Raw genomic sequence first — 227838 nt, forward strand, 5'->3', positions numbered from 1 at the left:
CGAATCGCTGATTGCCCATCCGGGCATCAGACGCGTGAACTTCACCGGATCCACGCCGGTGGGACGGATCATCGCCCAAACCTGCGCGAAATATCTGAAACCGGTGGTGCTGGAGTTAGGCGGTAAAGCGCCCTTGCTGGTGCTGGACGATGCCGATATTACCCAGGCCGCCGCGGGCGCGACTTTCGGCGCGTTTGCTAACGCCGGGCAAATATGCATGTCCACCGAACGTATTATCGTTGAGGAGCGGATTGCCGAAGCGTTTATCGCCGCACTGGTGAAGCGTGTTAACGCGCTACCGGACGGGCTGTTAGGTTCAGTGGTCGAGATGAAAACCGTTGAGCGCTGCAATGCATTGATTGAAGATGCGTTGGCCAAAGGCGCGACGCTGCTGACCGGCGGCAAGGCCCACTCTACGCAGATGTCGGCAACGCTGCTCGATGGCGTAACGCCTGCGATGCGTATCTGGCACGAAGAGTCATTTGGCCCGGTGAAAGCGGTGATCCGCGCCCGTGACGAGCAGGAGGCGGTGCGCATCGCCAATGACAGTGCCTACGGTCTGTCGTCGGCGGTGTACAGCCGCGATACCGCCCGCGCGTGGAACGTGGCGCAAAATCTGCAAACCGGGATCTGCCACATCAATGGCCCCACGGTGCACGACGAGGCGCAAATGCCCTTCGGCGGCACCAAAGACTCCGGGTATGGGCGCTTTGGCGGTCGTGCGGGAATTCATGAATTTACCGAGCTACGCTGGGTAACGATGCAGACGCAGCCGAGAACGCTGCCGTTTTAAGCCGTCCTGCCAGGAATCAGGCCGGATAAAGCGTTAACGCTGTATCCGGCTCTCTTTACACTGCTACGGGTTTTCATTTTTCCCAGCGCGTGTTCCACTCCCAAAGACGGTTCGTGTTCACATCGTTCAACTGACGTGAAGGCTCCGCGTTCCCCTTAAACGGCCTGGCGGTAGTCGCCGCCGCGCCCCAGGGCGACAGGCTGTCATAGCCGCTATCAATCGTGCTGTTCACAATCAACACCTGCCCATTCGCGGTCTTGCCCGGCAAATAACCTGTTTTCCCTGCCCCCTGATCCCATGCGCGGCCCAGCTTGGCTTTAAAGGTGCCTTTGTAGCCATCATCCGTCGTGAAACGGCTGTTTTTGACCAGGAAACCGTAAGGATTGTCGGGGAGCGTATTCGGTGCCAGCACATAGGCTTCCGGCGATTGGCGGCTTGAGACGGTATGGAAATGCACGCCGTCAAACACCACGTTGGCGCGACCGAATACATAGTCAACGTCACCTTCAATGTAGCTATCCTGCACGTAAACCCGATTAATGCGATCGGTCAGCGCATCATTGCGCCGATTGCTGACGTTGAGATAGAGCGTATCCTGGCGCCCGAGCAGGCGAACGTTTTGCAGTTGAATGCGGTCGCCATCGGTTCGCAGAGCGACGCCCTGGTGGGTGCCGCCGTCAACCGTGTCGAGCAGGCTGTTGGCAATGGTTAAATTGACCAGTTGGAGATCGTGACTTTGCGACCAGAATACCGCGGCGCAATTGGTGCCGATCACGGCCGTAGTTTTCCCCGCACACAGCGCATACTGGTAATACGCCGGCGAGGTCGGCGGATAGTGGTCGGCGTCGACGGTCTGACGATATTTCGCCGGGCTGAACTGCGAGTCCAGCGCCAGTTCAATACGTACATCCTCAGGCCCTTTTCCCGTACCAAAAAGGGTAATCGGCGGCGCATCATCGGGGATATACACCGTGCCGCTGTAAACGCCAGGTTCAAGACGAATGTAGAGACGTTCATTGCCCTTATGATGAGCCAGAGCGGCATCCACCGCCTGCTGGACGCGGGTGTAAGGCGCGCCTTCTGGCGCGACGCGCCATGGTGTCTCAATGTGCGTCAGGGTAATTTCCGACGGCTGCCACGGCCCCTGTGGTTGGCTGAACAGGCCACCCTGTGCGAAGTAGTTTTCGGTGGTATACGGTGCGGCTTCCTGCGCCGTCAGCAGCGGTCTTGTCGCCGTTCCTGTTGACGAAGGCGCGGCGCAGCCCTGTAGCACCAATGGCATACAGAGCAGCGTCGACATGCCCAGATAAGGTATTTTTGACATCGGTTCTCCATTAACAACGTTAAATAGAAACTGAGAACCGATAATAATGGAACGTTATTTTATTTTAACCCTGCACGATCACGCTTTACGACATCAGGAAAGCCAGATCAGCAGGCCATATAGCGCCAGCATGCACACTATCGTTAACCGGACAACCCGGCACTCAACGGGCGATTTATCGTTCATCGGCTTTACAGACGGAACGTCCCCTCAATCATCAGTTTCGCTTGCCCGTACAGCGAAACACGACCATCAGCGCCCAACACACAGCGCAGCGTGCCTTTACGCGCGCCGCCCTGCTGCGCATGAAGGGTATTTTTACCGCAGCGTTTAGCCCAGAACGGCGCCAGCCAGGTATGTGCCGAACCGGTCACCGGATCTTCATTCACCCCGACCTGCGGGCCAAACCAGCGTGACACGAAATCAAACTCCGCATCATCTGGCGCCGTGACGATCACCCCGCGGGTGTTAAACGCCGACAGCAGGTTGAAATCGGGCGATAGCCCCTCAACGATCGCTTTATCATTCACCAGCACCACAATGTCATCTGATTGCCAGAATCCTTCTACGCCATGGGTAATGCCCAGCGCGGCCAGCAGCCCCTGTGGTTCGTCAATCGGCTGGAGCGCTTTCGTCGGAAAATCCATGCACAACTCATCGCCCTGCCGCGTGACGGTCAGCAAGCCGCTACGGGTAGTGAAACGCAGCGTCTCTTGCGGATAGTTGAGTACGTTGAACAGTACCCATGACGCAGCGAGCGTGGCATGGCCGCAGAGATCCACTTCGACCGCTGGCGTAAACCAGCGCAGATGAAAACCCTCATCAAGCGGCACAAAAAAGGCGGTTTCGGACAGGTTATTTTCGGCGGCAATCGCTTGTAATACGCTGTCTTCTGGCCATTCCGTCAGCGGCATCACCGCCGCCGGGTTACCGCCAAATGGCTTAGCGGTAAAAGCATCAACCTGATAAAACGCAAGCGTAGCCGGGAGATTATTGTTCATTGAGTTTATCCAGGTAGTTGTAGATTGTGTAACGCGTCACACCGAGCGCTCTGGCGACTTCAATGACGCTGCCCTTAATTTTGAAAATGCCCATCGAATGCAGTTCGCTGACCACCCGCAGGCGAAACGCTTTTGGATTTTCCTCTGGGGCGGCCTGGAAACGAGCCAGAACCTCCGCCAGAGATTGCGCGGGTAACGAGGTGGCAGGATTTTCCGCGGGTTGTGCTGCCGACATACCGGAAACCAGATAATCCAGTTCGCGACGAAAACGCATCACCGGCTCCATGTCGACGTTGACGCAAAACGCCGCCACCGCCTTTCCGTTGGCATCGTAGTACAGCGTCGACGCGCTGCTTAACGGTTTACCGCCGCGCGCGTACGAGGTGTAACCGCTGAACAGCCGCGTTGAGGATGGCGGCTGCGTCTCGTCGATAAGCCCCAGAAAACCATCATCTTCTTCTGGCCCGCTAAGCAGTCCATCGCCTACCTGCCGCCCGCTGACGTGACCGTTAACAATACCGACTACCGAGGATTGCGGCTGAGTTAAATCGTGCAGCACCACTTCGGTATTTGCCGGTAATGTCGCTTTCAACGCCGCCAGCGAGGCGCTCAAGGTGGCGATGAGGGTATCCCGTTCCGCGCTCATGGCAGCACCGCCTGAAATTCGATTTCCACGTCGAGATCGAATGCCAGTCGGCTGGTGGTGACGCTTCGGCTGGGGAAACCCTCGGGGAACCATGGACGCCAGGCCTGATTGAACTCCGCGAAGTGCGCCATATCGCTTAACCAAACCTGCGCGCGCACCACATCGCGCAATTGCGCGTCACCGCGCGCCAGCGTCTCGCTGACCGAATGCATAATCCGATTAACCTGCTCGGTAATGGTACCGTACAGCGGCTGTCCGTCCGGACTCATTGAGACCTGGCCAGAAAGAAAGAGAAACCCGTTCGCCGCAACGGCGTCGGAAAAAGGAAAAGGTTTACTCGTGGGATAACGGACAAGTGCCATCGTCAACTCCTGCGGTTAAGGAGCCATAACGATAGCACTGCCCTTTTACACATTCAACAAAATTATAAATTTCAACAAGTGTTGATGTTTATTGCGACTGTACCGCATCCATTTCATCAAAGACCTGCTGTGCCAGATGCATCGTGGCATTTGCCGCCGGCAGACCGCAATACAGCGCCGAATGCATGATCAGCTCTTTCAGCTCATCGCGGGTTACGCCGTTGTTGAAGGCCGCGCGCAGATGCATTTTCAGTTCGGCTTCGCGATTGAGCGCAATCAGCATGGCGATGGTGATCATACTGCGGGTGTGGTGGTCCAGACCCGGACGGGTCCAGGTTTCCCCCCAGGCGTAGCGCGTGATGAAATCCTGAAACTCTTCGTTCAGCGGCGTTAATTTTTGCAGCGTCCGGTCAACGTGGGCATCCCCCAGCACCTTACGGCGCACCGCCATCCCCTGCTGATAACGTTGATTATCTTCCATCATTCCTCCGTAAAAATGCGATCAACGCGGCGGTAAACTCTTCGCTGGCTTCGACGTTCGACAAATGCGATGCCGCCAAATCTACCTGGAAAGAACCGTCAATTTGTTGATGTAAATAATCGGCATCGGCTACGGTGGTTACCGGGTCGAACTCACCGGCAATAATCAGCATCGGCACAGTGATAGCCGCGACTTCGCCTCGTAAATCAGCCGCCGCCAGCGCTTCACAGCATTCCGCGTAACCTTCCGCCTCGGAGGTGGCGAGCTGGTGACAAAGCTGTTCAACCACCGCCGGTTGATGTTGACGGAAATGCGGTGTAAACCAACGATCCGCCGACCCTGCCGCCACCACACCCATACCTTCAGTACGCACAGTGCGCGCCCGCGACAGCCAGTTGGCCTGCTCGCCAATCTTCGCCGCCGTATTCGCCACCGCAACGGCAGTAAAGCGTTCCGGCGCGAAACGAGCCAGCCAGAGGCCGGTCAGGCCGCCCATTGAAATGCCGCAGAAAAAGGCCTGTGGGATATTCAGGTGATCGAGTAGCGTAATGACGTCTTCACCCAATTGTGACAACGTCACCTTTCCGCGTTTTTGCGTTTGTCCATGACCGTGCGTATCGTAGCGCAACACGCGAAAATGCTCGGTCAATGCGGGCATCTGCGCATCCCACATAGCGTGAGTTGTACCCAGCGAGTTAGAGAGCACCAACACCGGTGCCGTTTCTGGTCCTTCAAGGCGATAATGGATGTTCATTTCCCTGCTCCTGATAGCGCGCCACAACCTGGCGCACAAAGTGGTCGGTACTGCCGAGTGCGGTCGCTGGGTCCAGCAGTTGCGAGAGTTGCGCTGAAGAAAGATGCTGGCTGACCAGCGGATCGTTCTCCAGCAGTGGTTGTAACGGGCAATCCAGCGCTATCGCCCGATGACAGATTTTTTCTACCTGATGATGAGCGTCGGCTTTGCCAATAAAGGCCGCCAGCGCCTGAGTAACGGATTCGGCCATAATCAGACCGTGGGTGATATCCAGATCGGCGCGCATCTTGACCGCATTAACCTGCATACCGCGCAGCAGATATTCACTGTTTTCCAGTACGCCGCCAGTCAACATCACTAACTCTGGCAATGTTTCCCACTCGGCCTGCCAGCCGCCCAGCGCACGCTCATGCTGTTGAATTTGTGCGCCGTACAGCGTCGCCATCAACCCGGGTATACGCTGTACGGCGGCAAGAATCGCCGCGCAGCTTACCGGATTGCGCTTATGCGGCATCGCAGACGACCCGCCACGACCTTCGGCAATCGGTTCGCTTACTTCGGCGACTTCGGTTTGCATCAACAACGAAAAATCATTGGCAAATTTACCCAACGTGCCGCTAAGCCCCGCAAACCAACTCGCCACTTCAACAATACGATCGCGCTGGCTGTGCCAGGGGGTATCGGGCAGCGAAAGGTTGAGCGTGACGGCCAGCCGCTCCGCGACCTCTGGCCCTTTGTCTTTCAGCGAGGCCAGCGTCCCCGCCGCGCCGCCAAACTGTAGAGTCAGTACGCGCGGGCGCAGTTCATCCAGCCGCAATTGCCAGCGCAGCAGCGCGTCAAGCGTACCGGCCAGTTTCAGACCAAAGGTGATAGGGAGCGCGTGCTGCATCCAGGTGCGGCCCGGCATCAGCGTGTGTTGATGGCGGGTAATTTGTTCAGCCAGCACTTGCGTAAGGCGGCGAAGACGGACTTGTATCTCATCGAGCGCCTTGCGCAGCTGTAAAATCAGCCCGGTATCAATGGCGTCCTGGCTGGTTGCTCCCCAGTGAACGTAGCGCGCGGCTTCGGGATCGTGCGCTTTCACGCGCTGCGTCAGTTGCTTAACCAGCGGTATCGCCAGATTGCCGGCGTTGGCCGCCGCGCTCGCCAGTGTGGGTAAATCCAGCGACTGCGCCTGACAGGCTGCAGCGATCGGCGCAACCGCAGCGTCGGGAATCACCTGACACTGCGCCTGTGCGTTCGCGAGCGCCGCCTCAAAATCCAGCATCCCCTGCACCGTTTGCTCGGCGCTGAAAAATTCCGTCAGCGCCTGGGTACGCAATAGCGGGGTCAACAAACTCATTCCAGCTCCTTATACGCGTTCAATAATCAGCGCGATCCCCTGGCCGACGCCGATACACATCGTGCATAGCGCATACCGCCCGCCGGTACGACGCAGCTGGTAGGCCGCGGTCATCGCCAGCCGTCCACCGGAAGCGCCCAGCGGATGCCCCAGCGCAATCGCCCCGCCGTTCGGGTTCACGTGCGCGGCATCATCCGGCAGACCTAAATCGCGCAGCACGGCCAGCGCCTGGGCGGCGAAAGCTTCATTCAACTCGATTACGTCCATCTGCGCCAGCGTCAGACCCGTTTGAGCCAGGACTTTCCGTACCGCCGGCGCTGGCCCGAATCCCATAATACGCGGCGCAACACCGGCAGTTGCCACCCCGACGACGCGAGCCAGCGGCTGTAAATCATTCTGCGCCATCGCCTGCTCGCTGGCTAACAGCAGCGCACAGGCGCCATCGTTTACCCCGGACGCGTTACCCGCGGTGACGGTCGCATCGGGGCGCACCACGCCTTTCAGCTTCGCCAGCGCCTCAAGCGAGGTGCTGCGCGGATGTTCATCCTGGGCAAAACACAGCGGTTCGCCTTTGCGCTGCGGGATCCACACCGGGATCAGCTCGTCATTAAACACGCCATTGGCCTGCGCCTGTGCGGTACGCTGCTGGCTACGTAGCGCGAAAGCATCCTGGTCGGCACGAGAAATGGTAAAATCGGTCGCCACGTTTTCTGCCGTCTCCGGCATCGAATCCACGCCGTACAGCGCTTTCATTTGCGCGTTGATAAACCGCCAACCGATGGTGGTATCTTCCATCTTCATGGCGCGGCTGAACGCGCTTTCCGCTTTACCCATCACGAACGGCGCGCGCGACATGCTCTCTACGCCCCCCGCAATCATCAACTGGGTTTCACCGCTTTTAATCGCCCGCGCCGCCACGCCAATGGCGTCCAGGCTGGAGCCGCAAAGACGGTTGATGGTGCTGCCCGGTACTGTTTCCGGCAGCCCAGCCAACAGCAGCGCCATACGCGCGACGTTACGGTTATCTTCCCCAGCCTGATTCGCGCAGCCATAAATCACATCGTCAATACGCGCCGGGTCAAGCCCGCGATGACGCTCCAGCAACGCTTTCAGCGGCAGAGCGGCCAAATCGTCGGCGCGTACGCCAGCCAGAGTACCACCAAAACGACCAAACGGTGTGCGTACCGCGTCGCAGATAAATGCTTGATTCATCATCATTCCTTAGGCGCTTTCCGCGACCGCGTCGTAAATCAGGGTAACAGGGGTAATACGCTGTAATTCATCGAAAGAGATACCGTTGAAGATTTCCCGCACCACCGGGCCATTGGGGGTGATATCAATGACGGCGAGATCGGTATAAATGCGGCTGACGCAACCGACGCCGGTCAGCGGATAGGTGCAGTGTTCCACTAACTTACATTCACCGTCACGGGTCAGGTGGTCCATCATCACAAACACCTGACGTGCGCCAACGGCCAGATCCATCGCCCCGCCAACGGCAGGAATCGCGTCCGGCGCGCCGGTGCTCCAGTTGGCGAGATCGCCGCCGGCAGAAACCTGGTAGGCTCCCAGCACGCAAATATCCAGATGGCCGCCGCGCATCATGGCAAAGGAGTCGCCATGGTGGAAATAACAGCCGCCCTGCAGCAGAGTCACGTACTCTTTGCCGGCGTTAATCAGTTCGGGATCTTCTTCACCGGGCGCCGGTTTTGGCCCCATGCCCAGCAGGCCGTTTTCGCTGTGTAAAAAGACTTCTTTATCAGACGGCAGATAGTTGGCAATGCGGGTCGGCAGGCCAATGCCCAGGTTCACGTAGGCGCCTTCCGGAATGTCCTGCGCCACGCGTTTTGCCATATCGTCACGAGAGATTTTTTGCATTGTCGGCTCCTTAAGCTCGCTGCGCCTGAGCGGTGAAAGATTCCTGCGCGAACACGCGTTGCACAAAAATGCCCGGCGTGACGACGTTTTCCGGGTCGAGATCGCCCAGCGCCACCATGCTGGTGACTTCCACAATGGTGGTTTTCGCCGCCGTGGCCATAATAGGCCCAAAGTTACGTGCCGCTTTGCGATAAACCAGGTTGCCCCAACGGTCAGCCTGGTGAGCTTTAATCAGCGCAAAGTCGGCGCTAATCGGGTACTCCAGCACATAGTGGCGGCCATCGATTTCACGGGTTTCTTTGCCTTCCGCTAACGGCGTGCCGTAGCCCGTCGGGGTGAAAATAGCGCCAAGGCCTGCGCCAGCGGCCTGAATGCGGGCGGCCAGGTTCCCTTGCGGAACCAGTTCCAGCTCCACTTTGCCGCGGCGATACAGGTCGTCGAAAATCTGTGAGTCGACCTGGCGTGGGAATGAGCAGATCATTTTACGTACCCGCCCGGCCTTCAACAGCGCCGCGAGGCCGATTTCACCGTTTCCGGCGTTGTTATTGATAATGGTCAGGTCGCGTGCGCCCTGTTCAATCAACGCATCGATCAGCAGCGTTGGCTGCCCGGCCGGCCCAAAGCCGCCGATCATAATGGTCGCCCCATCGTGAATACCCGCGACGGCATCCGCCAGCGTCGGCACACTTTTATCAATCATCAGGTTGCTCCTCGTTGTGCGGTTATCGCACTAATATTCGTTGTTCGCACAAAATGTGACCCGCTTAACGATGCCGGTCAAGGGCGATAATCGAAATATGGTGCGATAATCGAACATCGTGTATGTTTAGGCTGAGAATGTGATCGGCGGCATAATCGGAGAGAAAAATGGAGAAGCATCCAGACGATATTTTGACGGGCGATAGCGACCCGTTTAAAGGTGACCCTAACTTTATGGCCTCGCTGGCGCGTGGGCTGGAGGTGATTCAGGCCTTCACTCCGCAGCGGCGGCTGCTGTCGATTTCGCAAATCAGCCAGAAGACGGGGATCCCCCGCGCGGCCGTCCGTCGCTGCCTGTATACCCTGGGTAAATTGGGGTTTGTCTACGCCGAGGATGGCAAAAATTTTCAACTGCGCCCGCGCATTTTATCGCTGGGGCACGCATGGCTGGCCTCTACGCCTCTGGCACGTTCCGCGCAGCCGGTGCTGAAACATTTAAGCGATATGCTTAATGAGTCCTGCTCAATCGCCACCCTCGACGGCGACGATATTCTCTACATCGCCCGAGCGTCCAGCTCGCGCATTATGACCATAGACCTGGATATCGGCAGTCGTTTGCCGGCGTGGTCAACCTCAATGGGGCGCGTGCTGTTGAGCTACCAGCCAGAAGAAAAACTCAACGATATGTTGGCCCGCATCACCATGATCCGCTATACCCCGCAGACCATTTCGTCTGTCAGTAAGCTGCGCAGCGAGCTGAAGGCGGTGCGTCAACAGGGGTATGCGTTAAACGATCAGGAGCTGGAGATGGGGCTGCGTTCACTTGCGGTGCCGCTGTTTAACTCGCAGGGACAGGTGGAGGCGGCGCTGAACGTCGGCGTCCATGCCGGACAGGTATCCGCGGCTGAATTGCTGGATCGCGTGTTGCCCGAACTGCAAAAAGCCGCATCAGAGTTGACGCTTTTGCTGCGTTAGCGGCTACGTTTAGCGTGGCGCTCCCAGTTTTCCTGTTTCGCCGCCGCCGATTTACGCAGCGCCACATAACATGCGCCGCTACCGCCATGATGCGGTAGCGCGCTACAAAAAGCCTGAACGTCGTCGAATTCAGTTAACCAGCGAGCAAGATAGCTGCGAATAATGTTTGCGTGCGAGCCCTCTTCCTTACCTTTACCGTGAATAATCAGGATATTGCGTAAATTGTCTTGTTCAGCCTGTAGGAGAAAGGCAAACAGGCTCTGACGGCACTGTTCAACGGTCTGCTTACGTAAATCCAGGCTGGCCTGCTGGCTGTATTTGCCCTGCCGCAGTTTATCCAGAACGCCTGTCTGTAGCCCTTCTCGCTTAAACTCCAGCGGGGTGGCGAGCGGGACAATGTCGAGAAAACCGGTGGTGAGAAAATTATCGAGCTGCAGTGTATCCACCTGCTGGCGAGTTCGGGCGTTGCGCACTGGCTGCCAATGAACGTCGCTGTGGCGCTTCAGCGGCTGGACATCCTCCATGGCGTCAAGAAACAGCGATTTGTCGTCAAGATTCATGAGAATTCCCCCCTTATTACCACAGGCGGATACTATAGCCGCGCGGCCTTGCAGGCTCAATGCTTTTCCCTTTGCGTCAAAATGATTGGCATGCAAAATATACAGCACGATAATTAATTTTCTTCACTTATGATTTAACTAAAACTTAAATGATATAAATCATTAATTAATTATCTATCCCTATTCAGAATACGTGAAATAAATCACCAAGAATTATCTGGAAAATAAGCGCAGACCCGTTATAAATAGTATTACCCGCTGTGCGGAGCAAAATGTGGGAATCGGTACGGATACACCTGTGTGGTTGCTGCGGGGTCTGGCGATGTCGACAGACCCCGATTTTTATTACGAGTCATTCACCTTAACTTTCATTGAGTTATATTCAATTAGATCGCTTTCCCCCAGCGTTTATCGGGTTATATTTTAACCAACTCTTCATCCAGGTATTATTATTCGATATAACTGCGCTTTTTGTTGATGATAAATAAGCCATATCCTTTGTGATGTTATACATCTGAGGTATAGAGCCAGCGGCCATTCACATGCTATGGTGTCAAGCAGGAATAATTTGCGTAAACATATCATATATAGAGAGTGCGCATGCTGACGTTGCTTGAAGATAAAATTGCCACACCGCTCGGGCCGCTGTGGATTCTGTGTGATGAGAACTTTCATTTGCGCGCCGTGGAATGGGAAGAACACAGCGACCGTATGGTGCAACTGCTGGATATTCACTACCGAACTGAAGGCTATACCCGCGTCACATCACGCAACCCCGGCGGGCTGAGTCAGCAGTTGGCGAACTATTTTGATGGCGACCTGGCGGTGATCGAATCCCTGCCTACCGCCACTGCCGGAACCCCCTTTCAGCGCGAAGTCTGGCAAACCCTGCGCACCATCCCCTGTGGTCAGGTGATGCACTACGGGCAGCTAGCCGAACAGCTTGGCCGTCCGGGAGCCGCTCGCGCCGTAGGCGCCGCCAATGGATCTAACCCGGTGAGTATCGTCGTGCCCTGCCATCGGGTGATCGGACGCAACGGCACCATGACCGGTTATGCTGGCGGCGTACAGCGTAAAGAGTGGCTTCTGCGACACGAAGGCTATCTGCTGCTTTGATTTTCTGTGCCCTTTATGAGCTTAACAGGCGCTTTAGCGATAAATGCGCCTGAAAATTTATATTCTATATCAATGAGATATATCTCATTCCCTGCTATCCCATTTTAATCTTGGGTGAATACGCGCGCCGAGACTTACCTGCTCACCAAAAAGATGTTAAAATTGACCAATATCAATTACGGCTTGAGCAAACCTATGATCCCGGAAAAGAGAATTATACGACGCATTCAGTCTGGCGGTTGCGCGATCCATTGCCAGGATTGCAGCATCAGCCAGCTTTGCATCCCGTTCACTCTTAATGAGCATGAGCTTGATCAGCTGGATAATATTATCGAGCGCAAAAAGCCTATTCAGAAAGGGCAAACGTTATTCAAAGCCGGAGATGAACTGAAGTCTCTGTATGCCATCCGTTCCGGTACCATCAAGAGCTACACCATTACCGAGCAAGGCGATGAGCAGATCACCGGTTTCCATCTGGCAGGCGATTTAGTTGGCTTCGACGCCATCGGCACCGGCCATCACCCGAGCTTTGCTCAGGCGCTGGAAACTTCCATGGTGTGCGAAATCCCGTTTGAGACCCTTGATGACCTCTCAGGCAAAATGCCGAACCTGCGTCAGCAGATGATGCGTCTGATGAGCGGAGAGATCAAAGGCGATCAGGACATGATCCTGCTGCTGTCGAAGAAAAACGCGGAAGAGCGCCTGGCGGCCTTTATCTATAACCTGTCGCGTCGTTTCGCTCAGCGTGGTTTCTCGCCGCGTGAATTCCGTCTCACCATGACCCGTGGCGATATCGGTAACTACCTGGGTCTGACGGTAGAAACCATCAGCCGACTGCTGGGTCGTTTCCAGAAAAGCGGCATGCTGGCGGTGAAAGGTAAATACATCACCATTGAAAACAGCGATGCGCTGGCTATTCTCGCGGGTCATACTCGTAACGTCGCCTGACCGCTGTTTCATGACACCAATAAAAAACCCCGGCAAGCCGGGGTTTTTTATTGTCTGCTTCAGCTCTCTAATCAAATACGCCGTTAATCACCGACGTGACAATCGCCGTACTTAAAGCAATGAGTACCAGGTTATCGCCAATCACCTGCCATTCATAACCGGGGTAATAAGGAAGCTGATTGAGCATTGATCCCGGAACCGCTTTTTTCGCAATACCCGGTGGCAGCGGTTTACCTCGCGCCAAATTTTTAGCAATGCCCGGTGGCAAAGATTTGTAGCCAGTCAGGCCATAGTTAACCGCGAGCTGCCTGGCCGTTGCGTAGCTGATATCGCGGTCAACATGGTCGGGTTTGCCGTAATTCTTACGCGATGTCGATCCGTGGTCCTTGTCCTGGCCTTTACTCCACTGCTGGCTATTCCCTTTATCGCTTTTACTATTACCGTGGCTACTGTTGCCGTGGTTGCTATTGCCGTTACCGTTGCCATGCCCGTTGCCGGGGTCGGCCAACACTGGCGCTGCGCAGAGCGACAACGCAACGACGGCCGCGACCGTCTTTAAGAGTGAGGAACGCTGGGTCATCGTCATTTCCTTGTGTGCGGGGTATCTGAGAGAAATCTATATCATTCTGTGAAAAAAAACCTACGCATTAAATCTGAATTTATCGAACTTCTCCGATGCCCACGACAAGGCTAATTTATCCTGTTTATTGATCTTGCGAAGGTTCCCCCCTGTTTCAATCCCACTATATGAGTTATCTTTTACTTACAAACTGTGGTTACAGCTGTAAGGAGACCCTGTATGGCCAGATATCAAAATATGCTCGTGGCGATCGATCCGAACCAGGACGACCAGCCTGCGCTACGACGCGCTGTGTATCTTCATCAACGGATTGGCGGCCGCATTAAAGCCTTTTTGCCGATCTATGACTTTTCCTATGAAATGACCACCCTTTTGTCTCCTGATGAGCGCACCGCAATGCGCCAGGGCGTGATTAGCCAGCGAACCGCATGGATCCGCGAGCAGGCGAAATACTACCTGGAAGCCGGCGTTCCGCTGGAGATCAAAGTGGTGTGGCATAATCGCCCGTTCGAAGCCATCATCCAGGAAGTTGTCAGCGGCGGCCACGATTTGCTGCTGAAAATGGCCCACCAGCACGACAAGCTGGAGTCGGTGATCTTCACCCCAACCGACTGGCACCTGTTACGTAAATGCCCATGCCCGGTATGGATGGTGAAAGATCAGCCGTGGCCTGAAGGCGGTAAAGCACTCGTCGCCGTCAACCTTGCCAGCGAAGAAGCGTACCATAATGCGTTGAACGAGAAGCTGGTCAAAGAGACCCTTGAGCTGGCCGAACAGGTCAACCATACCGAAGTACACCTGGTCGGCGCTTTCCCGGTCACGCCGATCAATATCGCCATTGAATTGCCTGATTTCGACCCCAGCGTTTACAACGATGCGATCCGCGGCCAGCACCTGCTGGCGATGAAATCGTTGCGCCAGAAATTTGGTATTGATGAGAAGTTTACTCACGTCGAGAAAGGGTTGCCTGAAGAGGTCATTCCGGATCTTGCCGCGCATCTTGACGCCGGCATCGTGGTACTGGGCACTATCGGACGAACCGGTATTTCGGCGGCCTTCCTCGGCAACACTGCCGAACAGGTTATTGACCACCTGCGCTGCGACCTGCTCGCGATCAAACCCAATGACTATCAGACCCCCGTCGAGATGGACGACGAAGAAGACGATTAAGTGGTGTGATGTGACGAAAAAACCGGTCAATTCAAATGGCCGGTTTTTTTTGTCTTGCGATTAGCTTCCCGGCATCATCATGCGCTGCCAGGCTAGCGGGATGCTATCAATGGAGCCCTAGTCGCCAGGCAAAGTCGATCTCTTCTTTCAGTTCAATGGCAGAAAGCGCCATCAGGTCAGCAAATTCCAGCTCAAGTTGCTTAACGCGTTTCAGGTACTGTGCAGGGGTTAAAGGTGTGGTTTCGCGACGAAGATATTCGATGGCCAATTGTGCAGGCGTTAACAAGGTATCCATAAGTTCCTCTGTTGGTTTGAACGACATAGAACATTATAACACCTTTCACTGCGCACTTTTTGACCAAAAACAATCATAAATCAAATATAAGGCCGCCATTCCTCAGGAGAATGGCGGCCTTCATTTTATACGCGGTAATTACAGCGCTTTCAGAATGGCATCCACGCTAGCTTTCGCATCGCCGAACAGCATCTGAGTATTTTCTTTAAAGAACAGCGGGTTCTGTACCCCAGCGTAACCGGTATTCATGGAACGCTTGAAGACAATAACATTCTGCGCCTTCCACACTTCCAGAACCGGCATGCCGGCAATCGGGCTTTTCGGATCGTCCTGCGCGGCCGGGTTAACGGTATCGTTCGCGCCGATGACCAGTACGGTATCGGTGTCAGCAAAGTCATCGTTGATTTCGTCCATCTCCAGCACGATGTCGTAAGGCACCTTCGCTTCCGCCAGCAGCACGTTCATGTGGCCCGGCAGACGCCCGGCAACCGGGTGGATACCAAAGCGCACTTTGATACCGCGCGCGCGCAGTTTTTCGGTGATTTCCGCTACCGGATACTGTGCCTGCGCCACCGCCATGCCATACCCCGGGGTGATGATTACCGAGTGGGAGTTTTTCAGCATTTCAGCGGTTTCTTCGGCGTTAATTTCGCGATGCTCGCCCACTTCTTCATCACTACCGGTAGAGGAACCGTCGGTACCAAAACCACCCGCAATAACGCTGAAGAACGAACGGTTCATCGCCTTACACATGATGTAAGACAGGATGGCACCGGAAGAACCCACCAGCGCACCGGTGACGATCAGCAGGTCGTTGCTGAGCATAAAGCCCGCCGCCGCTGCCGCCCAACCGGAGTAGGAGTTCAGCATGGAGACCACCACCGGCATGTCTGCCCCACCGATAGATGCCACCAGGTGCCAACCGAAAGCCAGCGCGATAATGGTCATCACCAGCAGGCACAGCACCTGAGTGCCCACGCTGTCGGTGCGCACGAAAGCCACCATCAGCAGGAAGGAAACCACCAGCGCCGCCAGGTTCAGCTTGTGACGATTTGGCAGCATCAGCGGCTTCGAAGACATCTTGCCGCACAGCTTGCCGAACGCCACGATAGAACCGGTAAAGGTGACCGCACCGATAAAGATACCGAGGAACACTTCTGTCAGGTGAATATTGACCAGAATCTGCTCCATACCGGTTTCATGCTGCAGGTAGCTGTTGAAGCCCACCAGCACCGCGGCCAGACCGACAAAGCTGTGCAGCACCGCGACCAGCTCCGGCATTTCGGTCATTTCCACTTTCTTCGCCAGGCGAATACCGATCGCGCCGCCGATAATCATCGCCAGCAGGATCCACGCCACATTGCTGGTATCCGGCCCGAAGATGGTTGCGATCAGGGCAATCGCCATACCGGCGATGCCGTAGTAGTTGCCCTGCTGCGAGGTTTCGTGTTTGGAAAGCCCGGCGAGACTGAAAATAAACAGGATTGCGGCAACAATGTATGCAGCTGTAACTAATCCTCCAGACATTTGTTACCCCTTATCCTTTGCGGAACATTTTCAGCATGCGCTGAGTGACGGTGAAACCACCAAAAATATTAATGCTGGCGATCAATACCGCGATAAAACTCAGGAAGCTTACCCAGCCACCATGGCCAATCTGCAGGAGCGCGCCAACCACGATAATGCCTGAGATAGCATTCGTGACCGACATCAACGGCGTGTGCAATGCATGCGACACGTTCCACACCACGTAATAACCCACTACGCAGGAGAGCGCGAACACGGTGAAGTGACCGAGGAACTCTTTCGGTGCGACGCTCGCCAGCCAGCCAAACAGAATGATGGCCAGCGCGATCAGCGCATATTTACGCCACGGTGACGCCGGTTTCTCCGGTTCTTTTGGCGCTGGCGCGGCTTTCTGCACGGCCTGCGGCTGTGCCGAAACCTGAATCGGCGGTGCCGGCCAGGTGACTTCGCCTTCGCGGATGACGGTCACGCCGCGCACCACGACGTCATCAAAATCGATGGTGATGTTGCCGTCTTTCTCTTTGCACAGCAGCTTCAGCAGGTTCACCAGGTTGGTGCCATACAGCTGAGATGACTGCGTCGGCAGGCGTCCGGCCAGATCGGTATAGCCGATCACCTTCACGCCGTTTGCCGTGACGAAAATTTCATTTGGCACGGTGTATTCGCAGTTACCGCCGTTTTGCGCGGCCAGGTCGACGATGACGCTCCCCGGCGTCATGGAATCCACCATTTCGCGGGTAATCAGCTTCGGCGCCGGTTTGCCCGGAATCAACGCGGTGGTAACGATGATGTCGACCTCTTTTGCCTGCGCGGCGAAGAGGGCCATTTCAGCGGCAATAAACGCCTCAGACATCACTTTGGCATAACCGTCTCCGCTGCCGGCTTCTTCTTTGAAGTCCAGCTCGAGGAATTCGGCGCCCATGCTCTGCACCTGCTCTTTCACTTCCGGGCGGGTGTCGAACGCACGCACAATCGCGCCAAGGCTGTTCGCCGCGCCGATAGCGGCAAGACCCGCTACGCCCGCGCCAATCACCATCACTTTCGCCGGTGGAACTTTCCCCGCCGCGGTGATTTGGCCGGTAAAGAAACGACCGAACTCGTGAGCCGCTTCAACGATAGCGCGATAACCCGCAATGTTCGCCATCGAACTTAACGCATCCAGCGATTGGGCACGGGAAATACGCGGCACGGAGTCCATCGCCATGACGTTAATATTCCGCTCAGCCAATTTTGCCATCAGCTCAGCATTTTGTGCCGGCCAGATAAAGCTAATCAGCGTCGTACCCGGGTTCAGCAGCGCAATTTCTTCATCCAGCGGCGCGTTAACCTTGAGGATAACGTCGGATTGCCAGATATCATCGCCTGATACAATCTCTGCACCAGCCTGCACAAATGCTTCGTCATCAAAACTGGCTAGTTTTCCTGCACCACTTTCAATGGCCACGCTAAAACCGAGCTTCAGCAGCTGCTCAACCGTTTTCGGCGTTGCTGCGACTCGCGTTTCCTGGGCCCACCTTTCTTTTGGTACACCAATACGCATAACTATTCCCTTATATCGGTTCTTATTTAATGGTTTGCCGTTTTGTCAGTTTGTTGCGGGTAACCCGTAAGTGACCTAACAGGCGAACAACCTGAATAAATAAAACAGTAACAAACTGTCTATAACCTACTGAAAATACCGATTGTGATCTAGCGCCGAAAAACACTATTTTTGCATTAAATGCCAAATAAGGAGTTCCAGCCGCTACAAACAGCGATATTTGCCCCGATTTGAGTAGCGAGCCCCATAATTCGCTTCTTCTCCGTGGGAAAACATGATTTTTCGCGGGCAAGACGGCGCGGTTAACATTCCATTAACTTAAAAAAGTCATATGGTTGACCGCTTTTTCCGGTCAAGCGCCCGTTTTTTCAACATATCAGGAAAAGTTATCCAAAACCGTCACCGGGTTCGCATCTGAAGTTAAAAATGACGCAGACAGTAGCGTCATTTCAATGCCATAATCAGACGTTTTCCCGTTAACAACATGACCCGAATTTGGTTTGCGCAAGGCGAAGGATTATTTTTATGAAGCTTAAGAACACCCTCCTCGTGTCCGCCATGCTGTCTGCCGCGGCAATGTCCGCTCATGCAGCCACCGAGCTGACCCCGGAGCAAGCGTCCGCACTGAAGCCCTATGACCGCGTGGTGATCACCGGTCGCTATACCGCCATTGGCGATGCAGTCAACGCCATGTCCCGCAAAGCGGACAAAGAAGGCGCAGCCTCTTTCTATGTTGTCGATACCTCTGATTACGGCAACAGCGGCAACTGGCGCGTCACGGCAGATCTCTATAAAGAAGACGCGCCGAAAGCCGACGCTCCGAAAAATCGCATCATCAATGGCGTGATGGAACTGCCGAAAGACCAGGCCGTTGCGCTGGTGCCTTACGACACCGTCACCGTTCAGGGCTTCTACCGCAGCCAGCCGGAAGTGAACGATGCTATTACCAAGGCCGCCAAAGCCAAAGGCGCCGCCTCCTTCTTTATCGTCCGTCAGGTTGATGCGAACGACGGCGGTAACCAGCGTATTACCGCCTACATCTATAAAGCCGATGCGGAAAAACGCGTATTGCAGAGCCCGGATGCCATTCCGGCAGATTCTGACGCCGGGCGTAAACTGCTGGCGGAAGGCGGCGAAGCAGCGAAACAGGTTGAGATCCCGGGCGTAGCGACAACCGCCGCCGTCGGTGCGGGCACCGGCGTAGGCCGTTTCTTCGAAACACAGACCACCAAGGGTGGGCGTTACAGTGTCACGCTACCTGACGGTACGAAAGTCGAAGAACTGAACAAAGTCACTGCTGCACAGATGATTCCGTTCGACAGCATCAAGTTCACCGGTAACTACGGCAACATGACCGAAGTGTCTTATCAGGTGGCAAAACGCGCCGCTAAGAAAGGCGCTAAGTATTATCACATTACCCGTGAATGGCAGGAGCGCGGCGGCAACGTCACCATCAGCGCCGACCTGTACAAGTAAGCAACAGCAAAAGGCGGCGTAAGCCGCCTTTTTTATTCATTTCTTTTTATACATTGTTGCATGTATGCATCGCTCTCCGTAAAATCGCCGCCTCAGCGCAATCCTCCATGTTTATGCGATTTCGCCAAATAAATATTCTTGTTCTTCGCCTTCCACGACAGGATTCTCATGGAAAAGAAATTAGGGCTTAGCGCCCTGACGGCTCTGGTTCTGAGCTCAATGCTCGGTGCGGGCGTATTCAGCCTGCCGCAAAACATGGCCGAGGTCGCCAGCCCCGCCGCACTGCTGATTGGCTGGGCTATCACCGGCGTGGGCATTCTGTTCCTTGCCATCGCCATGCTGGTACTGACCCGCATCCGTCCGGATCTTGACGGCGGTATCTTTACCTACGCGCGCGAAGGTTTCGGGGAGCTGATTGGCTTTTGTTCCGCATGGGGCTACTGGCTGTGTGCGGTGATTGCTAACGTCTCCTATCTGGTGATTGTTTTCTCTGCCCTGAGTTTCTTTACCGATACGCCTGAACTACGCCTGTTTGGCGACGGTAATACCTGGCAATCCATTGTCGGAGCTTCAGTGCTGCTCTGGGTGGTTCATTTTCTGGTTCTGCGCGGCGTACAAACGGCTGCCAGCATCAACCTGGCCGCGACGCTGGCCAAGCTGGTACCGCTGGGGTTGTTTATCGTGCTGGCGGCGATCGCTTTTAACAGCGAGACCTTTACTCTGGATTTCCACGGTATCGACCTTGGCGTGCCGGTGTGGGAACAGGTGAAAAACACTATGCTGATAACGCTTTGGGTGTTTATTGGCGTGGAAGGCGCGGTGGTGGTGTCGGCGCGCGCCCGCAATAAAAAAGATGTTGGCCGCGCGACGCTGCTTGCCGTGATTTCCGCACTGGGGGTTTATCTGCTGGTCACGCTGCTGTCAATGGGGGTGGTTGCCCGTCCTGAACTGGCAGAGATGCGCAATCCATCAATGGCGGGCCTGATGGTGCGTATGATGGGCTCCTGGGGTGAAATTGTGATTGCCGCCGGGCTGATTGTCTCCGTTTGCGGGGCCTACCTGAGCTGGACAATTATGGCAGCGGAAGTGCCGCTGCTGGCTGCCACGCATAAAGCATTCCCGCGAATCTTCGCCCGACAGAACGCGAATAACGCCCCTGCCGCCTCGCTGTGGCTCACCAACCTGAGCGTACAGGCAAGCCTGGTGCTAATCTGGCTGACCGGTTCTGACTACAACACGCTGCTGACTATCGCTTCCGAGATGATCCTCGTGCCTTACTTCCTGGTCGGCGCGTTTTTACTCAAGGTAGCGCGTCGTCCGCTGCATAAAGTGATTGGTGTCGGTGCCTGCATTTATGGCTTATGGTTATTATATGCGTCCGGCCCGATGCACCTGCTGCTATCGGTCGTACTCTATGCGCCGGGCCTGTTAGTCTTTATCTATGCGCGCCGCACGCATGAAGATAATATCCTGCTCAAGCGTCGCGAATTAGCCTTAATTGGCCTACTTCTGGTTGCCGCTGTGCCGGCAACGTGGATGTTAATGGGGTAACGCGGTCACCCCATCGCAGAATACATATGGAGATAACGATGGGACACATGCTATCACGCCCCGTACTGATAACCGGTGGAGGCCGCCGTATCGGCCTCGCCCTTGCCCACCATTTTCTCACCCAACAGCAGCCGGTTATCCTCAGCTATCGTACGCACTATCCGGCCATTGATGTGATGCGGCGAGCGGGCGCTGTCTGTATTCAGGCAGATTTCGCCCACGATGAGGGAATTAATGCCTTTGCCGAGGCGGTGAAATCACACTGTACCAGCCTGCGCGCCATCATCCATAACGCCAGCGGCTGGCAGGCGGAAAGCCCATCCACGCCGCTCAGTCAGGTGCTCAACGCCATGCTGCAAATTCACGTGCATGCGCCCTACCTGCTCAACCATGCTCTTGAAGGCCTGCTGCGCGGACACGGCCACGCTGCCAGCGACATTATTCATTTCACGGACTATGTGGTGGAACGCGGCAGCGACAAGCATATCGCCTACGCCGCCAGCAAGGCCGCGCTAGACAACATGACTCGCTCGTTTGCCCGCAAGCTGGCACCCGAGGTGAAGGTTAACGCGATCGCCCCGGCGCTGGTGCTGTTTAACGAGGATGATGACGCCGAATATCGGCAAAAAGCGCTGAATAAATCGCTGATGAAAATCGCCGGCGGCGAGAAAGAGATAATCGACCTGGTCGATTATCTGCTCGGCAGCAGCTATGTCACGGGCCGCTCTTTCGCCGTCGATGGCGGGCGGCCTCTGGTCTAACGCTTAGTGAAAACGGCCCCACAGGAAAATTAATAGCCAGGCGCTAACGCCCCAACAGGCCACGGCGCCGGCTAACGCCAGCGGCAGGCGCATCATGCCGGTGAAATACCACAGCGACAACAGATAGAGAAAATAGGGAATAATCGACCACATTCCAAAAACGATGGTCGCCCGCAGAGCTTCGGTTCCCCGCTCGCTGGCAACGATATAGTGCGCAATCAGCGCAAAGGTGGGAAAAAGCGGAATCAGCCCAGCAATGGCGTAGTTTTTCGTTTTTGCCAGAATGCCAATCAACACCACAACCAGCGCGCCAAGCAGCGCCTTAATTAACAACCCCATCTTATTATTCACCAATAAACAACATGTTGCTCCAGCATAGCGGAAGCGGTTGTCTTTATGAATGAAAATTCAGAAGCGTGCTCGCAATTAAAGAGGATGGACAAAGCGCATTGGGCAAAAGATTGTAGAATTCGCGGCAAGCCGGACTTTCCGGTGAGGCGCAGTGTTGCGGGGGCTTGATCCCCGGCGGCGTTGTTGCTGGATAAAAGAAAACCCCCGCACATTGTTCGGCGTTAACCGGGCAACATAAGGGGGCGATTCTTGAAACCCAACAGTTCAAGGATAGCCGCGAACCGTTGCCATTGCAACAGAAGGCGGCTATATGACGCTGATGCAGTTTGCCGTTATTTTCTGGCACGATCTTGCCGCTCCCGTCATCGCTGGCGTATTGGTCAGCCTGATAGTGAGTCACTGGCGTAGTCGGAAATAATCGCGAGATGGGCGTCATTTCCGCCGCAGTGGCGGCATGCGCCCGAACGAGGCCGCAGGGGGAATCCCTGCGGCCTTTTTTGTGGCGGCAAAGCTGCGCGCGGTGTATCGTAGCCGTTTTGTCAGCCAGTGCGTAGAGTCATGAATAAGATCGTTTATGTTGAGGATGATCCGGATGTAGGGGCGCTGATCGCCGCCTATCTGGGCAAGCATGATATGGATGTAGTGGTCGAGCCGCGGGGCGATAATGCCGAAGCGACGATTGCCCGTGAAAATCCGGATCTGGTGCTGCTGGACATCATGTTACCGGGTAAAGATGGCATGACGCTTTGCCGCGATCTGCGCGGTCAATGGGCGGGCCCTATCGTACTGCTCACTTCTCTGGATAGCGACATGAATCATATTCTGTCACTGGAAATGGGCGCGAACGACTATATTCTCAAAACGACCCCGCCCGCCGTGCTGCTGGCGCGCCTGCGTCTTCACCTACGACAAAATCCGGGTAACGGGAGTCAAACGGTCGCCGCGCAACCTGCCTTGACGCCGCACAAAACCATTCGCTTCGGTACGCTGGTCATCGACCCGGTGAACCGTCAGGTCCTGCTGAGCGGTGAAAGCATCGCCCTTTCCACCGCCGATTTCGATTTGCTGTGGGAGCTCGCGACTCATGCGGGGCAAATCATGGACCGCGACGCACTGCTGAAAAATCTGCGCGGCGTCAGCTACGACGGGATGGATCGCAGCGTGGACGTGGCGATTTCCCGGCTACGCAAGAAACTACAGGACAGCGCGACCGAGCCATATCGCATTAAGACCGTGCGCAATAAAGGCTATCTGTTCGCGCCGCATGCCTGGGAGTAGTCAACAGGATTTTATGCTACCTGTAAAACTATAACCCTCGAGGACGCGCTCACCACCACCATCAAAAACAGCGCATACATGCTGCCATGTGACGTTTTTTCCGCCCAATGGCAGCATTATCTATATTTAATGGTTGTTCAGCTGAAGTTCAGCCGTATTTAGCCCGCTGGCAAAGCCGTTTTCCAGCAACGCTATCGTCACGCGATAGACCTCTTCTGCGCTAATTTCCGCACTCTCGAGCGGGAAGCTCAGCACCGCATCGCGAATCACCGTCATGGAAAGCCCAAGGTCTGCTCCCATGCGCACGGTAGAGTTAACGCAGTAACCCGCCACTGCGCCAATCACCGCAACATCGCTAATCTGCGCGCGCTGTAACCAGCCATGAAGATCGGTAGAACTGAACGCCGATGAGGTTGTTTTTATAAAGACAGGCTCGCCCGCGTGTTCTTCAAACCCAATAACGGGCTGGAAATGGGCGCTATCGCGTTGCAGAGGCGAACCTGGCTCGAGGGTTTCATGGCGAACATGCAGGACCGGTTTTCCCGCTGCCCGAAATGCCGCAATCGTCGCGCGCATATTGTCGATACTGCTGGCGGGAAAATAGGCCATCCCTCCCGCAATGCGATCGGGAACAAAACCTTGCATATCGATAATCAGTAAAGCCTGCATAGCAACCTCATTCATACCTGTCGGAAAGAAACAAATTACGCCAGGCAACAGTTAAGGACAACCTGCTGATTTTAAGGTTGCCAGGGCCTTCTTACCAACAGCATGCTCGTCCTGGCGCAGAAACACTTTACCTGTCAGATAAGTCGTTGCCTGTCCGCCGATAAAGACGCGATCGCCCTCAAGTCGACAGCGTAGCTCTCCACCTCTCTCTCCCCCCTGATAGGCCAGCATCGGTGTCTTTTGCAGTTTATCAGCCCAATATGGAATCAGCATGCTATGTGCAGAACCGGTCACCGGATCTTCCGGTACCGCGTCACCCGGGCAAAAAACGCGGCTGACAAAGTCATATTGCTTATCACCAGGCGCCGTGACGCAAATCATTTTGCCCAGCGGGATCATGGCCTGAATATCCGGTTGTAAAGCCGCAACCTGCTCTTGATTCTCTAACACGACCAGATAATCGCGCGCGACACGCACTTCTCTGTATGTCCTGATGCCCAAAGCATCCAACAGTAAAGGAGGCGGAGTTATCGGCTCTGCGTGCCATGCTGGTAAATCAAGCGTCAGCCATTCGCCGCTACGCGTCACCGTCAGCGGACCGACAAAACGGGTTTCTAAATGGATAGATGAGCCAGTGTAATCCAGATGTTCGAAGATGACGTGCGCCGCCGCGAGGGTTGCATGTCCGCACAAGTTGATTTCCCCGAGAGAGGTAAACCAGCGCAGTTCAAAGCCCTTCTCACTAACGACGAAGAATGCGGTTTCCGACTGATTATGCTGCTTCGCCATTTTCAACAGCGTCTCGTCGGGCAGCCATTCCATCAGGGGACATACTGCGGCAGCATTGCCGGAAAAAGTGGTGCGGCTGAACGCATCAACCATATAGAAATCAATTTGTTGCATAATAGAAACCTGTCATCGTTCTCGTAGCAACAAACACTGTACCATATCGCGACCGCGACAGACTTTTTCACGCATTATTCATGCTGCGGACCGTTTTTGATTTCCCCATCGATATAAGGCTGAGGTTGACGGAAGAGATATCCCTGGGCGAAATCGCAGCCCAACGCTTTAAGATTTTCCAGTTGTTCGCGGGTTTCAACCCCTTCAGCAACAACCTTCATACTGAGGGATTTTGCCATTCCCGTAATAAGCTTAATGATATTAAGGGCGTCTTCCTGTACTGATATTGAATGCACAAAAGATTTGTCGATTTTGATTTTATCGAAAGCAATGCGACTCAGACGCGAAAGTGAAGAATATCCCGTGCCAAAATCATCAATTGATATTTTCACCCCCAGAGCTCTGAGCCTGTTAAGGGTATTCATCGGCGCATGACTCTCGGAAAAGAGAGAGGATTCCGTTACTTCCAGTTCAAGACGGTCGGCCGGAAGCCCCGTTTCTTTCAGAATCGACAGGACGATGCCGGCGAAAGCTTTGCTATTTAGCTGAACAGGAGAAACATTCACTGAAATTTTCACCGGCACCACCCAGGATGCCGCTTCCCGGCATGCCATCTCAAGCACTGATTTTCCCATTTCGTTAATCATGCCGGTTTTTTCTGCCACAGGAATAAAGCTATCTGGCGACATGAGTCCCTTCAAAGGGTGGATCCACCGAATAAGCGCTTCATAGCTGTATATTTCGCTGGTAAACGAATCGACAATAGGCTGATAGTAAACAACGAATTCGTTATTCGCTAACCCCAATGCCATATCATGCTCGAGGGTTCTGCTTTCCTGAAGCTTGTCTAACATCCACTGCCGGAAAACTTTTATCTTACTCGAACCTTCATTTTTAGCTTCATAAAGGGCGAGGTCGGCATATTTATAGAGATAGTCAGAGCGGTGTTCAGTATCTGAGATAGCTATACCGACACAGGTGGTTATATTGATTATCGCATTATAGATGGTATAAGGCTGGTTAATCGCAGCGCATATTTTCTGTGCCTGGGAAACCGCTGTCATCTCCGTCAGTCCACTCGCGAGCAAGGCAAATTCATCGCCGCCTAAGCGATAAAAGGTGTCTGAAGCAAAGTTCATTGAGACCAGGCGCTGGGAGATCTGTTGTAATAATATATCACCAACATCGTGTCCGTAGGTATCATTTACCTCTTTAAATCGGTCCAAATCAAACAGCATCACTGTCACAGAATCATCATTTTTTTCTGCCTGAGCAATGGTGTTATTTAATTTTTCCCAGAAGAAATGCCGGTTGTTCATCCCAGTCAGAGAATCATGGTAGGCGTCATACTCCAGTTTTACATTCTGAACTTGCAGTTTCTCTTTTGATTTTTGCAATTCGTCGGCAAGATTTTTCACCTGAAGGTGTGCCTTGAGGATATTCCTGTTCTGATAAAATATGAGAATCCCGAGGATCGCACTGACTATTATCAGCAGCACAGACGTTGCTGAATAAATAAAGTAAAGCGTTCTGATATTAAGGTTGGCGCTATTAATCGAGTTGACATCCTTGTCTAATGCACCGGATGAAAGACGGCCAAGGGGGGTATCCAACGTATGCATGACTTTCAGATATTTTTGTAGCTCCGGGCGACTCATGCTCTCAAGATGCGCATCCAGATAATCCAGTGTTTCTTCAAGCTTTATCGCCAGATCATGGTGCGCTTTGTTGTTGTTGATATAATGGCCTAAATCACCTTCTTTGACTAAATCACTCTGGCTGAGCATGATGTCGAGGCGCAGACGCACGTCATCAAGCGTCATCGCATCATCAATAGTGTAAAGACCGAGCCACGATTCAAAGCGATAATATTCTGATACCATCTGGGCGGCAGACCATGAATCGGTGTATTGCGTGAGTTTTTGTAGCTCTTGCTGTCTTTCATGGACAAGAAAAGAGATATATCCAGTAGATACAAAAAGGAAAAATATAATGCCAGCCAGTATTCTGTTCATGATGTTCCGCTGAACCCCTACTCTATATCCATTCTACTGACTTGCCACGCTGATCTTGAATAATAGACCTGGTTATTCAGTTCAGGGATGCTGTCATAAGGATACACCACGAATAGCGGGCCTTTATCACGGATGGGCATGTATTCTCCGTTGATTTTTAAGGCAAGGATAACATTGTATTTTTTGAAGTCACTGAGCGGAATGATGGTGGTGTAGTCATTGAGCGCTGTAACTTTAACGACCGATCCTTTCGCCCCGACATAATCCATAAGTTTCTGCAGCGGAATACCCGTAAAAGTGGTGCGGCCATTATACCAGGGAGAGGTAGTCTGGAAACTGACCACCCCCAGCTTTTCAAGACTGGCGATATCCAGAACGGCTTTCCCATCCCGGTTTGTATTTTCGATATGACCGGACAGGGTTAAAATGACTTTACCGGTAGGTTTGGCAAGATCGCCCGCCCAGATCGATGTGGAGACCATAAAGCTCAACAGCATGACAATTAAGCGCATTCTAACCTCGACTATTGACCAGATGTAAAAGAATTATAATTTAGTCATCATGTTATTAATATATGCTACCCAGCCATTATGGATTCAATTAATTGATTTATTTTTTATAATATAAAAATCAATAAGTTAGATTTATTTATTTTATTATTGTTGATTAAAAAAAGACCTCCGCGATATTTGTTGTACACTTAATAGTTTGGGTTAGCACAAAAAATAAACCATTTTTTCGCCCTGAAATAAACACACAAATACAATGGGTTATTTGAACAGGTATGAAGTATCATTTGTTCTGTTGGGTGACATTGACCTGCTCCCCGTTGATTAATACACCGAGATGTTAGTAATGTCTTCATAAGCCACATGAGGACATCCTCATGAAGAAGCGTTTTTCCGACGAACAGATCATCAGTATCCTCCACGAAGCCGAAGCCGGGGTTTCTGCCCGTGAGCTCTGCCGTAAGCACGCCATCTCCGACGCAACCTTTACACCTGGCGCAAGAAGTATGGCGGTATGGAGGAGCCCGAGGTCAAGCGCCTGAAGTCGCTTGAGGAAGAGAACGCCAGACTCAAGAAACTGCTTGCCGAAGCCATGCTTGATAAGGTGACACTTCAGGTTGCCCTGGGGCGAAAGTACTGACGACAGGCCACAAGCGGGAAGCCGTTAAGTTTATGTGTGATGCGATCGGTCTGTCGCAACGTCGTGCCTGCAGGCTTACAGGTTTGTACCTGTCGACCTACCGCTATGAGGCTCAGCGTCCAGCGGCTGATGTGCACTTATCAGGGCGCATCACTGATCTGGCACTGGAGCGCAGGCGTTTTGGCTACCGCCGCATCTGGCAGTTACCGCGCCGTGAAGGCCTTCATGTTAATCACAAGCGCGTGTATCGCCTTTATCATCTCAGCGGGCTGGGGGTAAAACGCAGACGACGTGGTAAAGGGCTGGCAACAGAACGTCTGCCGTTGCTCCGCCCGGCGGCCCCAAACCTGATCTGGTTGATGGATTTTGTCATGGACGCGCTCGCCACCGGTCGCAGGATCAAGTGCCTGACCTGTGTGGACGACTTCACGAAGGAGTGTCTGACAATTACCATCGCATTCGGGATTTCAGGCGTTCAGGTCACGCGTATTCTGGACAGCATTGCACTGTTTCGAGGCTATCCGGCGACGATAAGAACTGACCAGGGGCCGGAGCTCACCTGCCGCGCACTGGATCAATGGGCCTTTGAGCATGGTGTTGAGTTACGCTTAATCCAGCCGGGTAAGCCAACACAGAACGGATTTATTGAGAGCTTTAACGGACGATTTCGCGATGAATGTCTGAATGAGCACTGGTTCAGCAATATCGATCACGCCAGGAAAATCATTAATGACTGGCGGCAGGATTATAACGAGTGTCGTCCACATTCAGCACTGAATTATCAGACGCCATCAGAGTTTGCAGCACGGTGGCGGAATGGGAAATGTGAAGGTAAACAAACCGACATTACTAACTGATGGTTGTATCTAATACTGGGGGCAGGTCACCCAATTGCTGACAGCATCAAAATTGCAAAATAATGCCTTTGTATGTTTTCAATTAATCACCTGTGTTTTCAAATAACTAACTGTCACTGGCTCCAGATACGGATTCACCTGGCGGTTCTGAGTGAACAGACCGTTACCCCGCTTCTTTTGCACAGGGTTATCACTCGACTTATCGTAGTCAGCGCACGTGCAGCTCGGCGATTCACTCCCATCGTTACATTGCTCATAACCATCACTTCCGCATGCCGCCACACCGCCATGATGTGAGCAGCAACCGCTGCGAGCAAATGCCGAAGTCGAAAGCAGACACATCACCGAAATCAATAATACTTTCTTAATCATACTCACCATGCATCAAATTGATTTAAAGAGGTTTTAATTCTTACCTGGTTTGTATGATGGATATTTGATCTGTATTAGATGCACATCAAAAAGCCGTATTTTTATCCAACTAACGTCAGTTAGACAGCAATAGCTGTACGAATTTTGATGACCATAAGGTGAGCAATTTGATACATGCCCTTCTACCACTCTTACCTTGACAAAAGGATCGAATCCCGGTGGTGTTCCACCGGGATTCGTCGGCTTAATGTGCAAGTAAGGGGATCACGGCCTTCCCACGTTAACGGAGAAACCGCGCCGGATTACGAAATGCGGTTAACTTATTCTTCTGAGTTTTGTTGTAAATCTGTATCGAAATAATAATTGCGAAATGATGCCCTAACCGCGTTTTCATCTATTTCTAGTATATTCGCGAGAAGTGTATAATTCGGTTCTGGTGAGCGCACCAATGATTGTTCAATTAATGGATTATTCCCATTATAATTTACAATCGTGCTTAAATGCTTAACTCTATCGACATTCAGTGATTTTTTTATTGATGTCGATATGTTTTTTAAGAAAGAATCAAATTCAATGATCAATGCATCCACCATACTTACTAGAACCTCAGTATCATTGACATGTGTCTTTAATTTTTGATAGCCATCCGCACCTAATTCTTCTAGACCAAAAGATGTTACCCCAATAGGGATATGCTTAAACAGTTCTTCCCTGCTTTTATTTCTAGCATTTATTCGCTCGACAGCATACAGATAATTACCTAACATTGCACTTATTCTTGGAATGTTGTTCCACGTTGAATTATAAGAATCTCCTGGGCGCAAATTGTTGCCCTCAGCTAAAAAAACAAGCTCTTCAACACCATTTAACTCTGGTAAATAAACCTCTATTTTCCCTATTGTAATAGCCCTTTGGATTGGTTCATCTGTTAATCTCCCTTGGTAAATATTCTTAACAACCATCAGAGACTGAAATGCACTTTCAGCTTTTATTATGAATTTATTGGCGTTATTAATCTTCGCAGCATCTGACTTTACAGACTCTTGTTTGTTAAAATTAATTGTAGCAAGAACAAAGCCAGCCAAGGTACTTATTATGGCAGGAAGAAGTGGATAGATGTAACATTTTAAAAATGAATCCGTATGATTCAAACCATTAATAGCATCAATCAATGCCTTTGTGTCTGGAGACATAGTCCCTCCTTATTAAAAGCAGAGCTTATATCACGGTGAGATTCTATTTTTTTGTGTCATTGAGGCATGTACATCCAATTCTGATAAACCAGGGGGGGGGGTTGTTGCGGATGTGCATGCCTGAATTTCACGAGGTTAGCAAAATGATCGTGTATATCGCGGGGCCGATGACCAATCTCCCCGAATTCAACCGCCCGGCATTTTTTTGCCGCGGCTGCCCGGCTTCGTGGTGCCGGTAAAATTCCCCTCAACCCCGCTGTTCTTCCTGATGGCCTGTCTCAGGCCAACTACATGGCGATCTGCATACCGATGCTTCAGTGCGCTGAAGCTATCTACCTGATTGATGGCTGGGAAAGCAGCGCAGGCGCTGTTGCGGAATATCACCTGGCTTACAAGCTGGGCCTCAAAGTACTGACGCCGCAAAGCGTCTCAACTCACTGTAAAGAGGTTAGCAAATAATGCATACGCCAAACGGGACAGTTACAAGTGGTATTGCAGCATGCGTAAACGGCATGGTAGTGAAAGATGAAGTTCGTCCAACTCAGGCCGCGTTAGACGCGGTATGGGATCGTATGGGGGAATTGACCGTGACTATCATCACCTGAGTAATCGCCTGGAGTCTGCAATCAGTCCGGCCCCTGTGGGTGGTAATTGCGGTACCGATGCGGAGACCCCAATCGTCTCACCACTGACTGTGAATATTCAACGCATCGGTTATGCCGTTGCAAATGCAGAAGCTCGTCTCGCCGCATTGATTAATCGCCTGGACCTGTAATTCAGGCCTGCTATTCACAAGCCCTACGTCAAAAGCACTGGGCTTTTTTTATGGAGTTTTTATGTGGGGATTAGTTGTTGCGTGCCTGGCGAGCCAGCCATGTACCGATGAAGTGATTAACACCTATCCGACCGAAATAGCGTGTGAAGTTGATAAGCCTCTTTATGAGGGACGTAACCCTGAATGTCTGGAGATAGCGGGTTTTATCCGCAAAGGTGAGTACAACGATATCCCAGATCCAGAATGAGAAAAGCCCCGGCGACCAAACCGGGGCTATCCCAACCAGCAGCGACCAAACCGCTGGTTACACGAGATACCAGACAAGGTTAGCAATTTGAATGGTATTGCCCCTAACGGAGAGTAAGGAGCAGGAGAAATATACATGAAAAAGAACGTAGTAACAAAGTCTATGGCGGTTCGTAATGTTCGTCCGGCGGCAGTAGCAGTTGATCCCTTCCGGCCACGGCCCCCTTGCCAGGCCCGCTTTAATTCGGCGCCAGCATTCGCCTCTATGCCTCCATCCAGCCAGTTGCGCTACCCGGTACTGTTCGCGGTAGTACTTTGTTTCCTTGCGCTGGGTTTCCTCAACTTTGCCATGATGGCGTAGGTATTAATGAAACAGCATCTACAACCCGTCCACATCATGCTGGACAACGAAACCCTGTCCACGCACCCGAACGCGCATATCGTTCAAACCGGTCTGGTCCACTTCTGCCCTGAAACCTTCGAAGTGCTGGGTAGAAAAGTGATCAGCATGGACGCGAAATCCCAGCCAGGCGCGCACATCGATGTTGGCACCGTCTATTTCTGGTTTAAGCAGCTCTGGGAGACACAGCAGGCGGTATTCATTCAGGATGAAGAGCTGACAGTACCGATTCAGCGTGGTTGCGCTGATCTGTACCGCTTCATCATCGATTCCTGCCGCCGGGTATGGCAGGAGGACGATACTCCGACCGTTAACGACCTGCATCACTCTGTGAACATCTGGGCCAAACCAGCCTATTTTGATATTCCTCAGTGGGAAAACGCCTTCAGGCATGCCGGGATCCGGCTCCCATGGCACTACCGAAAGGTTAACTGCGTTCAGTCTCACATCAATCGAGCGGCGGCAAAAGGCTTCCAGCTTAAATCAGTCCCTCTGTTGCCTGGCGTCCACCAGCCACTGAACGACTGCTATCACCAGATCAGCATTCTGAAAGCAATCACGGAGTTCGAGCGCACCTGATGCCACTTGTAACCATCCCCGGCCAGGCGATGGTTAACTTCATTACCGACCACGCCATTCAGCGCTATACAGAGCGACGGCAGTTGCCGCCCTACTTCATTATCGACGATCTCAAGTATGCGCGCCCCCTGACCAAGGGCCGTATGCGAAAACTGAATGTTCGACGATACCGCGGGAACAGGTTCCTGCGCACCAACGACGGCTTTCTGTTCGTTATTGAACAAAACAAAGTCATTACCTGTTATTACGAGAATACAAAGGTTAGCACCTATGCATACGGATTTACTTGTCAAACAACGGGTCCAGACCGGGCTCCGACTGGCCGAACAGGCCGCCGAAATGGAACGAGGCGGATACTTCTCCACGGCATCGATGCTATGGAGTAATTCCGCTAATTTCCCCTGCAAACCATTGAATCGCGAATGGCGCCTGAATCGCGCTCATTCCTGCTCTTCTCTTTCCGATTTACGTCCAGAATCCGAGGTGGCTGAGTGACTGACAGCATTGAAACAAACGTTGGTACCGTCCTCGGTAATTCTCTACGTCCGGTTCGTTCTCAGCTTGAACTGGCGCTGAGCCATACGACCGGCACTGCCCGATCTTCTGTTGAGAGCGCGCTGGGACTGACAGACCAGACTGAAATGCTGGTTATCGAGCAGTACAACCGAGAAATTGACGATTTCAACAGTCTGATCGACCACGCGCAAAAAGTTGAAGACCGCTGCTTAGCTCAGGGTATTGAGATCAGCAGCATGAAAGAAAAGATTTCTGAACTGGAGCTTGCCGCCGCTGAAGCCCGTGAAGCAGAAGAGACGGCGAAGGCCTTTGTCACCGTTCTCCAGGGCGATAAGCGCACCCTGAAGACCGAAAATGATCGTCTGCTGTCGATGAACCCGGAGCGTCAGAAGTCGCAGATAGTCAGCCTGAAACAGACTATTTCCGATAAAACTACCCTTCTTGAACAGCAAAAGCAGGAGTTGCGGAGGATTCGCGGCGAGCAGGCGAAAACGAAGACTAACCTCGCGGTCGCTATCCAACAGAACGCAGAACTTAGCCTTGAAAATGAAGATCTGCGAGCCAGGTTGCAACGCATCGACGGCGATGTTGAGCCTACCTGGTACCCTGCCGAGGATAATAGCGGCCTGCAATTCTACTTCTATACGTTCGGCTGGCGGTTAACGCTCGGTTCCACTGACCGTGACCTGCAGATCGATTTGCTACAGGACATCGACTGGCACATCGAGATCCGCACTAATTCAGGCATCTCCGTTCTCGTATCCGTCACGCAGTGGTGCCGAGCGCGCTATCCAATCCTTGAGCAGTTTAAAAATGCCTGGCCATCAGCACTAGGCAAGGCACTTCACGCTCGCATCGCGGAACTGCTTCAGGACTCGCATCCGCATCTTGTGGAGCGTGCCGAATGGGCGATGGCCACGCAGCTCAGTAGCCTGCCATTGCAGGATAAGTGGCTCGACCTGCTTAACGCATCCGGCATCTACAGCCTATGGACAGTCGTTAGTCACACCCCGGAAGAACTTTCTAACCTGGTGAAAGGTTTCGGTATAGCCACCGCCCGACAGGTTCATGCAGCATGCATGAATAGCGTCAAAGACTGGCAGGCCGAGAACTGGCCTAAAACCAACGCAGCCTAAGGAATAACAATGTTTTCCAATAAAACCAATGAAGAACTGATCGCCCTGGCGACAAAAATGGCAGGCTACAGCGACGCTGGCGCCGTGCTGAAAGAGATGGTGAAGCGCTGCCAGGCTCAGCATGAATTGTCAGAGCAGCAGCATGAGCAATCCCTCACCCTCGCAGCCGAATCCGAGTTAATTCGCCAGTACGCGCATAAACAGGCTGAGGCGGTAGAGGAAGTCCTTAAACTACTATCGGATAGCACCGAGCCAGTATCTCCGGTGGTGCTGGCAGCCAGTGCCGAAAAGCTGGTGCCTACGCTGACGCTCGATAATGTTGTTAATCAAATCAGCGCCGTCACGCTGGTGGACTTGCGTTCAGCAATTGATGAAATGCTCGCAGCAACCCCACGCATAAGCACCATTTCCGAGATGGACAAGATGGCATTCACACATTGCGTGAACAGCGTGATAGCCCGTTCAATAGCCGAACTGCTTTATCTGCCGATCGGACCGGTTGAAGTGGAACGTGGTGATGATGGCTACTGGACTCACCCGGCAGCGGCGCTGCAACCTGACTGGGATGAAGGCACCAGCTCAGCGGAAATGCAGGACTGGTACCTTGCGCAGGGACTCGAAGTCAAAACGGTTAATCTTGAGGATCAGGATTACGATTTGCAGGAGCGTATTCTTGAGGAAGCCGGCGAGCTTCGCGAATGGGATCCACTCCCGCCAGATGGCGATGGCTGGTTCCTGTTCTGCATCTTCGACACTGAAAGCGGCGCCCACGCCGAGTTCGCCCGCCGACTACCAGTCTGATGAAAGAGGAAAGCGGCCGCGCCGCTGTATGGGATCACGCAGCTGAAACTGGCATGCAGGATCCCATCCGGCAGATAGCGGCTGTTTTCCCCATCGATGACATTTCTATTTACTCCCCCGGAAAGTTGACCTGGTTGCGCGACCGACCACGCAAATACCACCGTATCCGCCCCTTTGAATCGGACATTTACGTTGACCCAGCGAACGGGGAACTACTCAGGAAAGATTGAAAATGGCCTGTAACTGCTTTACCACCCTTGGTGATTAGGTGAAAGACGCCCTGACAAAACAGCACACCTCCATTATCGGTGAAATCGATGAATCCGGATTCGACAACCAGGTGTTTGTCCTCGCCAACGGAGACTTTGCACCAGTCCAGTTGAATTATAAGTTCCGTTTTTTCCCTCTCCGTAAGAATGGCCAGCTGTCGAGCAAGCGCACTATCGCCGACACCAGCGTACGCATGAATTACTGCCCGCTCTGCGGCACGAAGTTTGAAGGCGAGACCACCATCAGTAACTAAATCAGAGGCGCGGTGACGCGCCTTATCCACGAGATACCACGACCAAAGGTTAATCATGAGCAAATACCGCAAAGGCGCTTTATATCTGCGCCATATGAAGCCAACCGACAAATCAAACGACTTCCGAACCTCGATGCGCATGGCGCTATTTAGCGATAAATCAGCGTGGAAACGCCCGGAAGAGATCAAGCCAGTAGTCCTTTTACGGCATGGTACCAATCGCGTTATGAATGTTTTTATGAACATGGATGACGCTCTCAGTTGCTTGTTCAGCTTTGGGATACCGAAACGCCCCCGAAATTCCCGCTTCAACGCCAAGCGCGGCTTACGGTTTACAAAAGGCGACCTGCGCAAAGCATTCCGCAAGTGGTCCTTTAAGCACATCCCGGAGTGTGCGGTATGAGTAAATCTGATGTATCCACCCGCTTTCTGCTTGATACCGCCGAGCATCGACTGAAAATTATCCGCGAGGAAGGTGTTTATCGGCATCTTCGCATGCAGGAGCCCGGCACCAGTTGCTATTACTACGATATTATCACCTGGCCTGGCTATCTGACCGTTAGCGGCGATATGGGCACCTGGACGTTCAGTCGCACATACGACATGTTCAAATTCTTCGGGGGCTGGGATGGTGAGATCAATACCGGTTATTGGGCCGAAAAGCTGGAAGCTGGTGCTGGTCGTCGTGCGTACGATTTGCTGGCGCAGGACTACGACCACGCCGCATTTTGCACGAGCATGAAAGAATGGCTGAGTGACTACCTCATTGACGACGACGAAGAAGAAGAGCCGGACGTTGACTGGGACGACGAAAGCTACGAACCGGACAGCGACAAAGCCCGGATCCGTGAAACGGTCCGCGACCTGTGTCGGGAGGACTTCGGCAATGACCAAGTAGCATACAACGCTGTTAATGAGGCTGATTGGCCTGAATGCGTTGATGTATGGGGGTTGTGCACCGACATTACCTATAAAACCTACACCACCCATTTCCGCTGGATTTTGTTCGCCATCACCTGGGCTATCAGCAAATACCACAATTCGAAGATTGTCGACAAGGCGATGGACACCTTCCTTGCCGTAAGGGGTTCACTATGAAAGAGCGCCCGATACTCTTTAAAGGTGGCCTAGTTCGCGCCATTCTCGACGGCCGGAAAACGCAGACCCGGCGAATCATCAAGCCGCAACCTGTAATGTACGAGCCCGGTCAAAGCATCCATTTTTCAGACATGATCAACGATGCTCTTCGTTGCCCTCTCGGCCAGCCCGGCGACCGCATCTGGGTGCGGGAAACCTGGCAGGCAATCCATGAGGAGCTTAACGACGATGGGTATGTCGACGAAACGACATACGCCCCGTCAATTCCGAAAGAAGAAGACAACTACTGGCATCCCGTTTTCGCAGCTGATAACTGGTGTGAAGACATAAACCAGCGTGGTTTTCCGTGGCGCCCGGCGATCCACATGCCCCGCTGGGCCAGCCGTATTCTGCTGGAAATTACCGAGGTGCGAGTGGAGCACCTGCAAAGTATCAGCGATCGCGACGTCCTGCGGGAGGGGCTTTGCCAGCTACCGGCCTCCGGGCGTTATTGCCTGCAACCCGGCGCGCAGTATTTCGGTATGGCGAGCCACAGCGCACAAGAGGCTTATTCGTGGTTGTGGAGTTCCATCTACGGCGAAGCGTCCTGGAAGGCTAATCCATGGGTGTGGGTTATCGAGTTCAAGCGGATTGAGGACGACGCAAAATGAGCAATCTGATATTCCTTAAATGCGTCAAAGACACCGAAGGCTACTGGTCTGAGGGGGCAACATATCCAGCCAGCGTCGTTGCCGGCGGCTTTGTTCAGGTTGGTGATAACGAGTGACGCGCACTACAGCCGCTAACGGCTTTGCCGGTTCGGTACAACGTACTGAATGCCTGTGGCTAAATGAAGTTGCACAAGGAGCGCAAACAGAATGAAAACTATCAAAGCCGCCGAGCCTGTGGAATATCAAAGTAAATGGCTTTGAGATGGTCTTTGGCGTAGTTGCGTTCTTCGCCCTGTATCATTGTTTGCAGACGCTTAGTTCTATGGGCCCATCCCTTAAATTAAAAAATAATCACTAACTTTTAAGTAATTCATACCGCCTACCTTAACTAGGTAAACGGTATGAGCTTATTACTTCAATTACAGTTTCACAAAGCCAACTAGCTACAACTTTTGACACTCAACACCTTAATTTGATATGTTCCAAAACCTTTATTTAATGGAACAGTCTGCCTACTTGACTGATTTGGTTGTAGTGTAAGATTTCCTGCGAAGTTTAAAGCACTCCCATCAAGAAATGTATTTACAGTGCCAACAGCGCACTCACCACAATTATTAGTAACCGTAACACTCATTTCGCTTGGCGTATTCACCTGATCACTAATAGCCATGCAAGAGGCGGGAAGATCTTTCGCCATTGCATTAGATACACCAATCGTTAACAGCACTATTATAACAATAAATCTATCCATATAGCCCTCCGTATCAGTATGCGCTTTAATAATATTAGACATAATAATTTCGTCTAACGTTTAAGATTGTTTTATATTTTCAATTATTTCATTGGGTTAAGACAACGGCCAAAGTTACATAATGAAAACATTCCAAAAAAACACATATAACTCCATGTCTTGAGCTTCAAAAGCCATAAAATATTTATTGTCTACGTGATGATAAGCAACCTATTTAGTAACGCTTAAAGTAGTAATCATTTATCGCATGACGAAGGATAGCCCCAGTCATTTTTTATTGGAGAAATCGTAGTGGACGAAAGCATAGATAACATCGTGCCGCTGGTGCAGCCCCGGCGCGACGAAGAGAACTCGCTGAACATCGTTGTTACCGACCGTAAAGAATATGCTCAAAAATGCTGCAAGCATGGAGCCGTAATTGTCGAAGAGGCCGAGCGAGTTCTGCGTTGCACCCAGTGCGGGATTGTTCTGGACCCTTTCGAGCATATTCTGTCCGTCGCATATGCAGGTGAATCGATCATAACCGAGATAACCAAACTTCATAAGCGACGGGATGAACTCCGCGAGGCGGTTGCCAACCTTGAACGCGAGGAAAAGAACGCCAAAGCCCGATTGCGATCAGCGCGAACCTCTATCCTTTTCGCCGAAAATGACCTGAAAAACGTGGAGCAAGGCCTCCCTCAATAAACTGCCCTCTAGCCTTTGCCTGCATAGGCGTAGCATTCGCGATTGCCAAGGCGCGAACCAATATTAACCCTACCACCAACTGTCCCGCCCTACCGCCACCAGCCTGAATAAACTCCGCCGGAGAAGACCATATCCGGCGGGCTGGGCTTTTGCGCGCGCAGGCGGGCAAAACACGAGATACAGACCATGCCTAATATCGTCTTCGACAGAGAATGGGTAGTTGAAGCCGGACTTCGAGAAAAAACCGGGCTTACTGAACGCCAGATCACCAGCTATCGTCAGGTTCACTGGGCTGAAGGGTTCCATTTTAAGCGAATTCCTCAGTCTGCAATTCTGGCGCCAGGCTGCAAATCTGAGCACGGTACTCTTTGGTACAACTACCCGCGGATAAACCAATTTGTCGCGGAGGCGTGATGCCTGCTTTACCTACAGGAGTAGAACTCCACCGCCAGAACATCCGGATCTGGTTTCTCTATCAAGGGAAACGCTGCCGTGAAGTTCTACAAGGTTGGAGTGCTACCCCCTCGAACCTGAAAAAAGCAGGTAATCTGCGCGCCCGTATAGTTAGCGACATCCAATTGGGTAATTTCGATTATCTGGCCTACTTTCCTGAATCCAAAACAGCCAAATCGTTTCAAACAACGAAGAGCGTTTTAACGTTTGGCGAACTCGCCAAACTCTGGTTTGAAGGCCATAAGATCACACTTTCTCCCAATGCCGTTCGCAGTTATGGGATTTCCATCCGGACGCTGGAGATCCTAATTGGTGCATCCACCCTTCTTAGCGATATAAACAACAACGATATACTTGTCTGGCGAAAGGAACTGCTCTGCGGTGAGACACATTACCAGCCCAGCCGTCGTAGCAACAAACAAGGCCGTGCCGTCAGGACTGTCGAATATTACCTGGCAATTCTTCGGCAGATCCTTGAGTTTGGATATCTGAATAAATACATCACTCACCGACCATTTGACGGTATTAAGCGGCTGCATCGCAATCGTGTGAAGCCGGATCCATTCTTGCAAAGTGAATACCAAATTTTTCGAGAGACGGCACCGGTAAAGCAAAAAAACATGTGGCAGGTCGCGTTTTATACCGGCGTTCGCCCGGGCGAATTATGCGGCCTTGCCTGGGAGGATGTTGATCTGGAGAAAGGTGAAATACACATCCACCGAAATTTGACTCAACAAGGCATATTCGGCCCACCCAAAACCCGCGCAGGTGAAAGGATGATTAAGCTACTTACGCCAGCCCTGGAAGCACTAAAAGCACAGCATGCTTTAACCGGCCACTTCCCCAAAGTCCCGGTCGAGATAAGCCAGCGCGAGTTTGGCAAATCTGAGATCCACCAACTGCATTTCGTTTTCATGCCGAGGAAGGCTAAAGGAGAGCAAGCGAGTCGAGTCACTACTCAGTCAATTCAATCAGCTCGCTGTGGAACACAACTATACGTCTTTCAGGTGTTCGCCGGCGCCGTCCGTACCAGACGCGTCATACCTACGCCTGCTGGATGCTTTCTGCCGGGGCAAACCCGGCGTTTATTGCCAATCAGATGGGTCACGAGAATGCAGAAATGGTTTATACGGTGTACTCTGCCTGGATAAACGCGCTCGACGGTGATCAGATAGCTTTCCTGAACCAGCGCATCGGCGGATACAGCAGTGTCCCCCAGGTGCCCCCGGAGGTTGACGCGCTATAGCTAACACATTGAACGTTCGGTGGTTTTAAATGAAAAAGCTGTTTGTGCAGTTCTATCTGCTGCTGTTTGTCTGCTTTCTGGTCATGACCATGCTGGTCGGGCTGGTCTATAAATTTACCGCCGAACGCGCGGGTCGTCAGTCGCTTGATGACCTGATGAAGAGCTCACTCTATTTAATGCGTAGCGAGCTGCGCGAAATTCCCCCGCGTAACTGGAGCAAAACCCTCAACGAGCTGGATCTGAACCTGTCGTTCGATCTACGTATTGAACCGCTGAGCAAATTCCAGCTGGGTGAAAACGCCATGCAGCACCTGCGTGCAGGCGATATCGTGGCGCTGGACGATGAATACACCTTTATTCAGCGCATTCCGCGCAGCCACTACGTGCTGGCCGTCGGTCCCATCCCCTATCTCTATTTTATGCACGAGATGCGCCTGCTCGATATTGCGCTAATGGCGTTTATCGCTATTTCACTGGCCTTCCCGGTGTTTATCTGGATGCGTCCGCACTGGCAGGACATGCTGCGCCTGGAAAATGCCGCCCAACGCTTTGGTGACGGACATCTGGGAGAGCGTATTCACTTTGACAGCCTGTCGAGCTTTGAGCGTTTAGGCGTCGCCTTTAACCAGATGGCCGACAACATCAACGCGCTGATCGCCAGCAAAAAACAGCTCATCGACGGTATTGCCCACGAGTTGCGCACGCCGCTGGTGCGCTTACGTTATCGGCTGGAAATGAGTGAGAATCTCACTGAAGCCGAATCACAGGCGCTTAATCGGGACATTGGCCAGCTCGAAGCCCTGATTGAGGAACTGCTCACCTATGCCCGTCTCGATCGCCCGCAAACCGAACTGTCGCTCACCACGCCCGACCTCCCTGGCTGGATTGCCGCACACGTTGAAGACGTACAGGCGGTAAACCCGCAGCGCGAAATCACGCTGAATCAGCTGACGCAAGGCGACTACGGCGCACTCGATATGCGCCTGATGGAACGCGTGCTCGATAACCTGATTAATAACGCCATGCGCTACAGCCAGGCGAAAATTCAGATAAGCCTCACGCTCAACGGCAGCATGGCCTGCCTGCAGGTGGACGATGATGGCCCCGGCATTGCCGCTGAAGAACGCGAACGCGTCTTCGAGCCCTTTGTGCGCCTCGATCCCAGCCGCGATCGCGCCACCGGCGGTTGTGGCTTGGGTCTGGCGATTGTTCACTCCATCGCCACTGCGATGGGCGGCCACGCGAGCTGCGATAGCAGTCCGCTTGGCGGTGCGCGCTTCAGCTTACAGTGGCCGATTTACTACCACATCTCCCTGCCCGCGGCTAGCTGACCGCGGTTTGCACGGTGCCGCATCCTGGCTTATAGTGACTATACATTTAGTATGTTGTAACTAATTAATCAGGACAACTACCGTGACCCGCTACGATCTCGTTGAACGACTCACCGATACTTTTCGCCAGCTTGAGCGCAACCTTGCCGAACTGCGTAACGAACTGTCGGCATGCCGTCTGCTGACAGCGCGCATTTTTGTGCTGCCTGAGGTCCGTAAAGAGTCTGAACACGCGCCGCTCTCGCAGATTCAGGTACAACAGCATCTGGGGCAGACAGCGTTTGCCATGGCGCTCCAGCATTTTAGCCATCTGTTTATCCAGCAGCAGTCAGAAAACCGCAGCAGTAAAGCGGCAGTGCGCCTGCCGGGCGCCATCTGCCTGCAGGCCAGCAGCGAGCAACACGAGGCGATAAGCGCCCGAGTGCAACAGATTAACGGCCTGAAGGCTGAACTGGAAAAAATCATCACCGTTGATTCCGGCCTACCGCCCGTGTCGCGCTTCGAATGGGTGCATCGCTACATCCCCGGGCTGATTACGCTCAATGCCTACCGCTCGCTTGCGCTGCTCTCCGACCCGAGCACGATTCGTTTTGGCTGGGCGAATAAACATATCATCAAAAATCTGACGCGCGATGAAGTGCTGGCGCAACTGGAGAAAAGCCTGAAGTCACCGCGAGCCGTCTCGCCGTGGACCCGCGAGCAGTGGCAAGCGCGTCTGGAACGTGAGTATCAGGACATTGCCGCCCTGCCGCAGAAAGCCAGGCTGAAGATTAAGCGTCCAGTGAAGGTACAGCCGATTGCCCGCGTATGGTACGCGGGCGAACAAAAGCAAGTGCAGTACGCCTGTCCCAGCCCACTGATTGCGGTGATTTCCGGTCGCAATGGCGTCAGCGTACCTGACCTGGGCGAGCTGTTAAACTATGACGCCGATAACGTACAGTATCGCCACAAACCCGAGGCGCAGCCGCTACGGCTGATAATTCCCCGACTCCACCTCTGGCTGGCGACCGATTAAACCTTATCCGTCAGACTGCCGACCATATCCTGCGGACGTACCCAACGATCGAACTCTTCGGCGCTGAGATACCCTAACGCCAGCGCCGCATTCTTCAACGTCAGCCCCTCTTTATGCGCTTTTTTAGCAATTTCAGCCGCCTTATCGTAACCAATATGCGTGTTAAGTGCCGTCACCAGCATCAGCGATTCGTTAAGCAACTGATCGATGCGTTCGCGGTTAGGTTCAATGCCCACGGCGCAGTGCTCGTTAAAGCTTTCCATGCCATCCGCCAGCAAACGTACCGACTGCAGGAAATTATGAATAATCATCGGTCGATAAACGTTCAGTTCAAAGTTACCCGAGGCTCCTCCCATGTTGACCGCCACATCATTGCCCATCACCTGGCAACAAAGCATGGTCATCGCTTCACACTGAGTCGGATTCACTTTACCCGGCATAATGGATGACCCCGGCTCGTTTTCCGGTATCGACAGTTCACCGATACCGCAGCGAGGGCCGGAAGCCAACCAGCGTACGTCGTTGGCGATTTTCATCAGCGAGGCTGCCAGCCCTTTTAACGCGCCGTGCGCATGCACCAGCGCATCGCAGGTGGCCAACGCTTCAAACTTGTTTGGCGCGGTGACGAACGGTTGATGCGTCAATGCAGCAAGCTCCTGCGCCACCCGTACCGCGTACTCTGGATGCGTATTCAACCCGGTCCCCACCGCCGTGCCGCCCAGCGCCAGCTCGCTCAAATGTGGCAGACTCTGTTCCAGGTGGCGACGGTTATGCTCCAGCATCGCGACCCAACCGGAGAACTCCTGGCCCAAAGTGAGCGGCGTAGCATCCTGCAGATGGGTACGGCCAATTTTAACGATATCGCGAAAACGCTCGGATTTCTCACGCAGCGTTTCCTGTAACACAGCCAGCTGCGGCAGCAGATGTTCGCGTAACGCAATCACCGCCGCCACGTGCATCGCCGTGGGGAACACATCATTAGAACTTTGGCTTTTGTTCACATCGTCATTCGGGTGCACTAATCGCGACATGCCACGCTCGCCGCCCAGCAGCTCGCTCGCACGGTTTGCCAGCACTTCATTCATGTTCATGTTGCTCTGCGTGCCCGAACCGGTCTGCCAGATAGCCAGCGGAAACTCATCCGGATGCTGGTTGTTCAACACCTCATCCGCTGCCGCAATGATAGCGCCGGCTTTGTCGGCCTTCAGCAGACCTAAATCCTGGTTCACCTTAGCCGCCGCGCGCTTGGTCAGCGCCAGGGCGTAAATCAACGAAACCGGCATCTTCTCGGTGGAGATACGAAAATGCTCAAGGGATCGCTGGGTTTGCGCGCCCCACAGTTTGTCGGCGGGAACCTCAATCGGCCCCATAGAATCGCTTTCGCGGCGTGACGTTGTCATTACTTTCTCCTTGAATTCAAAGTGATTGTGAACTGACATTGCTCAAGCAGGCTAAGATGATTATGGTACAAACAGAAACCGCCCCGAAGGGCGGTTAAAAGATTACTTCACGCAGCGGGCGCACTGTGACGCCTGAATCTGTTGGAAGAAGTCGTTGCCTTTATCGTCCACGAGGATAAACGCCGGGAAGTCTTCCACTTCGATTTTCCAGATCGCTTCCATCCCCAGTTCAGGATACTCCACGCACTCCAGACTCTTGATGCTGCTTTGCGCCAGCACCGCCGCCGGGCCGCCAATGCTGCCCAGATAGAAACCGCCATGCTTATGACAGGCGTCGGTTACCTGCTGGCTACGGTTACCTTTTGCCAGCATGATCATGCTGCCGCCTTCAGACTGCAGTTGGTCAACATAGGAGTCCATACGCCCTGCCGTGGTCGGGCCGAGAGAGCCAGAAGCGTAGCCTTCCGGCGTCTTTGCCGGGCCCGCGTAGTAGATCGGGTGATCTTTAATGTACTGCGGCAGACCTTCGCCTTTGTCCATACGCTCTTTCAGCTTGGCGTGCGCAATATCGCGCCCCACGATAATCGTGCCGCTGAGCGACAGACGCGTCGAGACCGGATACTGAGAAAGCTGCTTCAGGATCTCCTTCATCGGACGGTTGAGATCTACCTTCACCGCTTCGCCTTCACCGGCTTTACGCAGCGATTCCGGAATATACTTGCCTGGGTTGTTCTCCAGTTTTTCAATCCAGATACCGTGGCGGTTAATTTTGGCTTTGATATTACGGTCAGCCGAGCAGGAGACGCCCATCCCTACCGGACAAGAAGCGCCATGACGCGGCAGACGGATCACGCGAACGTCATGGGCGAAGTATTTTCCGCCGAACTGTGCGCCGAGGCCCAGATTCTGCGCTTCTTCCAGCAACTCTTTTTCGAGCTGCACATCGCGAAACGCCTGACCGTGCTCGTTACCTTCGGTCGGCAGGCCGTCATAGTATTTGGTCGAGGCCAGCTTGACGGTTTTCAGCGTCGCTTCAGCCGACGTACCGCCGATGACAAAGGCAATGTGGTACGGCGGGCAGGCCGCGGTGCCGAGGGTGCGCATCTTCTCAACCAGATAGCTTTTCAGCTTCGCCGGGGTGATCAGCGCTTTGGTTTCCTGATAAAGATAGGTTTTGTTCGCCGAGCCGCCGCCTTTGGCGATGCACAGGAATTTATATTCATCGCCATCCACGCTGTAGAGATCGATCTGCGCCGGCAGGTTGGTGCCGGTGTTGACCTCTTTGTACATATCCAGCGGCGCGTTCTGCGAGTAGCGCAGGTTGTCTTCGATAAAGGTATCGTAAACCCCGCGCGCCAGCGCCGCCTCATCACCGCCACCGGTCCACACGCGCTGCCCCTTTTTACCCATAATGATCGCGGTGCCGGTATCCTGACAGGTTGGCAGAATGCCTTTGGCCGCGATATCGGAGTTACGCAGGAACTGCAGCGCCACGTACTTGTCGTTTTCGCTGGCTTCCGGGTCGTTCAGGATATCGGCCACCTGCTGCTGGTGCGCGGGACGGAGCATGAAGGAGGCGTCATGGAAGGCGTGTTTGGCGAGAAGCGTCAGCGCTTGCGGGGCAACTTTGAGGACTTCCTGCCCTTCAAATTCTGCGACGGAAACGTAGTCGTTACTCAACAGATAATATTCGGTCTCGTCCTTTTTTAACGGAAAAGGATCCTGATAATAAAAAGGTTTATTCGACATTGTGCTCTCACTTACAGCTTTGATGATGTGGTGAAGGGCAGTCTTTCCATTTGCCCAGGTTAAAAGCGAGTTACCCTATCGTACACAATTTTTTAACAAAAACTGAGACTAGTACGACTTTTTATTTCTTGAGGATACGAGAGCGCATTTTTTTGCTTTAATACGTCGCAAAGAATCCACATTAAAACAGGGCTTGATAATGCAAAAACTCATCAACTCAGTGCAAAACTATGCCTGGGGCAGCAAAACTGCGTTAACGGAACTCTACGGAATGGCCAATCCTGACGATCTGCCGATGGCGGAACTGTGGATGGGCGCGCATCCCAAGAGCAGCTCAAAGATAACGGATAACGAAGGAACCGTACACTCGCTGCGTGATGTCATTGATGCCGACAAAACCGCGCTACTGGGCGACAAAGTCGCCGCCCGTTTTGGCGAGCTTCCTTACCTGTTTAAAGTGCTGTGCGCCGCACAGCCGCTCTCCATTCAGGTGCATCCGAGCAAAATGGCCGCCGAAGTGGGTTTTGCCAAAGAAAACGCCGCCGGTATCCCGCTGGATGCCGCCGAGCGTAACTACAAAGATCCCAATCACAAGCCGGAGCTGGTTTTTGCCCTGACGCCGTTCCTGGCGATGAACGCATTCCGCGAATTTGCTGACATCGCCGCCCTGCTTACGCCGGTGGCTGAAGCCAACCCGATTATCGGCCAGTTTATCGCCGAACCAACCAGTGAGCGCCTCAGCGCCCTCTTCGCCGGCCTGCTAAATATGCAGGGAGAAGAAAAAGCCCACGCCCTGCGCGTGCTGCGTACCGCGCTGGAAACGCAACAGGGCGACGCCTGGGACGCCATCCGCCTGATTGCCGAGTTCTACCCGGACGATAGCGGCCTCTTCTCCCCGCTGCTGCTGAACATCGTTAAACTGAACCCAGGTGATGCGATGTTCCTGTTTGCCGAAACGCCGCACGCCTACCTGCGTGGCACCGGCCTTGAGGTAATGGCCAACTCCGACAACGTGCTGCGCGCCGGCCTGACGCCGAAGTACATTGATATTCCGGAGCTGGTCGCCAACGTCAAATTCACCGCCAAACCGGCGAACGAACTGCTCACCCAACCGACTCAGCACGGCGCCGAGCTGGATTTCCCGATTCCGGTCGATGATTTCGCATTCTCCCTGCACGATTTGTCCGCAGAGCAAGCCAGCCTCGCTCAGGACGGCGCGGCGATTGTCTTCTGCGTGGAAGGTGAGTCGGTACTCAGTAAAAACGGTCAGCGTCTGGTGCTGAAACCGGGTGAATCCGCCTTTGTCGCAGCCAATGAGTCACCCGTACAGGTGAGCGGCAGCGGTCGTTTAGCGCGTGTATATAATAAGTTAAAGTAAATACTGAAGTTTGCGGACAGGCTTGCTACTCTTTGGCATAGCCTTATGACTTAACCAGGCGGCCTTCCCGCCTGGTTTCATTTTTATGGACAAATACGATGAAAAAAACGCGGGTTGCTGCAGGTGTCATTATCGCTTTAGGGGTTATCTGGACGGCGGGCTCCTGGTACACGGGTAAACAGCTTGAATCACGTATCGCCGAAATGGTCGCGCAGGCGAACGCTCAGCTGAAGCTGACCGCGCCGGAAGCGGGACTGGAGCTGAGCTATCAGGATTACCAGCGCGGCGTGTTCAGCAGTCAGTTGAAAATGGTCGTCAAACCGCAGGCTGGCGCTAAAGACTCATGGCTGAAGCCGGGTCAGAGCGTGCTGCTGGACGAAAACGTCAGCCATGGTCCCTTCCCGCTGGCTTCGCTGAAATCCTTCAACCTGGTGCCTGCCATGGCCTCAGTCAACACGGTGCTGGTTAATAACGACGTCACCAAGCCGCTGTTTGATATCGCCAAAGGGCAATCGCCGTTTGATATCAACACCCGCATCAGCTACAACGGCGATACCGCATCCGCAATCTCACTCAAACCGCTGGATTACGAAAAAGAGACCGACAAGGTGACCTTTAGCGGCGGTGAATTCACGCTTTCCGCCGACAACCAGGGCAGCCTGGTGTCATTGACCGGCGAAGCCAAAAGCGGCCAGGTGAACGCGGTTAACGAATACGGTCAGAAAGTGCAGTTCACTTTCAACAACCTGAAAACTGACGGCTCCAGCAAACTGACCACCTTTGATGAGCGCATCGGCGACCAGACGCTGAGCGTTGAGCGCCTGGCGATTGGTGTGGAAGGAAAAGATCTGGCCGAGCTGAACGATATGCGTATCGCCGGCAAATCTGAGCTGACCGCCGATGGCAAAAAGATCAACAGCCAACTGGACTACTCGCTCAACAGCCTGAAGCTGCAAAATAAAGATTTCGGCAGCGGACAGCTGACGCTGAAAGTTGACGGTATCGACGGCGTAGCAATGCATCAGTTCAGCCAGCAGTACCAGGCGCAGACTCAGGCGCTGATGGCGCAGCCGGATCTGGCGCAAAACCCGGAGCTGTATCAGCAGAAAGCGGTCGACGCGCTATTCAGCTCGCTGCCGATTTTGCTGAAAGGCGACCCAGTTGTGACACTGTCACCGCTTAGCTGGAAAAATGCCAAAGGCGAAAGTTCGCTGAACCTGTCACTGGCGCTGAAAGACCCGTCTCAGGCCACCGGTGAAGCACAGACGCTGGCACAGCAGCTCGATCGTGGCGTGAAATCGCTGGATGCCAAACTCAACATCCCTACCGGGATGGCCACCGAACTGATGACCCAGGTTGCACAGCTGGAAGGCTATCAGCAGGATGAAGCGGCGAAGCTTGCCAAACAGCAGGTACAGGGGCTGGCGGCAATGGGCCAGATGTTCCGCCTGACCACCACGCAGGATGACGCTATCACCAGCAGCCTGCAGTACGCCGATGGTCAGGTGACGCTGAACGGGCAGAAAATGCCGCTGGATGATTTTGTCGGTATGTTTGGTATTCCGACGCTGGCTGACCCGGAAGAACCGGCCGCCGCACCCGCGCCGTAACCGTCTCCCCACCATGAACGAAAGCCCCTCAATGAGGGGCTTTTTATTATTTTCGCGCCACCAGCCGCGGCGGCATAATCAGATTTCTCGCCGCCCCCTGGCCGGTATCAATACGTTGTAAAATCCGCTCGGCCACGCTGTGGCCCATTTCCCGGGCGGGCGTCGTCACCCAGGTCAAGGGGACGTCATCCAGCGCCGCCTCCGGCACGTCGGCAAACGCCGCCAGCGCCACACGCTGTTCAAAGTAGCTCTCGACGCTGTCTTCGCCACTTTGTTTACCTGCTCGCATCAGACCGAACCACGCGCCCATGGCGATCACGCTGTTGTAGCAAAGCACTGCCGAGATGGTCGGATTATGGCGAAGTAGCGCGGTTATCGCTTCCGCCGCCTGTTTCTGGCTGGACTCGCACTCAAGCACCCACTCGCTATGAAACGGCAGACCGTACTTGATAAGCGTGGCACAGTAGCCGCCTACTCGTTCCGCTCGTGTGAGCGACGAACTTTGCCCGCCAAGCCAGGCAATACGTTGATGACCGCGACGAATCAGATGTTCGGTCACCAACTGTGCGGCCTGCATATTGTCCGGACGAATAATATCAACCTCGTCGAGGTAGCTCGCGCGCGAGGCAAATACCAGCGGTGTGGCGGTTTCTGCCGCTTTGGCCCGTAGCTCTGAAGCTTGATCCACCGACCCGGCGATCACCACGCCGTCAACGCCCTGCGAAACCAGGGTTTCAAAGCGTTGCAGCATCTGCTCCCCACGTTTGCCACCCTGGGTTAAAAAAACCATTTTGCCCTGTGACTCAAGCGCAGCAGTCATCCCCGCCGTCAGTTCTGCGTAAAAAGGCGATGACAGGTCGCCAACAATCAGGCCAATCACTCCCGTCTGGCCGCCGCGTAGCGAGACCGCCTGGCGATTACGCACAAACCCTAGTTGATCAATGGCCTGATAAACCCGCTCGCCGGTTGCCGACGAGATTCGCCCCTTGCCGCTCAGGACCAGCGAAACGGTACTGACAGAAACCCCTGCCGCCAGCGCAACATCGTTAATGGTGACTTTCTTTGCAATCGCCATAGCTCCTGCGCGACTCCTTCTGCTTAAGCGATAAAACGTTTTATCAATGTATGTACTTTATAAACTGTATTATCACTTGCTTTTGTGATTTGTTTCTCACTAAAAAATGATAAAACGTTTTATCTTCCTTTCCCGTTACTCAAAAGAAACCCTTTTTCAGGATAAGGAGTCGCTTCATGACGGCGAAAACCGCACCAAAAGTCACCCTCTGGGAGTTCTTCCAGCAGCTTGGCAAAACCTTTATGCTGCCGGTCGCGCTGCTCTCCTTCTGTGGGATTATGCTCGGCATCGGCAGTTCGTTAAGCAGTCATGACGTGACGACGCTGCTGCCCTGGCTCGATACGCCGTTCCTGCAAGCGGTCTTTATCTGGATGAGCAAAGTTGGCTCGTTCGCCTTTAGCTTCCTGCCGGTGATGTTCTGTATTGCCATCCCGCTGGGTCTGGCGCGCGACAACAAAGGCGTTGCCGCCTTCGCCGGTTTTGTTGGCTACGCGGTCATGAACCTCGCCGTTAACTTCTGGCTGACGGCAAAAGGCATTCTGCCCACCACCGATGCGGCGATCCTGAAAGCCAATAACATTCAGAATATTATCGGTATTCAGTCCATCGACACCGGGATCCTTGGCGCGGTCATCTGCGGGATTATCGTGTGGATGCTGCATGAACGCTTCCACACTATCCGCCTGCCGGACGCGCTGGCCTTCTTCGGCGGCACCCGCTTCGTGCCGATTATCACCACCATCGTGCTCGGTCTGGTTGGTCTGGTGATCCCGCTGGTATGGCCAATTTTCGCTATGGGCATCAACGCGCTGGGCCACGTAATCAACAGCGCCGGTGACTTCGGCCCGATGATTTTCGGTACCGGCGAACGTCTGCTGCTGCCGTTTGGCCTGCATCATATTCTGGTCGCGTTGATTCGCTTTACTGAAGCAGGCGGTACCATGGACGTCTGCGGCCACGACGTCAGCGGCGCGCTGACTATTTTCCAGGCGCAGCTGAGCTGCCCGACAACTCACGGCTTCTCAGAAAGCGCCACCCGCTTCTTATCGCAGGGTAAAATGCCGGCCTTCCTCGGCGGCCTGCCGGGCGCTGCGCTGGCGATGTACCACTGCGCGCGTCCGGAAAATCGTCATAAAATTAAGGGCCTGCTGATTTCCGGCGTGATTGCCTGCGTGGTTGGCGGCACCACCGAGCCACTCGAATTCCTGTTCTTGTTCGTGGCGCCGGTGCTGTATGTGATTCATGCGCTGCTGACCGGTCTGGGCTTCACCATGATGGCGATTCTGGGCGTAACCATCGGCAACACTGACGGCAATATCATCGACTTCGTGGTGTTCGGCATCCTGCACGGTCTGTCCACCAAGTGGTATCTGGTGCCGGTGGTGGCCGCGGTCTGGTTCGCCGTGTACTACGCGATTTTCCGCTTCGCTATCGTGCGCTTCAATATCAAAACCCCGGGCCGCGACATCGATACCGCACCAGCTGCTGAGCACACCACCAGCGGTGCAACCGGTAAATCGGGCTACAACGTCCCGGCTATCCTGGCGGCGCTGGGCGGTGCGGAGAACATCGTGTCCCTCGACAACTGCATCACCCGCCTGCGTCTGTCGGTAAGCGATATGGATAAAGTGGATGTCGATACACTGAAGGCTAACCGCGCCATTGGCGTCGTCAAACTCAACCAGCATAACCTCCAGGTCGTTATTGGGCCGCAGGTACAGTCGGTTAAGGATGAAATGTCGGTATTGATGAATACCGTACAGGCTTAAACCCCTTTGCCCCCGTTCATAACGGGGGCAAAATATCTCACCTCTTTTCTTCGTTAGGATCCTCACATGTTTGATTTCTCGACGGTGATTGACCGGCATGGTACCTGGTGTACGCAGTGGGATTATGTGGCCGACCGTTTTGGCGACGCCGATCTGCTGCCCTTTACCATTTCGGATATGGATTTTGCCACCGCGCCCTGTATCCTCGATGCCCTGAGCGCACGTTTATCCCACGGTGTATTTGGCTACAGCCGCTGGAAAAATGACGCCTTCCTGCCCGCCATTGCCCACTGGTACGCTCATCGTTTTCACAGCGCCATCAACACGGATAGCATCGTCTACGGGCCCTCTGTTATCTATATGGTGGCCGAGATGATCCGCCAGTGGTCAGCTCCCGGTGACGGTATCGTGGTGCATACGCCTGCCTATGACGCTTTCTTTAAGACCATCGAGGGCAACCAGCGTCAGGTGGTCGGCGTCGCGCTGGAGCAGCGTGAGGGTGAATGGTTCTGTGATATGGCGAAGCTGGAGGCTGCGCTGGCTCAGCCGCATAACCGCGTGTTACTGCTGTGCAGCCCACAAAATCCGACCGGCAAAGTCTGGACGCGCAAAGAGCTGCAAACGATGGCCGCGCTTTGCGCAAAACATAACGTGCGGGTGATCAGCGATGAAATCCATATGGACATGACCTGGAACGGTCATCAGCACATTCCGTGGTGTGATGTGGCGCAAGGGCCGTGGGCGCTGTTCACATCGGGCTCGAAAAGCTTCAATATCCCGGCCTTTACCGGCGCATACGGGCTGATTGACGACGAAAGCACTCGCAATGATTACCTCAACGCTCTGAAAAGTCGCGATGGCCTCTCCTCGCCGTCTGTACCGGCGCTGGTCGCCCATATTGCCGCCTATCAGCAGGGTGAGCCGTGGCTGGACGCGCTACGCGACTATCTGCAGGAAAATATGCGTTACATTCAGCAGACGCTGAACGCCGCCTTCCCTGAGCTACAATGGCGCATGCCGCAAGCCACCTATCTGGCGTGGATTGACCTACGTCCGCTACACATCGACGACCGTCAGCTCCAGGAAGTCCTCATCAAACAGCAAAAAGTGGCGATCATGCCCGGCTACACCTATGGCGAGGAAGGCAACGGCTTTATCCGCCTGAATGCAGGCTGCCCGCGCGTGAAACTCGAGCAAGGCGTTGAACGTCTGATTGCCGCCATTCATACCCTGCGTTAATCCTTATTGCGCAACGTCGCCCGGCGTTGCGCAGCGTTAATGCATGAGATCTCAGTTGTTAATATCAGATCTTGTTATTCACATCGCTTAGACATAGCACGATTACTCAATCCCAGAAAATTCTTAGTCACTATTCTCCGCCCCCCGTAGTTTCAATTAAGAAATATTAATTAGTTTTTTTAGAGAGCCTTAAAGTGATTAACCGTCAAGCCACTGCATTAACGTTGACTGCGATTAGCATTTTATTTTCATCTGCGGCATTCGCAGATACCACGGAAACGGCAACCGCCGATATGCATGTCTCCCTTACCGTCGAAAAATCCTGCCAGATTAGCGTAGGTGATATGGATTTTGGTTCGCACCCCAGTGATACAGGGCAATTAACGGTGACAAGTCAGGCCAGCGTGACCTGTACCAATGGCACGGAATATCAGCTCAGCAGCGCCAGCGACCATACCTACGAGATGGCAAACGACAATGGCGATACCGTGGCCTACACCATCTACGGGGATACTTCCGGTAGCGATCTATCCAAAACACCTGTCGATAATATTGGCACCGGTTCCATTCAGACGATCCCTATTTATGGTCGCGTCACCGCCGATGCCCTGGCTCAGGCGCCTGCAGGCAACTATTCCGACACCGTCACATTGACTGTCGCTTACTAACCACAACCGAAGGGGAAGCCTGTGAAGCGTTTACTCTCTGGCGCGGCGATCGTTGCATCCTGCGCGCTGTTTACCTTGCCTTCAGCGGCGGCCACCCTTCAGGTTTATCCGGTCAACATCGGCTTTTGCGCGGGTGAAACCGCGCAGGCCGTTTACGTTAAGAACACCGGTAGCGCGGCAATTGGCGCGCAGATCCGCGCCTACGCCTGGCATCAGCAAAATAATAAAGAAGTCCTTAGCGACACCGGGGATCTGCTGGTGAGCCCGCCAATGACCAATATCCCTGCGGGCCGCCAGCAGTTGATTCGCGTCATTCTTCCCGCCCCGCTCAGCGGCAGTGACGAACGCGCCTACCGACTGGTGGTCGACGAACTTCCTGGCGCCAACAATATGGCCCCCAAGGATGGCGTGCGCTTTTTACTGCGCTACTCCATCCCGGTATTCGTCAACTGCAAACCACAGCCACCCAACCCGCAGGACCTCGAATTTACCCTCGACCGTTCGACCCGCCCGGTCATGCTCAAGGTGCGTAATAACGGCTCGCAGCACAGTAAACTCGGCAATATTACCCTGCTCACAGGCGGCCGCAGCCAGGTGATGAGTCAAGGGTTATTGGGGTATGTATTGCCCCACAGTGAAAAGGAATGGCCTTTACCTGACGGAATCAGCAGTGCGTCATCCCTGTCACTTAATTTGAACGATAATGAGCAAAAACAGACCTTCTCGCTTACGCCTTAAAACCCTTCCACTGTGGTTTATGGTCTGTTTTTACGCCCACGCCGCCGACAAGGAAACGCTCTACCTGACCGCGTTTGTTAACGGGCAAGCCATCAAAGGTTTTGTAAAGGCCAGATATATTGATAATAAGCTGTTTATTGCCGCCAGTGACGCCCGTAAGTTAGACATCAAAACCGCGTCGCTTCCAGAACAGAAAGGCTACGTCGATTTCAGTTCGCAGGACGGGCTGAACGTTACGTTCGATAATCTGAGCCAAAGCGTCAATATCGCCGCCAGCCAAAACTGGCTTGGTCGTGATAGCCTGCTGACTAACCACAACGGTTCGCATCTGCTGCACGCCGCCCAATTGTCGCCGGAAGTGCGCGGTCTGGCGCTGAACTACAACGTGTTCACCAGTCATGAGAACGGCGAGCAGGATGCTTCGCTGTTCAGCGAGTTTCGCACCTTGGCCTTGGCCCCGGGTTCTTCTCGACGTCAATGAACACCCAGGCTTCCTCAGCCAGCGAGAGCACCAACAGCGGCACCCAACGGTTGATGAGCAGCTGGAATTACCAGAACGTCGACAAATTGTTTTCCATGACGCTCGGCGACAGCTTTACCTCAACTCAAAGCTGGACCCATAGCGTGCGCTTCGGCGGGATTAGCCTGGCCCACAACTACGCCACGCAGCCTAACTTCAGCACCTCATCGCAGGACATTCTGACCGATAGCGTTACCCTGCCATCGACCGTCGATCTGTACGTTCGCGGCATCAAAACCGCCTCGCAAAAGGTAGAACCCGGCCAGTTCACCCTCAATACCGCCCCCATTTTTACCGGCGATGAAGGGGCGCAAGTGGTGATTACCGATATCAATGGCCAGCAGAGAGTCGTCAATCTCGACCTGTATGGCGCGACGCAGTTGCTGTCAGCCGGCCTGACGACCTGGGGCGTCAGCGCGGGATGGGTCAGAAAAGATTATACGGAGCGTTCCTTCAGTTACGACAACCAGTTAGTCGGAGTCGGCGACTGGCGCTATGGCTTGAGTAACAGGGCGACGCTGGAAGCTCACGCGGAACAGAGCGCAGCGTTACACAACCAGGGACTCGGCTGGGATTACCTGTTGGCCCCCAGGCTGGGAGTAATTCACGCGAATGTGGCAAGCGGTCATTATCATCACGACGGTGGGCGTCAGTGGGGCGCGGGCTGGCAGTGGAACAACCGCCGGTTCAATCTGTCGCTCGACCATTCGCAGGCCGATAGCGGCTTTCGCGATATTTCATCTCTCGCAGATAACAGCCTTACCACCCGTGAAGATTCCGCGTTTGCCAGTGTCACCTTCGAGGCAATCGGTACCTTCGGTATGAGCTGGGTACAGCAAAATTACTGCGATTCCTCAGCGCAGTATCTTGGCTTATCGTGGTCGAAAAGCCTCACCCATCAGATCAGCCTCTCCTCCAGCATCACCGAAGAAGTGGGCGACGAGCATAATACCACGGTCTATCTGAATTTCAGTATGGCGCTCAATCAGCGTAAAGATTATCTTTCACTGCAGAACAGCCACGATAACGATGGAAATGCCCTTCAAGCCAGTCTTTCACGTTCGCTGGATTCGAACCAACCGGGTTGGGGCTGGAACCTGTCGGCGCAAAACGGTAAAAACAGTGATGTACATACCAGCCTGCAACGGCGTACTCGCTGGAGTGACATCGCGCTGGGTATGAATCGACAAACCCACGATAACGCGCTTTATGGGTCTCTCTCCGGCGCGTTAGGCCTGTTTTCCGGTAATTTCTACGCCACCCGCGTTCTGGGTAGCGCATTTGCCATCGTCAACACGGCAAGCGTCCCCCACGTCCCGGTGTATCTTGAACATCGCCCGGTGGGTCAGACGGATAAAAACGGCAAGCTGTTCCTGAATAATCTCAATCCCTATCAGGAAAATCGAATTGATATCGATGCACTGGGTCTGGAGGAAGATTATCGCGCGCCCTACACCGAAGAAGTGGTGATCCCACAAACCGGCCGCGGCGCCCTTGCGCGGTTCAGCATCTATAAAACGCAGGCAGTCCTGCTGACGGTGACCTTGCCCGATGGAAAAAACGTGCCGTTTTCTGCCCAGGTTAACGTCGCCGATAGTCACGGCCAGAAGCCCGCGCGCGGAACCCAACAGACGATCGCCGGTTACGACGGCAAAATCTATCTTGAAGATCCTCCGGCAGGCGGCAGACTGAAGGTGCAATGGGCATCCTCTTCCTGCAGCGTGACGCTGCCGCAAAAATTCCGTCCAACTCGCTCACTGGAGACGCTCAACGCACGATGTCTATAAATCGCCTTCTCGGGCTAACCGCCCTATTATTCACGTTGATGTTAACCTTAAGCCCTGGCGCGAGGGCGGCAAACTGCTGGAACGGCAGCCCGGCGGGGTTAAGTTTTGGCACCGTCACGCCCGGACAGAGTAGCGCCACCAGCACGAAGCTCCCTTTTACCTGCAATAACTATGACGGCCACACTGAGTTTGTCCGCGCCTGCCTGAAGCTGATGGCCAACGACCCAATTCCGATGAGCCAGAATGAGCCGTCAACCACACCGCTCTATTTCTCGCTGTATTCGATTTATGATCTCCATCATCCGCTCAGCCAGAACAGTGACGTCTACGCCCAGATTGACCTTGAGCTGGCCTCGGGGCAAGCCAACGTCGAGCACGACATCCCGTTGATTGGCAAAATCAACGCCGGGCAAAACAACGTCAGCGCGGGGAATTATTATGATTACGCCACTAGCGTGCAGATAAGCTATGCCTCGGCGTCATCTATGCAGTCTCTCCCTTCATGCAGCGGGCTCTCCGGCACCACCGTGACCGATCAAATCAGCGCTACCGCCACGGTCAAAAACGGTTGCGAGATACTGAACGTTGATGATATGGACTTCGGCAATAAAAGTCCGGTTCAGGGCAACCAGCTTCAGGCGGATGCGACGGCCAGCATAGCTATCCAGTGCCCTACCGGCACTAGCTATGCGGTGAGCATCGGCGAGGGTTTACACCCGGACGGCAGCCAGCGTCAGCTCTGCAATAACGGAGAATGCCTCCGCTACGATCTTTACCAGGACGCCGCCCATACCACGACCTGGACACCAGGCCGCCCGCAAAAGCAGTTCGCCAGCGACGGGCAGGCGCAGCAGATGGTGGTTTATGGCGAAGTACCTGCGCAGCAATGGCCCTCGGCGGGGGTTTATACCGACACGGTGGTGGTGACATTGAGTTACTAAACCGGTGATATCGCCGCTGACGCGCGGCGAAAAGTCTGCTTTCTCCATCCCATTTTCCGCGTAATATGGAGCTCGCTCCTCATCGAGAAAACGCCGGCCCATGAACTATTCGCCAACGCTGCAGACCTTAATTCTGAATGACGCCTTGAGAATGGAGGCGCTACTCGCCCTTCGTCATCTTCATCTCCCCGACGGCTGGATTGGGGCCGGATTTGTGCGCGACGCCGTTTGGGCATATCGGCATAAACATCTACGGTCTCCTGTGCCTGCGGACGTGGATGTGGTCTGGTTCGATGATAAGCAACTCTCTGAAGGGCAGGATCGCGCGCTTGAGACGGCCCTGAAGCGGCTTAACCCCGCCTTTAACTGGTCGGTAAAAAACCAGGCGCGAATGCACCGGCGCAACGGCGACGCCCCCTACCGCTCAACGGAGGATGCGCTACGTTTCTGGCCCGAGACTGCGACCGCGGTAGCCGTAAGGCTAAGGGATGACTATCGTCTGGAGACGATAGCGCCCTATGGGCTCGAGGACCTGTTTGAACTGCGGCTACGACCAACGCCGCGCTTTGAACATGAAAAACAGGCAATATTCTGGCAGCGAGTTGCGAAGAAGCGGTGGCTGACAAGGTATCCTTTGTTACGGATTATTGAGGAGCCACCTCGCCATCAAACAAAATGAAACCCGCACAGAGCGGGTTTACATAATAATTACTCATCCCGACCGATAAACAGATTATCGCGATGCCAGGCGAGATAAGGAATGTTCTCTGCTTTGGGCTGAATACCCATCGTATCATCACATCCTAATACAATGCGGGCCGTTTCCGGTAAGCGCGGAGAGATTAATATGCCTCCATCATCCTTGAATGAAATCAGGCCTTTATCAAATAAGATGTCCAGATTAGGGACAAGAAGCAGGCCATTATACACATCCAACCGTTCCTCATTGGAGGACACGGACCAAGGTTTAATATGAGAGGCGCGCAATGCGGGAATATAGTCACAGCCCGATACACTGCATCCTTGCCATAAGTTAATTAGCCCCGTGCGAAAATCGCCCTGACCGACTCTTGCCAGAACAACCTGCTCGCGCTCTGTCTCCCCCAGTTCCCCGGCGGTCTGCACGTCATGCATAGCCATCTCTTCCAGCAGCGTGTTTAAATCAGCAAAGTCAGGCGACAACCAGTATTTTCTCTCAACACCAAACGTCCCCTTGTTCGATGGCGCAATACCATTTGCAACGCAGAACTGGCGGTAATATTTGTCCAGCAGCGCGTTAGGCGTTGGATTCTGACCAAGTATGGCGTTGATGGCCTTGTTAGTTACCCGACCATCACGCGTCGCATTCTCTTTATGGCTGACAAGCGTATTGCCGACATAGCCAATAAAGCGTGACGGTGCAAAAGCCACCCCTTTTGCTGAGCGGTACAACATAAAACAAGTTCCGCGTTGAATCAGCAGCCGGTACTCTTCTAACTTCGCGCCGGTGGATACACGCCCCCGTTCAAGCTCGGCAATGTTTAATTTAATTTGTTCAATACCGTGCACCAGCTGCATATTCTTTCGTTGCTCCATTAAGATAATAAAAACCATACAGCGATTAATATCGACTAACTTGCAGATATTCTTAAATTAAAATGGAAGAAAGAGCGTCGAATCATCGCGCTGTTGACGCGTAGTTAAGACTGTTGCTTTGGTGATGTGCTGTGATACGGCTCGGATAACGCCCAGCGCGAAGCAAAATGCGCCTGATACCGCTGCACTATCTTTGGCGCATTTTTGATGATCAGGACATTCTCACTGTTATCAACTTCCGCAGACCGGGCATAATTAAAAGACCCGGTTTCCAGCGTCGTGCCATCAATAATCATCAGCTTGTCGTGCTGAATATGATAATGACCGTCGACGCGAAGCGCGATTCCATGGTTAACCACATCGCGCATGGCGGCTTGCGAAACTCGTCCCGAATTACGGCGTCGATCGACCACTATTTCGACCTTTACGCCTCTGTGCTGCGCAGCATCCAGCGCTGCCACAATGTCCTTAGCCTGGAAGGCGTAGGCCATCATCTTAATGGAGATATGCGCATCGGTGATGGCCTTGATGACCAGCTTACGCGCGCCGCCCTCCGGCGAAAAACCCGCTTCAATGGAAGGCGCGGCATGCGCAGAACTCAGCATCACGAGGAATAAAAGAGCCCGTTTTTTTATCATCAGAGAAGCAGCCTATTGTCGCCATATCACGCTAAACGGCGTGAATTTGAATATCATATTCCCGGAAAGCGTCGGCATATCGTTTACTCACGCTCTCCTCAACCACCAGAATATCAATCTGATGGCTTTCTGCGACAATATAGCGCGCGACGGCGGGAATTTTGTTGGACGTTAAACCCACGATAATCTCGCTGCACTGCGCGATAACCGCTTTTTTAAATTCACAATCAGCATAGTCAAAGCCGGTCAGGCCCGACTCTGGCGCCATGGCACAGCCGCCGATAAAGCCCTGATCGAAAAGAATACCCTTCAGTTGCGCCAGTGCCGGGGCGCCTACACAGCCACCGGACGTGCGCTGCACGCCACCGCCCAGCATAATCACTTCACACAGCGGCTTTTTAAGCAGCGCGGTGGCGATTTCCGGCGAGTTGGTGACGACCGTCAGCGCGACGGTTGACGGCAGCGCTTCAGCCATCGCCAGATTGGTTGTCCCGGAATCAATAAAGACGCAGCCGTTAGGTTTGACGAGTTGTGCACATTTCTGCGCGATTATGCTTTTTGCGTCCGTTTCCTTCGTTTTTCGCTCGACGAAATGCCCCGCATCAGGCAACGTCGCGACAGCGCCGCCATAAACCTTTTTACAGACACCCTCTTTGCTAAGCCCATGTAAATCACGGCGAATAGTATGTTCAGACACGCCTAATTGCGCGGCTAACTCCACGCAAACCACCCTACCTTTCTCGGCGAGAATCTGGCGAATCCGGGCTTGCCGTTGATCCGGGAAAACCGCATAATCGAGCAAGACAACTCCTTAACACATTAAAACGAGCAACAAGCATCATAATCGTGCAATCCTGAGACTGCTGTCAACCTCCAGTTATTGCGATTAGAGTGCCACCATGCAATATGCCCAGGATATCAGTCACGATCGGTTCTTTCAGGGTCATAAACGATAAAGTGATTAAGGTGGGTTAATTCAACTCAATAACCGCCTTCAATAAACGAAAACGGGACTTACTATGAACACTCACACTATTGGCGATATCATTCTCGACGAAGCGAGTATTGCGGCAGGCGTGCGTAATGTCGCCGCACAGCTAAGCCAGGATTATACCGATGCCGTGGTCATTACCGTGGTTCCTGGCGGGATTCTTTATACGGCGGATCTGACAAGACAGCTCCATTTTGACATTAACATGGATTATATCTCCTGCCCGCACACACCCGGCGAACGCAATAACAGTTCGGCTATCGTCTATCACCAGAACATTCAGATTGAGAACCGCCACGTCATTCTTATCGATGATGCAATCGAATCTGGCGGCACAATGAAGCGCCTTGTTGAATATATCCAGGACAATTTTCGTCCGGCTTCTGTTGCCGTGGCCGTCCTGTTCGTCAAACCGGGCCGCGTGACCATTCCGGCAAAATTGTACTATGCCTATGAAATGGAAAATGACGATCTGCTGGTGGGCTATGGGATGCCATGGGAAGATAAATACCGCAACCGGCCGAATGTGGCAAAACTCATCACGGAATAAAAGAGAGACAGGGCATTACCGTGCGAGCGGTTTGGCAACCATCAGGAGACACAATAAACTGCGGCAAATCTCCTGATCGTTTCGCTAATGCCCTGTTACGTGAGTTTTTTTCGATACTTTTAATCGGTTATAGCCCTATGGTATAATGATTTGCACTTTAACTAAAATAAGAGTGCTGCCATGATCGATACTAACCTGCCTTTAACTGACGTTCACCGCCACCTTGACGGTAATATTCGCGCCCAAACCATCCTCGATCTCGGCCGCCAGTTTAATCTGTCGCTGCCTGCCTCTACGCTGGAAACGCTGCTGCCGCACGTGCAGGTCACCAGCAATGAACCGGATCTGGTTAGTTTCCTCAGCAAGCTTGATTGGGGGGTTAAGGTGCTGGCTTCTTTAGAGGCCTGTCGTCGCGTTGCTTATGAAAACGTGGAAGATGCGGCGCGTAATGGCCTGCACTACGTTGAGCTGCGTTTCTCCCCACGCTATATGGCGATGACTCACCAGTTACCGGTAGACGGCGTGGTAGAAGCCGTGATTGCCGGGGTAAAAGAAGGTTGCAAGGCGTTTAATGTTGAAGCGCGTCTGATTGGCATTATGAGCCGCACATTCGGCGAGGCGGCCTGTGAAGAAGAATTGAACGCCCTTCTCGCGCACCGCGATGGCATTACCGCACTCGACCTGGCCGGTGATGAGCTCGGCTTCCCTGGCACTCTGTTCCTCGACCACTTCACGCGCGCGCGCGATGCTGGCTGGCGCATTACCGTCCATGCCGGTGAAGCTGCCGGCCCGGAAAGTATCTGGCAGGCCATTCGTGAGCTTGGCGCGGAGCGCATTGGTCACGGCGTCAAAGCGGTTGAAGATCCGGCGTTGATGGATTTCCTCGCGGAAAAACGCATCGGCATTGAATCCTGTCTGACCTCCAATATTCAGACCAGTACCGTCGCGTCGCTGGCGCAGCATCCTCTGAAAACCTTCCTCGATCATGGCGTACTGGCCAGCCTGAATACTGACGACCCGGCCGTACAAGGGATTGATATTCAACACGAATACCGTGTCGCTGCTCCCGCCGCGGGTTTAACTCCTGCGCAGATTCGTCAGGCGCAGATTAACGGCCTGGAAATGGCATTCCTGTCGGCGGGCGAAAAGCAGGCGCTCCTCGCCCGCGTCCAACGCGGATAAAAAGCATCCCGGTAGCTTTCGCTACCGGGATTTTCCTGCCTCTTTATACCAGCGTCAGCGCAGCACGATGCTTCGCGGATTCAATGCCCAGCGCAATCAACTCCATGATCTGAATGGCCTGACCTGCGGGCACCGGGTTCTCACCGATGCCGTTCAGGGCATCGCGAATGGCGGCGTAATATGCGGGGTAATTACCCGGCAACGTCAGCCAGCTTTCTTCGACTCGCTCTTCACCTTCAACCGTGGTCAGAATGCCGTCGCGCATGTCATAGCCCCAATCGGCTTGCGGCAAGCGCTCACCGTTTTTCAGGCGATCTTCCTGCGGGTCAAGGCCAAATTTCACGTAGCTGGCCTGTGTGCCATGGACGATATAGCGTGCCGTTTCTGCCGCGGCCAGCAGCGTTGAGTGGAGCACGACGCGACGCTGCGGATAGGTCAGCACCGCATGGAAGTAATCCGTCGCCTGCGCACCCGGACGCAGCTGGCCGAGATCGACATACAGGCTTTGCGGTAAGCCAAACAGATTGACCGCCTGATCGAGTAAATGCGGCCCTAAATCATACCAGATGCCGCTGCCCAGCCCAGCCTGTTCACGCCAGCGGGCACGAACCTGCGGACGATAACGGTCAAAGTGTGATTCGAAATGGGTGATATCACCTAATTTACCTTCATTAATCAGCGCCTTAACCGTCAGAAAATCGCTGTCCCAGCGACGGTTGTGGAAAACAGACAGCAGTTTGCCCTGCTGTTTTGCCAGCGTGTCCAGCTCGCGCGCCTGTGACAGTGTCACGGTAAAGGGTTTGTCGACTACCACGTTCTTCCCTGCTTCCAGCGCGGCTTTAGCTAGCGGGTAATGGGTATCGTTCGGCGTAGGAATGACAATCAGATCAATACCGGGGTCGTTAAACAGCGCCTGGGGGTCAGATACCACGCTGACCGCAGGCCAGTCGGCATGCACCTTAGCGGCGTCACTGCTGGAGACAATCGCCAGTTCCATACCTGGCGTGCCGCTAATCAGCGGCGCATGAAATGTCTTACTGGCGTAACCATAGCCCACCAGCCCTACGCGGATTGGGTCACTCATATTGCAGCCTCACTTCTGAAGTAACGGGATTCAACCAACTTTGTAATCGATTTCTTATTTGACCTCATCTTATGATGCCGTACAACAGTTTAATAACATTATGGCGCGGCAAATGGCTATCTGTTGAAATAATAAGCACTCGTGGAATCGATTCCGCTGAAAACTTGCGTTGTGGCGCGGGCGCGCTAAGATCTTGCTCTGGCGTTATTTTATCAATGGATTGTTAGATAAATTTCATGAATTCCGTATTGTCTCGTATTGTTGAACTGATTGGTTGGGTTATTCTGGGTTTTTCCGTTCTTCTGCTGTTTGTCGCGCATCACATTGACGACTACAAGTCGCCCGAACCCACGGCCACCGCATCACTGCAAAAAAAGTAATTTCGACACGTTAAAAAAGTGATTCGGATCGCATCCGTGCAACCGGTTTCTGAAACCGGTTGCACATCATGAGCCCTCACTTTACACTCCCCTTATCACACAGATAAGGAGTGTTACATGTCTGCTTTTCCCCAAAATTTTCTCTGGGGTGCCGCTACTGCAGCGTACCAGGTTGAAGGTGCATATAACGAAGACGGCAAAGGCCCGTCCATCTGGGATATTTTCTCTCATCAACCCGGGACCACCTACCAGGGCACCAACGGCGATGTCGCCGTCGATCACTACCATCGCTTCAAAGAAGACGTTGAACTGATGGCCGAAATGGGTCTGCAAAGCTACCGTTTTTCCATCTCCTGGCCCCGCCTGTTGCCGGAAGGCCGCGGCGAAATCAATGAAGCCGGAGTCAAGTTCTACAGCGATTTAATTGACGCCCTGCTGGCACATAACATTGAGCCAATGATTACCCTCTATCACTGGGACCTGCCACAGGCGCTGCAGGATGAAGGTGGCTGGGAAGCGCGTTCCACGGCGGAGGCGTTTGAAGAGTATGCCCGCCTGTGTTATTCACGCTTTGGCTCGCGGGTAAAGAAATGGGCCACCTTTAACGAAACCATCGTGTTTATTGGCCACGGCTATATCACCGGCAGCCATCCGCCGTCAGTGCGAAACCCGGCGCGCGCCATTCAGGCCTGCCACCACGTCTTTGTCGCCCACGCCATGGCCGTGAAAGCCTTCCGCGGTATGGAAATAAAAGGTGAAATTGGCTTTGTGAACGTGCTTCAGCCGCACTCGCCGCTGACCAATAGCGCGGAAGATATCGCAGCAACCGAGCTGGCGGATGCCATTCATACCCACTGGCTCTACGATCCGGTGTTGAAAGGCCGCTATCCGGATGAGCTGCTGGCGCAGACGCAGGCGTTATGGGGCGTGCCGCGCTTTGCGCCGGGTGATGACGAACTGCTACGTAACAACCGCTGCGACTTTATTGGTCTCAACTACTATCGCCGTGAGACCGTTTCCGCCCAGCCGCCCAAAGAAAAAGTCAGCGGCGAACAGGGTGTCGAGGGGCTGTTCTATTTCGTACGCAACCCGGAAAGCGTCTATACCGAATGGGGTTGGGAAATCTGGCCGCAGGGGCTGACCGATGGCATCATGATGATCAAAGAACGCTACGGCGATATTCCCGTCTATATCACTGAAAACGGCCTGGGCGCGGTTGACCCAATTATCGATGGAGAAGTGGTTGATGATCCGCGGATCGACTTCCTGCGCGTACACATTGATGCGCTGGAAAAAGCGATTGCGCTTGGTGCGGACGTCCGCGGGTATTATCCGTGGTCGTTTATCGATTTACTGAGCTGGCTCAACGGCTATAAAAAGCAATATGGCTTTGTTTACGTCGACCATAAGCAGAACCTGGCGCGCAAGCGTAAAAAAAGTTTCTTCTGGTACAAAGACGTCATTGCCAGTCGCGGCGAGAACCGCTAACCCTTCCCTTTCAGGGCGTCAGACGACGCCCTGACTGCATAAAATCGCCCTAATTTTGGGGCGAAATCAATAAGCACATTTTCTGTCATTGTAATTCATTCTTAATAGCCAAATAATTCGCGATATCCCATCGAGGTTGAGCTATAGACGCTGAACTCTCTATTAAAACGGATGTCGATAAACACATTGGCTATAAATGCCGCATTAACTGTCTCGTTTTCTCCCCATTGCCTGGTAGAAAACGGTGTACGGTGAGCTTTAACATTATAATGGATGCCCTCAAATGACCGTTCTGGATTATTTATTAAAGTTCCGCAAAGTTAGTTCGCTGGACAATCTTGAAAAACTCTACGACCACCTGAACTATTCGCTGAGCAACACTGAAGAACTTATCAATATGTATCGCGCCGCCGACCATCGCCGTGCTGAGCTGGTTTCTGGCGGTCGTTTGTACGATCTTGGACAGGTTCCCAAGAACGTTTGGCGTTTTGTGCAATAATAGTTTTTTCCTCAGCGCCAGTTGCTTATACTCCTCGACCTGTATTTTTCCTCTCATGGCTGGCGCTGATTTTCAGGAGACACAATGTCAGATAATTCTGCAGAACGTATTGGCGGATGGCTGCTTGGCCCATTAGCCTGGCTGCTTGTGCAGCTTTTAAGCATCACCATCACGCTGGTGAAATTTGGTTACGTCCTGCTCAATCCGCACACTCTGGCGCTGGTTAAAGAAATGGGCGGCAGCAATACGCTATTTCTCGGACTGTCATTCCTGTCATTTATTGCCATGTGGTATTACACGCTGTGGCTGACAATTGCTTTCTTCAAACGCCGATACAACGCGCCAAAACACTACATCATCTGGCTGATGATTGGCGTACTGCTGGCAGTCAAAGCTTTTGCGTTTTCGCCTATCTCCGATGATCTGGCCGTGCGTCAACTTCTGCTTCCCCTGTTGGCAGCTGCGCTGATTGTGCCTTATCTCAAGCGTTCTCAACGGGTTAAACGCACCTTTACCCGCGCGTAATAACCCCACAGTTAACCTGTTGTCGCTTGAGGCACTTTGTCAGATAATAGGTGGCTTTTTTTGTTACAGGTCGAATGATGACTGACTATTTATTGCTCTTTATCGGTACAGTTCTGGTAAATAACTTCGTCCTGGTGAAGTTCCTTGGGCTGTGCCCGTTTATGGGCGTTTCCAAAAAACTGGAAACCGCTATGGGAATGGGGCTGGCGACAACCTTCGTGATGACGCTGGCATCTATTTGCGCCTGGCTTATCGACACCTGGATCCTCATCCCGCTGGATTTAGTCTACCTGCGCACGCTGGCCTTTATTCTGGTCATCGCTGTGGTCGTCCAGTTCACCGAAATGGTGGTGCGTAAAACCAGCCCGGCGCTGTATCGTCTGCTGGGTATTTTCCTGCCGCTTATCACCACCAACTGCGCCGTGCTCGGCGTGGCATTGCTGAATATCAACCTCGGCCACAATTTTCTGCAATCGGCGCTGTACGGTTTCTCCGCCGCCGTGGGCTTTTCGCTGGTTATGGTGCTCTTCGCCTCCATTCGCGAACGCCTGGTCGTCTCCGACGTTCCCGCCCCTTTCCGCGGCAACGCCATTGCGTTGATTACCGCAGGTTTAATGTCGTTGGCCTTTATGGGCTTTAGTGGGTTGGTGAAGTTGTAATGATGACCTTCTGGATTGCTGTCGCTGCAATCAGCGTATTAGGGCTGATTTTTGGCGTCATTCTCGGTTACGCCTCGCGCCGTTTTGCCGTTGAGGACGACCCGGTAGTCGAAAAAATTGATGAACTGCTGCCGCAAAGCCAGTGTGGCCAATGCGGCTACCCTGGCTGTCGCCCTTACGCCGAAGCGGTCAGTAACGGTGAAAAAATTAACTGCTGCGCGCCTGGCGGTGAAGCCGTCATGCTGAAAATCGCCGAGTTACTGAACGTCGACCCGCAGCCCATTGGCGGCGACGAAGCGGTGTCGGAGCCTGTGCGTATGCTGGCGGTTATCGATGAAAATAACTGTATCGGCTGCACCAAATGCATACAGGCCTGCCCGGTGGATGCCATCATTGGCGCCACGCGTGCCATGCACACGGTGGTGAGCGATCTGTGTACCGGCTGTAATTTGTGTGTTGCCCCGTGCCCTACTCAGTGTATTGAGTTACGCCCGGTAGAAACGACCACCGAAAGCTGGAAATGGGATCTGCAAACGATCCCGGTACGAATTATTCCTGTGGAACACCATGCTTAAGCTATTCTCCGCCTTCAGAAAAGACAAAATCTGGGATTTCGACGGGGGGATTCACCCGCCAGAGATGAAAACGCAGTCTAGCGGGACGCCACTGCGCCAGATACCGCTTGCCCAGCGTTTTGTTATTCCTCTGAAGCAGCACATCGGCGCCGAAGGCGAACTGTGCGTTCAGCCGGGCGATCGCGTTCTGCGCGGCCAGCCGCTAACCCGTGGTTGGGGGCGCATGCTGCCCGTTCATGCGCCGACGTCAGGTACAGTTGTCGCCATTGAACCTCATGCGACCGCGCACCCTTCTGCGCTGCCGGAAATGAGCGTGATCATTGATGCCGACGGTGAAGACCGGTGGATAACTCGCGACGGCTGGCATGATTACAAAAATCACAGCCGTGAAGCGCTGATTGAACGTATTCATCAGTTCGGCGTGGCCGGTTTAGGCGGCGCGGGCTTCCCGACAGGCAGCAAACTGCGCGGCGGTGGCGATAAAATTGAGACGTTAATCATCAACGCCGCCGAATGTGAGCCGTACATTACCGCCGACGATCGCCTGATGCAGGACTGCGCGGCGCAGATTGTCGAAGGCATCCAGATTCTGGCACACATTCTGCAGCCACAGCAGGTGCTGATTGGCATCGAAGATAACAAGCCGCAGGCCATCTCAATGATGCGCGCCGTGCTTGCAGGCTGCCACGGCATCAGTTTACGTGTCATCCCAACCAAATACCCCTCCGGCGGCGCGAAACAGCTGACGCAAATTTTAACCGGTAAACAGGTGCCGCACGGCGGGCGTTCTTCCGACATTGGCGTCCTGATGCAAAACGTCGGTACGGCCTACGCGGTGAAACGCGCGGTGATTGACGGCGAGCCCCTCACTGAACGTGTGGTGACGCTGACCGGCGAATCAGTTTCGCTGCCGGGCAACGTCTGGGCGCGCCTCGGCACGCCGGTCAAACATCTGCTGAGCCACGCGGGATTCTGCCCGACCAGTGACCAAATGGTGATTATGGGCGGCCCGCTAATGGGCTTTACTCTGCCCTGGCTCGACGTTCCGGTGGTGAAAATCACCAACTGTCTGCTGGCCCCGTCGGCGGCGGAAATGGGCGAACCCGAAGAGGAAAAAGGTTGCATCCGCTGTAGTGCCTGCGCTGACGCCTGCCCGGCAGACCTGCTGCCGCAGCAACTTTATTGGTTCAGCAAAGGTCAGCAGCACGACAAGGCCACTGCGCATAATCTGTCTGACTGCATTGAGTGCGGCGCCTGCGCATGGGTGTGTCCAAGCAGTATTCCGCTGGTGCAGTATTTCCGCCAGGAAAAGGCGGAAATCAACGCCATCCGCCAGGAAGAACAGCGCGCCGCTGAGGCCAAAGCCCGTTTCGAAGCGCGTCAACAGCGCCTTGAACGTGAGAAAATCGCTCGCGAGGAACGTCATAAAAAAGCGGCCGTTCAGCCTACCGCTAAAGACCAGGACGCTATTCATGCCGCCCTGGCGCGGGTGCGTGAAAAACAGCAGCAGGCAACGCAGCCAATTGTGATTCAATCCGGCGCACTTCCGGATAACAGCGCCGTCGCTGCCGCGCGTGAAGCCCGTAAAGCGCAGGCCCGCGCCGCTCAGGCGGAAAAACGTCAAAGCGCGAATGATGTCATCGATCCACGCAAAGCCGCCGTAGAGGCAGCTATTGCACGAGCAAAAGCCCGTAAATCGGAAACGCAGCCAGAAGCCGATGTGACAGAGGCAAGCAGCGACCCACGTAAAGCGGCGGTTGAGGCGGCCATTGCCCGCGCCAAAGCACGTAAAGCGGCGCAATCGGCAGAAACTGCGCCCGTCGTCAACGAGAGCGAAACCGTTGACCAGCGTAAGGCCGCAGTTGAGGCAGCCATTGCCCGTGCCAAAGCCCGTAAAGCGGCGCAATCGGCAGAAACTGCGCCCGTCGTCAGCGAGAGCGAGACCGTTGACCCGCGTAAAGCCGCGGTTGAGGCAGCCATCGCCCGTGCCAAAGCGCGCAAAGCGGCGCAAAACGCGGTTAGCGAACCCGCCGCCAACGACGACCCACGCAAAGCCGCCGTTGCTGCTGCTATTGCCCGTGTTCAAGCCAGGAAAGCCGCTCAGGCCGTTAACGAGGATTAAATGGTTTTCAAGATCGCAAGTTCCCCATACACCCACAACCATCGCCAGACATCGCGCATTATGATGCTGGTGATCGTCGCCGCCCTGCCCGGCATTCTGGTGCAGAGCTGGTTTTTCGGCTGGGGAACCTTTATTCAGCTCATCCTGGCGATAGTAACCGCCCTGCTTGCAGAAGCGCTGGTCTTGCGTCTGCGCAAGCAAAATATTCCCCGCACGTTGGCCGATAACTCAGCGCTGCTGACCGGCTTGTTGCTGGCCATCAGTATTCCGCCTTTCGCGCCGTGGTGGATGGTCGTTCTGGGCACGGTCTTTGCCGTTATTATCGCCAAACAGCTGTATGGCGGACTCGGACAGAACCCATTCAACCCGGCGATGATTGGCTACGTGGTACTGCTGATCTCTTTCCCGGTTCAAATGACCTCCTGGCTGCCGCCGCACGGCGTTGCCGCCGCCACCCCGGGTTTTATGGACGCGGTGCAGATGATCTTTACTGGCCACACCGTCGCGGGTCAGGATATGAATGCCCTGAAGTTAGGTATTGATGGCATCAGCCAGGCAACACCGTTGGATACCTTTAAAACCTCCCGCCATGCCGGTCAGCCGGTAGAAAATATTCTGAACTCAGCGATTTATCATGGCGTGCTGGCCGGCGTGGGCTGGCAATGGGTAAACATCGCCTACCTTGTGGGTGGCCTGTTCCTGTTATGGCAAAAAGCGATTCGCTGGCATATCCCGGTGAGCTTCCTGTTAAGTCTGATGGTCTGTGCGACGCTTGGCTGGCTGCTTCACCCGGACGACCTCGCCTCACCGCAGATGCACCTGTTGTCCGGCGCGACCATGTTGGGTGCTTTCTTTATTCTGACCGACCCGGTCACCGCCTCGACGACCAACCGCGGGCGTCTGATCTTTGGCGCGCTGGCGGGCCTGCTGGTGTGGCTGATTCGCAGCTTCGGCGGTTACCCGGACGGCGTGGCTTTTGCCGTGCTGCTGGCTAACATCACGGTACCGCTGATTGACTATTACACGCGCCCGCGCGTTTACGGACACCGCTGAGGATAACGATGTTAAAAACCATGCGTAAACACGGTGTCACGCTGGCGCTGTTCGCCGCAGGCTCTACCGGGCTAACCGCGGCGATCAACCAGTTAACCAAGCACACCATCGACGAACAGGCAGAAAAGCAGCAAAACGCGCTTTTCCAGCAGGTCATTCCCGCTGACAGCTATAATAATTCGCTGCTCAAGAGCTGCTTTGTCGTTGACGCCCCCGAGCTGGGGAAAGGCGCGCACAAAATCTATATCGCCCGCAAGGACGATAAACCGGTGGCCGCAGTAATAGAAGCCACCGCGCCAGACGGCTATTCCGGCGCCATTCAACTGCTGGTCGGCGCCGACTTCAACGGTACTGTACTGGGCACACGCGTCACCGAGCATCATGAAACGCCGGGGCTGGGAGATAAAATCGAACTCCGCCTTTCCGACTGGATTACCTTCTTCAGCGGCAAGAAGATCGCCGGTCCTGACGACAGTCAATGGGCGGTGAAAAAAGACGGCGGGCAATTCGACCAGTTTACCGGTGCGACAATTACCCCGCGTGCGGTGGTCAACGCGGTGAAACGCGCCGGGCTGTATGCCAAAACGCTGCCGAATCAACTGTCGCAACTTCAATCCTGTGGAGAGTAAATCATGAGCGAAGTTAAAGAGGTTATTGTCCAGGGTCTCTGGAAAAATAACTCCGCGCTGGTTCAGCTGCTGGGCATGTGCCCACTCCTGGCGGTGACCTCTACCGCCACCAACGCGCTGGGTCTGGGCCTGGCAACCACGCTGGTGCTGACACTGACCAACCTGGCCATCTCCAGCCTGCGTCGCTGGACACCCGCGGAAATTCGCATTCCTATCTACGTGATGATTATCGCGTCGGTGGTGAGTGCCGTACAGATGCTGATCAACGCTTACGCCTTTGGCCTGTATCAGTCTCTCGGTATCTTTATCCCGCTGATCGTCACCAACTGTATCGTGGTGGGCCGCGCGGAAGCCTTTGCGGCCAAAAAAGGCCCGGCACTGTCGGCGCTGGATGGTTTTGCTATTGGCATGGGAGCCACCTGCACGATGTTTGTGCTGGGGTCAATTCGCGAGCTGCTGGGTAATGGGACGCTCTTCGACGGCGCCGACGGCCTGCTGGGCAGTTGGGCGAAAGTATTGCGTATCGAAGTCTTTCATACCGATACCCCTTTCCTGCTGGCAATGCTGCCGCCGGGCGCCTTCATTGGTCTCGGTATGCTGCTGGCGATCAAATACCTGATTGACGAACGGACGAAACAACGTCGTGCACAGGCTGCTAGCGCAGAAAATGCAGGCGTTGATAGCGCAGAGAAAGCCTGATGAATAAAGCGAAACGGCTGGAAATTTTAAGTCGTCTGCGGGACAACAATCCGCACCCGACCACGGAATTGAATTTCACATCCCCTTTTGAACTGCTGATCGCGGTGCTGCTCTCGGCACAAGCTACGGACGTGAGCGTCAATAAAGCGACGGCAAAGCTTTACCCTGTTGCCAACACCCCACAGGCGATGCTGGACCTCGGCGTAGACGGTATGAAGGAATACATTAAAACGATCGGCCTGTTTAACAGTAAGGCTGAAAACGTGATTAAGACCTGCCGTATGTTGCTTGAACTGCACGGCGGGGAGGTTCCGGAAGATCGTGCAGCGCTGGAGGCTCTGCCGGGAGTCGGCCGTAAAACGGCAAACGTGGTACTCAACACCGCCTTCGGCTGGCCGACCATCGCCGTCGACACGCATATTTTCCGCGTCTGCAACCGCACCAACTTCGCCCCCGGTAAAAACGTTGAGCAGGTTGAAGATAAGCTGTTAAAGGTGGTTCCTGCCGAGTTTAAGGTCGACTGCCACCACTGGCTGATTCTTCATGGCCGCTACACCTGCATCGCGCGCAAACCGCGCTGTGGCTCTTGTCTCATCGAAGATCTCTGTGAATATAAAGAGAAAACCGAGCTGTAGTTCATATCTGGCTGCGTGGCAAGTCAACGCCACGCATGCTTATCCTCACTCAAGCAGCGTTTAATCCCATATAATTATTCAGTATTTGGCACTTTTAGCGCTTATATACCGCTTTGACAGGTTAAATACGTCATCACTAGCGAAAATTTCTATACAAACGCTGACGAGAACATCCGAGCAACATAATGTTGCATTTATGTTTCTTTACGTAGCAAACGCCGCCATCATCACAATGCTCCATTTACAGAGCACAAGATGATCATCCAGCAATTTTTCAGAATCCAGCCTATATCACTACTTTTAAGCGTCATCAGCAGAAGATATGGTTATGTTACGCGTTTCGCCCTACTTTATCAGAAGAATAAACCGTCAATTTTTAAACAATGAAATTTAACGCTAAATAACATTTGCAAAGACGGTTGATTGTACCAGATTTTTTATTTGTAACAGAGTATTGCAAAAGCCTTGTCTGAAGGCGCAGGATAGTGAACATTACTTGCCGTTTCCCTCCAGAATAACTATAAGGCGGGTGCCAAAAAGAGCATCTCCGCCCAGTACACCCCCCATGAAATGGGATGTAAATAAGAGGTATATGTGTCTACTGCAAACAAAAAACCAACGGAAAGCGTTAGCTTAAACGCCTTCAAACAACCTAAAGCGTTCTATCTCATTTTCTCTATCGAGTTGTGGGAGCGTTTTGGTTTCTACGGCCTTCAGGGCATCATGGCCGTTTACCTGGTGAAACAGCTGGGTATGTCCGAAGCGGACTCCATTACTCTGTTCTCTTCCTTCAGTGCTCTGGTTTACGGTCTGGTTGCTATCGGCGGCTGGCTGGGCGATAAAGTGCTGGGGACAAAACGCGTTATCATGCTGGGCGCCGTCGTTCTCGCCATCGGCTATGCTTTAGTCGCATGGTCAGGCCACGACGCGGGTATCGTTTATATGGGTATGGCGGCGATTGCCGTGGGTAACGGCCTGTTCAAAGCCAACCCGTCTTCCCTGCTCTCTACCTGCTATGCCAAAGACGACCCGCGTCTGGACGGTGCATTCACCATGTACTACATGTCCGTCAATATCGGTTCGTTCTTCTCTATGCTGGCAACGCCTTGGCTGGCAGCCAAGTACGGCTGGAGCACCGCGTTCGCGCTGAGCGTCGTCGGTATGCTGATCACCGTTGTGAACTTCGCCTTCTGCCAGCGTTGGGTTAAACAGTACGGTTCCAAACCTGACTTCGAGCCGACTAACTACCGCAATCTGCTGCTGACCATCGTTGGTGTCGTTATCCTGATCGCTATCGCGACCTGGCTGCTGCACAACCAGGGCATCGCACGTATGGTTCTGGGCGTTATCGCACTGGGCATCATCATTATCTTCGGTAAAGAAACCTTCTCCATGACCGGTGCGCCGCGTCGTAAGATGATTGTGGCCTTTATCCTGATGCTCGAAGCGATCATCTTCTTCGTGCTGTACAGCCAGATGCCGACCTCACTGAACTTCTTCGCGATTCGTAACGTTGAACACTCTATTCTGGGTATCGCGTTCGAACCGGAACAGTATCAGGCGCTGAACCCGTTCTGGATCATCATTGGTAGCCCGATTCTGGCCGCTATCTACAACAAAATGGGCGACACCCTGCCGATGCCGACCAAATTCGCGATTGGTATGGTGCTGTGCTCCGGTGCGTTCCTGATTCTGCCGCTGGGCGCGAAATTCGCCACCGACGCAGGTATCGTTTCCGTTAACTGGCTGATCATCAGCTACGGCCTGCAGAGCATCGGCGAACTGATGATCTCTGGTCTGGGTCTGGCAATGGTTGCACAGCTGGTTCCGCAGCGTCTGATGGGCTTCATCATGGGTAGCTGGTTCCTGACTACCGCAGGCGCAAACATCATCGGCGGCTATGTCGCTGGCATGATGGCGGTGCCGGAAAACGTAACCGACCCGGTGATGTCTCTGGAAGTGTATGGCCGCGTGTTCCTGCAGATTGGCGTTGTCACTGCCGTTATCGCCGTGCTGATGCTGCTGACGGCACCGAAACTGAACCGTATGACTCAGGACGACTCAAAGCCTGCTGCTGACGGTAAAGTCGCTTCCGCATAATGTCATCGGGAAACGAATAATTTTGGGCCGCTAACGTATGTTAGCGGCTTTTTTTTTATCTGCGCAGGCACTAACATACTTTCATATCCATTGGCCGCCCTTCTGCCAACGGACAACAAAAATAATCATAGTCTGAAGGAGTTACCCATGAAATTGTTCTACAAACCCGGCGCCTGTTCCCTCGCATCGCACATCACGCTGCGGGAAAGCGGAAAGGATTTCACGCTGATCGGCGTCGATCTGATGCACAAACGTATGGAAAACGGTGACGATTTCCTGAAGGTCAACCCGAAAGGCCAGGTTCCCGCCCTGCTGTTGGACGACAATACCCTGCTGACTGAAGGCGTGGCGATCATGCAGTATCTCGCCGATAGCGTCGCGGACCGTCAACTGCTGGCGCCGGTCGGCAGCATTAACCGCTACAAGACGCTGGAGTGGCTGAACTTCATCGCCACCGAGCTGCACAAAGGCTTTACTCCACTGTTCCGCCCGGATACGCCGGAAGACTACAAACCGACGGTTCGTGCGCTGCTGGACAAAAAGCTGGCCTATATTGATGAGTCGCTGGCTGGCGCACAGTGGATCAGCGGTTCTCGCTTTACCATTGCCGATGCTTACCTGTTTACCGTGCTGCGCTGGGCCTTTGCCGTGAAGATGGATATGGCGGGGTATCAGAATATTGCGGACTATATGGCTCGCGTTGCGGCGCGTCCGGCTGTTGCCGCAGCGCTGGCGGCGGAAGGGTTGAAATAATCCGTTTTTACTTCGTCCGGGCTACATCGCACGTGCAGATTACGCGAACGTAGCCCGACAAAGCGCTGCATTCATTGCAGCGCTCGGTGCTAAGTTACAGTTGCGTGGCACTAAAGCAGTGCTCTGGCTTCGCGATCAGGTCCTGTGCAGCAACAACCTGCAGTTCATACTCACCCATCGTTTTGGTCGTCAGCATAATTTCATACACTGCCGCCGTCACATGCTCAAGCGCATCGCGCAGCGTTGCCCCCTGTAAGAACTTAACCAGCAACAGGCCGCTGGTAACATCACCAACGCCAACCGGGTGGCGAGAACCAAAATCAATCAGCGGACGACTGATGTGCCATGCGGCATCGGCTGTGACCAGCAGCATCTCAAAACGATCGACGCTGTAGCCTGCGCGCGCCAGATGTTTCACCAGGACAATTTCCGGCCCCTGGACGATCAGTTCGCGAGCCGCGCTGACGGCTTCACTCACGCTGTTAACTTCGTGCCCTGAAAGAATCTCCAGCTCAACCAGGTTCGGCGCGATAATATCGCTCGCCGGCAGCGCATAGCGTTTGTGGAACTCCGCCACGCCCGGCGCCACGATGCAGCCTTTTTCCGGATGGCCCATCACCGGGTCACAGAAATATTTCGCCTGCGGGTTCGCCGCTTTAACCTGACGCACAATGCCGAGGATATGCTCGCCCTGCTCCGCAGAGCCAAGATAGCCGCTCAGCACCGCATCACAGCGCTTAAGCTGATCGATAGACGCAATGCCCTGCACAATCTCCGTCAGATGCGCAGGCGGCATCACACAGCCCGTCCATTGACCATATTGGGTGTGATTGGAAAACTGCACGGTATTCAGCGGCCAGACGTTGGCGCCGAGGCGACGCATAGGAAATTCCGCGGCGCTGTTGCCGGCATGCCCGAAAACAACGTGGGATTGAATGGCGAGGATGTTGTTCATTGGTTCTACTCAGACGACATAAAAAGAAGGGGGCGTAGTTTCCCACGCCCCCCTGTTTCTGAAAATTACTTCCAGCAGATCAAACAGTAATTCTTCTTACCGCGACGTAACAAGGTGTAACGCCCGAACAGAATATCGCTGTCTTTGAAGAAATATTCCGGGTCAGCCTGTTTCTCACCGTTGATGGTGACCGCATTGGAGGCAATGGTCTTACGCGCCTGCCCACGAGACGGCTGAAGCTCAGAGTCTACCAGCGCCTGCATCAGGTCGGCGCCTTTTTCCATCTCAACCATCGGTACGCCGTCCTGCGCCAGCTGCTCGAAGTCAGCTTCGCTCAACGCGCTCAGAGAACCGCTGAACAGGCTCTCGGTGATGCGTTTTGCCGCCACCAGGCCTTCTTCGCCGTGAACCAGACGGGTGACCTGCTCGGCCAGTACATACTGGGCACGTGGGGCTTTGCCGCTGTTTTTGTCTTCTTCTTCCAGCGCATTGATCTCTTCAATGTCCATGAAGGTGAAGAACTTCAGGAAGCGGTAAACGTCAGCATCCGCGGTGTTGATCCAGAACTGATAGAATTTGTACGGGCTGGTTTTCTTCGGATCCAGCCAGACTGCGCCGCCTTCGGTTTTACCGAATTTGGTGCCATCCGCTTTGGTGATCAGCGGAACGGTAAGGCCAAATACCTGGTTCTGATGCAGACGACGGGTCAGGTCGATACCGGAGGTGATGTTGCCCCACTGGTCGGAACCGCCAATCTGCAGCGCGACGCCGTGCAGTTTGTTCAGGCAGGCAAAGTCATAGCCCTGCAGCAGGTTGTAGGAGAACTCGGTAAAGGAAATACCCTGGTCGTCACGATTCAAACGCTGCTTCACCGCTTCTTTGTTAATCATCTGGTTAACAGAGAAGTGCTTGCCGATATCACGCAGGAAGGTCAGCACGTTCATGCCGCCAAACCAATCATAGTTGTTGGCGGCAATCGCGGAGTTCTCGCCGCAGTCGAAATCGAGGAACGGTGCAACCTGTTTGCGGATTTTATCCACCCACTCCTGCACGGTGTCTTCGGTATTCAGCTTACGCTCGGCGGCTTTAAAGCTCGGGTCGCCAATCAGACCAGTAGCGCCGCCCACCAGGGCAACAGGCTTATGGCCCGCCTGCTGGAAGCGTTTCAGGCATAACAATGGAACAAGATGCCCCAAATGCAAGCTGTCAGCGGTAGGATCGAAGCCGCAATAGAGCGCGATCGGGCCTTGCGCCAGTCGCTCTGCTAACGCTACCTCGTCCGTTACCTGGGCAACTAGCCCCCGCTCTTGCAGTTGTTTAATCAAGTTACTGCTTGCCATCAAATTCTCCATGTATATACGACTGCACCTTTGCCGGTACACGACTTTTCGCCAGACGCGAAAGCTCTATAGAATAAAGCGCTGAGGGCGTCAGCGCTAGCGCTTAAAACAACAAATTTGGGGGATTACGGCGCCAGACGGTCGATTTTCCACGCGCCATCTTCACGTTGGTATAAAAAACGGTCGTGAAGACGATGTTCACCGCCCTGCCAGAATTCCATCTGCTCAATAGAGACGCGGAAACCACCCCAGAAACTCGGCAACGGCACTTCGCCCTGCTGGAATTTCTGCTTCAGCTCAAGGAATTTGCTTTCGAGGATCCCGCGCGCAGAAATGCGGCTGGATTGCTTGGAAACCCATGCGCCAATCTGACTGTCGCGCGGGCGGCTGTGGAAATACTTCACGACTTCAAGGGTAGACAGACGCTCCGCCTTGCCGATCACCATTACCTGACGCTCCAGCATGTGCCACGGGAACAGCAGGCTGATACGCGGATTCTTCTCCAGTTGGTGCGCTTTGCGGCTCCCCAGGTTGGTGTAAAACACCAGCCCTTTTTCGTCGTAGTGCTTCAGCAGAACGATTCGCTGATACGGCTGACCATTTTCATCAACCGTCGCCACCACCATGGCCGTCGGATCGGCTAACTTTGCCTCGCAGGCCTGAGAGAGCCAGCGCTCAAAAAGCGGCAGAGGTTCTGCAGGAAGGTCGTGGCGACGCAGGCCGCCACGGGTGTACTCTCGGCGCAGATGCGCGATTTGCTGTAGTTCGTCGTTGTCAGACATGGCGTTTGGACTAGTCATCATTGGGTGACGTTATTGTGCGCCGCTCGCCTGAAAATCTCAACGCTTGGGATTTTGTAACTGACAGTTATTCAGTACGATACGGTCACGTTTGTAGACGGTTGCCTCATTACCTTTCGACCAAAAGACATAGATACCGTCGGTATAGCGTGCGCCTGAAGCCGAGACGCCCTGCGCCAGATTGAGCTGCTGGTTGTCATAAATGAAGCTCACCTGCTGACGTGGGTTATTGAGATGCACCGTCAACGGTTTCTCATCACACTGGTATTCCAGCGTGTCAGTTTGCATCCGCTCCATAAATTGGTTGTAGGCGCTACAGCCGGAGAGCATCAAAGGGAGGGCAACAATAAGCAATTTTTTCATATTTTCTGAGCCTTTAGACATTCCTGGTCAAGGAGTGATTGTCCCACTCCCGTTTGCCTTTAGTCTATCGGCCCAGTGTAAAAGAAGATGTCAGTTAACTCTTATTCTTCTGCGGGTTGGCGGGAAAAATTGCCCCAAGTACCGTCGCTTGCGATGCGCCGGTGACCGACGGAAGGTTGCCAGGCAAGCCGGCAACCGTACGCCACGCCAGCCAGGCAAAAGCCAATGCTTCCATATCGTCACCGCTAATACCGTATTCATCGGTCGTCGCGACCTCAGTCCCGGCCAACAAACCCGCCAGACGAGCCATCACCAGCGGGTTACGGCTTCCCCCGCCACAGACCAGAAGGCGCTCACAGCCGCCGCTGAGCAGAACCTGCTCGCTGATAGTCACCGCCGTAAGTTCCGTCAGGGTAGCCTGTACGTCCTGAGCACGCAGCCCAGGATAGCGAGCCAGGAATTGCGACAGCCATCCGTAGTTGAAGTACTCGCGCCCGGTACTTTTTGGCGCCGGGGCGGCGAAATAAGGATCGTTCAGCATGTCCTGTAACAAAGGTAAAATCACTTTGCCTTCGTTGGCCCACTCCGCATCCTTATCATAGGGTTTGCCAAGGTTGCGCCAGATCCAGGCATCGATCAGCATATTCCCCGGCCCGGTGTCAAAACCGCGCACAGGCTGGCCGGGAATTAAAAGGGAAAGATTGGCGATCCCGCCAATATTGAGAATCATACGGCGTTCACTGACATGCGCCAGCAGAGCCTGGTGGAATGCCGGTACCAGCGGCGCACCCTGCCCTCCCAGCGCCATATCGCGACGACGAAAATCGCCGACCACGCTGACACCGGTGCGTGCAGCGATGATGTTATTATCACCAATCTGCATAGTATGCGGCGCATCGCCAGTCGGCTCGTGCCACACGGTTTGACCGTGGCAACCAATCGCCACAATGTCCTGCGCTGCCAGCTTCTCTTGTGACATCAGCGCCAGAACGGCATCCGCAAAGAGATTCCCCAGCCGATTGTCCAGTTGTCCAAGCTGCGAGAGCGTCAGAGGCTGCCCCTGGCAAATGGCCAACACCGCCTCTTTCACTGCGATGGGAATGGGCCAGGAAAGACTAGCCAGCTGCGTCACGCTATTTTCATCAATGACCGCCAGCACCACATCCACGCCATCAAGGCTGGTCCCTGACATCACGCCAATATATCGCCCGGATTTCATACGCCGTCCTTAGTCAGCTATGCAAAGTTAACACTCCAGCATAAAGTGCCACGTAATGCTATTAACCAATAAAAAATTTTAACAATATGGTGCTCTTTTTTCGCAAGAATCTCAGGAGGGACGCTGTTTCCCTTGCGTTTACCGTTGGTTAAGCCAGGATGGTTTATTATGGTTAATAATGAATGCGGAATATATGACCGCCCCGATCAAATACCATATAATTGTTTAGTACGGATGCTCATGAGAGCAATTCTTAGTGAACTGGAGATTCATAATGATGTTACGTGTATTGGCTGTTTCAATGATTGGTTTATCCCTGGCCGGATGTGTCAACAACAGCGGTTTGTCAGGTGATGTTTACTCTGCATCCGAAGCGAAACAGGTCCAGAACGTGACCTACGGTACCATCGTACACGTTCGTCCGGTACAAATTCAGGGTGGCGATGACAGCAACGTGATTGGCGCTATCGGCGGTGCGGTACTGGGCGGCTTCCTGGGTAACACCGTTGGCGGCGGTACCGGTCGTTCTCTGGCAACCGCAGCGGGTGCTGTCGCAGGCGGCGTAGCCGGTCAGAGCGTTCAGGGTGCGATGAATAAAACCCAGGGCGTTGAACTGGAAATTCGTAAAGATGACGGCAACACCATCATGGTGGTGCAGAAACAGGGCGATACTCGCTTCTCTGCTGGTCAGCGCGTCGTGATGGCGAGCAATGGCCGACAGGTTACTGTGTCTCCGCGTTAATGTTCTCCGGGTACGCGCTTGCAGCAAGCGCGTACCCATATCCCTGCCTTTACCATTCCTTCATTAATATTCATACGACAAATATATAATAGTTATTCACCCTATCTATTATTTGCGCGCGGACAATATTTCTTTACGTGAAATCAATTAAACTTGAGTCTTATAGGGCCAGGATGCCTCATTGCTTGCAGTGCTTAGCGTACACAGGACTCATATATGCTTTTAAAATTCCCCCTGCAGCGTTTTTTGATTTATATCACGATTTGCTTGATTGGTATTCTATTACTCAATCACTTTTCTAATGTTTTTATTCGCCATGTCCCGGCGATTGCACCTATTTTGTTTCCTACGCTTACGATGTTTCTGATGGTTTTCCATACCATGATTGCGGTATTCATGGTCATGAAATACCTCTGCGATCGACGTCGGCTCTACCTGATGGCCATCGCCTGCGCCTTCGCGAGCTCAGCGGTGCTGATGCTCGGTACACTAAACAGCTATCCTACGTGGTTCCTGTGCGGTGCATCAGATAATATTAACTATAATGACGCCCTGATATTTTATTTCTTCCGCAATATCATAATGGCGGTTTTGTTTATTACCTCCGTAGTATTGTACGCGATAAAATCGCGCGATATGCATAGCATGCGGAATCATATTTTTATCTTAGGCGGATTGTTCGGGTTCGCCATTGTCATGCTGGTATTATCGTGGCTCTACTCCAGCCATGATTCTTTATTGAGCGTTAAGCTCGTTGATAATAACACTTTCCAGTACAGCGAAATTTGGAACAACATTGTCAACTGGGCATTAGTTGTAATATGGTTAATCACACTATTTACGCTTATCTTTACGACACAGCTGAACAATATTTTCTGGTACAGCGGCGCATTTTTCTGCGCTTGTTATATCTTCACCCTGCTGGTCCTGATGTCCGGGCAGGATACTGCCAGCTACAGCTGGTATCAGGCACGGTTGTTCGAAACCATTTCCACCCTGTTCCTGATCTTTGTGCTGTTCTGCGACGTGTTTACCCTTTATCGTCAGTCCAATACCAAGTATCTCAACTCATACCAGAACTCGATCCGCGACCCTTTGACGCGGCTGTTTAATCGCAGCTACTTTTATGACTCATTTACCGCCCTGCAGCCGACGATCGCCAACGGCCATCCGGTGTCGGTTATTGTCAGCGACCTCGACCACTTCAAGCGCATAAATGATAAGTACGGACATCTGCAGGGGGATAAAGTTATTCAGTTTGTTGCCAGGGTACTACAGGACTCTGTGCGCCAGAACGACGTAGCGGCGCGTATTGGTGGCGAAGAGTTCGCGCTACTGTTGGTCAATACCTCGCCTGAGGTGGCGCGCACGATTGCAGAACGTATCCGCCTGGCCATCAGTCAGCATGATGCAGGCAGCAGCAATGCCCAGCTGCCGGAGTCAATCACCATCAGTATGGGGGTGTTTACCGCCACGGATCTGTCCGTTTCGGTAGAAGAGTGCGTACGGCGTGCCGATGAGGCCATGTACCGCGCGAAAGCGGCGGGACGAAACCGGGTCGTCGTCTGGGAGTAAGTGAAAAAAACCCGCGAATTTCGCGGGTTTTTCATATCAATCTCGGGATTGCAGCTCGATGATATTCTGCTCAAGCTTACGAATAAGCATGATAAGCATCTCAAGCTCCTCAGCGGAGATGCCAGCCAGAATATCGCCGCGCGTGTGGCTGATAACCGCTTCCATTTCCTCGATCAGAGGCTCAGCTTTCTCCGTTAACTTAATGCGTTTAGCACGACGGTCGTTGGCACAAGTCTGACGGGATATCAGCCCCTTCTCTTCCAGCTGATCCAGCGTTCGGACGAGAGACGGCTGCTCAATGCCAATCGCTTTAGCCAGTTGGATTTGCGACTGCTCGGGTGGAAGCTGATGAATATTATGCAGCGTGACCCAGTGCGTCTGCGTGAGTTCCAGAGGTTTGAGGCGATGGTCAATCAGAGCACGCCAAATGCGCACCAACCGTGCCAGATCAGAACCTAGTGGCGATTCCAATTTCATCTCCTTATAATTAGCTTGCTAAGTTATTATACTGATTTTAGAATAGTGTGCAGTAATTAAATTAGCAAAACAAATGTATTGCCACGTGCACGCAAACCAGATCTATGCTTTACACTGTTTCAAATCATGTGATTTTATGTCAAAACACGACACACTATCGAGCTATAACTCTTCAATTGCAAAGGATTTCTGCTTGTGAAGCTGACTCTCCACATACCGGGACTGCCTCTACAAGACCTCGTCGTCGGTGCTTCGATTTATTTTCCTCCTGTATTTAAGGCTCTCCTTCTCGGCTTCCTTTTCTGGCTGATTTTGCACCGTCTGTTACGCGACTGGATGTACGCGGGCGATATCTGGCATCCGCTATTAATGGATCTCTCTTTCTTCGCGCTCTCGGTCTGCCTTGCGCTGCTACTGTTGGTCATGTGGTGATTTAATCCAATGAAAAAATTAAAATATTTCTCAACGCTGCTGATTGCTGCCCTGGCCATTATTGCCGTCTGGATGGTGTGGAATTACTACATGCAGTCACCGTGGACGCGCGATGGAAAAATCCGCGCTGAGCAGGTTGATATCACGCCGCAGGTATCGGGAAGTATTCTGAGTCTGAACATCAAGGATAACCAGTACGTCAAAGCCGGCGACGTGCTGTTTCAGATAGACCCGACGCCGTGGAAAATCGCTATCATGAATGCGGAAGCAAAAGTGGCGAAAGCCCAGTCTGACCTGCTGCGGGCAAAACATGAAGTTGAGCGCCGTCGTGGTCTGTCGCAAAACTTTATCTCTGCCGAAGATATCGATACCGTCAACATCGCGCTAAAAGTGGCCCAAGCTAATGCTGACGCCGCCAAAGCTGAACTGGAGCACGCGCGTTGGCAGCTATCGCAAACCGAGGTCAAAGCCCCCGTTGACGGCTGGGTCACCAATCTCACGACGCGCGTCGGTAACTATGCCGCCGTCGGTCACCCGGTTTTCGCGCTGATTGATAGCCACTCTTTCTATGTCGTCGGGTACTTTGAAGAGACTAAGCTTCGCCATATCCGTGAAGGCGACCGCGCCGATATTGTTCTGTATAGCGATGACAAAAAGTTACAGGGTCACGTATCCAGCATTGGCCGCGCGATCCACGACCAGAGTCTGGCCACTGACGGCAAGCTGGTTGCGGATATCAAACCGACCATCCCATGGGTACGTCTGGCCCAGCGCGTACCGGTGCGCATAGATTTAGGCGCGCTGCCGGCTGACACGGTACTGGTCGCAGGCACCACCTGTACCGTCTCAATCATGAGTGACCGACAATGACCTTTCCGGCGTTGACCTGGCAGTCACTGCCCTGGTTTAAAGCGACGCCGCCGCAATGGCGTTATGCGTTGCGTAACGCTATTGCCATGTGCCTGGCGCTGAGTTTCGCCTACTGGCTGGATCTTGATGAACCCTACTGGGCAATGACCTCCGCAGCCGTGGTGAGTTTCCCGACCGTCGGCGGGGTCATCAGCAAAAGCCTCGGACGTATTGCCGGCAGTCTGCTGGGGGCTGGCGCGGCGCTGATTATCGGCGGACATACGCTGACTGACCCATGGCTGTTTCTGTTTGCAATGTCCGGCTGGCTCGCGCTCTGCACCTGGGCGTGCGCGATGTACACCAACAACGTTGCCTATGCCTTTCAGCTCGCGGGCTATACCTGCGCCATTATCGCGTTCCCAATGATTAACGTCGTCGACGCCACGAAGCTGTGGGAAATTGCCCAGGCGCGCGTCTGTGAGGTGATCGTCGGTATTTTAAGCGGCGGGCTGATGATGATGATTTTACCCAGCACCTCCGATGGCACCACGCTGCTTAGCGCGCTGAAAAATATGCACGCGCGGCTGCTGGAACACGCCAGTATGCTGTGGCAACCCGTCACCACCGACGCCATTCGCAGCGCACACCAGAGCGTTATCGCGCAGATCCTCACCATGAATCTGCTGCGTATCCAGGCGTTCTGGAGCCACTATCGCCTGCGTCGGCAGAATACGTTATTAAACTATCTGCTCCATCAGCAGTTGCGTCTAACCAGTGTAATTTCCAGCCTGCGCCGCTTGATGCTCAACTGGCCCAACGCGCCGCAGAATTTACGTCCGGTACTGGAATCACTGTTGCAGGCGCTGGCCAGACCCGATTGCGATGCCTACACCGTCGCACGTATTATCGCCCCGCTGGCGCCCAGCGATCCGCAGGACTACCGACATCATGCATTCTGGAGCCGGCTCCGCTATTTTTGCCGTCTCTATCTGACCACCAGTCATTGGCTGTTGCGGCTGCAAAATGCAACCGCGGTCAGCGAATTTAACGTTCCCGCCGCCCCCGCCTTGATGCGTCACACCGACCACGCCGAAGCGGCCTGGAGTGGCATTCGCACCTTTTTTGCCCTCGTCAGCGTGGGAGCCTTGAGCATCAGCACACAATGGGAGTCCGGCGCGGCAGCGCTGACGCTGGCCGCCATCTGCTGCGTGCTCTACTCTAACGTTCCCTCGCCGTTCAGCTCACTGACGCTGCTGATGCGTACGCTGATTCTGCTGTCCATCTTTAGCTTCGGTGTCAAGTTTGGCCTGATGGTACAAATCAGCGACCTGTGGCAGTTCATGCTGTTCCTGTTCCCGCTGCTGTTGACGATGCAACTGTTAAAGCTGCAAATGCCGAAACAGGCGCGGCTATGGGGCTCGTTGATTGTTTTCATGGGATCGTTTATCGCCGTCACCAACCCACCGGTTTACAATTTTGGCGATTTTCTCAATGATAACCTGGCGAAAATTATCGGTGTGGGGTTGGCATGGCTGGCTTTCGCCGTGCTGACGCCCGCGTCAGACGCGCGCAAAAGTCGCCGCCATATTCGTGCGTTACGCCGTCACTTTGTCGACCAACTCAGTCGTCACCCTTCCAGCAGCGAGCACGAGTTCGAATCGCTGGTGTACCATCACGTAAGCCAACTGAGCGCCAGCCAGGATGAGCAGGCGCGGCGCTGGCTGCTGCGTTGGGGGGTGGTACTGCTGAACTGTTCGCATGTGGTTTGGCAGCTGCGCGGCTGGGAATCACGATCGGACCCGCTCTCTCAGGTACAAGATATGTGCATTAGCTTATTGCGCGATGTCATGAGTGAGCGCGGCGTTCAGCAACGCCCGCTAGCCGCAACGCTTGAGGAACTCCAGCGCATTTGCCAAACCCTCTCCCATCACCACCAGCCAGCGGCTGCCGAGCTGGCATCGATTCTCTGGCGACTGTATTGCTCACTCTCGCAGCTTGAGACGGCGCCGGCACCCGGCACGCTGACCGAGCAAATGGCGTAAAGAAAAGATAGCCCGGCGACGCCGGGCTATGAAGGTGCTCATTACGGAACGTCGTAACCCAATGCGGCTTTACGAATGCGGAACCACTGCTGGCGCGTCATGTCGAGTGATTGCGCAACGATCGCCGAGCGCACGCGCTCAATTTTGCCGGAACCGATAATCGGCAGCGGCTGCGACGGTAGACGCATGACCCACGCATAGACCACCTGCTCGATGCTGCCCGCGTTCAGCTCGTTTGCCACCTTCGCCAGCTCGTCACGCAGCGGCTGGAACTCCTCGTCGTTAAATAAACGCCCGCCCCCCAGGCATGACCAGGCCATCGGACGGATACGCAGTTGTTGCAGCTGATCCAGCGTGCCATCCAGCAGCGTTGGCTGGTGAATCGGCGAAATTTCAACCTGATTCGTCGCCAGCGTAAAGGGCAGCCGCGACTGCAGCAGCGCGAACTGCGCAGGCGTAAAGTTAGAGACGCCGAAATGACGTACTTTGCCACTCTGGTGCAGTGCGGTGAACGCCTGCGCCACTTCATCCGCATCCATTAGCGGGTCCGGACGGTGAATCAACAGCAGATCGATCACATCCGTCGCCAGATTACGCAGCGACTGCTCAGCGCTGTGAATGATGTGGTTACGATCGGTAATGTAGTGACCCAGCGCATGCTCTGGCTTGGCGGTGGTGGCGATACCGCACTTGGTGACAATTTCCATGCGCTCGCGCAGATGCGGCGCCAGCTTCAGCGCTTCACCAAACGCCGCTTCGCACTGATAGCCACCGTAAATATCCGCGTGATCGACGGTCGTCACGCCGAGATCCAGGTGTTCCTCAATAAAGCTCACCAACTGGCGCGGGGACATGTTCCAGTCCATCAGACGCCAGTAGCCCATCACGAAACGTGAAAATTCCGGGCCCTGAGGCGCCAGGGTAATACGTTGAACCATAACCACTTCCTCAATGAAAAAATATCAATCGAGTATACGCACTTTTGCGCTTAAAACAGTGAGGGCTGCTGAGGTTCTTCCGCGTCGGGCGCTTTACCTGCGCGCAATTTGCGCAGTAGCCGCTGACGGCACAGCCGCAGCACCTCCTGTTTTTGCGCATCGCTCATATTCTGCCAGTGAAAACGCTCATCGCGGCTGCGAAAACAGCCACGGCAGAAACCGCGTTCATCCGACTGACAAATTCCCCGGCACGGACTTTGAACCGGGAAGAACTCCAGTTGCTCCGCCACCTTAGCCCCCTATTTACCTCGTCATCCCTTCATTGAAGACGTTTAATTCAGCGGGCGCAACTTTTCTCCCGTTTGATGCGCGCCAGACGGCATTTTCAAAAATTCATTTGCATTAGACCAATCGGTCTATTACAGTGCCTGTCATGAGCAAATCGATTGAACATGATACCCGTGAACACATTCTGGCTACCGGCGAGCGTCTTTGCATGCACCGCGGTTTTACCGGAATGGGTCTGAGCGAACTCCTGAAAACGGCAGAAGTGCCTAAGGGCTCGTTTTATCACTATTTTCGTTCAAAAGAGGCGTTTGGCGTGGCCATGCTGGACCGGCATTTTGCCGACTATCACCAGCGGCTGGTGCAGCACTTTACGCAAGGCGCGGGAAACTACCGCGACCGCCTGCTGAACTACTACCAGCACACGCTCGAACAGTTTTGCCAGCAGGGGTTGATTAGCGGCTGTCTGACCGTGAAGCTGTCTGCTGAAGTGTGCGATCTTTCCGAAGATATGCGCGCTGAAATGAATAAAGGCGCCAGCCAGATTATGGTTTTGCTGGCGCAAGCGCTGGAAAATGGCCGCCGTGAAGGCTGCCTGACGTTCAACGGCGAAGCCGAAACCACTGCCCAGGTGCTCTACTCTCTGTGGCTGGGGGCGAACCTGCAGGCGAAAATTTCGCGCAGCTCGGCACCGCTGGAAAGCGCGCTGACGCACGTCAGGAATCTGATTGCCGCGCCGGAGTGATCCCGGCGTTTTTATTTCCTATACCACTAGACGACCGGTCTACTCAGGAGTCACCATGTCGCAAGAAAAACTGTTTACCCCACTGAAAGTGGGTGCGGTTACCGCCCCGAACCGCGTGTTTATGGCCCCGCTGACGCGCCTGCGCAGCATTGTACCGGGCGACATTCCTACTCCGCTGATGGCGGAATACTATCGCCAGCGTGCAAGCTCTGGCTTGATTATCACCGAAGCCACTCAGATTTCCGCTCAGGCGAAAGGCTACCAGGGCGCTCCGGGTCTTCACAGCCCAGAGCAGATTGCCGCCTGGCAGAAAATCACCGCTGGCGTTCACGCCGAAGACGGACGTATCGCCGTTCAGCTGTGGCACACCGGTCGTATTTCGCACAACAGCCTGCAGCCAAACGGTGAAGCCCCGGTGGCACCGTCTGCGCTGAGCGCCAATACCCGTACCTCGCTGCGTGACGAAAATGGCCACGCGATTCGCGTCGACACCTCGATGCCACGCGCGCTGGAAACCGCAGAAATCCCGGGGATCGTCAACGATTTCCGTCAGGCCATTGCCAACGCGCGTGAAGCCGGTTTCGACCTGGTAGAGCTTCACTCTGCGCACGGCTACCTGTTGCACCAGTTCCTCTCTCCTTCCTCTAACCACCGTACCGATCAGTACGGCGGCAGCGTTGAAAACCGCGCCCGCCTGGTGCTGGAAGTGGTTGATGCCGGTATTAAGGAATGGGGTGCCGAGCGTATTGGTATCCGCGTCTCGCCAGTTGGCACCTTCCAGAACGTCGACAACGGCCCGAACGAAGAAGCCGATGCGTTGTATCTGATTGAAGAACTGGGTAAACGCGGCATTGCTTACCTGCACATGTCCGAACCTGACTGGGCCGGCGGCGTGCCGTACAGCGACGCGTTCCGCGAAAAAGTACGTGCCCGTTTCCACGGCCCGATTATCGGTGCGGGCGCCTATACGCCAGAAAAAGCGGAAGCGCTCATTGAAAAAGGATTAATCGATGCCGTGGCCTTTGGCCGCGACTATATCGCTAACCCGGACCTGGTCGCGCGTCTGCAGCGCAAAGCCGAGCTCAACCCGCAGCGCCCGGAAAGCTTCTACGGCGGCGGTGCGGAAGGTTACACCGATTATCCTACGCTGTGATCCTGCATTGATAGCGGCGGCGTTCCGCCGCTATACTAGTGAGATTATTCATAAGTAAGGACGAGGGATATCATGCGTTTACTGCATACCATGCTGCGCGTCGGCGATCTGCAACGCTCCATTGATTTTTACACCAAAGTTCTGGGCATGAAGCTGCTGCGCACCAGCGAAAACACCGAATACAAGTACTCTCTGGCATTTGTCGGTTACGGCGAAGAGAGCGACGAAGCGGTGATCGAGCTGACCTACAACTGGGGCGTGGATAAATACGAGCTGGGTACGGCCTATGGCCATATCGCCCTCAGCGTTGATAACGCCGCGGAAGCCTGCGAACGCATTCGCCAGAACGGCGGCAACGTAACCCGTGAAGCTGGCCCGGTAAAAGGCGGCACCACGGTGATTGCGTTTGTGGAAGATCCGGACGGTTATAAAATCGAACTGATCGAAGAAAAAGATGCCGGTAAAGGTCTCGGCAACTGATTCTCCTCGGGTGCGCGAGCGCACCCGTTTTTTTACCCGCCTTTCCAAGCCGCGGCAAAATTTGCCATAATGCGCGCTACTTTTTCTGAGTTAAGAGATTCTGATGTCCGACAATGCGCAACTTAATGGTCTATGCGACCGTTTTCGTGGGTTTTATCCTGTAGTCATCGATGTGGAAACTGCCGGATTCAATGCCAAAACGGATGCCCTGCTCGAAATAGCGGCAATTACGTTGAAAATGGATGAGCAAGGCTGGCTGATGCCGGACACCACGTTACACTTCCACGTTGAGCCGTTTGAAGGTGCCAACCTCGAACCGGAAGCACTGGCGTTTAACGGCATCGACCCCAATAATCCACTGCGCGGCGCGGTAAGCGAATACGATGCTCTGCATGCCATCTTCAAAATGGTGCGTAAAGGCATGAAAGACAGCGACTGCAACCGCGCGATTATGGTGGCGCACAATGCCACTTTCGATCACAGCTTTATGATGGCCGCAGCCGATCGCGCCTCGCTTAAGCGCAACCCGTTTCACCCCTTCGTCACCTTTGACACCGCCGCGCTAAGCGGGCTGGCGCTGGGGCAAACGGTGTTGTCTAAAGCCTGCATCGCTGCGGGCATGAATTTCGACAGCAGCCAGGCCCACTCTGCCCTGTACGATACCGAGCAGACGGCGATCCTGTTTTGTGAAATCGTCAACCGCTGGAAACGCCTGGGCGGCTGGCCATTGCCCATCGCGGCTGACGAGTAGCGGCATAAAAAAAGCGACCCATGGGTCGCTTTTTTTGTTTCAGTGCCTGTTAGCCAATTACTCTGCTTTCGGCTCTTCTGCATATTTCGCTGCGGTTTCTTTGATCAGCGGCTGCAATTCACCACGCTGATACATTTCAATGATGATGTCGCAACCGCCGACCAGCTCGCCGTCAACCCACAGCTGCGGGAATGTCGGCCAGTTGGCATATTTTGGCAGCTCCGCACGAATGTCCGGGTTCTGCAGGATATCAACATAAGCAAAGCGTTCGCCACAGGCAGACAGTGCCTGAACGGCCTGCGCAGAGAAGCCACAGCTTGGCAGCTTCGGGGAACCTTTCATGTACAGCAGGATCGGGTTTTCAGCGATCTGGCGCTGAATTTTTTCAATTGTTTCGCTCATTGTCTTGCTTCCTCAAACTTCTTTTTACGGCAGTAGTCCACCATTGTAGCGTTTTGCGGCCTGAACAGAAAATAACATTTTATTCACGCCTTACTATTTTATCGTCTGATGAGAGAAGTTGCCTTATAAATATGTGTTTATCGGCAGGCGGATAAAAAACTTGTTCATTTTTTAACTGAACCTGTATCAAATGATGTTTTTTTTTGCACTTGCTAACGAAACAGCGTTTTAGAGTGAAAAACACTATTAACATTTCGTGTTTTTATGGATTAGAATCGTTGAGTTTTGTAAACCATACCCAGGCAAGGATATTTAGCCTGCATACTCAGAGGGTTGTTCAGTGGCGCAGATAAAAAAATGGTCGTTCACGCTCTGTGCATTGTTGTTTACATCATTATCCTTCACGCCGTTGGCGCATGCTACAGGGCATGCCAAAACACCCACGGCGCAAAAGTCGCTTCCCGTAAAAGGCAGCGAACGTAAGAAAAAGAATACGGTCAGCAAATCCAACACCAAGAAAAAGACCGCCACTACCGTTACGAAGAAAAAAACCACATCGGTTGTCGCTAAAAAAGCGGCCCCCACCTCTCGCAAAACCGCCGCAACGAAAACCACGAAAACACGCGCGGTGAAAACCGCCAACGTGGTGACCACCTGTAAGACGACGCGTAAAGGCCATAAGAAAACCTGCACCACCAGCCCGGTAGAAACACAACCCACCACGATTGCGCAGGCACACAAGGTTCGTGTCCAGAAAGCGCAGAAAACCGCGATGAACAAACTGATGGGTCAGTTGGGTAAACCTTACCGCTGGGGGGGGAACTCACCGCGTACAGGCTTCGATTGCAGCGGCCTGGTTTACTATGCGTATAAAGACCTGGTAAATATCCGCATTCCCCGCACCGCGAACGAAATGTATCACTTACGCGATGCCCGCCCGGTGAACCGTAGTGAACTGGAAAGCGGCGATTTAGTCTTTTTCCGTACCCAAGGCCGCGGCACCGCCGATCACGTCGGCGTATATGTCGGTAACGGCAAATTCATTCAGTCGCCGCGTACCGGTCAGGATATTCAGATTACCTCGCTCAGCGAAGATTACTGGGTCCGCCATTACGTTGGCGCCCGCCGCGTGGTGACCCCGAAGACCATTCGTTAATCACTCACCCCGTTTGTTAATAAACGGGGTAAGCTTATCTTTTCTCTCACCTTTTAATTTGCTACTCTATCCATACTCAATACAGGGTTATTGAGAGTACACAATAATAAAAGGAGAGTAGCAATGTCGTTCGAATTACCTGCATTACCGTATGCCAAAGACGCTCTTGTTCCACATATTTCCGTGGAAACGCTCGAGTATCATTATGGTAAACACCACCAGACTTACGTTACCAACCTGAACAACATGATCAAAGGCACCGCGTTTGAAGGTAAAACGCTGGAAGAGATCGTGCGCACTTCTGAAGGCGGCGTGTTCAATAACGCAGCTCAGGTCTGGAACCACACTTTCTATTGGCACTGCCTGGCGCCAAATGCCGGTGGCGAACCGACCGGTGCTGTCGCAGAAGCCATTAATAAATCCTTCGGCAGCTTCGCAGAGTTCAAAGCGCAGTTCACCGATGCCGCTGTGAAAAACTTCGGCGCTGGCTGGACCTGGCTCGTGAAGAAAGCAGACGGCTCTCTGGCCATCGTGTCGACCTCTAACGCGGGCACTCCGCTGACGACCGACGCCAAACCGCTGCTGACCGTTGACGTGTGGGAACATGCTTACTATATCGACTACCGCAATGCGCGTCCGAACTACCTCGAGCACTTCTGGGCTCTGGTTAACTGGGCATTCGTAGCTGAAAATCTGTCAGCATAAGTAGCAAAAAACCCAGCGTCGCAAAGCTTCGCCGGGTTTGATTGATTAACGCAGAGGGAAACGCCTTCTGCGTTTTTTTTGTTACTGGCTGGCGATGGCCTCTTCACCATGACGACGGCCGCTCATGAACACCACCAGCAGGGCCAGCGCGGCGACAATCGCCCCCATCACCGGCACAAAGCTGTAGCCCAGTCCACCGGAAATCACCGCCCCACCGGCCACCGCACCCAACGCGTTACCCAGATTAAACGCCCCAATATTGACCGAAGATGACAGCCCCGGCGCTTCGTGCGCCACACGCATAACACGCATCTGTAACGGCGGTACCACGGCGAAGGTTGCCGCGCCCCACACCACCATGCTGAACGCGGCACCGACCTGCGTTTGCGCAAGGAACGGTATGGCCAGCATGATAGCCATTAACAGCAGCAGGAACCCCTTCAGCGTGCCGCTGACTGAACGGTCAGCAAATTTGCCACCGAGGTAGTTACCGATAGAGAACCCAACGCCAATCAGCACCAGCATCAGCGTAATGAAGCCCGGAGTCGCATCCGTGATCGTACGCAACACTGGTGAGATATAGGTGTAAAGCGTAAACATTGCGCCAGCGCCGAGTACGGTGGTCAGCAGTGCGGAAAGCACCTGTGGGCGCACCAGCACCGACAGTTCACGTTTCACATCAGGTTTTTCACCCGCCCCGCCCTTCGGCAAGGACAACCACAGACCGATAATGGCGATAATCCCCAGTCCCGCAGTCGCCAGGAACGACATACGCCAGCCGATTGTTTCACCCAGCCAGGTTGCCGCCGGCACGCCGCCAATATTGGCGATCGTCAGACCCATAAACATCGTCGCCACCGCGCTGGCCTGCTTATGTTTCGGCACCACGCTTGCCGCTACCACTGAACCCAGGCCAAAGAACGCACCGTGGTTCAGGCTGGTAATAATGCGCGACAGCATTAAGGTGGTGTAGTCCGGCGAGATGGCCGACAGCACGTTGCCAAGGGTAAAAATGGCCATCAGAAAGATCAGCGCGTTGCGGCGGGCACGATGAGAAAGCAGCAGCGTCATCAGCGGCGCACCGACCATCACGCCAACCGCATAGGCGCTAATCAGCATACCGGCAGCCGGGATCGAGACGTCAACGCCCTTTGCTATGACCGGCAGTAACCCCATCGGCGAGAATTCGGTGGTCCCTATGCCAAAAGCGCCAATGGCCAGCGCGAGTAAGGGAAAATTGATTTTCATGCAAAAGCTCCGATTGGCCGCACGACAGACGCGGCATGGCAATATAGGGCAAAAGCATGACATTAATCACAGAAAAGCAGAAGTGTACAAAACAGCAAAAGATTATTGCTAATTTGCTAACAATCAGACATGAGGGCGCGAACGCCCCCTCATGGAAGAATCAATGCAGAACAGCGGTAAGTCCAGCGGCGACGATCAACGCCAGCACAATAACGGTCGTGGTGAGTGACATCTTAAGTTCGGTACTCATCAATTTTTCTCCTTTTTATGACCACAGCAAAACTGAGCTCACTCATTTTTGCACAGATAATCGTAAAAATCTTCACAGATTTAGCAGGATGTTGGTTTTTGCTCTTCCACTTTGCGTCCGGATACGTCAAAATTCGACGCTTATTTATAAGCGTACCGGCCATTGACCCCCTCCTGTCGTCCTGTATCGTTTTCCTGGCGAACCGCAATCCACAAAATTGCGTCAGGGTGTATAAAGGCAAACGTTTTCGTTTCGAGTTTATCAGGGGCAGGCCAGGGTCTGGAGTGAGATGGAATGGCAACAATTAAAGATGTAGCGAAGCGCGCAAACGTTTCCACTACAACCGTATCACATGTAATTAACAAAACGCGTTTTGTCGCCGAAGAGACGCGGGAAGCGGTGTGGGCAGCGATTAAAGAGCTGCACTACTCGCCAAGCGCCGTTGCCCGTAGCCTGAAGGTCAACCACACCAAATCGATTGGTTTGCTGGCGACCAGCAGCGAAGCGGCCTACTTTGCTGAAATTATCGAAGCTGTTGAGAAAAACTGCTTCCAGAAGGGCTATACCCTGATCCTTGGCAACGCGTGGAACAATCTCGAGAAACAACGCGCCTACCTGTCAATGATGGCGCAAAAACGCGTTGATGGCCTGCTGGTGATGTGTTCCGAATATCCGGAGTCCCTACTCTCAATGCTGGAAGAGTATCGCCATATTCCAATGGTGGTGATGGACTGGGGCGAAGCCAAAGCCGACTTTACCGACTCGGTCATCGACAACGCCTTCGAAGGCGGCTATATGGCGGGCCGTTATCTGATCGAACGCGGCCACCGTGATATCGGCGTCATTCCTGGCCCGCTGGAACGTAACACCGGCGCAGGACGCCTGGCTGGCTTTATGAAGGCCATGGAAGAAGCGCAAATCAATGTTCCGGCAAACTGGATAGTCCAGGGTGACTTCGAGCCTGAGTCTGGCTATCGCGCTATGCAGCAGATTCTCTCCCAGCACCCGCGCCCTACCGCTATCTTCTGTGGCGGCGACATCATGGCCATGGGCGCGCTTTGCGCCGCCGATGAAATGGGGCTGCGCGTGCCGCAGGATATTTCGCTGATCGGGTATGACAACGTGCGTAACTCACGTTTCTTTACCCCGGCGCTGACCACCATTCATCAGCCGAAAGACTCACTTGGTGAGACGGCCTTCAATATGCTGATGGATCGTATCGTCAGCAAGCGCGAAGAGTCGCAGTCGATTGAGGTGCATCCGCGCCTGATCGAGCGACGTTCCGTGGCCGACGGCCCGTATCGCGATTACCGTCGTTAAGGGTTAACTGTGGGCGTCCTGAACGGGCGTCCGCAGCCACTCATCGTTTAGCGTCTCGCTATCCCCCAAATATTCCAGCAGCCAGCTTAACGCCGGCGACGCTTCGCTCTGTTGCCAGGTCAGACAACAGGCTGCATCCGGGAACGGATTCTCCAGTTCCAGCGCAACCCACTCTCCGCTTTCCAGCCACGGCTGCGCCTGATGCCCCGGCACCATCGCCGCACAGAGTCCAGCAGAAATACAGGTCTCCGACGACGACCAGTCCGGCACCACCACCCTCTTCTGGTTATCAAGCAGCCAGGTCGTTCGCTTGGGTAGCGACCGTGAGGTGTCTTCCCGCACCAGCGACGGCCAGTTGCGCAGCACGTCATCGCTCAGCGGTCCGTCCATCTTCGCGAGCGGATGCGTACTGGCCACCACGCAGTGCCAGTTGAGCATGCCCATGTCGCGAAAGGCAAAACGGCCACCAACCGGGATGGCCTGCGTCGCGCCAATCGCCAGCTCCACGCGCCCATCCGCCAGCGCATCCCAGACGCCGTTAAACACTTCCTGATAGACAATCAGTTCGACGTCGCTGAAGTGGCGATAAAAATCGACAATCAGCTGACGGGTGCGCTGAGGTTTCACGATGTTATCAACGGCAATCGCCAGCTGGCCGCGCCAGCCGTTGGCAATCTGCTGACACTGCTGACGAGTGATCTGCATTTTTTTGATAACAGAACGCCCTTCTTTCAGAAACCATGCTCCCGCAGGCGTTAATTCAACATCCCGATGGCGACGTTCAAACAACGGCACCGCCAGCCATTCCTCAAGCTGTCGCACCGTATAGCTTACTGCAGAGGGCACCCGGTGTAGCTCCTGCGCCGCGGCGCTAAAGCTACCGTTGCGCGCGACCGCATCAACCACTTCCAGAGAATATTCAGACCACATTTTCTGCCTGCAAAAAATTTGAATCCATGCCTCAAATATTAGCGTTTCACAACCGGGAATGCACTCTCTACACTCAGCGGCACAGTGTGAACTACGATAAAAAAGGCAATTTATGCAACCTGGGAAAGGATTTTTAGTCTGGCTCGCGGGACTGAGCGTGCTGGGCTTCCTGGCTACCGATATGTACCTACCGGCGTTCGCCGCCATTCAGCAAGACCTGCAAACGCCGGCATCCGCCGTCAGCGCGAGCCTGAGTCTGTTCCTCGCGGGTTTCGCCGTGGCGCAGCTACTGTGGGGGCCGCTGTCTGACCGCTATGGCCGTAAACCGATCCTGCTGGCCGGTTTGACCATTTTTGCCATCGGCTGCCTTGGCATGCTGTGGGTTCGCGATGGTACCACCCTACTGGTGCTGCGCTTCGTGCAGGCGGTTGGCGTTTGCGCCGCCGCGGTGACCTGGCAAGCCATGGTTACCGATTATTATCCCGCTCAGCGCACCAACCGTATTTTTGCGACCATTATGCCGCTGGTCGGCCTGTCACCTGCGCTGGCACCGCTACTCGGCAGCTGGCTGCTGGCCCACTTTGATTGGCAGGCCATCTTCGCAACGCTGTTTATCATTACCCTGGTATTGATGCTGCCCGCTCTGCGTCTGAAGCCTGCCCACAATAAAAACGTCGCCAGTGAAGAGAAGCTCACGTTTTTACGTCTGCTGCGCAGTAAGGACTACCGCGGCAACGTGCTGATTTACGCCGCCTGCTCCGCCAGCTTTTTCGCCTGGCTGACCGGTTCGCCATTTATTCTGCATGAAATGGGCTACAGCCCGACGGTGATTGGTCTGAGCTATGTACCGCAAACCATCGCTTTCCTGATTGGCGGCTATGGCTGTCGCGCAGCGCTGCAAAAATGGCAGGGTAGCCAAATGTTGCCGTGGCTGCTGGTGCTCTTTGCGCTCAGCGTTATCGGGACCTGGGGCGTCGGCCTCGCGGAAGGCGTCTCCCTGACCGCGCTGTTGATCCCCTTCTGCATCATGGCAACCGCCAATGGGGCGATTTATCCCATTGTCGTTGCGCAGGCGCTGAAGCCCTTCCCACAGGCAACTGGCCGAGCAGCCGCGCTACAGAACACGTTGCAGTTGGGGCTGTGCTTCCTGGCAAGCCTTGCGGTCTCAACGCTGATTGCAACGCCGTTGCTGACCACCACGAGCGTGATGCTGGTCACCGTGGTTCTCGCCGGCATTGGCTACCGCATGCAGCGCTCTGCACGTCGTGCTGAACGTCAAAATGAGCACGCGAATTCCCACGCCTAAACATCACTCATATCAATGCCATAAGAAATGATTAGGGCGCTAAGTTTTTAGTTGAATCAATACACTTAGCGTCCTATACTGGATCGGCATCACATAATTAATATACATTGAACTAATTAAGCGGGAGCAGGATAGCTTCCCGTTAAACCATGGATTGGCTTTCGGCAAGGGGTTCTTCCCTTCCTCTGTGCTACGTCGGATAGCAGGCTCACGAATTTTTCGTGACATTTCTCACAAACCAGAAAAAAGCGTCTACGCTGTTTTAAGGTTCTGATCATCAGGTCGGGATGGAGAAGCTATGAGCTCATCGTGTATAGAAGAAGTAAGTGTACCGGACGACGACTGGTATCGCATCGTTAGCGAGCTGCTAAACCGAGCAGGTATTGAAATCAACGGCAATGCCTCCTGCGATATTCAAGTCAGAAATCCGCGTCTTTTCAAACGTGTTTTACAAGAAGGTTCGTTAGGCCTTGGCGAAAGCTATATGGACGGTTGGTGGGAATGTGACCGTCTCGATATCTTCTTCGACAAGGTGCTGCGCGCCGGATTAGAAAATCAACTTCCGCACCATTTCAAAGATACGCTGCGCGTTGCCGGCGCTCGTCTGTTTAACCTCCAGAGCCGCAGACGCGCCTGGCAGGTTGGCAAAGAACACTACGACCTTGGCAACGATCTTTTCAGCCGCATGCTTGATTCATTTATGCAGTACTCCTGCGGCTACTGGAAAGAAGCCAAAACGCTGGAAGAAGCCCAACAGGCCAAGCTCGACCTCATCTGCCAGAAGTTGCAGTTGAAGCCGGGAATGCGCGTGCTGGATATCGGCTGCGGCTGGGGTGGTTTAGCCGCCTTTATGGCGAAAAACTACGGGGTTAGCGTCAAAGGGGTTACCATTTCCGCCGAACAGCAGAAAATGGCGCAGGCGCGCTGTGAAGGGCTGGATGTGGAGATCCTGCTTCAGGATTACCGCGACCTCAACGATCAGTTCGACCGTATCGTCTCTGTGGGGATGTTCGAGCACGTGGGCCCGAAAAACTACGACACCTATTTCAACGTCGTCGACCGCAATCTGAAGCCCGATGGTCTGTTCTTACTGCACACCATTGGTTCGAAGAAGACCGACAACAATGTCGATCCGTGGATCAACAAATACATCTTTCCGAATGGCTGTTTACCCTCAGTTCGCCAGATTGCCGTCGCCAGCGAGCCTCACTTTGTGATGGAAGACTGGCATAACTTCGGCGCTGATTACGATACCACGCTGATGGCCTGGTACGAGCGTTTCCTCGCCTGCTGGCCGGAAATCGCGGACAACTATTCTGAACGATTCAAGCGAATGTTTAGCTACTATCTCAACGCCTGTGCGGGTGCGTTCCGCGCGCGGGATATTCAGCTATGGCAGGTGATGTTCTCCCGAGGGGTAGAGCACGGTCTGCGCGTCGCGCGCTAGTACTTCAACGCCTGCACCGTGTGGTGCAGGCGTTTTCTTTTACTCTGCAATCGCCTGGGTCACCGCAGCTTCTTTTGCCGCCATCACGCGCTCTACGGTGTCGACAACCGCCTGAGTTTGCGGATCAATCTCGATATTCACGCGATCGCCAAGGCGTTTTTTACCCAGCGTGGTACGCTCCAGCGTTTCCGGAATCAGGTGCACGCAGAAGCGAGTCGCCGTCACTTCCCCAACGGTCAGGCTAATGCCATCAATCCCGATAAAACCCTTATACAAAACATATTTCATCAGCGATGGATCCTGGATTTTAAACCAGATCTGCTTGTTGTTTTCCGAGGTCAGAATTTTTGCGACTTCAGCAGTGGTCATAATATGACCCGACATTAAGTGGCCGCCAATTTCATCGCTGAATTTCGCCGCACGCTCGACGTTAACCAGATCGCCCACCTTGACATCGCCCAGGTTGGTAATGCGCAGCGTCTCTTTCATTAAGTCGAAGCTAATCTGGTCGCCGTTAATTTCCGTGACCGTTAAGCAGCAGCCGTTGTGGGCCACTGAGGCGCCGGTCTCAAGGCCAGACAGCATATGTTCCGGCAGCGCCACGACGTGGGTGCGGAAGTTAGGTTTTTCATCAATGGACACGATTTTTGCCGTGCCCTGCACAATACCAGTGAACATATCGTTAACTCCTGTTAATCATCGTACCGGTATCGCTACCGGTTTATCTGCTACGCACAATAGCAGTTGATAAAACAGGTTGCCACCTTCCGCGGCACGCCCCCTTTTTTTTGACTAGATTAATAGCAAATCCTCGCTACAATATCGGAGCAATTCCTCTATTTATTCTTCTTGCTGCCGGTTAAGGCGGCTTATCTGTCTCCCGTGCTCACGTACGGCGAGAATAAATAACAACAATACAGGTGTTCACGTGCAGAAGTATTTTAGCGAAGCGCGTCAGTTATTAGCTCTGGCTATCCCGGTTATCCTTGCGCAGGTGGCCCAAACAGCAATGGGTTTTGTCGATACGGTCATGGCCGGCGGCTACAGCGCCACCGATATGGCCGCGGTGGCGATCGGTACCTCCATCTGGCTGCCGGCGATCCTTTTTGGTCACGGTCTGCTGCTGGCGCTGACGCCGGTTATTGCTCAACTTAATGGTTCCGGCCGCCGGGATCGCGTCGCCCTCCAGGTTCGCCAGGGTTTCTGGCTGGCCGGTTTTGTCTCAATATTAATCATGGTGGTCCTGTGGAACGCCGGTCATATCATTCGCGCGATGCATAACATCGACCCGGCTCTGGCGGATAAAGCCGTTGGCTACCTGCGCGCGCTGCTCTGGGGCGCGCCGGGCTACCTGTGCTTCCAGGTGGCGCGTAACCAGTGTGAGGGGCTGGCGAAAACCAAGCCCGGTATGGTTATGGGCTTTATTGGCCTGCTGGTGAATATTCCGGTTAACTACATCTTTATTTACGGTCATTTCGGCATGCCGGAGCTGGGCGGTGTGGGCTGCGGCGTGGCGACCGCATCGGTTTACTGGGTGATGTTCTTCAGCATGCTCTACTACGTTCGCCATGCGGGTTCAATGCGCGATATTCGCCATAGTGAGCGTTTCAGCCGCCCGGATTTCGCCATTCTGAAACGTCTGACCACGCTCGGGCTGCCTATTGCGCTGGCGTTGTTTTTTGAGGTCACCCTATTCGCAGTCGTTGCGCTGCTGGTTTCACCGCTGGGGATCGTTGACGTTGCCGGTCACCAGATTGCGCTCAACTTCAGCTCGCTGATGTTTGTCCTGCCGATGTCGCTGGCGGCGGCGGTAACCATCCGCGTCGGCTTCCGTCTGGGCCAGGGTTCAACGCCGGACGCACAGGTTTCCGCGCGTACCGGTTTGGGCGTCGGGATATGCATGGCAGTCTGCACGGCGGTATTCACTAGCTTGATGCGTACCCACATCGCCTTGCTGTATAACGATAACCCCGAAGTCGTCACGCTCGCTGCCCAGTTGATGCTGCTGGCTGCGCTGTATCAGATTTCAGATTCAATCCAGGTTATCGGTAGCGGTATTTTGCGCGGTTATAAAGATACGCGTTCAATCTTCTTTATTACCTTTATCGCCTACTGGGTGCTGGGTCTGCCGTGCGGCTACGTACTGGCGCTGACCGATCTGGTGGTTGAGCGGATGGGCCCGGCGGGCTTCTGGTGGGGCTTTATTATTGGCCTGACGTCGGCGGCAGTGATGATGATGCTGAGAATGCGCTTCCTCCAGCGCCAACCCGCATCGGTCATTCTACAACGCGCCGCGCGTTAATGTGGCTAGCCCCCTCGCCGACTCAGGCTGAGGGGGCGCTGCGCTTAATGGTGCAGCATCTCATCCACTACCTGCTTTTTGGTCAACTGGTACGGGTAGTAAGTCGGCCAGTTGTCCATCTCTGTCAGCAAGGCTTCCTGAGATTTATTCCCCATAAAAATATGGAAGTGAGCGGATTTTCTCGGCCCAATAATATGATCGCTGAACTGCACGTATTTCGGCGCAGCGCTGTTTGCATCCTGACACTCAAACAGATAGCGCACGCCCTTTTTACCTGATGCGTAGGTTAAGACTTTGTGCCCGGCGTAGCGGTACTGGCAAGCGCTGACCTTATCACCAACGTGAAATTCCATGACGCCATTTTCAATACCGATCATATTGACGTTGGTCGCATAGCCCGTGCGGTAATATTCTTTTATCTGCCCAAAGGTTTTACTCTTGTCTTTCGCGGCTTTTTGCTGGAAAACTGGATCCAGGTCGCCGGAAAGCAACAGCGGATACACCGACTCCCACACCCCATCCCAGTCTTCCAGTGGGCGATCTTTTACATCGGCAACATCAAATATCCCTTCTGCCGCCTTCTGCTCTTTTTCCGACAGCGGCTGACCGTGATCGTGGTGCCCATGTGCCAGCGCCTGGCCACTTACCAGTAACGCCCCCGCCACCAAAACCATTTTCCCCAGATGTTTCATTTGCATTTTATCCTTACCGTTTGCGCGAAAAAATAAACGTTATAACATAACATTTTTAATTTCAATCATCAGGGACAAAAAGGGTCGTTAGATGGATTGTCCGAGCAAAGTGACAACACGATAAAATCGAAGGAGATCAACGAAGTTAGATGAACCGCAGAAAAATGCAGCAGAGATGGGCAAAAGTTCTCCAGTCGGGTGAAATCACACATTTTCCGCTTGCCACAGCACGCGGCTGCCGCTAATATTCGTCCCCGTTGTCGCAAGCAACAATGCGTTCGTAGCTCAGTTGGTTAGAGCACCACCTTGACATGGTGGGGGTCGTTGGTTCGAGTCCAATCGAACGCACCATATCTCCTCGATATGGCGCTTTTCTTCTCTCTCTTCTGCGAATCAATCTTACAGTTTCGTTAATCGCTGTACGTTGATGCTTTCCAGTTTCCCATCCAGAATTGCCAGAAAATCATCATGATAGGGCATAGCTACGTGCTTTTTCAGATCGGCTTCCGACTTCCAACGCTCAATAAAAATAAACGACACACCACCTTCATTTGCCAGTTCGCGGACATCGGGAATCGCCCGGCTTTCATGCAGATCGTACTGTAAGCACCCTGCTTCCTGATGCGTGAGAGGCACCATCGCCTGCGCAGCTTTTCTGATGGTATCGATATGTTCCTGGCGGGGCGTCAGGGTAGCAACAATCTTAACTTCGCTCATGTGAGATCCTTCGTGCGTCAATAACAAAATCGGGTGGTTGCACTGGAGATCCACCCGGATACCTGAACTATTGAGGCTAGCAACGTCGTCTCGATTACGCCAATCTATCTTTTATCAACGGGAAAGCCGCTAGCCTACCGCGGGTGGAGAAAAGCACTATTTTACCAGGGGCTGTTTTTTCTCGACATCTTTCAGGCCGCCTTCATTAACTGCATTTTTATAGCCCATTTTTTGCAGCAGCGTTTCCGCTTTGCCTGACTGATTACCGGTGTTGCAGTACAGATACAGCGTGTCATTCTTATCCTGCGTCACTTCCCCAATGCGTTCAGCCAGCTGCTTAAGCGGAATATTCACCGCGCCCTGCACGTGCGTCTCCTGATACTGATCCGCAGTACGCACATCAATCCAGTGTTCCGCAGCCCAGGAGGCAGTGGACGTCAGCAGTACAGCGCCAGCAAGCAGCATGTTTTTCAGTAATCGGGTTGGTTCAGACATGATATTTCCTCATTATTGAATGTCATGTCGAATTATAGCCCTTTGTTTTATATGGAATAGACGAAAAACTCGGTAAAAGGTGACCTGAGTCGTGGATAGGCCTTTTTACCGACTGCTCGCCGTTATGCCGGCTAATTAAGATACTGCGCCAGCACCGCGCGAGCATTAGCCGCAATATCGGGCGCGCATTTTTCCGCTAGCACGGCGACAAAGGCGCGAAGCTGTTCCGGCGTGATACCGTTGTTGCAGCTAATCGCGTAATGGCTTTTCAACTGACTCTCCGCCCCGGGTATCGCCGCCAGAGCCGAAATGGTTGCCAGCTCGCGCGCGGACCAGCTCAGTACATCGCGCTGGAAGATATCGCCAAACAGATGCGCCTTCAGGTAGACATCAATAGCGGGGGCAAAATCGAATAACGGCCCGCTAACCCTCTGCCCCACCAGCCGAGTCTGATTTTCCGTCCCCGCCGCCAGGCTGTCCCAGTTTTCGGGCAGCGGTGTCGCGGTGTTTCCTTCCTGATCCACGATCCCTCTTGCCTGACGGGCTTTGACCACTGACATAAAGCAGCCCAGCGCATTCAGGCTACGCGGGAAGCCGCAGTAGGCGTATAGCTGTACCAGAACCTCTTTGATTTCATTTATCGATAAACCGGCATCCAGCCCCTCATTCAATGCCTGCGTCAGTTTGTCTATGTCGCCGCGCGCGGTGAACGCCGCAATTGGGATCATCGCCTGTTGTTGATTATTCAGTGAGTTTTGCATTGTCTTTTCTCCGTGAGGGGGCCGCGTCCCCATTAGCAGGTAAGTGCGAACAGTATAGTGAGCTCATTTGCGCATGATTAGCGCGGATAATCAGAACTGGCCTATGATTCAATTTCATAAATCCAGGTCGTTACTTGCCAGAGAACCGCAGGATTTCAGCCGGATAGCGTTCGCCCTGAATCGTAATATTGGCCCCTGCAATGCGCTGTAAATCCTGTACATCCAGCCGCACATTGAGTGCGCCAATGTTTTCTTCAAAGCGACTCAGACTACGAGTGCCAAACAGCGGGACAATCCACGGTTTTTGCGCCAACAGCCACGCCAGGGCAACCTGCGCGGGAGTGGCTTGATGACGATCGGCAATTTCGCGAATCAGCATAATCAAACGCTGGTTACTGGCACGCGCCTCCTCGGTAAAGCGAGGCGTTTTGGCACGAATATCATTGCTATCAAATACCGTTTCAGCATCTATTTTTCCGGTTAAAAAACCTTTCCCCAATGGACTGTAAGGCACCAGACCAATACCCAATTCTTGCAGCGTGGGTAGCACCTGTTCTTCAGGCTCGCGAGTCCACAAAGAGTATTCACTCTGTAACGCCGCCAGAGGTTGAACCGCATGAGCGCGGCGAATAGAAGCTTCGCTGGCCTCGGACATTCCGAACCAACGTACTTTTCCCTCCGCTATCATATCTTTTATCGTTCCTGCGACATCCTCCATCGGAACATCAGGGTCGACACGATGCTGATAGCAGAGATCGATATAGTCTGTGCCAAGACGCTTCAGACTGCCCTCCACCGAGCGGCGAATCTGTTCTGGCCGACTGTTTACGCCTCCCCGATGCTCACCGGTTCGTTGATCGATATCCCAGCCAAACTTGGTGGCAATTTTGACCTGGTGGCGCAGCGGCGCAAGCGCCTCGCCTACCATCACCTCATTGGTCCATGGGCCGTACACCTCAGCGGTGTCAAAAAAATCCATCCCGCGAGCCACCGCGCTGCGCAACAGTTCAATCATCTGCCCCCGGTCCGGCAGATCGCGTGCTTTGCCATAGCCCATTGCCCCCAGCGATAGTGCGGAAACCTCCAGTCCTTGCCCCAACTTACGTTTGATCATTTCTCGCTCCTCTGCATTATTTCTCTGCCAGTAGCGTCGCGAAACGGGCCTGAAAATCGGCGACCTTATCTTGATTACCGCTCGCCACCTCATAAAACGCCAGCGGCTTGCAATAGTGCATCCCCACGTAGCGAGCGCTGGCCCTCATCGGCGTCAGTACCTCTTCCATGGTGTTATTCAGCAGACCATCATGCGAGTAAGTAAACTCACTGGCGCCTGCAGTTGTCACTATCTGCAGCTGCTTATTTTTTAACGCCGTACCGCCCGTACCAAACGCCCAGCCGTACGTCCAGACTTCATTGAGATAGGCTTTGAGCATCGGTGTCAGATTAAACCAGTGGATGGGATAGAGAAAAACCACCCGTTCCGCCTCACGGTAAGCCGCCTGTTCAGCGACAACATCAATGGTCGCCACTTCATCACCGTATATCGTCTCAAGGTTACGAACCGTCACGTTGTCTGCGTTTTCTGCCGTTCGTTGCAGGGCGCGGATCACCCTTGATTGGGAAAAATAGGGATGGGAAACAATCACCAATGTCTTCATAGCGTCTTCACCTTATCGCGTTCATCTTGAATGACAGGCAGTATGCCGCTGATGATTGATAACCTTAATAGCGTTTATGGTTGAATCGCCTTCAACCTAAAGTTAATAATGGTGATCCATGAATCCCGTTCAGGAGACCACAATGGAACTCTCGCAACGCGTTCGCGCGATGACATCCTTTATCGATGCTGCCGATGCCGGTAGCTTCGCCGCCGCCGCGCGTCTTCAGGGGGTAAGTACTGCAGCCATCAGCAAAAATATTGCCGGGCTTGAGCAAGCGCTAGGTGTCCGCCTGATGAACCGCACGACACGAAAGCTCAGCCTGACTGAAGAAGGCGCGGCGTTTCTCCAGCAAGCGCGTATCGCTATCGCCGCACTGGATACTGCCGTCGATACGGTAGTGGCAGGCAAAATGGAAACCCGTGGACATGTGCGTATATCCACTAGCGCCGCTTTTGGCCGCGAACAGCTCCTGCCCGCGTTGCCGGGACTACGTCAACGCTACCCCGGGTTATCCGTAGAAGTGGATTTTGACGATCGGGTGACCGATATCGTCCGCGATGGCTACGATCTGGCCATCCGCGGCGGGCGTATCATCGACTCCTCGCTGATTTCGCGCCCGGTATGTCAGCTCAACATGGTGCTGGTCGCCTCTCCGGATTATCTGGCAGAGTACGGCATACCGCAGACACCAGAGGATCTCAAAAAGCACCATCTGATCGCCCGTCGATTTCTCGGCGGACGGGTATCTCCGTGGGGATTCAGTGGCAAAGACGGTAGCCTGACCACCCTTGAGCCCGACTCGGCCGTTATCACCCTCTCCGCCCCCGAAGCTCAGCTTCAGGCGGCCCGGCTCGGGCTGGGGATTGCGCAGGTGGGGGTCCATCATGCCATCACGCACCTGCAAACCGGTCAGTTGAAAGTATTACTTTTTGGCCAGCATGATCCTGGCAGCTATGAAATGGTGATTCAGTATCCACATCGAGCGCTGATTGCCCCCCGCGTACGGGTAACGATTGAGTATCTGCTGGATACCCTGAGGCAGGATCCCTCGCTGCATTTCCCGCTTTCCAGACTGGCGGAGTTCGCGGTATAGGCAATAATGAATATATTCATCACACAAATAATGCATTTCATGCTGCCTGGGCGGCATTTCATTCCGCTTTTCAGGCCGTTAGTGCTGATTTTTCCCGAGGAGTGACAGAAAAGCATACAGTAGCGTTTATTTACGGATGTGCCCTATGCCGATTTCTCTCTTGTCACGCGAAAACCTGCTGTCCGGTTTTCAATGGTTCTTCTTTATCTTCTGCAATACCGTGGTGGTTCCCCCTACGCTGGTTTCCGCCTTCCACCTCCCACAAAGCAGCCTACTGATGTTGACGCAGTACGCGTTCCTGACCACCGCCGTTGCCTGTCTGCTACAAACGTTCTGCGGCCATCGCCGCGCCATTATGGAAGGCCCTACCGGCCTGTGGTGGGGAACGATTCTGACTATTACGCTGGCTGAAGCATCGCGCGGAACGTCGTTGAACGATATCGCCAGCAGTCTGGCGGTAGGTATTGCGATCTCGGCAGTGCTCACCATCCTCATCGGTATCAGCGGGCTGGGAAACCGGCTGGCGAAGTTGTTTACCCCAACGGTGATGGTCACCTTTATGCTTCTGCTCGGGGCACAGCTCACGGCGATTTTCTTTAAGGGCATGTTGGGGCTGCCGTTTGGTATTGCCAGGACTACCGTTAGCCTGTCACTCGCCCCGTTTCTTCTTTCGGTCGCGGTGATGCTGTTTGTGATTGGCCTGATTATTTTCCTGCCGCCGCGTATTTCGCGCTATGCGCTGCTGATAGGTACCGTGGTGGGTTGGGCGGTGTGGCGGATATGTTTTGGCGCCGCAGAGACTGCATTTGGTGAACTGCACTGGCAGTGGTTCCCGCTCGGCAGCCATGGTGCGCTGTCGCCGGGGATTATTCTGACCGCCGTAATGACCGGACTGGTTAACATCAGCAACACCTATGGCGCGATTCGCGGTACCGACGTATTTTACCCATCGGCTACGGCTAGCGGTGCGCACTATCGCCGCAGTTTTATCGTCTCCGGCATCATGACCCTCGTGACCGTGCCATTTGCCGTGATCCCCTTCTCACCCTTTGTTTCTTCCGTCGGATTGTTAACCCAAACTGGCGATAGCTCGCGACGCTCCTTCTTCTACGGCGGAATACTGTTCCTGTTGGTCGCACTCATCACCCCTCTCACCCGCTTCTTCTGCGCCATCCCGTTGGGCGTTAGCAGCGCGGTGATGCTGGTTTCCTATCTGCCGCTGCTCTACTCCAGCCTCGTTTTCAGCCAACAGGTCAAGTTTACCTCGCGGAATATCTATCGCCTCGCCCTGCCGCTGTTTGTTGGGCTATTCCTGATGAGTCTGCCACCCGTGTATCTGCAGGATGTCCCGCTCACTCTCCGCCCGCTGCTCAGCAACGGCCTGCTGGTCGGTATCCTGCTGTCGGTGTTGCTGGATAACATCATTCCATGGGAGCGCATCAGATAAAGGTTCCAGATAGCGGTGTTATCTGGAAACAACAACGGGCACTGTAAAGTGCCCGTTTGAATAAGAACGGGCCATTCGGCCCGCTAATGATTAACACATTTCCAGCGCTTGCGCTTTGGCCCTTTCAGCCTGCTTTCGGTAATGGTCATATCGCGCGCAGAACCAGATTCTCTGCTGTTCGTTCATGTTGCCGGTGATCGTGCTGATGTCGATGGGGTGGCCCACCGCGTACATATGCGCAAAGCTGCGGGCCAGAAAATCAAAATTGTTTAATGCCTGTAGTTCCTGTTTCTGCATTGCATATCCCTCCGATCTGGTACTCGTTTTTAAGGTTATATGCTTTCCTGTTTCCAGTATTCGCCTGTTATCGATATCTCTTTGAACACTGCGTGCGCATTTCAGCAGCGCTACGTCACATTTCGGCAATGAGGCCGGGACAAGAATGACGGTTCGTGCTGAATAGGCGGTCACGTCCATAAGCGGGTACATCAATCAACATTTTTGCAATATACTGTGACAAGTGTAGAACAGAGTGAGTAGATAACGAATGGAAATTGATCTGGATAACCTGGTCTTCGACGGCCTGGAAGAAGCGCAAGAGCGCAATGCGGAACGTCTGGACGATGCAGACAAAAAAGCGCAGGCGATTATTGCCGATGATGACTGCGGCGACGCCTGCAAAATCTGATAAAAAAGCCGGCACTGAGTGCCGGCTTTTTTTCGCTCACTTTTCTACGTTCATCAACGCTGCATACGCCGCATCGCGCAATGATAAGCGCCATTCCGTACCGAGCGGCGCAGGACGGCCGCAATCAGGTGCACGCTACCGCGAACCACACGCTGTTCCACCGGGTTCAGCCGTAAATCCAGCATATCCTGGGCCCAGTCGGGCAGCAAATCGATACCGGCTTTCATAAAAATCTTCCCCGCAGGCTGCGTGAAACGACCAGGCAGCCGGGTGGTCATCAAAACCCTTGCCACTTCCCGGGTACGCGCATCGCAGCGCAGTTGCGGGCGCATCTGCTCAAGATAATCCGCCACCGCCTGGGGCGTTTTGGGCACATTACGCGCCCCCAGTTTTTCGGCAATGCTGGCCGATTCAATAAAGTATTGTGCCTGCCGCGCGGGCGAGACCACCGTACGCCGATAGCGCAGGTGCGAGGCCATAAACGAGCTGCATTCCGCTACGTGGACCCAGGTCAATAAATCCGGATCGCTGGCGGCGTATGGCGTACCATCAACGTCGGTACCGCTAATACGCATGTGGATGGCTTTCACTTTCGCGATCAGCCGTTCGGCATCCGGTTCCGTGGCAAAGGTGGTGGCGGAAATAAACTGGCTGGTTCGGCGCAGACGGCCAAAGATATCCTCGCGGAACGATGAATGATCCCAGACGCCTGCCAGCGCCAGCGGGTGCAGCATCTGCAACAACAGCGCGCTGATGCCGCCGCACAGCATCGACGTAAAATCACCGTGCACCGGCCAGATGGCCGACTGGGGGCCAAACAGCCCCGGTTCGCCGACCGGGTGCTCGAAATCAATTTCCTTGAGCGCCATCCCCGTCAGGCCCAGCACCTGATGCTCAATTCGCTGGCGTAGCCATTCCATTTGCGCCCCCTTCGTCGTCAGGCCTGACGCGCGTTATCCAGCCATGCGTAGACCGCCGCCAGATCCTGTTTAGCCAGCCCGTTTTGCGCGGCATTTTCCCACAGTGCGGCGATATCGCTCATCATCGGCATTGTGCCCTGCGGGGCATTTGCCAATGCCAGGCGTGCGTCTTTCAGCGCATGTTGAAGCTGCATCTGCGGGGTGTAATCCTCTTTGCGGATCATCTCCAGCTTGCCCTTCACATAGGGTGCCGCCAGCGGGCCGCCTTCCAGCGTTTCCCACAGCTGCTCTGGCGTAAAGCCAAACTGTTTTGCCAGTTGCATGCTCTCTGCGACGCCCTGCATCATGGCGATAAGCCAGGCATTAATCACCAGCTTCATTTTCTGGCTGTTGCCCGCCTCGCCGTACCACTGGGTGCCGCGAGAAATGGCGTCGAATACCTGCTGTGCGGCACCAGCGCGCGTCTGGTCGCCGCTTGCCATCACCAGGATTTGCGCGTTTTCAGCCGGCGCTTTAGTGCCAGAAACCGGCGCATCGAGATACAGCATATCCGGGCGCAGCGCATGGAGCAGCGCAATCGCCTCGGCGGTTTCCTGAATACCGATGGTTCCCATCTGGCAGAACGTCGCGCCCTGCGGGCACGACGGCGCAATGGTGCGGATAATGGCTTGCGTGGCGGCACCGTCGGTGAGCATCGCAATAATGACTGACGCATCGGCTACAGCCAGCGCTGCATCGTTGCACAACTGAAGACCGTTGGGTTGGAGATCCTCCCCTCGCCCAGGCGTACGGTTCCAGCCGTACACCGTGAAACCTTTTTTGAGCAGGTTGGCGGCAAATGCGTGCCCCATTGCGCCTAAACCCAGAACCGCTACCGCAGGCTGTGCCTTCATTTCTCTCTCCTCACATGTTCGGTCGTTTTTTGTAGCCTGATGATTTTCCGACCAAAAAGCAACCGGAGAATCCTGCGGCCCATCATAGTTTCCGACCGTGAGGTCTGGCATTAGCAAAGCTTGCGCGATTACCCTTTCCGCCCGCCGGATTTACCGATGGCTTTGTGCAGATCGTTAATACGTTTCATCGAACGAATCGTGCGCTGCGACGCGGTGGATGCCACCGACAAAACCAGCATTTCCAGACACACCATCACCGTACCATGTAGCGGTACCCGGCCATTTTCGCCGCGCGGCACGTGGATCACCACTTGCGACATCTCGCTAAATCGCGAGTCGGTCGCCTGGGTCAGCAAAATCGTTGGAATACCTAACCGCTCGGCCTCCCGAAGCGTGGTCAGCCCCTCACGGTGTGGTGACTTCTGGCCCATCATAATCAGCACATCGCCGCGCTGCAGCGATATCAACTGCTCGGCCAGGCTAAACCCCGTGCGATTCAGCACGTAAGACGGCAGGCCGATACGGTTGAATAACCGTGCGGTGTAGTCACTTAAAATACCCGATGCGCCAATGCCAAACAGCGCCACCTGGCGAGCTTCGCTCAGTAATGCCACCGCCTGGGCAATCGCCGCGCGGTTATCCGGCGTCGCCAACATCTCGCAAGCTCGCTGATGCCCTTCCAGCACGAAGTCAATGCTTGAGCTGACATCGCTGGTGAGTGCCGCGACGGTGGTGACCATCTTTTCTGCGGAACTGATGGTCGGGCCAAACCAGTGCTGCATGGTTTGCTTGAGGTCGCGCAGCCCGGCAAAGCCTAGCGCCTGGATGGCGCGGACCACCGTGGCGTCGGAGGTTTGCGTGGCGGCGGCGATTTCCATCGCCGTGTGGTCAAGCACCGCTTCGCGATTGTCATCAATCCAGTGAACGACCGCCAGCAAACGCGGCGAGAGTTGGGGGGCACGGCTGCGCAGACGTTCGCCAAACAAATCTACCCGCCGCTTTTCGTGACGAACGACCGGCGGTCTCATTTGACCTCCTGCGGGATCGGTCTTCCGGCAATATGCGACTGCACTTCCGCCACCAGCAGGCTTAAAGCGGCATACGAGTTAGAAATGACCTCTTCGCGCGGCAACAGCACATAATGTCCGCTGCGACAGGCACGCATAAAGTCACACCAGCCCGGCAACACTTTCTCCATCTCATCGCGCTCATCCTGCGGTTTACCGCCGGTATCAGAGCGCCAGGTGGCAAAAACAAAATCAGCGTCAAGATCCGGCAACTGCTCGGCGCTCACATCCATACGCTCACCGTCCGGAATGCGCTCAATCAGCGCAGGGAAACGGAAGCCCGCATCACGCAGCACGCGGCCAAGAGCATGGTAAGAATGATGAACCGTTACCTTGCCGTTATTGGCCTGAATCACTGAAACCGTGATTTTCTGCGTATCCACGGTCTGTTTCAGCTGTTGGATTTGCGCCTGATAGCGTCGGTCGAGTATCGCCAGACGCGTCTCAGTGCCGGTCAACTGCGCCAGCTTGCGGTAAATCCGCGGCGCGCTACCCAGCAGATGGTCAATACTCACCGTCGGCGCAATCTTCGCCAGCTGTTCAATCGGCACGTTACGGTTTGGCTCGGTGATGATCAGATCCGGTTTCGCCGCCGCCACCGCTTCAAGGTCAATGTCGGCGGTACCGATGAATTTAATGTCGCTATTATCGAAATCCACACCGGTCAACTGCGCGCTTGAACGCAGATAATGGCTGCCGTCCGGACGCGTGCGCCCGTGGCTCGCTACCGGCGGTACGCCGAGCTCAATCAGCGGAATGGTAATATCAAGATCGTGCATAGAAACAATGCGCTTCGGGTGTGCCGGCACCTGCACGACACGCCCGAGATCGTCGGTGAATGCCTGCGTTTGCGCACCGGCCACCGCGCTTATCAGCCACAAAGCGGGGAATAGCCCTCGAAAAGTCATCCTGAACCTCATAACGCGTCGCGACGACGCCACAACAGTAAAATAAAAAAGGGGCAGCCAATCAGCGAAATAATGATTCCCGCCGGAATTTGTAACGGGGCAAACGCCAGTCGACCAATCGTATCGGTCAATAACACCAGCAACGCGCCAATCAGCGCGCTGCCGGTCAGCAGCGACACCTGGCCGCCGGGAAGGAGAAAACGCGCCATATGCGGCGCCATCAACCCGACGAATCCAAGGCTCCCCACGCATGAGACGCTCGCTGCCGTCAGCAGAACCGGCGCAAGGAAACGCAGCAGGGTCAGCCGCGCCTGGCGAACGCCGAGACTGCTGGCAACCTGATTGCCCAACATCGCCACATCCGCCGCTCGAGCGCTCAAGTAGAGGATGACCACCGCCGGTAGCGCCCACGCGACGGCGACCGCCAGCAGCGGCCAGGTCGCCGCATGCAGGCTACCCGCAAGCCAGGTCATCGCCGTTTGTACATCACGAATATCCGCCGTGGTGACAAACAGCCCCATCGCTGCCGACAGCGCCCACGACACGCCGATGCCAATCAAAATAAAGCGCGGGCGCGAGAGATCGCGCGCCAGTACCATCACCAGCAGCGCGACCAGCATGCCACCGAGCATTCCCGCAAGCGGACGCCATGTCAGGCTCAGTGAAGGAAAAGCCAGAATCAATGTCAGCACCACCACGCTGGTGCCCTCTTTCACGCCAATCAGCCCTGGGTCAGCCAGACCGTTGCGAGTGATCGACTGCATCGCGGCCCCGGCCAGCCCAAGCATGCCGCCGCAGAAGACAGCCATCAGCAGGCGCGGCAGGCGAATATCGCGCACGATATACACCTGCTGAGCGCTCAGTACGTCCGGATAAAACAGCGCGCGGCCAATGGCGCTGGTGGGAATCGGCAGCGATCCGCGCGTCACGCCGTAGATAACCAACAGCCCCACCGCCAACGCCAGCATGGCAGCTATCTTTACCAGTCGGGGACGCAGCAGCACACGAAATGGCCCCCACGTCAGAGGACGAAAACCCGCTTTGCTTAACGCATGCCTCATTTAAAAAACCTCACGGCAATGGCGATAAAAATCGGCGCGCCGACCAGCGCGGTCATCACGCCGGTCGCCAGCTCCTGCGGAGCCAGCAGCCAGCGGGCCAGAATATCGGCCAGCAGCAGCAATAATGCGCCGGTCGGTAGCGCCAGCAGCAGCCCGATACGGATATCCTGCCCGGCCCAGCGGCGAATGGCGTGCGGCACCACCAGCCCGATAAAACCGATTGGACCGGCGATGGACACCGATGCCCCGCACAGCAGCGCAATCGCCAGCACGCCCAGTATGCGCGTACGGGTTACCGCAACGCCCAGACTGCTCGCCACGCGGTCGCCGAGCGCCAGAATATTCAGCCGGGGGGCGAGGAACGCCGCCAGCCCCAACCCCAGCAGCGCCGGAAGACTGGCGACGCGCAGCGTATGCATGCTGACGCCCGACAAATCACCCGCCAGCCAGGTCCGCATGGCCTGTAGCGTCTGCTCATCGAGGATCAGAATCGAGGCGGTCACCGCCGAGGCAAATGCCGACAGCGCCACGCCACAGAGGGTAATCTTCATCGCCGTCGCCCCTGCGCGACCGGAGGAAGCCAGCAGCATCACCAGGCCGAACAGCAGTGCTGCGCCGCCAGCCGCGATCAGAGGGCGGCTGACGCCCCATTCGCCGAACGAGATCCCGGCCGCCGAACAGGCCACCACCGCCAGCGTCGCTCCGGCGTTCAAACCGAGAATATGCGGTTCACCCAGCGGGTTGCGGATTACTGTTTGCAGCAGCAGACCAGCGACACCCAGCGCGGCTCCGGTCATTAGTGCCGCCAGCAGGCGAGTGAGACGCAGACTCACGATGATACGGTGGTCAAAATTGTGCGGGTCATAATGCAGTAGCGCATCAATCACGACACGCGGCGCAATTGCCCGCGCGCCCAGTCCAAGATGGATCACCGACGCAACACATAACAGGCAGCCGAGTACCGCGAACGCGGCTGACGGATAACGTGCGCCTCGACGCGTAAGTACGCTTTGTATCGACATCAGACGGTTACCGGCCGGGCGCTGAAGGGCATAAAGAGGGGCTTACCGCTTTGTGGGTTATGCAGCATCTGCACATCAACGTCGAACACCAGCTTAATCAGCGCGGGCGTGCAATCCTGCGAGTCGTGAATTACGCCCGCAACCTGCCCCTGCTTCATAAACACCAGCGTGTCGGCATAGTTCACGGCGAAATTAAGGTCGTGCAACACGGTAATGACCGTTCGTCCATGTTCGCGGGTCAGCTGTTGTAGCAGTTCAAGAATTTCCACCTGGTAGCGGAGATCAAGCCAGGTGGTGGGTTCATCCAGCAGGATAGTCGGCGTTTGCTGCGCCAGCGCCATGGCTATCCAGCAGCGTTGGCGCTGACCGCCAGAAAGGCTGTCCACCGTCAAATGCGCGTACTCAAGCGTGCCGGTCAGACGCAGCGCTTCTTCCACCGCACATTCATCCTCCGGGGACCACTGGCGAATGAGCCCCTGCCAGGGATAGCGCCCGCGCGATACCAGTTCAAACACCGTCAGCCCTTCCGGCGTGAGCGGCGATTGCGGCAGAAGGCCCAACTGGCGCGCCACCTGCTTCGTCGGCTGCTGATGAATATCTCGCCCATCCAGACGCACGCCGCCCCCGAGCGGTTTCAGCATCCGCGCGATGGTGTTCAGCAAGGTTGATTTACCGGAACCGTTCGCTCCCGCCAGCACCGTCATTTTTCCGACGGGCAGCGTCAAACTAACGTCATTGACAATACGTTGGCCGCCATAGCCGGCGCACAGGGACGCCAGTACAATCCCGCGTTCCTGCGGGTTTTCTTGCCGCTGAGGCATATTTCTTTCTCTCCGGCCGCAACGACGTGGTATCGTCCTGCACCTTAAATAAATCTCATTCTCTTTTGATCATGCTATGCCGTCATGTAGTAGTCAATAGCGCTACATTACCGCTTTATTTCATCAGGCTTTTAGCCCCTCACTCACCTCTACGGTTAAACCACTATAAATAAAATCATTTAATTTCAATTTATTAACAGAAAACCGCATAACGTTTTGGCCCTCAAATGCCGACATAACCCGTGTTGCATAAATTTGTCATCGACTGCATTTACTACTACATCACCGCATGATTGAATGATTCTCAATTACATATCCGGAACATTTTTGGCGATGTGAACGGGTAGCTTTCGCAATTCAGGGCAATGATTTTTTAATTTTGGCTGCCATCTATCGGCAGTTTTTTTATGGGAAAACAGACAGATGACACACTTCTCCCCGACGTTCACGGGCACAACCGGGCGCGCGCTATTTTCACTCCTCTTTCTGGGGGCCGTCAGTTCGCCTTCGCTGATGGCGGCTGAAAAAACCGCACGTAGCGACGACACCAAAAAAGAAGATGCGATGACGGTTATTGGCACGACCGCGCAGGCTGACCAGACCGTCACCGACGGCTATCAGCCCTTGAGCAGCGCTACCGCTACGCTAACGTCGATGCCACTGCTCGATATTCCGCAGGTCGTCAACACGGTGAGCGATAAAGTATTAGAAGATCAGCATGCCACCTCGCTGGACGAAGCGCTGTATAACGTGGCCAACGTAGTGCAAACCAACACCCTTGGCGGCACTCAGGACGCGTTTACTCGCCGCGGCTTTGGCGCCAACCGCGACGGTTCGATTATGACCAACGGTCTGCGTACCGTGCTGCCGCGCAGCTTCAACGCCGCCACATCGCGCGTGGAGGTGCTAAAAGGCCCCGCTTCCACGCTGTACGGCATCCTCGACCCCGGTGGATTAATTAACGTGGTGACCAAGCGCCCAGAGCGCACTTTCTCCGGCGATATTTCAGCCACCTCCAGCAGCTTCGGCGGCGGTAGCGGACAGATTGACGTTACCGGCCCCATTGAAGGCACCCAACTGGCCTATCGTCTGATTGGCGAATATCAGAATGAAGATTACTGGCGTAACTTCGGCAAGGAGCGCAGCAGTTTTATCGCCCCTTCCCTGACCTGGTTTGGCGACGACGCGACGGTGAACCTTTCGTGGTCGCACCGTAACTACAATACGCCGTTCGACCGCGGCACCATTTTCGATCTGAATACCGGTCAGGCGGTCAACGTACCGAGCAAGGTACGTTTCGACGAGCCGTTTAACATTACCGATGGCAATTCCGATCTGGCGCAGCTCAACGCGGAGTATCGTCTGAACAGCCAGTGGACCGCGCGTTTTGACTACAGCTTTAGCCAGGATATGTACAGTGATAACCAGGCTCGCGTGATGGCCTACGATGCCAAAACCGGCAACCTGACCCGCCGTGTAGACGCGACGCAGGGCTCGACCCAACGGATGCATGCCACGCGGGCCGATTTGCAGGGCAATGTGGTGATTGGCGGTTTCTATAATGAGTTGCTTACCGGCATCGCCTATGAAAATTATGACCTGCTGCGTACCGATATGATCCGCTGCAAAAACGTCAAGAATAGCCTCAATATCTATCACCCGGTGTACGGGACGCTGGATAAATGCACCACCGTATCGGCGGCCGATAGCGATCAGCGCATTCAGCAGGAAACCTATGCGACGTATTTGCAGGACGCGCTCTATTTGACGGATAAGTGGATTGCCGTGGCGGGCGTGCGCTATCAGTACTACACCCAGTACGCAGGAAAAGGTCGTCCGTTCAAAGAAAACACAGACAGCCGGGACGAAAAGCTGACGCCGAAGTTTGGCCTTGTGTACAAGGTGTCACCCACCGTTTCGCTGTTCGGCAACGTTGCGCAGTCGTTTATGCCGCAATCGTCCATCGCCAGCTATATTGGCGACCTGCCGCCGGAAGAGTCCACGGCTTATGAAGTGGGGGCTAAATTCGACCTGTTCGACGGCGTGACGTCTAATATCACCTTCTTTGATATTCACAAACGTAACGTGCTTTATACCGAAACCATTGGTGACGAGACCTACGCCAAAACCGCGGGCAAAGTACGCTCGCGTGGGATTGAGGTGGATGTCGCCGGTTCGTTGAGCGAAAACCTTAACGTCATTGCCAGCTACGGCTACACCGATGCTAAAGTCGAGGAAGATCCGGAATACGCCGGTAAACCGCTGCCCAACGTGCCGCGCCATACCGGATCGCTGTTCCTGACCTATGACATTAACAACGTCTATGATAGTAACACGCTCACGCTCGGCGCCGGGGGGCATGCATTGAGCCGCCGCTCCGGTACCAACGGCGCAGATTACTACCTGCCCGGCTACGCGGTAGCGGATTTCTTTGCCGCCTACAGGATGAAGCTACAGTACCCGGTTACGTTGCAGGTGAACGTGAAGAACCTGTTCGACAAGACCTACTACACCTCATCGATTGCCAGCAATAATCTGGGTAACCAGATTGGCGACCCACGCGAAGTGCAGTTTACGGTAAAAATGGCCTTCTGATTCCACCAACGCCCAGCCCTCTCTTAGCCAGAGAGGGCCAACCTTTACATACTCTTTCAATCCCGCATCACTTCCCTACAGTCCGCTTACGCATAATAGTCGCTTTAACTTTTAGACAACATTTTTGACTTTGAGGGATTAGAGTGATGCGTCAAACTCTGCAACTTTCACGCTGGCTAGCAGGATTGCTTCTTGCCGTCAGCGTTGCGCTGCCAGCCAGCGCCAACTCCTGGCCACTGCCGCCGCCGGGCAGCCGCCTGGTGGGCGAAAACCGTTTTCACGTCGTCGACAACAGCGGTGGCTCACTGGAAGCCATCGCCAAGAAATATAACGTGGGTTTCCTGGCGCTGTTGCAGGCCAACCCTGGCGTCGATCCGTATGTGCCTCGTGCGGGCAGCGTACTCACTATCCCGCTGCAAACACTGCTACCCGACGTACCGCGTGAAGGCATCGTACTAAATCTGGCCGAGCTGCGGCTGTACTACTACCCGCCGGGCAGTAAAACCGTGACCGTCTACCCTATCGGCATCGGTCAACTTGGCGGCACGACGGTGACACCCACCATGGTCACCACCGTTTCAGATAAGCGCGCCAACCCAACCTGGACGCCAACCGCCAATATCCGCGCGCGCTATCGCGCTCAGGGTGTTGAGCTGCCGGCGGTAATGCCTGCCGGACCGGATAACCCGATGGGGCATCACGCCATTCGTCTTGCGGCCTACGGCGGCGTGTATCTGCTACACGGCACCAACGCCGATTTTGGTATCGGCATGCGCGTCAGCTCAGGCTGTATTCGCCTGCGTGATAACGACATTAAGGCACTTTTCGATCAGGTTACGCCTGGCACGAAGGTAAACATTATCAATACGCCAATTAAGGCGTCGATTGAGCCAAACGGCGTTCATCTGGTGGAAGTTCATCAACCGCTGTCCGAGCATATTGATGACAACCCGCAGACCCTGCCAATTGTGCTTAACGCCGGGATGAAAGCCTTCAGCCAGAACCCTGCTACCGATAGCGAAGTGATGAAAAAAGTGATGGATGTGCGCTCCGGGATGCCGGTCGATGTCACCCGTCATCACGATGTTGCGCAGCAAAATATGTAGTTGAAAAGCAAAAGTAAAAGGCCCTGAGCGTATTCCGCTCAGGGCCTTTTTTATGGCAGTGGCATAAGCATTATGAGGGTTTTAACGCTTATTTATAGATTACCGCAGTACCGTGGAGGGAGTTCGGACCGCTAACGGAAGTGATGCGGAAAGATTTCGCACCCATTTCATCGGCTTTCTGAGACAGTTCTTGTTCCAGAGACGCCAGGTTCGGGCCTGCAGATGCGGCAATGTTACCGACTTTGTGCTGATCTGCTGGAGTGGATTGCACTTCAACAGCGGCAAAGCTTGCAAATGACAGTGAGCTAAGGACTGCGGCGATAGCCAGGGTTTTTACGTTTTTCATAATTTTTACCTTGCAGATGAATTTTTGTAGGTCAGACGTTATTAACTTAACGATCGATAAATTAATAATAATGAGATCCAGGTCACACGTCAACGGATTTTTATAACGATCATTTATTTAATTAGAATTCATATATTTTTCATATGAATATGTTGAATTCTTTTTTGCGACGGAAGCGCTGGCCCCCGCCGATAATTATTTTTATAATGAGCATTCACTAAACACCGACTGAGGTAGGCGGCACGATGACAACTGACACGCAAAGTTGCGCGAAAAAAGGCCGTGGTCGACCTAAAGTATTCGACCGGGAAGCGGCGTTGGATAAAGCCATGACGCTGTTCTGGCAGTATGGCTATGAAGCAACATCGCTTTCCGATCTTGTCGAAGCCACCGGCGCCAAGGCGCCGACGCTGTACGCTGAATTTGTGAATAAAGAGGGGCTCTTCCGCGCCGTACTCGATCACTACATCAGCCGTTTTGCGTCGAAAAATGAAGCCTGTCTGTTCTGTGAAGACCAGACGCTGCTGGAGGCGCTTCGCCACTATTTCACTGCCGTCGCCACCTGCTTTACCAGCAAAGACACGCCGGCGGGCTGCTTTATGATCAACACGTCTGCCGCCCTTGCCGCCTCTTCCAAAGAAATTGCGAAGACCATTAAGTCGCGTCACGCGGTGCAGGAACAGACGTTATACAAGTTCTTACAGCTGCGTCAGGCGCGCGGGGAAATCCCGGCAGAAAAAAACGTCGCCGAGCTGGCGCAGTTTCTGAGCTGTATTTTGCAGGGAATGTCGATTAGCGCCCGTGAAGGGGCGAGCTTTGAAACGCTGATGCAGATTACCGAAACCACCCTTCGCCTCTGGCCACAGATGATTGCCGTATAAAAAAAACGCCCCTCAGTCTGGGAGACGGAGGGGCGAATCAGCACACTCACACTTTTTTAGGCTTTATTCAGTACCAGCTGACCATTGCTATCCAGCGGGATCTGGCTGCCGGGCTGTTTATCCATACGGATTTTGCCCTGCTGGTCGCCGATTTTGTAGGTCACATCATATCCGAGCGTTTTCTCAGACTTGTCGTACACTGTTTTACAACGCTGCTCCGTCGTGGTGTAGGTGTCGTTATTCTGCATCGCACCCTGCACCTGGTTACCTGCATAGCCGCCGCCTAAAGCACCGACGACGGTTGCAACATCTTTACCGCGTCCGCCACCAAACTGGTGCCCGATGACCCCACCGGCAACGGCGCCCAGCACCGATCCGGCGATGCGGTTTTCATCCTGTACCGGACGACGGTGCGTAACCGTCACGTTGCGGCACTCCTGACGCGGGTTTTTAACGGTTTCCTTGATTGGCGTAGCGGAGATCACCTGCGCATACTGCGGGCCACGATCGAATACGTTCATGCTCGCTACGGCGGCAACCCCGAGAGCAGCTGCAACGCCAATACCAATACCCGCCAACATTGATTTATTCACGGGACTTCCTCCTTTGTTGCTATTGCTAACAATTGTGCAACTTAAGTCAAACCATGACTATCAGACAAAAACTCAAAAGCAGGATTTTATGTGGGATTAGAGATGTTTGAGAGAATTCTGAAGGTAGAGACAGGTAACAATTGAAAGCGCTGATAAGCGCAGCGCTTTGGGCGGAACATTGGCGCTCATTGCCGGATGGCGCTGCGCTTATCCGGCCTACATGCATAACAACATGCAGGCCGGGAGCCTTAAAACGCGATTAGTGCAGTTTCAGTCGCGGACGGATAACGCGGTTGATACTGCCCACCAGCATCATCAGGCCGGTTTTCACGTAACCGTGCAGCGCAATCTGGTGCATACGGTATAGCGAGATATAGACCATACGCGCGATACGCCCTTCGATCATCATCGAACCACGCATCAGGTTACCCATCAGGCTGCCGACGGTTGAATAGTTGGAGAGCGATACCAGTGAACCGTGATCCTTATAGGTATACGGCTTCAGCTCTTTACCCTTCATCTGCGCCAGAATGTTGTTAAGCGCACAGGTCGCCATCTGGTGCGCAGCCTGGGCGCGCGGCGGCACAAAGCCCCCTTCCGGACGGGCGCAAGAAGCACAGTCGCCGATAGCGTAGATATCCTGATCGCGGGTGGTTTGCAGCGTCGGCTCAACCACCAGCTGATTGATGCGGTTAGTTTCCAGGCCGCCGATCTCTTTCATGAAATCTGGCGCTTTAATGCCCGCCGCCCATACCATCAGATCGGCCTGAATATATTCGCCATCTTTCGTGTGCAGACCGCCTTCATCGGCACTGGTCACCATCGTCTGGGTCAGCACGCGTACACCCATTTTAGTCAACTCGCTGTGCGCAGCGCCGGAAATGCGCGGCGGCAACGCAGGCAGAATACGTTCACCGGCTTCCACCAGCGTGACGTTCAGCGCTTCGTTATTCAGCCCTTTGTAGCCATAGCTGTGGAGCTGTTTCACCGCGTTGTGCAGTTCAGCGGACAGCTCAACACCGGTCGCCCCGCCGCCAACAATGGCGATATTCACCTTGCCGTTCGCGCCCAGGTTAGCGGAATATTTCAGGAACAGGTTCAGCATTTCCTGGTGGAAACGACGCGCCTGGTGCGGGTTATCGAGGAAGATACAGTGCTCTTTCACGCCCGGGGTGTTGAAGTCGTTTGAGGTGCTGCCCAACGCCATCACCAGCGTGTCGTACGCCAGCTTGCGCTCAGGCACCAGCAGTTCGCCCTTCTCATCACGCAGTTCTGCCAGGGTGATGGTTTTCGCTTCGCGGTTGATATCCATCACCGAGCCCAGCTGGAACTGGAAGTGATGATTACGCGCATGTGCCAGATAGCTCAGCGCATCAACACCTTCATCCAGAGAACCGGTCGCCACCTCGTGCAACAACGGTTTCCACAGGTGGCTATGGTTGCGATCCACCAGCGTAATTTTCGCTTTTTTACTCCGGCCAAGCTTGCGACCCAGCTGAGTAGCCAGTTCCAGGCCGCCAGCGCCGCCACCTACAATTACAATTTTCTTCATTGGCGTAGTCACGAGACCCCCTTAAAATTTATTAACCAATTGTTAATTAAAAGTTATTAATTTAGCTCTTAGTTAACAACAAGTTACTCACAAGAAACCATTCAGCTGCAATGAGAATAACATGAATGGTGCATTGGTCATACCAAAATTGATGTGTATCAAGTTTTATCGCGCAGAAGTTGAGCGAACGGCATTGCGATGAGCGAAATGGGAGTCAGCGGGGTTAAAAATTAACAAAAAAAAGCCCCGGCAACCTAAAGCTGCCGGGGCTTCTCAGCCGAAAATTTAGCCTAACGTTTTGAACGCTTTAATCCGCTGCAGATGCGGCGAAATATTTTTAAACTTGTGACCCTGTTCTTCGTCCCAGATGATCTCATAGTAGTGATGCAGCACGTCTGCTGAACGCTGGCTATCAAGCGCATCGTCGTGGCGAGAGAGAATGGCCAGGCAACGGTCACGGTTCTTCTCGCGGAAGTTGTTCACACATTTGGTGGCAATATCCACGTACTCTTCCGGGCGATCGATCTTGCCGTCCATATTCTCGTTCGGGAACAGGTTCGGGTTAAACATCACCTGGCGAATATCGCACAGAAAACCAATTCGCTCCGCCCAGTAGCCGCCCAGCCCTACGCCGCAAATCAGCGGCCGCTCATCGGCATTCAACTGCAGCATTTTGTCGACTTCTTTCAGCAGATGCTGCATGTCATGCTTGGGGTGCCGCGTGCTGTAGCTAATCAACCGCACATCCGGGTCGATAAACTGCAGTTGCAGCACTTTCTCATGGTTACCAGGGCTATTGGAGTCAAAACCGTGTAAATAGATAATCATTGCGTCCTCACCACACCATTACTCCCACACCGGGAGGGTTAATGACCAGCCTTCACTTCCTGCCAGCGTTCGTGGAGTTGCTCCAGCTGAGCGCTAACTGTTTTCCAGCGGGCGGAGTCCATCAGTTCCTGACGGCTAAATGAACCTTTATGATACAACTTCGTAACACGCTCTGCGTTGATCGGCGACAGGTTATCCAGCACGCTCACCGCACCTTTACGATTATTGCAGACGAGGATCATATCGCAACCTGCGTCGAGCGATGCCTGGCCGCGTTCAGCATAGCTGCCCATAATCGCCGCGCCTTCCATTGAAAGGTCGTCAGAGAAAATCACGCCCTCAAAACCCAACTCGCCGCGCAGCACGGTCTTCAGCCAATGCGCCGAGCCGCTGGCAGGACGCGGATCAACGGCGTCGTAAATGACGTGTGCCGGCATAATGGCGTCGAGCGCATTTTCGCTAATCAGCGTTTTAAACACCGCCATGTCTTTCCCGCGGATTTCCGCTTCCGGACGCGGATCGTGCGGCGTCTCTTTGTGCGAATCGGCAGTGACCGCGCCATGGCCTGGGAAATGTTTACCCGTGGTTTTCATCCCGGCAGCGTGCATGCCGTCAATAAAATGACGCGCCATCAGCAGCGCTTTCTGCGGGTCCGCATGATAAGAACGCTCGCCAATGGCGGTACAGATGTGGCCCACGTCTAATACCGGCGCGAAGCTGATATCAATATCCATCGCGATCATCTCACTGGCCATCAGCCAGCCCGCATCAACCGCCATCCGGGCACCGTCCTCTTCCCCCAGCACCGCGGCAAACGACTGTGCGGCCGGTAAACGGGTGAACCCTTCGCGGAAACGCTGTACGCGGCCCCCTTCCTGGTCAACAGCCACCACCAGTCGGTTACGCGAGGCGCTGCGAATCTGGCGAACCAGTTCACGAAGCTGCTCGGGGTCGTGGTAATTACGGGTAAACAGAATTAAACCGCCAACCAGCGGGTGCGCCAGAATCTCACGTTCTTCGGCATCCATCTCGTAGCCTTCCACATCCAACATTACTGGCCCCACACGGCCTCCTTATTGTTCTTAAGCTGCTGCCAGATTTCATTGGCCAGCGTGATAAATTGTTCGTCACCGGTCTGTTGCCAGCGACACTCGAACCAGCCCGCCATCAGCATCAGTACCCACGGACGCCAGCGTAATGTCTGTTGCCACAGGGCGTCCGGGGACATATGTGCCAGCCTGGCATAGGCCTCAATCAGTTGATAGCGTTGTTGATTGTCCGGCATCCACACCGCCGCCAGCTCCAGCGCAATATCGCCGTCGCCAGCGTATTCCCAGTCGATGAGCCTTAAACCGCCTTCGGCGTGCACAATATTGCCAGCGTGGACATCCATATGCAGCGGTGCCAGGCGCAACGGTCGCGGCTCCTTCCGCTGGCGCAGCCGTTGTAAGCTGCGCAGCCAGAAAGGCGTGCGTCGTGACGGACTGCACTGCTGCCAGTACCGTTCTAACAAAGGTAAGAGCGCCAGCCGCCAGCCAAATCGGGGCTGCTGATGCAAATCATACAGGAGAGTCGCCAGCGGTTGATGCGCCGGAAGCACGCTTTTGATCTCTCCGGCTAAAAAATCAACTGCCATCCAGCCGCGCGTATAAAAAACAGGCTTTGGCGCCAGCGTGGCGGGTAGCTGACGAAGGGCGTGATATTGACGGAGGAATTCGTGTTCCGGCGCGTCGGGCGCATGATGCTGACGCAGTACCAGCCGCCGTCCACCGTGTTGAAGAATACAGCTGCTGCCGCTCAGCCCCGCGTATTCGGGGCTGGCGACGATGTGATAGTGCGGAAATTCACGTGACAGCAGTGCGTCACGCGAAAGCTTACTGTTGCGCAACCGCACCTTTACCTGACCAGACGATCTCACCGGTTTGTACCAGCATCAGCTGCATTTGCAGCGTCGGCGCGTTCACGTTGCCGGTAGCGTTAGAGTAAAGCACGTACTGAGCCCCCACGTTACGGGCAATGCCCATCGCTTTACTGCGCGAACCCAGGCTGTCCTGCGGCGACAGTCCTAACTGCTGCTTAGCCACCGACAGCTGTTGGGCAGACACCAGGGTAAACTTGCCGTTACCTGCCAGCGCGTTACGCAGCGCGGTAGTCGCTTCCCCGGAGTTCAATGAACCGTTGGTGCGGTTGTTAACGCTGTCGACCAGCAAAATGCTGCCCGCGGTTACGCCGCCGGTTTGCAGCATTTTGCCAACCAGCGGCTGTGCTGCGCCGTTCCAGTCATAGTGCCGTACGCGCGGCGTTGGCTGCGCAGGCGTTTCACCGCCGTGCTCAATCGGACCTGGCTGCTGCGGAATCGTCGGCACGCTCGGTACCGTTGGCACCGGCTGCTGCGGCTCAGCAGGCTGTTGTGGCTGCTGCGGATTCGCCGTATCGACTGGCGCCGGTTGTTCGCGCACCGCACACCCTGCCAGTACCAGTGCCAGCGAGGCCATCAACGCATAGCGACCCAATTTACTCATTCCAGTTTACCCCTCACAGATAAAGATAAAGTCGGGCTTTATGCGCCCCTAAACCGTTAGCGGTCCCGTACAGCGTGACCGACCCCATTGCGGGAATCGTAATGCTGCGCGGCGCTTCCAGCGGGTGCATTTCCAGCCCTCTGGCGTCATACCAATAAAAACGATAGTGAACGGTGACCGGCTGCCGCCTTTCGTTGAACAATTTTGCGCTGGCGGTCGCCTGTATATCCGACGACGTTAGCTCAGGCTTTTCCGCGCTGATACCTGCCGCCAGAACGTTAGACTCCATCACCAGCGTCTGCTGTTCACTGACGGCGATTTCCGGGCGCGAATGACACCCGCTCAGCAGCACCGTACCTAACAAAAGACCCAGACATGCCGATTTCATAGATTAGCCTTTATGCGCCAGCATCGGCCCCAGCGGGCGGCCGCCCAGCAGGTGCATATGAATGTGGTAAACTTCCTGCCCGCCATGGCGATTGCAGTTCATGATCAGACGATAGCCGTCTTCGGCAATCCCTTCCTGTTGTGCAATTTTCGCCGCCACGGTAATCATGCGCCCCAGCGCCTGCTCATGCTCGGCGGTGACGTCGTTGGTGGTGGCAATCAAGGTATTGGGGATAATCAGAATATGCGTCGGCGCCTGCGGAGAGATATCGCGAAACGCGGTAACCAGCTCGTCCTGATACACCATATCCGACGGGATTTCACGACGAATAATTTTGCTGAAAATGGTTTCTTCTGCCATACGGAATTCCTTTATTATTCTCATATGCCGTCGGTAAAATCGTTGCCGACGAACAGGTTAGATGCCAGAGTATGAGCGAGTTACGCCACTTCTTTCAACCGTAATACGATTTTTCTTACCTCTGGTCGTTACTTACGCACCCACTGGCCGTTAATGCCCTGCACGTATTCACCCGGCAGCGCTTTATCGATCAGCTTTTTCCCCGCCAGCCGAGCTACCTCCTGCTGAGAGAGATTGTTGCTCAACGCCAGCTGCTGATAGCTTTCGCTGCGGGCCTGATTAATGTTCTTCACTAGCGCCAACGTTTCGCTGTCCTTAGCCAGCGCCGCAAGATAGCCACCCTGCGTTTCCCCTACCCGGCCCTGTGTTCTCGCCTCTGACAGCGTTAACGCGAACGCCTGAACGCTAAACAGCCCCAACAGCAGAACCGCGATAATGCGCATTTTTCTCATGGTGGCGGCCCTCAGAATAAGTCGCTACGCGATTTCAGCAGATCCTCAACGTCCTTATCGGCCTTGATGCGGATCTCGTGCTCAATCTTGACGTTCATATTGATGGTAATCGGTTCTTTCGGCGCAGCCACCTCGATGCGCGGTACGCAGCCTGATAACAGTGCCGTTGCCGCGATCCCCAGGATGGCGATGGATAATTTCATTAGTGCTCCTTACATTCCGTGCCGCTGCGACACGGTACGCCGGGAAGGGTCGCGTGTTGCTCAAGCCATGACTGAAGTTTGTCGCCAAAGCGCAGGCTTCGCCACAAATCAAAAACATTCTCCTGGTGCGTGTAATTCAGACGCACCGTACTGCGTTTCTCGTCCATCACCCCGGTACCGGTCACCGTCGCCTGCAGCGTCAGCATACCCAGACTATCGAGATTGATCCGCGTCCACGAGCGGGAGATTTCCATATAGCGTAGCCAGTTGATTGCCGCGCCCGCGGCGATATTATCGTCGGCAACCGCGTCCGCGGTGTCTTTATCCAGGCGCAGCGTCATCGGGCCGGGATTATGCAACCAGCCGTCCTTAATAATCCATTTGCTGTCGTTCAGCCACAGCGGTAGCGCGCCGTCAACCGGGCCGGACATGGCAAACTGTTTCGGGTTCACCGCGCTCACCAGTTCGCTGGTAGAAATATGTTGTAAGCGCAGAAGCGCGGCGTCGCGCTGCGGCATGCGCAGCTGCTGCATCGTGACCTTCCCACCCAGCACATCCACGCTGACATCGCTCAGCTGCAGCGGCGCCTCTTCACTCCACGGCCAGGTACCCTGCAGATCGGCGGTTACGTTGCGTGCAGTGACCTGGTTAATAATTTCCGCAATGCGCAGCGACACCGGTCGCCGCGTTCCCAGCTGCCACACGCCTGCCTTTAAGCGGAACGGCAGCACAAAATCGACGCCGTTGATCTCGTTATCTGGCATCCACGCGCTACCGTTGTGTAGCACGCCGTGACCACCGGCCTCAAATCCTTGCCCGGCGGCGGCAGAGAACGCAACCTGCGCGTACAGCGAACCGTCGCGCAGCTTCATTTTCCAGTCCGGCGGTACCAGCGGCTGGAACACCTCCAGCGACTGTTTTGGCCACCACGCCTGGCCACGTAAACGCTCGCCGTCCCAGCGTCCCGTCACCCGCACCGGCCCAATTGCCTGCGCCTTCAGATCGCCTTTAAACTGGAAGAAGGTCGGATCGCGCCCTTCCACGCTAAACGTCAGCGCCGAGGCGGGTAGCATGCTGCCGCCGGTAAAGCGCGTTTCGCTGGCATCAAGCGCCAGCGCACCTTTAAAGGAAGGATGTTGTTCATCGCGGATCCAGTGAATGGGTTGTTCCAGCTTGAGACGCGGCTTATCAATGGTCATGGTGCCGTATTGCAGCTTATCGAAGCCGGTAGAGAGCGTATTCAACACAATGGCGCTGTCACGCCACTCGCCGGTCCCGGTCACATCCCAGCGCGCCTGCATCGGCGTAAAGTGGCCGTCCCCCCAATAGCGCCAGCGCCAGGTGCCTTTATCGGGCATGAAATTGTCAGCCTGGCCGTCCAGGTGCAGCACAAAATCCCCAGTCTGCTGCTCATGCGCGCGCAGAATGGCCTGTAGGCGTCCATCAATGCCCTGCGTTGAAATTTTCACTCCCGCCAGCGGCCAGCGCACTTCATCAATATTTAGCGCATCGATCACTCGCCCGCGCGAACGCAGCAATGCGCCCGGCTGGAACGCCAGTACTGGGGTAACCAGCGGGCCGCTAAGGTGAGCGGGCAGTTTTGCGTAAAAGATCAGATCGCCCTGTTTCGCTTCCCCCACCAGTTGCAGCGGCATGTCGCTGTTATCCATGCTCAGCACGCCCGGCCCGACGTTCAGTACCGCCACGCCTTTCCCGGCATCTCCCGCGGTCAGAACACTAAGGCGGCCGGTCACCTGCGTTTTATCTACGCCCTGTTGCCAGTTTTCGAGCTTCACCCCCACGCGGCCGCTGAGCGGGATACCTGCCTGATACGGCCAGTTCCAGCGCCCATCGCTGATGGTGAGCAGTTGTTCCGTTAACGTCCAGGGCAGATCGACTAAGGGATCGTCCTCGCCGCGCGCCATCATCACCAGTTGCCCCTGATTACCGTCCCAGTTGAGTTCCGCATCGACCAGCGAAGGCACCTGCGGCACCTGGAAAGTAGACTCGAGGTGCCCTTTTACCGGTAACCCGTCCGGCACCAGCGGCATCGTGAACTCACCGAGTAATTTAACCGGCGGCTCTCCCTCGATCAGGCTGGCGTGAAATTCGCTTACCGTCAGCGCCTGCCCATGCAATCGTGCGCGCAGACCAACCTGTTCGCCCGTATATTCCACATCCTGCCGCTGAGATGTCAGTGAAACCTTGAGCTTGCCCTGCCATTTTTCCCACGGCGAGACGCTGAGCGCGTCGATGGTCAGCCAGGTGTTGGGCAGCATCGACTGCCATTCCGCCAGCGTGCGCGGCGCGCCGGGAACCGTATCGTTTTGCGGCAGCTTGCTAAAGCACAGAGAATTGAGGTTGGCCGATGCGGCGTGCAGTCGCCAGCGGCTTGGATGTGACAGGGTCACGTCTTTCAGGGTCGCCAGTTCGCAATCCCCCGCCAGATAGCGCAAATCGGGAATGTGCAGGGCCGAACGCGTCAGCCGAGGGCTTTCGTTAAGCGCAATACGCGTGCCCGCCGGAAGCCAGATACCCACCAGCGTAGGAACCCAGTACCCTAGCGTCATCAGCAATGTGAGCGGCAGAAGTACTAAAAGCAGGAGTAGCGCAATAATGGCTTTATATTTACCCTTCATGGGTGCAGTCATATCCTGATTGAACAAGCGGTGATGCCAGACCGCGCAGCGGGCAGTAGCGGGCAGTCCAAAGGCGCATATTGTGTCATGTCAGACCAGAGAGTGAAAGCCGCTGTGATGTTTTAAGAATAGCTGCTGCAAAATAAAACGTGAGGAATTTCAGTTGATTCTGATTGAGAACCGTCATTCGCGCCCTCATTTAAAGCGGGTATACTGAAGGGAGTTTCTTTACGAATCCTTAGCTTTCAAAACATTTTTATATTTTGTAAGAATTTTTGAATTATGCTAACTTGACTCTAAAATCATTGGAGAAAAGTCTCATGAAAATCGCCGTTTACAGTACTAAGCAGTACGACAAAAAGTACCTGCAAAATGTTAACCAGGCATATGGCTTTGAGCTTGAGTTTTTTGATTTCCTGTTAACGGAAAAAACCGCCAAAACCGCCCATGGCTGTGAAGCGGTCTGTATTTTCGTTAACGACGACGGTAGCCGTCCGGTGTTGGAAGAGTTGAAAAAGAACGGCGTGAAGTATATCGCGCTGCGCTGCGCGGGCTTCAACAACGTCGACCTTGACGCAGCGAAAGAGCTGGGTCTGCGCGTGGTTCGCGTGCCCGCCTACGATCCGGAAGCCGTGGCCGAGCACGCCATCGGGCTGATGATGACATTGAACCGCCGCATTCACCGCGCCTATCAGCGTACGCGTGATGCTAACTTCTCGCTGGAAGGGCTGACCGGCTTCACCATGTTCGGTAAAACCGCAGGCGTGATTGGCACCGGGAAAATCGGCGTCGCCGCTCTGCGTATTCTGAAAGGTTTCGGTATGCGCCTGCTGGCGTTTGACCCGTATCCTAGCGCTGCCGCGCTGGAGTTGGGCGTTGAATATGTCGACCTGCCGACGCTGTTTGCCGAGTCCGACGTGATTTCCCTGCACTGTCCGCTCACCCCTGAGAACTATCATCTGCTGAACGCCAGCGCGTTTGAGAAGATGAAAGATGGCGTGATGATCGTCAATACCAGCCGTGGGGCGTTGATTGACTCTCAGGCCGCGATTGAAGCCCTAAAAACGCAGAAAATCGGCGCACTGGGGATGGACGTATATGAGAACGAGCGCGATCTGTTCTTTGAGGATAAGTCTAACGATGTCATCCAGGATGACGTATTCCGCCGTCTCTCAGCCTGCCACAACGTGCTGTTCACCGGCCACCAGGCGTTTCTGACTGCTGAAGCACTGACCAGCATCTCAGAAACCACTCTGCAAAACCTGCAGCAGATCGATACAGGCACTGATTGCCCTAACGCTATCGCCTGATACACCACACTCCCCGGCTACGGTCGGGGAGCATTTTCGGATAAGCCCCACAGACACCTCCCGCAGTACAGTTATGCTTCAAACATATTCACACCACAAATGATTAATAAGAAGTCCTGTACTATGAAGAACGTATTTTTCGTACTGGCTGCGGCCGCCCTTCTCTCTGGTTGCGTCTACAACAGCAAAATGTCAACGAACGCTGACCAGCTTCAGCATCACCGCTTTGTTTTAGAGAGTGTGAACGGTAAAACGGTGAGCAGCAAAGGCGCCCCACTCGAACTGAGCTTTGGCGAAAAGCAGCCGATTCTTGAAAAGATTTATGTGTCGGGCAACATGTGTAACGGCTTTTCCGGCACCGCGACCCTGCACAAAGGCGAGCTAAAGACGAGCGAGCTCGCCATGACGCGCAAACTTTGCAGCGACGCCCAGCTTAATAAGTTGGATGCCACGTTCAGCAACATGCTGCGTCAGGGCGCGCAGGTTGATTTAACCGAACAACAGCTGACGCTCGCCACAGCGGACCAGACGCTGGTCTATCGCCTGGCCGATCTGATGCATTAAGGCTTAGTAGCTGCCGCAGGTGCCGGTAGCAAGAGACTGTTCGCTGCAACGTTTACCGTTTGGCAGCGCGCACATACCGATACTGGAGCCGTCCAGCTGGCGCGCGGCGGAAAGTGACCCGCCTATCATCGCACAGTTCGCTTCGCCCGAGCTGGACATTGCCGCTCGCATCCCCGGCGTCACGTGTGCCGCCGTTGCCTGCTGAACAGGTTCACTGCTGCACGCGGATAATAATAGCGCCGCACACCCGACTAAAAACGCAGCTCGCATCTCTTCTCTCCGTATCGCAAAAATAAGAACAAACCTAAGCATCATAGGCAGCGCTGGCCGCTCCGTCGAGAGACGAAGTGCGCATTTATGCGCTGCGATGTATTTTTTAGGGGAACTGGCGCTAAATCGGGCTAGTTTTTCGTCACCATGATTATTGCGACATCCTGTATTGATGTGAGGCGTTCATTACGGCGTTCTTGCTTATGCTGCAACCTAATCTCTGCATTTGCAGGAATGGTAACGACATTTCCTCCGCTTACAGCCACGCGAGGGCCAGAGAAATTAAGTGAAACAAGACTATGTTCTTTCGACTGCATGGTTGCAATGACTGTACACTTGATGCCCCCATTTGTTGTATTGAAATGCTGGTTATTTCCACCGGATAAATATGTCTCTGACGTACAAATCCCCGTCATCGGCATACAAAACATCTTCCGCTGCCATCCCACCGCTGGAATCACAACCGTTTGATTCGCCGGAACTGAAACAATCTCCACCACATCACCAACAATATTACTGGCATAAATCGTCCCTTTCACTTCGCAGCTTTCATCAATAACCACATTTTTCAGCCGCCCGGAGTCCGCCTCAATCTTGCCTCTGACGGTCACGTTGTTAAACTCACTTGCGCCATTTTTGGCGATACTCCAGCCACTCTTACCCGCCGCGTAGTTATTGGACGAAATACGGTCAGCGATTTTCGCCGTGGTAATCGATCCATTCTTGATTCGCGCTGAATCAATAAACAGTTCATTCCCTTCAGCCACCATCACCGGCACGGCGCTATTATTATTGCGGTTAAACAACGAGAACCGGTCGGCGTAGAAGATCATATCGCTAGTCGCGCCATTACTCCCCAGCACAATACCCGCGCCCACTTTGCGACCGTTACTCGCCGTTTCCACTTTGATGGAATAGAGCGCGCTAAGCTTGCCCTGAGAATCGGCAATGGTCTTGCCCTGTGTTTCAACGATGGAGGACAATTCGCCCACCGACGTTTGTGCCGCCTGCGCCTCGGTGATATCGGTAATGACCACATCATCTACATAGAGGTCATAACCGGGCGTTCCCGCACCGTTTGCGCCTCGCGTGGAGAACCAGGTGACGGCGCGAGTTCTACCACCGCCTGGAACCGTCGCCTTTCCGGAAAATTTGACCCACTTTCCTCGCCCGCCCAGCGCGCTTTCAGTAATGACGATTGCCCCCCGCCACGCATTCTGCCCACTAGCATCCTGTACCTGTAAGCCAATCTGCGTTTGCCACCCTGTAGATGGTTTCTGGTCGGCGGGCATCATGGCCCACAGCTCAAATAAATAAACCGCATTTTCACGAATATTGGACCACGGTCCAATCAGCTTATTGCTGTTACCGGTCTCCCCCACGCTGCGCCGCAGGCGTAAACACTTGCTGCCGGTGTATTTCTGCGTAGAGACCACCGTCGCAGGAGAACCGCCAATTTGTTGACCATCAGCATAACTTTCCAGCGAACCATCAAACCAGGGGTTGGACACCTGGTTACGCAGCGTATTGACCTTACTTTCCAGACTCAACATGCTGTTGGATTGGGAGATAACGTTGCCTTCCGCCGCGGTCACCCGGTTGGTGAGCGCCGTCAGCGCCGTGGCATCGGCTTTTTTGGCGATAGTCTGGTTAGCAGTGTTCAGACTGTTCTGCAACCCGGTAATCGACTGCCCCTGGCTGGTGATGCTTTTGCCCTGCTGGGTAACCGTATTCTGTAATGAGCTGACTGCCGACGCCGTGGCGTCCGCCGTCGACTGCGCCTTCGCCGCCGCCGTGATATTCCGGCAGTGCCAGTCCGTCGCGTACCAGACCGTGCCGTAAGGCACATTCTGATTCACCTGCAGGAACGGACGGAAATAACCCAAATCAACCACCGCCTGCGTCACCGTCCAGCGCCACGTCACCCGCTGCCAGCTCTTGCTGGCTCTGGTGGTTCCGCCGTAATAATGCGGCGCGGCAATGCTGGCCGTGGGCGTCGCCGCGCTACCAATATACAGATTAAAATCGGCGCTGCCGCTGGCGCAGGCCACCAGAGCCGAGAACTCAAAGACATCGCCCAGTGTCGCCACGATATTATTGATAGCCGGATGATGCCCGCGAACCGCCAGTTTCGCCGCAAAAGCGAACGGACAGCCCGCCGGCACACCGCTGCTCGTCGTCGACACAACCGTAAAGCCCATCCGGTCGTACTGGCTGTCAAAGACCGGGTTCGGGATCAGATCCCCCGCCGAGGCATTCCCGGCGCGGATCGCCGAATTCAGCTCAGTGATACTGCCGTTCGCGGCACTCAGCCCGCTTTCCGTTTTATCCACCCGCCCGCTCAGTGTGTTCAGCGCCGTCTGCTCCGCCTTTTTCGCCACGCTGGTATTGGTTGCCGCCAGATCGTTGGTCAGCCTGGTGATGCTGTTACCCTGCGAGGTGACTTTCCCTTCAGCCGAAGTCACCCGATTCGTCAACGCCGTCAGCGCCGTGGCATCAGCTTTTTTGCCAATATTCTGGTTAGCCGTATTCAGACTGTTCTGCAACCCGGTAATCGACTGCCCCTGGCTGGTGATACTTTTGCCCTGCTGGGTAACCGTATTCTGCAAAGTACTGACCGCCGAAGCCGTGGCATCCGCCGAGGCCTGCGCCTTCGCGGCGGCGGTGATATTCCGGCAGTGCCAGTCGGTGGCGTACCATACCGTGTTGTAAGGCGCATTCTGATTCACCTGCAGGAACGGGCGGAAATAGCCCTTATCCACTGCTGACTGCGTGACCGTCCAGCGCCACGTCACCCGCTGCCAGCCTTTACTGGCTTTCGCCGCAACACCATGGGCATAGGGACTGGATACACCAGCCACTGGCGTTGTGCTAGTGCCAATATACAGATTAAAATCAGCGCTGCCGCTGGCGCAGGCCACCAGGACTGAGAACTCGAACACATCACCTAACGTAGCAACAGTATTATTGATCGCAGGATAATGATTTCGCGAAGCGAGTTTTGCCGCAAAGGCGAAAGGACAGTCTGCCGGGACGCCGCTGCTGGTTGTCGACACCACGGTAAAGCCCATCCGGTCGTACTGGCTGTCAAAGACCGGGTTCAGGATCAGATCCCCCGCTGCCGCATTCCCGGCGCGGACCGCCGCATTTAACGTGGTGATACTGCCGTTCGCCGCACTCAGCCCACTCTCGCTTTTATCCACCCGCCCGCTCAGCGTGTTCAGCGCCGTCTGTTCCGCCTTTTTCGCCACATTTGCATTAGTCGTCGCCAGATCGTTGGTCAGTTTGGTAATGCTGTTACCCTGTGAGGTAACTTTGCCCTCAGCCGAAGTCACCCGATTAGTTAGCGCCGTCAGCGCCGAGGCATCGGCTTTTTTGCCAATATTCTGGTTAGCCGTATTCAGACTGTTCTGCAACCCGGTAATCGACTGCCCCTGGCTGGTGATACTTTTGCCCTGCTGGGTGACCGAGTTCTGCAATGTACTGACCGCCGATGCCGTGGCATCTGCCGAGGCCTGCGCCTTCGCCGCCGCCGTGATATTCCGGCCGTGCCAGTCCGTCGCGTACCAGACCGTGCCGTAAGGCGCATTCTGATTCACCTGCAGGAACGGACGGAAATAGCCCTGGTCGACCACCGCCTGCGTCACCGTCCAGCGCCACGTCACCCGCTGCCAGCTCTTGCTGGCTCTGGTGGTGCCACCGTAATAATGCGGCGCGTCAATGCTGGCCGTGGGCGTCGCCGCACTGCCAATATACAGATTAAAATCGGCGCTGCCGCTGGCGCAGGCCACCAGTACCGAAAACTCAAAGACATCACCCAGTGTCGCCACGATATTGTTGATAGCCGGATGATGCCCGCGAACCGCCAGTTTCGCCGCAAAAGCAAACGGACAGCCCGCCGGCACGCCGCTGCTCGTCGTCGACACCACGGTAAAACCCATCCGATCATACTGGCTGTCGAATGCCGGATTCGGGATCAAATCCCCCGCAGCTGCATTCCCGGCGCGGATCGCCGAATTCAGCGAAGTGATACTGCCGTTCGCGGCACTCAGACCGCTTTCCGTTTTATCCACCCGCCCGCTCAGCGTGTTCAGCGCCGTCTGCTCCGCCTTTTTCGCCACGCTGGTATTGGTTGCCGCCAGATCGTTGGTCAGTTTGGTGATGCTGTTGCCCTGCGAGGTGACTTTCCCTTCTGCGGACGTTACCCGGTTGGTTAGCGCCGTCAGCGCCGAGGCATCGGCTTTTTTGGCGATATTCTGGTTGGCGGTATTCAGACTGTTCTGCAACCCGGTGATGGAACTTCCCTGGCTGGTGATATTTTTCCCTTGCTGGGTAACCGTGTTCTGCAAAGTACTGACCGCCGATGCCGTGGCATCTGCCGAGGCCTGCGCCTGCGCGGCGGCGGTGATATTCCGGCAGTGCCAGTCGGTGGCGTACCAGACCGTGTCGTAAGGCGTATACTGATCAACCTGCAGAAACGGGCGGAAATAGCCCAGATCGACCACCGCCTGTGTGACCGTCCAGCGCCACGTCACCCGCTGCCAGTTCTTACTGGCTTTCGCCGCGACACCATGGGCATACGGACCCGCAACGCCCGCCGTTGCTGTCGCGCTACTGCCGATATAAAGGTTAAAGTTCGCGCTGCCGCTGGCGCAGGCGACCAGTACTGAAAACTCGAACACGTCTCCCAACGTAGCGACAACATTATTAATGGCCGGATAGTGTCCACGGGCGGCCAGTTTCGCTGCAAAAGCAAACGGACAGCCCGCCGGCACGCCGCTGCTCGTCGTCGACACCACGGTAAAGCCCATCCGATCGTACTGGCTGTCAAAGGCCGGGTTCGGGATCAGATCCCCCGCCGAGGCATTCCCGGCGCGGACCGCCGCATTTAACGTGGTGATACTGCCGTTCGCGGCACTCAGCCCGCTTTCCGTTTTATCCACCCGTCCGCTCAGTGAATTCAGTGCCGTCTGCTCTGCCTTTTTTGCCATGCTGGCATTGGTTGTCGCCAGATCGTTGGTCAGTTTGGTAATGCTGTTGCCCTGCGAGGTGACTTTGCCCTCTGCGGACGTTACCCGATTAGTCAGCGCCGCCAGCGCTGTGGCGTCGGCTTTTTTGGCGATATTCTGGTTGGCTGTACTCAGGCTGTTCTGCAACCCGGTAATCGACTGCCCCTGGCTGGTGAGATCCTTACCCTGGCCGGTGACCGTATTCTGCAGCGCCTGTAAAGCACTGGCTTCAGCCTTTTTCGCCACGCTGGCATTGGTCGTCGCCAGATCGTTGGTCAGTTTGGTAATGCTGTTACCCTGTGAGGTAACTTTGCCCTCAGCCGAAGTCACCCGATTAGTTAGCGCCGTCAGCGCCGAGGCATCGGCTTTTTTGCCAATATTCTGGTTAGCCGTATTCAGGCTGTTCTGCAACCCGGTAATCGACTGCCCCTGGCTGGTGATACTTTTGCCCTGCTGGGTGACCGTGTTCTGCAATGTACTGACCGCCGATGCCGTGGCATCTGCCGAGGCCTGTGCCTGCGCGGCGGCGGTGATATTCCGGCAGTGCCAGTCGGTGGCGTACCAGACCGTGCCGTAAGGCGCATTCTGATTCACCTGCAGGAACGGGCGGAAGTAGCCCAGATCGACCACCGCCTGCGTCACCGTCCAGCGCCACGTCACCCGCTGCCAGTTCTCGCTGGCTCTGGTGGTGCCACCGTAATAATGCGGCGCGGCAATGCTGGCCGTGGGCGTCGCCGCGCTGCCGATATACAGATTAAAATCGGCGCTGCCGCTGGCGCAGGCCACCAGGACCGAGAACTCAAATACATCGCCCAGTGTCGCCACGATATTGTTGATAGCCGGATGATGCCCGCGAACCGCCAGTTTCGCCGCAAAAGCAAACGGGCAGCCCGCCGGTACCCCACTGCTGGAGGTCGACACCACGGTAAAACCCATCCGATCGTACTGACTGTCAAAGGCCGGGTTCGGGATCAGATCCCCCGCAGTTGCATTACCTGCGCGGATCGCCGAATTCAGCGCAGTGATACTGCCGTTAGCGGCACTCAGCCCACTTTCCGTTTTATCCACCCGCCCGCTCAGCGTGTTCAGCGCCGTCTGCTCCGCCTTTTTCGCCACATTTGCATTGGTCGTCGCCAGATCGTTGGTCAGTTTGGTAATGCTGTTGCCCTGTGAGGTGACTTTGCCCTCTGCGGACGTTACCCGATTCGTCAACGCCGTCAGCGCTGTGGCGTCGGCTTTTTTGGCAATGTTCTGGTTACTGGTGTTCAGGCTATTTTGCAGACTGGTAATCGACTGCCCATGACTGGTCAGATCTTTACCCTGCTGGGTGACCGTGTTCTGCAAGGTCTGCAAGGCGCTGGCTTCCGCCTTCTTACCCAGGCTCGTTTCCAGGCCGCTAATCTTGCTGGCCTGGGCGCTCTGCGCCGTCGTCAGAGAGCGTAACTCGCCGGCAACCGAGGCTTTATTATCGTTGAACTGAGTTTGTAAAGCCTCCCGCGCGCTCGCCTCCGCACTGTCCGCCGTCACACGCGCGTTCACCTCCTGATAGAGCAACCCTGAACGTAAATCGGCCAGATTATTCCCCTCCGTACTACCGCGAATCTGGGTCGCCAGCGTGGCACGTTTTTTCGCTTCCGCTTCATCGGCATTAGTACGGGCAATAGATTCATCATACAGCGCGGCGGTGCTGGCCGCAGGCGTTGGGCGGCCAACGGAAATCCAGTCGATTAAAAAGTAATTTGTTGTATTCTGCCCCTGCGCCAGATCGAGACGAAAACGGTGAATCGTTTTGGTTGCGTTCCAGTTAATATCCTTAATCGTCACCACTGCGAGCCCGTCGGCATCAAACTCAGGCTCAGGAATCGAGACAGAACGGCTATCGTTCCAGCTGGTATCTTTCGCGCCATTCCACCACAACCGTCCCTTCCATGTCGGTTGACCCATTCGCTTAACACGCAATATCACCGTGCGGTATTCCGGCGCGGAAATGGTCTGCCCGCCAGGCGAACGACAAGAGGCATTGGTATTGGTGATTTTTAACCAACCGTCTGTGGTGAACGACACCGGAACGCGGCTGGCATCATCTTCCGTCCAGCCTTCGCTGCTGGCGCTGAAATACCATATGCTGCGCGCATCGAACTGTTGTCCGCTGCCGGCAGCGATCTCGGCAATTTGCCGCGCCAGTGATGTTTCACTGTTCTGAATCGTTGTTTGCAGGTGGTTTATCGCCGCAACGCGTTCATTTTTCTCGTTAAGTAGCTTGTCTGCCGCCTGTGTCGCTGTTTTATTGACGTCGGCAATACGATCGGCCGTTTCCTTCTTAACCGCGTGATCCCAACCGCTATTACTTTGCGCGACTGATTGCTTGAGACTATTTTCCACCCGGTTAATTTGTGTTTTTAACGTGGCGTCACCCGAAGAAATCGTTTTATTGACGGCCTTAATCTGCTTGTCGATTTCTGTATTGATGCTATCGACGGTATGGCTAATGGTTTTATTGATATCCACAACGCTGGAATGGAGTTCATTGCTATTCTCCTGAATCCGTGTTTCCAGCCCGCTCACTTGTTTTTTCACATCGGCATTCACGGAAGCCGCACTAGCCGCGATAGATTTATTGACCTCAGCAATATCATCTGTCAGCGTTTGATTGATGGTTTTCACCTGGTCATTGATGTCTTTCTCAAGCGCTTTGACCTGGTTGGCCATTTCGCCGCGAATTTCACTTGCGCTATCTGCAGCATTCTGCTGTGTTTGCTGCATATCGCGCTGCACTTCCTGCCAGCTTTCCGTCTCCTTAATTGCCTCCGTGAGGTTCGCGTAATACTCACCGACATCATCACTCGCCGTGCCCTGCACCCACCCGGTCCACGGGCTGGCGTTGCCCAGGCGGTCGACCAGACGCGCCCGATACCAAAATGAAGCCGCAATCTGTAGCCCCATTTGCTGGTAACTACACCCCGGATAGGCGATATCCGCCAACGTCTGCGCACTGCCGCCATTCTGCTGTGTATCAATCTGCAACTCGGTGCGCAACGTGTCTTCCGCCCCCACGGGGAATCCCCAGCGCAATTCGATACCATTGAGTAACGGCGAGGTGCTCAACGCCAGAGGGGCCAGCGGCGAACCGGTTTTCCCGGTCAGCGTTTTTTCCGCCGAATAAGCCCAGCCGCTGGAGACTTCCGCCGCATTGATCGCACGTACACGCACAACATAGCGCCCGGCATAAATGCCAGTGACATCAAAAGAGGTCACCGAACTACGGGGAACATTCACCCAGTTGCCTGAGTTGCGCCGCCACTGCGCTTCATACGCTATCGCGTTTTTGGCGGCGCGCCAGTTTACCTGCAGCGTTTCAATGCGAATCCCCTGATTGACGACAGAATACGCGTCAACCACAATATTTTCCGGCGCCGCCTGGCTACCTGCCGGAGCAACGCTGACCGGACGCGGGTCAATAATCGCGCCAGCATCAATCCGCGCGTACTTATCCGGATCGTGCGCCACGCCGGAGATAGTAAACGTCCCGTCGCCATTCTCTTTCACCCCGACGACGCGATACTGTTGCAAAACCAGTTCCGCGGACTCAACGGCCCAGACGCATTCAGCCTGTGGGTTTTGTGAATAGGCGGTGGTCACCGTCACCGTTTCGCCATCAACCTTCTGAATGGTTCGGCTTTGTGTGATGCCCGACGGCAGGTTAAGCAACAGTCTATCGCCCGCTTTCGCTTGCGTTTGGCGATCGAGCGTAATGGCTTTACCACTCACGCGACGAATACGCCCGCCGTTGGTTTTACCCGCCAGCATCTCATCAGCTACGGCGACAATATAGCCCGGCTGCGGAATATTGCCGTCCAGCCCCACGGAAAAAGTCACCACGCGGTCTTTATTGTTGGTCAGAATCCCCCAGCGCCCTTTGCGGTTCGCCTCCGACTGACGGGTACAGCCAATGGCCGTCAACTCCAGTTGGTTGAAGCCGTAACGCGCCACCAGCGGCTGTTCAAACACCGGCTCCATGGCATCGGCATAGCTATTTTCCGGGTCTGACCACGAGACCAGCGCATTGGTATAGCGGGTTTTACTGCTGCTGCTGGCGTACTGAAAGCGACCATCGACAACATTGGCGCGAGTATAGGTGTAATCAATATCGCGTGGCATATCGGCCAGCGCGATCTCCTGATCGCCGCTCCAGCAGGTCATACCGCGGAAGATCGCCGCAAAGTCGCGCAGTACGGTATAGGCGTCATTGCGTTCCTGAACATAAACGTTGCACAGATAGCGCGGCTCGGTGCCCTTTCCACCTTTGCCGTCCGGTACCGGCTGGTCGCAATACTGGGCAACCTGATACAACGTCCATTTGTCGATATTCGCCGCCGTCAGGCGATCGCCAAGGCCGAAGCGGTTGCTGACGATCAGGTCATAGAAGATCCACGCCGGGTTATCGGTCCACGCCCATTTAAACACGCCGGTCCAGATCCCTGTATATTGGCGGGTTTCCGGATCATAGTTATCCGGCACACGGATAACGCGGCCACGCGGTTCGCAGGCAATCTGTGGAATCGCGCCATTAAACTGGCGGGAGTCAAATTCAATGTACAGCAGCGCTGTATTGGGGTAGCGCAGCTTCGCATCAATCACCTCGGCGTAGCTTTGCAGCGTCATGATGTCGCCCGTTTTGGCGCTTTTTGCATCCGTGCTGAGTTTGCGTAAGCGCAGCGTCCAGCCAGTTCGCGCCTGCGGTAAATCTATGCGGTGGCAGCGCTCATAGCCGGAGGTGGTTTTTCCGGTAACCGCCGTCTCCAGCAGCGTCTTCCAGCTGCCGCCATCGGTTTGCAGATCGATGGCATAACGCACCGAGTTGCCCACCAGATCGCCGTCATCTTCCTGCTTAAATAATGATGGCCACTTCAGACGTAACCTAACGGCGGAAAGCTGAGTATTGCTAAAAGAACGTGTCCACGCGGTTTTACTGGTAACCTCCGTCCCGACGGTGATCTCATTTTCAGAACCGGGAATACCGGGAATATAATTTTGCGCCTGATTGCCGGAACGAAATTCCCACGTTACGCCACTAAAGTTTTGTGAACCGTCGGCGTTTTCCAGCGGTGTGCCGTCGAGATAAATATCTTTCGCCGTCAGGCCGCCGGCAAATTCACCTTCGCCTAACGCGACCAGTATTTTCGCTTTCGCGACGGATTGTAAATCATCCGGCTGTTCAGTCGGCGTCCGCGGCTTGGAACTGCCGCCTTTCTGTCCTTTAATAAGAGGCTGTCTCATGGTTATTTTACCCACAAAAAAACCACCCGCAGGTGGTTGAGAAAGAGAGGATGTTGAGATTTTACTGCTGGTCTTCTACATATATTCCTGCGGAGATGATCGCTCCACCGATACGACGCTTGCCATACAGCAGTGGGACGGGATATCCCTGCGCGGCGGTATTAGTCACGCCGCCAAAGGCATATGAGGGTTTATTTTCAGTGGCCTGTTTGCTGGCGAGGCCGGGCATTTGGGGGGAGAGCATTTGGATGACGCCGCCTGCCATTAACGATACACCAGGAGCCACCAACATCATACTAGCTCCGCCAGTAAAAGTTGATAATGCATAACCGGCGACGACTAAGACTGCCCCCAGTATGGTTTGTAATAAACCAGCCTTTTTACTACCAATAACCACAGGTATAATACGAATAATATCCTCAGTAATTGGATAACCTAAATCATCCTCTCCAATATTCTTCTTTCCTTTAAACACCGCATATGTCAAACCTCTTTTTTTGCTAGTATTAAGATACTGTTCAAAACCATTTATGGTACAACAGAGAGCCCTGAATACTTCTGCGGTAGTTGATACCAAGCGCTCGTGATATTGTCCAAATGTTTTCCCTAACGCACCACCTAACTCAATCCCCACTATTGTTTCGCTCATGTTTTTAACCTATAAAAACCCATAACGAATATTTATCAATCGATTAGATATTATATTGATGATGGCCTTATATCCAGCCCGGTATTAGTATCACCTGTTATTCTGAATCTTTGCGTCTCACCTACAGTGATCTGCGTAGATGTTTCTTTCATAGGCTGTCCAATTTTAGCCCCACACAATCCCTTGCCTTGTGAATCACCAGATATGCCAAGGATATGTCTTCCCGGATTAGTCTTAATACTAATTAATTCACCTGTATCAATTCGCGCATAAGGTTTTCCATCTATAATTACCTCAACAAAACAGCCACCTCCAACCAGCCATCCATTATCTCTGGTAACTGTAATAACCGACTCTCCAGTTCCATTAGTTAGAATTCTGGCTGCGGGTATTGGTTTTGCTTGCAGTGGATCCACTGCGGAAGTTGAACACCCAGTTAGACCAATTAGAGTTGCTGCAAAAACTAATATGTTTATTTTCATTATCACTCCCATTCAATAATTATCATCAATATAACGACTTATATCGCACAATCTTCATCGTCCTCTCCCGCCAATATCCCCCATACGGCACCCGTTGGCTTAAATGCCCATACAAATGGTGTAATAACATATTCCCCGCCAGCAAAATGCCAGCGTGATTCCACTTTTTCGCCTGTATCTGCATTATCACCATATCCCCGGGCTGGGGAGCACCGCGAAATTCACGAAAGCCGCATTCATACCAGTTATCGTAATAAAAGTTCTCCGGATAGTTATCTTCCCACCAGGGATAATCCACCCGATAATCCGCCAGTTCGATGCCGTGCGTCTGGCGAAAATAGCTCATCACCAGCCCCCAGCAGTCGTAATGGCCAAGCACAAACGGGCGTTCGAGTAGCGGCAATTCACCGCGTGGATATATTGTACGTAAGTCGCTTTCCGGCCAGCTCAGGATATACCACGGCAGCAGCATGGCATCGCACTGGGCTTTATCCAGCTCGCTCGGCTGCGTGGTGGCATCTGGGTGGCTGTGGACAATACCCGTTACGGCGCCCCACGCTTCCGCATCGGCGTAATCCGTCGGCGCGAGAACGAAATGTTCCAGCGGATCGTCAGCAATGTTGCGACAGGGAAAATAGCGCTCCACCCGGGAATGCTGGGCGATAACACCGCAGCACTCCCGGGGATACTCCGCCTGCGCGTGCGCCTCAATTGCCCTGAGGGTTTTCTGGCGCATATCAACTCCGAATCAATGCCGTGCCGGGAAAACCGCCAAACGGCAGCTCGCTGTTGGCGCCAAAACGCAATTTACACGCCGACAGCGTGCCGTTGCAGACGTCCAGCGCCGGGTTAGTGACGGGCGCATTGTTGCCATCAAAATAGCGTTTTCCAGCATAATCACAGCCTTCGCCGCTGCGGTATTGATTGCGAATACACCAGGTACACAGCGCATGGAGCTGCCGGGTGGGGATCATCACCCCCTGCAAATCCATTGGACTGGCCAGCGTAAAACCGATGGTTTCATTGGTCTCTTCGCTTTTGGCATCAATGAAAAAGACCTTTACCTTCTCCTGCGTGGGATCCGCCGCCGCATTGCCCTGCGTGAAATTTTTGGCATCGAGATATTTCGCCAGCGTATCGTGTACCGTCACTTTCGCCTGTACTAAATCATCGTAGTGCAGACACAGCGCGGTAATCGAGCTATCGATATTCGCCACCCGCAGCGAAGGCTGCGCATCGCTGCCGCTGGTGGCCGATTCAATGCCTTCAATCTGGCAAGGCCAGGCCTTATATTCATGCCCCTGCCACCAGATGGATTTTGCCGCCAGGCGAGTTTCATCGCCTTTCGCCGCGGAGATTTCCGCTTCGCTATGCGCGATGTTATGGCCGTGGAAATAAAGTATCTCGTCCATACCGAAAGCGCGGCCATCTATTTCCAGCAGACGAATCTCATTACCCGGTTCCAGCTTTTGATAATCGGTTGCAATCATGGTGCGTAGGCCTGTCGAAAGGTTGCGGTTACCGTCATTACCTGGCTTGATAATGGCGAAATTTTTAAGGAATCTGCATTCACGCGGTAAAAGGCGGACTCTCCCATAGGCGACGTCCAGATAAAGGATTTGGTAACGTGCCTGCGCATAAAGGCCAGCGCAGCGACTATTTCAGTTCTATTTCCGGTTAAGACAATCGGCCAGGATTGTCTTTCAAAATGAATGCCGTCACCCACCACCTGTTCATAGCCATCGCCAAACTTTGCTTGCCTGACCGAATAGGTAAATTCACCTTCCATTCCCGACTGTATTTGCGTTTTCCAGCTGAATGTTTCGATTGTCATAGAATTTCCTTATCGCGAGCGTGTCGCATTCCAGATCAGCCCGCCGGGGCGTAATTCTTTTGCCACCCCGCTACGCACGGATTGATCGATGGTTTGTTGCCAGGCTCGGGTTAATACTTCATCGTTACCTGGCGAGGGTTCCTGAGCGCTACCGTTTTGCACCACGACCGAAGTCTGGATGTTCACACCGTTAGTGGATGACCTTCCTTCACTCGCCGTCGCGCGCCCAACATAGCCGCCGCCTGCGTACCCCTGCGCGTTGTGCATGATGGAATAGAGATTCCCCACGCCAATAGCCGACGTCGCCTCTTTGGTAAACACAAATTCACCGCCGTGAACAATACCTTTAGGCTCATACTTACCTCCATTGCCGGTATAACCGCCATTCGAATGACCCGTAAAAAAATTCCCCACTGAGGCAACCCAACCAATATTTGAACCCGACATCGCCTTAAATGAAGATTCTATGGCTTTCACCAATAGCAATTGACTGATCATTTTCAATGTCCCTTTCAGAAAGGTCATTAAAAAATCATTAAAATTCGCCTTTCCCGTGGTGATATACTCAGTTAACGCTTTCCCCATAGAACTAAAGGCGTTTTTTGATAATGTCTCCATCTGGCCATAAACATTTTTGGCACTCTCGGCAAACTCCGTCCAGCCTTTCTTTACCCCCGACATCATTCCGCCTCTCCAGTCAGATTTGTCAATTTCTGGTTTGGCACCATTTTTATCTGCCGGTTTTACTCCAGAATAACCGGCACGAAATACCCGTGGCGTAGTATTATCTTTCGGCGCGGTCTGATTATTATCATTACCCAGCACGACATCCCAGTATTCCTTCCATAATTCAGCGGTTTTACCAATATCATCAGCCGTGAGTTTCAGATTATCCCTTACCTGCTGTCGTCGTTTTCTCTCCATTTCACTGATTTGCTGGTTTATAGGGCTAAGTTTTGTTGATAGGTTTTGCAATCCTTGTACAAGCGATATTAATGTCGCCGTATTTTGCTTTTGCACATTCGTGCAAATACGAAATGTCTTATTCAACTCATCGGCTTTTCGATTTGCCTCTGCGGCCTTCTTCTGGAATTGATCCAGTGCCTGATTTCCTTTATCTAACTCTCGGCTATCGACATTTAGCGTTATTGTTGAGGTTTCTGTCATCTTTCTTCCCTCCCCTTACAGACAACCATTGTTTATCAGATTAATGGCTAACAGATTGACTTTGGCGGAAAATATTCAATACCGCCGCCTCCATTATCTGAATATCATTTATCGCGGTTACCTCATCCTCCGTTGCGTAAACCTTCATCAACCACGGTAGAACGTTATAGTCCAGCCCGGTTATTCCATTGATACCGACTCGCCATTGTGTACACGCTGCCCGAAAAACCACAAACGCCGGCCAAATATCGGGCCACACATCAATCACCGTTTCATCGTAATCATCTTTACTCAGGCCAAAAAAAGCGAGCTCATCCGTTGAAGGTTCAGGCGTAAAGAATGCAGAGGCAACCGCAATCAGTTTTTTTCTCTGTTCCCCGTTAACTCCTGATAATAAACCGCCATAATGGCCTGCATTGCACCGGGATAATTATCAATTAGCGTTTCCAGATTTTCCCGAGTGCAAGGTTCGGCGAGCGACCAGTCACTGACGATGGTGACCAGAAAATCGCTGGCGGTTTTATCGGTCATTTTTTCAAATTCCGCCAACGCCTTAACAGGCCGATGTTTAAAGGTAAAGGTCAATACGCCGCCGCTATCGCCGGGGCGAGGAATAATAACATCCGCTTTAAAGTTAGGATCTGGCTGTAATTTAAAAACAGTACTCATAAATAGTTCTCGTAAAGGCTCTCAATTAAGAGAGCCGTTGTTAATAAAGTCAGGCTTCAGATTTATAAAAAGTCATATCACGTGACTGAATAGAAAAATTGACCTGCACGGTTTCAACACTATTCACCGCTGTCGTGGGTTGCGGGTCGAAGGAAGGAATACCCGACCAATAGCGGTATTCCCTGGCTTTTGGTACAAACATCGACAAAGGCAAGGTACGTCCGCTACGATCGGCTTGGGTCAGCACAGAATAAAGCGGTAGCGATGAATCATGGGCCAACGTCAACGTCTGATTTTTTGCCGACTTATAGGTATTGATATTCCGTTGACGATCGTCAGCCAGAAACTGTACCTGCGCATATTGTTGCTCTCCTCCAGACTGAGAGACTTCAATAATTTGCGGGATTTCCGTCCACGTACCAATTTTTTGCAGCGTCCCGGTACCATTCCCTTTGGGGAAAAACTCGGTACTGGTGGAGTCAATCACCGCCACCGTCACACTTGAGGCAGCCTGCGCGGAAATACGCGCTACCAGATTATCAATGAGTCCCCATCCGGAAGAAATCAGCACCACATCATCCACTTTTAATCCGTGGGTGCTGGGTACACTAAATACCGCCCCTTTAGCATTAGATACGGCGCTAACGGTAATGGGACTACCCGTGACCGTTCCGACAAAAACGGTCGTGCCATTAGGGAGAGCAAACCCCATAGTTATATCTCCATCAATAGAAATTTAAATATTTATTAAAATATAGATAGCATCAATATTCATCACTCAGGACACAACATCAGCATCTAAAATCCGAATGGGCAATCGTGACGTGACAGGGTCATTTTCAAAAATTTTCATGCCATGTTGACCAATCCAGGTTGCACTTTGGCTGATCCCTCCGGAAATAAAATCCATTACCTCTGACATTAACTCACTAATGACACTTTCAGGATTTTCTCTCCAGTAACTTTCAATTGCCACCAGCAGTGAATCTGAACCATCTGAAATATTTTGCTCCCCCACGCGGTAGCTTTTATTTTTTTCTGGATCGGTGATACTATAAAGTTTACTGCTCTGTAAAACCCCACCATCCGTATCCGTGGTCTGCAGCGTAAGCGTTGCAACCTTATTGCCTGTTTCTTCATCCGTATTTGACGCATAAAATAAAGAAATTGCTAATTGTTCACGTGTATACATTTTACTTTCTCCGTTGTTGATGACTACGAACAGAATTATGCGTAGTCATTTTTTTAACATCAGCAGTATTTTCTGCTGGTGTGACATTTGGATTAATAATTTCCTCTACCAGAGTGACCTTAAACGTCGGTGAACTACCATGCTCATGAGTAAACTGAATTCCCTGAATAGCTTTATTCAATAAAGACCGTCCATCAATTTCCAGAGAAACCAACTTTCCGTCAACATACTCTATTTTTAAATCCTTCATTAAATCTCCTTTCATTGAATAGTGACTCTCTCCCTTAACCAGCCATAGATAAATGACTCATTGGCATGGCGCTGCTCCGCTAATTCCAGGTAACGTTGCCCTTGACTGCAGTTAAGCGCCTTCAACAAAACCATTTCTCCCTCAACCCCCCTTAGCGTCAGAAAACGTTGCAACGCAATGAGTGTTTTACTACCGACAACACCATCAACAATTAAATCGGGATAGAATTCCCCCAGTTTATTAAACACATTCAACCAACGTTGCAGCCATTTCACGCAGACTGCTGGCCCCATGTTTATGCCGGTATCACACAGCTCAATGGCGATAATTGAAGATATTTCATTTATTTTGTTAAAATGAGGTTTCACCCAATAATCAGAGTTAAAGATAATTAGCGCCTGTTCGCGACTAAAATATCGCATATCTCCACTATAACCATAAGACCTGGCTACTGACTGAGTCACTCCCCATTTTGTAGGGCCACCGAGATCATTCGGGTGATCAACATATCCACCTTCACGATCAATAATTGCATTGAAAATGTCCTGCTGGTTCATTTTTACCTCTCAGGAATTGGGTGTTATTTCTTACGTGAATATCCTCCATCATGAGTATGCCGAGTAATTAGCCTAATAATATGTAGAAGCTCCTGACTATTTAGAAAAGTCAATGTTTTAATAATTAATGCCGAAAGCAATACCGCTCCTAATGCATCCAGAGGTGTTTCACTGTAACCCGTCCATAAAGCCAGTCTGGCACCAATAAATTGTGCACCCAAAACTCCGACAATAAAGGACGTCACGAAATGAGCCATTAATCGACAACGTGTTATATTCGTTGCCGTCGCGGCATAAAAAACTGAACCTGCAAACGAGCCAAACACTACCGCATAATTAATCTTATCTAATAAACCTAACATACAACCCTCACTCATCAGTCATAGACTGGAATATGAATATCCTCCTTTGTTAGGAACTGAATAAAATGGAACGATTTTATTGTGCCGTGATGGGGCGACTCCGACGCTGATTCACCGCGTATATCGCTCCACGTGATAAACATGCGCCGGGTTCCTGGATTGTGTGACCAAATTCATGTTGATAAACAATGACCGCCCGCTCAATCTGCATTTGATACGCCTTTATTGCTCTCGCGGCACGTTGTGCAACGGTTTCAAGAGATATCGCATCTTCCAGTTGGTTCGGGGTATGGTGCGCCCCTTTTGCCTGGATTTGCGCTCGGCTAAGCGTCGGACGATGTAATAATTCGGAACTGATGGTTTCGGAATTCTGAAGATGTGAACGGCGCTTGCGACGGCGACCCGTCGCAGTACCGTTGAAAACGGTTTTGCGGGACATAGCGACCTCCTCAATGAACTTTGGTGGTGTGTCGCTATTGATGACCTGGAATTCTTCTGGCAGCTGGCCTTTCTAACACCCCAAAGTACACTCTCTGAGGAATCTGGCTTTTCAGCCACGTAGATTCATCCATGAATCGTTGTGATGCATCCTGATCTGATGATGCGTTGACTTCGTGTTGGAAATATACCCCTAACTTTTATGCCAGTATATACCCGTGGGTATATTTTATTTGCAAAATAAAGCAACAAATTGAAATATAAGAATTTATAGTTAATAAGTTTAAGATTCGTGTTGTTTAATCCTGCTAAATCCCTGGCGGGAGCAGCGTCTTGAATCGAGACCGTCGGTCAGGAGCAAGGTGCGCTTTATGCAGCGCACTCGTTGTTCAAACAAAGCGTTTTACCGCATAGCAGTAAATAACGCGGCCAATGATGGTAAGCGATCTTTTTTGTTTTTCATCAATCAGCCAGTCGGCATAGAGATTATTGTCAGCACGCACGCGTAGCGCCTCTCCAACCAGCTGGAGCCGCCTGACCTGTAAAACTTGATTGCAGGCAAAAAGATAAATACCGTCGCCCTCGAAGGAATTCTTATCTATATCAACAACGATAATATCACCAGTACCAATCGTACCGGCCATTGCATCAGCTGAGTAGCTCATCACTTTCATCTGCTCTGCCGGACGAGAACCAAAGAGTTCCATGGCGCGATTGGGGATAAAGTTGATGCTATCAACAACAGCATTGACCTCCGTCGAAAGATAGCTTTTTTGCTCGATGTTCAACGCCTCCACAACATAGTTCTTATGAATATAATCCTCTGGAATTTCACCCGTAATACCATCCATCCAACCTCTGGGAAGATCGAACGATGACTCAATCAGCTCGATCATGCCATCAGCAATTCGTTTCTTTTGTTTTTTACCTTCAGGGTAAAGCATTCTGGAAACATAAGAAGGTTCACGGCCAATTTTTCTGGCAATCTCAATCGCCCTACCGTTGCATAGCCGATCGCGGATATACAGCAATCGCTGGCGTCTAATCTCGTATTTGTTCATGTTCCATCCCGATATCGTTAACGATAGAATCTTTTACCTAATCGCACCAATAATAACCCAAAGGTAATCAAAATAACACAACCTGAGGTTAACAATTGTGCTAAAGAGGAAAGCAAAAAATCTATACTTTCTGAAAGGACTTTCACCCAAGGACACAAAAGCAAAAATGATTCAGCGCCGGGTTTGCTAAACTTCACTTAACATCATCCCTAAGAGCGATGTGTCAATTAAGGACAAATTCCCGGTTGATGGGTAAACCCGTGAACCTCTTTTTTGCGCAATGTAAGGTGTCATATCAATGATCACAATTGACGGTAATGGTGCAGTCGCCTCGGTTGCGTTCCGTACCAGTGAAGTCATCGCCATTTACCCGATCACGCCGAGCTCAACCATGGCTGAACAGGCTGACGCGTGGGCGGGAAACGGCCTTAAAAACGTTTGGGGCGACGTCCCACGAGTGGTAGAGATGCAGTCCGAAGCCGGGGCCATCGCTGCCGTGCACGGGGCCTTGCAGACCGGCGCACTGTCGACCTCATTTACCTCATCGCAGGGTCTCCTGCTAATGATCCCCACGCTATATAAGCTGGCCGGGCAATTGACGCCGTTCGTGCTGCATGTGGCGGCGCGCACCGTCGCGACCCACGCGCTGTCTATTTTTGGCGACCATTCCGACGTGATGGCGGTGCGCCAGACCGGCTGCGCCATGCTGTGCGCCGGTAGCGTGCAGGAAGCGCAGGACTTTGCGCTGATTTCACATATTGCGACGCTCAAGAGCCGCGTGCCGTTTATTCACTTCTTCGACGGGTTCCGCACGTCGCATGAGATTAACAAAATCGTGCCGCTGGCCGACGATACGATCCGCGGCCTGCTGCCGCAGGAAGACATCGCCGCCCACCGCGCCCGCGCCCTGAACCCGGAGCATCCGGTTATTCGCGGTACCTCCGCAAACCCGGACACCTACTTCCAGTCTCGTGAAGCCACCAACCCGTGGTACAACGCGGTTTACGATCACGTTGAGCAGGCGATGAATGATTTTGCCGACGCCACCGGTCGAAGCTATAAACCGTTTGAATATTACGGCCATCCGCAGGCGGAACGCGTTATCGTTATTATGGGGTCGGCGATCGGCACCTGTGAAGAAGTGGTGGATGAACTGCTGACGCGCGGCGAAAAAGTGGGTGTGCTGAAAGTGCGCCTCTATCGTCCGTTCTCGGCGAAACATTTATTGCAGGCGCTGCCGGAAAGCGTACGCAGCGTCGCGGTGCTTGACCGCACCAAAGAGCCGGGCGCTCAGGCCGAGCCGCTGTATCTTGACGTGATGACCGCGTTGGCGGAAGCCTTCAACCAGGGTGAACGTGAAACGCTGCCGCGGGTGATTGGCGGCCGCTATGGCCTGTCGTCAAAAGAGTTCGGCCCGGACTGCGTGCTCTCGATTTTCCACGAGCTGTCGCAGGCGAAGCCAAAATCGCGCTTCACCGTCGGTATTTATGATGATGTCACGAACCTCTCCCTGCCGCAGATGGAAAACACCCTGCCATCTCACGCGCGGCTGGAGGCGTTGTTCTACGGATTGGGCAGCGATGGCAGCGTGTCGGCGACCAAAAATAACATCAAAATTATCGGTAACTCTACGCCGTGGTTTGCTCAGGGTTACTTCGTCTACGACTCAAAAAAGGCCGGTGGCCTGACGGTCTCGCACCTGCGCGTGAGCGATAACCCGATTCGCTCTGCTTATCTCGTCGCACAGGCCGATTTTGTCGGCTGTCACCAGCTACAGTTTATTGATAAATACCAGATGGCCGAGCGCCTGAAGCCCGGCGGTATTTTCCTGCTCAATACGCCTTACAGCGCCGATGAAGTGTGGGCGCGACTACCGCAGGAAGTGCAGGCGGTGTTGAATCAGAAGCACGCGCGCTTTTATGTGATTAACGCCGCCAAAATCGCCCGCGAATGTGGCCTGGCGGCACGTATTAATACCGTGATGCAGATGGCGTTCTTCCACCTCACGCAAATTCTGCCGGGCGATAGCGCGCTGATGGAGCTGCAAAACGCCATCGCGAAAAGCTATAGCAGCAAAGGTCAGGATCTGGTTGAGCGTAACTGGCAAGCGCTGGCGCTGGCCCGGGAATCCCTGTTTGAAGTGCCGCTACAGCCGGTCAACGCCAGCAGTCCAAACCGCCCGCCGGTGGTTTCTGACGCCGCGCCAGACTTCGTTAAAACCGTCACTGCCGCCATGCTTGCTGGCCTCGGCGATGCCCTGCCGGTGTCCGCGCTGCCGCCGGATGGCACCTGGCCGGTCGGTACCACGCGCTGGGAAAAACGCAATATCGCCGAAGAGATCCCTATCTGGAAAGAAGATCTCTGCACCCAGTGTAACCACTGCGTGGCCGCCTGCCCGCACTCGGCGATTCGCGCAAAAGTGGTCTCACCAGACGCGATGGAAAACGCCCCGGCGTCTCTACATTCACTGGACGTGAAATCGCGCGATATGCGCGGTCAGAAATATGTCCTGCAGGTCGCGCCGGAAGACTGCACTGGCTGTAACCTGTGCGTTGAGGTATGCCCGGCGAAAGACCGTCAGAACCCAGAGATCAAAGCCATCAATATGATGTCGCGTCTGGAGCATGTTGAAGAAGAGAAAGTGAACTATGACTTCTTCCTCGACCTGCCGGAAATCGATCGCGCCGCACTGGAACGCATTGATATTCGTACTTCGCAGTTGATCACTCCGCTGTTTGAATATTCCGGCGCCTGTTCTGGCTGCGGTGAAACGCCGTATATCAAGCTGCTGACGCAGCTGTACGGCGACCGTATGCTGATTGCCAACGCCACCGGCTGTTCGTCTATCTACGGCGGTAACCTGCCATCTACGCCATATACCACCGACGCGAACGGCCGCGGACCAGCGTGGGCTAACTCGCTGTTTGAAGATAACGCCGAGTTTGGTTTGGGCTTCCGTTTAACGGTCGATCAGCATCGCCAGCGTGTGATGCGTCTGCTGGACGGCTTTGCGGAACACATCCCTGCTGAGCTGAACGAAGCTTTGCATACGGACGCCACGCCAGAGGTGCGCCGCGAACAGGTTGCGGCGTTGCGTAGCGCATTAACCGGCGTGGAAGGTGCTGAAGAGCTGCTGACCGATGCTGACGCGCTGGTCGAGAAGTCTATCTGGCTGATTGGCGGCGACGGCTGGGCCTACGATATCGGCTTCGGCGGTCTGGATCATGTGATGAGCCTGACCGAGAACGTCAATATTCTGGTGCTCGATACCCAATGCTATTCCAACACCGGCGGCCAGGCTTCAAAAGCGACGCCACTCGGCGCGGTGACCAAGTTTGGTGAGCACGGTAAACGTAAAGCGCGGAAAGATTTGGGCGTCAGCATGATGATGTATGGTCATGTCTACGTGGCGCAAATCTCACTGGGCGCACAGCTTAACCAGACGGTGAAAGCGATTCAGGAAGCGGAGTCCTATCCGGGTCCGTCGATTATTATCGCTTACAGCCCTTGCGAAGAGCACGGTTACGATCTGGCGCTCAGCCACGATCAGATGCGCCAGCTTACCGCTACCGGCTTCTGGCCGCTGTTCCGCTTCGACCCACGTCGCGCCGACGAAGGTAAAATCCCGCTGGCGCTGGATTCCCGTCCGCCGTCAGACGCGCTGGCCGAGACGTTAATGAACGAACAGCGTTTCCGCCGTTTGAACAGCCAGCAACCAGACGTCGCCGAACAGCTATGGAAGGATGCGGCAGAGGATCTGCAAAAACGCTACGACTTCCTCGCCATGATGGCCGGCAAGGCGGAAAAACCGACGCCGCAGGAATAACCGAATTAAGGCCATTCTCAAACCATAAAAAAAGCCCGAATATCAATTCGGGCTTGTCATTTTAAGATGACGAAGAATATTAAAGACACACGGCAACATAAATACGTTGTGTGACAAAAAGGCATATAACGGCTGTAGCTTACGTCAGCGACTTTTATTTGTATAATTTTTATTTTATATATATCCGGACAAATCATTCACGATAATTATCATCATTTCAGCAGAATTATATCCTTTAGATTTTACTCATGCTGTAACAAATGTTATTTACCATATCAGATTCGTCTCTATTAGCATGACTGTGCTTTCTTAGTCAGAAAGTGCGCGTATAAAAAATACTAAAGGAATATATTCAATGAACAGAAAAGTACTGGCCCTCGTTATTCCTGCCCTGTTAGCCGCAGGCGCAGCTCATGCCGCAGAAGTTTATAATAAAGACGGCAACAAATTAGACATCTATGGCAAGGTAGATGGTCTGCATTATTTCTCCAGCGATTCTAAGAAAGATGGCGATCAGACTTACGTCCGCTTCGGTTTCAAAGGTGAAACTCAGATTAACGATATGCTGACTGGTTACGGCCAGTGGGAATATAACGTCCAGGCAAACTCAACTGAAGGTGATGGCGCGAACAACTGGACTCGTCTGGCGTTTGCAGGTCTGAAATTCGGCGATTACGGTTCATTCGATTACGGTCGTAACTACGGCGTGCTGTACGACGTTGAAGGCTGGACCGATATGCTGCCAGAGTTCGGTGGCGACTCCTACACCAACTCTGACAACTTTATGACTGGTCGTGCTAACGGTGTTGCAACTTACCGTAACACTGATTTCTTCGGTCTGGTTGATGGCCTGAACTTTGCTCTGCAGTATCAGGGTAAAAACGAAAGCCAAAGCCCTGATGATATCAATCCGTCCGTTGGTACTAATAACCGTGCCTCCGGTAGCGACTCTCGCTTTGACAATGGTGACGGCTTCGGTATTTCCACTACGTACGATATGGGAATGGGCTTCAGCGCTGGTGCTGCTTATAGCACATCAGACCGTACCACCGATCAGGAAAACGGCTATATTGGAAAAAATCACACTGGCAACCAGTATGCTGGTGGCGATACCGCTGATGCATGGACCGCTGGTCTGAAATATGATGCGAACAACATCTATCTCGCAACCATGTATTCCGAAACCCGTAACATGACTCCATACGGTGATTCTGGTATTGCAAACAAAACTCAGAACTACGAAGTAACCGCACAATATCAATTCGACTTCGGCCTGCGTCCGGCAATTTCTTACCTGCAATCTAAAGGTAAGGATCTGTACAACATTAACGGTACTAACGCTGGCGACAAAGATCTGGTTAAATATATGGATATTGGCGCGACTTACTACTTCAACAAAAACATGTCCACCTACGTTGATTATAAAATCAACCTGCTGGACGGCAACGATTCCTTCTATCAGGAAAACGGTATTTCTACCGACAACATCGTTGCGCTGGGTATGGTTTACCAGTTCTAATACGATTAAAAAACCCGCCGTCATGGCGGGTTTTCTTTATTTACTGCACCACGCTTTCGCCGTGGATTTCCCCTTTAAATCCGGTTTTAGCAATCGCCGCTAATAACCGCTGATTATCAAAATTCTCCGGCACCACCACTTCCGCCTGACGCGTTTTCAGCGAAGCTTTCGCCTTAATGACGCCATCGGTGCTGCGCAGCGCCTGGTTAATGGAAATCACGCACAGCGGGCAGTTCATTTCGCCGACATCAATGGTGACCAATTTATCGGCCGCCCAGCCCAGTGGCGTAAACATCAGTAACGCCAGACACACGGCTTTTTTCATTCCATCCACTCCCAGATCCAGGGTAATACATAAGGATAGGTAATCAAGGCCAGCACTAACGGCACCGCCAGCCAATACAACCACACCAGCACCCGACGGCTTACGACGTTAACGCATACCGGTTTCGACGACAGATGCAGACGCCAGAATCCGCGCGCCATCAGACCAACGGCGACAATAATCATCGGGATTTGCAGCCAGGACGCCCCCGGAATACCCACCAGCCCGGCAGCGGAAACCCCAAACACCAGATACAGTAGCGGCCCAATGCAGCACAGCGTTGATGCGCCCGCGGCTACGATCGCCGCGAGCAACGTTAACACGCCGCCCTTAATGCTGTTCGACGCTGACATAGTCGTAGCTAAAAGCAGCTGGGTCGTAGAAATTCAGCGGATCGCCGTCGACTTCCGCATACGGATAGCCCAGGTTATTCACGTCACCCTGCTCCGCGGCTGGCGACAGTGCGAAATCACGCGCGTGGTTGAATCCCACCCAGTTCATTTCCCAGTTACCAAACAGATAATCGTTCACCGCGGTGACCGCCGGGTCGCCATTCTCTTTTTTCTCTGTCAGACGCATTTTGGTCACGTCTGCCGGGTCTGCTGGCATCCAGCCGAAACCGGCTAACCAGAACATCGCGCGGCAGTGTTGACCGCCGCTGATTTTGGCCACGCCTTTATCGTCGGCGCTGCCAAATGCTTTCGTGGAGTATTGATTAAGCTTGCGGCTCGCGCCTAAACGGATGCCAAACATTTCACGTGCCGGAATGCCGACCGCACGGCACAGTGCGACAAACACCGAGTTAATGTCGGTGCATTTGCCACCGAGCTTGCCGGTTTTCAGGATCTCCCCGACATCGCCGGTTCCGCAACCTATGACCGCGTCATCACGATGCATATGGGTGCTGACCCAGTCATGAATCAGACGCGCCTGTTTCAGCGGCGCTTTTTCGTTGCCGATAATTTTCAGCGCGGTCTCTTTCACCAGCCCATCCACCGGAATATGCGCCGTCGCCTGCAGGAAAGGTTTAATCTTATCGGGGATCACCGCCCCTTCCCCCGGCAACTGCCAGTCAGTGAGACGATTGTCTTTCAACACTTCCCAGTCGCGGGTTTCAATTTCCATCTCCACGTTAATATTCAGCGGTCCGTTTGAGGCCGGCCACGTCACGTACAGCACTTTCGCGCCATAGCGATTATTGGCATTCAGCGTGGCACTTTGATAGTTGCCGCTGAAGGAGAGATTGATCAGTTGCTGGAAGGCGGTCTCTTCCGGGATGGGGATCCACAAATTCACCTTCCCGGAAGAGCCTTCCGGTGCCTTCAGGCTATAGGTTTGGGTCATAATGAAGCGGCGGTATTTGCCGGAAGATGAGACAGCAGGCTGAGCCTGCGTTTCTGTTTTAGCAAAAACCGGGCTCACCAGACCCAGCGTTGAGAGGGCTGCAGCACCTTTCAGGAAGTTACGCCTTTGCATTGTGTATCCTTCATCACCAGAAAAAGCTGGCGCTTAACCCCGCACCTGCGGAGGTTGGCCGCTATTATGCGGCCATGTATTCATCACCACAATGAATAAGAGGCCATAAAATCCCTTATGGTTAAAATGTCTCAGGCCAGAACAGCATGATGTTATAAAAATGATAAAAACGGAGGCCTACAGATTATTCTGATTAACGCCTTTTCATAAGAAAAATACCCATATAATTTCAGAGGTAAAGTATCTCGTTGCAGGTTCATGCTTGTCGCTATTCTTCACGATTTACCCCCTGATTTGCTGAGCATACCGTGCGTGAATAAGCCCGTGACGATGAAATAATATGTTAACTTAATGGCTTGTTATCAATAGCATTAGCTGTAAACTGTTTCGCGAAGTCGCCTGTAAATGGGTATTTATATTGCATTAATGCGGCCATTGATAAATCCCGGCCGGCGGGCAATTTAAAATAAAAAATAAAAATTCATGTGGTTTTATGTTACAAATGAAAAGAAAATCAACAGAAAAACAAAATAAAGACTCATTTATTACGTCTCGTTACACAATAATTTGTCTGGGCATCCTTGGCTGCCTGGGGGTTTTATTGGTTAGAGTCGCCGACCTGCAATTTTTAAATCACCCTATGCTGGCAAAAGAGGCCGATCAGCGTTCACTGCGCACCGTCGTGTTGCCGACAAACCGCGGCACGCTGGTCGACCGCGATGGCGAGGCGCTCGCCATGAGCGTCCCGTCACGTGACGTTGTGGTCGATCCGGTCAAAATTGTTGAGGCCAGTCCGAATTTCCGCGATGCAAAATGGCAATATCTCGCTTCCGCGTTGAATACCACCCCCGATCAAATTGCGAACAAAATTTATCAGAATGCGCACCGTCATTTTCTATTCCTGGGACGCAAAGTTGAGCTTGGGATTGCGAAAGATATCGCCGATCTGCATATAAAAGGTATCAGCGAGGTATATGACGACAGTCGCTTCTACCCAATGGGGGAAGCGGCAGCGCCTTTAATCGGTATTGTAGGGGCCGATAATAATGGCCTGAACGGCGTAGAACGTGGCTACGATTCTATTTTACAGGGCGAACCGGGCAAGGAAATTTATCGCAAAGACGCTAATGGCGGTATTATTAACGTCCTCGATTATGACGCGCCAAAACAGCCGCCAACCGTTCAACTCAGCATTGATAAATTTGACCAATATACGCTGTACAGCAAACTGCGCGACGGCGTGCTGCTGAATAAGGCGGACTCAGGCGCGGCGGTGCTGGTCAAAATTGATACCGGTGAGATCCTGGCTATGGCTTCTTACCCCTCGTACAACCCCAACAATTTCGATAACGCCACACAAACGCAAATGCGTGATGTGGCGATTAACGACAGTTTCGAACCCGGTTCCACGGTCAAGCCGTTGGTGATTATCGAGGGGCTGGAGAGAAACATTATTCAGCCAAATACTTTGCTGGATACCACCCCCTATCGCGTCAATGGCCATCTGATTCGCGACGTGGGCCATTGGCCACAGCTGACGCCAACCGGTATTCTGCAAAAATCGAGCGATATCGGCGTTTCTCATATTGCGCTGGCGATGCCGGCACAGGCGCTGGTTGATACCTATCAGGCGTTCGGTCTCGGCAAACCCACCGGCCTGGGGCTTAGCGGGGAAAGCGTAGGCTATTTTCCGCTGCACCGTCGGCAGTGGGCTGATATTGAACGCGCGACCTTCTCCTTCGGCTACGGATTACGCGTCACGCCGCTGCAGATAGCCCGCGAATACGCCACTCTGGGTTCGTTTGGGGTGTATCGTCCCCTGTCGATCACCAAAGTGACCCCGCCGGTAATGGGCCAGCAGGTGGCCGATCCGTCGATCGTTAAAACCGTGGTACATATGATGGAAAGCGACGTGCTTCCCGGCGGCAGCGGCGTGCGGGCGGCGGTGCCGGGGTATCGGCTGGCGACCAAAACAGGGACCGCTGAAAAACTGGGCGATAGCGGCAAGTATGACGGCGGCTATGTGAACTACACAGCAGGCGTCGCGCCGGTGAGCCACCCGGAAGTCGCACTGGTCGTGGTCGTTAACAACCCCACTGCCGGTACTCACTTCGGCGGTTCCGTCGCGGCGCCGATTTTCGGCAACATCATGGGGCCGGTATTGAAGAATATGAATATCGCGCCGGACGCGCTGATACAGTAGGCCCCCAAATTTGGCTGCGGTGTTTATCGTTCCCGCAGCCATTTTTCATACTGCTCAGGCCACGCGAGAGTTTGGGTTCCAGCCCTGCCCATCCCAAAGCCATGCCCCCCGGAAGGATAACGATGCATTTCTACCGATACGCCTTCACGGAGGCAGGCCGTCTGTAAAATTAAGGTATTGTGCGGATCGGACACCGAATCATCTTCCGCCTGAACCAGAAACATCGACGGAGTCGTTGGCGTCACGTAATGTTGTACTGACCAGGCGGCATCCTGCGCCTGCGTCGCATTCTTCCCCACCAATACCCGATGCGTTGAAGTGTGGCTGTAAGGTTTCTCCAGCGTCACGATGGGATAAATCAGCGCCGCGCCATCAGCTCGCGCCGGTAGGCTGTCCAGCGCATCAAGCGGCGTATAGCTGCGCTCTTCAGCGCGCGTTGCCGCCATTCCCAACAGATGCCCTCCGGCGGAAAATCCCAGCACGCTCACCCGCTTCTCCCGCTGACGGATGATGCGCAACGCCCGCTGGGCATCCTGTAAAGCAACGCGAGAGCCGTCGTGCCAGCCTTCTCCCGGCAGGCGGTAGCTGAGTATATAAGCGGTATAACCTCGGGCTACCAACCAGCGCGCGGCGGGCCAGCCCTCCTTCGCCATCTCAACGCGGGTATAACCACCGCCCGGTGCGACCAGCACGCCGTGCCCATTCGCCCTGAACGGCATCAGAATCGTGAGGAAGGGAACGGCAATATGACGCTGCGCCCCATGCACACTCAGTTGCACTGGCCCCGTTGGACCGCCGCCGGGCGGAATACCCGGCCATAGTGGCAGCATCTCTGTCGAGACGTCTGAGGGCGTGGATAAAGACAGCCCCGCCCTCGCCGCCAACAGCGTGGCACTCAAACCGAGAAGAAATTGACGGCGCCGCATAGTGTCACTCTGACGCGAAAAGAGTTTTCAGTTAAGCAGATAAATAAGAGGGAAAAATGAAGACTGTCGGGCTAAATTCTAAAAAAAACCTCGAGCTGTAGATTTATACAGAATCTTCATTGCCAGGGTTCTACGCACCGCTATAGGAATGCGGTAATCCCCTGCGGATCTTTTCGTCGCTGGGTATTTTCTCATAAGCCATTCGGGGTATTCCGCCCACAGGATTTGCATTTTTCTTCGTTATATAATCAAATACACATCGATTAATTCCCTCCTCGATGAGCAATACATGTCTACATTACAACGTTTACTCCTGAGCTTGACGCTGGCCTGTGCCAGTCTGACAGCCGCAACGCCTGCGCTGGCCGAGCGCACCGTCACCGATCAACTTGGTCGCAAAGTCACCCTGCCTGATACCGTGAATCGTGTTGTGGTGCTCCAGCACCAGACGCTCAACCTGCTCGTGCAGCTCAACGCCGCCGACGATATCGTCGGCGTATTAAGCAGTTGGAAAAAACAGCTCGGCCCAGAGTTCGCGCGCTTTATGCCCGGCATTGTCAAACTGCCGATGCCCGGCGATCTGACCCAGGTGAATATGGAAAGCCTGCTGGCGCTGCATCCGCAGGTGGTGTTTATCGCCAACTACGCGCCAGCGGCGATGATTCAGCAGATAACGAACGCCGGGATCCCGGTAGTAGCCATTTCTCTGCGCCAGGACGCGGCGGGTGAGAAAAACAAAATGAATCCCTCGATGGCCAATGAGGAACAGGCATACAACGACGGGCTCAAGCAAGGTATTCGGCTGATTGGCGAAGTGGTCAACCGCACCGCCCAGGCGGATGCATTGATAGACTACACCTTTGCCGCACGCGCCAAATTTAACGCGCCGGTCGCGGATATTCCGGCGGCGGAAAAAGTGCGTGTTTATATGGCCAATCCGGACCTGAACACCTACGGTTCCGGTAAATACACCGGCCTGATGATGCAACATGCCGGGGCGATGAATGTTGCCGCCGCCACGGTAAAAGGCGCGCGTCAGGTTTCGCTGGAACAGGTATTACAGTGGAATCCACAGGTGATTTTCGTGCAGGACCGTTATCCCGAGGTGGTCAAGCAGATCGTCAACGACCCGCAGTGGCAAGGCATTGACGCGGTGAAAAATCATCGCGTGTGGCTGATGCCGGAATACGCGAAAGCCTGGGGCTACCCCATGCCGGAAGCATTAGCCATAGGCGAACTGTGGATGGCGAAAAAGCTCTACCCGGAACGCTATAAAGATATTGATGTCGACACGCAGGCTCAGGATTACTACCAACGCTTTTATCGTACCGACTGGCGGCCAAATGCGCATCAGTAGTCACGCCAAAACGGTACAGGCTGGCCTGATGCTGCTCACTCTGACCGTGGCGGTGTCTTCTCTCTGTCTGGGTCAATACAAACTGTCAATAGGCCAGGTGCTGGCTCAGTTTGCTCAGCCGCATAATACGTCGGCGATCGCCCATCAGATTGTCTGGGACGTTCGCCTACCGCGTATTTTGCTCGCCCTGCTGGCCGGCGGTGCGCTTGGCCTGTGCGGTACCACCTTACAGGGCGTATTCCAGAACCCGCTGGTGGATCCGCACATTATCGGCGTCACCTCCGGCTCCGCGTTTGGCGGGACGTTGGCAATTCTGCTCGGGCTGAGTATGCCGCTGATGATGGCCACCACTTTCTTCTTTGGTCTGCTGGCGCTGATGCTGGTGTATCTGCTGGCAGCACTTCAGGGTCGAGAGAATACGCTGGTGCTGATTCTCGCGGGGATCGTGCTCAGCGGTTTCTTCGCCGCGCTGGTCAGCCTGATGCAGTACCTGTCAGATACTGAAGAAGTGCTCCCCAACATCGTCTTCTGGCTTCTGGGCAGTTTCGCGACCGCCAACTGGCACAAAGTCCTGTTGTTGACCCTTCCAGTGATCGCCGCCGCGCTGGTGCTGTACCGGCTGCGTTGGCGCATCAACCTGCTGTCGCTGGACGACAAAGATGCCCGCGCGCTGGGCGTCAGCGTCACCGCACTGCGCCGCGGCGTACTGCTCTGCTGCGCACTGCTGGTTGCCGCGCAGGTGGCGGTCAGCGGCAGTATTGCCTGGGTGGGGCTGGTGATCCCACATCTGGCGCGGATGCTCTGCGGTGCCGATCATCGTCGTTTGCTCCCCTGTGCCTTCTGGATGGGGGCCTGTTTTATGATTGTGGTCGATGACCTCGCGCGCACGCTGACCGCCGCCGAGATTCCCATTGGGATCATTACCGCGCTGGTCGGCGCCCCCTTATTTGCCGTGATGCTGGTACGGGCCAGCCGTAAAGGGATGCTGAAATGACACCGACGCTAACGCTATCGCAGCTGGAATATGGTCATCAGTCTGCGCTGTTTACGCCGCTGAACCTGCATTGCCAGCCCGGTGAGATATGGGCCGTCCTTGGTGCCAACGGTCGCGGTAAAAGTACCTTACTCGATACCATTACCGGCGTTTTACCGGCGCTTGCTGGCAGCGTGAAGGCTTCCGGCGGAGTGGGGATCGTGCCGCAGTCATTCCGTCCGGCCTTCGGCTGGCGGGTAAAAGAGGTGGTGCTGATGGGGCGTGCGCGACATATCGCCCTTTTCGCTCAGCCGCAGAAAGAAGATGAACGTCAGGTGCTTGATGCGCTGGCACAGCTAAATATCGCTGACCTGGCCGAGACGCTATTCAGCACCCTCTCTGGCGGCCAGCAGCAACTGGTGATGATCGCCCGCGCGCTGGTCGGCGCCAGTCAGAATATCCTGTTGGATGAACCCTGTTCAGCGCTTGACCTGGGCAATCAGCAAACGGTATTGCAGCTGATTAGCGATCTGTCACACAACCAGTCGCGCACGGTGATGTTTACCACGCACGATCCCACGCATGCGCTACAGGTCGCCAGCCACACGTTGCTGCTGATGCCGGGCAACCAGTGGTTGGCCGGGCCAACGTCGGAGGTGGTGCAGGAAGCGAATCTCCAGCATGCTTACGGCGTGCAGGTCCGTCGGCTCCAGCTTGAGGGGTATCCGTCTCCGGTGGTGACGCCGCTCTTTAGCATTCGTCGCCCGGCGACATAAACCCGGCGTCGCGTAAACAGCGCTGCCCCTCTTCACCGAGGATAAACCGGCAGAACGAGTGCGCGGCGTCACGTTCATCCAGCAGTGTCAGGTAGTATTCACAGCAGATGTTCCACGGTGCAGGAATCGTCACACATCGTATTTCTGCCTGATTCGCCAGTGCCGCCGCATAGTGCGCATAGCCGATAAACAGATCGACGTGCCCTTCATCAATTAACCATCGACTGGCGATGACGCCGTTCGGTAGCGTGAGCGAATCGCGGCCGCCAACCAGCGGTATTGCGCGCTGTTTTAGCGCGTGGCCCAATCCAGGATGGCTCTGTTCAATACGCTCAAACAGCTGCCACGTATAGTCGCCGGAAGGATCGCACTGCGGTGTGGAGGTTCCCAGCCGCAGCGTTGTATCCGCCAGCAGCTCCAGCCACGTTTTCCCCGTCGTCTGCGGCGTATTTCGAACAGTCAACATCAGCGTGTTACGGGCGAACAGATGGAGACCGCGGGCGCGCCCCGTATCACAAAGCGTTTGCGGATGCTGACGGTTCGCCGAGGCAAACAGCGAGCACCGCTCGCCATTCTCGATCCGTTCACGCAGAAGACCCGCCGGGCCAAAAACCAGCGAAACCGGAATACCGGTCTGTGCGGTAAACGCCGCCTGGAGGGGAATCAATGCGCGGCGAAGGCTTCCCGCCGCCATCAGTGTCAATGTGGAGTGCATAAGCGCAAGGTCATAACCCGAACATAAGCGTTATATTATCCGGGCTATTACGCTATTGACCAGCACTTTAGTAGCGAATTTCCGCCAGCGCCTGCAGTTGCTCCGGCGTCGCCACCGGCAGATGGAAGAAGTCCAGGTAGGCCGGGATCATTTCAAACAGCATATCGGTCCCCCGCTGCACCGGGCAGCCGCGGGCCATCGCTGCCTGTAGCAACGGTGTGTATTCCTGCTTCATCACCACCTCGCCGACAAACGTCCCCGCATCAAGACGTTCGACATCCAGCGGGAGCGGATCGCCGGGCGACATACCGAGCGGCGTTGCGTTGACCACCAGCGAATGCCCCGCCGGATCGCTCGCCATCACCGTCAGCTTCAGCTGCGGATAGTGCGCGAGCAAACGATCGGCCAGCGCCTGCGCCGCGCTTTCGCGGGCATCCACCAACGTCAACGCGCTAACGCCTGCCGATGCGAGCGAGGCGGCAATCGCTGACCCCACGCCGCCGCTGCCCACCACCAGCGCTCGCGCGCCAGTAGTGCGAAACCCCTTGCGCTGAATACCGCGCACAAAGCCGTCGCCATCAAACATATCGCCGGTCAGCGAACCGTCGGCTTCCCGGCGAATCGCGTTGCAGGCTCCGGCAATCTGCGCGGTGGGGCTCATCCGGTCGACCAGTTCGCAGGTGGCGATTTTATGCGGCATGGTCACCAGCGCCCCCGCGATGTTGGTGAGTGAAAACAGCGTGGGGATCAGCGCCGCATAGTCTTCCGGCTTCACGCCCATCGGCACCACTTTGACATCCACGCCCTGGTCGGCAAACCAGGGGTTGTAGATCATCGGCGCTTTAAAACTTTCGGTTGGATAACCCAAATGAGCAATTAACCGCGTATGCCCACTAATTTGCATGTGTCCCCTCCTGCTCAGGCAGATCCAGTTCGATGCGCTTCACGTCACCGAGAATAAACACATACGCCACCACGCCGAGCAGCGCAGCGCCGCCGATGTAAACCAAGGCGTAGAAGAAATTGCCAAAGGCGGCAACGATAAAACCGATCACCAGCGGCGTGAGAATACCCGCCAGATTGGCGCAGAAGTTAAACAACCCGCCGGTCAAGCCGCCCAATCCTTTTGGCGCCATGTCGGAAATTAAGGTCCAGCCAAGGCCGACCATCCCCTGCCCGAAGAAGGCAAACGACATGACCAGGATCACCGCCGTGTCGCTCGAAAGCCAGTTGGCGCTGATAATGCTGCTCGCCATCAGCAGGCCGGCGATAATCGGCAGCTTACGGCCCAGATTGGCGCTGCCGGTCGCTTTCAGCAATTTGTCAGACACCCAACCGCCGAACATCACGCCGCCCGCCGCCGCCAGGAATGGCAGAATGGCAAAGAAGCCAACCTTCAGCCATGGCATATGACGTTCGGTGGCCAGATAGGTCGGGAACCAGGTCAGGAAAAACACCAGCACGGTATTGCCCGCAAACTGACCAATACTGGCACCAATAATCTGCCGTTTGCGTAACAGCTGGCGGACCAGCGGCCAGCTAAAGGCTTTACGCTGCTCGGCGCCGGTGGTCATGCCGCCGCCCGCGGTGATGTACTCGCGCTCCTGCTGACTCAGACGGCGGTCCTCATGCGGTTCGCGATAGTGACGCCACCAGACCAGCGCAAACAGCAGCCCGACCACGCCAACGGTAATAAACAGCGTGCGCCAGCCAAAACCATCCATGATCCAGAACAGCAGCGGCGCGAAGCAGGCCAGTCCGAGATATTCACCAACGGTATAAACGGCGGTCGCTTTTGCGCGCTCGTGCTGCGGAAACCACGCGCTGACCACCCGGCTATTGACCGGAAAGCACGGCGCTTCGCTGACGCCAAGGCCAAAACGGCACAGCAGCAGCGTTTTCAGCCCCACGGCGAAACCGTGGAACAGCGTGAACAGCGACCAGAAGCTAAGGGCCAGGAAATAGGTCACCTTATTACCAAAGCGGTCGAGGAACATACCGCCCGGAATTTGCGCCAGCGCATAGGTCCAGGCAAAGGCGGAAAAGACAATCCCCATCACCGCCGCGCTGATACCCAGCTCCTGAGTGAGCTGCGGTGCAGCGATGCCCAGCACGGTGCGGTCGAGATAGTTAATCATGGTCCCCACTGCCAGCAGCGCCAGAATACCAATGCGCCGCCGGGAGCGGGGTACCGCGTTAACCGCCTCAGCGGTAGCCACGCGATTTTGGCCGAGTGAGTTCATAGTGTTTACCTGTCGTTGTCGAGTGCAGATGAAAGTTTATAGTTATGGTCTGTCCTTCGCCGTCAGCGTACCGGGTGGTACATCTTTCCGCTAACGGTACTGCATAGCCGCCAGTCGCACAGCGGCATTGACCGCGCCATATTGCGCGTAGCCGTGGCGTCTTTCGGTTAATTCAAAGAAGAAGCGTCCTTCGCTGAACGGCCAGGTGTAGCGATGTAAAAACTCGCCGCCGGCACCGTCGCGATCGTAGAGAATCTGCTGACGCTGCAAGGTTTCCACCTGGGCCGCGTCGCCGAAGCGCGCCTGTAAATCCTCGTAATAGTTGGCCGGTACCGGCAGCGACAGCGAGGCCGCCAGCGGCTGATTTTCCAGGAAAGTGGGCAGATCGTCGCTGGCGAACGCCGCATGCTGTAAACCGGCCCCCTGATAACACGCCACCGAGCGGGCGATCTGCGTCGCGCGGCTTTGGGAAATATTCAGCGCCAGACGCACATTACCCTGCGGGCTTTGCACCGCCAGGCTGCGCACCAGGCCGTAAGGATCGGGCATGGTCTGCTCATGTTCCAGCGTGAACCCCAGCACCGCACGGAAGAACATCACCCAGTTATCGCGGCTGTCAGCCTCCATACCGAGCGCCAAATGGTCGATACCTAAAAGCTGTCCGTCGGTCGCCGCATCGGTAAGATTGAAATCCTGCGCGTAGATATCTTTCTCATCATCCACCAGATAAACCAGACTGCCGTCCGGCGCGCACACCGCCGGGATGGTACTCTCATTCGGCCCGACCTCTCCCTGCCAGGTCGCATAGCCGTAAGCTCTGGCGCGGGCGACGATCGGCGCGCTAGCGCTGACGCGCAGAGCCATCGCGCACAGTGAAACGCCGTGACGTTGATAGAAGTGATCGGCCCAACTGTACGGTTGATAGTTAATAATCACCCGCGCACCGCCGTTGCTCCACAGCGCGACCTGTTTGGAACGGTGCATCCCCGCCAATTGAAAACCCATGCCATTGAGCATGACGCCCAGCTTTTTCGCCTCAGCGGGGCTGGCGGCAAACTCAATAAATTCGATGTCTTTAAAGGTTGGGAGATCGGCAGTGTGAAAGAGTTCGGCGTCGCTTTCTCCCAGCGCGCGGCGGGTTTGCTCCTCCAGCCACAGCAGCGAGCGATAACCATCTTTCGCCGTCGCGCCGTTCGGTGAGGCGCGGAAACCGTCGTTAAAGATCTCCAGCGACCATGGCCCACGGTAGCCTAAGCGGGTCAACTCACGGGTAAATTCCACCAGCGGCAGTTCACCCTGCCCAGGGAAACAGCGGAAATGGCGGCTCCACTCGAGCACGTCCATTTTCATCAATGGTGCGTCGGCGAGCTGGAGGAAAGTGATTTTGTCCATTGGCACTTCGTGCAAGCGGCTAAGATCGTCACCGAGCGCCAGAATATGGAAGCTGTCGAGCACGATGCCCATCGCCGGGCTATCCACCGCTTTCACCCGCTCCCACGCCTGATACCAGCGGTTTACGTGGGCCCCCCACGCCAGCGCTTCATATCCAATACGGATATTTTCCTGCTCCGCGAGCGTCGCCAGCGCCCGCAGGTCAGCCACCTGCTGTTCGAAATCGGCGGAGCTGTCAGCCTGCACGTTGCTGCACAGCAGCAGCGTGTCGCAACCCAGTTCATGCATCAGCGCAAACTTGCGCTTCGCTCGCGCCAGGTTGGCCGCGAACTGGGCCCGTGTGCCGCCCTCAAAATCGCGAAACGGTTGAAACAGCGTGATTTTGAGCCCCAGATCGTCGGCCATGTTACGGACATCCGCTGGCGTACCGGTATAATAGAGCAAATCGTTTTCGAAGATTTCAACGCCCTGATAACCCGCCGCTGCAATCGCGCTCAGTTTTTCAGGCAGGGTTCCGGAAATGGATACGGTAGCAATAGAACGCAACATAGTTTCACCTGGCTCACGCTGTAACAGTTGCATCGAATATGAATCATTTGGTTCAGCGACGCCAGAATTGGTTGCTAAATTGTGATCATTGTGTGTATTTTTTGTGCCCGGTAAAAAATGAACAGGAGTTGTTATGTCAGCCATTGCTCAAGATGAAGCACAGTCGCTAAAAACACGGATTTTTACCGCCGCCATTGCGGTGTTCGCCGAGCATGGGCTAGCTGGCGCACGCATGGAGCAAATTGCCTCCGAGGCGCAGACCACTAAACGGATGGTGGTTTACTACTTCAAAACCAAAGAGCTGCTGTACCAGGCGGTTCTGCAATATGTTTATTCGCGCATTCGCGAAACGGAACAACAGCTCGGGCTGGAGAACCTGCCGCCGGTCGAGGCGCTGGTACAATTGGTGAAATGGAGCGTTCGCTATCATGTCGAACATGCGGACTTTATGCGGATTATCTGTATGGAGAATATGCAGCGCGGAAAATGGCTGCTGGCTTCCGGCGATTTAAAGCGCCTGAACAAAAGCGCCCTCTCCCTGCTGGAGCAAATTCTGCACCGCGGACAAGAACTGGGGATTTTTCAGCCCGCACTCGAGGCCCGCGACGTTCATCGGCTCATCAGCAGCTTCAGCTTCTATCAGGTGTCGAACTTCTACAGCTTTAATAGCCTCTATCTTGAAGGTCCGCTTCCGGATATTGATGATGAAGCGCTCATTCGCCATCACAGCGATCTGGCGGTGAAATCGATTCTGCGCTTCGTTATCGCCTAATCAGCGAGTTACGGCTGCCCTGAAAGCGCCGTGACCACTTTTTGCATCGCTTCACGCGTCAGCTCAGCGCGCTGGACCTTATTATTCGCCAGCGCCGTGCGCAACACCCCGGCAATCACAATATGCTTAGGTTCCTGCCCTAAATCGCGCATTTCCAGCACCACTTTGCCCACTACGCGACACATTTCCTGGTATAAAACGTCGTCTTTCGCCTGATTTCCCATCGTTTACGCTCGCTAATTTCCATTAATAATCAATTTATTATTGGTTCGTTTCGCCCAGAAAGCAAATTCACGCCAGGCAGAATGCGCGAGCAAACCGCGTGTTGCGCATCGCGCGTGTTACATTTTCACAAAAAAATCGTTTTTGTTTTGTTAATTAGCCAGTTTTGTTTTTGAAACAGCGTTTTTATTTTCTTTTTTCGCCATAACATCGTATAATCCGCCGCGTTTCTTTCTTGAATGGTTTCAGCTCATTGGACTACATCAATAAACGATTAAAACATCGCCTTTTTGACTATGCTGAACCTCTAGCACACTTTCCTCTGCACGCTTTTTTTATGTCACCTATTCTTATGGCGTGGCATAGCAACTTTCGTAATACAGGTTTGACTCCGTGGCCGTGCGCGCATGGAGCGAGAATTCAAAATCCTAATCCTTCTCAATCTCAACTTAAAGACTAAGACTGTCATGAAAAAGACCAAAATTGTTTGCACCATCGGGCCGAAAACCGAATCCGAAGAGATGTTAGGCAAAATGCTCGACGCGGGCATGAACGTTATGCGTCTGAACTTCTCCCACGGCGACTATGCTGAACACGGTCAGCGCATCCAGAACCTGCGCAACGTGATGAGCAAAACCGGTAAGAAAGCCGCTATCCTGCTGGATACCAAAGGCCCGGAAATCCGTACTATCAAGCTGGAAGGCGGTAACGACGTTTCCCTGAAAGCTGGCCAGACCTTCACTTTCACCACTGACAAATCTGTTGTCGGTAACAGCGAAATCGTTGCTGTGACCTACGAAGGTTTCACCAAAGATCTGTCCGTTGGTAACACCGTACTGGTTGACGATGGTCTGATCGGTATGGAAGTCACCGCTATCGAAGGTAACAAAGTTATCTGTAAAGTGCTGAACAACGGCGACCTGGGTGAAAACAAAGGCGTTAACCTGCCGGGCGTTTCTATCGCTCTGCCGGCACTGGCTGAGAAAGACAAGCAAGACCTGATCTTCGGTTGCGAGCAGGGCGTCGACTTCGTTGCGGCTTCCTTTATCCGTAAACGTTCTGACGTCGTTGAAATCCGCGAGCACCTGAAGGCGCACGGCGGTGAAAACATCCAGATCATCTCCAAAATCGAAAACCAGGAAGGCCTGAACAACTTCGACGAAATCCTCGAAGCTTCTGACGGCATCATGGTTGCTCGTGGCGACATGGGCGTTGAGATCCCGGTTGAAGAAGTTATCTTCGCGCAGAAGATGATCATCGAAAAATGTATCCGCGCGCGTAAAGTGGTTATCACTGCGACCCAGATGCTGGATTCCATGATCAAAAACCCGCGTCCGACCCGCGCTGAAGCTGGCGACGTGGCTAACGCCATCCTCGACGGTACCGACGCAGTGATGCTGTCCGGCGAATCCGCGAAAGGTAAATACCCGCTGGAAGCGGTCACCATCATGGCGACCATCTGCGAACGTACTGACCGCGTGATGACCAGCCGTCTGGAATTCAACAACGACAGCCGTAAACTGCGCATCACCGAAGCCGTTTGCCGTGGCGCGGTTGAAACTGCAGAAAAACTGGACGCACCGCTGATCGTGGTTGCCACCCAGGGCGGTAAATCCGCACGCGCTATCCGTAAATACTTCCCGGATGCCACCATCCTGGCGCTGACCACCAACGAAACCACCGCGCGTCAGCTGGTGCTGAGCAAAGGCGTTGTCGCTCAGGTTGTCAAAGAAATCAACTCTACCGATGATTTCTACCGTCTGGGTAAAGAAGTCGCTGTCGAAAGCGGCCTGGCACAGAAAGGCGACGTAGTTGTGATGGTTTCCGGCGCGCTGGTTCCGAGCGGCACCACCAACACCGCATCCGTGCACGTACTGTAATAATTCACATACTTATTATAGTTTGCCTAAAAAAGCGCCCCTCGGGCGCTTTTTTTATACATTCTGATAACGGAGCTCAATAAATAATCCAATAGGCTGTCACTATTTAAACTTCGATTATCTAAGATGAATCCGATGGAAGTCCTCTGTTTTCACACACTTTTTCCCCGTAAAACCGTAAAGTCGATGCTTCTTTGAGCGAACGATCAAAAATAAGGGAAATCGCATAAAAAAATATTCTCAATATAAAAAAGTTTGTGTAATACTTGTAACGCTACATGGAGATTAACTCAATCTAGAGGGTATTTATAATGAATCGTACTAAACTGGTACTGGGCGCGGTAATCCTGGGTTCTACTCTGCTGGCAGGTTGCTCCAGCAATGCTAAAATCGATCAGCTGTCTTCTGACGTTCAGACTCTGAACGCTAAAGTTGACCAGCTGAGCAACGACGTGAACGCAATGCGTTCCGACGTTCAGGCTGCTAAAGACGACGCAGCTCGTGCTAACCAGCGTCTGGACAACCAGGCTCACTCTTACCGTAAGTAAGAGTTCTGGTAATAAAAATGGCGCACATTGTGCGCCATTTTTTTTGCCTGCGATTTACCCTTTCCTACTGCGTCACAGTTTCTGAGGCCACTGTACTATTCTGCGCCGACAGCACCGATGCCGCGCCCTTCCCCTCAGAGACAATCACCGGATACCCGGCACGACGCGACAGCGCGCTTTTCACCTGTCCTTCACTCGCCTGTTCAGCAAACTGCTTGAAGCCCGACGACAAGGTCATCTTCATGGTTTGCGTATCCTGCGCTTCGTTCTGCGACAACGGGCGATGCACTTCCAGATAACGTGTGCCGTTCGGCTCTACCGCATACTTCACCGGCTCATTAATCACCCGCACCGGCGTGCCGCTGCGCACCTGCGCGAACAGCGCCTTGATGTCCGGCGCATTCATGCGAATGCAGCCCGAGCTCACGCGCAGGCCGACGCTATCCGGCGCGTTGGTGCCATGGATGAGATATTCGCCGTTACCGTATGCCAGACGCAGCGCATAAAGCCCCAGCGGGTTATTGGGCCCGGCAGGCACGACCGGCGGCAATGTAACGCCACGCTCCAGAGAACGCTTGCGGATACCCGCCGTCGGCGTCCAGGTCGGGTTTGGGATCTTCTGTCCTACCCGAGTCGTCATTTCCGGGGTTTCCAGCCCCTGCAGGCCAATACCAATCGGATAGACCTGTACCTGCTGTTCGCCCGGCGGGAAGTAGTACAGGCGCAGTTCGGCAAGGTTAACCACAATCCCTTCGCGCGGTACGTCCGGCAGCAGCATCTGCGATGGAATGGTCACCACGGTACCGGGACGAGGAACCGGCGCGATCGTATTGTTGGCTTCAAGAATGAGCATCGCCGCCGTATCAAAGCGGCGGGCGATCGCCTGTAGGTTCTTATCCCCCTCCTGAACGGTGTAGGTTTGATTGTGGCCGATTAAACGGCTATTGGCTGGGGGTAATGGATAGTCGACTGCCCAGGCGCTGGAAATCGCGCTGAGGGCGCCTAAAATGCTGAGTGTTAAGAGGGACGCGCGCTTCATATCTGGATTCCTTATTCATATTCACTGACAACATGCCAGAAAGCTGAACCACCAGCGTGGTGAGCTGCTCGCCCACCTTTCGTAACAGAATGAAAGCTGTCTATTTGATATTAGCTAAAACTCGCCGCCTGCGTGCGGATCGCACGAATCATCGCCTCCAGCCCCTGAGAACGCGATGGTGTAAGATGCTGAGCCAGCGCCATTTGTTCAAACCAGGGGCGCACATCAAAGGCCTGTACATCCGCGGCGGTCATCCCATCGTAAAGGATAAAGACGACGGCAATCAAGCCTTTAACAATCGCCGCATCGCTGTCTCCCTGTAGCGTGATATGCCCTTGCGCATCGCGCCCCATCACGATCCATACCTGGCTCTGGCATCCCTGAATGATATGCTCCGGGCTATGCTGCTCGGGGCTGAGGGGGGGCAGCCGCTGGCCCAGTTCGATGATATAGAGGTACTTCTCTTCCCAGTTGGCGCAACGGTTGAAATTGCGCAACAGTTTGTCTTTGTCAGGTAAAGCCGCCATGATGACTCCCTGTTATCCTAATAAACGGCGAATGCGTTGCAGGCCCGCCACCAGGCGGTCGACCTCCTCAACGGTGTTATACATCGCCAGCGACGCCCGGCACATCGCGGGCACCTGATAAAATTCCATCAACGGCATCGCACAGTGATGACCCGTCCGTACGGCGATACCGTAATTATCAAGGAAGCTACCCACGTCATAGGCATGATGCCTGCCGAGATTAAATGCAATCACCCCCAGCCGCTCCGCAGGGCCATAGAGATGCAGGTCCGGCACGTCCGCCAGCGCATCCAGCGCGTAGCGCATCAGCGTCTGTTCATATTCGCCGATTTGTGTCAGCCCCAGTGCCGTGACGTAATCCAGCGCCGCGCCCAGGCCGATAATGCCGCCTGTATTCGGCGTACCGGCTTCAAATCGCCACGGCGCTTTTGCCCAGGTGGTGCCTTCACTGAGGCTAACAGTCGCGATCATCGAACCGCCCCCCTCCCACGGCGGCATCGCCTGCAGGATATCGGCCTTGACGTACAGCGCGCCAATCCCCGTCGGGCCGTAGAGCTTATGGCCCGAAAAAGCGTAGAAGTCGCAGTCCAGCGCCTGGACGTCAACCGGGTGATGCATCACCGCCTGGGCACCATCGACCAGGACCTTCGCGCCATGACTGTGTGCCAGCGTAATCAACTCCGCCAACGGGTTCTCGGTGCCCAGAACATTGGATACCTGCGTGACCGCCAGCAAGCGCGTGCGGGCATCAAACAGCTCTACCGCAGCCGCCATTTGTAACGTTCCGTCCGCATTGAGTGGGATCACCCGTAGCTGCGCGCCCGTGCGCGCGCAGAGCATCTGCCAGGGCACGATATTCGCGTGGTGCTCCATCGTGGTAATCACAATGTTGTCACCCGCCTGAACGTTGCTGCTCCCCCAACTGTTGGCAACCAGGTTAATCGCCTCGGTGGTGCCGCGCACAAAAACGATCTCCTCCGCGCTCGCGGCGTGAAGAAAATGCGCCACCTTCTGGCGCACCTCTTCCATGCGCTGCGTGGCTTCGGCGCTTAACGTGTGAATGCCACGGTGCACCGCAGCATAGCCGTTGCGATAAAACGCCGCCTCGGCATGGATAACCTGCTCGGGTTTCTGCGCGCTGGCGGCGGAATCGAGGTAGGCCAACGGCTGACCGTTGACTTCACGCGAGAGCACCGGAAAATCTGCGCGAACCTGTTGTACGGAAAAGGTCATTGTTTACCTCCTGCCAGACGTAGCCCAATGCGCGCCAACACATGCTGTTTCAGCGTATCAAGGGCAATGGCATCGGTCAGCCCGGCGGCAAACGCGTAGAGGATGATGTTTCTCGCCTCCTCCAGCGCAATCCCGCGCGAGCGTAGATAAAAGAGCTGCTCGTCATCGATGCGCCCGACGGTGGCGCCGTGACTGCATTTTACGTCATCGGCGTAAATCTCCAGCTGCGGCTTGGTGTCGACCTCCGCCAGACGCCCCAGCAGCAGATTATTGTTGGTCATCTGACCGTCGGTTTTAATGGCGTGCGGCGCCACGGTAATCACGCCGTTAAACACCGCGCGTCCCTTATCGTTAACGATAGTTTTATGTAGCTGGCGGCTATTACAGTAGCCCTGGTTATGTTCAAGCCAGGTACGACTGTCGCAGACTTCCGAATTGACCGGCATCGCCAGACTGTTCAACCGTAACGTGCTGTTTTCACCATTCAATTGCGCACTACTGTGGTGGCGCGTCACCGCCGCGCCCAGCAGAAAACTGTGGCTGAAAACGGCGGAATCGCGTCCTAGCCGCAGATCGTTATGGGAAAAATGGTAGCTCTGGTCGTTTTCAAACCCCAGCTTCAGATGCTGTAACCGGGCGTTGTCGGCGATATCCATGGTAAGCCTTGCGCCGGTAAAATGACGCACCGTGTTCAGGCTGACGTACTGTTCAATCACCGTCGCCTGTGCCCCTTCCGCCAGCTTGAGATGGTGACGATAGTGCGCCGTATTCATCTCGTCCGTTTCCAGACCGCGCGTAATGTGTAGCAACAGCAGCGGCTTGTCGGGGCGCTGATTGCGATGCACTTGAATATGCGTGACGCTGGTAGACAGGGTTTCGGTGAGATGCAGGAAGGCTTCAGGATGCACCGCCTCCGGCAGCGACTGACGTTGATTATTCACCGTGACGTCGAATCCGCTGTTGCTGACGTCGTCGCTAAGACGGGGATCGAACTGACCGTCCACAAACACCAGCCGATACGCATCCAGCGCCACCGCGTGGCTGTCGCGCTGCTCATCCGTCAATGCGGGCAGCGCCGGGGCGACGAAAGTGCTGGCCAGCAGTTTATCCAGCGCGGTGTACTTCCAGTCTTCGTCTTTACGCGTCGGTAAGCCAAGCTGATGCAGTTGCTTGAGATGCTCTAACGCCTGAGGTGATGCCTGACCACCGCGCGCCTGAACCAGCGCATGCCACTGTTGCAATGCGCTATTGTTGCTCGCTAAGCCAGCCATAGCCCTGCTCCTCCAGTTGTTTCACGAGCCGGAAATCACCGGATTTTACGATACGCCCCTGGTACAGCACGTGGACGACATCAGGTTTGATGTAGTCCAGAATGCGCTGGTAATGGGTGACGATAATAAAGGCGCGCTTGCCGTCGCGCAGCGCGTTAACCCCTTCGGCGACGATTTTCAGCGCGTCGATATCCAACCCGGAATCCGTTTCATCCAGAATACACAGCTCTGGCTCCAGCACTGCCATTTGCAGGATGTCATTGCGCTTTTTCTCACCGCCGGAGAAACCCACGTTGACCGAGCGGGTCAGCAAATCCGCTGGCATCTTCAGTAAGTTGATCTTCTCTTCCATCAGATCCTGAAAGTCAAAGCGATCCAGCGGCTCCTGGCCACGATGAGCACGTACTGCGTTGAGTGCGGTTTGCAGGAAGAACTGGTTGCTCACGCCGGGGATCTCAACCGGATACTGGAAGGCCATAAAAATGCCTTCGCCAGCGCGTTCTTCTGGCGAGAGAGCCAGCAGATCGTGCCCCTTAAAGGTCACAGATCCTCCCGTTACGCTGTAGTCTTCTCGGCCCGCCAGCGTCGCGGAGAGCGTACTTTTCCCGGAGCCATTCGGCCCCATAATGGCGTGCACCTCGCCCGGGCGAACGTTCAGGCTCACGCCACGTAGGAGCTCTTTTTCATCAACGGAGACCTGTAATTTATTGATATTCAACATATCGCTTCCCTTAATCCTTAACCGACGCTGTGTTCAAGGCTGATAGCCAGCAGTTTTTGCGCTTCCACGGCGAACTCCAGCGGCAGTTCCGAGAAAACATCCTTACAAAATCCATTGACGATCATTGAGATGGCATCATCTTCGCTAATCCCGCGCTGCAAACAGTAAAACAGCTGATCTTCGCCAATACGTGACGTGGTGGCCTCGTGCTCCAGCTGCGCGCTGTTATTACGGCACTCCACATAAGGGAAAGTATGCGCGCCACAGTCAGGGCCAATCAGCATCGAATCGCACTGGGTGTAGTTACGGGCGTTGGTCGCCGTCGGCATGATTTTGACCAGACCGCGATAGCTGTTCTGGCTGTGCCCGGCGGAGATCCCCTTCGAAATAATGGTCGATTTGGTATTTTTGCCAATGTGAATCATCTTGGTGCCGGTATCGGCCTGCTGATGGCCGCTGGTCAGCGCCACCGAGAAGAACTCGCCGACCGAATTATCGCCGCGCAGAATGCAGCTGGGGTATTTCCAGGTGATCGCCGAGCCCGTTTCCGACTGTGTCCAGGACATCTTGCTGTTTTCGCCTTCGCACAGCGCGCGCTTGGTCACGAAGTTCAGGATCCCGCCGCTATTGTTATCGCCGGGGAACCAGTTCTGCACGGTGGAATATTTCACTTCCGCGTCTTTATGAATGATCACCTCTACCACCGCCGCGTGCAGCTGATAGCTGTCGCGTACCGGGGCCGAGCAGCCTTCAATGTAGCTGACATAGCTGCCTTCATCGGCAATCAGAATGGTGCGTTCAAACTGGCCGGTTTTCTCCGCGTTGATGCGGAAATAGGTCGACAGTTCCATCGGGCAGCGCACGCCTTTGGGGATATAAATAAAGGTGCCATCCGACGCCACCGCGGCGTTCAGCGCGGCGAAGAAGTTGTCATTTTCCGGCACCACCGTGCCGAGATAACGTTTGACCAGTTCGGGATGTTCGTGAATCGCTTCACCGAACGAGCAAAAGATAATGCCCTGCTCCGAGAGCTTTTCCCGGTAGGTCGTCGCGACCGAGACAGAATCAAAAATCGCGTCAACCGCGACCTCTTTCCCCTCACGCACCGGCACGCCCAGTTGGTTAAACGCGGCCTCCACCTCATCGGTTAAAAAGCTGCTGGTCCCGGTCTGCTGCTGCGCGCCGGGTTCAGAGGCGCAGCTATCGTCGCAGTTGCCGCAGGACGGCGCAGAGTAATAGCTGTAATCCTGGTAATTCAGCGAATCGTATTTCGCTTTTAGCCAGTGCGGTTCTTCCATCAAAAGCCAGGCGCGGTAAGCCTTCAGGCGAAATTCCAGCATCCATTCCGGTTCGTTGCGCCTGGCAGAAATCGCCCGCACCACCTCTTCGTTGATGCCTTTCGCCAACTCATCGGTTTGCAGTTGGGTGAAGAACCCTTCTTTATAGTTCAGCGGGCCACCGGCCCAGGTCTGGACATCGTCAGTTGCGTCAGTATTACGCGTCATCATGTACCGCCTATACTCCGAAGCTTTCGCCGCAGCCACATTCGTTCTGCGCCTTCGGATTATGATATTTGAACAGCTGATTCAAACCTTCGCGCACGTAATCCACTTCCGTGCCGTCAATAAACGGCATTGCGCGTAAAGGCACCCACAGCTTCGCGCCGTCGGATTCAAACAACAGATCGTCTTTATCCGGCTCGCTTACCGCGTCCAGCACGTAGCCAAAGCCCGCGCAGCCGGTCTGCTTCACCCCTAAACGCACGCCCTGAATCGTTGGCTGCTGTTTGACCAGCTCACGAATATGCGCCGCAGCCGACGGCGTCAGCGTAATGCCGCGCCAGGTCACATCGTTGGGATCGAAGGTTCCTGAATGTAAATCCATAGGTCTACCTCATCAGTGGAGCCACAAAGGGTTAACGCTATGTTAGTGATAATGATTATCACTTCAACCCGCACCGCGTGGGGATATTCCACACGGCCCCCTTTCCTCAGGCCTTTTTATAAGCATAGACCCTGTCGTCACGCGTGAGTGGGATAGCGAATTTTTTATAATGAATTGAAAAATAATGTATTTATGATGGATGCCGGGCAAAAAATGAAGGAGTGCTAAAGATGCATAGCCAATACCTATTTATTTAATCGGTTTTGGCGTGTTCTGTGAGTCAAGGGGTTAGAGGATTATCAATGAGTTATGGGGTTGTTCTCGAACTAAAATCACGGCCAGACTTTCAGTTCTGGCACACCACATTGCACAGGTCTGGTATGCCACTATGCAGAATTCACTCAGTCAACTTAGTACGTGCAACCATTACCAGAGTAATTGGCATTAATTATTTTACTATTTACTGACTCAAAAATAATCGTACATGTGTAAGTTACTGTCCCAGCTGTCCTGCCCCCAGTACTTGTTGTGTAGGCCGTATTACCCTGCACAACGGTGGTATAGTCAGGAGCTTTGCCTGGCCGATTTACATTGTAATTGGCTTGGTAAGAGAGAAATCTGTGACCATCAACATCATATGTTTTTTCAGGTGGGCCTAATTGCTGAACTAACTGCAAATCGCTCCAACCTATTGTACTTTTAAGCTCCGCATCTAGTTCAGCTTTCGTTGGACGTTTTCCTAATACAGACTCTGTGTATCCAGTCATAAAACTGTTCACTGCGCCCCCACATCCTGAAAGGATGGCGCTTACGAAAAATACGAATGTTAGATTCTTAATCATCTCATCACTTACTTTGTTCGGGTACATATGACAGCTGTTGAGCCGAGCACTTTATCATCCCACGGCCCCTTAGAACCCGTTTGATCTAGCTCCGTTGCCAAAAGTGAATAATAACCACCGCCCATAAATCTCAAATCTATAGTGGTTGTCAGCGAGGGATTCCCATGGTGCCCCTGCGCCTGGAGACGATCGGCGCTAAGCGCTGAAATTTCCGCATCAAAATCACCATTAATCACAACATGTTTGTTATCAACAACATGAACTGTCACTCCCGTTTGACATTCAAAATTCATAGGATGTTGTACATCAAAAGGAGCGTAATCGGCCATGACCATCATCGGAGATATCATAACAAGCCCAGCTAAAATGATTTTCATTTTTATAGAACCATCAGAAAGGAGACATAGATTAGCATGGCTCTTTTTGTTAATAATTGCTCTATATCATCTGTTAGGCGTCATTATCTACTTGCAAAACTCAGCAGATTCGCCGGCGCTCGCGCCTTAGCAACGGTGTTGGCACTTTCAAAAAAACACCCGGCGTAGCAAATACAGGAACAGAACGTAGACCCTTGTCGTAATGGCCATACTTCGAATTGACCACAGACTCCGCTTCATATTGAAGCACTGTAACCTTGCTCCAGCCGAGGTTGCTTATGTTGACTATCTCTATCTCCTCACGTTGATGCGAGAGCGGTATGCACGAAATTCAGCCTTTCGGGCAGATTTAACAACAACAGATCGAGGATTTTCCGAAGCCTGAAAATGAAAAAAGCTGCCTCAGGCAGCTTCAGGGGATAAAAATAAGAAACGTTAAATAAGAAAGTTTAACCTTTATCGCTTAAAATACAGTTCCCCTTTTCGATCGGCGTTCTAACATCAGAACCTACTGTATCGTTAGTAATGCTGTAAGTTAATTTTTTAGCTTTCTTATTGAAAGTCATTGTCACCGCAGGCCCCGCTATCATCTTTGCAGCGTTCATATTGCCAAACACATAGATGTCTTCAAGCTGACCCTCATCGTTTGGAACAGAGCCGTTGAAATAGAGCTCAATACCGTAATGGTCACCCAGTCGGTCTTTCCAACTGGCATAGCGGTGCCATCCATCTTCTTTTTCTACATCCTGCCAGGTGACTATGGTGCTTTTTTTAGAATGCTCAGGGGCACATTTGAAAACGAATATCGTCGGTTGATTAGCGGCTTGTGCGGTGTTCATCAATAATAATGCAGCAAACCCAAATATAATTTTTTTCATGACATGACCTAAAGCAAAAAGGATATTGTACACATCCAGGCTGCAATGATCATTTACAGATATAAAAAAGTCCCACCGTAGCGGATTTTCCATTCACTCGTGGGTAAATCTGGGTCAGATTACAGGGGTTTTATCATTGAGATTCCGGCAGATAAAGCTCTGCTTCTATACCCCCCCCTACTGCGCCAGACATAAACAGCGTTCACAACACATCACAGAATAAAATCCATCTTGTGCCCTCGCCCTTCATATGATTTTATATGCAATGATAAGGCATAATAAATCAATAATGGGAGCACCTGTATGTCCGTAGAATCGATCGCCCAAGCCCAGTTTGACGCATATAACGCTCATGACATTGAAGGGTTTATTTCTTGCTTTTCAGAGGAGTTTAAAGGTTACCGGATGCCTGCAGAATCGCCTTCAACAACAGGCAAAGCGTCTTTACGTGAGTTTTACCTGAATAATCGTTTTAACAATCCCGAACTAAGAGCAGAGCTTATTTCCCGAACAGTATTAGGTAATAAAGTGTTCGATCATGAGTTGATATACGGTTTGTCATCTACGCCCCTGGAGAGTGTGGCGGTTTTTGAAGTTAAAAATGAACTGATTACAACGGCATGGTTCTATTTTCCGTAACGAGAAAGTGCCCAGCTATTCTCAGTAATCATCAGATCGAAACGCATGCGACTAACCAATTGTTCCATCTTTTGATTTTGGAACCTTCTGGTCATGCTCATTTAACAACAGGAGAACACCATGCTCGAACTCCGCCCTAATTGCGAATGCTGCGATCAGGATCTGCCGCCGGAATCGCCAGAGGCGTACATTTGTTCGTTCGAATGCACCTTTTGCATTGATTGCGTTACTCAGCGGCTTGATGGTCATTGCCCCAACTGTGGTGGCGAGCTGGTGCGACGCCCAATACGTCCAGCGGCAGCCCTCTTACGACATCCCGCATCCAGCCTACGCCGCTATAAACAATAGACAGGCATATGTTCTTTTTCGTTAATTCATGGCTGCGCGCCTGACACATACAGCGCGTCAACCATGTATTCTCGTTTATGACTTATCCTTTTTTTTCAAAAGCCTGTACCAATGAGAATCAGCCTCCCGACGATAATGACGCGCTGCGCTCACCAGCTCAAAATATTGGCCAAATACTTTCTCGATGACCTGCGGGGAGAGCGGCATTCTTCGTGGCGAAATATCCATTGCCCATATCAGATGCATGCCACCTGGTTTTAGTAAGCGGTTCACTTCACGGGCGTATTTCATCTGCCCGGGCTCATCAAGGCAATGAAAACAACCAATATCATAAGAAACATCGAATGGCCCTGATATATCTTTCAGATTGGTCACATCTCCGGTGTGGAAACGGGGAGATTCATACCCTTCCCTGACACGATTACGAGCCTTTTCGATGGCTACCGCCGAAAAGTCAACGGCCGTTATTTTTATTCCTTCTTTCGAAAAATAGTCTGCAAACAACCCCAGACCACATCCTAATTCCAGCGCATTCAGCGGAGAATTTTGTCTGATAAAGTTTTTTAGTTCTGTCGGTACATTTGAATCTGTCCACATCATGTGTCCAACATCGGAACGATATGCTTCATCAAAGTCGGTATTTTTTTCTGGCGCACTCATCTGCTATCCCTACTTTTGGTCAGTGGTATTCATGATTATCTTGTATATAGCATGCTATGTATATTATATAGCATGCTATGAAAGCGAAAAGCAACCTTCAATGGGCACCAGAAACCCAGATAACGTTCTGGATAAACCAGGCTTCACGCCTGCTTACACGCACGTTTGAACATCATCTCAGGCCGTATAACTTTGGTATGGCTTATCTCCCTGTCGCTATCGCGTTGGAAGAAAACGGAGAGATGCAGCAGAAACAACTCGCTGAATATGCAGGGGTAGAACAACCTACAATGGCGGCATTGCTGGTACGAATGGAGCGTGATGGATTGATTACCCGTAGACCTAATCCTGTCGACAAAAGGTCAAGCTACATCTCGCTCACACGACAAGCACAGCTAGCGCTGCCCAAAATAAAAGAAAAACTTTATGAAGTGGTCGAGCAGGCTTCCAGTGGCATGACTGAAGAGGAATGCGGCTTACTCCAGTCATCTTTACAACGAATGATAAAGAACCTTGAATAGCATGAATAAGCACGGCCATGAATACAGCAAGCGCATCTGATTAGCCCCTACTTTCACGAGTAGCGACTCATAGGAAGATTATGCTCGAGCTGCCGAGCATAATCTCCCCACCAGACCTGAGTTTTCCTGCACCAGCAAGAAGTTCCATCCCCTCAATCTTCCTGCGACATGGTTTCCACCTGGCGCAGAAAATAAACCAGCTAGCGACAATGCCTCATTCACCCCGCTAACCGCGTATCAGAGTACCTCTTCTATCACCCATACGCTGACGCTGCCGCCGTTACAGGTAAAGGTCGCACTGCCTTCTGCGTCGGTCTCCACCACTTCCTCACGGTTATTCAGAAAATCCTTCCAGCGTTTATGGGCATAATTTTCCCCCAGCGACAGCGTTTTTTCGCCCTCATCGCCGTTGGAGAGCACCACCACGCAGCCGGGCATTTCATCGGTGCCGCTGCGGCTAAATGCGATGCAGTTAGGGTGATCGAACCACAGCGTTTGAACGCCATGCGCAAACCGCTGACGCGCGAGGATCAGCTCATGCAGCTGTTCAATAACCGGCATATCGATAGTGTAAGTTTCGCCATCACCGCCGGTGTCCTCATAGTGCGCGCCAAACAGATCCGGATAAAAAACCGAAGGCACACCGTTTTCACGTAACAGGATGAGCGCATAGGCAAGCGGTTTAAACCACGCCTCCACCGGGGCCTCCAGCGCCTGAAGCGGCTGGGTGTCATGGTTGGCGACCAGCGTCACCGCATGGAACGGATCGGCCTCAACCAGCGTCGCGGTGAAAATCTGGCTCATGTCATAGTCGCGACCCATGCGGGAAGCCTCGTGGAAGTTCATCTGCAACGGGGCGTCAAACAGCATCGTTTTTCCCTCAACCTGAGCGATATACTGCTGCAATTTATCCACATCGTGAGACCAGTATTCCGCCACAATGAACAAAGGTTCAGACGCCACTTCCTGTATATGCTCAATCCATTGCTTATAGAACCAGGCGGGAATATGTTTAACCGCATCAAGACGAAAGCCGTCGCAATGCGTTTGTTCGAGCATCCAGCGCGCCCAGTATTTGAGCTCTTCGGTAACGGCCTGATTACGGAAATCAACGTTCTCGCCCATCAGATAATCAAAGTTGCCCATTTCGTCATCGACCTGGTCATTCCAGCCTTCACCGGTATAGTCGTTAACGATTTTGAAAATGCCGTCCTCGTCAGGATTCTCGATATGGTCGATGCCGCTAAAGCATTTGAAATCCCAGATAAACTGCGAGTACTTTCCTTCGCGCGCGGGGAATGAATAGCGGGTCCATGCCTCGCACTCGATGATCTCTTCATCAATTTGGGTTCGATCGTCGGCGTTAACACGCTGTACGCGAATATGCTCCTTCTCATCCGCCCCCATCTTATGGTTCAACACCACGTCCATCAGCACCGCAATATTATGCTGTTGCAGTGCATCAATCGCCTGGAGTAACTGGGCTTTATCCCCATATTTTGTGGCAACCGAACCTTTCTGCTCAAACTCCCCCAGGTCAAAAAGATCATAGCTGTCATAGCCAACGGAATAACCACCGGAGGCCCCTTTGCTGGCGGGCGGCAACCAGATCATATTAATGCCAATCTCATGCAAGTTCGGGGCAAGGGCCGCGACCTCTGGCCACAATTCACCGCCAGCGGGGTAATACCAGTGAAAGCATTGTAATAAGGTGGGGTTGCGCATACCTGTTCTCCGTTGAAGGCGACACAAAAACTATAAGAGGGAAATCCACAGGTTGCGAGAATCTGGCCATATGGTCTCCTTACCAGACATGACGTTCTCACTACGCATGATGCACGCATATTTGACATATCCCATGACGTGCAAGAACCCGCGCAAGGCTTAATTCAGGCTCTATTCACAATGAGAACTGTCAATAAACTAACAACGAGATAGTCGTTTTATCCATAAACATCATGAAAAAAAACGCTACTTTGACGAAGCGCAAAACATCACGTTTTCGATCGCGCTATTAATTCACACCGCCAATCTATACCGTCTTGACATGTGAAAGGAGGAGACGATGAAAACCTACGATCGTAACCGTAACGCTATCACGCTCGGCACCCGTGTGATGATTGCCAATAAAGGCGCAACCGGCGTGATTACCGCTATCCATGGTGAAGGTAAAACCGCTGAGCAGCTGCGTCGTGAGAGCTGTGTAGAGATTGACGGCTGTGACGGGACGTTCTGCCCGGTTGATTTGATCCGCCTGGGTCTTAACTGATACGGCAACCGTTTGAGGCCACCCCGGTGGCCTTATTTGTTTTAAGCCACCCGAGTGAAAAACAAAAAACTTATATTGATCAATCACAAAACCCGCGCAGCCAAATCAGGCAATAATCACGCTTTGTTGTAATAAAAGTATTTAATCCAATGAATTTCCTGAAGTTATTTTTCATCCTCGTTATTATTCCCTGTCAAAGCTATGCGCTCAATTTCTCATCGACAATATTGAAATTAAACTGCCCGGAACGCGGGCTGGTAGAAGTCATTCTGCACGTCTATGAACATACCCAGCAGTCCTGGAAAGGCCATTTTGAAACCGGTGCAGGCCATAAGCGCGTGGGTGACATTGAGATAATCCCCTTCGCCAACGGCGATACGCTGCTGCACCGTATCTCAACCGATGCATTCGGTTATGTTTATTACGGTGAAGAACGGGTAAGACATTGTCTCAAGCTGGATGAACGCCCGGTCTACCCTACCTTCGGCTGAGTGCCCACCAACGCTGCCTGAGCGCAGCGTTGGTCATCGGGCAACCGGCAGATCCGCGTAGCGTGTCGTATAACTGGGGGACAGCATTTCTCGCTTCATCCTCCATGTCTGTTCTATTCCTTTTCCGGCAAAACCGATACTGCCCAGACCGGAGTGATTAATACTGTCAATGACCTGCATCAGCGCCTGGCTATTGGCTCGCGGAGGCAAAGCGTCAAACAGGTTGAGCTGCGCAACGCCCTGGCTGAAAAAATCACTCAGCATTATCCCGGCTTTCATATAGCGAAAGCCGTCGCGCCAGATACTCTGCAGCGAACTGACGGCAAGGCGGATAATATCCCGGGTATCACAGGTTGGAACAATGAACCTGCCGCTAGCCTGCGGGGCATAAAATGTCTCATTCTCCGCATGCGGGCTGGTGCGCATAAACAGGCTGACCACACAGCAGTACTGCCTTTCCGCACGCAGTTTTTCTGCCGCGCGTTCGGCATAGGCGCAAACGACCTGGTGCATCTCGTCATATGTCGTGATGCGATGGCTAAACGAGCGGCTAAAGATGATCTGCTGTTTGGTGGGGGCAAACTCCTCTAACGCCAGGCAGGACTCCCCGCGCAGTTCGCGTACCGTGCGTTCCAGCACCACGTTAAAATGCTGGCGAATAACCCAGGTTGAACTATCCGCAAGCTGTAACGCGCTCTCTATTCCCATCTGCTCCAGCTTCTTACGGGTACGTCTTCCAACGCCCCAGACTTCATGCGCTGGAATTAAGGAGAGCAATTTACGCTGGCGCTCCGTTGCACAGAGATCGACGACACCGTTGGTTTTTCGCCAGGTTTTGGCCGCCAGATTCGCCAGCTTCGCCAGCGTTTTGGTTGGCCCAATACCCACCCCAACCGTCAGCCCGGTATTTCTTCGTACCGCATCACGTATCTGATGACCCAACACCTCAAACGAGCCCTCATCGGGCAATTCAATAAAGGCTTCATCAATCGAATAGATCTCCACACGGGGAGCAAGATCCATCAATGTCTGCATCACCCGATGGCTGAGATCGGCATACAGTGCGTAGTTAGAACTAAAAACGGTTACCCGCTGGCGAGACAATTCATTTTTAATTTTAAAATACGGTGCCCCCATGCTAATGCCGAGCGCTTTAGCCTCCGCGGAACGAGAGATAATGCAGCCATCGTTATTGGATACCACCACCACCGGTTTACCCACCAAATCGGGGCGAAATACCGTCTCACAGGAGGCATAGAAATTGTTAACATCAACCAATGCGAACATATTTATGCGCTTTTAAACTGAACGTCACCACGCCGAAGATTTGCAACTCTTCCTCGGCATGAAAAGCAATCGGTTTGTACTGCGGGTTATGCGGCACCAGCAGGAGCGAGGGCCGGGTTCGCAACTCTTTAACCGTAAACTCCCCCGCTACTGCCGCAACGACGATATCGCCGTGATCGGCTTTTAACGAGCGATCAACAACCAACAGATCGCCATCACCGATACCCGCGCCAATCATCGAGTCACCGCTAACACGCACAAAATAGGTGGCGCTGGGGTGCTTGACCACCAGCCGATTCAAGTCCAGGCTCTCTTCGACATAGTCCTGAGCCGGGCTGGGAAAACCGCAGGGAATCCGCTCCAGGAACAATGGCAGTTCGAGGGACTGTTCTGCTTTATATAGATAAGTGGCGAACATCTTTATACACCATAAATACTGTTTATATATACAGTATTATGCAACAGGCGTAGAGATCAAGCGGCTTGTCGTCCCTCGCGGTCAACCCGTTGAAGACGCGATAGATTTAATACAGGGTTATTCATGTCAGCGGGTAAGTCGGGCCAGTCCTGCAAAACATGCTGGTATTCGTCGCCGTAATCCGTACCATACACGCCACACATTCGCTGATTCGCCGTCAGCGCGGGACAGCTCTTTTATCGTAAATCAAATGGACTGGAAGACGCTGTAGTGGCCTGGGTATCCATTTAGATTTTTGAGTAACTATTAAATGCAACAAAATCAAGAAATTAGCAAAAAAGAACAATACAATCTGAACAAATTACAGAAGCGTCTGCGTCGTAACGTGGGCGAAGCCATCGCTGACTTCAACATGATTGAAGACGGTGACCGCATTATGGTCTGCCTCTCCGGCGGTAAAGATAGCTACACCATGCTGGAAATTCTGCGCAATCTGCAACAGAGCGCGCCAATCAGCTTCAGCCTGGTGGCGGTCAACCTCGACCAGAAACAACCGGGCTTCCCCGAGCATATTCTGCCGGAATATCTGGAAAAGCTGGGCGTTGAGTACAAAATCGTCGAAGAGAACACCTACGGTATCGTCAAAGAGAAGATCCCGGAAGGGAAAACCACCTGCTCACTCTGCTCTCGTCTGCGTCGCGGGATCCTCTACCGCACGGCCACCGAATTGGGCGCGACAAAAATCGCCCTCGGCCACCACCGTGACGACATTCTGCAAACGCTGTTCCTGAACATGTTCTACGGCGGTAAAATGAAAGGTATGCCGCCGAAGCTGATGAGTGACGACGGCAAGCACATCGTTATCCGTCCGCTGGCCTACTGCCGCGAAAAAGACATCGAGCGTTTCTCCGAAGCCAAAGCGTTCCCGATCATTCCGTGTAATCTGTGCGGTTCTCAGCCGAACCTGCAGCGCCAGGTCATTGGCGATATGCTGCGCGACTGGGATAAACGCTATCCGGGCCGTATCGAGACCATGTTTAGCGCCATGCAGAACGTGGTGCCTTCACACCTGTGTGATACCAACCTTTTTGATTTCAAAGGGTTGAACCACGACAGCGAAGTGATTGAAGGTGGCGACCTGGCATTTGACCGGGAAGAGCTTCCGCTACAGCCAGTGGGCTGGCAGCCGGAAGAAGAAGACGGTCAGTTGGATGAGCTGCGTCTGAATGTGGTTGAAGTGAAGTAAGTCATTTGGCGTCTCAGGCTGCGGCCTGAGACGCTTTTCAGGATGCTATTTCAGCAGACGTACACGGCACGCCTTGCCTTTGATCTTCCCTTTCTGCAGCAATTTCCAGGCCTGATGCGCCACGCCTTCACGTACGGCTACGTAGACATGCGCCGGGTGGACATCGATTTTACCGATATCCGCGCCAACCAGTCCCATATCGCCGGTTAACGCGCCCAGCACATCGCCCGCACGCATTTTGGCCTTTTTACCCCCGTCGATACACAGGGTCATCATTTCCGGCGCCAGCGGCGTAATACGCGTTTTAGCCGGCTCTGGCATCCAGTTCAGCTTCAGTTGCAGCATTTCGGCCAGAATATTGGCGCGCTGCGCCTCTTCCGGCGCGCAGAAGCTCACCGCCAGCCCACTGTTGCCCGCACGCGCGGTACGGCCAATACGGTGTACGTGCACCTCCGGATCCCACGCCAGCTCGTAGTTCACCACCATCGCCAGCGATTTAATATCCAGCCCGCGCGCCGCCACGTCGGTCGCCACCAGAATACGCGCGCTGCCGTTGGCAAAACGTATCAGGGTCTGATCGCGGTCGCGCTGTTCGAGGTCGCCGTGCAGCGCAATGGTGCTTTGCCCCGCCGCGTTCAGCTCTTCAAACACCGCCTGACAATCTTTTTTGGTATTACAGAACACGACGCAAGAAGATGGCTGATGCAGGCTCAGCAGCTGCTGTAACAGCGCGATTTTGCCGTGACGTGGTACGTCAAAAAACTGCTGCTCAACCGAGGGGAGCGCGTCAACGCTATCAATTTCGATCGTTTCCGGCGAACGTTGCACACGGCCGCTGATGGCGGCAATCGCTTCCGGCCAGGTCGCGGAGAACAGCAGCGTCTGGCGAGACGCTGGCGCAAAGCGAATCACTTCGTCGATAGCATCGCTAAAGCCCATATCCAGCATGCGGTCCGCTTCATCCATCACCAGCGTTTGCAGTGCATCCAGCGATACGGTGCCCTTTTGCAGGTGATCCAGCAGGCGGCCCGGCGTCGCGACGATAATATGCGGCGCATGCTGCAACGAGTCGCGCTGCGCACCGAACGGCTGACCGCCGCAGAGGGTCAGCACCTTAATATTCGGCAGATAGCGCGCCAGGCGGCGAATCTCACCGGCGACCTGATCGGCCAGTTCGCGCGTCGGACACAGCACCAGCGACTGGGTCTGGAACAGGCTGGCATCGACATGCTGAAGCAGGCCAAGACCGAACGCTGCCGTTTTGCCGCTGCCGGTTTTCGCCTGCACGCGCACGTCCTTTCCGGCCAGAATCGCCGGCAGCGACGCGGCCTGAACCGGCGTCATAGAGAGATAGCCCAGATCGTTCAGATTATCGAGCTGGGCGGCAGGAAGGGCATTCAGGGTGGCAAAAGCGGTCACAGTATTTTCTCGCGAATAAGGGGCTAAGGTTCAGCAGGCGCGTATCCTCGCAGATCTCGACGCGGGATGCGACAAATTAATCGGTGGGTACCATCAGGGTAGCGGAAAAAAGACAAAAAAAAGCCGACTATTCTAAGCCGGCGTCGTACGAATCAATTGTGCTATGCAGTAATTCAAAAAAAGGAAGTAAGACAATATGGAGCGCAACGCCCATCGCTTGACGTTGCATTCACCTGCGGGATCGATATTGCCTCGATTGGCATGCCGTTTTATTGACCTTGCTCAAATTAAGTGGCGTTACCCTCTCCAAAAGAGGTAAAAAAGGTGATTTTTTACAACCAGTTACTACGGTGTAACCACCACGTAACACCACCGATAAGCAGTACCAGCATAATACAGAAAAGGGAAAAACCCAGATGCGAGCCGCCGCCGGGGATACCGCCAAGGTTGACGCCAAATAGCCCTGTCAGGAAGGTGCTGGGTAAAAAGACCATCGCCATCAACGACATGGTATAGGTTCGCCGGGAAAGCGACTCCTGCATCATCTGCGCAATTTCATCCGTCATCACCGCCGTGCGCGCGATACAGCCGTCAATTTCATCCAGCCCACGTCCCAGACGGTCGGCAATATCCTGCATACGACGACGCTGGTCGTCGGTCATCCACGACAGACGCTCGCTGGCCAGACGGGCGTAGACATCGCGCTGCGGCGCCATATAGCGGCGCATGACGATAAGCTGCTTACGCAACAGCGCCAGAAAACCTCGCGGCGGCACCTCCTGCTCCAGCAGATTATCTTCGAGGTCAATAATTTTGTCGTGCAACTGCTCGATAAACTCGCTGGCGTGATCGGTTAGCGCATCACAAATATCCACCAGCCACGAGCCGCAATCCGTCGGGCCGCTGCCCTCCTGGAGGTCGCTCACCACATCATCCAGCGCCAGCACTTTCCGCTGCCGGGTCGAAACGATCATGCGTTCATCAATATAGAGGCGCATCGCCACCAGTTGGTCCGGGCGTTCATCGGTGCTACCGTTAATGCAACGCAGGGTGATCAGCGTCCCCTCGCCCAGGCGACTGACCCGCGGACGCAGGCTTTCACCGGCAAGCGCATCGCGCACCAGATTGGGCAACAGCGGCGTCGTCGCCAGCCACTGGGCGCTGTCGGGGTGGGTATAGTTCAGGTGTAGCCAGCACGGATTCTCTTTACTGACGCTGTCCGCGTCGGTTAATGGCTTCACGCCGCCCTGGCCATCCAGTAGCCACGCAAATACCGCGTCTGGTACGTTTAGGTCCGATCCTTTTATGGCTTCCACATCGCCTCCGCTTAGCGCTCTTTATCCTGATAGTCTAGCCATCTCCTTTTGTTAAGCAACATACGCTGGTGCCATGACGCTGAAATTGTTCACAAAAACAGCTACACGTAAATTTCAGGCATAAAAAAACCCGGTATCGCTACCGGGTTGAGGGAAAAGCGACAGGGTTAAAACGATTGCCAGAAATTCTGCTCGTTGCTGCCGGTCGCGACGACAGGCTGTAGCGGCAGGCCACCGGCAGCCTGCCGTGGCGATGCGGTATTTTGCTCGTCCCCCACGCGGAAATTCTGCGTGCGCGACTGCAGTTCAATCACCTGACGCTTAAGAATATCGGACGATCTCGCCAGCTCCTCAACAACCGTGATATTGCTTTGCGTCACCGTCTCCAGCTCATTCAACGCCAGCGTAATCTGATCGATCCCTTTTTCCTGCTCAGAGGTCGAAACAGCAATCTGCTCCATCAGACCGTTTAACTCGCCCGAACCGGCGACGATCTCCTGCATGTTTTTCTCCGCTTCGGCGACGATACTCGCGCCCTGCGTGACGTTTTCACTGGTGACGCTAATTAAGGTCTTAATATTCTTGGCCGCTTCCGCGCTACGATGAGCCAGATTACGCACTTCACCGGCGACCACCGAGAACCCTTTGCCGTGATCGCCTGCCCTCGCCGCTTCCACCGCCGCATTCAGCGCCAGAATATTCGTCTGGAAGGCAATCCCGTCAATCATGGCGATAATTTCCGTCATCTGCCGGGCACAGTCGGTAATCGACTGCATATTGGTCGCCACTTCTCCCATCAGCGCGCCGCCTTTACGGGCACACTGCGTCGCCTCACCGGCGCGTTCGCTCGCCAGACGCGTATGTTCCGCGTTATTTTTGGTGCTGGCGGCGATCTGCTCCATGCTCGCCGCGGTCTCCATCAGGGTGGCCGACTGTTGCTCGGTTTTCACCGACAGCTCGCCGCTGCGGGTTGCCAACTGATCGGATAGCGACATTGCGGTGTCCGAAGAGGCGCGAATTTCCGCCACCAGCGTCGAGATATTATTCGATAAGTTATTGATCCCCGGAATTAAGCGCCCGGCACAGTTATTGCCGAAAACAGGAATTCGCACCGACAGATTGCCATCATTAACTTCATCGATGCTGCGCTTAACCGCATTAATCGGCGTCACCAGGTATTTGGTCATGTAGAGCCACAGAAGTCCCAACGCCGCTACCCATACAATATTAATTGTTAATAGCAAGAATATATTTTTTGATAGTATTAGACAGATCACATCGGCAATAACAAAAACCGCCAAAATAAAGACCAGGATAAACGTTCGGACGCTAATGTTTTTAAACATAACCTACCCTCAACGCTGGTTGTATAATTTTGTTATATCACCAGAAGATGTATTTTCCAGACCATTTTAACTATTTTCATCACTTTAACCGTTCGCGGTGTCAGTTTGCCTTAATGCAGAATATAACAACAACTAAAGACAAATTTTCCACACCAGCCTACTTAAGCATGGCTTAACTCTATAGAAATAAAGCATAATATAATGCGCCCCACTTATTTATTAACTGGCGTTTCACGATAATTAAGCCATGCTAAATAAACCGAGCGCAGCATCTAATCTTATAAAAAAAAGATAACTCTTTCGCTATTTCACTGGTTTAAATTCGGAATTTACTGATAGATTAAATAGAACCCACTCTATGAAAAGGTATGGTTTGCATGACGCTACACGCTTCGTGGGACCCGATACTGGTCGGTATTTCATTCCTGGTGGCATTCATCGCATCTTTCGTTGCGCTTGATAGTGCTGCAAAAATTGCCGCTTCAAATAAGAAGGCGGCTATCTTCTGGCGTATTACCGGCGGCGCTACGCTGGGTATTGGTATCTGGTCGATGCATTTTATCGGCATGCTGGCCATGAAGATGCCTATGCCAATGAGTTATCACCTGGCGCTGACGGTCATTTCACTGCTGGCGGCGATTATCGCGTCTTCACTGGCGATTAATATCGCCGTCGCGGGAAATACGCTGTCGCTTAAACGCTTGTGCATTGCCACCGCCCTACTCAGCAGCGGTGTCGTCATCATGCACTATGTCGGCATGGCTGCGCTGATGTCGCATGACGATATCATCTGGAGCGTGCCGCTGATTATCGCCTCCGTGGTGATCGCCATCGTTGCCTCCTGCGTCGGCTTGTGGTTAGCCTTCAGCCTGCGCCTGAACAGTAAAGGGGTATTGCTGACGCGCGTTGGCGCGGCGTTTGCGATGGGAATTGCGATTGCCGCGATGCACTATACCGGCATGAGCGCCGCCACCTTCACCGGCAGCGGGCATATCATGGCCAATCATGCGGCCATGGTGAGCGAAGAAGGCCTTTCGATATGGGTTTCCGCCACCACGCTACTGCTGCTGGGGCTGATGCTCATGATCTCAATGGTGGACTCCCAGGTACGCACGACGCGACTCACTGAAAACCTCCAGCGCCTGAACCAGCAGCTTGAGCAGCAGGCACGCTACGACGGGCTTACCGGCCTCGCTAACCGTAGCCAGATTGATATGCGCCTGCTGGCTTGCCTGCATCAGGCTCGACTGGCTGGCAGCACTTTCGCGCTGGTGCTGATGGATCTCGACCGCTTTAAGCTGGTCAACGACGCCTGGGGCCATCACGTCGGCGATAATCTGCTGGTCTCCGTCGCTAACCGTATGAGCGCCTGCCTGATGCCGAAAATGACCCTCGCCCGCATCGGCGGCGACGAGTTTATCCTGCTGGCGCCCGACTGCACCGAGGCGGAAATCGCCGATATCTGTACGCGGATGGTCGAAAGCATCCGGCGGCCGTTTTACCATTCCGGGCAAATTCTGCAAATCTCGCTGAGCGTTGGCATCAGCCTCTACCCCGGTCACGGCGAAACGCCGCAGGATCTGAAGCTCGCCGCCGATACCGCGATGTATCACGTGAAACATAGCGGGCGAAATGGATGGGTGTTCTACAACGAGTCGATGCTCGATAGCACCTGGCAGGGCGCGCATTTCTTACAGGACCTGACCCAGGCGCTGGAGCGCAATCAGTTTGAACTGTGGTACCAGCCGAAATACCACGTCAAAGAAAAACGGATTTACGGCTTTGAAGCATTGCTGCGCTGGCGGCATCCGAAAAAAGGCATTTTGCTGCCGGAAGTCTTCCTCTCTACGCTACAGAATACGGGGCTGATTGTCTCAGTCGGTAACTGGGTGCTGGAACAGGCTTGCATTCAGATGCATAAGTGGAGCCTTTCCGGGCACGATGACTGGACGCTTTCGCTGAATATTTCACCGGTCCAGTTTGAGCAGCAAAACTTCTACGAGCAGGTTTGCGACGCGCTGGTACGCCATCGTATTTCGCCGACGCGTTTAACCATCGAGCTTGCCGAAACCACGGCGTTACACGGTTTCGATCGCAGCGTGCAAATCTTTAATGATTTCTGCCGCATTGGTATCACTATTTCCATTGATAACTTTGGCGTCGGTTACTCCAATATGCTGGCGCTGCAGGATCTCCCCGCCGGTGAATTGAAGATTGATAAAAGCTTTATGAAAGATATGCGGGAGAACAGCAAACACATCAAAATCGTCTCGACGATTATCACCATCGCCCATTCCATGAATATGGATGTGGTGGCAGAGGGCGTAGAAACCCAGGAGCAGCAGCGTATCCTCACCGGGCTGGGCTGCGACGCACTACAGGGGTTCTGGTTCTCCGACCCGGTACCAGCGGAGGATATTGAAGTGATGCTGAGTAATCTGCCGCTCAGCGGCGATCCTAACGCGCCAGCCGCGCTGCGCCGCGACATTTCATCAGCCACGGGGAAAAAAAGGCAGGCGTGAAAATCGGTGATCCCCCTGGCCGGAGCATCAGCGGGGATCACCTTCCCCACGTTCGAGATAGGCGACCGTGAAGGTCTGATAGTCGCTGGCGTCCACCTGCTCTTCTACGCCATGGCATTGCAGGCGGTTGGTCGGTTCACGTAACGTATGACGCTCAAACTTTTCGACGAGCGTGCACTCTTCAAGCCAGCGTTTTCCCAGGGCAACCTCATCGTTCTTGATCCCCGGCATTAACACCAACACCACCAGCAGCGCAAACGCCGCCGCAGCGGAAAGCCATGTTGTAAACAGCACGGCAATCGGCACGTTGAGCTTTGAAAACAGATAACTTGCCAGCAGCAAAAGCAGAAAGATGCCGAGCAGCACTTTGCCAAATATCATGACATCAGACATATAAATCATCGCTGTTTGCCCGGGCATAAGAAGGTGAAAAGCGGCTTATCCGCAGAGGATATCGCACGCATGATATCGTCCGCCAATTATAGCACTCCCGTTATCTCTGCAAGTGTCTCAGCAGAACGATACTCCATGTTGGCAGAGCTGCTGCCCCGATCTTGCCGGTGCGGCAGCCCCGCTTTTAACCATTGCTGATATCCGTGATGTAGCGCGCGGTTTGCGGTTCGCTATCCCTTTGTGGCCAGGCTATATCTTAGACATCTTTACTCAAAGAGGATGGGCTATGGCAGGCAAAAAGATACTGATGCTGGTTGGCGATTACGCGGAAGATTACGAAACTATGGTGCCCTTTCAGGCGCTACAGATGATTGGTCATCAGGTCGATGCCGTTTGTCCTGACAAGCCAAAGGGTGACTATATCATGACGGCAATTCATGACTTTGACGGCGCCCAGACCTATAGCGAGAAACCCGGCCACCGCTTCGTGCTCAACGCCGATTTTGCCAGCGTCAATGAAGCGGATTACGACGCGCTGCTGATCCCCGGCGGACGCGCGCCAGAATACCTGCGTTTATACGAAGCGGTCATTAAGCTGGTTCAGGACTTCGATGTGGCGAACAAACCCATTGCCGCGGTTTGCCATGGCCCGCAGCTGCTGGCCGCCGCGGGGGTTTTGCAAGGCCGGACCTGCAGCGCCTACCCGGCCTGTGCGCCGGAAGTGCGGCTGAGCGGCGGCGAATATGCTGATATTGGTATCGATGAAGCGTATGTGGACGGCAACCTCGTGACCGCGCCGGCATGGCCTGCACATCCACAATGGCTGGCTAAGTTTGCCGAGCTGTTGCGATAGGGTTCCAAAACAGGCGCTTTTTAGCGCCTGTTTTCATTGGATAAACCCGGTTCAGTCATGGATTTTAACGCCAAGACAGCCGCGAACAAATTCCGGGTTAAAATGTTTCACCGCCTCCCCCACATAGCCCGCATCCAGCGCGCTGATTTTTGCCATTTCAGCATCGGTCAGGGAAAAATCCCAGATCGCAAAGTTCTCTGCAATACGTTTTTGTTGGGTAGATTTCGGGATCACCGTGACGCCACGCTGCACGTTCCAGCGCAAGACAATCTGCGCAATGGTTTTTTGATGGGCATCGGCGATGCCTTGCAGCATTTCATCTTCATAAGGCTTATGTCTGCCACCGCCTAACGGCGCCCAGGCTTCGGGCTGAACGTTATAACGCTTCATGGTTTCCAGAGCGTCAGGCTGCGCGAAGTAAGGATGCAATTCCACCTGATTGACCATCGGCTTGATTCTGACGGTTTCACAGAAGTTGGTTAATACATGCGCATAGAAATTCGACACGCCGATGGCTTTCAGTTTACCGGCATCATAAGCCTCTTCCAGCGCGCGCCACGCGGTGAAATAATCCCCCATCGCCTGATGCAGTAAATAGAGGTCAAAATAGGCTAGCCCTGACTTTTTCAGCGACGCGTCAATACCGGCTTTCGCCGCGTCGAAGCTGGCCATGTCCTGCACCCACAGCTTGGAGGTAATGAATAGTTCCTCGCGGGTACACAGCCCATCAGCGATGGCTTCACGAACGGCCTCCCCTACGGCGTCTTCGTTGCCATAGACGGCAGCGGTATCGATAAGGCGATAACCCGTGCGAATAGCGCTTAACACCGACTGCTTACATTCTTCTTTATCGGTAACCTTAAAAACGCCAAACCCCACCATCGGCATTTTTAGGCTGTTACTTAATACTGAATATTCCACGGTAATGCCTCTATCAGGTTAAAACATGATTTTAAGATACAACGCTCGCCACAATTAGACTGTTAAAACTGATTTGACCTATGCAATAGATTCATGAATCTGGTGTTTTAATAAGATCGGTCCCCTTCAGGGGGAAATAAGGCGTAAAAAAACGGGCGCGGTAAGCGGCGCCCGTTCTGAGTTTTGCAGCGATGGTTTTATCAGTGCTTAATGATATACATCGTATGCGTATACGCCACATCTTCCGGATTGGTGATCGGGTATCCTTTCACCCACGGCTTAATTAAGCGGCCGTTGGTATACTGGTAGATGGGTGCAATCGGCGCTTTTTCGGCGAGGATTTTTTCCGCGGCGTTGTAGTCGGCGTTACGCGCCTCGGCGGTGTTTTCCAGGCTCGCCTGACGGATCACTTTGTCATAGGCAGGATCGTTAAAGCGCGCAATGTTGCCGCTGTTTGTCGAGGTCAGCAGCGACAGGAAAGTAGACGGTTCGTTGTAATCGCCCACCCACGAAGCGCGAATCACATCGAAGTTGCCGGTATTGCGGCTATCGATGTAGGTTTTCCACTCCTGGTTTTGCAGCTTAACGTCGACGCCCAGATTTTTCTTCCACATTGACGCCACGGCGATAGCAATCTTCTGATGTACTTCCTGGGTGTTGTACAGCAGGGTCAGCTTCAGCGGACGATTCGGGCCATAGCCTGCCGCTTGCAGCAACATTTTCGCCTGCGCGTTCAGCTCTGCCTGGCTGCTCTCTTCCAGCGCCGACGTCTGAGGTTTAAAACCTGCCGTCACGTCTGGCGTAAAGCGCCACGCGGGTTTTTCGCCGGTCCCCAACACCTTCTCCGCGATGATACGACGATCGATGCTCATGCTGAGCGCCAGACGTACACGCGCATCAGCGGTAGGCCCCTTTTGGGTGTTAAAGGCGTAGTAATAGGTGCCCAGTTGCGCAGGCGTAAAGACCTGACCCGGTAGCTCTTTTTTGAGCTTCTGATACTGGTTTTTCGCGAACGACTCCGTGATATCGATATCCCCGGCCTGATAGCGTTTGGTGGCCGCAGATTCCTGGTTAATCGGCATAAAGGTGACTTTCTGAATCACCGTTTTGGCGTTATCCCAGTAGTACTTATTCGGCACCGCCACCAGCTTTTCATTCACGACACGGTCGGCCAGAACATAGGCGCCGTTCCCCACCAGTTTGCCCGGACGCGTCCAGTTTTTATCGCTTTCGACAACGGTTTTATTCACCGGATAGAGCGAGAAGTTAGCCGTCAGATTCACAAACCACGGCAGCGGCTTATCGAGCTGGACCCGCAGCGTATGCGCGTCCACGGCGGTTACGCCCAGGGTTTCGGGCTTGGCTTTGCCATCAATAATATCCTGCGCATTCGTGATGCCCGCTAACGCCGCAAACCAGGCAAACGGCGAGGTGGTTTTTGGGTCAACCAGACGCTGCCAGCTGTAGACGAAATCCTGCGCCGTCACCGGCGTGCCGTCCGACCATTTAGCGTCGTTGCGAAGGGTAAACGTCCAGATTTTCTGATCGTTGGTTTGCCAGCGGGTAGCAACGCCAGGAATGATATTGCCGTGAGCATCCTGATTCACCAGACCTTCATACAGATCGCGAATGACCTGAATCTCCGGTAGCCCCACCGCCTTCGCGGGATCTAATGAAGCGGGTTCATCTTTAATGTGACGAACCAGCTCTTGCTGCTTCGCCAGCACCGTTCCGGCGGGAACGTCGGCCGCGACGGCGATAGAACTCAGACCTGAAAGCAAGACGGCGCAACAGGTCAAGGTGAACGGTAACTTCATGTCATCCCCTTTAAATAGGTAAACCCACACAACTTGATGAAAATATTATTTGTTTCACTTACGCGAATTGCAAACAGCATGTCACATAAACTTGATATATCCCCAGCAATATCCATAAGGGAAACTATTTGATTCGCGGATGATTTTGCACAACACTGCTCAATATCCCCATTGCGTATCAGGATGCAGCGTATGTCAGCCACTCGCCCTCGCGCTCAGCGCGGCGCGTTCCCACCAGGGACACAACACTATGGTCGTTCACTGTTAGGCGCACCGCTTATCTGGTTTCCCGCGCCGCTGGCCGGTCCGCAAAGCGGCTTAATCATTGCCGGTACGCACGGCGATGAAAACGCCTCGGTGGTCACCCTCTCCTGCGCGCTGCGCACGCTGGCACCGGAGCTACGGCGTCATCACGTGGTACTGGCCGTTAACCCGGACGGCTGCCAACTGGGGCTACGCGCCAACGCCAACGGCGTGGATCTCAATCGCAACTTTCCGTCAGCCAACTGGAAAACCGGTGAAACGGTCTATCGCTGGAACAGCGCGGCCGAGCAGCGTGATGTGGTATTGCTCACCGGCAGCCGCCCTGGCTCTGAACCGGAAAGCCGCGCGTTGTGTCAGTTGATTCATCAGATAAACCCGGCATGGGTGGTGTCGTTCCATGACCCGCTGGCCTGTATTGAAGACGCCCGCAATAGCGAGCTGGGACAATGGTTGGCGGACGCATTCGCGCTGCCGCTGGTCAGCAGCGTAGGCTACGAAACGCCCGGCTCGTTCGGCAGTTGGTGCAACGATATCGGGCTACACTGCATCACCGCCGAGTTTCCGGCAATCTCCTCAGACGAAGCCAGCGAGAAATATCTGGCGGCGATGACGGGGCTGCTGCACTGGCAGACAACAAAACCGACGAAATAACCCGTCGCTGGTCTGGCCGCAGCACGCCGGGGACGTATTGCGGTCAGGAACGCGCCTGAGGCTGATGCCATCAAGGATCCACGCAGGGAAAGAGAATACGGTTCGCGGATTGTTCGGCAAATTGAACGTTATTTAGCCGCTGCGACCTTAATCGACAGGACCTTTTCCGTATAGACGGTGCAATTCGAGGGAATATCTTTATTGATAAACGACATTGCGCCAATGGTCACATTGTCGCCGATCGTTATTTGGTCGCCGATAATGCAGGAATTAGCGCCGATATTCACATTATCGCCAATGGTGATAAGCCTATCACCGTAATTATTCTTCGTCCCAATGGTTGTATTTTGTCTAATCAGTAAATTCTTACCAATAACCACATTATGGGTGATAACCACGCCATGAAAATGCGTGATGCGAAAGCCGCCACCAATGTCAGCGCCTAACATAATTTCAGTATTGTATTGTGATTCTAACTTGCGGTTAATCCTGAACGCGGCCCAGCGTCGGAATGTACCGCCTTGCAGAAACAGACAATTAGCAATGCGCCACCAGACAATGAAGCGTTTCCCGGGTTGTCTCCAGCAGCGCAGCAGGATCCTACGCCAGGTAAATGGCTTGCGCCCCTTCAAAACATCGTCACGTAACAGCGACTTCATTTCCGCATAGAGTTCTTTTTTTGTTTTCTGTCTGGATGTAACCATACCCGCCTCTTGCCATGAAATTGCGCCGCTTGAATACACAATTTAATATAAGCATATTCTTAAACAATAAAAACCCGCGCATCATGCACGGGTTTGGCGGATATTTTGTGATTAGGGATGCGGTTTATTGCCGAAAGGGATCACAAATGAAGCTCACCGCAGGTAAAACGTAAGGCCGGCTGCGCGTCGGCGGCCAGCCACGTCGGACCGTCGAGGTCGGCAAAGCGCACCAGCGGCGCCAACGGCAGCGCGGCGGCGATAGCGCGCGAGGTGCACAGCATGCAGCCGAGCATCAGCGCGAAGCCCTGCGCTTTGGCCTCCGCGGCCAGCGCCAGCGCCTCGGTAAGGCCGCCGGTTTTATCCAGCTTGATATTGACCATGTCATAGCGCCCGCGCAGCACCGGCAGGTCTTCGCGGGTATGGCAGCTCTCATCAGCGCAGATCGGCAACGGGTGGATAAAGTTATCCAGCGCCTCATCCTCACCAACCGGGAGCGGCTGCTCCAGCATCGCCACGTTAAGATCGGCCAACAGTTGGCAGCGCGCGGCCAGTCCGTCGCTATGCCAGGATTCGTTGGCGTCAACAATCAGCGTGGCCTCCGGCGCCGCTTCACGAATCGCCACCATCCGCTCGCAAATAAAGTGATTATCCAGTTTTACCTTTAGCAGCCGGGCACCGCTTGCAAACAGCGCCCGCGCACTGGCAGCCATCTGTTCTGGCGTGCCGATGACGACCGTTTGCGCCGTCGTGACCGTCGCTGGCAAGATAACGCCCAATTGTGTGACAACGTCACTTCTATTAAGCGCAGTTTCCAGACTCCATAACGCGCAGTCCACCGCATTACGTGCGGCCCCTGCCGGCAGCAAATGATTGAGCTGCTCGCGCGTGATGCCGTGCTCGAGCTGCTCGCCGATTGCCATAATCTGCGCCATCACCGAAGCGATGCTCTCGCCGTAGCGCGGATACGGCGTGCACTCGCCAACGCCTTTTACGCCATCTTGCTCAAGCTCGACCACCACGACCTTTGCTTCGCTGCGGCTACCGCGCGCAATGACAAACGGCGTATGCAGCGGCCAGGCCTCTTCGAACACTCGCAGCTTTCTCATCTTGGCTCCTTTCATTCAGGCACAAATAGGGTTTGCCGTGTTAACGCCTGTTGTCATACACTAGGGTCGACGTTAACTATATGTAAACAGGAAGATAATCATGTCGCAAACCGTACATTTCCAGGGCAATCCCGTTGCTGTTCAAGGTTCTATCCCACAGGCGGGCGATAAAGCTCAACCGTTTACGCTGGTGGCAAAAGATCTGTCGGACGTCACCCTCGGCCAGTTCGCTGGCAAACGTAAAGTTCTTAACATTTTCCCGAGCATCGATACCGGCGTTTGCGCGGCATCTGTGCGTAAATTCAACCAGTTAGCGGGTGAACTGTCTAACACCGTGGTGCTGTGCGTATCCGCTGACCTGCCGTTCGCCCAGTCACGCTTCTGCGGCGCGGAAGGCCTGAGCAACGTCGTCACCCTGTCCACCCTGCGTGCGCCGGAATTCCTGCAGACCTATGGCGTCGGCATTGCCGATGGCGCGCTGAAAGGCCTGGCGGCACGTGCCGTGGTGGTGATTGATGAAAACGACAACGTCGTATACAGCGAGCTGGTGAACGAAATCACCAACGAGCCGGATTACGATGCTGCACTGGCGGCACTGAAAGCGTAATACCGTTGTCCTGACCACAGCGTGGCCAGGACAATTTCTTATCCCTCAGCCTCTTAGACTATATGATTTGCGGTACTGGAGGGGGGTTTTTGCCATATATTTTCGAAAACTGGTGATAAACCAGGCATACTCCGTAAATCCCGATTGCTCCCCCACTTCTCTGACCGACAGCACGGCGCTGCCGGGTCAGTGTGGGAAAAGTGTTACTCTTCGCCCTTCTTATTGCTCAGGCCATATTCCCGCAATTTGTTCGCAATCGCCGTGTGCGATACGCCCAGACGCTTGGCGAGTTTACGGGTACTTGGATAGCTGCGGTAAAGCTGAGTCAGCACCGAGCGTTCAAAGCGGCGGGTAATATCGTCCAGCGAACCTTCCATCGCCTCTTCGCCGACCGCGGCGCTTGAAACGTCATGGTCCGGCAGCAGCACGTCCTGCGGACGCAGCTCGTAGCCTTCCAGTTGGGTCAGCGCACGGTAGACCGCATTCTTCAGTTGGCGAACGTTACCCGGCCAGCCGTAGCGGGTCAGCACGGTGTTAAGGTCGGTAGACAGCTTCGGCCGCGAAATCCCTTGTTCATCGGCAAAGCGCGCGACAAACAGTTCAGTCAGCGGCATGATGTCCTGCGGACGATCGCGCAGCGGCGGCAAGTTGAGAGTCAGCACGTTAAGGCGGTAGTAGAGATCTTCACGGAACAGTCCTTTTTGCACCAGTTCCACCAGATTTTTCTGCGTCGCGCAGATAACGCGCACGTCAACGTGCACTTCATGATCTTCACCAACACGGCGGAAAGTGCCGTCGTTAAGGAAGCGCAGCAGTTTGGTCTGCATACGCGGCGACATTTCACCAATTTCATCCAGCAGCACCGACCCACCGTTGGCCTGCTCAAAGAACCCTTTTTTGCCGTCGGCAGCGTCGCCAAACAGCTCGCTTTCCACCGCGTCTTCCGGAATGGAGCCGCAGTTCAGTGCCAGATACGGCTTCGCCGCACGCGGGCTGGCCAGATGGCAGGCATGCGCCAGCAGGTCTTTGCCGGTGCCGGTTTCGCCGACGATCAGCAGCGGCGCGGTGAGCAGCGCCAGCTTGCGCGCCTGATCCACCACCTGACGCATCCGCGGGCTTACGGCGACAATCTGACTGAACGCGCTGACGTCCTGCGTGGTCATGGTTTGCAGCTGACGGCCCATGCGCAGCGTGGAGCGTAACATCACGACAGCGCCAGCCAGAATACGCGCGTCATTCTCACCGTTGAGATACACCGGCGTGGCCTCCAGCAGGAAGTTTTGCCCGTGGATCACGACATGTTCAGCATGTGACTCCACCGTATCGCTCTCCAGCCAGCGCTGGAAGTTGAAGCCGCTAATCAGTTGCGCCACGTTATGGTTGCGCATGCGCTCCTGGCTAAGACCAAACAGCTGGCAGCTTGCCGGGTTAGCGCGTTCAATTTTGCTGCGCGTGTCCAATGAGAGCACCGGCTCCGGCATCGCTTCCAGCAGCGCGCTCAACGCCAGATGTTCGCGCTCTGAGGGCATCCACGGCACGGTGCGGACGTCGGTGACGCCAGCAATACGGCGGATCTCCGCCATCAGGCTGCTGAAGCTGGCGAAATCCAGCTCCGCGAAATTCAGGTAGATTCGGCCAACAGGGTCGATATCGATGCCGCGCAGGTCAATGCCGCGCAGGACCAATAAATCGAGCAGTTCACGTGTCAGACCGAGACGGTCTTCACAAAAGACTTCAAGACGCATGTGGGGGTTCACCCTTATAAGCCAAAGACGTATGAATCATAAGACACTTATTCGCTGGCGTGAAGATGACTGTCAACAATTATTGACAGTATGGCGGAAAAATAGCCGTTGCGCCGTAAAGTTATGCGTTCAATTAATAAACCGTACCCAACGGTCCCCTCGCCCCTTCCTGTCTCTTATACACAAATTCGTGGGACAGGCCTAATATCTGTCAGTAAGGTGAAGGGTTCCGTTCACTTTACGTCAGGCGGAACATGAGATCTTTTCACCGGTGAACGGGCCAAGGGGGGCGGCCGCGCCCCCCTTGACAATCCCCGCGGCCCCGCGGGGAAATCGGTGCTTCGCACTACACTCACCTACGAACTCCAGCCTGCGGCACGGCGAAACTCGAGATTACTCGTCCCATCCCTGGGACTCGCCCTTCGGGCCAACGCAAGCGTTGTTCAAAATTGCTCCCGGCAATTTTGTCCTGTCTCGGTTCGCCTCAGTCCGCCATCCATGGCGTCCTGACCTTGTCTTCCATTCTTCGGCTCGCCGATTTCCAGCGGGGACTCATCGGTTTCAGTAGCTCTGGTTTTTGCTGTTAACTAAAAGACCGCACTGGTGTTGGTGGCGTCTAAATCGCCGAAGCGTTCCCTGAAGGCCGGGGCAGCCCACAGGGATGTGGGCTGAGGGCGCGGCTTTACAGGGACGTTACCTCGCGCCCGACCCGAAAGCCGTAAGGGATAAGCTGAGGGAACCGCGTAGCGGCGATTTTGCCGCCAGAGCCCGGGGGTGCAGGGGGCGGCGGCGACTGCCCGCCCCTTGCGCGCTCCCTGCGCCCGTGCAATTTATATGGCGAGAGCAGAATAAGGAGCGCAACGGAGTGATAAATCCCAAAACATATCCCTCTGGCTGCTCACTATCATCGGGGATTTGTGTATGAGAGACAGCGCCCCTTCGGGTAGAAGGGGCCAATTGCGCCAGGGGGAAAGAGTTACCCCATCCGGTGTTCGCCGCGCTCCAGCGCCGTACGATCAAAGAAGCGCTGAATCACCCCGCTGGCCATAAACGCCGCACGGTCGGACATGTGTGCAATCACATCTGCATCGTGGCTCACCAGCAGATAGGTCATGCTGTGTTCCCGCTTCAGGCGATTGAGTAAATTGAGGATCTCTGCCTGCACCGACATATCCAGCGCCGATGTAGGTTCATCGAGCAGCAGAATTTTGGGCCGCAGCAGCAGCGCTCGGGCAATCGCCACGCGCTGGCGCTGGCCGCCGGAAAGCTGATGTGGATAGCGGCTGGCGGCATCTGCGGGCAAACCCACCTGCTCCAGCGCCGTCTGCACCCGCGCTGCAATATCCGTTTCGCCGTGAATTTTCAGCGGTTCGGCCAGCGTGCGCCACAGCGTATGGTTCGGGTGCAACGACGCGTACGGATCCTGGAAAACCATCTGCACGTTACGGCGTCGTTCTCCCTGGAAACGTGATCCCGGCGTAATGCGCTGACCAAACAGCGCGACGTTGCCGCGCCACTCGCGCTGAAGCCCGGCAATGACGCGTAAAATCGTCGATTTGCCGCAGCCTGATTCACCAATCAGGCTAAAGGTCTCTCCCTCATCGACGTGAAAACTGGCGGCAGACACCGCCGTTTTTTCACCAAAGGTCACCTGTAGCGCCTCAAGATTAACGATCGCCATGTGCTGCCTCCGTAAAATTCTGCGTGCGGTCCAGCGTCGGCAGCATCTGCCCGTAAGTTTGCGCGTTCGGGCGACAGGTCCATAGCGTGCGGGTATAAGGATGCGTCGCCTGTGGCAGCTCGCGGGCCGCCATCTCATCAACGCCGTTGCCCTGATACATCACCAGCACCCGATCGCAGTGCTGGGCCACCAGCGGAAGATCGTGGCTAATCAGCAACATCGCCATATGCCGCTGCTCGCACTGCGTCACCAGCAGCTCAAGGATCTGGTTACGCAACCGCGCGTCCAGCGCCGAGGTCGGTTCATCGGCAATCAGTACCTGCGGGTCGTTGATCAACGCAATGGCGATCATCACCCGCTGCCCCATGCCGCCGGACAGTTCGCCCGGATAGCGGCTCAGCACGCGTACGTCCAGCCCCATCGCCAGCACCGCGGCTTCAATTGTCTCCTGTCGTTCACGGCGGCTCAGTCTCTGATGCAGCGTTAACGCTTCTTCCAGCTGTGCATAAATCGTTTTCACCGGATTCAGCGCGTAGCGAGGATCCTGCAACACCATCGCAATATCGTTACCGCGCAGCGCGCGCCAGCCTTTAGCGTCCAGCGACAGCACATCGCGCCCCAACACGTTGAGACGCTTAGCGCTAACGATGCCGGGTTTGCGCACCAGCCCCATCAGCGCACGTGCGGTCATGGATTTGCCGGAGCCGGATTCTCCCACCAGCGCCAGCCGCTCGTTGCCGAGGGTAAAGCGCATCTGGTTGACGACCCGTGCGCCGGGATAATCAATATTCAGCCCTTCTACGGAGAGTCGTGGCTCAGTCATGTTGCGGCTCCAGTACGTCACGTAAACCATCACCCAGCAGGTTAAACGCCAGGCTGGCGATCAGAATCGCGGCCCCTGGCGCAGCGGCAATCCACCACTGGTCAAATATCACCTGCATGCCGTCGGCTATCATCGCGCCCCACTCCGCCATCGGCGGACGCGCGCCCAGACCGAGGAAACCAAGCCCGGCGGCGGCCAGAATGATCCCCGCCAGATCCAGCGCCAGCCGCACGATCGCCGATGGCAGACACAGCGGCAGAATATGGCCCACCAGCAACCGCAGACCACGAATGCCCATCATCTCAGCGGCGGCCAGATAATCGCTGTGCCGCAGGCGCTGAATCTCGCTGCGTGCCTGACGCGCGTAGGCGGGCCAGGTAGTTAGCGCCAGCGCCAATGCGCCGTTGACCAGCCCGGGGCCAAGCATCGCCACAAAGGCAAAGGCCAGAATCAATCGCGGCATCGACATGACGACATCGGTAAAGCGCATCAGAATGCGCTCCAGCCAGCCGCCGTAATAGCCGGAAAGAATCCCTATCAGCAGCCCTACCGGCAGCGTAATTACCGTCACCAGCGCAACCAGCCCCAGCGCCGGACGGGTGCCGTAAATCAGCCTTGAGAGCAGGTCGCGCCCGTAGCTGTCGGTGCCCAGCCAATGCTGGGCCGAAGGCATTTGCAGGCGCATCGCGGCGTCCTGCCAGTTCGGATCCATTGGCGCGAGCCACGGCGCGAAAAGCGCAATCAGCAGCAGTAAAGCGATAACCATCAGCCCGCAGAAGGCCGCAGGGGAACGCAACAGACGGCGTAAAAATAGCGAAGCTGGCATCAGCGAACCCTCGGGTCGGTTAGCCGCACCAGAACATCGGTGAGGTTATTAATCAACACAAAACAAACGCCGATCAGCAGCGTTCCTCCCATAATCGCCGCCGTATCGCCAGCAAACAGCGCCGTCGTCAGATAGCGCCCAATGCCCGGCCAGGAGAACACCGTCTCGGTCAGCACGGCGCCTTCCAGCATCGAGGTATAGGCCAGCGCAATCACCGTCAGCAGCGTACCGCGGATGTTCGGCAGCACGTGGCGAAGCAGAATGCTCATCTCCCCGGCGCCCTTCGCGCGCGCCAGCAGAATGTACTCTTTGTTCATCTCGCTCAGGCAGGCGGAACGCGTGAGGCGCGTGATGCTCGCGAGCGAATAGTAGGCCAGCAGCAGCACCGGCAGCACCAGATGGCTGAAGGCGTTGCGGAACGCCTCTTTGTCGCCGGAAAGCCAGGTATCAATCAGCGCGAAACCGGTTTTCGGCTCGATAGTGAACTGATAAATATCGTCCAGCCGACCGGGGCCAGGGCTCCACTGCAGCTTCGCGTAAAACAGCGCCAGCATCAGCAGCCCAAGCCAGAAAATCGGCACCGAGTTGCCCAGCAGCGTCAGCGTGCGCACGGCGAAATCCCATGGTGAACCGGCATAGCGGGCGCAGAGTACCCCGGCTACCACGCCGAAAACCGCGCCGATAATCAGCGCCAGCGTCGCCAGTTCCAGCGTTGCCGGAAACGCTGCCAGCAGATCGTGCAGCACTGGCTGCCCGGTCGCGCTGGCGGTGCCGAGATCGCCATGGGCCAGATTGACAAGATAGCGCCAGAACTGTACGGGCAGTGAGCGGTCAAGACCAAGCTGGTGACGCACCTGATCGTAGGTCGATTGACTGGCGTGATCGCCAACAATTTGCAGCACCCTGTCAACAGGAGAGAGCGCGGAGAGCGCGAAAGTGACCAGCAGCAGCCCCAGCAGGGTGAGCGCCAGCGTGAGCAGGCTTTGCAATAGCGCCGACAGTAAACGCCGGGTGCGTTGCGCGGTGGGATTCGGTAAAGCGGCGGGCATGAGTATTCCGTATATCAACGATAAAACGAACGACAGCGGCCCGACGATTGAGGCCGTCGGGCCGCTGAAGCGATGGCGTTACTTAGTGACGCGGTCGTACCAGACCATATCGGCGTTAAGCCCCTGCTGATAGCCTTTCACGTTATCGCGAACCACAATCTGGGTTTTTCCCTGATCGATAAAGACGTACGGCGATTGACGCTGGAGTTCTTCCTGCATTTTTTTGTACAGGTCGAGGCGTTTCGCGGTATCCGGCTCAGCCACCGCCGCCAGCGTCGCTTTGTTCAGTTCAGGGATTTTCCAGCTGTTCAACCCGGCCACGGTGCTGGACTTACCATCGTTATAGGCGAAGGCGCTGGCGTTAGAGTGGGCATCGAAGTAATCCGGGATCCACAGGCGAATCGCCGCCTGATGCTGTTTCGCCCGCACCCGAGCGTAAACCTGGCTGCCGGCGGCAGGCAACAGATCGACCTTCACCCCGCCCTGCGCAAAGCTCGCCTGCATCGACTGCGCGATGGTGATAAACGGCGGTTTATTTTCCACATCGAGGGTAAAGTGCGCGTCTTTGATGCCCGCTTTAGCCAGAATCTCTTTCGCTTTCGCCGGGTCAAATTTGAACGGCGTGTTATCCAGCGCGCCCGGGAAACCGACCGGCAGGAAGCTCTGATGCACGAAGTACTGGCCTTTCAGCAGATCTTTAGTGATGCCGTTATAGTCCACCAGCCAGCGGGCCGCTTCCCAGAACGCCGGGTTGGCCAGCAGCGGGTTGGCGCTGTTGCCGGTGTTGAACACCAGGTAGTTTTGCTCGGCGGAAGGAATACTCAGCACCTGCAGGCCCGGTTTGCCCTGCAGAGCGTCAATCTGGTCAGCTCCCAGATCGCGCGCCACGTCGGCGTCGCCCTGCTGAATCAGCAGACGACGGGAGGCCGGATCGGGCACGTTTTTGATGATCACGCTTTTCAGCTTCGGCGCGCCGGTCGGCGAGGTTTCGTTCGCTTCCAGCACGATCGCCTGATGCGGTTGATAGACGCGCATTTTGAAGGCACCGCTGCCCGCAGAGTGCATTTTCAGCCACTCGTTGCCGAAGTCGCTGCCTTTGACGTTGGCGGCCACCAGCTTCTCATCCACAATCGAGGCAATCGGCGTGGACAGAATATTCAGCGCCACCGCCGGGCTGACGTCGGCGGTCCAGCTGAGCTGCAGGGTATGGTCATCCACTTTCTTCAGCTGGCTGGCGATGTTGTCCGGCTGCCAGCCGAGGACGTTGAGAATGAATGCCGGTGATTTGTTCAGCGTCACGGCACGGGTGTAAGAGAAGATGACATCTTCCGGACGCAGCGGGTTGCCGGAAGCAAATTTCGCGTCGCTTTTCAGCTTGATGGTCAGCGTTTTCGCTGCCGCATCGGCCTGCCAGCTTTCCGCCAGAATCGGCGTAATTTTTGCCGGATCGTTGCGGTCTGGCTGCACCAGACGCTGATAAAGGCTCGGCACCGTCTGGATGCTGGAGAGCTCGTTGGCCTCCGCCGGGTCGAGGCTGACAATATCGTCCAGCCCCTGAGCCACTACCAACGTGTTCGGTGGGGTGGCAGCATACGCGGAGGCTGACAGCGCGGTCAGCACAAATAACGGCAGCAGTTTTCTGGTCATCGGACTTCCTGAGAGTGATCATGCAGTTGACGGTATCCGCTAAGTTAGCCCCGCATGTCACTTTCAGTAAAGTTAAGTATAGATATACCTTATGCCATTTTGGAATAAGGTTATTTATCTTCGCTTATTGATCCGGCGTCGCTGCTGTCTTGCCTTTCTGCACCGTGGTCTTCAACTGCCCCACCAGCTCACGACGGAAATCGCCAAGACGCGGTTTGTCGTTATCGATCCACGGCAGCGGGCGGCAAAGCTCCATCGCCTTGATGCCTAGACGCGCGGTCAACAACCCGGCCCCAATGCCCTGCGCCGCGCGCGTGGACAGACGCGCCGCCAGATCCTGCGACATCCAGTCCATGCCAATCTCACGCACCAGTTCGCTGGCCCCGGCAAAGGCGATATTAATCAGCACCAGACGGAACAGGCGCAAGCGGCTGTAGTAGCCCAGCTCAATGCCGTACAGGTTGGCGATGCGGTTGATCAGGCGCAGGTTGCGCCAGGCGATAAAGCCCATGTCCACCAGCGCCAGCGGGCTGACGGCAATCATCAGCGTCGATTCCGCCGCCGAACGGCTGATTTCACGACGCGCCTGAGCATCCAGAACCGGCTGCACCAGATGCGCGTAGAGGCTCACCACCTCGCGATCGCTCTGGGTTTCATGGATAGCTGCGTACCAGCGTTGAAGCGCCGGATGCGACTGATCCAATCCGGCCTGACGCGCCAACCCTTCGCAGAACGCGCGCGCCTTCCCCACACCGTGGCTGTGCATCAAGGTCCGCGCTTCATCGCGTTCCTGCGCGCGCTGGCGTAACCGCCACAGCCTGCGCCATTCGGTGGCGACCGAACCGACACCCGCCCCCACGATAAGCGCGCCAGCAACGCAGCCGCCCAGCGCGGCCCAGTCCTGGGTTTGCCAGGCGTTGACCGTCCACTGCACGCCCTGCGCCACGACGCTGGCGCCAAACAGCGTCAACCCAGCGGTCACCATTTTGCGCCACAGGCTACGTTTTGGCCGCAGCGCCGCTTCCACGGTGGCTTCGGCCTGCCCTTCCTGCTCACCGTCGGCATCGAGCGCGACGGGAGCAAATTTTTCCGCCGCATCCCCCTCAAACGCCTGTGCGGTTTTAAACTGTTCCGGCTTGACTTCGTCGAGCGGCCCGTCGAAATCGATTCGCGGTTTAAATGAGTCGATCATCGCAGCTTATCTCCAATTAAAAACTCCAGCGCGGCATCCAGGCGGATATGCGGCAGCGGCTGGTCAACATCCATCGTCTGCGGGCGGAAAGCCTCAAACTGGAAGCCCTGTTTATCCCAGAACGCCTGCCCCGGCAGACGCGCTGGCACTTCGCCTGGATAGACGGTCAGCGGCTGACCGTCGCTCAGCCGGTGTCCGCGCAGCGCGGGGATCTTCTCGCCGTTCACCTCAATCAACCCGCTTTGCGTCGCCTGTACCGACGCCAGCCCCAGGCAGTCCATGGTGATGCCTTCAAAGGCAGCGTTCTGCCAGGCGTCCTGAATCAGCTGTTGCAGCAGCGACACCATGTTGCCGTGCTGATCGACGGTAACGTGATCCGCTTTGGTGGCGGCAAACAGCAGCTTATCAATCACCGGCGAGAACAGGCGGCGGAACAGCGTGCGCTGACCGTAGTGGAAACTGTGCATCAGTTGCGTTAGCGCCAGGCGCATGTCGTTAAATGCCTGCGGCCCGCTGTTCAGCGGCTGCAGGCAGTCCACCAGCACAATCTGGCGGTCAAAACGCAGGAAGTGATCTTTATAGAAGCCTTTCACGACCTTTTCGCAATAGTAGTTAAAGCGTTCGCGAAGCATCCCGGCGTTGCTGTGTTTATCGGCCTGCGCCAGTTTCGCCTCTCCCACGCCGTCAACGTCCGGCCACGGGAAAAATTGCAGCGCCGGCGCGCCGGCCATATCGCCGGGCAGCACAAAGCGCCCCGGCTGAATAAAATGCAGCCCTTCCTGTTTGCAACGGTGCAGATAGTCGGTCCAGGCTTGGGCGATTTCCGCCAGCCGATTTTCATCGGCCGGTGCCAGCGGATCCAGCCCGGCGCACAGCTCGCGCCATTTGGCCGACCATTCGCCACGCTGGCCATTCAGCAGCCCCGTCATCTGCCGCGACCAGGTCAGGTAATCCTGATTGAGCATCGGCAGGTCCAGCAGCCACTCGCCGGGATAATCGACAATCTCCAGGTACAGCGTGGACGTCTCTTTAAAGTGGCGCAGCAGCGAGTCATGCGATTTATAGCGCAACGCCAGGCGAATTTCGCTCACACCGCGCGTCGGCGTTGGCCATGACGGCGGCTGGCCGTACAGCTGAGCCAGCCCTTCATCGTAGGTAAAGCGGGGAATGCCGAGGTCACGCTGGGGTATACGTTTCACCCCCAGCAGACGTTCTTCGCGCACCGCGCTCAACAGCGGCAGCCGCGCGCCGGTATGCACGTTCAGCAGTTGATTCACCAGGCCGGTGATAAACGCGGTCTTGCCGCTACGGCTCAGGCCGGTCACGGCAAGACGAAGATGCCGGTCAACGCCACGGTTGACCAGCGCATTGAATTCATTTTTGAGTCGCTTCATTGCTTATCAGACACTCCTGTCAACGCCGATAGCGCTATTTTGCCATGGGGAAATAGCGTTTGGCGAGGCGCGACAGCAGCGGTTCCAGCGCCACCGCCAGAAACATCTTCAGTGGTCGACGGGCGACGGACTTCACCGCCCACCCGGCAACGCCTGCCGGGCCATAGCGCAGTGCGGTCAGCAGGACAAGCTTGCCGACGATTTTCAAACCGGGTTTCACCTTCTGCCCTGCCCGCTGCCATTTATTGCTCATTATTCACCTCTGTATCAGAGCTGACGGAAACGGCTGCGCAACGTAAAGGTATCGGACGTCACATAGCGTTCCATCTCGCGTAACCGCTGTTCACCGGCGGCCAGTTCCGCATCCACCGCATCCAGCAAATCGCGGCTGGAGGGCTGATGCGGGTTGTTCATCACCCCTTCCGGCATCGGGTCGAGGGCGAAGGTTAAAATGACATAGGCGACAACGACAAAGAAAAAGAGTCCAAACAGCATCGCCAGCACGGTAATAATACGAATCAGCTTCACCGGCACGTCGAGGTACTCGGCAATACCCGCGCAGACCCCTTTCACCATGCCCCGCTGCGGGATTCGCCACAGCTTTTTGTTAAAATCCAGCGCCATTATTTGTCCCTCCAGTTCGGATGTTCGGCATCCAGAATGGCTTCCAGCGCCTGAATACGCTCGCGCATCCGCTTTGCGTCATCGGTTAACTGCATCAACCGCTGCTGCTCGCCCTGTGACAACTCGCCAGAGCGGGAGCGATTGCTGTAGTGCAGCCACAGCCAAATCGGCAATACAAACAGGACAAATAACGTCAGGGGAATGCCGAGGAAAAGCGCGCTCATAGAAACTCCTTATATATTATGAGCAGCGGCACGGTTGGTGCCGCCGGAATCATTATTGGTTGTCCTGCTTCATTTTGGCTTTCAGCGCGGCCAGCTGCTCGCTGATTTCGTCATCGGCCTTCAGTTCGGCGAACTGCTGGTCCAGCGACGGTTGTTTGCCAAAACGATGGCTTTCCGCTTCAGCTTCCATATGGTCGATGCGGCGTTCAAAAGATTCAAAGCGAGCCATCGCTTCATCCAGTTTACCGCTGTCCAGCTGACGGCGCACATCGCGGGACGAATTCGCCGCCTGATGACGCAGCGCGAGAGACTGCTGACGGGCGCGAGTTTCGCTGAGCTTATTCTCCAGCTCGCCAATCTCTTTTTTCATCCGCGCCAGGGTTTCATCCACCAGCGTGACTTCATGTTCCAGCGTATCGATAACATCGGTCAGCTTCTGTTTTTCAATCAGCGCTGCGCGTGCCAGATCTTCTTTATCTTTACGCAGCGCCAGCTCGGCTTTCTCCTGCCACTCTTCCTGCTGCGCCAGCGCGCGTTCGACGCGGCGAGTCAGATCTTTCTTTTCCGCCAGCGCACGGGCGGAAGTGGAGCGCACTTCCACCAGGGTGTCTTCCATTTCCTGGATCATCAAACGGACCAGCTTCTGCGGGTCTTCCGCTTTTTCCAGCAGCGAGTTGATGTTGGCGTTCACGATGTCGGCAAAACGAGAAAAAATACCCATTGTTCAATCCTCATAGTTCTGTGTTTCGGGCTTAGCCCTGCGCAAAGACTATTACAACTTCCGTGCCAACTTTTTATCTTATTGATTATAAACGATGTGATTGAATTTTGTGCCGCAAACGCCTACAGTGAAATGGCGAATTACACCAACAAGTGGCGAATTTCATCATGGCAGATTACAAAGACACCCTTCTCGGCGAGGCCAACCGTTATATTGAAGTGCTGGAACAGGTTTCCCGCCTCGCGCCGCTCAATAAGCCGGTATTGATTATCGGCGAGCGCGGCACGGGTAAGGAGCTTATCGCCAACCGTCTGCACTACCTCTCCTCCTGCTGGCAGGGGCCGTTTATCTCGCTGAACTGCGCGGCATTGAACGAAAATCTGCTCGACTCTGAACTGTTCGGCCACGAAGCCGGGGCCTTTACCGGCGCGCAAAAGCGTCATCCGGGTCGCTTTGAACGTGCAGATGGCGGCACGCTGTTTCTTGATGAGCTGGCCACCGCGCCGATGCTGGTGCAGGAAAAGCTGCTGCGGGTGATTGAATACGGCGAGCTGGAGCGCGTCGGCGGCAGCCAGCCGCTGCAGGTTAACGTCCGCCTGGTGTGCGCCACCAATGCCGATCTGCCTCAATTAGTGGAAGAAGGCGCTTTCCGCGCCGACCTGCTCGACCGGCTGGCCTTTGATGTGGTGCTGCTACCGCCGCTGCGCGAACGCCAGAGCGACATCATGTTGATGGCCGAACATTTCGCTATTCAGATGTGTCGCGAGCTGAAGCTACCGCTGTTCCCCGGTTTTACCGACCGCGCCCGCGACACGCTGCTGCACTACCGCTGGCCGGGTAATATTCGCGAGCTGAAAAACGTGGTCGAGCGTTCGGTTTATCGCCACGGATCCATCGACGAACCGTTGGATGACATTATTATCGACCCGTTCCGCCGCCAGCCCGCCATCGCCGACGAACCCGCAACGGAAATCACCGGCCCGACGCTGCCGTTGAACCTGCGTCAGTTCCAGCTTGAACAAGAAAAAGACCTGTTGCAGCAGAGTCTGCAACAGGCCCGGTTTAACCAGAAAAACGCCGCCGAACTGCTGGGGTTAACCTATCACCAACTGCGGGCGTTATTAAAAAAACACGCGCTGTAAACTTGCACGACCGTCTGGTGCTTTCATTCTGAGAGCACCACTCCTGGCTAATCCATTGTCTGATTTCAGACACACGGTATTCATTAACCTTTCGCGATAACTGCCTTACCATTTTATCCCCGTAAATCGCAAAGAAAGGCAAATGGAGTGAGCGAATTATCAATTCAGGAAACACATGAACAGAGCCTTGAGGTTACACGGCAAGTTCTACAGTCTTTTGGATGGTTCGGGATTTCTGTTGGCGTGCTAAGTGATGCGGAAAAAAGAAGACTGCAAAATGGTATTGAAACGAGCGTACTGAACTGGCCTTGGGCAATGGCACATTATGGCGGAAGTGCCGATGAGGGGATTTTAGATATCACGTTAAAAGTTTCTGACCACGCCGAACCCGACGGTTTGCATGCTGTAATCATTTGTAGATTTGACCCGCGCCGCGACGAGTTTGCTATCTGCATGTTAGAAAACCTCATCAACGACCAGACGACAGTATTGACGGGCAACGTATTAACTATCGCTCTCGTGTACGCAACAACCTTTTGTGACATGAGAGAGATAGAAGATGTCGGGATTCAAGACCCATCAGATGAAGCAAAACCGCGCTACCGCTCATATGGCTTTGCCGAAGACTTTACCCGGTTAAATCGAATGTCCTCCACCGTAGTGGACGTCAAACAGCGAATAAAAAGCAAGGTTCAGGCTATGGAGAACACCTTTGATGAATAATGCTGGCTCCCGGCACTGTTTGTTATGTAATCAGCATTGGTGTAAAATTATAGGCAGCGGCAACTTGCCAGCGAGGAGGCGATATGACCAAACAACATAAGAAAATCGATAAAAACAAAGCGATGACCGCCGCCAAAAAATCGCTGGATTTCTGGACGGCAATTGATGGTAGCAAACTTGCTACGCTCGGCCATCGCGAAAAAGAGATGGATATCATCGGACCGACAAAGAAAGTTAAATTCGTCAATTACGGATAGCTCACTCGTTTTTTAAAAACAATTAAGGCTCCATTTGGAGCCTTAATTGTTTTTAAAATCAGTGACAGAAAGCCGGAAGCATCAGTTTTTACGGCGACGCGGCAGCATCAGCGCGCTAACCACAATGGCCCCCAGGCACAGCAAACAGTTAAACCACAGCGCGTATTGTGCCGCCTTTGCCATGCCGTAGGGTAAAAACAGCGCGTAGAGCGACGCCGTCATCGCCAGGCCAAACGCGCCGCCCAGCGAGCTGCCCATTTTGTAAATCCCGGAGGCGACGCCCACCTTATTTTCCGGCGCGCTGGTGACGGCGGTGTCGGTGGAAGGCGTGGCATAGCAGCCCAGCCCCAGGCCAAACAGGACGTTACTGAAAAAGACGGTCACGATATAGGTCCAGGTGTCGAGGAAAGTACAGGAGATCAGGAAAATCCCCGCCATCGCAATCGCCGGGCCGCCCATCATTGGCAGCCTTGCGCCGTAGCGTTGCAGCAGTTTCTCCCCCACCCGAATCATCAGCAGCACGGTCACCAGATAGCCGAGCGTCATCATGCCCGTCTGGAACGGGCTCAGGTGCCGCCCCTGCTGGAGCCAGATGCTGGTGATCATCATCGTGCCAATCGCGCCGTTCAACATCAGGTTCGACAGCACCGCCGCACTATAAGCGCGATTTTTAAACAGCGCGAAATCGATCAGCGCCGCCTCTTTTTTACGCATTCCGCTACGCACAAAAAAGGTCATCGCCACAATAGCGCCTGTCAGCATCGCCAGCGACAGGCCGCTGGTCCATCCCCAGTGGTGACCTTTGGAGATAAACAGATTGAACAGCACCAGCGCCGCCACGAGGCTCAACAGGCCGCTGAGATCCATTTTATGCTGCACCGCGGTGGCGCTGCGACTCTCCGGGGTGCCGCGAATCAGCCAAAATGCTGCAAACGCCGCCGCAATGGAAAAGACAAAGATCCAGCGCCAACCCAGGCCAGTAGCGATCGCGCCCCCCACAAACGAGCACAGGCCGCTGCCGCCCCACGAACCGATCACCCAGAAGCTGATCGCCCGCTGTCGCGCGCGCCCTTCATACCACGTTTTGATCAGCGCCAATGTCGCCGGCATGATGCAGGCAGCAGACAGTCCCTGAATTACCCGCCCGGTCAGGAACAACAGCGGCCCCTGAGATACCACCAGCAGCGCGCTACCCACCATGCTTAACGCCAGGCCAATCAGCGTCAAACGTACCCGGCCAAATTTGTCGGCCAGCCCACCGCTGGCCACCACAAAGCAGCCGCTGAAGAGTGCGCTGAGGCTCACCGCGAGGGTGAGCGTCTCCAGCGAAATATCGATACTGTTTTTCACTACCGGGACTACGTTAATCACCGACTGAGCAAACAGCCAGAAGGTCAATACGCTCAACACAATCCCCGCCAGCAGCCGGTCGGTGCCGACATACTGCGTTTCACTCAACGTCACGGTACTCATGGCTCGCCCTCATGTTGCGCGCGTCATTTATCCACGCAGGTAGTGTTCCGTCAGGCCGCACCACAGCGCCGCCCCCGTCAGCAGGATGTTGTCGTTAAAGTCGTAGCCCGGGTTGTGAACCATGCAGCGGTCTGGTTCATCGCCCGCGCCGATGGTGAAATAGGCGCCGTTAGGGTTCTGCTCGAGCATAAACGCGAAGTCTTCGCTGCCCATAAACGGATTCACCGTGCCGATAGACTCCGCGCCGAACAGCGACGTCGCCACATCGCGCACCATCTGGTTTGCCTGGGGATCGTTTTTGAGGACCGGACTGCCGTTGACGTGGGTGAGCGTGGCGGTGGCGTTGAAGCTTTCCGCCTGCGCCACGGCGATGTCGTGAATACGTTGCAGTACGGTTTCGCGGACCTGTTCGTTGAGCGTACGCACCGTCAGCTTCATCAGGACTTTATCGTTGATGATATTTGGCGCATGTCCCGCCTGAATACTGCCAACGGTCACCACTACCGGATCAAACGGGCTGATATTGCGTGAGACGATGGTTTGCAGCGCCAGAGTGATATGGCAGGCAACAACGGTGGCATCGACGGTATGCTCCGGCACCGCGCCGTGGCCGCCCACGCCCTGCACTTCGATGTGCAACGTGTCCGAGGAGGCCATCATTGCGCCATCGCGCAGGCCAATTTTGCCCAGCTTCTGCCCCGGCATATTGTGTAAACCAAAAATGTGGTCGCAGGGGAATTTGTTAAACAGACCGTCTTCCAGCATCACCCGGCCACCGTACAACAACTCTTCCGCCGGCTGGAAAATCAGGTGCAATGTGCCGTTAAACTGACGGGTGCGCGCCAGGTACTCCGCGGCATACAGCAGCGTAGTGGTGTGACCGTCGTGTCCGCAGCCGTGGAAACAGCCATCCGTTTCGCTGGCCCACGCTTTGCCGCTGCGTTCCTGCATCGGCAGCGCATCCATGTCGGCGCGCAGCCCCAGCGTTTTGCCGCCGTTACCCACTTTAAGCGTCCCCACCACGCCGGTCCCCGCCAGCCCATAGTCCACTTCATAGCCCCAACTGCTTAGCAGCTTCGCCACTTCGGCGCTGGTTTTGTGCTCCTGAAAACCAATCTCCGGCTGCTGATGAAAGCGGTGGCGTAGCGCGATAAATTCGGCTTCCTGACTCTGCAATGCTTCAACGATAGGATGTGTCATTTTTGTTATCCCTTTATTGCTCCACAGTGATAACGTCGAGTTTATGACGTCGGAGCGGTCACAAAAGGCGATTTTTTGTTTTATATTGACGGAAAATGTAATGACTATTTTTCATACGGTTTAGTTATGACAAAAAACAGACCGTTATTTTTTGTCTTCACTGGAGGGCGGAAAGGTGGCGCAGCAAATCAGTGATTTTTCTGTGGTGGTGCAGGATATTCGTCAGCAGGCATACAACGAACAGCAGACGTTAACGCTGATGTGGCTACTGCATGGGGAGGTCGTGCTGGAAAGTGCCGACGACACGCGTACGCTGCAAACCAACGCGCTGGCCATCATCAATCCCAACCAGCGCTGGCGTTTGCGCGGCGAACAGGCCAATGCGGTGATGACGCTGATGATAGCCAGCAGTTGGCTAACCCGGCTGGACGCGCATTTTTTTGCCTTTGATTATCAAGTTCCACACCCCACGATGGAGCACGAAGGACGGCTGCGCAGCCTGATGCGCCAGCTACTGGTTAGCCATGTGATCAACCCTGAAAACACCTCCCGGCTGGAGGCAAACCGCTGGCTCAGCGAAATTGCCCTGCTGTTGGCAACCCATTTTCAGCAGCCACGCAAAACGGGCGCATCACACAATAATGAGTCCACATGGAGCCACCGTATCCGCCAGGTGGTGACGCGGATTGAGTCACAATACAGCCAGCGCCTGTCGCTTGCTGAAATCGCCCGCGGCGAGCGGGTGTCGGAAGCCTGGCTTTCACGTTTGTTTCACAAAGAAGTCGGCGTCAGTTTTATGCAGTACATCACCGCGCTGCGTCTGGAGAAAGCCGCCGAACAGTTGTTGACAAGCACTTTACCGATACAGCGAATTGCCCAGCAGCAGGGGTTTGCCAGCGCGCGCGTAATGAGCGATCTGTTTAAGCGCCGCCACGGCATGACGCCGCGCCAGTATCGTCAGCAGTCGACCACGGTGGCCCGTAACCGCACGCGCGAGAACCCGCCCGACCGCACGCTGCCGGTGGCCGCCGAGACGCTCTATGCCCTGCTCAATCACACGGGCAAACAGGACTGGGAAAGCCCGCCACCGCTCCAGCCGCCGCTCCAGGCGCGGCGGATTGCCCTCGACACGCTGCCGTCGCGTCGCGTGCCGCTGCGTCATAGCCAGCTCATTATTACGCTGCGCGAACTTGATGATTTGTTGCGTGAAGATGTCCGCCAGTCGCTGATGACGCTCCATGCACAGATACCAATCCACGGGATCGATATCCATGAACCTTTCCTGAGCAGCCGTTTGTTCAGCGACGGCTGGGACGATCCGCAAATGGTCGGCTACGCCTGCTGGTACCATTTACAGCAGGTTTTTACTTTCCTTGCCCGTATGGGATGGCAGGTACTGCTCCACACCAGCCTGACCACGCGTCCCGATCTACTGCGCCAGTTTTTACGCCTTGCCGCGCAGCACTTCCCTCCGTCAACGCTGGCAAGCTGGCAGTTCGTCTGGCACTGGTCGCCACAGGCGAGCGCCGAGGTCTGGGCACAGCAAAAAGCGGCGATCCGGCAATGCTCGCCGGACTCGCAGCTGGGCATCTGCCACCGCTTTACCGTTACCGATGACGATACCGTAGACGACGCAATCCTCACCTCCCCGCTGCTGAGAGAGGCCGATTTTCTCGCCTGCTCGGCCAATGCCAACGAACGTTTCCACCAGCAGCCATTCGACCGCACCCGACTGGCCGCCGCCGAAAACGACCCGGTACAGAAGGTGCGCCAGATCCAGCGCGCTCTACGCCAGCGCCAGCTCGCGTTACCCCTCTGGCTGCTGTCGTGGAACACGCTAACCGGCTCAACCCGGCGTACCAACGGCGAGTTCTTCCGCGGCGCGCTGCTGATGAATAACCTGCTGGGGCTGGCCGATCAGGTACAGCTCACCGGCTTCTGGCTTAACTCCAGCCAGCAGGGTGAGGCGCGTAGCAACGGCACCTTCGATACCTCCAGCCTGGCGCTCTTCTACCATCACGGGCTGACGCGCCCCATCTATTGGGTGCTGTGGCTATGGCGACGTTTACAGGGCGAGGTGTTGGTCAACGATAAAAACGTGCTACTGCTGCATCAACGCGGCCGCTACCAGCTGCTGTTGCGCAACCCGGTGGTGTTTAATCCGTGGCTGTCCAGCGAAGAGGCTTTTATTCAGCGGTTTCGTCAGCAGTACCCGGTACAGCTTCAGGGGCTGAGCGGTAAGTGGAAAATCAAACGCCACCTGTTCGACCAGCACAATGGCGCGCTTTTCCCGCGGCTGGAGGCGATAGAAAGCAGCAGCGGCCCGGACGAGGAGAGCTGGACATGGCTGGCGCACACAACCCGGCCCGCGCTCAGCGTGCGCGAAGAAACGCTGGAGGAAAGCTGGCAGGTGGTTGAGGCGCTGGAGAGCAACGCGCTGGTGTTATACGAGTTAACCCCACTGAGTTGATGACTTTTAAAGCAGTTGCACGCAGACATTTGTACCTGGTAGCCGTAAGTGCGATACACTTTGCAGATCAATCGAAAAAACAATGAAACTATGCGCCTGAATTTGTCACCTTTCCTGGCAGCGTTGGGGTTAATCTGCAGCCAGGCGATGGCCGCGCCGCAGCCGCTCGCCCCACCCCATGCCGACATTCGCGACAGCGGCTTTGTCTACTGCGTCAGCGGGCAGGTCAACACGTTTAACCCGCAAAAAGCCGGTAGCGGGCTGATTGTCGATACTCTCGCCGCCCAGCTCTATGACCGCCTGCTGGACGTCGACCCGTACACCTATCGTCTGGTGCCTGAGCTGGCGGAAAGCTGGGAAGTTCTGGATAACGGCGCAACCTACCGCTTCCACCTGCGCCCTAACGTACAGTTTCAAACCACCCGCTGGTTTAAGCCGTCGCGCGCGCTGAACGCCGACGACGTGGTATTTACCTTCGAGCGCATTTTCGATCGCCAGCATCCGTGGCATAACGTCAACGGCGGCGCGTTCCCCTATTTTGACAGCCTGCAGTTCGCCGACAGCGTGAAGAGCGTGCGCAAACTTGATAGCCACACGGTAGAGTTTCGCCTCAATCGTCCGGACGCCTCGTTCCTCTGGCATCTGGCGACCCACTACGCATCGGTGATGTCGGCGGAATACGCTAATCAGCTCACTAAACAGGATCGTCAGGAACAGCTCGACCGCCAGCCGGTGGGAACCGGGCCGTTCCAGCTCGACGAGTACCGCGCGGGGCAGTATATTCGCCTGCAACGCCATTCCGCCTTCTGGCGCGGCACGCCGCTGATGCCGCAGGTGGTGGTCGATTTGGGTTCCGGTGGCACCGGCAGGCTGTCCAAGCTGCTGACCGGCGAGTGTGACGTGCTGGCCTGGCCTGCCGCCAGCCAGCTCACCATTCTGCGCGACGACCCGCGCCTGCGCCTGACGCTGCGCCCGGGGATGAACATCGCCTATCTGGCCTTCAACACCGACAAGCCGCCGCTAAATAATCCGGAAGTGCGCCACGCGCTGTCGCTGGCGATTAATAATCAGCGTTTAATGCAGTCCATTTATTACGGCACCGCAGAAACCGCGGCCTCTATTTTGCCTCGCGCCTCCTGGGCTTACGATAACGAGGCTAAAATTACCGAATACAACCCGAAAGAAGCGCGTCGACGTTTACAGGCATTGGGGCTGGATAAGTTGACGCTGCGCCTGTGGGTGCCAACCAGCTCTCAGGCGTGGAACCCGAGCCCGCTGAAAACCGCCGAGCTCATTCAGGCGGACATGGCGCAGATTGGGGTGAAGGTGATTATCGTACCGGTAGAAGGCCGCTTCCAGGAAGCACGGCTGATGGACATGAACCATGACCTGACGCTCTCCGGCTGGGCCACAGACAGTAACGATCCGGACAGCTTCTTCCGTCCACTGCTGAGCTGCGCGGCCATTACCTCGCAGACCAACTTCGCCCACTGGTGTAACCGTGAGTTTGATAATGTGCTGCGCAAAGCGCTGGACTCGCAGCAGCTGGCCTCACGCATTGACGCCTACGATGAAGCCCAGCAAATTCTGGCGCGCGAGCTGCCGGTGCTGCCGCTGGCGTCTTCGCTACGCCTGCAGGCCTATCGTTACGATATTAAAGGGCTGGTGCTGAGTCCGTTTGGCAACACCTCATTCGCCGGCGTGTCGCGGGAAAAAGAAGAGAAGGTGCAAAAACCATGATTATTTTCACCCTTCGTCGCCTGTTATTGCTGCTGGTTACCCTCTTTTTCCTGACCTTTGTCGGCTTCAGCCTGAGCTATTTTACGCCGCACGCGCCGTTGCAGGGCGCGTCGCTGTGGAACGCCTGGGCCTTCTGGTTTGACGGCGTCATGCACTGGGATTTCGGCGTATCGAGCATTAACGGCCAGCCGATTTCCGAACAGCTGCGCGAAGTGTTTCCGGCAACCATGGAGCTGTGCATTCTGGCGTTTGGCTTTGCGCTGCTGATAGGCATTCCCGTTGGCATGCTGGCGGGCATCACCCGCAATAAATGGCAAGATAAAGTGATCAGCTTCTTCGCCCTGCTCGGCTTCTCGATTCCGATTTTCTGGCTGGCGCTGTTACTGACCCTTTTCTTCTCGCTGACCCTGGGCTGGCTGCCGGTTTCCGGGCGTTTCGATCTGCTGTATGAGGTGAAAAGCGTCACCGGCTTCGCGCTGATTGATGCCTGGCTCTCCGACTCGCCGTGGCGGCATGAAATGATTATGAGCGCTGTGCGCCATATGGTGCTGCCGGTGTTGACGCTGGCCGTCGCGCCCACCACCGAAGTGGTGCGCCTGATGCGTATCAGCACCATTGCGGTCTACGATACCAACTACGTGAAGGCAGCGGCCACGCGCGGCGTTTCGCGTCTGACCATTCTGCGTCGCCATGTGCTGCACAACGCGCTGCCGCCGGTGATCCCACGTCTGGGGCTGCAGTTCTCCACCATGCTGACCCTGGCGATGATCACCGAAATGGTCTTTAGCTGGCCGGGGCTGGGGCGCTGGATGATTAATGCCATTCGCCAGCAGGACTATGCGGCGATCTCCGCCGGAGTGATGGTGATTGGCGCGCTGGTGATCATTGTGAACGTGATATCCGATATTTTGGGTGCTATGGCTAACCCGTTGAAACATAAGGAATGGTATGCCTTACGATAGCGTCTACCTCGAGAAACGCCCGCCGGGTGCGCTGCGCACCGTGTGGCGCAAGTTCTATGGCGACACCACGGCGATGATTGGCCTGTACGGCTGCGCCGGGCTGGCGGTCGTGTGCATTCTGGGCGGCTGGTTTGCGCCCTACGGTATCGATCAGCAGTTCCTCGGCTATCAGCTTCTGCCGCCGTCATGGTCGCGCTACGGCGAAGTCTCTTTCTTTCTCGGTACCGACGATCTGGGGCGTGATGTGCTGAGCCGCCTGCTTAGCGGTGCCGCGCCCACCGTCGGCGGCGCGTTTGTTGTCACCCTCGCCGCCACCGCCTTCGGGCTGGTACTGGGCGCATTTGCGGGCTCAACCCGTGGCCTGCGTTCGGCGGTGCTGAACCATATTCTCGACACGCTGCTGTCAATTCCGTCGCTGCTGCTGGCGATTATCGTCGTCGCCTTTGCCGGGCCGCATCTCAGCCACGCGATGTTTGCCGTCTGGCTGGCCCTGCTGCCGCGCATGGTGCGTTCAATCTACAGCATGGTACACGACGAGCTGGAGCGTGATTACGTCATCGCCGCCCGCCTCGACGGGGCGACCACACTCAATATTCTGTGGTTTGCCATTCTGCCGAACATTGCCGCCGGGCTGGTCACCGAAATTACCCGCGCGCTATCGATGGCGATCCTTGATATCGCCGCGCTGGGTTTCCTCGATCTTGGCGCGCAGCTGCCGTCACCGGAATGGGGCGCGATGCTCGGCGATGCGCTGGAGCTTATCTATGTGGCGCCGTGGACGGTGATGCTGCCGGGCGCGGCAATCATGATTAGCGTGCTGCTGGTCAACCTGCTGGGCGACGGTATTCGCCGCGCCATTAACGCGGGGGTGGAGTAATGCCGTTACTTGATATACGCAATTTAACCATCGAATTTAAAACCAACGAAGGCTGGGTGAAGGCCGTTGACCGCGTCAGCATGACGCTGGCCGAAGGCGAAATTCGCGGCCTGGTGGGGGAATCCGGTTCAGGCAAAAGCCTGATCGCCAAAGCGATTTGCGGCGTCACCAAAGATAACTGGCGCGTCACCGCCGACCGTATGCGTTTTGACGATATCGACCTGCTGCGCCTGTCCAACCGCGAGCGGCGAAAACTGGTCGGCCACAACGTCTCCATGATTTTCCAGGAACCGCAGTCTTGTCTGGATCCTTCTGAACGCGTGGGCCTGCAGCTGATGCAGAACATTCCCGGCTGGACCTTCAAAGGCCACTGGTGGCAGCGTTTCGGCTGGCGCAAACGTCGCGCGATCGAGCTGCTGCACCGCGTCGGCATCAAGGATCACAAAGACGCGATGCGCAGCTTCCCGTATGAGCTGACCGAAGGCGAATGCCAGAAGGTTATGATTGCCATCGCGTTGGCTAACCAGCCGCGCCTGCTGATTGCCGATGAGCCAACCAACGCCATGGAACCGACCACCCAGGCGCAGATCTTCCGTTTGTTAACCGGCCTCAATCAGAATAACAACACCACCATCCTGCTGATTTCTCATGATTTGCAGATGCTGACCCACTGGGCGGATAAGATCAACGTGATGTACTGCGGGCAAACGGTAGAGACCGCGCCGAGCGAAGAGCTGGTGACCATCCCTCATCACCCGTATACCCAGGCGCTGATCCGCGCGATTCCGGACTTTGGCCGCTCAATGCCGCATAAAAGTCGCTTGAATACTCTTTCCGGCGCCATTCCCCTGCTGGAACAGCTGCCGATGGGCTGCCGTCTGGGGCCGCGTTGCCCGTACGCGCAGCGCAAATGTATTGAAACCCCGCGTCTGACGGGAGCGAAGAACCACCTGTTCGCCTGTCATTTCCCGCTGAATATGGAGAAAGAGTGACATGGT

Annotated in this window: 229 protein-coding genes, 1 tRNA gene and 3 pseudogenes (2 of these 233 cut by a window edge); 103 read left to right on the forward strand and 130 right to left on the reverse strand. The window is 54.4% G+C overall.

Features of this window, described 5'->3' with window-relative positions; all coding sequences use genetic code 11:
• Positions 1–793 carry the 3' portion of an aldehyde dehydrogenase gene (locus tag GY169_RS12145; protein WP_167575896.1) on the forward strand. It extends 641 nt beyond the left edge of the window, so only the last 793 of its 1434 coding nucleotides appear in the window; the start codon falls outside the window, past its left edge; the stop codon is at positions 791–793.
• Between the two features lie 73 nt (positions 794–866).
• Here GY169_RS12145 and GY169_RS12150 read toward each other — a convergent pair whose 3' ends face one another.
• From GY169_RS12150 to GY169_RS12195, 10 genes are all read right to left on the reverse strand, one after another.
• Positions 867–2117, reverse strand: coding sequence for a putative acyl-CoA thioester hydrolase (locus tag GY169_RS12150; protein WP_167575897.1), 1251 nt, complete (start codon positions 2115–2117; stop codon positions 867–869).
• 191 nt (positions 2118–2308) lie between these two features.
• Positions 2309–3118 (reverse strand): PhzF family phenazine biosynthesis protein, encoded by an 810-nt coding sequence (locus GY169_RS12155; protein WP_167575898.1) that lies wholly within the window; start codon positions 3116–3118, stop codon positions 2309–2311.
• A complete protein-coding gene (locus GY169_RS12160; RefSeq protein WP_167575899.1) occupies positions 3108–3764 on the reverse strand; it encodes a transcriptional regulator in 657 nt (218 codons plus the stop codon). Before GY169_RS12160 ends, GY169_RS12155 begins: the two co-directional genes overlap by 11 nt.
• Positions 3761–4126, reverse strand: a complete 366-nt coding sequence (locus GY169_RS12165) for a RidA family protein (RefSeq protein ID WP_167575900.1) — start codon at positions 4124–4126, stop codon at positions 3761–3763. The genes GY169_RS12160 and GY169_RS12165 overlap by 4 nt, the downstream gene beginning before the upstream one ends.
• 88 nt (positions 4127–4214) lie before the next feature.
• Entirely contained in the window at positions 4215–4607 is a 393-nt protein-coding gene (pcaC, locus tag GY169_RS12170) for a 4-carboxymuconolactone decarboxylase (protein ID WP_167575901.1), read from the reverse strand.
• A complete protein-coding gene (gene pcaD, locus GY169_RS12175; protein WP_167575902.1) occupies positions 4597–5361 on the reverse strand; it encodes a 3-oxoadipate enol-lactonase in 765 nt (254 codons plus the stop codon). Before pcaD ends, pcaC begins: the two co-directional genes overlap by 11 nt.
• Positions 5339–6703 (reverse strand): 3-carboxy-cis,cis-muconate cycloisomerase, encoded by a 1365-nt coding sequence (locus GY169_RS12180; protein WP_167575903.1) that lies wholly within the window; start codon positions 6701–6703, stop codon positions 5339–5341. Before GY169_RS12180 ends, pcaD begins: the two co-directional genes overlap by 23 nt.
• Before the next feature lie 9 nt (positions 6704–6712).
• Positions 6713–7915, reverse strand: a complete 1203-nt coding sequence (pcaF, locus tag GY169_RS12185; protein WP_163449555.1) for a 3-oxoadipyl-CoA thiolase — start codon at positions 7913–7915, stop codon at positions 6713–6715.
• Between the two features lie 9 nt (positions 7916–7924).
• Positions 7925–8581: a 3-oxoacid CoA-transferase subunit B gene (locus GY169_RS12190; protein ID WP_167575904.1), complete on the reverse strand. Its 657-nt coding sequence runs from the start codon at positions 8579–8581 to the stop codon at positions 7925–7927.
• Positions 8582–8591: 10 nt separating this feature from the next.
• A complete protein-coding gene (locus GY169_RS12195; RefSeq protein WP_163449557.1) occupies positions 8592–9281 on the reverse strand; it encodes a 3-oxoacid CoA-transferase subunit A in 690 nt (229 codons plus the stop codon).
• 167 nt (positions 9282–9448) lie between these two features.
• Between GY169_RS12195 and GY169_RS12200 the strand changes: the two genes are divergently transcribed.
• Positions 9449–10255, forward strand: coding sequence for an IclR family transcriptional regulator C-terminal domain-containing protein (locus GY169_RS12200; RefSeq protein WP_064545606.1), 807 nt, complete (start codon positions 9449–9451; stop codon positions 10253–10255).
• Here GY169_RS12200 and smrA read toward each other — a convergent pair.
• Complete coding sequence (gene smrA, locus GY169_RS12205) at positions 10252–10815, reverse strand: DNA endonuclease SmrA (protein WP_167575905.1); 564 nt, start codon at positions 10813–10815, stop codon at positions 10252–10254. The genes GY169_RS12200 and smrA overlap by 4 nt on opposite strands.
• A 600-nt stretch (positions 10816–11415) precedes the next feature.
• On the opposite strand from smrA, the gene ogt reads away from it, so the two are divergent.
• Together ogt and fnr are read left to right on the forward strand one after the other, a co-directional pair.
• The gene (gene ogt / locus GY169_RS12210; protein ID WP_163449559.1) at positions 11416–11931 is read left to right on the forward strand and encodes a methylated-DNA--[protein]-cysteine S-methyltransferase; all 516 of its coding nucleotides are present in this window, start codon (positions 11416–11418) and stop codon (positions 11929–11931) included.
• A gap of 195 nt (positions 11932–12126) precedes the next feature.
• Positions 12127–12879, forward strand: coding sequence for a fumarate/nitrate reduction transcriptional regulator Fnr (gene fnr, locus GY169_RS12215; RefSeq protein WP_061708991.1), 753 nt, complete (start codon positions 12127–12129; stop codon positions 12877–12879).
• 67 nt (positions 12880–12946) lie between these two features.
• On the opposite strand, the gene GY169_RS12220 is transcribed toward fnr, so the two are convergent.
• Entirely contained in the window at positions 12947–13459 is a 513-nt protein-coding gene (locus GY169_RS12220) for an anti-virulence regulator CigR family protein (RefSeq protein WP_167575906.1), read from the reverse strand.
• Between the two features lie 219 nt (positions 13460–13678).
• On the opposite strand from GY169_RS12220, the gene uspE reads away from it, so the two are divergent.
• A complete protein-coding gene (gene uspE, locus GY169_RS12225) occupies positions 13679–14629 on the forward strand; it encodes a universal stress protein UspE (protein ID WP_163449561.1) in 951 nt (316 codons plus the stop codon).
• A gap of 106 nt (positions 14630–14735) precedes the next feature.
• Here uspE and GY169_RS12230 read toward each other — a convergent pair whose 3' ends face one another.
• The 3 genes from GY169_RS12230 to pntA form a co-directional block, all read right to left on the reverse strand.
• The gene (locus GY169_RS12230) at positions 14736–14924 is read right to left on the reverse strand and encodes a YdiH family protein (protein WP_163449562.1); all 189 of its coding nucleotides are present in this window, start codon (positions 14922–14924) and stop codon (positions 14736–14738) included.
• 138 nt (positions 14925–15062) lie between these two features.
• Complete coding sequence (gene pntB / locus GY169_RS12235; RefSeq protein WP_163449563.1) at positions 15063–16451, reverse strand: Re/Si-specific NAD(P)(+) transhydrogenase subunit beta; 1389 nt, start codon at positions 16449–16451, stop codon at positions 15063–15065.
• 10 nt (positions 16452–16461) lie between these two features.
• On the reverse strand, positions 16462–17991 hold the full coding sequence (gene pntA, locus GY169_RS12240) for a Re/Si-specific NAD(P)(+) transhydrogenase subunit alpha (protein WP_167575907.1): 1530 nt from the start codon (positions 17989–17991) through the stop codon (positions 16462–16464).
• Between the two features lie 525 nt (positions 17992–18516).
• Here pntA and ydgH point away from each other — a divergent pair.
• The 3 genes from ydgH to folM all read left to right on the forward strand — a co-directional run bounded on the left by ydgH (position 18517) and on the right by folM (position 21779).
• Complete coding sequence (gene ydgH, locus GY169_RS12245) at positions 18517–19467, forward strand: DUF1471 family protein YdgH (protein ID WP_163449565.1); 951 nt, start codon at positions 18517–18519, stop codon at positions 19465–19467.
• A gap of 168 nt (positions 19468–19635) precedes the next feature.
• Complete coding sequence (locus GY169_RS12250) at positions 19636–21018, forward strand: amino acid permease (RefSeq protein ID WP_167575908.1); 1383 nt, start codon at positions 19636–19638, stop codon at positions 21016–21018.
• Positions 21019–21056: 38 nt separating this feature from the next.
• Complete coding sequence (gene folM / locus GY169_RS12255; protein WP_167575909.1) at positions 21057–21779, forward strand: dihydromonapterin reductase; 723 nt, start codon at positions 21057–21059, stop codon at positions 21777–21779.
• Between the two features lie 3 nt (positions 21780–21782).
• Here folM and GY169_RS12260 read toward each other — a convergent pair whose 3' ends face one another.
• Positions 21783–22118 (reverse strand): GlpM family protein, encoded by a 336-nt coding sequence (locus tag GY169_RS12260; RefSeq protein ID WP_064545630.1) that lies wholly within the window; start codon positions 22116–22118, stop codon positions 21783–21785.
• A 322-nt stretch (positions 22119–22440) separates the two neighbouring features.
• Here GY169_RS12260 and GY169_RS12270 point away from each other — a divergent pair, with 322 nt between their 5' ends.
• Positions 22441–22548 carry a type I toxin-antitoxin system toxin Ldr family protein gene (locus GY169_RS12270; protein ID WP_163449568.1) on the forward strand — a complete coding sequence of 36 codons (108 nt, stop codon included), beginning with the start codon at positions 22441–22443 and terminating at the stop codon, positions 22546–22548.
• Between the two features lie 140 nt (positions 22549–22688).
• Positions 22689–23408 (forward strand): two-component system response regulator RstA, encoded by a 720-nt coding sequence (gene rstA, locus GY169_RS12275; RefSeq protein ID WP_163449569.1) that lies wholly within the window; start codon positions 22689–22691, stop codon positions 23406–23408.
• Between the two features lie 126 nt (positions 23409–23534).
• Here the strand turns inward: rstA and GY169_RS12280 are convergent, their stop codons facing one another.
• From GY169_RS12280 to GY169_RS12295, 4 genes are all read right to left on the reverse strand, one after another.
• A complete protein-coding gene (locus GY169_RS12280; protein ID WP_167575910.1) occupies positions 23535–24077 on the reverse strand; it encodes an isochorismatase family protein in 543 nt (180 codons plus the stop codon).
• A gap of 51 nt (positions 24078–24128) precedes the next feature.
• A complete protein-coding gene (locus GY169_RS12285; RefSeq protein WP_167575911.1) occupies positions 24129–24980 on the reverse strand; it encodes a PhzF family phenazine biosynthesis protein in 852 nt (283 codons plus the stop codon).
• A gap of 74 nt (positions 24981–25054) precedes the next feature.
• Entirely contained in the window at positions 25055–26995 is a 1941-nt protein-coding gene (locus GY169_RS12290; protein ID WP_167575912.1) for a putative bifunctional diguanylate cyclase/phosphodiesterase, read from the reverse strand.
• Between the two features lie 17 nt (positions 26996–27012).
• Entirely contained in the window at positions 27013–27507 is a 495-nt protein-coding gene (locus GY169_RS12295) for a molybdopterin-dependent oxidoreductase (protein ID WP_163449573.1), read from the reverse strand.
• 374 nt (positions 27508–27881) lie between these two features.
• Here GY169_RS12295 and GY169_RS12300 point away from each other — a divergent pair.
• Positions 27882–29001: pseudogene (locus GY169_RS12300) on the forward strand (IS3 family transposase).
• Between the two features lie 692 nt (positions 29002–29693).
• Here GY169_RS12300 and GY169_RS12305 read toward each other — a convergent pair.
• Entirely contained in the window at positions 29694–30566 is an 873-nt protein-coding gene (locus GY169_RS12305) for a hypothetical protein (protein ID WP_167575913.1), read from the reverse strand.
• A 240-nt stretch (positions 30567–30806) separates the two neighbouring features.
• Here GY169_RS12305 and GY169_RS12310 point away from each other — a divergent pair, with 240 nt between their 5' ends.
• The 10 genes from GY169_RS12310 to GY169_RS12355 all read left to right on the forward strand — a co-directional run bounded on the left by GY169_RS12310 (position 30807) and on the right by GY169_RS12355 (position 37290).
• Positions 30807–31025, forward strand: coding sequence for a DUF4406 domain-containing protein (locus GY169_RS12310; RefSeq protein ID WP_317983359.1), 219 nt, complete (start codon positions 30807–30809; stop codon positions 31023–31025).
• 377 nt (positions 31026–31402) lie between these two features.
• Positions 31403–31588: a hypothetical protein gene (locus GY169_RS12315; RefSeq protein WP_167575914.1), complete on the forward strand. Its 186-nt coding sequence runs from the start codon at positions 31403–31405 to the stop codon at positions 31586–31588.
• 366 nt (positions 31589–31954) lie between these two features.
• Complete coding sequence (locus GY169_RS12320; protein WP_167575915.1) at positions 31955–32566, forward strand: 3'-5' exonuclease; 612 nt, start codon at positions 31955–31957, stop codon at positions 32564–32566.
• A gap of 270 nt (positions 32567–32836) precedes the next feature.
• On the forward strand, positions 32837–33061 hold the full coding sequence (locus tag GY169_RS23620; RefSeq protein WP_167575916.1) for an ANR family transcriptional regulator: 225 nt from the start codon (positions 32837–32839) through the stop codon (positions 33059–33061).
• Positions 33058–34218: a hypothetical protein gene (locus tag GY169_RS12330; protein WP_167575917.1), complete on the forward strand. Its 1161-nt coding sequence runs from the start codon at positions 33058–33060 to the stop codon at positions 34216–34218. The genes GY169_RS23620 and GY169_RS12330 overlap by 4 nt, the downstream gene beginning before the upstream one ends.
• A 9-nt stretch (positions 34219–34227) precedes the next feature.
• Entirely contained in the window at positions 34228–35019 is a 792-nt protein-coding gene (locus GY169_RS12335; protein WP_167575918.1) for a hypothetical protein, read from the forward strand.
• A 268-nt stretch (positions 35020–35287) separates the two neighbouring features.
• Positions 35288–35542, forward strand: coding sequence for a hypothetical protein (locus tag GY169_RS12340; protein WP_167575919.1), 255 nt, complete (start codon positions 35288–35290; stop codon positions 35540–35542).
• A gap of 55 nt (positions 35543–35597) precedes the next feature.
• Entirely contained in the window at positions 35598–35945 is a 348-nt protein-coding gene (locus GY169_RS12345; RefSeq protein ID WP_167575920.1) for a hypothetical protein, read from the forward strand.
• Positions 35942–36640 (forward strand): hypothetical protein, encoded by a 699-nt coding sequence (locus tag GY169_RS12350; RefSeq protein WP_167575921.1) that lies wholly within the window; start codon positions 35942–35944, stop codon positions 36638–36640. The genes GY169_RS12345 and GY169_RS12350 overlap by 4 nt, the downstream gene beginning before the upstream one ends.
• Positions 36637–37290 (forward strand): hypothetical protein, encoded by a 654-nt coding sequence (locus GY169_RS12355; protein WP_167575922.1) that lies wholly within the window; start codon positions 36637–36639, stop codon positions 37288–37290. Before GY169_RS12350 ends, GY169_RS12355 begins: the two co-directional genes overlap by 4 nt.
• A 439-nt stretch (positions 37291–37729) precedes the next feature.
• On the opposite strand, the gene GY169_RS12360 is transcribed toward GY169_RS12355, so the two are convergent.
• Positions 37730–38083 carry a hypothetical protein gene (locus tag GY169_RS12360; protein WP_167575923.1) on the reverse strand — a complete coding sequence of 118 codons (354 nt, stop codon included), beginning with the start codon at positions 38081–38083 and terminating at the stop codon, positions 37730–37732.
• A 249-nt stretch (positions 38084–38332) separates the two neighbouring features.
• On the opposite strand from GY169_RS12360, the gene GY169_RS12365 reads away from it, so the two are divergent.
• The 5 genes and pseudogenes from GY169_RS12365 (at position 38333) to tus (ending at position 42773) form a co-directional block, all read left to right on the forward strand.
• Positions 38333–38728, forward strand: a complete 396-nt coding sequence (locus tag GY169_RS12365) for a hypothetical protein (protein ID WP_167575924.1) — start codon at positions 38333–38335, stop codon at positions 38726–38728.
• A 186-nt stretch (positions 38729–38914) separates the two neighbouring features.
• The gene (xisR, locus tag GY169_RS12370; protein WP_167575925.1) at positions 38915–39142 is read left to right on the forward strand and encodes an excisionase family protein; all 228 of its coding nucleotides are present in this window, start codon (positions 38915–38917) and stop codon (positions 39140–39142) included.
• A pseudogene (locus tag GY169_RS12375) lies at positions 39142–40427 on the forward strand (tyrosine-type recombinase/integrase). The gene xisR and the pseudogene GY169_RS12375 overlap by 1 nt, the downstream one beginning before the upstream one ends.
• A 29-nt stretch (positions 40428–40456) precedes the next feature.
• On the forward strand, positions 40457–41758 hold the full coding sequence (gene rstB / locus GY169_RS12380) for a two-component system sensor histidine kinase RstB (protein ID WP_167575926.1): 1302 nt from the start codon (positions 40457–40459) through the stop codon (positions 41756–41758).
• 82 nt (positions 41759–41840) lie between these two features.
• Complete coding sequence (gene tus, locus GY169_RS12385) at positions 41841–42773, forward strand: DNA replication terminus site-binding protein (RefSeq protein ID WP_167575927.1); 933 nt, start codon at positions 41841–41843, stop codon at positions 42771–42773.
• Here tus and fumC read toward each other — a convergent pair.
• Both fumC and fumA read right to left on the reverse strand, forming a co-directional pair.
• Positions 42770–44173, reverse strand: coding sequence for a class II fumarate hydratase (gene fumC, locus GY169_RS12390; protein WP_167575928.1), 1404 nt, complete (start codon positions 44171–44173; stop codon positions 42770–42772). The two genes, tus and fumC, sit on opposite strands and share 4 nt — an antisense overlap.
• Before the next feature lie 102 nt (positions 44174–44275).
• On the reverse strand, positions 44276–45922 hold the full coding sequence (gene fumA / locus GY169_RS12395) for a class I fumarate hydratase FumA (RefSeq protein WP_167575929.1): 1647 nt from the start codon (positions 45920–45922) through the stop codon (positions 44276–44278).
• A 199-nt stretch (positions 45923–46121) separates the two neighbouring features.
• Here fumA and manA point away from each other — a divergent pair, with 199 nt between their 5' ends.
• A complete protein-coding gene (gene manA, locus GY169_RS12400; protein ID WP_167575930.1) occupies positions 46122–47300 on the forward strand; it encodes a mannose-6-phosphate isomerase in 1179 nt (392 codons plus the stop codon).
• A gap of 98 nt (positions 47301–47398) precedes the next feature.
• The gene (locus GY169_RS12405) at positions 47399–48910 is read left to right on the forward strand and encodes a YdgA family protein (protein ID WP_167575931.1); all 1512 of its coding nucleotides are present in this window, start codon (positions 47399–47401) and stop codon (positions 48908–48910) included.
• Positions 48911–48956: 46 nt separating this feature from the next.
• On the opposite strand, the gene GY169_RS12410 is transcribed toward GY169_RS12405, so the two are convergent.
• On the reverse strand, positions 48957–49985 hold the full coding sequence (locus GY169_RS12410) for a Mal regulon transcriptional regulator MalI (RefSeq protein WP_167575932.1): 1029 nt from the start codon (positions 49983–49985) through the stop codon (positions 48957–48959).
• A 176-nt stretch (positions 49986–50161) separates the two neighbouring features.
• Here GY169_RS12410 and malX point away from each other — a divergent pair, with 176 nt between their 5' ends.
• The 8 genes from malX to GY169_RS12445 all read left to right on the forward strand — a co-directional run bounded on the left by malX (position 50162) and on the right by GY169_RS12445 (position 58326).
• Entirely contained in the window at positions 50162–51754 is a 1593-nt protein-coding gene (gene malX / locus GY169_RS12415) for a maltose/glucose-specific PTS transporter subunit IIBC (protein ID WP_167575933.1), read from the forward strand.
• Positions 51755–51820: 66 nt separating this feature from the next.
• Positions 51821–52993: a MalY/PatB family protein gene (locus GY169_RS12420; RefSeq protein WP_167575934.1), complete on the forward strand. Its 1173-nt coding sequence runs from the start codon at positions 51821–51823 to the stop codon at positions 52991–52993.
• Positions 52994–53286: 293 nt separating this feature from the next.
• A complete protein-coding gene (locus GY169_RS12425; protein ID WP_223802552.1) occupies positions 53287–53661 on the forward strand; it encodes a spore coat U domain-containing protein in 375 nt (124 codons plus the stop codon).
• Positions 53662–53682: 21 nt separating this feature from the next.
• Positions 53683–54399, forward strand: a complete 717-nt coding sequence (locus GY169_RS12430) for a molecular chaperone (RefSeq protein WP_167575936.1) — start codon at positions 53683–53685, stop codon at positions 54397–54399.
• Complete coding sequence (locus GY169_RS23425; protein WP_223882092.1) at positions 54365–54880, forward strand: hypothetical protein; 516 nt, start codon at positions 54365–54367, stop codon at positions 54878–54880. The genes GY169_RS12430 and GY169_RS23425 overlap by 35 nt, the downstream gene beginning before the upstream one ends.
• A complete protein-coding gene (locus GY169_RS12435; protein ID WP_223882093.1) occupies positions 54877–56706 on the forward strand; it encodes a fimbria/pilus outer membrane usher protein in 1830 nt (609 codons plus the stop codon). The genes GY169_RS23425 and GY169_RS12435 overlap by 4 nt, the downstream gene beginning before the upstream one ends.
• Positions 56697–57647: a spore coat U domain-containing protein gene (locus tag GY169_RS12440; protein ID WP_163449411.1), complete on the forward strand. Its 951-nt coding sequence runs from the start codon at positions 56697–56699 to the stop codon at positions 57645–57647. The genes GY169_RS12435 and GY169_RS12440 overlap by 10 nt, the downstream gene beginning before the upstream one ends.
• A 100-nt stretch (positions 57648–57747) precedes the next feature.
• Positions 57748–58326, forward strand: coding sequence for a nucleotidyltransferase family protein (locus tag GY169_RS12445; protein WP_163449412.1), 579 nt, complete (start codon positions 57748–57750; stop codon positions 58324–58326).
• 29 nt (positions 58327–58355) lie between these two features.
• Here the strand turns inward: GY169_RS12445 and GY169_RS12450 are convergent, their stop codons facing one another.
• From GY169_RS12450 to GY169_RS12460, 3 genes are all read right to left on the reverse strand, one after another.
• The gene (locus GY169_RS12450; protein WP_163449413.1) at positions 58356–59204 is read right to left on the reverse strand and encodes an HNH endonuclease; all 849 of its coding nucleotides are present in this window, start codon (positions 59202–59204) and stop codon (positions 58356–58358) included.
• 122 nt (positions 59205–59326) lie between these two features.
• Positions 59327–59860: a phospholipase D family protein gene (locus GY169_RS12455; protein WP_167575937.1), complete on the reverse strand. Its 534-nt coding sequence runs from the start codon at positions 59858–59860 to the stop codon at positions 59327–59329.
• Positions 59861–59891: 31 nt separating this feature from the next.
• Entirely contained in the window at positions 59892–60662 is a 771-nt protein-coding gene (locus tag GY169_RS12460) for a DeoR/GlpR family DNA-binding transcription regulator (RefSeq protein WP_167575938.1), read from the reverse strand.
• 217 nt (positions 60663–60879) lie between these two features.
• On the opposite strand from GY169_RS12460, the gene GY169_RS12465 reads away from it, so the two are divergent.
• Positions 60880–61401 (forward strand): phosphoribosyltransferase, encoded by a 522-nt coding sequence (locus tag GY169_RS12465; RefSeq protein ID WP_167575939.1) that lies wholly within the window; start codon positions 60880–60882, stop codon positions 61399–61401.
• A 180-nt stretch (positions 61402–61581) separates the two neighbouring features.
• Positions 61582–62583 carry an adenosine deaminase gene (gene add / locus GY169_RS12470; RefSeq protein WP_167575940.1) on the forward strand — a complete coding sequence of 334 codons (1002 nt, stop codon included), beginning with the start codon at positions 61582–61584 and terminating at the stop codon, positions 62581–62583.
• A 43-nt stretch (positions 62584–62626) separates the two neighbouring features.
• Here the strand turns inward: add and GY169_RS12475 are convergent, their stop codons facing one another.
• Entirely contained in the window at positions 62627–63667 is a 1041-nt protein-coding gene (locus tag GY169_RS12475; protein ID WP_167575941.1) for an oxidoreductase, read from the reverse strand.
• A 236-nt stretch (positions 63668–63903) separates the two neighbouring features.
• Here GY169_RS12475 and blr point away from each other — a divergent pair, with 236 nt between their 5' ends.
• From blr to gstA, 13 genes are all read left to right on the forward strand, one after another.
• A complete protein-coding gene (gene blr / locus GY169_RS12480; RefSeq protein ID WP_163449419.1) occupies positions 63904–64047 on the forward strand; it encodes a division septum protein Blr in 144 nt (47 codons plus the stop codon).
• 117 nt (positions 64048–64164) lie between these two features.
• Positions 64165–65535, forward strand: a complete 1371-nt coding sequence (locus GY169_RS12485) for a GH1 family beta-glucosidase (protein WP_167575942.1) — start codon at positions 64165–64167, stop codon at positions 65533–65535.
• Positions 65536–65818: 283 nt separating this feature from the next.
• Entirely contained in the window at positions 65819–66034 is a 216-nt protein-coding gene (ydgT, locus tag GY169_RS12490) for a transcription modulator YdgT (protein WP_163449421.1), read from the forward strand.
• Positions 66035–66118: 84 nt separating this feature from the next.
• Positions 66119–66559: a DUF2569 domain-containing protein gene (locus GY169_RS12495; RefSeq protein WP_163449422.1), complete on the forward strand. Its 441-nt coding sequence runs from the start codon at positions 66119–66121 to the stop codon at positions 66557–66559.
• Positions 66560–66636: 77 nt separating this feature from the next.
• The gene (gene rsxA / locus GY169_RS12500; protein ID WP_064545680.1) at positions 66637–67218 is read left to right on the forward strand and encodes an electron transport complex subunit RsxA; all 582 of its coding nucleotides are present in this window, start codon (positions 66637–66639) and stop codon (positions 67216–67218) included.
• Entirely contained in the window at positions 67218–67793 is a 576-nt protein-coding gene (gene rsxB, locus GY169_RS12505) for an electron transport complex subunit RsxB (protein WP_163449423.1), read from the forward strand. The genes rsxA and rsxB overlap by 1 nt, the downstream gene beginning before the upstream one ends.
• Positions 67786–69915 carry an electron transport complex subunit RsxC gene (rsxC, locus tag GY169_RS12510; protein ID WP_167575943.1) on the forward strand — a complete coding sequence of 710 codons (2130 nt, stop codon included), beginning with the start codon at positions 67786–67788 and terminating at the stop codon, positions 69913–69915. The genes rsxB and rsxC overlap by 8 nt, the downstream gene beginning before the upstream one ends.
• Positions 69916–70968 (forward strand): electron transport complex subunit RsxD, encoded by a 1053-nt coding sequence (gene rsxD / locus GY169_RS12515; RefSeq protein ID WP_167575944.1) that lies wholly within the window; start codon positions 69916–69918, stop codon positions 70966–70968.
• Positions 70969–70976: 8 nt separating this feature from the next.
• Positions 70977–71597 carry an electron transport complex subunit RsxG gene (gene rsxG / locus GY169_RS12520; RefSeq protein WP_167575945.1) on the forward strand — a complete coding sequence of 207 codons (621 nt, stop codon included), beginning with the start codon at positions 70977–70979 and terminating at the stop codon, positions 71595–71597.
• Positions 71598–71600: 3 nt separating this feature from the next.
• Positions 71601–72296, forward strand: coding sequence for an electron transport complex subunit E (locus GY169_RS12525; RefSeq protein WP_167575946.1), 696 nt, complete (start codon positions 71601–71603; stop codon positions 72294–72296).
• Positions 72296–72931, forward strand: a complete 636-nt coding sequence (gene nth / locus GY169_RS12530) for an endonuclease III (RefSeq protein WP_167575947.1) — start codon at positions 72296–72298, stop codon at positions 72929–72931. The genes GY169_RS12525 and nth overlap by 1 nt, the downstream gene beginning before the upstream one ends.
• 594 nt (positions 72932–73525) lie before the next feature.
• Entirely contained in the window at positions 73526–75031 is a 1506-nt protein-coding gene (gene dtpA / locus GY169_RS12535; protein ID WP_064545692.1) for a dipeptide/tripeptide permease DtpA, read from the forward strand.
• A gap of 147 nt (positions 75032–75178) precedes the next feature.
• Positions 75179–75784 (forward strand): glutathione transferase GstA, encoded by a 606-nt coding sequence (gstA, locus tag GY169_RS12540; RefSeq protein WP_064545694.1) that lies wholly within the window; start codon positions 75179–75181, stop codon positions 75782–75784.
• Positions 75785–75878: 94 nt separating this feature from the next.
• Here gstA and pdxY read toward each other — a convergent pair whose 3' ends face one another.
• From pdxY to anmK, 5 genes are all read right to left on the reverse strand, one after another.
• Positions 75879–76739 (reverse strand): pyridoxal kinase PdxY, encoded by an 861-nt coding sequence (pdxY, locus tag GY169_RS12545; RefSeq protein WP_167575948.1) that lies wholly within the window; start codon positions 76737–76739, stop codon positions 75879–75881.
• Positions 76740–76804: 65 nt separating this feature from the next.
• Positions 76805–78079 (reverse strand): tyrosine--tRNA ligase, encoded by a 1275-nt coding sequence (tyrS, locus tag GY169_RS12550; RefSeq protein WP_163449430.1) that lies wholly within the window; start codon positions 78077–78079, stop codon positions 76805–76807.
• A gap of 125 nt (positions 78080–78204) precedes the next feature.
• Positions 78205–78861 carry a pyridoxamine 5'-phosphate oxidase gene (gene pdxH / locus GY169_RS12555; protein WP_163449433.1) on the reverse strand — a complete coding sequence of 219 codons (657 nt, stop codon included), beginning with the start codon at positions 78859–78861 and terminating at the stop codon, positions 78205–78207.
• Between the two features lie 57 nt (positions 78862–78918).
• Positions 78919–79242, reverse strand: coding sequence for a C-type lysozyme inhibitor (mliC, locus tag GY169_RS12560; RefSeq protein WP_064545700.1), 324 nt, complete (start codon positions 79240–79242; stop codon positions 78919–78921).
• A 94-nt stretch (positions 79243–79336) separates the two neighbouring features.
• Positions 79337–80461: an anhydro-N-acetylmuramic acid kinase gene (anmK, locus tag GY169_RS12565; protein WP_167575949.1), complete on the reverse strand. Its 1125-nt coding sequence runs from the start codon at positions 80459–80461 to the stop codon at positions 79337–79339.
• 274 nt (positions 80462–80735) lie between these two features.
• On the opposite strand from anmK, the gene slyB reads away from it, so the two are divergent.
• Together slyB and GY169_RS12575 are read left to right on the forward strand one after the other, a co-directional pair.
• Complete coding sequence (gene slyB / locus GY169_RS12570) at positions 80736–81203, forward strand: outer membrane lipoprotein SlyB (protein ID WP_064545703.1); 468 nt, start codon at positions 80736–80738, stop codon at positions 81201–81203.
• Between the two features lie 216 nt (positions 81204–81419).
• On the forward strand, positions 81420–82778 hold the full coding sequence (locus GY169_RS12575; protein WP_167575950.1) for a GGDEF domain-containing protein: 1359 nt from the start codon (positions 81420–81422) through the stop codon (positions 82776–82778).
• 36 nt (positions 82779–82814) lie between these two features.
• On the opposite strand, the gene slyA is transcribed toward GY169_RS12575, so the two are convergent.
• Positions 82815–83255 carry a transcriptional regulator SlyA gene (slyA, locus tag GY169_RS12580; RefSeq protein WP_163447466.1) on the reverse strand — a complete coding sequence of 147 codons (441 nt, stop codon included), beginning with the start codon at positions 83253–83255 and terminating at the stop codon, positions 82815–82817.
• A 195-nt stretch (positions 83256–83450) separates the two neighbouring features.
• Here slyA and GY169_RS12585 point away from each other — a divergent pair, with 195 nt between their 5' ends.
• From GY169_RS12585 to GY169_RS12595, 3 genes are read left to right on the forward strand one after another with little or no spacing between them, the layout of a single operon-like run.
• Positions 83451–83687, forward strand: coding sequence for a DUF1656 domain-containing protein (locus tag GY169_RS12585; protein ID WP_167575951.1), 237 nt, complete (start codon positions 83451–83453; stop codon positions 83685–83687).
• Positions 83688–83696: 9 nt separating this feature from the next.
• Positions 83697–84557, forward strand: coding sequence for an HlyD family secretion protein (locus tag GY169_RS12590; RefSeq protein WP_167575952.1), 861 nt, complete (start codon positions 83697–83699; stop codon positions 84555–84557).
• A complete protein-coding gene (locus tag GY169_RS12595; RefSeq protein WP_167575953.1) occupies positions 84554–86578 on the forward strand; it encodes an FUSC family protein in 2025 nt (674 codons plus the stop codon). The genes GY169_RS12590 and GY169_RS12595 overlap by 4 nt, the downstream gene beginning before the upstream one ends.
• Before the next feature lie 41 nt (positions 86579–86619).
• Here the strand turns inward: GY169_RS12595 and GY169_RS12600 are convergent, their stop codons facing one another.
• Both GY169_RS12600 and GY169_RS12605 read right to left on the reverse strand, forming a co-directional pair.
• Complete coding sequence (locus tag GY169_RS12600; protein ID WP_167575954.1) at positions 86620–87516, reverse strand: aldo/keto reductase family oxidoreductase; 897 nt, start codon at positions 87514–87516, stop codon at positions 86620–86622.
• Positions 87517–87566: 50 nt separating this feature from the next.
• On the reverse strand, positions 87567–87806 hold the full coding sequence (locus GY169_RS12605; protein WP_064545717.1) for a DUF1289 domain-containing protein: 240 nt from the start codon (positions 87804–87806) through the stop codon (positions 87567–87569).
• 143 nt (positions 87807–87949) lie between these two features.
• Between GY169_RS12605 and GY169_RS12610 the strand changes: the two genes are divergently transcribed.
• The 4 genes from GY169_RS12610 (at position 87950) to rnt (ending at position 90930) form a co-directional block, all read left to right on the forward strand.
• Positions 87950–88546 carry a TetR/AcrR family transcriptional regulator gene (locus tag GY169_RS12610; RefSeq protein WP_163447461.1) on the forward strand — a complete coding sequence of 199 codons (597 nt, stop codon included), beginning with the start codon at positions 87950–87952 and terminating at the stop codon, positions 88544–88546.
• A gap of 55 nt (positions 88547–88601) precedes the next feature.
• Complete coding sequence (locus GY169_RS12615; protein WP_167575955.1) at positions 88602–89699, forward strand: alkene reductase; 1098 nt, start codon at positions 88602–88604, stop codon at positions 89697–89699.
• Positions 89700–89771: 72 nt separating this feature from the next.
• Complete coding sequence (gene gloA / locus GY169_RS12620; protein WP_043000807.1) at positions 89772–90179, forward strand: lactoylglutathione lyase; 408 nt, start codon at positions 89772–89774, stop codon at positions 90177–90179.
• 103 nt (positions 90180–90282) lie between these two features.
• Positions 90283–90930: a ribonuclease T gene (gene rnt / locus GY169_RS12625; protein WP_163447459.1), complete on the forward strand. Its 648-nt coding sequence runs from the start codon at positions 90283–90285 to the stop codon at positions 90928–90930.
• Between the two features lie 57 nt (positions 90931–90987).
• On the opposite strand, the gene GY169_RS12630 is transcribed toward rnt, so the two are convergent.
• The gene (locus tag GY169_RS12630) at positions 90988–91332 is read right to left on the reverse strand and encodes a Grx4 family monothiol glutaredoxin (RefSeq protein ID WP_035896299.1); all 345 of its coding nucleotides are present in this window, start codon (positions 91330–91332) and stop codon (positions 90988–90990) included.
• Between the two features lie 340 nt (positions 91333–91672).
• On the opposite strand from GY169_RS12630, the gene GY169_RS12635 reads away from it, so the two are divergent.
• Both GY169_RS12635 and sodB read left to right on the forward strand, forming a co-directional pair.
• Entirely contained in the window at positions 91673–92488 is an 816-nt protein-coding gene (locus GY169_RS12635; protein WP_167575956.1) for a C40 family peptidase, read from the forward strand.
• Positions 92489–92611: 123 nt separating this feature from the next.
• Positions 92612–93193 carry a superoxide dismutase [Fe] gene (sodB, locus tag GY169_RS12640; protein WP_163447457.1) on the forward strand — a complete coding sequence of 194 codons (582 nt, stop codon included), beginning with the start codon at positions 92612–92614 and terminating at the stop codon, positions 93191–93193.
• 81 nt (positions 93194–93274) lie between these two features.
• On the opposite strand, the gene GY169_RS12645 is transcribed toward sodB, so the two are convergent.
• Positions 93275–94441: an MFS transporter gene (locus GY169_RS12645; RefSeq protein WP_167575957.1), complete on the reverse strand. Its 1167-nt coding sequence runs from the start codon at positions 94439–94441 to the stop codon at positions 93275–93277.
• Between the two features lie 160 nt (positions 94442–94601).
• Positions 94602–94691 carry a YnhF family membrane protein gene (locus GY169_RS12650; protein ID WP_163447455.1) on the reverse strand — a complete coding sequence of 30 codons (90 nt, stop codon included), beginning with the start codon at positions 94689–94691 and terminating at the stop codon, positions 94602–94604.
• A 294-nt stretch (positions 94692–94985) separates the two neighbouring features.
• On the opposite strand from GY169_RS12650, the gene purR reads away from it, so the two are divergent.
• Positions 94986–96011: an HTH-type transcriptional repressor PurR gene (gene purR / locus GY169_RS12655; protein ID WP_064545731.1), complete on the forward strand. Its 1026-nt coding sequence runs from the start codon at positions 94986–94988 to the stop codon at positions 96009–96011.
• A gap of 3 nt (positions 96012–96014) precedes the next feature.
• Here purR and punR read toward each other — a convergent pair whose 3' ends face one another.
• On the reverse strand, positions 96015–96941 hold the full coding sequence (punR, locus tag GY169_RS12660; protein ID WP_167575958.1) for a DNA-binding transcriptional activator PunR: 927 nt from the start codon (positions 96939–96941) through the stop codon (positions 96015–96017).
• A gap of 112 nt (positions 96942–97053) precedes the next feature.
• On the opposite strand from punR, the gene punC reads away from it, so the two are divergent.
• Positions 97054–98247 (forward strand): purine nucleoside transporter PunC, encoded by a 1194-nt coding sequence (gene punC, locus GY169_RS12665; RefSeq protein WP_167575959.1) that lies wholly within the window; start codon positions 97054–97056, stop codon positions 98245–98247.
• A 298-nt stretch (positions 98248–98545) separates the two neighbouring features.
• The gene (gene cfa, locus GY169_RS12670; RefSeq protein ID WP_163447452.1) at positions 98546–99694 is read left to right on the forward strand and encodes a cyclopropane fatty acyl phospholipid synthase; all 1149 of its coding nucleotides are present in this window, start codon (positions 98546–98548) and stop codon (positions 99692–99694) included.
• Positions 99695–99733: 39 nt separating this feature from the next.
• Here the strand turns inward: cfa and GY169_RS12675 are convergent, their stop codons facing one another.
• Positions 99734–100372, reverse strand: a complete 639-nt coding sequence (locus GY169_RS12675; RefSeq protein ID WP_163447451.1) for a riboflavin synthase subunit alpha — start codon at positions 100370–100372, stop codon at positions 99734–99736.
• 250 nt (positions 100373–100622) lie between these two features.
• Here GY169_RS12675 and mdtK point away from each other — a divergent pair, with 250 nt between their 5' ends.
• Positions 100623–101996: an MdtK family multidrug efflux MATE transporter gene (gene mdtK / locus GY169_RS12680; RefSeq protein WP_167575960.1), complete on the forward strand. Its 1374-nt coding sequence runs from the start codon at positions 100623–100625 to the stop codon at positions 101994–101996.
• A gap of 44 nt (positions 101997–102040) precedes the next feature.
• On the opposite strand, the gene zinT is transcribed toward mdtK, so the two are convergent.
• Positions 102041–102688: a metal-binding protein ZinT gene (zinT, locus tag GY169_RS12685; protein WP_167577298.1), complete on the reverse strand. Its 648-nt coding sequence runs from the start codon at positions 102686–102688 to the stop codon at positions 102041–102043.
• A gap of 274 nt (positions 102689–102962) precedes the next feature.
• Here zinT and GY169_RS12690 point away from each other — a divergent pair.
• A tRNA-Val gene (locus tag GY169_RS12690) sits at positions 102963–103039 on the forward strand.
• Between the two features lie 48 nt (positions 103040–103087).
• Here the strand turns inward: GY169_RS12690 and GY169_RS12695 are convergent.
• The 5 genes from GY169_RS12695 to GY169_RS12715 all read right to left on the reverse strand — a co-directional run bounded on the left by GY169_RS12695 (position 103088) and on the right by GY169_RS12715 (position 106319).
• Positions 103088–103405 (reverse strand): putative quinol monooxygenase, encoded by a 318-nt coding sequence (locus GY169_RS12695; protein WP_167575961.1) that lies wholly within the window; start codon positions 103403–103405, stop codon positions 103088–103090.
• A 156-nt stretch (positions 103406–103561) separates the two neighbouring features.
• The gene (gene pspE / locus GY169_RS12700) at positions 103562–103900 is read right to left on the reverse strand and encodes a thiosulfate sulfurtransferase PspE (RefSeq protein ID WP_167575962.1); all 339 of its coding nucleotides are present in this window, start codon (positions 103898–103900) and stop codon (positions 103562–103564) included.
• Positions 103901–104031: 131 nt separating this feature from the next.
• The gene (locus GY169_RS12705; protein WP_167575963.1) at positions 104032–104661 is read right to left on the reverse strand and encodes a carboxymuconolactone decarboxylase family protein; all 630 of its coding nucleotides are present in this window, start codon (positions 104659–104661) and stop codon (positions 104032–104034) included.
• Positions 104662–104791: 130 nt separating this feature from the next.
• Positions 104792–105775: an aldo/keto reductase gene (locus GY169_RS12710; protein ID WP_167575964.1), complete on the reverse strand. Its 984-nt coding sequence runs from the start codon at positions 105773–105775 to the stop codon at positions 104792–104794.
• A 16-nt stretch (positions 105776–105791) separates the two neighbouring features.
• Positions 105792–106319 (reverse strand): NAD(P)H-dependent oxidoreductase, encoded by a 528-nt coding sequence (locus GY169_RS12715; RefSeq protein ID WP_167575965.1) that lies wholly within the window; start codon positions 106317–106319, stop codon positions 105792–105794.
• A 142-nt stretch (positions 106320–106461) separates the two neighbouring features.
• Here GY169_RS12715 and GY169_RS12720 point away from each other — a divergent pair, with 142 nt between their 5' ends.
• Both GY169_RS12720 and GY169_RS12725 read left to right on the forward strand, forming a co-directional pair.
• On the forward strand, positions 106462–107415 hold the full coding sequence (locus GY169_RS12720; RefSeq protein ID WP_167575966.1) for a LysR family transcriptional regulator: 954 nt from the start codon (positions 106462–106464) through the stop codon (positions 107413–107415).
• Positions 107416–107560: 145 nt separating this feature from the next.
• Entirely contained in the window at positions 107561–108862 is a 1302-nt protein-coding gene (locus GY169_RS12725; protein ID WP_223882094.1) for a uracil/xanthine transporter, read from the forward strand.
• Between the two features lie 90 nt (positions 108863–108952).
• Here the strand turns inward: GY169_RS12725 and GY169_RS12730 are convergent, their stop codons facing one another.
• Positions 108953–109159 (reverse strand): glycogen synthesis protein GlgS, encoded by a 207-nt coding sequence (locus GY169_RS12730; RefSeq protein ID WP_163447442.1) that lies wholly within the window; start codon positions 109157–109159, stop codon positions 108953–108955.
• A gap of 250 nt (positions 109160–109409) precedes the next feature.
• Between GY169_RS12730 and GY169_RS12735 the strand changes: the two genes are divergently transcribed.
• Positions 109410–109550: a hypothetical protein gene (locus GY169_RS12735; protein WP_100250004.1), complete on the forward strand. Its 141-nt coding sequence runs from the start codon at positions 109410–109412 to the stop codon at positions 109548–109550.
• A gap of 53 nt (positions 109551–109603) precedes the next feature.
• Here the strand turns inward: GY169_RS12735 and GY169_RS12740 are convergent, their stop codons facing one another.
• From GY169_RS12740 to GY169_RS12770, 7 genes and pseudogenes are all read right to left on the reverse strand, one after another.
• Positions 109604–110470 carry an oxygenase MpaB family protein gene (locus GY169_RS12740; RefSeq protein WP_167575968.1) on the reverse strand — a complete coding sequence of 289 codons (867 nt, stop codon included), beginning with the start codon at positions 110468–110470 and terminating at the stop codon, positions 109604–109606.
• A 17-nt stretch (positions 110471–110487) separates the two neighbouring features.
• Positions 110488–111363, reverse strand: a complete 876-nt coding sequence (locus GY169_RS12745) for an NAD(P)-dependent oxidoreductase (RefSeq protein WP_167575969.1) — start codon at positions 111361–111363, stop codon at positions 110488–110490.
• A gap of 128 nt (positions 111364–111491) precedes the next feature.
• Positions 111492–112422 (reverse strand): annotated as a pseudogene (locus GY169_RS12750) (MurR/RpiR family transcriptional regulator).
• Positions 112388–113338 (reverse strand): ABC transporter substrate-binding protein, encoded by a 951-nt coding sequence (locus GY169_RS12755; RefSeq protein ID WP_223882095.1) that lies wholly within the window; start codon positions 113336–113338, stop codon positions 112388–112390. The pseudogene GY169_RS12750 and the gene GY169_RS12755 overlap by 35 nt, the downstream one beginning before the upstream one ends.
• Before the next feature lie 8 nt (positions 113339–113346).
• Positions 113347–114399: a FecCD family ABC transporter permease gene (locus tag GY169_RS12760; protein ID WP_167575972.1), complete on the reverse strand. Its 1053-nt coding sequence runs from the start codon at positions 114397–114399 to the stop codon at positions 113347–113349.
• On the reverse strand, positions 114396–115421 hold the full coding sequence (locus tag GY169_RS12765; protein ID WP_167575973.1) for a FecCD family ABC transporter permease: 1026 nt from the start codon (positions 115419–115421) through the stop codon (positions 114396–114398). The genes GY169_RS12760 and GY169_RS12765 overlap by 4 nt, the downstream gene beginning before the upstream one ends.
• Positions 115421–116242, reverse strand: coding sequence for an ABC transporter ATP-binding protein (locus GY169_RS12770; RefSeq protein WP_167575974.1), 822 nt, complete (start codon positions 116240–116242; stop codon positions 115421–115423). The genes GY169_RS12765 and GY169_RS12770 overlap by 1 nt, the downstream gene beginning before the upstream one ends.
• 513 nt (positions 116243–116755) lie before the next feature.
• Here GY169_RS12770 and GY169_RS12775 point away from each other — a divergent pair.
• Complete coding sequence (locus GY169_RS12775) at positions 116756–118837, forward strand: TonB-dependent siderophore receptor (protein ID WP_223882174.1); 2082 nt, start codon at positions 116756–116758, stop codon at positions 118835–118837.
• 146 nt (positions 118838–118983) lie between these two features.
• Positions 118984–119943 (forward strand): L,D-transpeptidase family protein, encoded by a 960-nt coding sequence (locus tag GY169_RS12780; RefSeq protein WP_163447473.1) that lies wholly within the window; start codon positions 118984–118986, stop codon positions 119941–119943.
• 88 nt (positions 119944–120031) lie between these two features.
• Here the strand turns inward: GY169_RS12780 and bhsA are convergent, their stop codons facing one another.
• A complete protein-coding gene (bhsA, locus tag GY169_RS12785; protein ID WP_064545779.1) occupies positions 120032–120289 on the reverse strand; it encodes a multiple stress resistance protein BhsA in 258 nt (85 codons plus the stop codon).
• Between the two features lie 245 nt (positions 120290–120534).
• On the opposite strand from bhsA, the gene GY169_RS12790 reads away from it, so the two are divergent.
• Positions 120535–121170 carry a TetR/AcrR family transcriptional regulator gene (locus GY169_RS12790; RefSeq protein WP_163447433.1) on the forward strand — a complete coding sequence of 212 codons (636 nt, stop codon included), beginning with the start codon at positions 120535–120537 and terminating at the stop codon, positions 121168–121170.
• Positions 121171–121226: 56 nt separating this feature from the next.
• Here the strand turns inward: GY169_RS12790 and GY169_RS12795 are convergent, their stop codons facing one another.
• From GY169_RS12795 to GY169_RS12845, 11 genes are all read right to left on the reverse strand, one after another.
• Positions 121227–121763, reverse strand: coding sequence for a glycine zipper 2TM domain-containing protein (locus GY169_RS12795; protein WP_074398785.1), 537 nt, complete (start codon positions 121761–121763; stop codon positions 121227–121229).
• A gap of 259 nt (positions 121764–122022) precedes the next feature.
• Positions 122023–123327, reverse strand: coding sequence for an NAD(P)/FAD-dependent oxidoreductase (locus GY169_RS12800; RefSeq protein WP_167575976.1), 1305 nt, complete (start codon positions 123325–123327; stop codon positions 122023–122025).
• Between the two features lie 273 nt (positions 123328–123600).
• Positions 123601–124143 carry an alpha/beta hydrolase YcfP gene (gene ycfP, locus GY169_RS12805; protein ID WP_163447431.1) on the reverse strand — a complete coding sequence of 181 codons (543 nt, stop codon included), beginning with the start codon at positions 124141–124143 and terminating at the stop codon, positions 123601–123603.
• A gap of 38 nt (positions 124144–124181) precedes the next feature.
• Positions 124182–125207 carry a beta-N-acetylhexosaminidase gene (gene nagZ / locus GY169_RS12810; RefSeq protein WP_167575977.1) on the reverse strand — a complete coding sequence of 342 codons (1026 nt, stop codon included), beginning with the start codon at positions 125205–125207 and terminating at the stop codon, positions 124182–124184.
• Entirely contained in the window at positions 125195–126037 is an 843-nt protein-coding gene (thiK, locus tag GY169_RS12815) for a thiamine kinase (RefSeq protein WP_167577299.1), read from the reverse strand. Before thiK ends, nagZ begins: the two co-directional genes overlap by 13 nt.
• Positions 126018–126656, reverse strand: coding sequence for a penicillin-binding protein activator LpoB (gene lpoB, locus GY169_RS12820; RefSeq protein ID WP_167577300.1), 639 nt, complete (start codon positions 126654–126656; stop codon positions 126018–126020). The genes thiK and lpoB overlap by 20 nt, the downstream gene beginning before the upstream one ends.
• 22 nt (positions 126657–126678) lie before the next feature.
• Positions 126679–127053, reverse strand: coding sequence for a YcfL family protein (locus tag GY169_RS12825; protein ID WP_163447428.1), 375 nt, complete (start codon positions 127051–127053; stop codon positions 126679–126681).
• Positions 127054–127056: 3 nt separating this feature from the next.
• The gene (gene hinT / locus GY169_RS12830) at positions 127057–127413 is read right to left on the reverse strand and encodes a purine nucleoside phosphoramidase (protein WP_163447427.1); all 357 of its coding nucleotides are present in this window, start codon (positions 127411–127413) and stop codon (positions 127057–127059) included.
• 128 nt (positions 127414–127541) lie between these two features.
• Entirely contained in the window at positions 127542–127865 is a 324-nt protein-coding gene (locus tag GY169_RS12835) for a YdbL family protein (RefSeq protein WP_163447426.1), read from the reverse strand.
• A gap of 11 nt (positions 127866–127876) precedes the next feature.
• Positions 127877–128068: a YnbE family lipoprotein gene (locus GY169_RS12840; RefSeq protein WP_163447425.1), complete on the reverse strand. Its 192-nt coding sequence runs from the start codon at positions 128066–128068 to the stop codon at positions 127877–127879.
• Entirely contained in the window at positions 128068–130707 is a 2640-nt protein-coding gene (locus GY169_RS12845; protein ID WP_167575978.1) for a YdbH family protein, read from the reverse strand. Before GY169_RS12845 ends, GY169_RS12840 begins: the two co-directional genes overlap by 1 nt.
• 320 nt (positions 130708–131027) lie before the next feature.
• Here GY169_RS12845 and GY169_RS12850 point away from each other — a divergent pair, with 320 nt between their 5' ends.
• Positions 131028–132017, forward strand: coding sequence for a 2-hydroxyacid dehydrogenase (locus tag GY169_RS12850; RefSeq protein ID WP_163447423.1), 990 nt, complete (start codon positions 131028–131030; stop codon positions 132015–132017).
• Between the two features lie 123 nt (positions 132018–132140).
• Positions 132141–132581 (forward strand): heat shock protein HslJ, encoded by a 441-nt coding sequence (gene hslJ / locus GY169_RS12855; protein WP_167575979.1) that lies wholly within the window; start codon positions 132141–132143, stop codon positions 132579–132581.
• A gap of 3 nt (positions 132582–132584) precedes the next feature.
• Here hslJ and GY169_RS12860 read toward each other — a convergent pair whose 3' ends face one another.
• The 17 genes from GY169_RS12860 to GY169_RS12940 all read right to left on the reverse strand — a co-directional run bounded on the left by GY169_RS12860 (position 132585) and on the right by GY169_RS12940 (position 151798).
• Positions 132585–132851 carry a DUF333 domain-containing protein gene (locus GY169_RS12860; protein ID WP_064545809.1) on the reverse strand — a complete coding sequence of 89 codons (267 nt, stop codon included), beginning with the start codon at positions 132849–132851 and terminating at the stop codon, positions 132585–132587.
• A 131-nt stretch (positions 132852–132982) separates the two neighbouring features.
• Positions 132983–143137 (reverse strand): phage tail tip protein, encoded by a 10155-nt coding sequence (locus GY169_RS12865; protein WP_167574672.1) that lies wholly within the window; start codon positions 143135–143137, stop codon positions 132983–132985.
• A gap of 61 nt (positions 143138–143198) precedes the next feature.
• Positions 143199–143786, reverse strand: coding sequence for a tail assembly protein (locus GY169_RS12870; RefSeq protein WP_167575980.1), 588 nt, complete (start codon positions 143784–143786; stop codon positions 143199–143201).
• 50 nt (positions 143787–143836) lie between these two features.
• Positions 143837–144268 carry a hypothetical protein gene (locus tag GY169_RS12875; protein ID WP_167575981.1) on the reverse strand — a complete coding sequence of 144 codons (432 nt, stop codon included), beginning with the start codon at positions 144266–144268 and terminating at the stop codon, positions 143837–143839.
• Positions 144269–144293: 25 nt separating this feature from the next.
• Entirely contained in the window at positions 144294–145004 is a 711-nt protein-coding gene (locus tag GY169_RS12880; protein ID WP_167575982.1) for a C40 family peptidase, read from the reverse strand.
• Between the two features lies 1 nt (position 145005).
• The gene (locus GY169_RS12885; RefSeq protein ID WP_167575983.1) at positions 145006–145758 is read right to left on the reverse strand and encodes a phage minor tail protein L; all 753 of its coding nucleotides are present in this window, start codon (positions 145756–145758) and stop codon (positions 145006–145008) included.
• Positions 145755–146102 (reverse strand): phage tail protein, encoded by a 348-nt coding sequence (locus GY169_RS12890; protein ID WP_167575984.1) that lies wholly within the window; start codon positions 146100–146102, stop codon positions 145755–145757. The genes GY169_RS12885 and GY169_RS12890 overlap by 4 nt, the downstream gene beginning before the upstream one ends.
• A 9-nt stretch (positions 146103–146111) precedes the next feature.
• Complete coding sequence (locus GY169_RS12895; RefSeq protein ID WP_167575985.1) at positions 146112–147269, reverse strand: phage tail tape measure protein; 1158 nt, start codon at positions 147267–147269, stop codon at positions 146112–146114.
• A 40-nt stretch (positions 147270–147309) separates the two neighbouring features.
• Positions 147310–147630 carry a DUF1799 domain-containing protein gene (locus GY169_RS12900; protein WP_167577301.1) on the reverse strand — a complete coding sequence of 107 codons (321 nt, stop codon included), beginning with the start codon at positions 147628–147630 and terminating at the stop codon, positions 147310–147312.
• Positions 147627–147938 (reverse strand): phage tail assembly chaperone, encoded by a 312-nt coding sequence (locus GY169_RS12905; RefSeq protein ID WP_167575986.1) that lies wholly within the window; start codon positions 147936–147938, stop codon positions 147627–147629. The genes GY169_RS12900 and GY169_RS12905 overlap by 4 nt, the downstream gene beginning before the upstream one ends.
• A 49-nt stretch (positions 147939–147987) precedes the next feature.
• Positions 147988–148650, reverse strand: coding sequence for a phage tail protein (locus tag GY169_RS12910; protein WP_167575987.1), 663 nt, complete (start codon positions 148648–148650; stop codon positions 147988–147990).
• A gap of 66 nt (positions 148651–148716) precedes the next feature.
• The gene (locus GY169_RS12915; RefSeq protein WP_167575988.1) at positions 148717–149130 is read right to left on the reverse strand and encodes a hypothetical protein; all 414 of its coding nucleotides are present in this window, start codon (positions 149128–149130) and stop codon (positions 148717–148719) included.
• Position 149131: 1 nt separating this feature from the next.
• Complete coding sequence (locus GY169_RS12920; protein WP_167575989.1) at positions 149132–149380, reverse strand: hypothetical protein; 249 nt, start codon at positions 149378–149380, stop codon at positions 149132–149134.
• A gap of 11 nt (positions 149381–149391) precedes the next feature.
• The gene (locus tag GY169_RS12925) at positions 149392–149937 is read right to left on the reverse strand and encodes a glycoside hydrolase family 108 protein (RefSeq protein ID WP_167575990.1); all 546 of its coding nucleotides are present in this window, start codon (positions 149935–149937) and stop codon (positions 149392–149394) included.
• Between the two features lie 23 nt (positions 149938–149960).
• Complete coding sequence (locus GY169_RS12930) at positions 149961–150299, reverse strand: phage holin family protein (protein WP_263406825.1); 339 nt, start codon at positions 150297–150299, stop codon at positions 149961–149963.
• A 76-nt stretch (positions 150300–150375) separates the two neighbouring features.
• Positions 150376–150738: an antitermination protein gene (locus GY169_RS12935; RefSeq protein ID WP_167575992.1), complete on the reverse strand. Its 363-nt coding sequence runs from the start codon at positions 150736–150738 to the stop codon at positions 150376–150378.
• Between the two features lie 388 nt (positions 150739–151126).
• Positions 151127–151798, reverse strand: a complete 672-nt coding sequence (locus tag GY169_RS12940) for a helix-turn-helix transcriptional regulator (RefSeq protein ID WP_167575993.1) — start codon at positions 151796–151798, stop codon at positions 151127–151129.
• A 298-nt stretch (positions 151799–152096) separates the two neighbouring features.
• Between GY169_RS12940 and nifJ the strand changes: the two genes are divergently transcribed.
• The gene (nifJ, locus tag GY169_RS12945) at positions 152097–155624 is read left to right on the forward strand and encodes a pyruvate:ferredoxin (flavodoxin) oxidoreductase (RefSeq protein WP_167575994.1); all 3528 of its coding nucleotides are present in this window, start codon (positions 152097–152099) and stop codon (positions 155622–155624) included.
• 355 nt (positions 155625–155979) lie between these two features.
• The gene (ompC, locus tag GY169_RS12950) at positions 155980–157143 is read left to right on the forward strand and encodes a porin OmpC (RefSeq protein WP_167575995.1); all 1164 of its coding nucleotides are present in this window, start codon (positions 155980–155982) and stop codon (positions 157141–157143) included.
• A gap of 40 nt (positions 157144–157183) precedes the next feature.
• Here ompC and GY169_RS12955 read toward each other — a convergent pair whose 3' ends face one another.
• From GY169_RS12955 to GY169_RS12965, 3 genes are read right to left on the reverse strand one after another with little or no spacing between them, the layout of a single operon-like run.
• Complete coding sequence (locus tag GY169_RS12955) at positions 157184–157468, reverse strand: heavy-metal-associated domain-containing protein (protein WP_064545815.1); 285 nt, start codon at positions 157466–157468, stop codon at positions 157184–157186.
• A complete protein-coding gene (locus GY169_RS12960) occupies positions 157465–157821 on the reverse strand; it encodes a hypothetical protein (protein ID WP_157093548.1) in 357 nt (118 codons plus the stop codon). Before GY169_RS12960 ends, GY169_RS12955 begins: the two co-directional genes overlap by 4 nt.
• Positions 157799–158944, reverse strand: coding sequence for a transglutaminase-like domain-containing protein (locus GY169_RS12965; protein WP_167575996.1), 1146 nt, complete (start codon positions 158942–158944; stop codon positions 157799–157801). Before GY169_RS12965 ends, GY169_RS12960 begins: the two co-directional genes overlap by 23 nt.
• Positions 158945–159446: 502 nt before the next feature.
• Between GY169_RS12965 and GY169_RS12970 the strand changes: the two genes are divergently transcribed.
• On the forward strand, positions 159447–161147 hold the full coding sequence (locus GY169_RS12970) for a penicillin-binding transpeptidase domain-containing protein (RefSeq protein WP_411908089.1): 1701 nt from the start codon (positions 159447–159449) through the stop codon (positions 161145–161147).
• 23 nt (positions 161148–161170) lie between these two features.
• On the opposite strand, the gene GY169_RS12975 is transcribed toward GY169_RS12970, so the two are convergent.
• Positions 161171–162073, reverse strand: a complete 903-nt coding sequence (locus GY169_RS12975) for an alpha/beta hydrolase (protein WP_167575998.1) — start codon at positions 162071–162073, stop codon at positions 161171–161173.
• A gap of 289 nt (positions 162074–162362) precedes the next feature.
• Here GY169_RS12975 and GY169_RS12980 point away from each other — a divergent pair, with 289 nt between their 5' ends.
• From GY169_RS12980 to GY169_RS12990, 3 genes are read left to right on the forward strand one after another with little or no spacing between them, the layout of a single operon-like run.
• The gene (locus GY169_RS12980) at positions 162363–163430 is read left to right on the forward strand and encodes an ABC transporter substrate-binding protein (RefSeq protein WP_167575999.1); all 1068 of its coding nucleotides are present in this window, start codon (positions 162363–162365) and stop codon (positions 163428–163430) included.
• The gene (locus GY169_RS12985; RefSeq protein WP_167576000.1) at positions 163417–164424 is read left to right on the forward strand and encodes a FecCD family ABC transporter permease; all 1008 of its coding nucleotides are present in this window, start codon (positions 163417–163419) and stop codon (positions 164422–164424) included. The genes GY169_RS12980 and GY169_RS12985 overlap by 14 nt, the downstream gene beginning before the upstream one ends.
• Entirely contained in the window at positions 164421–165179 is a 759-nt protein-coding gene (locus GY169_RS12990; RefSeq protein WP_167576001.1) for an ABC transporter ATP-binding protein, read from the forward strand. The genes GY169_RS12985 and GY169_RS12990 overlap by 4 nt, the downstream gene beginning before the upstream one ends.
• Here GY169_RS12990 and GY169_RS12995 read toward each other — a convergent pair.
• From GY169_RS12995 to GY169_RS13010, 4 genes are all read right to left on the reverse strand, one after another.
• Complete coding sequence (locus GY169_RS12995) at positions 165154–165894, reverse strand: substrate-binding domain-containing protein (RefSeq protein WP_167576002.1); 741 nt, start codon at positions 165892–165894, stop codon at positions 165154–165156. The two genes, GY169_RS12990 and GY169_RS12995, sit on opposite strands and share 26 nt — an antisense overlap.
• Positions 165895–165961: 67 nt before the next feature.
• Positions 165962–166798 (reverse strand): shikimate dehydrogenase family protein, encoded by an 837-nt coding sequence (locus tag GY169_RS13000; protein ID WP_167576003.1) that lies wholly within the window; start codon positions 166796–166798, stop codon positions 165962–165964.
• Positions 166788–168137 carry an MFS transporter gene (locus GY169_RS13005; RefSeq protein ID WP_163447411.1) on the reverse strand — a complete coding sequence of 450 codons (1350 nt, stop codon included), beginning with the start codon at positions 168135–168137 and terminating at the stop codon, positions 166788–166790. Before GY169_RS13005 ends, GY169_RS13000 begins: the two co-directional genes overlap by 11 nt.
• A 90-nt stretch (positions 168138–168227) precedes the next feature.
• A complete protein-coding gene (locus tag GY169_RS13010; RefSeq protein ID WP_167576004.1) occupies positions 168228–170078 on the reverse strand; it encodes a bifunctional sugar phosphate isomerase/epimerase/4-hydroxyphenylpyruvate dioxygenase family protein in 1851 nt (616 codons plus the stop codon).
• 133 nt (positions 170079–170211) lie between these two features.
• Between GY169_RS13010 and GY169_RS13015 the strand changes: the two genes are divergently transcribed.
• The gene (locus GY169_RS13015) at positions 170212–170850 is read left to right on the forward strand and encodes a TetR family transcriptional regulator (RefSeq protein ID WP_163447409.1); all 639 of its coding nucleotides are present in this window, start codon (positions 170212–170214) and stop codon (positions 170848–170850) included.
• An 8-nt stretch (positions 170851–170858) separates the two neighbouring features.
• On the opposite strand, the gene fumD is transcribed toward GY169_RS13015, so the two are convergent.
• Positions 170859–171074: a fumarate hydratase FumD gene (gene fumD / locus GY169_RS13020; protein ID WP_163447408.1), complete on the reverse strand. Its 216-nt coding sequence runs from the start codon at positions 171072–171074 to the stop codon at positions 170859–170861.
• A gap of 465 nt (positions 171075–171539) precedes the next feature.
• Between fumD and pykF the strand changes: the two genes are divergently transcribed.
• The gene (gene pykF / locus GY169_RS13025; RefSeq protein WP_163447407.1) at positions 171540–172952 is read left to right on the forward strand and encodes a pyruvate kinase PykF; all 1413 of its coding nucleotides are present in this window, start codon (positions 171540–171542) and stop codon (positions 172950–172952) included.
• A 311-nt stretch (positions 172953–173263) separates the two neighbouring features.
• Entirely contained in the window at positions 173264–173500 is a 237-nt protein-coding gene (locus GY169_RS13030; protein ID WP_002908860.1) for a major outer membrane lipoprotein, read from the forward strand.
• Positions 173501–173564: 64 nt separating this feature from the next.
• On the opposite strand, the gene GY169_RS13035 is transcribed toward GY169_RS13030, so the two are convergent.
• From GY169_RS13035 to GY169_RS13080, 10 genes are all read right to left on the reverse strand, one after another.
• Positions 173565–174539, reverse strand: coding sequence for a L,D-transpeptidase family protein (locus GY169_RS13035; protein WP_163447406.1), 975 nt, complete (start codon positions 174537–174539; stop codon positions 173565–173567).
• A 110-nt stretch (positions 174540–174649) separates the two neighbouring features.
• Positions 174650–175066, reverse strand: a complete 417-nt coding sequence (gene sufE / locus GY169_RS13040) for a cysteine desulfuration protein SufE (RefSeq protein ID WP_163447405.1) — start codon at positions 175064–175066, stop codon at positions 174650–174652.
• Between the two features lie 12 nt (positions 175067–175078).
• Positions 175079–176299: a cysteine desulfurase SufS gene (gene sufS, locus GY169_RS13045; protein WP_167576005.1), complete on the reverse strand. Its 1221-nt coding sequence runs from the start codon at positions 176297–176299 to the stop codon at positions 175079–175081.
• Positions 176296–177570 carry a Fe-S cluster assembly protein SufD gene (sufD, locus tag GY169_RS13050; protein ID WP_167576006.1) on the reverse strand — a complete coding sequence of 425 codons (1275 nt, stop codon included), beginning with the start codon at positions 177568–177570 and terminating at the stop codon, positions 176296–176298. The genes sufS and sufD overlap by 4 nt, the downstream gene beginning before the upstream one ends.
• Entirely contained in the window at positions 177545–178291 is a 747-nt protein-coding gene (sufC, locus tag GY169_RS13055; RefSeq protein WP_167576007.1) for a Fe-S cluster assembly ATPase SufC, read from the reverse strand. Before sufC ends, sufD begins: the two co-directional genes overlap by 26 nt.
• A gap of 17 nt (positions 178292–178308) precedes the next feature.
• Entirely contained in the window at positions 178309–179796 is a 1488-nt protein-coding gene (sufB, locus tag GY169_RS13060; RefSeq protein ID WP_167577302.1) for a Fe-S cluster assembly protein SufB, read from the reverse strand.
• A gap of 10 nt (positions 179797–179806) precedes the next feature.
• Entirely contained in the window at positions 179807–180175 is a 369-nt protein-coding gene (gene sufA, locus GY169_RS13065) for a Fe-S cluster assembly scaffold SufA (RefSeq protein WP_064545857.1), read from the reverse strand.
• A 410-nt stretch (positions 180176–180585) separates the two neighbouring features.
• Positions 180586–181017, reverse strand: coding sequence for a hypothetical protein (locus GY169_RS13070; protein ID WP_167576008.1), 432 nt, complete (start codon positions 181015–181017; stop codon positions 180586–180588).
• Between the two features lie 8 nt (positions 181018–181025).
• A complete protein-coding gene (locus tag GY169_RS13075; protein ID WP_167576009.1) occupies positions 181026–181394 on the reverse strand; it encodes a hypothetical protein in 369 nt (122 codons plus the stop codon).
• A 449-nt stretch (positions 181395–181843) separates the two neighbouring features.
• Positions 181844–182365 carry a hypothetical protein gene (locus GY169_RS13080; RefSeq protein WP_167576010.1) on the reverse strand — a complete coding sequence of 174 codons (522 nt, stop codon included), beginning with the start codon at positions 182363–182365 and terminating at the stop codon, positions 181844–181846.
• 210 nt (positions 182366–182575) lie between these two features.
• On the opposite strand from GY169_RS13080, the gene GY169_RS13085 reads away from it, so the two are divergent.
• Positions 182576–182911 carry a nuclear transport factor 2 family protein gene (locus tag GY169_RS13085; protein ID WP_163447398.1) on the forward strand — a complete coding sequence of 112 codons (336 nt, stop codon included), beginning with the start codon at positions 182576–182578 and terminating at the stop codon, positions 182909–182911.
• Between the two features lie 120 nt (positions 182912–183031).
• Positions 183032–183259: a DUF1272 domain-containing protein gene (locus GY169_RS13090; protein ID WP_167576011.1), complete on the forward strand. Its 228-nt coding sequence runs from the start codon at positions 183032–183034 to the stop codon at positions 183257–183259.
• Positions 183260–183334: 75 nt separating this feature from the next.
• Here the strand turns inward: GY169_RS13090 and GY169_RS13095 are convergent, their stop codons facing one another.
• Positions 183335–183919 (reverse strand): class I SAM-dependent methyltransferase, encoded by a 585-nt coding sequence (locus GY169_RS13095; RefSeq protein WP_167576012.1) that lies wholly within the window; start codon positions 183917–183919, stop codon positions 183335–183337.
• Between the two features lie 77 nt (positions 183920–183996).
• Here GY169_RS13095 and GY169_RS13100 point away from each other — a divergent pair, with 77 nt between their 5' ends.
• Complete coding sequence (locus GY169_RS13100; RefSeq protein ID WP_167576013.1) at positions 183997–184440, forward strand: MarR family winged helix-turn-helix transcriptional regulator; 444 nt, start codon at positions 183997–183999, stop codon at positions 184438–184440.
• 237 nt (positions 184441–184677) lie between these two features.
• Here GY169_RS13100 and amyA read toward each other — a convergent pair whose 3' ends face one another.
• On the reverse strand, positions 184678–186165 hold the full coding sequence (amyA, locus tag GY169_RS13105; RefSeq protein WP_167576014.1) for an alpha-amylase: 1488 nt from the start codon (positions 186163–186165) through the stop codon (positions 184678–184680).
• Between the two features lie 340 nt (positions 186166–186505).
• On the opposite strand from amyA, the gene ydfZ reads away from it, so the two are divergent.
• Complete coding sequence (gene ydfZ / locus GY169_RS13110; protein ID WP_163447393.1) at positions 186506–186709, forward strand: putative selenium delivery protein YdfZ; 204 nt, start codon at positions 186506–186508, stop codon at positions 186707–186709.
• 227 nt (positions 186710–186936) lie between these two features.
• Complete coding sequence (locus GY169_RS13115; protein WP_223802496.1) at positions 186937–187200, forward strand: hypothetical protein; 264 nt, start codon at positions 186937–186939, stop codon at positions 187198–187200.
• Positions 187201–187233: 33 nt separating this feature from the next.
• On the opposite strand, the gene umuC is transcribed toward GY169_RS13115, so the two are convergent.
• Positions 187234–188487, reverse strand: a complete 1254-nt coding sequence (gene umuC, locus GY169_RS13120; RefSeq protein WP_163447391.1) for a translesion error-prone DNA polymerase V subunit UmuC — start codon at positions 188485–188487, stop codon at positions 187234–187236.
• Entirely contained in the window at positions 188471–188905 is a 435-nt protein-coding gene (umuD, locus tag GY169_RS13125; protein WP_163447390.1) for a translesion error-prone DNA polymerase V autoproteolytic subunit, read from the reverse strand. The genes umuC and umuD overlap by 17 nt, the downstream gene beginning before the upstream one ends.
• Positions 188906–189215: 310 nt before the next feature.
• Here umuD and ttcA point away from each other — a divergent pair, with 310 nt between their 5' ends.
• On the forward strand, positions 189216–190151 hold the full coding sequence (ttcA, locus tag GY169_RS13130) for a tRNA 2-thiocytidine(32) synthetase TtcA (protein WP_163447389.1): 936 nt from the start codon (positions 189216–189218) through the stop codon (positions 190149–190151).
• A gap of 45 nt (positions 190152–190196) precedes the next feature.
• Here the strand turns inward: ttcA and dbpA are convergent, their stop codons facing one another.
• From dbpA to GY169_RS13145, 3 genes are all read right to left on the reverse strand, one after another.
• Positions 190197–191570, reverse strand: coding sequence for an ATP-dependent RNA helicase DbpA (gene dbpA / locus GY169_RS13135; protein WP_163447388.1), 1374 nt, complete (start codon positions 191568–191570; stop codon positions 190197–190199).
• Between the two features lie 332 nt (positions 191571–191902).
• Positions 191903–192886 (reverse strand): zinc transporter ZntB, encoded by a 984-nt coding sequence (gene zntB, locus GY169_RS13140; protein WP_064545875.1) that lies wholly within the window; start codon positions 192884–192886, stop codon positions 191903–191905.
• A gap of 167 nt (positions 192887–193053) precedes the next feature.
• On the reverse strand, positions 193054–194232 hold the full coding sequence (locus GY169_RS13145) for a methyl-accepting chemotaxis protein (protein WP_167576015.1): 1179 nt from the start codon (positions 194230–194232) through the stop codon (positions 193054–193056).
• A gap of 377 nt (positions 194233–194609) precedes the next feature.
• On the opposite strand from GY169_RS13145, the gene GY169_RS13150 reads away from it, so the two are divergent.
• Positions 194610–196754 carry a putative bifunctional diguanylate cyclase/phosphodiesterase gene (locus GY169_RS13150; RefSeq protein ID WP_163447386.1) on the forward strand — a complete coding sequence of 715 codons (2145 nt, stop codon included), beginning with the start codon at positions 194610–194612 and terminating at the stop codon, positions 196752–196754.
• A 27-nt stretch (positions 196755–196781) separates the two neighbouring features.
• Here GY169_RS13150 and GY169_RS13155 read toward each other — a convergent pair whose 3' ends face one another.
• Positions 196782–197147 (reverse strand): hypothetical protein, encoded by a 366-nt coding sequence (locus GY169_RS13155; protein WP_167576016.1) that lies wholly within the window; start codon positions 197145–197147, stop codon positions 196782–196784.
• Between the two features lie 286 nt (positions 197148–197433).
• Between GY169_RS13155 and GY169_RS13160 the strand changes: the two genes are divergently transcribed.
• Positions 197434–198000: a DJ-1/PfpI family protein gene (locus tag GY169_RS13160; RefSeq protein WP_163447384.1), complete on the forward strand. Its 567-nt coding sequence runs from the start codon at positions 197434–197436 to the stop codon at positions 197998–198000.
• A gap of 51 nt (positions 198001–198051) precedes the next feature.
• On the opposite strand, the gene GY169_RS13165 is transcribed toward GY169_RS13160, so the two are convergent.
• Together GY169_RS13165 and GY169_RS13170 are read right to left on the reverse strand one after the other, a co-directional pair.
• Positions 198052–198921 carry an aldo/keto reductase gene (locus tag GY169_RS13165; protein WP_167576017.1) on the reverse strand — a complete coding sequence of 290 codons (870 nt, stop codon included), beginning with the start codon at positions 198919–198921 and terminating at the stop codon, positions 198052–198054.
• A gap of 200 nt (positions 198922–199121) precedes the next feature.
• The gene (locus tag GY169_RS13170) at positions 199122–200738 is read right to left on the reverse strand and encodes an ABC transporter substrate-binding protein (protein ID WP_167576018.1); all 1617 of its coding nucleotides are present in this window, start codon (positions 200736–200738) and stop codon (positions 199122–199124) included.
• A 192-nt stretch (positions 200739–200930) separates the two neighbouring features.
• Between GY169_RS13170 and mpaA the strand changes: the two genes are divergently transcribed.
• A complete protein-coding gene (gene mpaA / locus GY169_RS13175; protein WP_167576019.1) occupies positions 200931–201653 on the forward strand; it encodes a murein tripeptide amidase MpaA in 723 nt (240 codons plus the stop codon).
• A 128-nt stretch (positions 201654–201781) separates the two neighbouring features.
• Here mpaA and GY169_RS13180 read toward each other — a convergent pair whose 3' ends face one another.
• Both GY169_RS13180 and ycjG read right to left on the reverse strand, forming a co-directional pair.
• Positions 201782–202357 (reverse strand): serine O-acetyltransferase, encoded by a 576-nt coding sequence (locus tag GY169_RS13180; protein ID WP_191091004.1) that lies wholly within the window; start codon positions 202355–202357, stop codon positions 201782–201784.
• Positions 202358–202497: 140 nt separating this feature from the next.
• On the reverse strand, positions 202498–203463 hold the full coding sequence (ycjG, locus tag GY169_RS13185) for an L-Ala-D/L-Glu epimerase (RefSeq protein ID WP_167576020.1): 966 nt from the start codon (positions 203461–203463) through the stop codon (positions 202498–202500).
• A gap of 100 nt (positions 203464–203563) precedes the next feature.
• On the opposite strand from ycjG, the gene tpx reads away from it, so the two are divergent.
• Positions 203564–204070, forward strand: coding sequence for a thiol peroxidase (gene tpx / locus GY169_RS13190; protein WP_167576021.1), 507 nt, complete (start codon positions 203564–203566; stop codon positions 204068–204070).
• 203 nt (positions 204071–204273) lie between these two features.
• Here tpx and tyrR read toward each other — a convergent pair whose 3' ends face one another.
• The 12 genes from tyrR to pspA form a co-directional block, all read right to left on the reverse strand.
• Positions 204274–205815 carry a transcriptional regulator TyrR gene (gene tyrR, locus GY169_RS13195; RefSeq protein WP_064545901.1) on the reverse strand — a complete coding sequence of 514 codons (1542 nt, stop codon included), beginning with the start codon at positions 205813–205815 and terminating at the stop codon, positions 204274–204276.
• A gap of 976 nt (positions 205816–206791) precedes the next feature.
• A complete protein-coding gene (locus GY169_RS13200) occupies positions 206792–207496 on the reverse strand; it encodes an ABC transporter ATP-binding protein (protein WP_167576022.1) in 705 nt (234 codons plus the stop codon).
• On the reverse strand, positions 207483–208319 hold the full coding sequence (locus GY169_RS13205) for an ABC transporter ATP-binding protein (protein WP_167576023.1): 837 nt from the start codon (positions 208317–208319) through the stop codon (positions 207483–207485). The genes GY169_RS13200 and GY169_RS13205 overlap by 14 nt, the downstream gene beginning before the upstream one ends.
• Positions 208312–209145, reverse strand: a complete 834-nt coding sequence (locus tag GY169_RS13210; RefSeq protein WP_167576024.1) for an ABC transporter permease — start codon at positions 209143–209145, stop codon at positions 208312–208314. The genes GY169_RS13205 and GY169_RS13210 overlap by 8 nt, the downstream gene beginning before the upstream one ends.
• Positions 209145–210194 (reverse strand): ABC transporter permease, encoded by a 1050-nt coding sequence (locus GY169_RS13215; RefSeq protein WP_167576025.1) that lies wholly within the window; start codon positions 210192–210194, stop codon positions 209145–209147. Before GY169_RS13215 ends, GY169_RS13210 begins: the two co-directional genes overlap by 1 nt.
• Positions 210195–210272: 78 nt before the next feature.
• Entirely contained in the window at positions 210273–211841 is a 1569-nt protein-coding gene (locus tag GY169_RS13220) for an ABC transporter substrate-binding protein (protein WP_167576026.1), read from the reverse strand.
• Positions 211842–211965: 124 nt separating this feature from the next.
• Positions 211966–213033 (reverse strand): YcjF family protein, encoded by a 1068-nt coding sequence (locus tag GY169_RS13225; RefSeq protein ID WP_167576027.1) that lies wholly within the window; start codon positions 213031–213033, stop codon positions 211966–211968.
• Positions 213030–214427, reverse strand: a complete 1398-nt coding sequence (locus GY169_RS13230) for a YcjX family protein (RefSeq protein ID WP_163447369.1) — start codon at positions 214425–214427, stop codon at positions 213030–213032. Before GY169_RS13230 ends, GY169_RS13225 begins: the two co-directional genes overlap by 4 nt.
• A 34-nt stretch (positions 214428–214461) precedes the next feature.
• Entirely contained in the window at positions 214462–214680 is a 219-nt protein-coding gene (gene pspD, locus GY169_RS13235; RefSeq protein ID WP_167576028.1) for a phage shock protein PspD, read from the reverse strand.
• A gap of 14 nt (positions 214681–214694) precedes the next feature.
• Positions 214695–215054 carry an envelope stress response membrane protein PspC gene (pspC, locus tag GY169_RS13240; RefSeq protein WP_163447468.1) on the reverse strand — a complete coding sequence of 120 codons (360 nt, stop codon included), beginning with the start codon at positions 215052–215054 and terminating at the stop codon, positions 214695–214697.
• The gene (gene pspB, locus GY169_RS13245; protein ID WP_035894063.1) at positions 215051–215275 is read right to left on the reverse strand and encodes an envelope stress response membrane protein PspB; all 225 of its coding nucleotides are present in this window, start codon (positions 215273–215275) and stop codon (positions 215051–215053) included. Before pspB ends, pspC begins: the two co-directional genes overlap by 4 nt.
• 52 nt (positions 215276–215327) lie before the next feature.
• On the reverse strand, positions 215328–215996 hold the full coding sequence (pspA, locus tag GY169_RS13250) for a phage shock protein PspA (RefSeq protein WP_163447367.1): 669 nt from the start codon (positions 215994–215996) through the stop codon (positions 215328–215330).
• Positions 215997–216163: 167 nt separating this feature from the next.
• Between pspA and pspF the strand changes: the two genes are divergently transcribed.
• From pspF to GY169_RS13265, 3 genes are all read left to right on the forward strand, one after another.
• Entirely contained in the window at positions 216164–217138 is a 975-nt protein-coding gene (gene pspF / locus GY169_RS13255) for a phage shock protein operon transcriptional activator (protein WP_167576029.1), read from the forward strand.
• Positions 217139–217285: 147 nt separating this feature from the next.
• Positions 217286–217861 carry a hypothetical protein gene (locus GY169_RS13260; RefSeq protein WP_167576030.1) on the forward strand — a complete coding sequence of 192 codons (576 nt, stop codon included), beginning with the start codon at positions 217286–217288 and terminating at the stop codon, positions 217859–217861.
• A gap of 83 nt (positions 217862–217944) precedes the next feature.
• A complete protein-coding gene (locus GY169_RS13265) occupies positions 217945–218118 on the forward strand; it encodes a hypothetical protein (RefSeq protein ID WP_164092385.1) in 174 nt (57 codons plus the stop codon).
• 81 nt (positions 218119–218199) lie between these two features.
• On the opposite strand, the gene GY169_RS13270 is transcribed toward GY169_RS13265, so the two are convergent.
• Both GY169_RS13270 and GY169_RS13275 read right to left on the reverse strand, forming a co-directional pair.
• On the reverse strand, positions 218200–219591 hold the full coding sequence (locus tag GY169_RS13270) for an MFS transporter (RefSeq protein ID WP_167576031.1): 1392 nt from the start codon (positions 219589–219591) through the stop codon (positions 218200–218202).
• 27 nt (positions 219592–219618) lie between these two features.
• Positions 219619–220791, reverse strand: coding sequence for a M20 aminoacylase family protein (locus tag GY169_RS13275; protein WP_167576032.1), 1173 nt, complete (start codon positions 220789–220791; stop codon positions 219619–219621).
• 175 nt (positions 220792–220966) lie between these two features.
• On the opposite strand from GY169_RS13275, the gene GY169_RS13280 reads away from it, so the two are divergent.
• The 6 genes from GY169_RS13280 to sapF all read left to right on the forward strand — a co-directional run.
• Positions 220967–223261 carry a helix-turn-helix domain-containing protein gene (locus GY169_RS13280; protein ID WP_223882096.1) on the forward strand — a complete coding sequence of 765 codons (2295 nt, stop codon included), beginning with the start codon at positions 220967–220969 and terminating at the stop codon, positions 223259–223261.
• Positions 223262–223351: 90 nt separating this feature from the next.
• Positions 223352–225001 carry an ABC transporter substrate-binding protein SapA gene (sapA, locus tag GY169_RS13285; RefSeq protein ID WP_064545956.1) on the forward strand — a complete coding sequence of 550 codons (1650 nt, stop codon included), beginning with the start codon at positions 223352–223354 and terminating at the stop codon, positions 224999–225001.
• A complete protein-coding gene (gene sapB, locus GY169_RS13290) occupies positions 224998–225963 on the forward strand; it encodes a putrescine export ABC transporter permease SapB (RefSeq protein ID WP_064545958.1) in 966 nt (321 codons plus the stop codon). The genes sapA and sapB overlap by 4 nt, the downstream gene beginning before the upstream one ends.
• Positions 225950–226840 carry a putrescine export ABC transporter permease SapC gene (sapC, locus tag GY169_RS13295; protein WP_064545959.1) on the forward strand — a complete coding sequence of 297 codons (891 nt, stop codon included), beginning with the start codon at positions 225950–225952 and terminating at the stop codon, positions 226838–226840. The genes sapB and sapC overlap by 14 nt, the downstream gene beginning before the upstream one ends.
• On the forward strand, positions 226840–227832 hold the full coding sequence (gene sapD / locus GY169_RS13300; protein WP_163448933.1) for a putrescine export ABC transporter ATP-binding protein SapD: 993 nt from the start codon (positions 226840–226842) through the stop codon (positions 227830–227832). Before sapC ends, sapD begins: the two co-directional genes overlap by 1 nt.
• 1 nt (position 227833) lies before the next feature.
• On the forward strand, positions 227834–227838 hold the 5' portion of the coding sequence (gene sapF, locus GY169_RS13305) for a putrescine export ABC transporter ATP-binding protein SapF (protein ID WP_064545963.1). 802 nt of this gene lie beyond the right edge of the window; only the first 5 of its 807 coding nucleotides appear in the window; its start codon is at positions 227834–227836; its stop codon lies off the right edge, out of view.

It is taken from the genome of Kluyvera genomosp. 3 (assembly GCF_011765685.1).
In the GTDB taxonomy this organism is placed as follows: Bacteria; Pseudomonadota; Gammaproteobacteria; order Enterobacterales; family Enterobacteriaceae; genus Kluyvera; species Kluyvera georgiana_A.

Bases quoted from the DNA above. Each gene is read 5' to 3' on its own strand.
- GY169_RS12150 (WP_167575897.1), bottom strand. From the start codon at position 2,117: ATGTCAAAAATACCTTATCTGGGCATGTCGACGCTGCTCTGTATGCCA.
- GY169_RS12155 (WP_167575898.1), bottom strand. From the start codon at position 3,118: ATGAACAATAATCTCCCGGCTACGCTTGCGTTTTATCAGGTTGATGCT.
- GY169_RS12160 (WP_167575899.1), bottom strand. From the start codon at position 3,764: ATGAGCGCGGAACGGGATACCCTCATCGCCACCTTGAGCGCCTCGCTG.
- GY169_RS12165 (WP_167575900.1), bottom strand. From the start codon at position 4,126: ATGGCACTTGTCCGTTATCCCACGAGTAAACCTTTTCCTTTTTCCGAC.
- pcaC (WP_167575901.1), bottom strand. From the start codon at position 4,607: ATGGAAGATAATCAACGTTATCAGCAGGGGATGGCGGTGCGCCGTAAG.
- pcaD (WP_167575902.1), bottom strand. From the start codon at position 5,361: ATGAACATCCATTATCGCCTTGAAGGACCAGAAACGGCACCGGTGTTG.
- GY169_RS12180 (WP_167575903.1), bottom strand. From the start codon at position 6,703: ATGAGTTTGTTGACCCCGCTATTGCGTACCCAGGCGCTGACGGAATTT.
- pcaF (WP_163449555.1), bottom strand. From the start codon at position 7,915: ATGAATCAAGCATTTATCTGCGACGCGGTACGCACACCGTTTGGTCGT.
- GY169_RS12190 (WP_167575904.1), bottom strand. From the start codon at position 8,581: ATGCAAAAAATCTCTCGTGACGATATGGCAAAACGCGTGGCGCAGGAC.
- GY169_RS12195 (WP_163449557.1), bottom strand. From the start codon at position 9,281: ATGATTGATAAAAGTGTGCCGACGCTGGCGGATGCCGTCGCGGGTATT.
- GY169_RS12200 (WP_064545606.1), top strand. From the start codon at position 9,449: ATGGAGAAGCATCCAGACGATATTTTGACGGGCGATAGCGACCCGTTT.
- smrA (WP_167575905.1), bottom strand. From the start codon at position 10,815: ATGAATCTTGACGACAAATCGCTGTTTCTTGACGCCATGGAGGATGTC.
- ogt (WP_163449559.1), top strand. From the start codon at position 11,416: ATGCTGACGTTGCTTGAAGATAAAATTGCCACACCGCTCGGGCCGCTG.
- fnr (WP_061708991.1), top strand. From the start codon at position 12,127: ATGATCCCGGAAAAGAGAATTATACGACGCATTCAGTCTGGCGGTTGC.
- GY169_RS12220 (WP_167575906.1), bottom strand. From the start codon at position 13,459: ATGACCCAGCGTTCCTCACTCTTAAAGACGGTCGCGGCCGTCGTTGCG.
- uspE (WP_163449561.1), top strand. From the start codon at position 13,679: ATGGCCAGATATCAAAATATGCTCGTGGCGATCGATCCGAACCAGGAC.
- GY169_RS12230 (WP_163449562.1), bottom strand. From the start codon at position 14,924: ATGGATACCTTGTTAACGCCTGCACAATTGGCCATCGAATATCTTCGT.
- pntB (WP_163449563.1), bottom strand. From the start codon at position 16,451: ATGTCTGGAGGATTAGTTACAGCTGCATACATTGTTGCCGCAATCCTG.
- pntA (WP_167575907.1), bottom strand. From the start codon at position 17,991: ATGCGTATTGGTGTACCAAAAGAAAGGTGGGCCCAGGAAACGCGAGTC.
- ydgH (WP_163449565.1), top strand. From the start codon at position 18,517: ATGAAGCTTAAGAACACCCTCCTCGTGTCCGCCATGCTGTCTGCCGCG.
- GY169_RS12250 (WP_167575908.1), top strand. From the start codon at position 19,636: ATGGAAAAGAAATTAGGGCTTAGCGCCCTGACGGCTCTGGTTCTGAGC.
- folM (WP_167575909.1), top strand. From the start codon at position 21,057: ATGGGACACATGCTATCACGCCCCGTACTGATAACCGGTGGAGGCCGC.
- GY169_RS12260 (WP_064545630.1), bottom strand. From the start codon at position 22,118: ATGGGGTTGTTAATTAAGGCGCTGCTTGGCGCGCTGGTTGTGGTGTTG.
- GY169_RS12270 (WP_163449568.1), top strand. From the start codon at position 22,441: ATGACGCTGATGCAGTTTGCCGTTATTTTCTGGCACGATCTTGCCGCT.
- rstA (WP_163449569.1), top strand. From the start codon at position 22,689: ATGAATAAGATCGTTTATGTTGAGGATGATCCGGATGTAGGGGCGCTG.
- GY169_RS12280 (WP_167575910.1), bottom strand. From the start codon at position 24,077: ATGCAGGCTTTACTGATTATCGATATGCAAGGTTTTGTTCCCGATCGC.
- GY169_RS12285 (WP_167575911.1), bottom strand. From the start codon at position 24,980: ATGCAACAAATTGATTTCTATATGGTTGATGCGTTCAGCCGCACCACT.
- GY169_RS12290 (WP_167575912.1), bottom strand. From the start codon at position 26,995: ATGAACAGAATACTGGCTGGCATTATATTTTTCCTTTTTGTATCTACT.
- GY169_RS12295 (WP_163449573.1), bottom strand. From the start codon at position 27,507: ATGCGCTTAATTGTCATGCTGTTGAGCTTTATGGTCTCCACATCGATC.
- GY169_RS12305 (WP_167575913.1), bottom strand. From the start codon at position 30,566: ATGTCTCCAGACACAAAGGCATTGATTGATGCTATTAATGGTTTGAAT.
- GY169_RS12315 (WP_167575914.1), top strand. From the start codon at position 31,403: ATGTGGGGATTAGTTGTTGCGTGCCTGGCGAGCCAGCCATGTACCGAT.
- GY169_RS12320 (WP_167575915.1), top strand. From the start codon at position 31,955: ATGAAACAGCATCTACAACCCGTCCACATCATGCTGGACAACGAAACC.
- GY169_RS23620 (WP_167575916.1), top strand. From the start codon at position 32,837: ATGCATACGGATTTACTTGTCAAACAACGGGTCCAGACCGGGCTCCGA.
- GY169_RS12335 (WP_167575918.1), top strand. From the start codon at position 34,228: ATGTTTTCCAATAAAACCAATGAAGAACTGATCGCCCTGGCGACAAAA.
- GY169_RS12345 (WP_167575920.1), top strand. From the start codon at position 35,598: ATGAGCAAATACCGCAAAGGCGCTTTATATCTGCGCCATATGAAGCCA.
- GY169_RS12350 (WP_167575921.1), top strand. From the start codon at position 35,942: ATGAGTAAATCTGATGTATCCACCCGCTTTCTGCTTGATACCGCCGAG.
- GY169_RS12355 (WP_167575922.1), top strand. From the start codon at position 36,637: ATGAAAGAGCGCCCGATACTCTTTAAAGGTGGCCTAGTTCGCGCCATT.
- GY169_RS12360 (WP_167575923.1), bottom strand. From the start codon at position 38,083: ATGTCTAATATTATTAAAGCGCATACTGATACGGAGGGCTATATGGAT.
- xisR (WP_167575925.1), top strand. From the start codon at position 38,915: ATGCCTAATATCGTCTTCGACAGAGAATGGGTAGTTGAAGCCGGACTT.
- rstB (WP_167575926.1), top strand. From the start codon at position 40,457: ATGAAAAAGCTGTTTGTGCAGTTCTATCTGCTGCTGTTTGTCTGCTTT.
- fumC (WP_167575928.1), bottom strand. From the start codon at position 44,173: ATGACAACGTCACGCCGCGAAAGCGATTCTATGGGGCCGATTGAGGTT.
- fumA (WP_167575929.1), bottom strand. From the start codon at position 45,922: ATGTCGAATAAACCTTTTTATTATCAGGATCCTTTTCCGTTAAAAAAG.
- manA (WP_167575930.1), top strand. From the start codon at position 46,122: ATGCAAAAACTCATCAACTCAGTGCAAAACTATGCCTGGGGCAGCAAA.
- GY169_RS12405 (WP_167575931.1), top strand. From the start codon at position 47,399: ATGAAAAAAACGCGGGTTGCTGCAGGTGTCATTATCGCTTTAGGGGTT.
- GY169_RS12410 (WP_167575932.1), bottom strand. From the start codon at position 49,985: ATGGCGATTGCAAAGAAAGTCACCATTAACGATGTTGCGCTGGCGGCA.
- malX (WP_167575933.1), top strand. From the start codon at position 50,162: ATGACGGCGAAAACCGCACCAAAAGTCACCCTCTGGGAGTTCTTCCAG.
- GY169_RS12420 (WP_167575934.1), top strand. From the start codon at position 51,821: ATGTTTGATTTCTCGACGGTGATTGACCGGCATGGTACCTGGTGTACG.
- GY169_RS12425 (WP_223802552.1), top strand. From the start codon at position 53,287: ATGCATGTCTCCCTTACCGTCGAAAAATCCTGCCAGATTAGCGTAGGT.
- GY169_RS23425 (WP_223882092.1), top strand. From the start codon at position 54,365: ATGAGCAAAAACAGACCTTCTCGCTTACGCCTTAAAACCCTTCCACTG.
- GY169_RS12435 (WP_223882093.1), top strand. From the start codon at position 54,877: ATGAACACCCAGGCTTCCTCAGCCAGCGAGAGCACCAACAGCGGCACC.
- GY169_RS12440 (WP_163449411.1), top strand. From the start codon at position 56,697: ATGTCTATAAATCGCCTTCTCGGGCTAACCGCCCTATTATTCACGTTG.
- GY169_RS12445 (WP_163449412.1), top strand. From the start codon at position 57,748: ATGAACTATTCGCCAACGCTGCAGACCTTAATTCTGAATGACGCCTTG.
- GY169_RS12450 (WP_163449413.1), bottom strand. From the start codon at position 59,204: ATGCAGCTGGTGCACGGTATTGAACAAATTAAATTAAACATTGCCGAG.
- GY169_RS12455 (WP_167575937.1), bottom strand. From the start codon at position 59,860: ATGATAAAAAAACGGGCTCTTTTATTCCTCGTGATGCTGAGTTCTGCG.
- GY169_RS12465 (WP_167575939.1), top strand. From the start codon at position 60,880: ATGAACACTCACACTATTGGCGATATCATTCTCGACGAAGCGAGTATT.
- add (WP_167575940.1), top strand. From the start codon at position 61,582: ATGATCGATACTAACCTGCCTTTAACTGACGTTCACCGCCACCTTGAC.
- GY169_RS12475 (WP_167575941.1), bottom strand. From the start codon at position 63,667: ATGAGTGACCCAATCCGCGTAGGGCTGGTGGGCTATGGTTACGCCAGT.
- blr (WP_163449419.1), top strand. From the start codon at position 63,904: ATGAATTCCGTATTGTCTCGTATTGTTGAACTGATTGGTTGGGTTATT.
- GY169_RS12485 (WP_167575942.1), top strand. From the start codon at position 64,165: ATGTCTGCTTTTCCCCAAAATTTTCTCTGGGGTGCCGCTACTGCAGCG.
- ydgT (WP_163449421.1), top strand. From the start codon at position 65,819: ATGACCGTTCTGGATTATTTATTAAAGTTCCGCAAAGTTAGTTCGCTG.
- GY169_RS12495 (WP_163449422.1), top strand. From the start codon at position 66,119: ATGTCAGATAATTCTGCAGAACGTATTGGCGGATGGCTGCTTGGCCCA.
- rsxA (WP_064545680.1), top strand. From the start codon at position 66,637: ATGACTGACTATTTATTGCTCTTTATCGGTACAGTTCTGGTAAATAAC.
- rsxB (WP_163449423.1), top strand. From the start codon at position 67,218: ATGATGACCTTCTGGATTGCTGTCGCTGCAATCAGCGTATTAGGGCTG.
- rsxC (WP_167575943.1), top strand. From the start codon at position 67,786: ATGCTTAAGCTATTCTCCGCCTTCAGAAAAGACAAAATCTGGGATTTC.
- rsxD (WP_167575944.1), top strand. From the start codon at position 69,916: ATGGTTTTCAAGATCGCAAGTTCCCCATACACCCACAACCATCGCCAG.
- rsxG (WP_167575945.1), top strand. From the start codon at position 70,977: ATGTTAAAAACCATGCGTAAACACGGTGTCACGCTGGCGCTGTTCGCC.
- GY169_RS12525 (WP_167575946.1), top strand. From the start codon at position 71,601: ATGAGCGAAGTTAAAGAGGTTATTGTCCAGGGTCTCTGGAAAAATAAC.
- nth (WP_167575947.1), top strand. From the start codon at position 72,296: ATGAATAAAGCGAAACGGCTGGAAATTTTAAGTCGTCTGCGGGACAAC.
- gstA (WP_064545694.1), top strand. From the start codon at position 75,179: ATGAAATTGTTCTACAAACCCGGCGCCTGTTCCCTCGCATCGCACATC.
- pdxY (WP_167575948.1), bottom strand. From the start codon at position 76,739: ATGAACAACATCCTCGCCATTCAATCCCACGTTGTTTTCGGGCATGCC.
- tyrS (WP_163449430.1), bottom strand. From the start codon at position 78,079: ATGGCAAGCAGTAACTTGATTAAACAACTGCAAGAGCGGGGGCTAGTT.
- pdxH (WP_163449433.1), bottom strand. From the start codon at position 78,861: ATGTCTGACAACGACGAACTACAGCAAATCGCGCATCTGCGCCGAGAG.
- mliC (WP_064545700.1), bottom strand. From the start codon at position 79,242: ATGAAAAAATTGCTTATTGTTGCCCTCCCTTTGATGCTCTCCGGCTGT.
- anmK (WP_167575949.1), bottom strand. From the start codon at position 80,461: ATGAAATCCGGGCGATATATTGGCGTGATGTCAGGGACCAGCCTTGAT.
- slyB (WP_064545703.1), top strand. From the start codon at position 80,736: ATGATGTTACGTGTATTGGCTGTTTCAATGATTGGTTTATCCCTGGCC.
- GY169_RS12575 (WP_167575950.1), top strand. From the start codon at position 81,420: ATGCTTTTAAAATTCCCCCTGCAGCGTTTTTTGATTTATATCACGATT.
- slyA (WP_163447466.1), bottom strand. From the start codon at position 83,255: ATGAAATTGGAATCGCCACTAGGTTCTGATCTGGCACGGTTGGTGCGC.
- GY169_RS12590 (WP_167575952.1), top strand. From the start codon at position 83,697: ATGAAAAAATTAAAATATTTCTCAACGCTGCTGATTGCTGCCCTGGCC.
- GY169_RS12595 (WP_167575953.1), top strand. From the start codon at position 84,554: ATGACCTTTCCGGCGTTGACCTGGCAGTCACTGCCCTGGTTTAAAGCG.
- GY169_RS12600 (WP_167575954.1), bottom strand. From the start codon at position 87,516: ATGGTTCAACGTATTACCCTGGCGCCTCAGGGCCCGGAATTTTCACGT.
- GY169_RS12610 (WP_163447461.1), top strand. From the start codon at position 87,950: ATGAGCAAATCGATTGAACATGATACCCGTGAACACATTCTGGCTACC.
- GY169_RS12615 (WP_167575955.1), top strand. From the start codon at position 88,602: ATGTCGCAAGAAAAACTGTTTACCCCACTGAAAGTGGGTGCGGTTACC.
- gloA (WP_043000807.1), top strand. From the start codon at position 89,772: ATGCGTTTACTGCATACCATGCTGCGCGTCGGCGATCTGCAACGCTCC.
- rnt (WP_163447459.1), top strand. From the start codon at position 90,283: ATGTCCGACAATGCGCAACTTAATGGTCTATGCGACCGTTTTCGTGGG.
- GY169_RS12630 (WP_035896299.1), bottom strand. From the start codon at position 91,332: ATGAGCGAAACAATTGAAAAAATTCAGCGCCAGATCGCTGAAAACCCG.
- sodB (WP_163447457.1), top strand. From the start codon at position 92,612: ATGTCGTTCGAATTACCTGCATTACCGTATGCCAAAGACGCTCTTGTT.
- GY169_RS12645 (WP_167575957.1), bottom strand. From the start codon at position 94,441: ATGAAAATCAATTTTCCCTTACTCGCGCTGGCCATTGGCGCTTTTGGC.
- GY169_RS12650 (WP_163447455.1), bottom strand. From the start codon at position 94,691: ATGAGTACCGAACTTAAGATGTCACTCACCACGACCGTTATTGTGCTG.
- purR (WP_064545731.1), top strand. From the start codon at position 94,986: ATGGCAACAATTAAAGATGTAGCGAAGCGCGCAAACGTTTCCACTACA.
- punR (WP_167575958.1), bottom strand. From the start codon at position 96,941: ATGTGGTCTGAATATTCTCTGGAAGTGGTTGATGCGGTCGCGCGCAAC.
- punC (WP_167575959.1), top strand. From the start codon at position 97,054: ATGCAACCTGGGAAAGGATTTTTAGTCTGGCTCGCGGGACTGAGCGTG.
- cfa (WP_163447452.1), top strand. From the start codon at position 98,546: ATGAGCTCATCGTGTATAGAAGAAGTAAGTGTACCGGACGACGACTGG.
- GY169_RS12675 (WP_163447451.1), bottom strand. From the start codon at position 100,372: ATGTTCACTGGTATTGTGCAGGGCACGGCAAAAATCGTGTCCATTGAT.
- zinT (WP_167577298.1), bottom strand. From the start codon at position 102,688: ATGAAACATCTGGGGAAAATGGTTTTGGTGGCGGGGGCGTTACTGGTA.
- GY169_RS12695 (WP_167575961.1), bottom strand. From the start codon at position 103,405: ATGAGCGAAGTTAAGATTGTTGCTACCCTGACGCCCCGCCAGGAACAT.
- pspE (WP_167575962.1), bottom strand. From the start codon at position 103,900: ATGTCTGAACCAACCCGATTACTGAAAAACATGCTGCTTGCTGGCGCT.
- GY169_RS12705 (WP_167575963.1), bottom strand. From the start codon at position 104,661: ATGCAAAACTCACTGAATAATCAACAACAGGCGATGATCCCAATTGCG.
- GY169_RS12710 (WP_167575964.1), bottom strand. From the start codon at position 105,775: ATGATCAAACGTAAGTTGGGGCAAGGACTGGAGGTTTCCGCACTATCG.
- GY169_RS12715 (WP_167575965.1), bottom strand. From the start codon at position 106,319: ATGAAGACATTGGTGATTGTTTCCCATCCCTATTTTTCCCAATCAAGG.
- GY169_RS12720 (WP_167575966.1), top strand. From the start codon at position 106,462: ATGGAACTCTCGCAACGCGTTCGCGCGATGACATCCTTTATCGATGCT.
- GY169_RS12725 (WP_223882094.1), top strand. From the start codon at position 107,561: ATGCCGATTTCTCTCTTGTCACGCGAAAACCTGCTGTCCGGTTTTCAA.
- GY169_RS12730 (WP_163447442.1), bottom strand. From the start codon at position 109,159: ATGCAGAAACAGGAACTACAGGCATTAAACAATTTTGATTTTCTGGCC.
- GY169_RS12735 (WP_100250004.1), top strand. From the start codon at position 109,410: ATGGAAATTGATCTGGATAACCTGGTCTTCGACGGCCTGGAAGAAGCG.
- GY169_RS12740 (WP_167575968.1), bottom strand. From the start codon at position 110,470: ATGGAATGGCTACGCCAGCGAATTGAGCATCAGGTGCTGGGCCTGACG.
- GY169_RS12745 (WP_167575969.1), bottom strand. From the start codon at position 111,363: ATGAAGGCACAGCCTGCGGTAGCGGTTCTGGGTTTAGGCGCAATGGGG.
- GY169_RS12755 (WP_223882095.1), bottom strand. From the start codon at position 113,338: ATGACTTTTCGAGGGCTATTCCCCGCTTTGTGGCTGATAAGCGCGGTG.
- GY169_RS12760 (WP_167575972.1), bottom strand. From the start codon at position 114,399: ATGAGGCATGCGTTAAGCAAAGCGGGTTTTCGTCCTCTGACGTGGGGG.
- GY169_RS12765 (WP_167575973.1), bottom strand. From the start codon at position 115,421: ATGTCGATACAAAGCGTACTTACGCGTCGAGGCGCACGTTATCCGTCA.
- GY169_RS12770 (WP_167575974.1), bottom strand. From the start codon at position 116,242: ATGCCTCAGCGGCAAGAAAACCCGCAGGAACGCGGGATTGTACTGGCG.
- GY169_RS12775 (WP_223882174.1), top strand. From the start codon at position 116,756: ATGGCGGCTGAAAAAACCGCACGTAGCGACGACACCAAAAAAGAAGAT.
- GY169_RS12780 (WP_163447473.1), top strand. From the start codon at position 118,984: ATGCGTCAAACTCTGCAACTTTCACGCTGGCTAGCAGGATTGCTTCTT.
- bhsA (WP_064545779.1), bottom strand. From the start codon at position 120,289: ATGAAAAACGTAAAAACCCTGGCTATCGCCGCAGTCCTTAGCTCACTG.
- GY169_RS12790 (WP_163447433.1), top strand. From the start codon at position 120,535: ATGACAACTGACACGCAAAGTTGCGCGAAAAAAGGCCGTGGTCGACCT.
- ycfP (WP_163447431.1), bottom strand. From the start codon at position 124,143: ATGATTATCTATTTACACGGTTTTGACTCCAATAGCCCTGGTAACCAT.
- GY169_RS12825 (WP_163447428.1), bottom strand. From the start codon at position 127,053: ATGAAATCGGCATGTCTGGGTCTTTTGTTAGGTACGGTGCTGCTGAGC.
- hinT (WP_163447427.1), bottom strand. From the start codon at position 127,413: ATGGCAGAAGAAACCATTTTCAGCAAAATTATTCGTCGTGAAATCCCG.
- GY169_RS12835 (WP_163447426.1), bottom strand. From the start codon at position 127,865: ATGAGAAAAATGCGCATTATCGCGGTTCTGCTGTTGGGGCTGTTTAGC.
- GY169_RS12840 (WP_163447425.1), bottom strand. From the start codon at position 128,068: ATGAAATTATCCATCGCCATCCTGGGGATCGCGGCAACGGCACTGTTA.
- GY169_RS12845 (WP_167575978.1), bottom strand. From the start codon at position 130,707: ATGAAGGGTAAATATAAAGCCATTATTGCGCTACTCCTGCTTTTAGTA.
- GY169_RS12850 (WP_163447423.1), top strand. From the start codon at position 131,028: ATGAAAATCGCCGTTTACAGTACTAAGCAGTACGACAAAAAGTACCTG.
- hslJ (WP_167575979.1), top strand. From the start codon at position 132,141: ATGAAGAACGTATTTTTCGTACTGGCTGCGGCCGCCCTTCTCTCTGGT.
- GY169_RS12860 (WP_064545809.1), bottom strand. From the start codon at position 132,851: ATGCGAGCTGCGTTTTTAGTCGGGTGTGCGGCGCTATTATTATCCGCG.
- GY169_RS12865 (WP_167574672.1), bottom strand. From the start codon at position 143,137: ATGAGACAGCCTCTTATTAAAGGACAGAAAGGCGGCAGTTCCAAGCCG.
- GY169_RS12870 (WP_167575980.1), bottom strand. From the start codon at position 143,786: ATGAGCGAAACAATAGTGGGGATTGAGTTAGGTGGTGCGTTAGGGAAA.
- GY169_RS12875 (WP_167575981.1), bottom strand. From the start codon at position 144,268: ATGAAAATAAACATATTAGTTTTTGCAGCAACTCTAATTGGTCTAACT.
- GY169_RS12880 (WP_167575982.1), bottom strand. From the start codon at position 145,004: ATGCGCCAGAAAACCCTCAGGGCAATTGAGGCGCACGCGCAGGCGGAG.
- GY169_RS12885 (WP_167575983.1), bottom strand. From the start codon at position 145,758: ATGATTGCAACCGATTATCAAAAGCTGGAACCGGGTAATGAGATTCGT.
- GY169_RS12890 (WP_167575984.1), bottom strand. From the start codon at position 146,102: ATGACAATCGAAACATTCAGCTGGAAAACGCAAATACAGTCGGGAATG.
- GY169_RS12895 (WP_167575985.1), bottom strand. From the start codon at position 147,269: ATGACAGAAACCTCAACAATAACGCTAAATGTCGATAGCCGAGAGTTA.
- GY169_RS12905 (WP_167575986.1), bottom strand. From the start codon at position 147,938: ATGAGTACTGTTTTTAAATTACAGCCAGATCCTAACTTTAAAGCGGAT.
- GY169_RS12910 (WP_167575987.1), bottom strand. From the start codon at position 148,650: ATGGGGTTTGCTCTCCCTAATGGCACGACCGTTTTTGTCGGAACGGTC.
- GY169_RS12915 (WP_167575988.1), bottom strand. From the start codon at position 149,130: ATGTATACACGTGAACAATTAGCAATTTCTTTATTTTATGCGTCAAAT.
- GY169_RS12920 (WP_167575989.1), bottom strand. From the start codon at position 149,380: ATGAAGGATTTAAAAATAGAGTATGTTGACGGAAAGTTGGTTTCTCTG.
- GY169_RS12925 (WP_167575990.1), bottom strand. From the start codon at position 149,937: ATGAACCAGCAGGACATTTTCAATGCAATTATTGATCGTGAAGGTGGA.
- GY169_RS12930 (WP_263406825.1), bottom strand. From the start codon at position 150,299: ATGTTAGGTTTATTAGATAAGATTAATTATGCGGTAGTGTTTGGCTCG.
- GY169_RS12935 (WP_167575992.1), bottom strand. From the start codon at position 150,738: ATGTCCCGCAAAACCGTTTTCAACGGTACTGCGACGGGTCGCCGTCGC.
- GY169_RS12940 (WP_167575993.1), bottom strand. From the start codon at position 151,798: ATGAACAAATACGAGATTAGACGCCAGCGATTGCTGTATATCCGCGAT.
- nifJ (WP_167575994.1), top strand. From the start codon at position 152,097: ATGATCACAATTGACGGTAATGGTGCAGTCGCCTCGGTTGCGTTCCGT.
- ompC (WP_167575995.1), top strand. From the start codon at position 155,980: ATGAACAGAAAAGTACTGGCCCTCGTTATTCCTGCCCTGTTAGCCGCA.
- GY169_RS12955 (WP_064545815.1), bottom strand. From the start codon at position 157,468: ATGAAAAAAGCCGTGTGTCTGGCGTTACTGATGTTTACGCCACTGGGC.
- GY169_RS12960 (WP_157093548.1), bottom strand. From the start codon at position 157,821: ATGTCAGCGTCGAACAGCATTAAGGGCGGCGTGTTAACGTTGCTCGCG.
- GY169_RS12965 (WP_167575996.1), bottom strand. From the start codon at position 158,944: ATGCAAAGGCGTAACTTCCTGAAAGGTGCTGCAGCCCTCTCAACGCTG.
- GY169_RS12970 (WP_411908089.1), top strand. From the start codon at position 159,447: ATGAAAAGAAAATCAACAGAAAAACAAAATAAAGACTCATTTATTACG.
- GY169_RS12975 (WP_167575998.1), bottom strand. From the start codon at position 162,073: ATGCGGCGCCGTCAATTTCTTCTCGGTTTGAGTGCCACGCTGTTGGCG.
- GY169_RS12980 (WP_167575999.1), top strand. From the start codon at position 162,363: ATGTCTACATTACAACGTTTACTCCTGAGCTTGACGCTGGCCTGTGCC.
- GY169_RS12985 (WP_167576000.1), top strand. From the start codon at position 163,417: ATGCGCATCAGTAGTCACGCCAAAACGGTACAGGCTGGCCTGATGCTG.
- GY169_RS12990 (WP_167576001.1), top strand. From the start codon at position 164,421: ATGACACCGACGCTAACGCTATCGCAGCTGGAATATGGTCATCAGTCT.
- GY169_RS12995 (WP_167576002.1), bottom strand. From the start codon at position 165,894: ATGCACTCCACATTGACACTGATGGCGGCGGGAAGCCTTCGCCGCGCA.
- GY169_RS13000 (WP_167576003.1), bottom strand. From the start codon at position 166,798: ATGCAAATTAGTGGGCATACGCGGTTAATTGCTCATTTGGGTTATCCA.
- GY169_RS13005 (WP_163447411.1), bottom strand. From the start codon at position 168,137: ATGAACTCACTCGGCCAAAATCGCGTGGCTACCGCTGAGGCGGTTAAC.
- GY169_RS13010 (WP_167576004.1), bottom strand. From the start codon at position 170,078: ATGTTGCGTTCTATTGCTACCGTATCCATTTCCGGAACCCTGCCTGAA.
- GY169_RS13015 (WP_163447409.1), top strand. From the start codon at position 170,212: ATGTCAGCCATTGCTCAAGATGAAGCACAGTCGCTAAAAACACGGATT.
- fumD (WP_163447408.1), bottom strand. From the start codon at position 171,074: ATGGGAAATCAGGCGAAAGACGACGTTTTATACCAGGAAATGTGTCGC.
- pykF (WP_163447407.1), top strand. From the start codon at position 171,540: ATGAAAAAGACCAAAATTGTTTGCACCATCGGGCCGAAAACCGAATCC.
- GY169_RS13030 (WP_002908860.1), top strand. From the start codon at position 173,264: ATGAATCGTACTAAACTGGTACTGGGCGCGGTAATCCTGGGTTCTACT.
- GY169_RS13035 (WP_163447406.1), bottom strand. From the start codon at position 174,539: ATGAAGCGCGCGTCCCTCTTAACACTCAGCATTTTAGGCGCCCTCAGC.
- sufE (WP_163447405.1), bottom strand. From the start codon at position 175,066: ATGGCGGCTTTACCTGACAAAGACAAACTGTTGCGCAATTTCAACCGT.
- sufS (WP_167576005.1), bottom strand. From the start codon at position 176,299: ATGACCTTTTCCGTACAACAGGTTCGCGCAGATTTTCCGGTGCTCTCG.
- sufD (WP_167576006.1), bottom strand. From the start codon at position 177,570: ATGGCTGGCTTAGCGAGCAACAATAGCGCATTGCAACAGTGGCATGCG.
- sufC (WP_167576007.1), bottom strand. From the start codon at position 178,291: ATGTTGAATATCAATAAATTACAGGTCTCCGTTGATGAAAAAGAGCTC.
- sufB (WP_167577302.1), bottom strand. From the start codon at position 179,796: ATGACGCGTAATACTGACGCAACTGACGATGTCCAGACCTGGGCCGGT.
- sufA (WP_064545857.1), bottom strand. From the start codon at position 180,175: ATGGATTTACATTCAGGAACCTTCGATCCCAACGATGTGACCTGGCGC.
- GY169_RS13070 (WP_167576008.1), bottom strand. From the start codon at position 181,017: ATGATTAAGAATCTAACATTCGTATTTTTCGTAAGCGCCATCCTTTCA.
- GY169_RS13075 (WP_167576009.1), bottom strand. From the start codon at position 181,394: ATGAAAATCATTTTAGCTGGGCTTGTTATGATATCTCCGATGATGGTC.
- GY169_RS13080 (WP_167576010.1), bottom strand. From the start codon at position 182,365: ATGGAAAATCCGCTACGGTGGGACTTTTTTATATCTGTAAATGATCAT.
- GY169_RS13085 (WP_163447398.1), top strand. From the start codon at position 182,576: ATGTCCGTAGAATCGATCGCCCAAGCCCAGTTTGACGCATATAACGCT.
- GY169_RS13090 (WP_167576011.1), top strand. From the start codon at position 183,032: ATGCTCGAACTCCGCCCTAATTGCGAATGCTGCGATCAGGATCTGCCG.
- GY169_RS13095 (WP_167576012.1), bottom strand. From the start codon at position 183,919: ATGAGTGCGCCAGAAAAAAATACCGACTTTGATGAAGCATATCGTTCC.
- GY169_RS13100 (WP_167576013.1), top strand. From the start codon at position 183,997: ATGAAAGCGAAAAGCAACCTTCAATGGGCACCAGAAACCCAGATAACG.
- amyA (WP_167576014.1), bottom strand. From the start codon at position 186,165: ATGCGCAACCCCACCTTATTACAATGCTTTCACTGGTATTACCCCGCT.
- ydfZ (WP_163447393.1), top strand. From the start codon at position 186,506: ATGAAAACCTACGATCGTAACCGTAACGCTATCACGCTCGGCACCCGT.
- umuC (WP_163447391.1), bottom strand. From the start codon at position 188,487: ATGTTCGCATTGGTTGATGTTAACAATTTCTATGCCTCCTGTGAGACG.
- umuD (WP_163447390.1), bottom strand. From the start codon at position 188,905: ATGTTCGCCACTTATCTATATAAAGCAGAACAGTCCCTCGAACTGCCA.
- ttcA (WP_163447389.1), top strand. From the start codon at position 189,216: ATGCAACAAAATCAAGAAATTAGCAAAAAAGAACAATACAATCTGAAC.
- GY169_RS13145 (WP_167576015.1), bottom strand. From the start codon at position 194,232: ATGTTTAAAAACATTAGCGTCCGAACGTTTATCCTGGTCTTTATTTTG.
- GY169_RS13150 (WP_163447386.1), top strand. From the start codon at position 194,610: ATGACGCTACACGCTTCGTGGGACCCGATACTGGTCGGTATTTCATTC.
- GY169_RS13155 (WP_167576016.1), bottom strand. From the start codon at position 197,147: ATGTCTGATGTCATGATATTTGGCAAAGTGCTGCTCGGCATCTTTCTG.
- GY169_RS13160 (WP_163447384.1), top strand. From the start codon at position 197,434: ATGGCAGGCAAAAAGATACTGATGCTGGTTGGCGATTACGCGGAAGAT.
- GY169_RS13170 (WP_167576018.1), bottom strand. From the start codon at position 200,738: ATGAAGTTACCGTTCACCTTGACCTGTTGCGCCGTCTTGCTTTCAGGT.
- mpaA (WP_167576019.1), top strand. From the start codon at position 200,931: ATGTCAGCCACTCGCCCTCGCGCTCAGCGCGGCGCGTTCCCACCAGGG.
- GY169_RS13180 (WP_191091004.1), bottom strand. From the start codon at position 202,357: ATGGTTACATCCAGACAGAAAACAAAAAAAGAACTCTATGCGGAAATG.
- ycjG (WP_167576020.1), bottom strand. From the start codon at position 203,463: ATGAGAAAGCTGCGAGTGTTCGAAGAGGCCTGGCCGCTGCATACGCCG.
- tpx (WP_167576021.1), top strand. From the start codon at position 203,564: ATGTCGCAAACCGTACATTTCCAGGGCAATCCCGTTGCTGTTCAAGGT.
- tyrR (WP_064545901.1), bottom strand. From the start codon at position 205,815: ATGCGTCTTGAAGTCTTTTGTGAAGACCGTCTCGGTCTGACACGTGAA.
- GY169_RS13200 (WP_167576022.1), bottom strand. From the start codon at position 207,496: ATGGCGATCGTTAATCTTGAGGCGCTACAGGTGACCTTTGGTGAAAAA.
- GY169_RS13205 (WP_167576023.1), bottom strand. From the start codon at position 208,319: ATGACTGAGCCACGACTCTCCGTAGAAGGGCTGAATATTGATTATCCC.
- GY169_RS13210 (WP_167576024.1), bottom strand. From the start codon at position 209,145: ATGCCAGCTTCGCTATTTTTACGCCGTCTGTTGCGTTCCCCTGCGGCC.
- GY169_RS13215 (WP_167576025.1), bottom strand. From the start codon at position 210,194: ATGCCCGCCGCTTTACCGAATCCCACCGCGCAACGCACCCGGCGTTTA.
- GY169_RS13220 (WP_167576026.1), bottom strand. From the start codon at position 211,841: ATGACCAGAAAACTGCTGCCGTTATTTGTGCTGACCGCGCTGTCAGCC.
- GY169_RS13225 (WP_167576027.1), bottom strand. From the start codon at position 213,033: ATGATCGACTCATTTAAACCGCGAATCGATTTCGACGGGCCGCTCGAC.
- GY169_RS13230 (WP_163447369.1), bottom strand. From the start codon at position 214,427: ATGAAGCGACTCAAAAATGAATTCAATGCGCTGGTCAACCGTGGCGTT.
- pspD (WP_167576028.1), bottom strand. From the start codon at position 214,680: ATGAGCAATAAATGGCAGCGGGCAGGGCAGAAGGTGAAACCCGGTTTG.
- pspB (WP_035894063.1), bottom strand. From the start codon at position 215,275: ATGAGCGCGCTTTTCCTCGGCATTCCCCTGACGTTATTTGTCCTGTTT.
- pspA (WP_163447367.1), bottom strand. From the start codon at position 215,996: ATGGGTATTTTTTCTCGTTTTGCCGACATCGTGAACGCCAACATCAAC.
- pspF (WP_167576029.1), top strand. From the start codon at position 216,164: ATGGCAGATTACAAAGACACCCTTCTCGGCGAGGCCAACCGTTATATT.
- GY169_RS13265 (WP_164092385.1), top strand. From the start codon at position 217,945: ATGACCAAACAACATAAGAAAATCGATAAAAACAAAGCGATGACCGCC.
- GY169_RS13270 (WP_167576031.1), bottom strand. From the start codon at position 219,591: ATGAGTACCGTGACGTTGAGTGAAACGCAGTATGTCGGCACCGACCGG.
- GY169_RS13275 (WP_167576032.1), bottom strand. From the start codon at position 220,791: ATGACACATCCTATCGTTGAAGCATTGCAGAGTCAGGAAGCCGAATTT.
- sapA (WP_064545956.1), top strand. From the start codon at position 223,352: ATGCGCCTGAATTTGTCACCTTTCCTGGCAGCGTTGGGGTTAATCTGC.
- sapB (WP_064545958.1), top strand. From the start codon at position 224,998: ATGATTATTTTCACCCTTCGTCGCCTGTTATTGCTGCTGGTTACCCTC.
- sapC (WP_064545959.1), top strand. From the start codon at position 225,950: ATGCCTTACGATAGCGTCTACCTCGAGAAACGCCCGCCGGGTGCGCTG.
- sapD (WP_163448933.1), top strand. From the start codon at position 226,840: ATGCCGTTACTTGATATACGCAATTTAACCATCGAATTTAAAACCAAC.